Annotated in this window: 182 protein-coding genes, 1 other RNA gene, 4 pseudogenes and 3 riboswitches; of the genes and pseudogenes, 62 read left to right on the top strand and 125 right to left on the bottom strand. The window is 67.0% G+C overall.

Annotated elements, in window-relative coordinates:
* Positions 1-210 precede the first annotated feature (210 nt).
* On the top strand, positions 211-729 hold the full coding sequence (locus C0R07_RS12290; protein WP_070471768.1) for an acyl-CoA thioesterase: 519 nt from the start codon (positions 211-213) through the stop codon (positions 727-729).
* Positions 730-770: 41 nt separating this feature from the next.
* On the opposite strand, the gene ppc is transcribed toward C0R07_RS12290, so the two are convergent.
* Both ppc and C0R07_RS12280 read right to left on the bottom strand, forming a co-directional pair.
* The gene (gene ppc / locus C0R07_RS12285; RefSeq protein ID WP_102789026.1) at positions 771-3,482 is read right to left on the bottom strand and encodes a phosphoenolpyruvate carboxylase; all 2,712 of its coding nucleotides are present in this window, start codon (positions 3,480-3,482) and stop codon (positions 771-773) included.
* 285 nt (positions 3,483-3,767) lie between these two features.
* Positions 3,768-6,302 carry an alpha/beta hydrolase family protein gene (locus tag C0R07_RS12280; RefSeq protein WP_102789025.1) on the bottom strand — a complete coding sequence of 845 codons (2,535 nt, stop codon included), beginning with the start codon at positions 6,300-6,302 and terminating at the stop codon, positions 3,768-3,770.
* A 126-nt stretch (positions 6,303-6,428) separates the two neighbouring features.
* A riboswitch (S-adenosyl-L-homocysteine riboswitch) is annotated at positions 6,429-6,517 on the top strand.
* Between the two features lie 35 nt (positions 6,518-6,552).
* On the opposite strand from C0R07_RS12280, the gene ahcY reads away from it, so the two are divergent.
* A complete protein-coding gene (gene ahcY / locus C0R07_RS12275) occupies positions 6,553-7,998 on the top strand; it encodes an adenosylhomocysteinase (RefSeq protein ID WP_046273657.1) in 1,446 nt (481 codons plus the stop codon).
* Between the two features lie 73 nt (positions 7,999-8,071).
* On the opposite strand, the gene C0R07_RS12270 is transcribed toward ahcY, so the two are convergent.
* A complete protein-coding gene (locus tag C0R07_RS12270; protein ID WP_070471736.1) occupies positions 8,072-8,899 on the bottom strand; it encodes a tetratricopeptide repeat protein in 828 nt (275 codons plus the stop codon).
* A gap of 92 nt (positions 8,900-8,991) precedes the next feature.
* Here C0R07_RS12270 and ybaK point away from each other — a divergent pair, with 92 nt between their 5' ends.
* Together ybaK and C0R07_RS12260 are read left to right on the top strand one after the other, a co-directional pair.
* Complete coding sequence (ybaK, locus tag C0R07_RS12265) at positions 8,992-9,465, top strand: Cys-tRNA(Pro) deacylase (RefSeq protein ID WP_102789024.1); 474 nt, start codon at positions 8,992-8,994, stop codon at positions 9,463-9,465.
* The gene (locus C0R07_RS12260; RefSeq protein ID WP_102789023.1) at positions 9,465-9,980 is read left to right on the top strand and encodes a hypothetical protein; all 516 of its coding nucleotides are present in this window, start codon (positions 9,465-9,467) and stop codon (positions 9,978-9,980) included. Before ybaK ends, C0R07_RS12260 begins: the two co-directional genes overlap by 1 nt.
* A gap of 171 nt (positions 9,981-10,151) precedes the next feature.
* On the opposite strand, the gene C0R07_RS12255 is transcribed toward C0R07_RS12260, so the two are convergent.
* The 5 genes from C0R07_RS12255 to C0R07_RS12235 form a co-directional block, all read right to left on the bottom strand.
* Positions 10,152-10,709, bottom strand: a complete 558-nt coding sequence (locus C0R07_RS12255; protein ID WP_102789022.1) for a DUF3228 family protein — start codon at positions 10,707-10,709, stop codon at positions 10,152-10,154.
* Positions 10,710-10,763: 54 nt separating this feature from the next.
* On the bottom strand, positions 10,764-11,504 hold the full coding sequence (locus C0R07_RS12250; RefSeq protein WP_019182471.1) for a LytR/AlgR family response regulator transcription factor: 741 nt from the start codon (positions 11,502-11,504) through the stop codon (positions 10,764-10,766).
* Positions 11,501-12,574 (bottom strand): sensor histidine kinase, encoded by a 1,074-nt coding sequence (locus tag C0R07_RS12245; protein WP_070471767.1) that lies wholly within the window; start codon positions 12,572-12,574, stop codon positions 11,501-11,503. Before C0R07_RS12245 ends, C0R07_RS12250 begins: the two co-directional genes overlap by 4 nt.
* A gap of 17 nt (positions 12,575-12,591) precedes the next feature.
* The gene (locus C0R07_RS12240) at positions 12,592-13,512 is read right to left on the bottom strand and encodes an alpha/beta fold hydrolase (RefSeq protein ID WP_070471732.1); all 921 of its coding nucleotides are present in this window, start codon (positions 13,510-13,512) and stop codon (positions 12,592-12,594) included.
* 120 nt (positions 13,513-13,632) lie between these two features.
* Positions 13,633-14,523 carry a TIGR01777 family oxidoreductase gene (locus tag C0R07_RS12235; protein ID WP_070471731.1) on the bottom strand — a complete coding sequence of 297 codons (891 nt, stop codon included), beginning with the start codon at positions 14,521-14,523 and terminating at the stop codon, positions 13,633-13,635.
* A gap of 125 nt (positions 14,524-14,648) precedes the next feature.
* Between C0R07_RS12235 and metF the strand changes: the two genes are divergently transcribed.
* Positions 14,649-15,476, top strand: a complete 828-nt coding sequence (gene metF, locus C0R07_RS12230; RefSeq protein ID WP_070471730.1) for a methylenetetrahydrofolate reductase [NAD(P)H] — start codon at positions 14,649-14,651, stop codon at positions 15,474-15,476.
* A gap of 50 nt (positions 15,477-15,526) precedes the next feature.
* The gene (locus tag C0R07_RS12225; protein ID WP_070471729.1) at positions 15,527-16,093 is read left to right on the top strand and encodes a hypothetical protein; all 567 of its coding nucleotides are present in this window, start codon (positions 15,527-15,529) and stop codon (positions 16,091-16,093) included.
* Here the strand turns inward: C0R07_RS12225 and C0R07_RS12220 are convergent.
* The 3 genes from C0R07_RS12220 to C0R07_RS12210 form a co-directional block, all read right to left on the bottom strand.
* Positions 16,083-17,042 carry a Nudix family hydrolase gene (locus C0R07_RS12220; RefSeq protein WP_102789021.1) on the bottom strand — a complete coding sequence of 320 codons (960 nt, stop codon included), beginning with the start codon at positions 17,040-17,042 and terminating at the stop codon, positions 16,083-16,085. The two genes, C0R07_RS12225 and C0R07_RS12220, sit on opposite strands and share 11 nt — an antisense overlap.
* Positions 17,043-17,546: 504 nt before the next feature.
* A complete protein-coding gene (secA, locus tag C0R07_RS12215; protein ID WP_102789020.1) occupies positions 17,547-20,279 on the bottom strand; it encodes a preprotein translocase subunit SecA in 2,733 nt (910 codons plus the stop codon).
* A 168-nt stretch (positions 20,280-20,447) separates the two neighbouring features.
* Positions 20,448-21,398 carry a M23 family metallopeptidase gene (locus tag C0R07_RS12210; RefSeq protein ID WP_019182479.1) on the bottom strand — a complete coding sequence of 317 codons (951 nt, stop codon included), beginning with the start codon at positions 21,396-21,398 and terminating at the stop codon, positions 20,448-20,450.
* 12 nt (positions 21,399-21,410) lie between these two features.
* On the opposite strand from C0R07_RS12210, the gene C0R07_RS12205 reads away from it, so the two are divergent.
* Positions 21,411-21,851: a DUF721 domain-containing protein gene (locus tag C0R07_RS12205; RefSeq protein ID WP_026069663.1), complete on the top strand. Its 441-nt coding sequence runs from the start codon at positions 21,411-21,413 to the stop codon at positions 21,849-21,851.
* Between the two features lie 295 nt (positions 21,852-22,146).
* Here C0R07_RS12205 and lpxC read toward each other — a convergent pair whose 3' ends face one another.
* The 15 genes from lpxC to mraZ all read right to left on the bottom strand — a co-directional run bounded on the left by lpxC (position 22,147) and on the right by mraZ (position 39,146).
* Positions 22,147-23,058, bottom strand: coding sequence for a UDP-3-O-acyl-N-acetylglucosamine deacetylase (gene lpxC, locus C0R07_RS12200; RefSeq protein ID WP_070471727.1), 912 nt, complete (start codon positions 23,056-23,058; stop codon positions 22,147-22,149).
* Between the two features lie 216 nt (positions 23,059-23,274).
* Complete coding sequence (ftsZ, locus tag C0R07_RS12195) at positions 23,275-24,507, bottom strand: cell division protein FtsZ (RefSeq protein ID WP_019182482.1); 1,233 nt, start codon at positions 24,505-24,507, stop codon at positions 23,275-23,277.
* 280 nt (positions 24,508-24,787) lie between these two features.
* Positions 24,788-26,023, bottom strand: coding sequence for a cell division protein FtsA (gene ftsA / locus C0R07_RS12190; RefSeq protein ID WP_017355446.1), 1,236 nt, complete (start codon positions 26,021-26,023; stop codon positions 24,788-24,790).
* Positions 26,020-26,781: a cell division protein FtsQ/DivIB gene (locus C0R07_RS12185; protein ID WP_070471726.1), complete on the bottom strand. Its 762-nt coding sequence runs from the start codon at positions 26,779-26,781 to the stop codon at positions 26,020-26,022. The genes ftsA and C0R07_RS12185 overlap by 4 nt, the downstream gene beginning before the upstream one ends.
* Positions 26,778-27,761 (bottom strand): D-alanine--D-alanine ligase, encoded by a 984-nt coding sequence (locus C0R07_RS12180; RefSeq protein WP_102789019.1) that lies wholly within the window; start codon positions 27,759-27,761, stop codon positions 26,778-26,780. Before C0R07_RS12180 ends, C0R07_RS12185 begins: the two co-directional genes overlap by 4 nt.
* Entirely contained in the window at positions 27,758-29,194 is a 1,437-nt protein-coding gene (gene murC / locus C0R07_RS12175; protein WP_019182485.1) for a UDP-N-acetylmuramate--L-alanine ligase, read from the bottom strand. Before murC ends, C0R07_RS12180 begins: the two co-directional genes overlap by 4 nt.
* A 37-nt stretch (positions 29,195-29,231) precedes the next feature.
* Positions 29,232-30,326: an undecaprenyldiphospho-muramoylpentapeptide beta-N-acetylglucosaminyltransferase gene (gene murG / locus C0R07_RS12170; RefSeq protein ID WP_019182486.1), complete on the bottom strand. Its 1,095-nt coding sequence runs from the start codon at positions 30,324-30,326 to the stop codon at positions 29,232-29,234.
* Positions 30,323-31,651 (bottom strand): putative lipid II flippase FtsW, encoded by a 1,329-nt coding sequence (ftsW, locus tag C0R07_RS12165; protein WP_019182487.1) that lies wholly within the window; start codon positions 31,649-31,651, stop codon positions 30,323-30,325. Before ftsW ends, murG begins: the two co-directional genes overlap by 4 nt.
* The gene (gene mraY, locus C0R07_RS12160) at positions 31,651-32,736 is read right to left on the bottom strand and encodes a phospho-N-acetylmuramoyl-pentapeptide-transferase (RefSeq protein WP_019182488.1); all 1,086 of its coding nucleotides are present in this window, start codon (positions 32,734-32,736) and stop codon (positions 31,651-31,653) included. The genes ftsW and mraY overlap by 1 nt, the downstream gene beginning before the upstream one ends.
* Positions 32,726-34,120: a UDP-N-acetylmuramoyl-tripeptide--D-alanyl-D-alanine ligase gene (locus tag C0R07_RS12155; protein WP_102789018.1), complete on the bottom strand. Its 1,395-nt coding sequence runs from the start codon at positions 34,118-34,120 to the stop codon at positions 32,726-32,728. Before C0R07_RS12155 ends, mraY begins: the two co-directional genes overlap by 11 nt.
* Positions 34,117-35,619 carry a UDP-N-acetylmuramoyl-L-alanyl-D-glutamate--2,6-diaminopimelate ligase gene (locus tag C0R07_RS12150; protein ID WP_102789017.1) on the bottom strand — a complete coding sequence of 501 codons (1,503 nt, stop codon included), beginning with the start codon at positions 35,617-35,619 and terminating at the stop codon, positions 34,117-34,119. The genes C0R07_RS12155 and C0R07_RS12150 overlap by 4 nt, the downstream gene beginning before the upstream one ends.
* Positions 35,616-37,460, bottom strand: coding sequence for a peptidoglycan D,D-transpeptidase FtsI family protein (locus C0R07_RS12145; protein WP_070471720.1), 1,845 nt, complete (start codon positions 37,458-37,460; stop codon positions 35,616-35,618). The genes C0R07_RS12150 and C0R07_RS12145 overlap by 4 nt, the downstream gene beginning before the upstream one ends.
* Positions 37,457-37,720, bottom strand: a complete 264-nt coding sequence (gene ftsL / locus C0R07_RS12140) for a cell division protein FtsL (protein WP_019182492.1) — start codon at positions 37,718-37,720, stop codon at positions 37,457-37,459. The genes C0R07_RS12145 and ftsL overlap by 4 nt, the downstream gene beginning before the upstream one ends.
* The gene (gene rsmH / locus C0R07_RS12135) at positions 37,717-38,685 is read right to left on the bottom strand and encodes a 16S rRNA (cytosine(1402)-N(4))-methyltransferase RsmH (RefSeq protein WP_102789016.1); all 969 of its coding nucleotides are present in this window, start codon (positions 38,683-38,685) and stop codon (positions 37,717-37,719) included. Before rsmH ends, ftsL begins: the two co-directional genes overlap by 4 nt.
* 14 nt (positions 38,686-38,699) lie before the next feature.
* A complete protein-coding gene (gene mraZ, locus C0R07_RS12130) occupies positions 38,700-39,146 on the bottom strand; it encodes a division/cell wall cluster transcriptional repressor MraZ (RefSeq protein WP_019182494.1) in 447 nt (148 codons plus the stop codon).
* Between the two features lie 324 nt (positions 39,147-39,470).
* On the opposite strand from mraZ, the gene C0R07_RS12125 reads away from it, so the two are divergent.
* Entirely contained in the window at positions 39,471-40,247 is a 777-nt protein-coding gene (locus tag C0R07_RS12125; RefSeq protein WP_070471718.1) for an NRDE family protein, read from the top strand.
* Between the two features lie 26 nt (positions 40,248-40,273).
* Positions 40,274-40,624: RNase P RNA component class A (gene rnpB, locus C0R07_RS12120), an RNA gene on the top strand.
* 279 nt (positions 40,625-40,903) lie between these two features.
* Here the strand turns inward: rnpB and rsmI are convergent.
* Entirely contained in the window at positions 40,904-41,725 is an 822-nt protein-coding gene (rsmI, locus tag C0R07_RS12115; RefSeq protein ID WP_070426616.1) for a 16S rRNA (cytidine(1402)-2'-O)-methyltransferase, read from the bottom strand.
* Positions 41,726-41,804: 79 nt separating this feature from the next.
* On the opposite strand from rsmI, the gene C0R07_RS12110 reads away from it, so the two are divergent.
* The 4 genes from C0R07_RS12110 to C0R07_RS12095 are packed head-to-tail and all read left to right on the top strand — an operon-like array spanning position 41,805 to position 45,830.
* Positions 41,805-43,526 (top strand): penicillin-binding protein activator, encoded by a 1,722-nt coding sequence (locus C0R07_RS12110; protein ID WP_102789038.1) that lies wholly within the window; start codon positions 41,805-41,807, stop codon positions 43,524-43,526.
* 5 nt (positions 43,527-43,531) lie between these two features.
* The gene (locus C0R07_RS12105; RefSeq protein WP_070471766.1) at positions 43,532-43,900 is read left to right on the top strand and encodes a YraN family protein; all 369 of its coding nucleotides are present in this window, start codon (positions 43,532-43,534) and stop codon (positions 43,898-43,900) included.
* Positions 43,900-44,439 carry a metal-dependent hydrolase gene (locus C0R07_RS12100; protein WP_070471716.1) on the top strand — a complete coding sequence of 180 codons (540 nt, stop codon included), beginning with the start codon at positions 43,900-43,902 and terminating at the stop codon, positions 44,437-44,439. Before C0R07_RS12105 ends, C0R07_RS12100 begins: the two co-directional genes overlap by 1 nt.
* Entirely contained in the window at positions 44,439-45,830 is a 1,392-nt protein-coding gene (locus C0R07_RS12095) for an FAD-binding oxidoreductase (protein WP_102789015.1), read from the top strand. Before C0R07_RS12100 ends, C0R07_RS12095 begins: the two co-directional genes overlap by 1 nt.
* 86 nt (positions 45,831-45,916) lie before the next feature.
* Here the strand turns inward: C0R07_RS12095 and C0R07_RS12090 are convergent.
* The 4 genes and pseudogenes from C0R07_RS12090 to C0R07_RS12075 form a co-directional block, all read right to left on the bottom strand.
* Positions 45,917-46,534, bottom strand: a pseudogene (locus C0R07_RS12090) (autotransporter outer membrane beta-barrel domain-containing protein); the annotation flags it as partial.
* A 32-nt stretch (positions 46,535-46,566) separates the two neighbouring features.
* Complete coding sequence (locus C0R07_RS20130) at positions 46,567-47,427, bottom strand: fimbrial protein (RefSeq protein WP_254427834.1); 861 nt, start codon at positions 47,425-47,427, stop codon at positions 46,567-46,569.
* 155 nt (positions 47,428-47,582) lie between these two features.
* Positions 47,583-48,092 carry a fimbrial protein gene (locus C0R07_RS12080; protein ID WP_070471713.1) on the bottom strand — a complete coding sequence of 170 codons (510 nt, stop codon included), beginning with the start codon at positions 48,090-48,092 and terminating at the stop codon, positions 47,583-47,585.
* Positions 48,093-48,125: 33 nt separating this feature from the next.
* Positions 48,126-50,570, bottom strand: coding sequence for a fimbria/pilus outer membrane usher protein (locus C0R07_RS12075; RefSeq protein ID WP_254427833.1), 2,445 nt, complete (start codon positions 50,568-50,570; stop codon positions 48,126-48,128).
* A 460-nt stretch (positions 50,571-51,030) separates the two neighbouring features.
* Here C0R07_RS12075 and C0R07_RS12070 point away from each other — a divergent pair, with 460 nt between their 5' ends.
* Together C0R07_RS12070 and C0R07_RS12065 are read left to right on the top strand one after the other, a co-directional pair.
* Positions 51,031-51,543 (top strand): fimbrial protein, encoded by a 513-nt coding sequence (locus tag C0R07_RS12070; protein WP_070471763.1) that lies wholly within the window; start codon positions 51,031-51,033, stop codon positions 51,541-51,543.
* A gap of 70 nt (positions 51,544-51,613) precedes the next feature.
* Complete coding sequence (locus C0R07_RS12065; RefSeq protein ID WP_390329024.1) at positions 51,614-52,342, top strand: fimbrial biogenesis chaperone; 729 nt, start codon at positions 51,614-51,616, stop codon at positions 52,340-52,342.
* A gap of 40 nt (positions 52,343-52,382) precedes the next feature.
* Here the strand turns inward: C0R07_RS12065 and thiL are convergent, their stop codons facing one another.
* From thiL to C0R07_RS12015, 10 genes are all read right to left on the bottom strand, one after another.
* Positions 52,383-53,348, bottom strand: a complete 966-nt coding sequence (thiL, locus tag C0R07_RS12060) for a thiamine-phosphate kinase (RefSeq protein WP_070471710.1) — start codon at positions 53,346-53,348, stop codon at positions 52,383-52,385.
* A gap of 184 nt (positions 53,349-53,532) precedes the next feature.
* Positions 53,533-54,012 (bottom strand): transcription antitermination factor NusB, encoded by a 480-nt coding sequence (nusB, locus tag C0R07_RS12055; protein WP_038690521.1) that lies wholly within the window; start codon positions 54,010-54,012, stop codon positions 53,533-53,535.
* Positions 54,009-54,476: a 6,7-dimethyl-8-ribityllumazine synthase gene (ribH, locus tag C0R07_RS12050; protein WP_038690522.1), complete on the bottom strand. Its 468-nt coding sequence runs from the start codon at positions 54,474-54,476 to the stop codon at positions 54,009-54,011. Before ribH ends, nusB begins: the two co-directional genes overlap by 4 nt.
* Positions 54,477-54,734: 258 nt before the next feature.
* Positions 54,735-55,832 carry a 3,4-dihydroxy-2-butanone-4-phosphate synthase gene (ribB, locus tag C0R07_RS12045; RefSeq protein ID WP_070471709.1) on the bottom strand — a complete coding sequence of 366 codons (1,098 nt, stop codon included), beginning with the start codon at positions 55,830-55,832 and terminating at the stop codon, positions 54,735-54,737.
* Positions 55,829-56,431 (bottom strand): riboflavin synthase, encoded by a 603-nt coding sequence (locus C0R07_RS12040; protein ID WP_070426607.1) that lies wholly within the window; start codon positions 56,429-56,431, stop codon positions 55,829-55,831. Before C0R07_RS12040 ends, ribB begins: the two co-directional genes overlap by 4 nt.
* A gap of 76 nt (positions 56,432-56,507) precedes the next feature.
* Positions 56,508-56,652, bottom strand: a riboswitch (FMN riboswitch).
* 189 nt (positions 56,653-56,841) lie between these two features.
* Positions 56,842-57,924, bottom strand: a complete 1,083-nt coding sequence (gene ribD / locus C0R07_RS12035; RefSeq protein WP_102789014.1) for a bifunctional diaminohydroxyphosphoribosylaminopyrimidine deaminase/5-amino-6-(5-phosphoribosylamino)uracil reductase RibD — start codon at positions 57,922-57,924, stop codon at positions 56,842-56,844.
* Between the two features lie 70 nt (positions 57,925-57,994).
* Positions 57,995-58,516 carry a transcriptional regulator NrdR gene (gene nrdR, locus C0R07_RS12030; RefSeq protein WP_019182518.1) on the bottom strand — a complete coding sequence of 174 codons (522 nt, stop codon included), beginning with the start codon at positions 58,514-58,516 and terminating at the stop codon, positions 57,995-57,997.
* A gap of 108 nt (positions 58,517-58,624) precedes the next feature.
* A complete protein-coding gene (locus C0R07_RS12025) occupies positions 58,625-59,047 on the bottom strand; it encodes a hypothetical protein (RefSeq protein WP_102789013.1) in 423 nt (140 codons plus the stop codon).
* A gap of 1 nt (position 59,048) precedes the next feature.
* Positions 59,049-60,302, bottom strand: a complete 1,254-nt coding sequence (glyA, locus tag C0R07_RS12020) for a serine hydroxymethyltransferase (RefSeq protein WP_102789012.1) — start codon at positions 60,300-60,302, stop codon at positions 59,049-59,051.
* Between the two features lie 202 nt (positions 60,303-60,504).
* Positions 60,505-60,936, bottom strand: a complete 432-nt coding sequence (locus C0R07_RS12015) for an RcnB family protein (protein ID WP_254427832.1) — start codon at positions 60,934-60,936, stop codon at positions 60,505-60,507.
* A gap of 272 nt (positions 60,937-61,208) precedes the next feature.
* Between C0R07_RS12015 and ettA the strand changes: the two genes are divergently transcribed.
* Together ettA and C0R07_RS12005 are read left to right on the top strand one after the other, a co-directional pair.
* Complete coding sequence (gene ettA / locus C0R07_RS12010; protein ID WP_019182522.1) at positions 61,209-62,873, top strand: energy-dependent translational throttle protein EttA; 1,665 nt, start codon at positions 61,209-61,211, stop codon at positions 62,871-62,873.
* 125 nt (positions 62,874-62,998) lie between these two features.
* Positions 62,999-64,315, top strand: coding sequence for an NCS2 family permease (locus C0R07_RS12005; protein WP_102789010.1), 1,317 nt, complete (start codon positions 62,999-63,001; stop codon positions 64,313-64,315).
* 37 nt (positions 64,316-64,352) lie between these two features.
* Here C0R07_RS12005 and bcsZ (C0R07_RS12000) read toward each other — a convergent pair whose 3' ends face one another.
* The 25 genes and pseudogenes from bcsZ (C0R07_RS12000) to purL all read right to left on the bottom strand — a co-directional run bounded on the left by bcsZ (C0R07_RS12000) (position 64,353) and on the right by purL (position 105,846).
* A complete protein-coding gene (gene bcsZ, locus C0R07_RS12000) occupies positions 64,353-65,507 on the bottom strand; it encodes a cellulose synthase complex periplasmic endoglucanase BcsZ (RefSeq protein ID WP_070471703.1) in 1,155 nt (384 codons plus the stop codon).
* Between the two features lie 93 nt (positions 65,508-65,600).
* The gene (locus C0R07_RS11995; protein WP_167390368.1) at positions 65,601-70,082 is read right to left on the bottom strand and encodes a cellulose biosynthesis protein BcsC; all 4,482 of its coding nucleotides are present in this window, start codon (positions 70,080-70,082) and stop codon (positions 65,601-65,603) included.
* Positions 70,064-71,227 (bottom strand): cellulose synthase complex periplasmic endoglucanase BcsZ, encoded by a 1,164-nt coding sequence (bcsZ, locus tag C0R07_RS11990; protein ID WP_070471702.1) that lies wholly within the window; start codon positions 71,225-71,227, stop codon positions 70,064-70,066. The genes C0R07_RS11995 and bcsZ (C0R07_RS11990) overlap by 19 nt, the downstream gene beginning before the upstream one ends.
* 2 nt (positions 71,228-71,229) lie before the next feature.
* Complete coding sequence (gene bcsB / locus C0R07_RS11985; protein ID WP_174704354.1) at positions 71,230-73,575, bottom strand: cellulose biosynthesis cyclic di-GMP-binding regulatory protein BcsB; 2,346 nt, start codon at positions 73,573-73,575, stop codon at positions 71,230-71,232.
* Positions 73,572-75,722, bottom strand: a complete 2,151-nt coding sequence (gene bcsA, locus C0R07_RS11980) for a UDP-forming cellulose synthase catalytic subunit (protein WP_102789008.1) — start codon at positions 75,720-75,722, stop codon at positions 73,572-73,574. Before bcsA ends, bcsB begins: the two co-directional genes overlap by 4 nt.
* 100 nt (positions 75,723-75,822) lie before the next feature.
* A complete protein-coding gene (locus C0R07_RS11975; protein ID WP_102789007.1) occupies positions 75,823-76,185 on the bottom strand; it encodes a hypothetical protein in 363 nt (120 codons plus the stop codon).
* Positions 76,186-76,209: 24 nt separating this feature from the next.
* Positions 76,210-76,668, bottom strand: a complete 459-nt coding sequence (gene bcsD, locus C0R07_RS11970) for a cellulose biosynthesis protein BcsD (RefSeq protein ID WP_026069674.1) — start codon at positions 76,666-76,668, stop codon at positions 76,210-76,212.
* A 247-nt stretch (positions 76,669-76,915) separates the two neighbouring features.
* Positions 76,916-78,094 carry a nicotinate phosphoribosyltransferase gene (gene pncB, locus C0R07_RS11965; protein ID WP_070471700.1) on the bottom strand — a complete coding sequence of 393 codons (1,179 nt, stop codon included), beginning with the start codon at positions 78,092-78,094 and terminating at the stop codon, positions 76,916-76,918.
* A 108-nt stretch (positions 78,095-78,202) separates the two neighbouring features.
* Positions 78,203-79,039 carry a glycosyltransferase family 2 protein gene (locus tag C0R07_RS11960; protein ID WP_102789006.1) on the bottom strand — a complete coding sequence of 279 codons (837 nt, stop codon included), beginning with the start codon at positions 79,037-79,039 and terminating at the stop codon, positions 78,203-78,205.
* Positions 79,036-79,902 (bottom strand): glycosyltransferase family 2 protein, encoded by an 867-nt coding sequence (locus tag C0R07_RS11955; protein ID WP_102789005.1) that lies wholly within the window; start codon positions 79,900-79,902, stop codon positions 79,036-79,038. The genes C0R07_RS11960 and C0R07_RS11955 overlap by 4 nt, the downstream gene beginning before the upstream one ends.
* Before the next feature lie 115 nt (positions 79,903-80,017).
* Positions 80,018-82,219: a type II secretion system secretin GspD gene (gene gspD / locus C0R07_RS11950; RefSeq protein WP_102789004.1), complete on the bottom strand. Its 2,202-nt coding sequence runs from the start codon at positions 82,217-82,219 to the stop codon at positions 80,018-80,020.
* A gap of 9 nt (positions 82,220-82,228) precedes the next feature.
* Positions 82,229-83,011: a general secretion pathway protein GspN gene (locus C0R07_RS11945; protein ID WP_102789003.1), complete on the bottom strand. Its 783-nt coding sequence runs from the start codon at positions 83,009-83,011 to the stop codon at positions 82,229-82,231.
* Positions 83,001-83,744, bottom strand: coding sequence for a type II secretion system protein GspM (gene gspM, locus C0R07_RS11940; protein WP_254427830.1), 744 nt, complete (start codon positions 83,742-83,744; stop codon positions 83,001-83,003). The genes C0R07_RS11945 and gspM overlap by 11 nt, the downstream gene beginning before the upstream one ends.
* Positions 83,719-84,867, bottom strand: a complete 1,149-nt coding sequence (locus tag C0R07_RS11935) for a PilN domain-containing protein (protein WP_102789001.1) — start codon at positions 84,865-84,867, stop codon at positions 83,719-83,721. Before C0R07_RS11935 ends, gspM begins: the two co-directional genes overlap by 26 nt.
* Complete coding sequence (locus C0R07_RS11930; protein ID WP_046272732.1) at positions 84,864-85,727, bottom strand: general secretion pathway protein GspK; 864 nt, start codon at positions 85,725-85,727, stop codon at positions 84,864-84,866. The genes C0R07_RS11935 and C0R07_RS11930 overlap by 4 nt, the downstream gene beginning before the upstream one ends.
* A complete protein-coding gene (locus C0R07_RS11925; RefSeq protein ID WP_026069676.1) occupies positions 85,724-86,362 on the bottom strand; it encodes a type II secretion system protein J in 639 nt (212 codons plus the stop codon). The genes C0R07_RS11930 and C0R07_RS11925 overlap by 4 nt, the downstream gene beginning before the upstream one ends.
* Positions 86,359-86,775, bottom strand: coding sequence for a type II secretion system protein XpsI (gene xpsI, locus C0R07_RS11920; RefSeq protein ID WP_070426591.1), 417 nt, complete (start codon positions 86,773-86,775; stop codon positions 86,359-86,361). Before xpsI ends, C0R07_RS11925 begins: the two co-directional genes overlap by 4 nt.
* Entirely contained in the window at positions 86,772-87,257 is a 486-nt protein-coding gene (xpsH, locus tag C0R07_RS11915) for a type II secretion system protein XpsH (protein ID WP_102789000.1), read from the bottom strand. The genes xpsI and xpsH overlap by 4 nt, the downstream gene beginning before the upstream one ends.
* A 24-nt stretch (positions 87,258-87,281) precedes the next feature.
* On the bottom strand, positions 87,282-87,713 hold the full coding sequence (gene gspG / locus C0R07_RS11910) for a type II secretion system major pseudopilin GspG (RefSeq protein ID WP_019182542.1): 432 nt from the start codon (positions 87,711-87,713) through the stop codon (positions 87,282-87,284).
* Positions 87,714-87,761: 48 nt separating this feature from the next.
* Complete coding sequence (gene xpsF, locus C0R07_RS11905; RefSeq protein ID WP_070471692.1) at positions 87,762-88,982, bottom strand: type II secretion system protein XpsF; 1,221 nt, start codon at positions 88,980-88,982, stop codon at positions 87,762-87,764.
* 37 nt (positions 88,983-89,019) lie between these two features.
* The gene (gene gspE / locus C0R07_RS11900) at positions 89,020-90,747 is read right to left on the bottom strand and encodes a type II secretion system ATPase GspE (RefSeq protein WP_070471691.1); all 1,728 of its coding nucleotides are present in this window, start codon (positions 90,745-90,747) and stop codon (positions 89,020-89,022) included.
* A 125-nt stretch (positions 90,748-90,872) separates the two neighbouring features.
* Positions 90,873-92,726, bottom strand: coding sequence for a S8 family peptidase (locus C0R07_RS11895; protein WP_026069677.1), 1,854 nt, complete (start codon positions 92,724-92,726; stop codon positions 90,873-90,875).
* A gap of 157 nt (positions 92,727-92,883) precedes the next feature.
* Positions 92,884-95,586, bottom strand: a pseudogene (locus tag C0R07_RS20305) (YadA family autotransporter adhesin); the annotation flags it as partial.
* A gap of 27 nt (positions 95,587-95,613) precedes the next feature.
* Positions 95,614-101,511, bottom strand: a pseudogene (locus tag C0R07_RS11890) (ESPR-type extended signal peptide-containing protein); the annotation flags it as partial.
* Positions 101,512-101,961: 450 nt separating this feature from the next.
* Positions 101,962-105,846 (bottom strand): phosphoribosylformylglycinamidine synthase, encoded by a 3,885-nt coding sequence (purL, locus tag C0R07_RS11885; protein WP_102788998.1) that lies wholly within the window; start codon positions 105,844-105,846, stop codon positions 101,962-101,964.
* A 293-nt stretch (positions 105,847-106,139) separates the two neighbouring features.
* Here purL and C0R07_RS11880 point away from each other — a divergent pair, with 293 nt between their 5' ends.
* Positions 106,140-108,248: a glycosyl hydrolase family 18 protein gene (locus C0R07_RS11880; protein ID WP_102788997.1), complete on the top strand. Its 2,109-nt coding sequence runs from the start codon at positions 106,140-106,142 to the stop codon at positions 108,246-108,248.
* 99 nt (positions 108,249-108,347) lie between these two features.
* Here C0R07_RS11880 and C0R07_RS11875 read toward each other — a convergent pair whose 3' ends face one another.
* Positions 108,348-109,127: a thioredoxin fold domain-containing protein gene (locus tag C0R07_RS11875; RefSeq protein ID WP_070471687.1), complete on the bottom strand. Its 780-nt coding sequence runs from the start codon at positions 109,125-109,127 to the stop codon at positions 108,348-108,350.
* A 104-nt stretch (positions 109,128-109,231) separates the two neighbouring features.
* Positions 109,232-110,209, bottom strand: a complete 978-nt coding sequence (xerD, locus tag C0R07_RS11870; RefSeq protein ID WP_102788996.1) for a site-specific tyrosine recombinase XerD — start codon at positions 110,207-110,209, stop codon at positions 109,232-109,234.
* 59 nt (positions 110,210-110,268) lie between these two features.
* On the opposite strand from xerD, the gene C0R07_RS11865 reads away from it, so the two are divergent.
* A complete protein-coding gene (locus C0R07_RS11865; RefSeq protein WP_102788995.1) occupies positions 110,269-110,778 on the top strand; it encodes an RDD family protein in 510 nt (169 codons plus the stop codon).
* 331 nt (positions 110,779-111,109) lie between these two features.
* On the opposite strand, the gene lptG is transcribed toward C0R07_RS11865, so the two are convergent.
* Positions 111,110-112,219 carry an LPS export ABC transporter permease LptG gene (gene lptG, locus C0R07_RS11860; RefSeq protein WP_019182553.1) on the bottom strand — a complete coding sequence of 370 codons (1,110 nt, stop codon included), beginning with the start codon at positions 112,217-112,219 and terminating at the stop codon, positions 111,110-111,112.
* On the bottom strand, positions 112,216-113,295 hold the full coding sequence (gene lptF / locus C0R07_RS11855; RefSeq protein ID WP_102788994.1) for an LPS export ABC transporter permease LptF: 1,080 nt from the start codon (positions 113,293-113,295) through the stop codon (positions 112,216-112,218). Before lptF ends, lptG begins: the two co-directional genes overlap by 4 nt.
* A gap of 104 nt (positions 113,296-113,399) precedes the next feature.
* Here lptF and C0R07_RS11850 point away from each other — a divergent pair, with 104 nt between their 5' ends.
* From C0R07_RS11850 to C0R07_RS11830, 5 genes are all read left to right on the top strand, one after another.
* On the top strand, positions 113,400-114,878 hold the full coding sequence (locus tag C0R07_RS11850) for a leucyl aminopeptidase (RefSeq protein ID WP_102788993.1): 1,479 nt from the start codon (positions 113,400-113,402) through the stop codon (positions 114,876-114,878).
* 85 nt (positions 114,879-114,963) lie between these two features.
* The gene (locus C0R07_RS11845) at positions 114,964-115,389 is read left to right on the top strand and encodes a DNA polymerase III subunit chi (RefSeq protein WP_046273804.1); all 426 of its coding nucleotides are present in this window, start codon (positions 114,964-114,966) and stop codon (positions 115,387-115,389) included.
* Positions 115,390-115,434: 45 nt separating this feature from the next.
* Positions 115,435-115,641, top strand: a complete 207-nt coding sequence (locus C0R07_RS11840; RefSeq protein ID WP_070471683.1) for a proteolipid membrane potential modulator — start codon at positions 115,435-115,437, stop codon at positions 115,639-115,641.
* A gap of 43 nt (positions 115,642-115,684) precedes the next feature.
* Positions 115,685-118,453, top strand: a complete 2,769-nt coding sequence (locus C0R07_RS11835; RefSeq protein WP_102788992.1) for a valine--tRNA ligase — start codon at positions 115,685-115,687, stop codon at positions 118,451-118,453.
* Between the two features lie 94 nt (positions 118,454-118,547).
* Positions 118,548-119,372 carry a DMT family transporter gene (locus C0R07_RS11830; protein ID WP_102789035.1) on the top strand — a complete coding sequence of 275 codons (825 nt, stop codon included), beginning with the start codon at positions 118,548-118,550 and terminating at the stop codon, positions 119,370-119,372.
* Positions 119,373-119,470: 98 nt separating this feature from the next.
* Here the strand turns inward: C0R07_RS11830 and rimI are convergent, their stop codons facing one another.
* From rimI to pssA, 3 genes are read right to left on the bottom strand one after another with little or no spacing between them, the layout of a single operon-like run.
* Complete coding sequence (gene rimI, locus C0R07_RS11825; RefSeq protein WP_019182560.1) at positions 119,471-119,968, bottom strand: ribosomal protein S18-alanine N-acetyltransferase; 498 nt, start codon at positions 119,966-119,968, stop codon at positions 119,471-119,473.
* Positions 119,965-120,447, bottom strand: coding sequence for a hypothetical protein (locus tag C0R07_RS11820; protein WP_102788991.1), 483 nt, complete (start codon positions 120,445-120,447; stop codon positions 119,965-119,967). The genes rimI and C0R07_RS11820 overlap by 4 nt, the downstream gene beginning before the upstream one ends.
* Entirely contained in the window at positions 120,444-121,223 is a 780-nt protein-coding gene (gene pssA, locus C0R07_RS11815) for a CDP-diacylglycerol--serine O-phosphatidyltransferase (protein WP_019182562.1), read from the bottom strand. The genes C0R07_RS11820 and pssA overlap by 4 nt, the downstream gene beginning before the upstream one ends.
* A gap of 135 nt (positions 121,224-121,358) precedes the next feature.
* On the opposite strand from pssA, the gene C0R07_RS11810 reads away from it, so the two are divergent.
* The 3 genes and pseudogenes from C0R07_RS11810 to C0R07_RS11800 all read left to right on the top strand — a co-directional run.
* Positions 121,359-121,733: a DUF4124 domain-containing protein gene (locus tag C0R07_RS11810; protein ID WP_019182563.1), complete on the top strand. Its 375-nt coding sequence runs from the start codon at positions 121,359-121,361 to the stop codon at positions 121,731-121,733.
* A 97-nt stretch (positions 121,734-121,830) separates the two neighbouring features.
* Positions 121,831-123,522: a proline--tRNA ligase gene (locus C0R07_RS11805; protein ID WP_070471681.1), complete on the top strand. Its 1,692-nt coding sequence runs from the start codon at positions 121,831-121,833 to the stop codon at positions 123,520-123,522.
* Positions 123,523-123,674: 152 nt separating this feature from the next.
* Positions 123,675-124,049 (top strand): annotated as a pseudogene (locus tag C0R07_RS11800) (H-NS family nucleoid-associated regulatory protein); the annotation flags it as partial.
* Between the two features lie 90 nt (positions 124,050-124,139).
* Here C0R07_RS11800 and C0R07_RS11795 read toward each other — a convergent pair.
* Positions 124,140-125,399: a threonine/serine ThrE exporter family protein gene (locus tag C0R07_RS11795; RefSeq protein WP_019182566.1), complete on the bottom strand. Its 1,260-nt coding sequence runs from the start codon at positions 125,397-125,399 to the stop codon at positions 124,140-124,142.
* Positions 125,400-125,519: 120 nt separating this feature from the next.
* Here C0R07_RS11795 and C0R07_RS11790 point away from each other — a divergent pair, with 120 nt between their 5' ends.
* Genes C0R07_RS11790 through C0R07_RS11775 form a run of 4 tightly spaced genes read left to right on the top strand, consistent with a single transcriptional unit; the run spans position 125,520 to position 129,091 of the window.
* Complete coding sequence (locus C0R07_RS11790) at positions 125,520-126,671, top strand: ABC transporter permease (protein ID WP_390329074.1); 1,152 nt, start codon at positions 125,520-125,522, stop codon at positions 126,669-126,671.
* Between the two features lie 3 nt (positions 126,672-126,674).
* Positions 126,675-127,505, top strand: coding sequence for an ABC transporter ATP-binding protein (locus C0R07_RS11785; RefSeq protein WP_102788990.1), 831 nt, complete (start codon positions 126,675-126,677; stop codon positions 127,503-127,505).
* A 3-nt stretch (positions 127,506-127,508) separates the two neighbouring features.
* On the top strand, positions 127,509-128,435 hold the full coding sequence (locus C0R07_RS11780; protein ID WP_019182569.1) for an MlaD family protein: 927 nt from the start codon (positions 127,509-127,511) through the stop codon (positions 128,433-128,435).
* Complete coding sequence (locus C0R07_RS11775; protein ID WP_019182570.1) at positions 128,432-129,091, top strand: ABC-type transport auxiliary lipoprotein family protein; 660 nt, start codon at positions 128,432-128,434, stop codon at positions 129,089-129,091. Before C0R07_RS11780 ends, C0R07_RS11775 begins: the two co-directional genes overlap by 4 nt.
* Here the strand turns inward: C0R07_RS11775 and C0R07_RS11770 are convergent.
* Genes C0R07_RS11770 through C0R07_RS11760 form a run of 3 tightly spaced genes read right to left on the bottom strand, consistent with a single transcriptional unit; the run spans position 129,069 to position 131,086 of the window.
* On the bottom strand, positions 129,069-129,659 hold the full coding sequence (locus C0R07_RS11770; RefSeq protein WP_102788989.1) for an alpha-ketoglutarate-dependent dioxygenase AlkB family protein: 591 nt from the start codon (positions 129,657-129,659) through the stop codon (positions 129,069-129,071). The two genes, C0R07_RS11775 and C0R07_RS11770, sit on opposite strands and share 23 nt — an antisense overlap.
* 58 nt (positions 129,660-129,717) lie before the next feature.
* The gene (locus C0R07_RS11765) at positions 129,718-130,350 is read right to left on the bottom strand and encodes a CoA transferase subunit B (RefSeq protein WP_019182572.1); all 633 of its coding nucleotides are present in this window, start codon (positions 130,348-130,350) and stop codon (positions 129,718-129,720) included.
* A gap of 1 nt (position 130,351) precedes the next feature.
* Complete coding sequence (locus C0R07_RS11760) at positions 130,352-131,086, bottom strand: CoA transferase subunit A (protein WP_102788988.1); 735 nt, start codon at positions 131,084-131,086, stop codon at positions 130,352-130,354.
* A 160-nt stretch (positions 131,087-131,246) separates the two neighbouring features.
* On the opposite strand from C0R07_RS11760, the gene C0R07_RS11755 reads away from it, so the two are divergent.
* Complete coding sequence (locus C0R07_RS11755) at positions 131,247-132,596, top strand: phosphomannomutase (RefSeq protein WP_102788987.1); 1,350 nt, start codon at positions 131,247-131,249, stop codon at positions 132,594-132,596.
* A gap of 15 nt (positions 132,597-132,611) precedes the next feature.
* The gene (locus C0R07_RS11750; protein ID WP_102788986.1) at positions 132,612-134,015 is read left to right on the top strand and encodes a mannose-1-phosphate guanylyltransferase/mannose-6-phosphate isomerase; all 1,404 of its coding nucleotides are present in this window, start codon (positions 132,612-132,614) and stop codon (positions 134,013-134,015) included.
* 137 nt (positions 134,016-134,152) lie between these two features.
* Here C0R07_RS11750 and rfbD read toward each other — a convergent pair whose 3' ends face one another.
* From rfbD to rfbB, 4 genes are read right to left on the bottom strand one after another with little or no spacing between them, the layout of a single operon-like run.
* Positions 134,153-135,043: a dTDP-4-dehydrorhamnose reductase gene (rfbD, locus tag C0R07_RS11745; protein WP_102788985.1), complete on the bottom strand. Its 891-nt coding sequence runs from the start codon at positions 135,041-135,043 to the stop codon at positions 134,153-134,155.
* Positions 135,040-135,597 (bottom strand): dTDP-4-dehydrorhamnose 3,5-epimerase, encoded by a 558-nt coding sequence (rfbC, locus tag C0R07_RS11740; protein ID WP_102788984.1) that lies wholly within the window; start codon positions 135,595-135,597, stop codon positions 135,040-135,042. The genes rfbD and rfbC overlap by 4 nt, the downstream gene beginning before the upstream one ends.
* Entirely contained in the window at positions 135,594-136,481 is an 888-nt protein-coding gene (rfbA, locus tag C0R07_RS11735) for a glucose-1-phosphate thymidylyltransferase RfbA (RefSeq protein ID WP_102788983.1), read from the bottom strand. Before rfbA ends, rfbC begins: the two co-directional genes overlap by 4 nt.
* Positions 136,482-136,498: 17 nt before the next feature.
* Complete coding sequence (gene rfbB / locus C0R07_RS11730) at positions 136,499-137,554, bottom strand: dTDP-glucose 4,6-dehydratase (RefSeq protein WP_019182579.1); 1,056 nt, start codon at positions 137,552-137,554, stop codon at positions 136,499-136,501.
* Positions 137,555-137,815: 261 nt separating this feature from the next.
* Here rfbB and C0R07_RS11725 point away from each other — a divergent pair, with 261 nt between their 5' ends.
* The 3 genes from C0R07_RS11725 to C0R07_RS11715 all read left to right on the top strand — a co-directional run bounded on the left by C0R07_RS11725 (position 137,816) and on the right by C0R07_RS11715 (position 140,541).
* Complete coding sequence (locus C0R07_RS11725; RefSeq protein ID WP_102788982.1) at positions 137,816-138,562, top strand: electron transfer flavoprotein subunit beta/FixA family protein; 747 nt, start codon at positions 137,816-137,818, stop codon at positions 138,560-138,562.
* Positions 138,562-139,500: an electron transfer flavoprotein subunit alpha/FixB family protein gene (locus C0R07_RS11720; RefSeq protein WP_019182581.1), complete on the top strand. Its 939-nt coding sequence runs from the start codon at positions 138,562-138,564 to the stop codon at positions 139,498-139,500. The genes C0R07_RS11725 and C0R07_RS11720 overlap by 1 nt, the downstream gene beginning before the upstream one ends.
* Positions 139,501-139,581: 81 nt before the next feature.
* Entirely contained in the window at positions 139,582-140,541 is a 960-nt protein-coding gene (locus C0R07_RS11715) for an acyltransferase family protein (protein WP_254427828.1), read from the top strand.
* 181 nt (positions 140,542-140,722) lie between these two features.
* Here C0R07_RS11715 and C0R07_RS19735 read toward each other — a convergent pair whose 3' ends face one another.
* The 17 genes from C0R07_RS19735 to C0R07_RS11650 all read right to left on the bottom strand — a co-directional run bounded on the left by C0R07_RS19735 (position 140,723) and on the right by C0R07_RS11650 (position 158,622).
* On the bottom strand, positions 140,723-141,244 hold the full coding sequence (locus tag C0R07_RS19735) for a hypothetical protein (RefSeq protein WP_146027607.1): 522 nt from the start codon (positions 141,242-141,244) through the stop codon (positions 140,723-140,725).
* Positions 141,237-142,181, bottom strand: coding sequence for a glycosyltransferase family 2 protein (locus tag C0R07_RS11710; RefSeq protein WP_019182583.1), 945 nt, complete (start codon positions 142,179-142,181; stop codon positions 141,237-141,239). Before C0R07_RS11710 ends, C0R07_RS19735 begins: the two co-directional genes overlap by 8 nt.
* Positions 142,178-142,522, bottom strand: coding sequence for a GtrA family protein (locus tag C0R07_RS11705; protein WP_019182584.1), 345 nt, complete (start codon positions 142,520-142,522; stop codon positions 142,178-142,180). Before C0R07_RS11705 ends, C0R07_RS11710 begins: the two co-directional genes overlap by 4 nt.
* Positions 142,523-142,545: 23 nt before the next feature.
* Complete coding sequence (locus C0R07_RS19730; protein WP_146027606.1) at positions 142,546-143,853, bottom strand: DUF6056 family protein; 1,308 nt, start codon at positions 143,851-143,853, stop codon at positions 142,546-142,548.
* A complete protein-coding gene (locus C0R07_RS19920; RefSeq protein ID WP_157266834.1) occupies positions 143,850-144,017 on the bottom strand; it encodes a hypothetical protein in 168 nt (55 codons plus the stop codon). The genes C0R07_RS19730 and C0R07_RS19920 overlap by 4 nt, the downstream gene beginning before the upstream one ends.
* A 62-nt stretch (positions 144,018-144,079) precedes the next feature.
* Positions 144,080-144,640: a hypothetical protein gene (locus tag C0R07_RS19725; protein WP_146027605.1), complete on the bottom strand. Its 561-nt coding sequence runs from the start codon at positions 144,638-144,640 to the stop codon at positions 144,080-144,082.
* 246 nt (positions 144,641-144,886) lie between these two features.
* Complete coding sequence (locus C0R07_RS11700; protein ID WP_102788981.1) at positions 144,887-145,768, bottom strand: class I SAM-dependent methyltransferase; 882 nt, start codon at positions 145,766-145,768, stop codon at positions 144,887-144,889.
* 21 nt (positions 145,769-145,789) lie between these two features.
* On the bottom strand, positions 145,790-146,728 hold the full coding sequence (locus C0R07_RS11695) for an NAD-dependent epimerase/dehydratase family protein (protein ID WP_102788980.1): 939 nt from the start codon (positions 146,726-146,728) through the stop codon (positions 145,790-145,792).
* A 4-nt stretch (positions 146,729-146,732) separates the two neighbouring features.
* Positions 146,733-150,101, bottom strand: a complete 3,369-nt coding sequence (locus C0R07_RS11690) for a glycoside hydrolase family 99-like domain-containing protein (protein ID WP_254427827.1) — start codon at positions 150,099-150,101, stop codon at positions 146,733-146,735.
* 4 nt (positions 150,102-150,105) lie between these two features.
* Positions 150,106-151,617, bottom strand: coding sequence for a class I SAM-dependent methyltransferase (locus C0R07_RS11685; RefSeq protein ID WP_102788978.1), 1,512 nt, complete (start codon positions 151,615-151,617; stop codon positions 150,106-150,108).
* Between the two features lie 36 nt (positions 151,618-151,653).
* Positions 151,654-153,102, bottom strand: coding sequence for an ABC transporter ATP-binding protein (locus tag C0R07_RS11680; protein WP_237740274.1), 1,449 nt, complete (start codon positions 153,100-153,102; stop codon positions 151,654-151,656).
* Entirely contained in the window at positions 153,080-153,940 is an 861-nt protein-coding gene (locus tag C0R07_RS11675) for an ABC transporter permease (RefSeq protein WP_019182590.1), read from the bottom strand. The genes C0R07_RS11680 and C0R07_RS11675 overlap by 23 nt, the downstream gene beginning before the upstream one ends.
* Positions 153,937-155,118 carry a cystathionine gamma-synthase gene (locus C0R07_RS11670; protein WP_102788977.1) on the bottom strand — a complete coding sequence of 394 codons (1,182 nt, stop codon included), beginning with the start codon at positions 155,116-155,118 and terminating at the stop codon, positions 153,937-153,939. Before C0R07_RS11670 ends, C0R07_RS11675 begins: the two co-directional genes overlap by 4 nt.
* A 119-nt stretch (positions 155,119-155,237) precedes the next feature.
* The gene (locus C0R07_RS11665) at positions 155,238-156,608 is read right to left on the bottom strand and encodes a pyridoxal-phosphate dependent enzyme (RefSeq protein ID WP_102788976.1); all 1,371 of its coding nucleotides are present in this window, start codon (positions 156,606-156,608) and stop codon (positions 155,238-155,240) included.
* Positions 156,609-156,761: 153 nt separating this feature from the next.
* On the bottom strand, positions 156,762-156,980 hold the full coding sequence (locus C0R07_RS11660; RefSeq protein WP_019182593.1) for a YdcH family protein: 219 nt from the start codon (positions 156,978-156,980) through the stop codon (positions 156,762-156,764).
* A gap of 362 nt (positions 156,981-157,342) precedes the next feature.
* Positions 157,343-158,224: a hypothetical protein gene (locus tag C0R07_RS11655; RefSeq protein ID WP_167390370.1), complete on the bottom strand. Its 882-nt coding sequence runs from the start codon at positions 158,222-158,224 to the stop codon at positions 157,343-157,345.
* 14 nt (positions 158,225-158,238) lie between these two features.
* Positions 158,239-158,622: a DUF4398 domain-containing protein gene (locus C0R07_RS11650; RefSeq protein WP_167390367.1), complete on the bottom strand. Its 384-nt coding sequence runs from the start codon at positions 158,620-158,622 to the stop codon at positions 158,239-158,241.
* Positions 158,623-158,719: 97 nt separating this feature from the next.
* Here C0R07_RS11650 and C0R07_RS11645 point away from each other — a divergent pair, with 97 nt between their 5' ends.
* Positions 158,720-159,847 (top strand): PilT/PilU family type 4a pilus ATPase, encoded by a 1,128-nt coding sequence (locus tag C0R07_RS11645; RefSeq protein ID WP_046273783.1) that lies wholly within the window; start codon positions 158,720-158,722, stop codon positions 159,845-159,847.
* A gap of 95 nt (positions 159,848-159,942) precedes the next feature.
* Here the strand turns inward: C0R07_RS11645 and maiA are convergent, their stop codons facing one another.
* Complete coding sequence (gene maiA, locus C0R07_RS11640) at positions 159,943-160,596, bottom strand: maleylacetoacetate isomerase (RefSeq protein ID WP_019182598.1); 654 nt, start codon at positions 160,594-160,596, stop codon at positions 159,943-159,945.
* A gap of 20 nt (positions 160,597-160,616) precedes the next feature.
* Positions 160,617-161,606 carry a fumarylacetoacetate hydrolase family protein gene (locus C0R07_RS11635; protein WP_102788975.1) on the bottom strand — a complete coding sequence of 330 codons (990 nt, stop codon included), beginning with the start codon at positions 161,604-161,606 and terminating at the stop codon, positions 160,617-160,619.
* Between the two features lie 444 nt (positions 161,607-162,050).
* On the opposite strand from C0R07_RS11635, the gene C0R07_RS11630 reads away from it, so the two are divergent.
* Positions 162,051-163,439: a DEAD/DEAH box helicase gene (locus C0R07_RS11630; RefSeq protein ID WP_070426556.1), complete on the top strand. Its 1,389-nt coding sequence runs from the start codon at positions 162,051-162,053 to the stop codon at positions 163,437-163,439.
* 139 nt (positions 163,440-163,578) lie between these two features.
* On the opposite strand, the gene C0R07_RS11625 is transcribed toward C0R07_RS11630, so the two are convergent.
* The 4 genes from C0R07_RS11625 to C0R07_RS11610 form a co-directional block, all read right to left on the bottom strand.
* Positions 163,579-165,882: a TonB-dependent hemoglobin/transferrin/lactoferrin family receptor gene (locus C0R07_RS11625; protein WP_019182601.1), complete on the bottom strand. Its 2,304-nt coding sequence runs from the start codon at positions 165,880-165,882 to the stop codon at positions 163,579-163,581.
* 174 nt (positions 165,883-166,056) lie between these two features.
* Positions 166,057-166,908 carry a hypothetical protein gene (locus C0R07_RS11620; protein ID WP_102788974.1) on the bottom strand — a complete coding sequence of 284 codons (852 nt, stop codon included), beginning with the start codon at positions 166,906-166,908 and terminating at the stop codon, positions 166,057-166,059.
* 287 nt (positions 166,909-167,195) lie between these two features.
* A complete protein-coding gene (locus C0R07_RS11615) occupies positions 167,196-169,778 on the bottom strand; it encodes a M14 family zinc carboxypeptidase (protein ID WP_428991902.1) in 2,583 nt (860 codons plus the stop codon).
* Between the two features lie 106 nt (positions 169,779-169,884).
* Positions 169,885-172,530 (bottom strand): TonB-dependent receptor, encoded by a 2,646-nt coding sequence (locus C0R07_RS11610; protein WP_102789032.1) that lies wholly within the window; start codon positions 172,528-172,530, stop codon positions 169,885-169,887.
* Positions 172,531-172,718: 188 nt separating this feature from the next.
* On the opposite strand from C0R07_RS11610, the gene queD reads away from it, so the two are divergent.
* On the top strand, positions 172,719-173,072 hold the full coding sequence (queD, locus tag C0R07_RS11605) for a 6-carboxytetrahydropterin synthase QueD (protein ID WP_019182605.1): 354 nt from the start codon (positions 172,719-172,721) through the stop codon (positions 173,070-173,072).
* 188 nt (positions 173,073-173,260) lie between these two features.
* Positions 173,261-173,626 (top strand): phasin family protein, encoded by a 366-nt coding sequence (locus C0R07_RS11600; RefSeq protein WP_102788972.1) that lies wholly within the window; start codon positions 173,261-173,263, stop codon positions 173,624-173,626.
* Between the two features lie 94 nt (positions 173,627-173,720).
* On the opposite strand, the gene C0R07_RS11595 is transcribed toward C0R07_RS11600, so the two are convergent.
* Complete coding sequence (locus C0R07_RS11595) at positions 173,721-175,187, bottom strand: sensor histidine kinase (protein ID WP_046273818.1); 1,467 nt, start codon at positions 175,185-175,187, stop codon at positions 173,721-173,723.
* Positions 175,184-175,906 carry a response regulator transcription factor gene (locus C0R07_RS11590; RefSeq protein ID WP_070471652.1) on the bottom strand — a complete coding sequence of 241 codons (723 nt, stop codon included), beginning with the start codon at positions 175,904-175,906 and terminating at the stop codon, positions 175,184-175,186. The genes C0R07_RS11595 and C0R07_RS11590 overlap by 4 nt, the downstream gene beginning before the upstream one ends.
* Before the next feature lie 146 nt (positions 175,907-176,052).
* Between C0R07_RS11590 and msrB (C0R07_RS11585) the strand changes: the two genes are divergently transcribed.
* The 4 genes from msrB (C0R07_RS11585) to C0R07_RS11570 all read left to right on the top strand — a co-directional run bounded on the left by msrB (C0R07_RS11585) (position 176,053) and on the right by C0R07_RS11570 (position 180,700).
* Positions 176,053-176,559: a peptide-methionine (R)-S-oxide reductase MsrB gene (gene msrB, locus C0R07_RS11585; protein ID WP_070471651.1), complete on the top strand. Its 507-nt coding sequence runs from the start codon at positions 176,053-176,055 to the stop codon at positions 176,557-176,559.
* A 35-nt stretch (positions 176,560-176,594) separates the two neighbouring features.
* Positions 176,595-178,355: a cytochrome c biogenesis protein DipZ gene (locus tag C0R07_RS11580; RefSeq protein ID WP_102788971.1), complete on the top strand. Its 1,761-nt coding sequence runs from the start codon at positions 176,595-176,597 to the stop codon at positions 178,353-178,355.
* 11 nt (positions 178,356-178,366) lie between these two features.
* Complete coding sequence (msrA, locus tag C0R07_RS11575; RefSeq protein ID WP_102788970.1) at positions 178,367-179,113, top strand: peptide-methionine (S)-S-oxide reductase MsrA; 747 nt, start codon at positions 178,367-178,369, stop codon at positions 179,111-179,113.
* 156 nt (positions 179,114-179,269) lie between these two features.
* Entirely contained in the window at positions 179,270-180,700 is a 1,431-nt protein-coding gene (locus C0R07_RS11570; RefSeq protein ID WP_254427826.1) for a PLP-dependent aminotransferase family protein, read from the top strand.
* Between the two features lie 3 nt (positions 180,701-180,703).
* On the opposite strand, the gene bioD is transcribed toward C0R07_RS11570, so the two are convergent.
* Positions 180,704-181,387 (bottom strand): dethiobiotin synthase, encoded by a 684-nt coding sequence (gene bioD / locus C0R07_RS11565; RefSeq protein WP_046273813.1) that lies wholly within the window; start codon positions 181,385-181,387, stop codon positions 180,704-180,706.
* Between the two features lie 119 nt (positions 181,388-181,506).
* Here bioD and C0R07_RS11560 point away from each other — a divergent pair, with 119 nt between their 5' ends.
* Together C0R07_RS11560 and C0R07_RS11555 are read left to right on the top strand one after the other, a co-directional pair.
* On the top strand, positions 181,507-181,989 hold the full coding sequence (locus tag C0R07_RS11560; protein WP_102788968.1) for a GAF domain-containing protein: 483 nt from the start codon (positions 181,507-181,509) through the stop codon (positions 181,987-181,989).
* Entirely contained in the window at positions 181,986-182,357 is a 372-nt protein-coding gene (locus tag C0R07_RS11555; protein WP_070471647.1) for a TfoX/Sxy family protein, read from the top strand. The genes C0R07_RS11560 and C0R07_RS11555 overlap by 4 nt, the downstream gene beginning before the upstream one ends.
* Positions 182,358-182,393: 36 nt before the next feature.
* Here the strand turns inward: C0R07_RS11555 and C0R07_RS11550 are convergent, their stop codons facing one another.
* The gene (locus tag C0R07_RS11550; RefSeq protein WP_046273810.1) at positions 182,394-182,972 is read right to left on the bottom strand and encodes a histidine phosphatase family protein; all 579 of its coding nucleotides are present in this window, start codon (positions 182,970-182,972) and stop codon (positions 182,394-182,396) included.
* Between the two features lie 152 nt (positions 182,973-183,124).
* A riboswitch (cobalamin riboswitch) is annotated at positions 183,125-183,356 on the top strand.
* Between the two features lie 123 nt (positions 183,357-183,479).
* Here C0R07_RS11550 and btuB point away from each other — a divergent pair.
* Entirely contained in the window at positions 183,480-185,321 is a 1,842-nt protein-coding gene (btuB, locus tag C0R07_RS11545) for a TonB-dependent vitamin B12 receptor (protein WP_102788967.1), read from the top strand.
* Between the two features lie 109 nt (positions 185,322-185,430).
* Here the strand turns inward: btuB and gph are convergent, their stop codons facing one another.
* Both gph and C0R07_RS11535 read right to left on the bottom strand, forming a co-directional pair.
* Positions 185,431-186,081 (bottom strand): phosphoglycolate phosphatase, encoded by a 651-nt coding sequence (gph, locus tag C0R07_RS11540; RefSeq protein WP_026070183.1) that lies wholly within the window; start codon positions 186,079-186,081, stop codon positions 185,431-185,433.
* A gap of 84 nt (positions 186,082-186,165) precedes the next feature.
* Positions 186,166-187,068, bottom strand: a complete 903-nt coding sequence (locus tag C0R07_RS11535) for a LysR family transcriptional regulator (RefSeq protein ID WP_102788966.1) — start codon at positions 187,066-187,068, stop codon at positions 186,166-186,168.
* A 96-nt stretch (positions 187,069-187,164) separates the two neighbouring features.
* Here C0R07_RS11535 and C0R07_RS11530 point away from each other — a divergent pair, with 96 nt between their 5' ends.
* The gene (locus C0R07_RS11530; RefSeq protein ID WP_019185768.1) at positions 187,165-187,803 is read left to right on the top strand and encodes an NAD(P)-dependent oxidoreductase; all 639 of its coding nucleotides are present in this window, start codon (positions 187,165-187,167) and stop codon (positions 187,801-187,803) included.
* A gap of 198 nt (positions 187,804-188,001) precedes the next feature.
* Complete coding sequence (locus tag C0R07_RS11525; protein WP_102788965.1) at positions 188,002-188,916, top strand: MBL fold metallo-hydrolase; 915 nt, start codon at positions 188,002-188,004, stop codon at positions 188,914-188,916.
* 267 nt (positions 188,917-189,183) lie between these two features.
* Here the strand turns inward: C0R07_RS11525 and dinB are convergent, their stop codons facing one another.
* Positions 189,184-190,266 (bottom strand): DNA polymerase IV, encoded by a 1,083-nt coding sequence (dinB, locus tag C0R07_RS11520; protein ID WP_070471642.1) that lies wholly within the window; start codon positions 190,264-190,266, stop codon positions 189,184-189,186.
* A gap of 231 nt (positions 190,267-190,497) precedes the next feature.
* On the opposite strand from dinB, the gene fabA reads away from it, so the two are divergent.
* Together fabA and fabB are read left to right on the top strand one after the other, a co-directional pair.
* The gene (fabA, locus tag C0R07_RS11515) at positions 190,498-191,013 is read left to right on the top strand and encodes a 3-hydroxyacyl-[acyl-carrier-protein] dehydratase FabA (protein WP_102788964.1); all 516 of its coding nucleotides are present in this window, start codon (positions 190,498-190,500) and stop codon (positions 191,011-191,013) included.
* Complete coding sequence (gene fabB, locus C0R07_RS11510) at positions 191,013-192,221, top strand: beta-ketoacyl-ACP synthase I (protein ID WP_019185764.1); 1,209 nt, start codon at positions 191,013-191,015, stop codon at positions 192,219-192,221. The genes fabA and fabB overlap by 1 nt, the downstream gene beginning before the upstream one ends.
* A 106-nt stretch (positions 192,222-192,327) precedes the next feature.
* On the opposite strand, the gene C0R07_RS11505 is transcribed toward fabB, so the two are convergent.
* Genes C0R07_RS11505 through C0R07_RS11495 form a run of 3 tightly spaced genes read right to left on the bottom strand, consistent with a single transcriptional unit; the run spans position 192,328 to position 194,830 of the window.
* The gene (locus C0R07_RS11505) at positions 192,328-193,011 is read right to left on the bottom strand and encodes an HAD family hydrolase (protein WP_046272916.1); all 684 of its coding nucleotides are present in this window, start codon (positions 193,009-193,011) and stop codon (positions 192,328-192,330) included.
* Positions 193,008-193,712: a pseudouridine synthase gene (locus tag C0R07_RS11500; protein ID WP_102788963.1), complete on the bottom strand. Its 705-nt coding sequence runs from the start codon at positions 193,710-193,712 to the stop codon at positions 193,008-193,010. Before C0R07_RS11500 ends, C0R07_RS11505 begins: the two co-directional genes overlap by 4 nt.
* Positions 193,709-194,830 (bottom strand): class I SAM-dependent methyltransferase, encoded by a 1,122-nt coding sequence (locus C0R07_RS11495; RefSeq protein ID WP_102788962.1) that lies wholly within the window; start codon positions 194,828-194,830, stop codon positions 193,709-193,711. Before C0R07_RS11495 ends, C0R07_RS11500 begins: the two co-directional genes overlap by 4 nt.
* A gap of 142 nt (positions 194,831-194,972) precedes the next feature.
* Between C0R07_RS11495 and C0R07_RS11490 the strand changes: the two genes are divergently transcribed.
* Positions 194,973-195,236, top strand: a complete 264-nt coding sequence (locus C0R07_RS11490) for a hypothetical protein (protein ID WP_019185760.1) — start codon at positions 194,973-194,975, stop codon at positions 195,234-195,236.
* Between the two features lie 28 nt (positions 195,237-195,264).
* Here C0R07_RS11490 and C0R07_RS11485 read toward each other — a convergent pair whose 3' ends face one another.
* Both C0R07_RS11485 and C0R07_RS11480 read right to left on the bottom strand, forming a co-directional pair.
* Entirely contained in the window at positions 195,265-195,555 is a 291-nt protein-coding gene (locus C0R07_RS11485) for a DUF3247 family protein (RefSeq protein WP_046272912.1), read from the bottom strand.
* Between the two features lie 81 nt (positions 195,556-195,636).
* Positions 195,637-197,622 (bottom strand): hybrid sensor histidine kinase/response regulator, encoded by a 1,986-nt coding sequence (locus C0R07_RS11480; protein ID WP_019185758.1) that lies wholly within the window; start codon positions 197,620-197,622, stop codon positions 195,637-195,639.
* Between the two features lie 232 nt (positions 197,623-197,854).
* Between C0R07_RS11480 and C0R07_RS11475 the strand changes: the two genes are divergently transcribed.
* The gene (locus tag C0R07_RS11475; protein WP_070471638.1) at positions 197,855-198,421 is read left to right on the top strand and encodes a DUF3016 domain-containing protein; all 567 of its coding nucleotides are present in this window, start codon (positions 197,855-197,857) and stop codon (positions 198,419-198,421) included.
* 75 nt (positions 198,422-198,496) lie between these two features.
* Here the strand turns inward: C0R07_RS11475 and alr are convergent, their stop codons facing one another.
* Positions 198,497-199,570, bottom strand: coding sequence for an alanine racemase (gene alr / locus C0R07_RS11470; protein WP_102788961.1), 1,074 nt, complete (start codon positions 199,568-199,570; stop codon positions 198,497-198,499).
* A complete protein-coding gene (locus C0R07_RS11465) occupies positions 199,549-200,859 on the bottom strand; it encodes a D-amino acid dehydrogenase (protein WP_102788960.1) in 1,311 nt (436 codons plus the stop codon). Before C0R07_RS11465 ends, alr begins: the two co-directional genes overlap by 22 nt.
* Positions 200,860-201,008: 149 nt before the next feature.
* Between C0R07_RS11465 and C0R07_RS11460 the strand changes: the two genes are divergently transcribed.
* Entirely contained in the window at positions 201,009-201,488 is a 480-nt protein-coding gene (locus C0R07_RS11460; RefSeq protein ID WP_019185754.1) for an Lrp/AsnC ligand binding domain-containing protein, read from the top strand.
* Between the two features lie 68 nt (positions 201,489-201,556).
* Here the strand turns inward: C0R07_RS11460 and C0R07_RS11455 are convergent, their stop codons facing one another.
* Both C0R07_RS11455 and C0R07_RS11450 read right to left on the bottom strand, forming a co-directional pair.
* The gene (locus C0R07_RS11455; protein WP_019185753.1) at positions 201,557-201,727 is read right to left on the bottom strand and encodes a hypothetical protein; all 171 of its coding nucleotides are present in this window, start codon (positions 201,725-201,727) and stop codon (positions 201,557-201,559) included.
* Between the two features lie 174 nt (positions 201,728-201,901).
* Positions 201,902-202,384 (bottom strand): classical arabinogalactan protein 4, encoded by a 483-nt coding sequence (locus C0R07_RS11450; RefSeq protein ID WP_102788959.1) that lies wholly within the window; start codon positions 202,382-202,384, stop codon positions 201,902-201,904.
* Between the two features lie 65 nt (positions 202,385-202,449).
* On the opposite strand from C0R07_RS11450, the gene msrB (C0R07_RS11445) reads away from it, so the two are divergent.
* The 5 genes from msrB (C0R07_RS11445) to C0R07_RS11425 all read left to right on the top strand — a co-directional run bounded on the left by msrB (C0R07_RS11445) (position 202,450) and on the right by C0R07_RS11425 (position 205,735).
* Positions 202,450-202,917 (top strand): peptide-methionine (R)-S-oxide reductase MsrB, encoded by a 468-nt coding sequence (gene msrB / locus C0R07_RS11445; RefSeq protein ID WP_019185751.1) that lies wholly within the window; start codon positions 202,450-202,452, stop codon positions 202,915-202,917.
* A gap of 91 nt (positions 202,918-203,008) precedes the next feature.
* Positions 203,009-203,863, top strand: coding sequence for a flagellar motor stator protein MotA (gene motA, locus C0R07_RS11440; protein WP_019185750.1), 855 nt, complete (start codon positions 203,009-203,011; stop codon positions 203,861-203,863).
* Between the two features lie 9 nt (positions 203,864-203,872).
* On the top strand, positions 203,873-204,820 hold the full coding sequence (motB, locus tag C0R07_RS11435) for a flagellar motor protein MotB (protein ID WP_070471635.1): 948 nt from the start codon (positions 203,873-203,875) through the stop codon (positions 204,818-204,820).
* Positions 204,821-204,923: 103 nt separating this feature from the next.
* Entirely contained in the window at positions 204,924-205,445 is a 522-nt protein-coding gene (locus C0R07_RS11430; protein WP_070471634.1) for a hypothetical protein, read from the top strand.
* A gap of 14 nt (positions 205,446-205,459) precedes the next feature.
* The gene (locus tag C0R07_RS11425) at positions 205,460-205,735 is read left to right on the top strand and encodes a DUF4031 domain-containing protein (RefSeq protein WP_019185747.1); all 276 of its coding nucleotides are present in this window, start codon (positions 205,460-205,462) and stop codon (positions 205,733-205,735) included.
* Between the two features lie 42 nt (positions 205,736-205,777).
* On the opposite strand, the gene C0R07_RS11420 is transcribed toward C0R07_RS11425, so the two are convergent.
* On the bottom strand, positions 205,778-206,320 hold the full coding sequence (locus tag C0R07_RS11420; protein ID WP_102788958.1) for a DUF6630 family protein: 543 nt from the start codon (positions 206,318-206,320) through the stop codon (positions 205,778-205,780).
* A 136-nt stretch (positions 206,321-206,456) separates the two neighbouring features.
* Between C0R07_RS11420 and C0R07_RS11415 the strand changes: the two genes are divergently transcribed.
* Positions 206,457-206,708: a DUF3297 family protein gene (locus C0R07_RS11415; RefSeq protein ID WP_102788957.1), complete on the top strand. Its 252-nt coding sequence runs from the start codon at positions 206,457-206,459 to the stop codon at positions 206,706-206,708.
* A gap of 144 nt (positions 206,709-206,852) precedes the next feature.
* Here C0R07_RS11415 and C0R07_RS11410 read toward each other — a convergent pair whose 3' ends face one another.
* Together C0R07_RS11410 and C0R07_RS11405 are read right to left on the bottom strand one after the other, a co-directional pair.
* Complete coding sequence (locus tag C0R07_RS11410) at positions 206,853-208,496, bottom strand: Na+/H+ antiporter (protein WP_102788956.1); 1,644 nt, start codon at positions 208,494-208,496, stop codon at positions 206,853-206,855.
* A gap of 131 nt (positions 208,497-208,627) precedes the next feature.
* Complete coding sequence (locus C0R07_RS11405) at positions 208,628-209,437, bottom strand: dioxygenase family protein (protein ID WP_046272905.1); 810 nt, start codon at positions 209,435-209,437, stop codon at positions 208,628-208,630.
* A 111-nt stretch (positions 209,438-209,548) separates the two neighbouring features.
* Between C0R07_RS11405 and C0R07_RS11400 the strand changes: the two genes are divergently transcribed.
* Entirely contained in the window at positions 209,549-210,430 is an 882-nt protein-coding gene (locus C0R07_RS11400) for a LysR family transcriptional regulator (protein ID WP_102788955.1), read from the top strand.
* Between the two features lie 12 nt (positions 210,431-210,442).
* Here the strand turns inward: C0R07_RS11400 and C0R07_RS11395 are convergent, their stop codons facing one another.
* Positions 210,443-213,391 (bottom strand): bifunctional diguanylate cyclase/phosphodiesterase, encoded by a 2,949-nt coding sequence (locus tag C0R07_RS11395; RefSeq protein ID WP_102788954.1) that lies wholly within the window; start codon positions 213,389-213,391, stop codon positions 210,443-210,445.
* Between the two features lie 306 nt (positions 213,392-213,697).
* On the opposite strand from C0R07_RS11395, the gene C0R07_RS11390 reads away from it, so the two are divergent.
* Positions 213,698-215,818, top strand: a complete 2,121-nt coding sequence (locus C0R07_RS11390; protein WP_070471630.1) for a M13 family metallopeptidase — start codon at positions 213,698-213,700, stop codon at positions 215,816-215,818.
* Positions 215,819-215,950: 132 nt separating this feature from the next.
* Here the strand turns inward: C0R07_RS11390 and C0R07_RS11385 are convergent, their stop codons facing one another.
* A complete protein-coding gene (locus C0R07_RS11385; protein ID WP_102789031.1) occupies positions 215,951-216,868 on the bottom strand; it encodes an oxygenase MpaB family protein in 918 nt (305 codons plus the stop codon).
* Positions 216,869-217,007: the final 139 nt, after the last annotated feature.

Genomic DNA, 217,007 nt, shown 5'->3' with positions numbered 1-217,007 from the left:
GTAGAGCCGACCGTTGGTCGGCTGGCGGCGGGTAGAGCCGACCGTTGGTCGGCTGGCCGCGCGCAGCGCGGCAATGATCGGCGAAACAAACGGCGGGCCGCGAAAGCGGCCCGTCGTCGTTTTGGCGCCTTGACCCATCGTCGCGCCGCGCGCGACCAGCCGACCAACGGTCAGCTCTACCAATGGGTCAAGCGGCGCTACACTCCAGCCATGCCCGAATTCAAATCCAACCAGCTCTCCATGACGGTGCTGATGTCGCCGGACATGGCCAACTTCTCCGGCAAGGTGCACGGCGGTGCGGTGCTGCGCCTGCTCGACCAGGTCGCCTACGCCTGCGCCAGCCGCTATGCCGGCAGCTACGTGGTCACCCTGTCGGTGGACCAGGTGATGTTCCGCCAGCCGATCGCGGTCGGCGAGCTGGTCACCTTCCTGGCCTCGGTGAACTACACCGGCACCTCCTCGATGGAAATCGGGGTCAAGGTGGTGGCCGAGGACATCCTCAAGCGCAGCGTGCGCCACGCCAACAGCTGCTTCTTCACCATGGTCGCGGTGGATGACGACGGCAAGCCGACCCCGGTGCCGCCGTTGGTGCTGGAAACTGCCGACGAACGCCGCCGGCATGCCGCCGCGTTGATCCGCCGCCAGCTGCGCGAGGAGATGGAGCAGCGCCACCTGGAGCTGCTGGCATCCAATCCGCCTGCACCAGGTGATCTGGTCGAGCGGGTCTGAGAAGCGCTGCCGGCCAGCGGCCGGCACTCCCCCTTCATGGCCTACCCGGTGTTCTGTACGCCCTGCGAAACACCGTTCACGCACGCCACCAGCGCGCGCAGCACGTCATCGTCTTCGCCACCGCTTTCACGCCAGCGGCGCAGCAGGTCCACCTGCAGCACGCTGATCGGATCGATGTAGGGATTGCGCAGGCGGATCGACAGCGCCAGCCGCTGGTCGTGCTGAAGCAGTGCATCCTGCCCGGTCAGCGCCAGGATCCACTGCGCGGTGAGCTCCAGCTCACGCTGGATCTGCGGGAAGAAACGGCCATGCAACGCACCAGACAGCTGCGAGAACTGCTCGGCGATGGTCAGGTCGCCCTTGGACAGCACCATCGCGATGTCATCCAGGAAGGTGCTGAAGAACGGCCAGTCGCGCGCCATTTCTTTCAGGGTGTCCTCGTGGCCGGCATGGATCGCTGCCTGCAGGCCACTGCCGACGCCATACCAGCCCGGAATCACGGCACGTGCTTGGCTCCACGCGAAGACCCACGGAATCGCGCGCAGGTTGCTCAACGCGGCATCCTCACCCAGTCGGCGCGAGGGGCGTGAGCCCAAGGTCATCCGCTCGATCACGTCGATCGGCGTGGCCAGCCGGAAGTACTGCATGAAGTCTTTCTGGCCGACGAAGGCGCGGTAGGCCTCCGCACTCTTCTGCGCGATCAGGTCCATTACCGGGCGCCACTGTTCCTCGCGCGGTTCCGGTGCACGCGGGCGCAGGCTGGAGCGCAGCACCGCACCGGTGGACTGCTCCAGCGAGCGCAGCGCCAGCGCACGGATGCCGTACTTGCGGTGGATCACCTCGCCCTGCTCGGTCACGCGCAGGCGGCCGTCGATGCTGCCGCGCGGCGAGGCATCCACGGCGTGCGTGGTCTTGCCACCCCCGCGGCTGATCGAGCCGCCACGGCCGTGGAAGAAGGTCAGCCGGATGTCGTTCTCGGCGGCGACGTCCAGCAGTTCCACCTGGGCGCGCTGCAGCCCCCAGCGCGAGGCCGCGATACCACCGTCCTTGCCACTGTCCGAATAGCCGAGCATCACCATCTGCACATCACCGCGCGAGGCCAGGTGCGTGCGGTAGACCGGGTCGGCCAGCAGATCGCGCAGGGTGTCGGTACCGCGCTTGAGGTCATCCACGGTTTCGAACAACGGCGCGATGTCCAGCGGCACCGCGCCGGCGTCATCCACCAGGCCGCCGCGGCGCGCCAGCGCGAGTACGGCGAGCACATCGCTGCGGTCGTGCGCCATCGAGATGATGTAGCTGCCCAGCGCATCGGCACCGTGTCGCCGGCGTGCATCGGCCAGTGCCGCGAACACTGCATCCAGCCGCTCACCGCCCTCCTCATCGCTCGCCGGCAGCGCCTGCTCGCCACTGGCGAACGGGGCCAGGCGCGCGGCGCGGGTGACCGCGTCGGCGGCGTCCCAGGCGTCCTGCCCATCCAGCACACTGGCGAGCGCGCGGCCGTGCACGCTGGACTCCTGGCGCACGTCCAACCGTGCCAGATGGAAGCCAAAGGTACGCACCCGCCACAGCAGGCGGCGCACCGCGAAACCGCCCGCGTGGTCGCCCTTGTTGTCGTGCAGGCTGCGCAGGATCAGCTCGATGTCGTCGGTGAGTTCCTGCGGCGACGCGTAGGCGCCTTCCGCATCGTCCATCGTCGCCTGCACGCGTGCGCGCATGCGGTCGTTGAGCAGGCGGTAGGGCATGTCGGCATGTCGCGGCCGCGAGGTGACCTTGGGCAGCAGCACCTTGTACTGCTCCACACGTGCCTGCAGCGCATCGCTGACCGCCACCCGCTCGGTGGACTGGCTGAGCAGGCTGGCCAGCTGCAGCAGGTCTTTCTGGTAGCGGCCGAGTACGGCCTGGCGCTGCGCATCGAGCGTGTTGCGGATGGTGCCGGCGTCCACGTTCGGATTGCCATCCATGTCGCCGCCTACCCACGTGCCGAAACGCAGCAGGCGCGGCAGCGGCAGTTCCTGGCCATAGGTATCCAGCAGTGCCTGCTGCAGCGATTCGTACAGCACCGGAATCACCCGGTACAGCACCTGCACCAGATAGAAGCCGACATGCTCGCGCTCGTCTTCCACGGTCGGGCGCACGGGCGAGGAATCGGTGGTCTGCCACGACGCCGTCAGGGCCATGCGGAAACGTGCCGCGTCGGCGGCGGCTTCACCCGGCGTGCGCTGGCCGTCGAGGTTGTCGACCAGGCTGGCAACCATCAACTGCTCTTTTTCCAGCAGCGCACGGCGGACCGCTTCGGTCGGATGCGCGGTGAACACCGGTTCGATATCGATGCGCGGCAGCCACTCGGCAAGCTCGGCCAGGGTCACGCCCTGCGCTTTGAGATTGACCAGTGCGTCCTGCAGGCCATCCGGCTGCGGTGTGGCCGTACCGGCACGCTGGTAGTCACGGCGACGTCGGATGCGGTGCACGCGCTCGGCGATGTTCACCACCTGGAAGTAGGTGCTGAACGCACGCACCATCGCTTCGGCGCGCTCGGGCGGCAGGCCGGTCAGGGCATCGTTGAGGTCGGACAGCGGGGCGTCGCTTTCGCGGCGGGCGATGGCGCGCGTACGCACCTGTTCCACATCATCGAAAAACTGCGTTGAGACCTGCTCGGCGAGCAGGTCGCCGACCAGTGCGCCGAGTCGGCGTACATCGTCACGCAGGGGAATATCGGGAGTGGCAAAAACGATGCTGCTACGGTACTCGTTCATCTGCGACGCACTGGCCTCGGGAACGGAATCCGCTCAAGCCTAACCCACAATCGCGTCGTTGCTGCGTCGCGCAAATAGTTACATCTGGTAGTGCCGGCCGCTGGCCGGCGCTTGCCGATCATTTTTCGTACCGGCCAACGGCCGGTACCTACCCGTCATTTTTCGTACCGGCAACGGCCGGTACCTACCTGTCATTTTCCGTGCCGGCCAACCGCCGGCATCAACGACCAGGATCCGCATCGGATCGTGGCCGGCCCCATCACGATGGGTGCCGGCCAGGGCCGATCAGCGCTTCTTCTTGACCGGCTTGCCCTCGCCTACGGTCTGCTCCAGCCACCGCTCGCTTTCGGCCAGCATGGTCATGATCGATTCGCGCGCGCGGTACGCATGCGATTCGTTGGGCAGCATCACCAGGCGCGAGGTACCGCCCAGCCCCTTCACCGCGGCGAACATGCGCTCGCTCTGGATCGGGAACGTGCCGGAATTGTTGTCGTCCACGCCGTGGATGAAGAGGATCGGGTCCTTGATCTTGTCGGCATAGTTGAACGGCGACATCTTCTGGTAGACGTCCTGCGCCTGCCAGTAGTTGCGCTCTTCGGCCTGGAAGCCGAACGGGGTCAGCGTGCGGTTGTACGCACCGCTGCGCGCGATGCCGGCCTTGAACAGGCGGGTATGCGCGAGCAGGTTGGCGGTCATGAACGCACCGTAGGAGTGGCCACCGATCGCGATGTGCTCACGGTCGGTCACGCCACGCCGCACCACTTCATTCACGGCCGCCTCGGCATTGGCGATCAGCTGCGGCAGGTAGGTGTCGTTCGGCTCCTTGTCGCCCTCACCGATGATCGGCATCGACGGGCTGACCAGCACCGCGTAGCCCTTGGCCAGGAACGCCTGCGGACCCCAGTAGCTGATCGCGTTGAAGCGGTACGGCGAATCGGTGACCTGGCTGGCGGCTTCGGCGGTCTTGAACTCCCCCGGGTAGGCCCACATCAGCAGCGGCAACGGACCGTCCTTCTTCGCGTTGTAACCCGGCGGCAGCATCAGCGTGGCGGTCAGGTCGACGCCGTCGTTGCGCTTGTAGCGGATCTGCTCCTTGCTCACCCCACGCAGCTGCGGCAGCGGGTGCTGGAAGTGGGTCAGCGCCTTCGGTGCAGCCGTGGCATCACCCAGCGACTGCACGAAGAAGTTGGCCGGCTCATCGGGCGATTCACGGGTCAACAGCAGCGCGGTGCCTTCCTGGTCGAGCAGCGCCACCGGCGCGGCATAGGACGGGGCCTGCGAGTGGAACAGGCGCGTGGTCTGCTTGCTGTCCAGATCGAAGCGGTCCACGAACGGACGATCGCCTTCCGGCGAAGCGCCCAGCCCGTACAGGAAGATGCTGCGGCCATCGGCACTCACCTGCAGGCGCGCGCGCCCGTTGACGTCGCGCACCAGGCCCGGGCGACCGGGATCGTTGTAGCGGTCCTGCGAGGAACGTGCGGACAGCAGTTCCGCTGCCTTCTCCGGCTGGTCGGGCGCGATCCGCCACTGCTTGACCTCGCGGTTCTTCCACCACGATTCGTTGAGCAGCGCCAGATCACCACGGCCCCACTGGATGCCGGCATAGCGGCTGCCCAGCTGCGCCAGGGTCACCGGCGGCTTGTCGAAGGGGGCGGCCTGCATCAGCACCGCATCGCGCACCTTGGCCTCGCGGTTCGGGTCGCCGCCATCCTGCGCCTCCGCCCAGACCAGCGTCGCCGGGGCATCGGCGCGCCAGTCGATCCGGCGCACGCCGGTGGCCACCGCATCGTTGCCGGTCGGCAGGCCTTCCTTCAACGGCAGGTTGGCTACGGTGTGCTCCAGCTTGCCGTCCACGGCGGACAGCACTTCGATGCGACGCGCGAATGCGCTGGCCGGCACCAGATAGGAATACGGACGCACCACCCGTTCGCTGAGCAGGTAACGGCCATCCGGGGAGAGCGTGACGTCCCAGTACACCCCGCCTGTGGAGAGCGGCGTGGTCACGCCATTGAGCGCGACCTTGGCCGGCTGCGCGCTGGCGTAGTAATCAAAGAGGCGGGCATCGGCCTCGTTCTTGAGCATGTCCTGGTAGGTGCGGATGGTGCGGACGCCGGCGTCGGCCTCGGTCTGCTGGATCGCCGGGCCGGTCGGAATGCCGCCGGCAGACGGTGCTGGCCCCTGGCCCTTGAGCTGCTGCATCACCAGCAGGCCCCGGCTGTCGGGCTGCCAGCTGTAGCCATCGCCCATCACCGTGTTCAGATCGCCGACCAGGCGCCGCGCCGAACCGGCCTCCACATCAACGATCCACAGTTCATTGGTGTTGGTGGCCGCATGCACCTGGTTGAAGGCGATGTACTTCTGGTCCGGCGACCACGCAAAGGTGGCGATCGACAACGGCTGCGGCAGCCCGCTGATCTGGCGCTCCTTGCCATCGGCCACGTTCATCAGCCACAGCTTGTCGGCGAAGCTGAAGCGGCTGGCCGAATGCGTGGCCGGGTTGATGCGCAGACCGGCCAGCTTCAGTTCGGGCTGGGCGACGTCGTTGATCGACGGCAGCGGCGGGGTCTGCAGCAGCGCGGCCAGGTCACGGCGCGGGGACAGGCTGAGGGTCGGGGCACGCGGCGCGTCGACCACCGCCTGCAGCGCCGGCGAGGGCAGCTCATAGCCGCTCGGGTCGCCCTTGGCGGCGGCCACGGCCTGCGCAGAGGTCTTCGCGGCCGGCGCGGCGGCCAGCGCCAACGGCGGCACCGCCAGCAGGGCCAGGCCGAGGATCAAGGTATGGCGCCATTGCGGTGCGCGTCGACCATGGTTGCGTGTCATGTTCCGTCCCTATGCTGATACAAACCCCCGACCTTAACAGCCGGGCGCCAATCGCCCCCCTGCCGATGGTTGGGGGCGGAGACCGATTCATGCCAACGCAGCGGGCCGCGATATAATGGGCGACCCTCCACCGAGGGGCGCTGCGACCGTTCCGGACCTTTCCGGGGGCGGCCAGGCTCGGTGGCCAGGATTGGTTCCAACGGCGCCCGGCGAACACGAGTACCGACTCGTCATTACACCGGAGCTTTGAATGAACGCTGTTGCCAAGACCTTCTCCACCGAAGGCGATTACAAGATTGCCGATATCTCCCTGGCCGATTGGGGCCGCAAGGAGCTGGACATCGCCGAGCATGAAATGCCGGGCCTGATGTCGATCCGCCGCAAGCACGCCGCCACCCTGCCGCTGAAGGGCGTGCGCGTGACCGGCTCGCTGCACATGACCATCCAGACCGCGGTGCTGATCGAGACCCTGAAGGACATCGGCGCCGACGTGCGCTGGGCCTCGTGCAACATCTTCTCGACCCAGGACCACGCTGCCGCCGCGATCGCCAAGTCCGGCACCCCGGTGTTCGCCTGGAAGGGTGAGTCGCTGGAGGAATACTGGGACTGCACCCTGGATGCACTTACCTTCACCCTGCCCGACGGCACCCTGACCGGCCCGGAGCTGGTGGTGGACGATGGCGGCGACGTGACCCTGCTGATCCACAAGGGCTACGAGCTCGAGAACGGCAGCAACTGGGTCAATGAAAAAGCCGCCTCGCACGAAGAGCAGGTCATCAAGAACCTGCTCAAGCGCGTGGCCACCGAGCGCCCGGGTTACTGGGGCCGCGTGGTCAAGGACTGGAAGGGCGTCTCCGAAGAGACCACCACCGGCGTGCATCGCCTGTACCAGCTGGCCCAGGCCGGCACCCTGCTGATCCCGGCGATCAACGTCAACGACTCGGTCACCAAGAGCAAGTTCGACAACCTGTACGGCTGCCGCGAGTCGCTGGCCGATGGCCTCAAGCGCGCGATGGACGTGATGCTGGCCGGCAAGGTCGCCGTGGTCTGCGGCTACGGTGACGTGGGCAAGGGCTGCGCCGCTTCGCTGCGTGCCTACGGCGCGCGCGTGGTGGTCACCGAGATCGACCCGATCTGCGCCCTGCAGGCCGCGATGGAAGGCTTCGAGGTCAACACCATCGAATCCACCCTGGGCCGTGCCGACCTGTACGTCACCACCACCGGCAACAAGGACATCATCCGCATCGAGCACCTGAGCGCGATGAAGGACCAGGCCATCGTCTGCAACATCGGCCACTTCGACAACGAGATCCAGGTCGATGCGCTGGTCGGCTTCCCGGGCGTGCAGCACATCAACATCAAGCCGCAGGTGGACAAGTACGTCTTCCCGAACGGCAACGCGATCTTCCTGCTGGCCGAAGGCCGCCTGGTGAACCTGGGCTGCGCCACCGGCCACCCGAGCTTCGTGATGTCCAACTCGTTCGCCAACCAGACGCTCGCACAGATCGACCTGTGGGCGAACAAGGACAGCTACGAGAAGAAGGTGTACCTGCTGCCGAAGAAGCTGGACGAGGAAGTGGCGCGTCTGCACCTGGAAAAGATCGGCGTGAAGCTGACCACCCTGAGCCAGGAACAGGCCGATTACATCGGCGTGCCGGTGGATGGTCCGTTCAAGCCGGAGCATTACCGCTACTGATCGGCCTGCCGGTCCAGTTGCGTTGAAAACAGACGGGCGCCGAAAGGCGCCCGTTTTCGTGGCGGAAAACCCTTCAGTCCTGGCCGAAACACCTGCGGTCGTCGTTCAGGACGGCCTGACACTGCGCGGCGAAGTCCGCTTGCCAGCGCGACAGCGCGAACCCTTCCCGTTCCTGGAACGACACCGTTTCGCCCGCAAGCACGTAGCAGCGGTTCTGCGACAGTCGCAGCGCGGTCAGCGCGTCACCGGCGGCCCAGCAGTCATCGATGCAGGCCTGCATCAGCGCGTAATCCGGATTGGTCTTGGCGCCGCCAAAGGCGAAGCCCATCCGCTGTACCAACGCGATCACCGGGTCAGTGCTGGCCGGGGCAGCGCGCAGAATGCGCAGCACGCCGGCCTCGGGAATGCCAAACGCCCAGTTGGCAATCACGGCCGAACGTGCTGCATCGATCGCCGCATCGCGCTGCCCCTGCCGCATGTACTGGCTTGCCAGCAGCGCCCAGCCCTGCTGAAGCTCCGGGAAGGCGGTGCATGCTGCGCGCAGCAGTTCAATCGCCTGCTCGACCTGCCCCGCCAGCACCTGCGCGCGCGCCTGCTCCAACTGCCCGGTTGGCGAACCGGGATCTTCGACCTCAAGCTCGCCATACTCGCCTTCGTTCAGCTCCAGCCACTGCGAAAACACCTGCACCGAGGAATGGCGCAGTTCCATACGCCATTCGTCATGGAACATCTCGCAGACGAAGGGCGCATCTCCCTCACGCCCCAACGGCCAGTACAGCCCGAAACAATCGCCGTTGCCGAGCGCGCCTTCCGCGATCGATACAAACCCCTGAGGGGGATACGGTCCGCGCGCCACATCACTGTCGAAGGTGAGCGCGTTGAATTGGCCAGAGAGGCGCATGGGATCTTTCCAGACGGGAACGCCGCCATTATCGCAGCGACCGCAGTAGCCTCGGTCAAGTCAGCGGGTACGCACCACGCTACGATGCCGCCATGACGCCCGCCATCAACCTGCTGAAGCAATCAGGCATCGCCCACACCGTGCTGTCCTATCACCATGACGCCGCCGCCGAATCCTACGGTGGCGAGGCCGTGCAGCAGCTCGGACTGGATCCGGCCCAGGTGTTCAAGACCTTGCTGGCAACCACCGAGACACATGAGCTGCTGGTGGCGATCGTGCTGGTGAGCGGCACCCTGGACCTCAAGGCACTCGCCGCCGCGGCCGGCTGCCGGAAGTGCGGGATGGCCAACGCCGAAGCGGCGCAGCGCGCGACCGGTTACCTGGTCGGCGGGATCAGCCCACTGGGGCAGAAGAAAAAGCACCGCACCTTTCTTGATGCCAGCGCGCAGGCCTTGCCGACCGTGCATGTCAGTGCGGGTAGGCGTGGACTGGAGGTGGCGCTGGCACCGGCCGATCTACTGCAGCTAACTGGCGGATGCTATGCCGCCATCGGAAAGGCCCGCTGATGGGCTGGCCTTTCAACCGTGAGCCGGCCGCCCCCACCGAGGGACTTGGCGCGCAGCACCTGCAGGCGCTGCTGTCTTCAGCGCCTGACCGCATCTACAGCGCGGCCTGCACCATCGCCCAGCTCCGTGATCCGGCCGAACTGGATGCGCTTTCGCCGTGGGTCGAACGGATCGAGCGCGCCACCGCGCACATCGCGCTGGGTGGCGCCCTGTTCGCCAATAACCATCACCTGCAGTTCGCCCTGCGCCGGCTGCGCTTCTGGCGGGAGCGGGCCGGCTGCATGTGTGCGCTTTACCCGCACTACCCGTTCTTCGATCCTCGTCGGGAAGCCACGCGCGGGCATGTGGTCATCGATGCCGTGGGGGAGGCCGAGGACGGCTGGGGCGAGGCGCATGCCGTCACCTGCGTGGACTGTGCAACGCACTGGTTGGCCACCGACCGCGAGTATCACTACCCGTGGTGGGAGTGGAAACCAACGCGTCCCACCGTGGAGGGAACCCCAACGCATGCGTGATTGCATCGCCGCTGCACATCGTACTGGCGCGACGCTTCGGCGCATGGGCATCCAGCCGGACGCTTCATGGACCTGTAGAGCCACGCCATGCGTGGCTGCGTTCGCCCCGGTCCGCGTGCAGCCACCCATGGGGTGGCTCTACAGGGGAGGCGTGCAGCGAGTCTGGGCGCCTCAGGGACGCCAGTTGGCGTTGCTCTCCCAGAACGCCACCGCGCGCGCATAAGCGTCGCGATCCAGCGGCACACCCGAGCCGCCTTCTTCCACGCCCAGCGCATTGCGCATCATGGTGATCGGGGCCATCGGCACTTCCTCCGGCTCGGCGGTGTAAATGCAGCCCACGATGCCCCAGTCCGCATCGATGGGGGAGCCCTCTTTGGCCAACTGCTCGGCGCTGTACAGGATCACCACCAGGTAGTGCGCGCGCGGGGATTCCACGCCTTCGAACCAGCGCACCAGCACCGGCAGCTCCTCGCGGTTGCGCGCTTCATAACCACTGCGCAGCTGGTGACGGTTGGCCTCGGTGATCGGCACGGTCAGGCAGCGCGTGGAGGTCCAGTTCTCGTACACATGCAACTTGCAGAACGGCGCGTAGCCATCGAGCACCTTGAACGGCGCATGCGTGTTGAGGTGCTGTTCGAACTGCTCGGCGCTGCAGTCCTGGATGGTGTTGCCGCGCGGCACGCGGGGGAACAGGCGGGGCCGGGCGAACGCGGTGAGGACGATGGACATGGGCGCAATCAGGCGGCGGAGATCACGCACAGGGTAACGTGTGCGACGCGTGCCCTACAGCGCCAACCGCTCACGCAGCTCGCGCGCCTGGCGCCGCGAGACCTCGACCTGGCTGCCGTCGTCGAGGGTCAGGTCGTAGCCATCGCCGAGCGACGGTTCGATCGCCCGCACGCGGCGCAGGTTGACCAGGGTGTTGCGGTTGGCGCGGAAGAACATCGCCGGCGACAGCCGTGCTTCCAGGGTACTGAGGCTGCGTGCCAGCACCGCGTTCTGGTCACGGAACCAGAGCCGGGCATGGTTGCCGTCGACCACGATCTTGCGGATCTCGCCCAGTGCCACGAACCAGCAGCGCTCGCCATCGCGCAGGAACACCTGATCGTCGGCGCCCAGCAGGTCACGCGTGGCGTGCGGCGCTACAGGCGCGGCCGGCACCGGGAGGCGCGCCCGGCCGCGCTCCAGCGCCGCCCGAAGGCGGTCGGCCTCCACCGGCTTGACCAGATAATCGAGCGCATTGGTGTCGAAGGCGCGCACGGCGTACTGGTCGTAGGCGGTCACGAACACCACCATCGGCACGGTCTCCAGTCCATCCAGCACATCGAACCCCTCACCCGAGGGCATCTGTACATCCAGCAGCACCAGGTCGGGCTGCTCACGCAGGATCGCATCGCGCGCGGCGGGTACATCGTCCGCCTCACCGACACAGTCCACCCACGGGATCGCCGCCAGCAGCGTGCGCAGTTCACTGCGCGCCAGCCGCGCATCGTCCACGATCAGCACGCGCAGGGAGGGGCTCATTGCCGCACCTGCAATCGGGCCATCATGTGCTCACCCTGACGCTCCAGCAGGAACGTGCCGCGGCCGGATGCGGAACGCGACTCGTCCAGGCCGAGCTGGGCGCGCAGATACGTCAACCCGATACCGTGGCCTGCGCTGCTGGCGTCGTGCGGGGCGGGATTGTCCACCTCCACCCGCAGCCAGCCGCCATCGAGGTGCACGCGGATCGTCAGCTCGCCACCGCCCGGGTGGACCGCGATGCCGTGTTTGATCGCGTTCTCCACCAGCAGCTGCAGGGCCATCGGCGGCAGCCGTGCGGACAGCGCGGCGGGGTCGATATCGGTGCGCACCCGCAGGCGGTCTTCGTAGTGGATCGCCTCCACCGCGAGGTAGTCCTGCACCACGCGCCACTCCTCGGCCACGGTGACCCAATCGCCATCGGTATGCACCAGGGCGTGGCGCAGCGTGCTGGACAGATGGGTGACCATGTCGCGTGCGCGCGCCGGGTCTTCATTGATCAGTGCACGCAGGTTGTTGAGCGCGTTGAACACGAAGTGGGGATTGAGCCGCGCACGCAGTGCCTGGTGCTCCAGCGTCGCCCGCTGTGCTTCGGCGCGCAGCTGTGCCATTTCACTGTGCCGGGCCCGCTGCAGCGCGCGGCGGCCGGTCCACAGTGCGCACCACACGCTCAGGACGATGGCGGTGCTGAGCCAATAGTTGAACGTGTCGATCGGCCTGTAATAGGCGCGCTGGCCCGGCAGCGCCACCCAATCCCACGCAAGCGCGGGAAGCAGCACTGCGGCGGTGAAGAGCTGGATGGCGGCCGCGACGATCATCACAGCCTGCGCCATCCGCCACGTCAACCCGAGCAGATCACGCTGCAGCCATGCATGACGGAGTGCCCAGCTGCGTATCGATGCACTGCCGACGAACAGGCCTAGCGCGACCGTCACATAGATCAGCGTCCCGCCCGACCAGTTGCCCCGGTAGGCGATGCCCATTCCCAGGCTCAAGCCAAGGTAGCCGGACCATAGCCCCGCGTTGGCCCACCAGAAGCCGGAACTGCGTGCTGCCTGCGTCGTGCTCATCATCTCCATGCCGCTATCGATCAGGGCGCCGCAGGCAGATCGAGGAAGTCCCGAATCTGCGTCTGCAGCCAGCGCGGATCATCCCACATCAGGAAGTGGTAGCCGGCGCGGCTCATCTCGATCCGCACCCCGGGCAGCGCGGCGTACTGCGTCGCGAACACTTGGCGCGTGCTGGCTTCGGTCGCACCGAACGGCTGGTAAGCCGCCCAGGCACCGAGCACCATCACCGGGGCGGTGATGCCGGCGATCGGCTGGCGCAGGTCGGTCATGGTCATCGAATACATCGCGTTGGCGGTAGTGGCGCGGTCACTGTCGCGTCCCCATTGCTTCAACGTTGCAACACGTTCTGGTGCATGCGCCATCCCGGCCACCGCGGCATCGGTCTGCGCCGCGTACCGGGTGGCGTCGGCGGCGAGCATGCCGGCCCGCATCTGCTCGGCCATCGGCTTGAGCGTAGCCGGTGTCGCCGCCGGGTTCTGCACCGCGCCGAAGTAGGGCAAGGCATCGACGATCACCAGTGGGCCGATCTTCTGCGGCGCCGCGATCGCCATCTGCAGGGCCAGGACGCCGCCGAGGCTGTGGCCGATCACCGCCGGATGATCGAGCTTGCGGTCGGCGCTGTAGGCCAGCAGGCGGTCCCGCATGGCGCTGAGGAAATCATCGCTGGCCACGGCGGGCGCACCGGCGAAGCCGGGCAGCTGGATCAGGTGGCATTGCACCTGCGGCTGCAGCGCGGCGCAGGTCTCGCGCCAGACCTGCGCGCCGCTGTTGAGGCCGGGGATCATAAGCACCGGCCGGCCGGTGCCGATCACCTCGACCTGCAGAACCTGGAACGCTTCGGTCGCTGCGTGGGCGGGGCTGACCAAGGTGGCCCAGGCGGTGAGCGCGAGTGCGGCCAATGGCGCAAGGGAGTGGATGCGGCGGTTGCGGCGGGTCGACATGGCAGGCTCCGGCTGGGGTGAGCCTGCAGACTGCCGCATGGAGGCACGGCCGGGGCGATGACATGAGCAGCGGCCGCAGCGGGCCATGAGCGGTCGCCAGGCGGGGATGGAAATGCGACCTCAGTGCTCCGGCGCGCCCACGATGGCCTGCAGGGCGCCCGGCAGCGAGGGGTACTGGAACGTGAAGCCTTCGGCCAGCGCGTGTACCGGCTGCACGTTCTGCCCGGTCAACAGCAGCCCGGCCATCTCGCCGAACGCCACCTTGAGCGCGAAGGCCGGGGTGGTCAGCCGCGCAGGACGATGCAGCGCTTCGCCCAGCGTGGTGGCGAACACGCGGTTGGTGACGGTACCCGGCGCGGTCCCATTGTAGGCACCGCGCGCCTGCCCGTTGCCCAGCAGCCACAGGATCATGCCGACCAGGTCCTCGCGGTGGATCCAGCTCATCCACTGCCGGCCGTCGCCCATCGGGCCGCCCACGCCCATCCGGAACGGGGGCAGCATCTTCAGCAGGGCCCCGCCGTCCCGGTCGAGCACGATACCGGTTCGCAGCACGCAGGTACGCACGCCGAGGTCTTCCGCCTTCAGGGCCTCCGCTTCCCATTGCCGGCACAGCATCGCCGCGAAGTCATGCCCGGGCGAGGCGGTTTCATCCAGGGGTGTGCTGTCACGCGGGCCGTACCAGCCGATCGCCGAACCGGACACCAGCACCCGGGGCCGTTCGGGCAGCGCAGCGATCCAGGCGAGCAGCGCCTGGGTGGTGCCGATCCGGGAGTCGCGCAGCGCCTGCTTGCGCGCATCGCTCCAACGGCCGTCCATCAGCGGCTCGCCGGCCAGGTTGACCACCGCCTGGACCGGGCCGACCTCGTCCAGCGTGGCAACGCTGCGGATCCCCGGCTGCGGGTTCCGGCCGGGCCGGCGGGTCAGGACGATGGGGTCGTGGCCCTCGGCCAGCAGGCGCGTGCACAGGCGACGCCCGATGAAGCCGGTGCCGCCGGTGACGAGAATCTGCATGACGGTTGCTCCGTTGAGGTCTGGGCCACTGTACGCGCCGCGATGTGCACGCGACATACCATGCACTTCACATTCATCGCGATGAAGAGATATGATTGGACCACACCCGCCGACGCATCCCGCCCATGACCGCCATCAGCTTCGAGTTCTACCCGCCCAAGACCGACGAGCAGCGCGCCCAGCTGGACCGGACCGCGGCCAAGCTGAAGGTGTTCGCGCCGGAGTACGTGTCGTGTACGTTCGGTGCCGGCGGTTCCACGCTCAGCTACACCTCCGAGACGGTCCGCCACCTCAAGCAGCACCATGGTTTCGAAGCCGCCCCGCACCTGTCCTGCGTCGGTGGCAGCCGCGAGGAGATCCGCGAGCTGCTCAAGCTGTACCGCGCGATCGGCTGCCGGCGGATCGTCGCCCTGCGCGGTGACCTGCCCTCCGGCATGGGCCATCCCGGCGACCTGCGCTATGCCTCCGAACTGATCAGTTTCATCCGTGCCGAGCATGGCGATGCGTTCCGCATTGAAGTGGGCGCGTATCCGGAGACCCATCCGCAGGCCAGCGACGCCCTGCTCGACCTGAAGCACTTCAAGACCAAGATCGACGCGGGCGCCGATGCGGCGATCACCCAGTACTTCTTCAACGCCGACGCCTACTTCCACTTCGTCGATGCCGTGCGCGCGCTGGGTGTAACCGTGCCGATCGTGCCGGGCATCATGCCGATCTCCAATTTCAGCCAGCTGCGCCGCTTCTCCGAGCAGTGCGGTGCGGAAATCCCGCGCTGGATCGGCAAACGCATGCAGGCCTATGGCGACGATGCCGAATCGGTCCGCGCGTTCGGTGCCGAGGTGGTGGCCAGCCTGTGCGAACGCCTGGTCGCCGGCGGCGCCCCGGGCCTGCACTTCTATACGCTCAACCTGGCCAAGCCGACCACCCAGGTGCTGAAACTGCTGCGCAGCTGAGGCGGTTGCGCATCGCTTGCAGATAACGCCGGCGCCGCTACGCTGCTGCGATGAAACCGCTCGTGTGGCTCCTGCTGTGTGCGCTGTGCCTGCCCTCGCTGCCCGTCCTGGCGCAGGCGCCGCAGCGCGTGAACCGCTGTACCAACGCGCAGGGCGAAACCGTCTTCACCGACCGCCGCTGCGATGCAGTGGGTGCTACGTCGCGCTTGCCCCCGCGCACCGCGAGCGTGGGCAACACCGGCATCTATCGCGCCGGCTGCGCGCGCCGGCTCAGCGAGCTGACCGGCCAGATCCGCGACGCGGTCAGCGCGCAGGACGTGAACCGGTTGTCCTCGATCTACCTGTGGAGCAACGTCTCCAACGCCACCGCGAACCACATCATCGGGCGGCTGGAATCGGTGGTGCAGCGCCCCCTGGTCGACATCGCCCCGGTCTACCCCGAAAGCGCGCCGGTGATGGTGGACCCGGCGCTTGCCGCTGCAGGTCCTGAATCGGCGCCTTCGCGCCCCCGCCCCATCGGACTGCGCATCGAACAGACCCTGGGCAGCACCGCCACCCCGGCCCGGACCGTGTTCGGCCTGCGGCGTCAGTACGGCTGCTTCTGGATCACGCTGTAGCTGGCCACAGCGAGCGGATCGCCGCGATGCCCTGCGCGCCGTGGCGGCGCGCCTGCTCGATATCGCCGGGGGTCATCCCGCCCAGCGCGTACAGCGGCAGCGAGACCTGCTCGCGCAGCGCTTCGAACGCGTCCCAGCCCAGCGGCGCGATGCCGGGATGGCTGTCCGTCGTGTGCACCGGTCCCAGCACCGCAAAATCACAGCCCAGCCGCTGCGCCGCCTGCAGCTGCGCCAGATCGTGGCAGGAGGCCGCCACCAGCTGACCGGCCGGCAGCGGCCGCTCGCCCAGCGCCAGCAGCTGCTCACTGCCCAGATGCACCCCGACGCCCAGCCGCCCGGCCAGGTCGATATCCCGGTTCACCAGCCACTGCGTGCGCGGCCCATGCTGCTGGATCACGCGCTCGGCCAGCGCCACCCGCGCCGGACTGGATGGCGTGCGCAGCTGCACCCGGCGCACGCCACTCTCCAGCGCCTGCGCCAGGCGCCCCAGCCATGCCTGGTGGACACTGTCCTCCTCGCCCTCCAGCTCCGGGGTGATGAGATACCGATCCGGCTGGCGCAACGCCGCCACCACCGGCAGGTCCGCCGGCGGCATCGAGTACCGGTGCAGTTTGTCCGGGGCCACCCAGGTGATCGCCTGCCCTTCCCGCCCACGCGGCGAGCCCTTCCAGCCCTGGATCCGGCGCACCTCCAGGCGGAGCCGCTTGTCCGGGTAGACCTGCGGCACGTCCATGATCCACTCACCGACCTCCGCCTCGATCCCCAGCTCCTCGCGCAGTTCCCGCACCAGGGCCTGCTCGGAGGTCTCGCCGGGCTCCCGCTTGCCGCCCGGGAACTCCCACAGGCCGGCCATATCGCGGTTCTCGGTACGACGGTTGAGCAGGATGCGGCCGCGGGCATCGGTGATGACGCCGGCCACGACATGGATCGAACGAAGGGGAGATGACATACCCCGAGGATGCCCAAACCGGGGCCCGTGACGCAATGCCCCTGCGGGTAGTTGTAGGGGCTCGTTGTGGCTCGTGGTGGCGTCTCCGCTCGGAGCTGCCGCGAGCGTAAGGGCCCCGCAGCGACCGGCAGGCCCCTCGGCAAATGTCCCCCGGCCGCCGCCTGGCGGCGACGGCCTCCTCCTTGATTTTGCCCAGGAGCCTGCCGGCCGCTACGGGGCTCGCGCGCGGTAGGAGTGCGGAAAAGCGGACCTTGCTGTTGGGCGCCAGTAGTCTCGATACGTGGGGCGCGATGCCCTTGTGGGCGAAATCAAGGAGGAGGGGACGGCCGCAGGCCGGCACCGGGGGACATTCGCCGACAAGGGCATCGCGCCCCAGCGCCCGACCCATCGACCGCCGTGCCTGGAAGGGTCAACGCGCACCACATACCTGCCACGCGGATGGAAGAAGAACCAAAAAAAAGCCCCGCACAAGGCAGGGCTTCTTCGGCACGTCCAATCAGCCGATCAACTCAGCTGACCATGGCAGTGCTTGTACTTCTTGCCGCTGCCGCACGGGCACGGATCGTTGCGGCCGACCTTCGGCTCATCACGGGTGACCTGCGGCACGCCGTTCTGGGCGGCCTCCACCTGCGCGGCCTCTTCGTCTGCAACGTAGCCGCCGGCGTCCTGGTGCTGGAACTGCGACTGCAGCAGGCGTGCTTCGGCCTGCTGACGCTCGGCCTGCTCCAGTGCCGCCACTTCCTCTTCGCTGCGGATGCGCACGCGCGCCAGCAACGTCACCACTTCGCGCTTCACGTTCTCCAGCATTTCCGAGAACAGCTCGAAGGCTTCCTTCTTGTACTCCTGCTTCGGCTGCTTCTGCGCATAACCGCGCAGGTAGATGCCCTGGCGCAGGTAATCCATGCGCGCCAGGTGCTCCTTCCAGCTCTGGTCCAGCACGGTCAGCATCACGTGCTTTTCCAGCGCGCGCATGGTCTCGTCGCCCACGCCGGCTTCCTTCGCGGCGAAGTGCTCGTCGACCTTGGCCTGCACCTTCTCGGCGATGCCTTCGGCGTCCAGCTCCTCGTGTGCCTTGACCAGCTCGGTCAGCGACATGTCGATGCCGAAGTCCGAGGCCAGCGTCGCTTCCAGACCCTGCAGGTCCCACTGCTCATCGATCGAGTTCGGCGGCACGAAGCGCGCCACCACATCGAAGATCACGTCGCCGCGGATGCCGTCGACGTTCTCCTTCACCGACTCCGCATCCAGCAGTTCGTCGCGCTGGCTGTAGATCACCTTGCGCTGATCGTTGTTGACGTCGTCGAAGTCCAGCAGGTTCTTGCGGATGTCGAAGTTGTGCGCTTCGACCTTGCGCTGCGCCTTCTCGATCTGGCGGCTGACCAGACGATCCTCGATGACGTCGTCTTCCTTCATGCCCATCATGCGCATCGCCTTCTGGACCCAGTCCGAGGCGAAGATGCGCATCAGGTTGTCTTCCAGCGACAGGTAGAAACGGGACGAACCTGGATCGCCCTGGCGGCCCGAACGGCCACGCAGCTGGTTGTCGATACGGCGCGATTCGTGGCGCTCGGTACCGACGATGTGCAGGCCACCGGCCGCCTTGACCGCGTCGTGGCGCTTCTGCCACTCGGCCTTGACCTGGGCGCGCTGCTCGTCGGTGGCGTCTTCGCCCAGCTCATGCAGCTGCGCTTCCAGCGAACCACCGAGCACGATATCGGTACCACGGCCGGCCATGTTGGTGGCGATGGTCACCGCGCCCGGCATGCCGGCGTTGGCGATGATGGTCGCTTCGCGGTCGTGCTGCTTGGCGTTGAGCACTTCGTGGTGCACACCGGCCTTGGTCAGGTGCTCGGACAGCATCTCCGAGGTTTCGATCGAGGTGGTACCCACCAGCACCGGCTGGCCGCGCTCGTTGCAGGCCTGGATATCGGCCAGCACGGCGTTGAACTTGCCGTTGCGGTTGAGGAACACCTGGTCCGAACCGTCCTTGCGGATGGTCGGCCGGTTGGTCGGGATCACCACCACTTCCAGGTTGTAGATGCTCTGGAATTCGTAGGCTTCCGTATCGGCCGTACCGGTCATGCCGGACAGCTTCTTGTACATGCGGAACAGGTTCTGGAAGGTGATGCTCGCCAGGGTCTGGTTCTCGCGCTGGACCGGCACGCCTTCCTTCGCTTCCACCGCCTGGTGCAGGCCATCGGACCAGCGGCGGCCGGCCAGGGTACGGCCGGTGAATTCATCGACGATCACCACTTCGCCATCGCGCACGATGTAATCCACGTCGCGCTGGTAGATGGCATGCGCGCGCAGGGCGGCATTGAGGTGATGCACCACGGTCAGGTTCTGCGCGGCGTACAGGCCCTCGGTTTCGGCATTGAGGATGCCGGCTTCGACCAGCAGCGCCTCGGCATGCTCCATGCCCGCTTCGGACAGATGGACCTGCTTGCCCTTCTCGTCCACCCAGAAATCGCCCTCGCCTTCCTCGGCATCCTGCTTGATCAGGTGCGGGACGACGCGATTGACGCGGATGTACAGCTCCGGGGAGTCATCGGCCGGGCCGGAGATGATCAGCGGGGTACGGGCTTCGTCGATCAGGATGGAGTCGACTTCGTCGACGATGGCGTAGTGCAGGCCGCGCTGGTAGCGGTCCGCACGGGAAAGCGCCATGTTGTCGCGCAGGTAGTCAAAGCCGAACTCGTTGTTGGTGCCGTAGGTGATGTCGCTGGCGTACGCCTCGCGCTTGTCGCCGTGCGGCATGCCCGGGTAGACCACGCCCACGCTCAGGCCCAACCAGTTGTAGAGCTTGCCCATCTGCGCCGAGTCACGGCGGGCCAGGTAGTCGTTCACGGTGACCACGTGGACGCCCTTGCCTTCCAGCGCGTTGAGGTAGACCGGCAGCGTGGCGACCAGGGTCTTGCCTTCACCGGTGCGCATTTCGGCGATCTTGCCCAGGTGCAGGACCATGCCGCCGATCAGCTGGACGTCGTAATGGCGCATGCCGAGCACGCGGCGGCTGGCTTCACGGCAGACCGCGAACGCTTCGGGCAGCACCTTGTCCAGGGCTTCACCGTCAGCGATGCGCTGCTTGAACTCCGGGGTCTTGGCCTTGAGCTGCTCGTCGGAGAGCTTTTCGATTTCCGGCTCCAACGCATTGACCTTGGCGACGATGCGGTTGAGCTGGCGCAGCTGTCGTTCATTACGACTGCCGAAGACGCGGGTAAGCAGGCTGTTGATCATTGAAGGAACCGGTTGGAATGAGACGCCCCAACGGCGGCGCTCTCCCCGGGGGATGCGCACGCCGCAAACGAAACAGGGCGCACCGCGCCCTGTCTATGGCAACACCCATTGTAGCTTGGGACGGGGGTCCGGCGTTTCAAGCACCCCCGTTCAAGTTCGTTACCGTGATCAGCCCCGCGAAACGCGGCCGACCGGGGTGTTGCCGCCATCACCGAGGAACTTGCGCGGATTGACCACCTGGCCGCGTTCCCAGACCTCGAAGTGCACGTGGGCACCGGTGGAACGGCCCGTGGAACCGGCCTTGGCCACTTCCTGGCCGGCCCGGACCAGATCGCCCGGCTTCACCACCAGGCGCGAATTGTGCGCATAGCGGGTCACATAGCCGTTGCCATGGTCCACATCGACCACGTTGCCGTAACCGCCCTTCACACCGGCGAAGCTGACCACGCCATCGGCCACCGACATCACCGGGTCACCGACCTTGGCGTGGAAATCCATGCCCTTGTGGGTGGCCGCACCGCGACCGAACGGATCGCTGCGGGTGCCGAAGTTGGAGGTGATGTAGGTGTTGCGGATCGGCATGCGCGAGGGCACGGCGTTCTGCTCGAGCTGGTGGTCGAACATCAGCGATTCCATCACCGACAGCTGGCGGCCTGAAGCAGCAAAGCGCTGCTCCAGCACCTGTAAGTCGGCGTTGACCGCGCTGACCGGGATGTCCTGGGTCGGGCCGGGCTCGCCTTCACCGAGGCCGGGGGTCTCGTTGAAGTCGAATTCGCCGTCTTCCAGTTTGCCCATCTGGGTGAGTCGTTCGCCCAGGGCATTGAGACGGGTGGCCTGCGCCTGCAGCTCGCCCATCCGCGCTGCCAGCGCGTTGACCTGGGTCTGAGCGTCCTTCTGGGCCTGCGCCAGTTCGCGTTCCTGCTGTGCGACCTTGGCGTGGAGCCGGGAATCGTTGAACATGCTGCCACCGATACCGGCACCGAAGCCGATCAGGCAGCCCACCCCCAGCACACTGCCCAGCAGGGCACGGGGGGAATCTTCGAAGTAGAAACGCAAACGCGCCAGCGGCGTCTTGGCCTGTCCTTCACGCGTTTTGATTACGATCTTTTTGAATGCCATCAGTGAGTTTTCATGTCTGAGCCGAAATCCAGTGCCCGTTCCCCATCCACGCCGAAGCCGGCGCTGGATGCGGTCATGGCGGACAAAGCCGGTAACCCGCTGCGTCGCGCCTTGTGGCTCGACGCGCTGGACCGTCAGTTGCGCCCCCATTTGCCGCCTGCACTGGCCACCCGTTGCCGGCTGGCGAATGTAAACGGCGAGCACCTCGTTTTTCTCGTCGAATCTCCCGTGTGGCACGCCAAGGTCCGGCTTGCCGAAGCACAGTTGATCGACGCGGCCCGGTCCATCGGGCTGAAGGTCACCAAGGTGACCGTCAAAACAGCGTCCGCCCCTCCCCCACGCTCCCCAGCGATCGACAACAGGAATGGCCCCCACGCTGTTTCAGCCGCCACGCACAAAGGGCTACGCGACGCGTTGGCTTGTCTGCGCGACGTGGATTCCTCCAAGTCGTGAAGCCATCGGGGCATCCCGCCCCTTCCCGGCCGCGTCACGATCACGTGAACTTTGGCTGGGAGCCGGTCTGCACTGTAGCGGCGTCGGTGCCGCCAGTCGTTAGTGTTTTATTAAATTAACGTTAAATTCGGCACAAACCTTGATGAGGTTCACAAATCTGTGCGCTGTGCACCCCTACGGTTCATTGACGTCAAGATCACGCGGCGTTGAGCCCGTCCTGACCCCCTGAAACAGAAACGGCGCCGTGGGCGCCGTTCTATTTTCTTTCAGATCAATGGGTTGGCCAGAACCTGGCTCAGGCGTAGGCCGGCAGACCATAGACGACGGGGGCCTCGACCGTAGGCGACTCGTAGCTGACCCACTCCCACGCGCTGGCATCGGCCAGCAGGGCGCGTACCAGCTTGTTGTTGAGCGCATGGCCGGACTTGAAGCCCTCGTAAGCGCCGAGCACCTGGCCACCGGCCAGGTACAGATCGCCGATCGCGTCGAGGATCTTGTGGCGCACGAACTCGTCGGCGTAGCGCAGGCCGTCGTCGTTGAGCACGCGGAACTCGTCGAGCACGATGGCGTTGTCCATCGAACCGCCCAGGCCCAGGTTGCGCTCGCGCATGTATTCCAGATCCCGCATGAAGCCGAAGGTCCGGGCGCGGGAGATTTCCTTGGTGTAGGCCAGGGTCGAGAACTCGATTTCCGCGCGCGACTGCTTGGCCGGGATCATCGGGTGGTTGAACTGGATGGTGAAGCCGAGCTTGTAGCCTTCGTACGGCTCGAAGCGGGCGACCTTGTCGCCATCGGTGACTTCCACCGTCTTGAGAATGCGGATGAAGCGTTTCGGCGCGTCCTGTTCGGCGATGCCCGCCGACTGCAGCAGGAACACGAACGGGCCGGAGGAACCGTCCATGATCGGCAGCTCGGCCGAGGACAGCTCCACGATGATGTTGTCCACACCCAGGCCGGCCAGGGCCGACATCAGGTGTTCGACGGTCTGGATCTTGGCCTCGTGGTAGGTCAGGCCGGTGCACAGCGTGACTTCGGTGACCAGGTCCGCACGCGCGGGCACTTCCACCACCGGGTCCATATCGACGCGGCGGAACACGATGCCATGGTTGACCGGGGCCGGGCGCAGGGTCATGTAGACCTTGTCACCGCTGTGAAGGCCGACGCCGGTGGCGCGGATCGTGTTCTTGAGGGTGCGTTGCGGGATCATCGGGGGGCAGGACCAGAAAGCGCGCGGTCAGCGCGGCTGTGACAAACAAGAATAACACGCACTACCGCTGTCCCTTCCGTGAACCGTGGTGCGTCGACAGCACTGCCCGGACGTGCGCGATGCACGACGGCGGTCAGACTGCCGGGCCGATCCTGGCCCGGCAGCATGGGACATGGAGGTGCTTACCGGGGAGGACAAGGCCCCGGCCAGCGTTACTCAGTCCGCCTGGCGGCGCAGGAACGCCGGGATGTCCAGGTAATCGTTGGGCAGCTCAGCGGCGGCCGGACCCGAAGCGCTCGGAGCCGACGGTGCCACGGTGTCGGCGCTGGGACGACGCAGGCCCATGCCCATGCCCATCCCGCCGACGGCCTTGGAGACCGCATCGCCGCCGTTGTCGAATTCGCCGAACTCCGGCTGGCCGGTGGTGGCGTTGCGGACCAGCTTGATCGGTGCGCGCTCGCCCGGACGCTGGGTCTTGGCGGTGACGGCACGGTTCAGGCCGGTGGCGACCACGGTCACGCGGACTTCGTCCTGCATGTCCGGGTCCAGCACGGTACCCACGACCACGGTGGCATCTTCGGAGGCGAAGCCATCGATGGTGCGGCCGATCTCGTCGAACTCGGCCATCGTGAAGTCGGCGCCGGCGGTGATGTTGACCAGGATGCCGTTGGCACCGGCCAGGTTCACATCGTCCAGCAGCGGGTTCTGGATGGCGGCTTCGGCCGCGGCCTGGGCGCGGTCATCGCCACGCGCGGTGCCGGTGCCCATCATCGCCAAGCCCATTTCGGACATGACGGTGCGCACGTCGGCGAAGTCGACGTTGATCAGGCCCGGACGCACGATCAGATCGGCGATGCCCTGCACGGCGCCCTGCAGCACGTCGTTGGCGGCACGGAAGGCCTGGATCATGGTGGCGTTGCGGCCCAGCACGGTGATCAGCTTTTCGTTCGGGATCGTGATCAGCGAATCGCAATGCTGGCTCAGCTCTTCGATGCCCTTCAGCGCGACCTGCATGCGGCGACGGCCTTCGAACGGGAACGGCTTGGTGACCACGGCGACGGTCAGGATGCCCATCTCCTTGGCCAGCTGCGCCACGACCGGGGCTGCACCGGTGCCGGTGCCGCCGCCCATGCCGGCGGTGATGAACACCATGTCCGCACCCTGCAGGGCATCCATGATGCGCTCACGGTCTTCCAGCGCGGCCTGGCGGCCGACTTCCGGGTTCGCGCCTGCGCCCAGGCCCTTGGTGACGTTGGTACCCAGCTGCAGCTGCAGCTTGGCACCGCAATTCTTGATGGCCTGCGAATCGGTGTTGGCGGTGATGAATTCCACGCCGTCCACACTGGTGCTGACCATGTGCGCCACTGCGTTACCGCCGCCGCCGCCCACGCCGATCACCTTGATCACCGCATTGGGTGCCATCTTTTCAATCAGTTCGAAATGCGCCATGTCCGTGTCCTCGTGTTGCCGTTTACGCGGGACGGGGGCTTCGGAGAATCCTTCTCCTGTCCTCCCCACCGTCGTGCCGGCGAGTTGTAGTTGGTATGCCGGGCTGGATAGAGCCAACCGCGACGGTGTTGCCTGCTTCAATGGTCGGCCAGGTGGCCGGGTAATGCGCTTGCTGTGTACGTCGTGATGCGGGGTGTTGCGGCGTTGCGTGGACGGTGTGTGGATTTTTCGGGAACTGCTTATCGCTTATTGCATGTGTACTGCGTGTTGCGGGCCGCGATCAGAACTCGCCGCGGAACCAGGTTTTGAGCTTCTTGAACATGCTGCCGGCGCGGCCGGTCGGCAGCGACGGGCGACGCGGGTGTTCGATCTGGCTGCCCATCAGCAGCAGGCCCACGCCGGTGGCATGCACCGGGTTGCCCACCACTTCGCCCAGGCCGGTGACGTGCTGCGGGATGCCCACGCGTACCGGCATCTGCAGCATTTCCTCGGCCAGTTCGACCACGCCTTCCATCTTCGAAGCGCCGCCGGTGAGCACCATGCCGGCGCGCACCAGTTCCTCGAAACCGGAGCGGCGCAGTTCGGCCTGCACCATCTCGAAGATCTCTTCGTAGCGGCCCTGCACCGCCTGGGCGAGTGCATGGCGCGGCATCCGGCGCGGCGGACGATCGCCGACGCTGGGCACCTGGATGCTTTCCTCGGCGGTGGCCAGCTGGGCCAGGGCGCAGGCGTAGCGCACCTTGATCTGCTCGGCTTCCGGGGTCGGCGTGCGCAGCATGTGCGCGATGTCGTTGGTGACGTGGTCGCCGGCGATCGGCAGCGAGGCGGTGTGGCAGATCGCGCCCTGCACGAACACGGCCAGGTCGGTGGTACCCGCGCCCATGTCGACCAGCACCACGCCCAGCTCGCGCTCGTCGGCGGTCAGCACGGCCACGCTGGAGGCCAGCGAGGACAGCACCAGGTCATCGACCTGCAGGCCGCAGCGCTGCACGCACTTGGAGATGTTGGCGGCGGCCGACTGTGCGCACACCACCAGGTGGGCGTGCACTTCCAGGCGCACGCCGGTCATGCCGACCGGATTGCGGATGCCTTCCTGCGAATCGTCCAGCACGTACTCGCGCGGGATCGCATGCAGGATCTTCTGGTCCGCCGGGATCGCCACCGCCTTGGCCGCGTCCAGCACGCGATCCAGGTCGCCCCAGGTCACTTCGCCGTCGCGGATCGGCACGATGCCGGGCGAGTTCTTGCACTGCACGTGGTTGCCGGAGATCGAGGCGTACACCGAGCGGATCTCGCAGCCGGCCATCAGCTCGGCCTCTTCGACCGCACGCTGGATGGACTGCACGGTCGATTCGATATCCACCACCACGCCGCGCTTGAGACCGCGCGATTCGTGCGAGCCGATGCCGATGACCTCGATCGGATTGCCCGGCGAATACTCGCCGACCAGCGCCACCACCTTGGAGGTGCCGATGTCCAGACCGACGATCAGTGATTTGTCACCCTTGCGATTCATGTCCTGTCCTGCGTCGTGTGCGCCACATTGGCCGGCGCGGCCGGTGCGGCCGGCGTCGCCGGAGCCGGGGTACCCCAGCTCAGTGTGAAACCATTGGTATATCGGAGGTCGGCGCGCTCGATCGGCGCCGCCTGGTTGGCCAGCTGCGGCAGCACGCGCACGAAGCGCTGCAGGCGCGAGCGGGCATCGTCGCGGCCCACGACCACTTCGGTGCCGTTGCTCAGCACCAGCGACCAGCTGCCGCGTGCGTCCATGGTGACCCGCTTGACGTCCACCCCGGCCGGCGCGAACAGCGCGCGCGCATCGTTGTAGAGCGCCACCACTTCTTCGGTCTGGCTGTCCGGACCATCCAGGTCGGGCAGCTCCAGGTCCTGCAGTTTCTTGGGCGTGGCGAACAGCTTGCCCTGCTCGGAGAGCAGGCGGTCATGGCCCCAGCGCGCAAACGGCTTGTGCTCGACCAGGGTGATTTCCAGCACGTCGGGCCACTGCTTGCGGACCTGCGCGCTTTCCACCCACGGCAGCGTTTCGATGGCGTCCTGCGCATCCTGCAGCTTGACCGCGAAGAAGCCGGACTTCGCATACGGCAGCACCACCTGCTGCAGCTGCTCGGCCGGCACCCGCTTGAACTCACCGTGCACACGCAGCTTGGCCAACGGCCACCGCTCGGCACCGACCCAGCCGTTGAGCACCGCCACCACGGGCAGTGCCACGACCGACAGGGCCAGCAACCAGACGAAGATGCGCAGCACCGCGTTCATGCGTGGCGGTTCTCCTGCGCTGCGTGACCCGGCAGGGTCTGTTCCAGTACGCGCCAGACCAGCTCTTCAAAGCCGATCCCGGCCTGGCTGGCCGCCTTGGGCACCAGCGAATGGCTGGTCATGCCCGGCGCGGTGTTCACTTCCAGCAGGTAGAAGCGGCCCGTGCTGCGGTCGCGCATCACGTCCACCCGGCCCCAGCCGCGGCAACCGGCAGCGCGGAACGCGGCCAGTGCAAGGCGGCGGATCTCGATCTCGTCCTCGCCTTCCAGGCCCGGGCACAGGTACTGGGTGTCCTCGGCGATGTACTTGGCGTTGTAGTCGTACCACTGGCCCTTGGGCACGATGCGGATCGACGGCAGCGCCTGGTCGCCCAGGATCGCCACGGTCAACTCGTCGCCGACCACCATCTGCTCCATCAGCAGCTGGCCGTCATAGCGCACCGCCAGTGCGACCGCCTCATCCAGGCCGGCCTCTTCCACTACGCGGCTGATGCCGACGCTGGAGCCTTCGTTGGCCGGCTTGACCACCACCGGCAGGCCGAGCTCGGCCGCGGCGGCATGGACATCGGAGGCCTGGTCCAGCGCGATGAAGCGCGGGGTCGGCAGGCCGTGCGAGATCCACACCTGCTTGGTGCGGACCTTGTCCATGCTCAGCGCCGAGCCGAGCACGTCCGAGCCGGTGTACGGCACGCCGAAGGCCTCCATCAGGCCCTGCACGATGCCGTCCTCACCACCGCCGTTGTGGCCGTGGAGGATGTTGAAGACGCGGTCGAAACGCTTCTCGACCAGCGCCAGCGCCAGGGCCGGGATGCCATCGACGGCGATCGCATCGACGCCGCGCGCGCGCAGCGCTTCGATCACGTTGCGGCCCGAATCCAGCGAGACGTTGCGCTCGCTGGAGGTGCCACCGAGCAGCACGGCGACGCGGCCGAACATGGCCGGGTCGGTGAGGCGCAGTGGCGGGAAGGTCAGCGCGTTCATGCCGCCGGGGCCTCCTGGAAGCCTTCGCCGGCGATCTGCTGGGCGATGTAGCCGATGTCGCCTGCGCCCATCATCAGCAGCAGGTCACCGTCCTGCAGGACGTCGGGCAGCACGTGCGCCAGTTCGGCGGCGTTGCCGACCACGACCGGCTCGCTGCGGCCACGCGCGCGGATGGCGCGCGCCAGCGAACGCGAATCGGCCCCCGGGATCGGCGCCTCGCCGGCCGGATAGACCTCGCTCAGCACCAGTGCGTCCACTTCGGAGAGGACCGCCGCGAAGGCGTCGAACTGATCGCGGGTACGGCTGTAACGGTGTGGCTGGAACGCCACGACCAGGCGCTGGCTCGGCCAGCCGCCGCGGGCGGCGGCGAACACGGCGGCCAGTTCGCGCGGGTGGTGGCCGTAATCATCGATCACGCGCACCTTGGCACCGGTGTGCGTGGTGACGATGCCCAGATCGTTGAAGCGGCGGCCGATGCCGGCAAAGCTTTCCAGCGCGCGTGCGATTGCCTCCGGCGCCACGCCCAGCTGCCAGCCCACGGCCGCGGCGGCCAGGGCGTTGAGTACGTTGTGTGCGCCCGGCAGGGCCAGCGTCACCGGGTGGCTGCTGCCTTCGGGCAGGCGCAGGGTGAAGCGCATGCGCGGGCCATCCTGGACCACATCCTCGGCGCGCACGTCGGCGTTGCTGCTCATGCCATAGCTCATGACATGGCGCGGCGTCTGCGCGGCCAGCGCGGCCACTTCCGGATCATCGATGCACAGCACCGCCAGGCCGTAGAACGGCAGGCGCTGCAGGAACTCGGCGAACGCAGCCTGGACCCGGGCGAAATCGTTGCCGTAGTTTTCCAGGTGGTCCGAATCGATGTTGGTGATCACCGAGACCAGCGGGTTCAGGCGCAGGAAGCTGCCATCGCTTTCATCGGCTTCGGCCACCAGCCACTGGCCACTGCCGAGCTTGGCGTTGGCACCGGCAGCGAGCAGCTGGCCGCCGATCACGAAGGTCGGGTCCAGCCCGCCTTCGCTCAGCACCGCGGCCGTCAGGCTGGTGGTGGTGGTCTTGCCGTGCGTGCCGGCCACCGCGATGCCTCGGCGGAAGCGCATCAGTTCGGCCAGCATCGCCGCGCGCGGCATGATCGGAATGCGCTGGCTGCGCGCTTCCATAAGCTCGGGGTTGTCATCGCGGATCGCGCTGGAGACCACCACGCAGTCGGTGCCGAGCACGTTGGCAGCCGAATGGCCACGCATCACGCGCGCACCCAGGCCGGCCAGGCGACGGGTCGCGGCGTTGTCGGCGTTGTCCGAACCGGACACTTCATAGCCCAGCGTCAGCATCACTTCGGCGATGCCGCTCATGCCGGTGCCGCCGATGCCGACGAAGTGCACGCGCGGGAACGCACGTACCAGGTCGTTGGTGTCGTGGAGGCGGCGGATCATGCGCGGCCTCGCGCCAGGCTGGCGCGCGTAGCGGTGTTCATTTGGATTCCTCGAGAATGATGTCGGCGATGCGCTCAGCGGCATCGACCTTGGCCAGGGCACGCGCGGCGTTCGCCATCTGCATGCGTCGGGCGGAATTTTCGGACAGATCGCGCAGCACGCCTTCCAACTGCGTCGCCAGCGTTTCATCCTGCTTCAGCAACACGGCCGCGCCGCGCTCGACCAGATACTCCGCATTGCGGGTCTGGTGATCGTCGACGGCCGCCGCGAACGGCACCAGCACGCTGCCCACACCGACCGCGCAGAGCTCGGCCAGGGTGGAGGCACCGGAGCGGCACACGACCAGATCGGCCCAGGCGAACGCCTCGGCCATATCGGCGATGAAGGGTTCCACGCTTGCCTGCACGCCGGCATCGGCATAGGCCTGCAGGGCTTCGGCATGCAGCTTCTCGCCGCTCTGGTGACGCACCTGCACCGGCATGCCGGCGCCCAGTGCGGCCAGCGCCTTGGGCACCGCGTTGTTGAGCACGCGTGCGCCCTGGCTGCCACCGAGCACCAGCAGGTGCAACGGGCCCTGGCGATTGGCCAGGCGCAGATCCGGCGGCGTGATCGCGGCGATCTCGGCACGCACCGGGTTGCCGACCGCTTCCTCGCGTTTGGCGAAGCTGCCCGGGAAACCGGCCAGCACGCGGCGCGCGACGCGCGACAGCACGCGGTTGGTCATGCCCGGGGCGCGGTTCTGTTCGTGCACCAGCAGCGGCAGGCCATGCAAGCGCGCGGCGATGCCGCCGGGGCCGGAGGCGAAGCCACCGAAGGCGATCACCGCACGCGGCTGGCGATCGCGGATCAGGAAGCCGGCCGCGCGGATCGCACGCAGCAGCCGCAGCGGCGCGCCGAGCAGGGCCAGTTTGCCCTTGCCGCGCAGGCCGCCGATGGCCAGCGTGTCGATGGGGATGTCGTGCTGCGGCACCAGGCGCGTTTCCATCGCGCCATCGGCCCCCAGCCAGGTCACCGGCACGCCGCGCTCGCGCAGCACCTTGGCCACGGCCAGGCCCGGGAAGATGTGCCCCCCGGTACCACCGGCCATGATCATGACCGGGCGACGGGACGGATCGAGACGAGGCGTGCTCATCCCATCCTCCCCAGCGTCGGCTCGATGCGCTGCTGCATGCGGCTGGTGCCACGGGTGGAACTGTCGCGCGGTGCCGCATCGCGGTTGCCGCTGTCCTGCATCGCTGCGGCGACCGCACTGGCGCTCTCGGCCCTGGGCGTATCCCCCGGCAGCGGCCCCTCCTGGTCGGCACCCATGCGCACGGCCTGGCGGCGCTCGGCGCGATCCAGTTCGTAGGAGACGCGCAGCAGCAGGCCCATCGCCACGCAGGTCATCAGCACGCTCGAGCCGCCCGAGGAAATCAGCGGCAGGGTCAGCCCCTTGGTCGGCAGGATGCCGAGGTTGACCCCGATCGAGACGAAGCTCTGCATGCTGATCCACAGGCCGATGCCGAAGGCGATGTAGCCGGAGAAGTGGCGCTTCATTTCCACGCAGCGCATGCCCAGCCAGAAGGTGCGGCCGACCAGCAGTGCGTACAGCGCGATGATCAGGCAGGTGCCGAGGAAGCCCAGCTCTTCGGCGGTGACCGAGAAGATGAAGTCGGTATGCGCTTCGGGCAGGTAATAGAGCTTCTGCACCGAGTTGCCCAGGCCCACGCCGGTCCACTCGCCGCGGCCCACGGCCATCAGCGCGTTGGACAGCTGGTAGCCGTCGCCCTGCTGGTCGGCCCACGGGTCCAGGAAGGAGGTGATGCGGCGCATGCGGTACGGTTCGATGATCGCCAGCGCGCTCATGCCGACCATGCCGATGATCACCGGCATGGACATGCGCGGCATGTTGACCCCGCCCAGCACCAGCATGCCGGCGGTGATCGCCAGCAGCAGCGTGGACGAGCCGAAGTCCGGCTGCAGCAGCAACAGCACCACCAGCGCGCCGGCCACGCCGAGCGGCTTGAGCATCGCCGGCCAGGTGGCATTGACCTCATCGCGGAAGCGGACCAGGTAGCTGGACAGCCACACGATGTAGAGCACCTTCACCGCTTCGACGGTCTGGAACTTGGAGATGCCCAGGTTGATCCAGCGGCGGGCACCGTTGACGCTGCTGCCCAGGCCCGGGATGAACACCACCACCAGCAGCGCGAAGCAGCCCAGCAGCAGGATCTGGTTGTACTGCTCGATGCTCTTGAGCTCGGTGCGCATGGCGATGATCGCCAGGCCGATACCCACCGCCAGGAAGATCAGGTGGCGGTTGAGGTAGTAGAACGGGCTGCTCATCAACGCGATCGAGCTCGACGCGACCATCACCACGCCCAGCCCGGTGAGCGCGATGATCGCGCCCAGCAGCCACTTGTCGAAGTGGCCTCCGATGGCTTCCAGGCGGGTGGCTTGGCGCGAGAGGTCGTTCATCAGCGGACCTTCAACGTGGCCAGGCCGATCAGGACCAGCACGACCGAGATGATCCAGAAGCGCACGATCACGCGCGGCTCCGGCCAGCCCTTCAGTTCGAAGTGGTGGTGGATCGGCGCCATGCGGAACACGCGCTTGCCGGTCAGCTTGAACGAGGCGACCTGGATCATCACCGACAGCGTCTCGATCACGAACACGCCACCCATCACCACCAGCACCAGTTCCTGGCGGGTGATCACCGCGATCGTGCCCAGCACCGCGCCCAGCGCCAGCGCGCCGATGTCGCCCATGAAGACCATGGCCGGATAGGTGTTGAACCAGAGGAAGCCCAGCCCTGCGCCGGCGATCGCCGCGCAGATGATGACCAGCTCACCGGCGCCCGGGATCTGCGGGATCTGCAGGTAGCTGGAGAACACCACGTTGCCCGAGGCGTAGGCGAACACGCCCAGCGCGCAGGCGACCAGCACCGTCGGCATGATCGCCAGCCCGTCCAGGCCGTCGGTCAGGTTGACCGCGTTGGAGAAGCCGACGATCCAGAAGTAGGCGATGGCCACGAAGCTGATGCCGGCCAGCGGCAGCGCGATCGACTTGAACATCGGGATGTAGAACGTCATCGCCGCCGGGACATCGGCGGTGTAGAACAGGAACAGACCGGCCGCGAGGCCGAAGATCGACTGCAGCAGGTACTTCCAGCGCGACTTCAGGCCGTTGGGATCACGACGGACGATCTTGATCCAGTCGTCGTACCAGCCGATCGCACCGAAGCACAGCATCACCGCCAGCACCAGCCAGACGTAGCGATTGCGCAGGTCGGCCCACAGCAGCACCGACAGCGTGATCGTCAGCAGGATCAGCGAACCGCCCATGGTCGGCGTGCCGGCCTTGGAGAAATGGGTCTGCGGCCCGTCCTTGCGGATCGGCTGGCCGCCCTTGAACTGGGCAAGCTTGCGGATCATCGCCGGGCCGAGCCACAGCGACAGGAACAGGGCGGTCAGCGCCGCGAGGATGCCGCGCAGGGTCAGGTAGCCGAACAGCCCGAACAGGCTCTCCAACTGCTGCAGCCATCGGGCCAGTTCAAGCAACATTGGGGGTTTCCTCTCCTTGCGCGAGCAGCGCTTTGACGATCGTGTCCATGGCGCTGCCACGCGAGCCCTTGACCAGGCAGCGCACGCCGGCATGCAGTTCGGTGGCGAGCGCGGCGGCCAGGGCCTGGTGGCTCTGGAAATGCTGGCCGCCTTCACCGAAGGCGGTCGAGGCGGCGGCGCTCAGCGGACCGAGCGTGTACAGCCGCGCCAGGCCAGCCTCGCGCGCACGGCGGCCGGCCTGCGCATGCAGCGCCTCGCCGTCCGGGCCGAGTTCGCGCATGTCGCCAAGCACCAGCCAGCCTTCTTCCTTCGTGCCTGCCAGGGCATCGATGGCCGCGGCCAACGAGCCGGGGTTGGCGTTGTAACTGTCATCGATCAGCACCGCGCCATTGGGCAGCTGGTGCGCGATCTGGCGGCCGGGGACCGGCTCGGCGCGGGCCAGGCCGGCGGCGATCTGCGCCACCGGAAGGCCTGCGGCCAACGCCAGCGAGGCAGCGGCCAGGGCATTGCTGATGTTGTGCCGGCCCGGCAGGCCCAGCGTGATCTCTGCATCGCCCTGCGGCGTGGACAGCACGAACTGGCTGCCCTGCGCGGCCGGACGGATCGCACGTGCGGTGACATCGGCGCTGTGGTCCAGGCCGTAGCGCAGCACGCGGCAGCGCGACGGCTGGCCGACGATGTGCTGTTCGAACCAGATCCCGAAGGCGTCATCGGCATTGATCACAGCCACGCCATCGGAGGGCAGCGCCGCGTAGATCGCACCCTTGGTGGTGGCCACGCCCTGCAGGCTGCCCATGCGCTCCAGATGCGCCGGCGCGATGTTGTTCACCAGCGCGTAGTGCGGGCGCACGATCTCGGTGAGGTAGGCGATATCGCCCGGCTTGCCGGCGCCCATCTCGTAGACGGCGTAGTCGGCATCTTCCGGCGCATCGAGCACCGCCAGCGGCAGGCCGATCTCGTTGTTGCGGTTGCCCGGGTTGGCGTAGACCACCTTGCGGTCGTCCCGTGCCACCTGCTCCAGAATCGCCAGCAGCAGGCTCTTGACGCTGGTCTTGCCGTTGCTACCGGTGATCGCGAACACCTCGGTGCCGCGGTCGCGCTGCATGCCGGCGGCGATGCGGCCCAGGGCGTGCTCACTGTCGGCAACCACGATCTGCGGCAGGGCCACATCCAGCAGGCGCTCGACCAGCATCGCCGAAGCACCGCGCGCCAGGGCGTCGGCTGCGAAATCATGACCATCGAAACGCTCGCCGCGCAGCGCCACGTACAGGCTGCCCGGGGCAAGCGTGCGGGTGTCATTGCTGATCGCATCGATGGCGGTGTCTTCGCCATGGATCTCGCCACCGGCCCAATGGGCGATCAGCGACAGCGGTGTGCGCTTCATGGGGCCTCCCTGCGCAGCGTGCCCACGTTGTCCACACGCGCGGCCAGCACTCGGCCGGCAACCTCGGTGTCGTCGAAGGCGTGCTTGACCCCGTGGATCTCCTGGTAGGGCTCATGTCCCTTGCCGGCGATCAGCACGATGTCGCCCGTGCCGGCCTGGCCGATCGCAGCAGCAATCGCGGCGGCACGGTCGCGCTGCACGGTGACCGCCGCGGGTGCGTCAAATCCCTTGAGGATGTCGGCCACGATCACGTCGCCGTCTTCGCCGCGCGGATTGTCGTCGGTGACGATCACCACGTCGGCATGCTGTTCGGCGATGGCGGCCATCTGCGGGCGCTTGCCGGTATCGCGCTCGCCGCCGCAGCCGAACACGCAGACCAGGCGGCCGGCCAGATGGCCCTGCACGCTGGTCAAGGCCTGTTCCAGTGCATCCGGGGTGTGGGCGTAATCGACCACGACGGTGGGCAGGCCACCCTCGCCGCCCAGGCGGTTCATGCGGCCGGCAATCGGCTGCAGCTGCGAGAGCAGCGCGGCGATCGCGGCCGGGGCATGGTCCAGCGCATACAGCGCACCGGCTACGGCCAGCAGGTTGTCCACGTTGAAACGGCCGAGCAGCGGCGACTGCACCGGATGGCGCTGGCCGTCGACCACCAGGTCGAAGGCGATGCCGCGCCCATCCAGGGTGAGTGAATCGGCACGCAGGGTGGCCTGTGCGGCACCGCGCGAGCTGACGCCGATCGGGCGGACGCTCTCGCCGATGGTGCGCAGCAGCTCGCTGCCAAAGCTGTCATCGAGGTTGACCACGGCAGCCTTCAGGCCGTCGCGGTGGAACAGCCTGGCCTTGGCCGCACCGTACTGCGCCATGTCGCCGTGATAGTCGAGATGGTCGCGGGTGAGATTGGTGAACACCGCCACGTCGTAATGCACGGCGTCCACGCGGCCCTGGTCGAGCGCGTGCGAGCTGACTTCCATCGCCACGGCCTGGGCGCCGGCATCGCGCAGCTGCGCCAGCACCTCATGCATCTGCAGCACCAGTGGCGTGGTGAACCCGGTCGGCACGACGTCGCCGTACAGACCCACGCCTAGCGTGCCGATGCTGCCACTGGCGGTGCCGAGCAGGTGCCAGGCCTGGGCCAGCAGCTGCACGGTGGAGGTCTTGCCGTTGGTGCCGGTCACGCCGACCATCGTCATCGCGCGCGAGGGATGGCCGTGGAACTGGTCGGCCATCGCACCCATGCGGTTGCGCAGGCCCGGCACGGCGATCGCATCGGCCGGGGCCGGCAGTTCGGCCGGGGCCGGCGGGTCGAACAGGATCGCCGCAGCGCCATTGGCGCGCGCCTGGTCGACAAACCCCAGCCCGTGCGCGCCGAAACCGGCGATCGCCACGAAGGCGTTGCCCGGGCGCACCGCGCGGCTGTCCAGCACCAGGCCGGTGAGGGTCGGATCGTGGCTCAGTGCCACATCGGGAAGCAACTGCGAAAGCAACATCGTCTGGCTCATTGGGTGCCTCCCTGCGCGGGCGGCACCGTGGCGTGCGCGCTGGGCAGCGCGGCATCGAATTCTGCGGCGGCGTCGGGTGCGATCACCGTTTCCGGCGGCGGCATCGGCAGCACCGAGGCCGAGTGGCCCATCTTTCCGGACTGCTGGGCGGCCAGCCACGACTCGATGTCATCCGGCGGCACGTCCATCAGGCGCAGTGCGCCTTCCATCACGTTGTGGAACACCGGTGCGGACACCAGGCCGCCGTAGTACTTGCCGGCCTGCGGGTCGTTGATGACGATCACCGTGGCAAAGCGCGGGTTGGTGGCCGGCACCACGCCGGCGAACAGCGCGTTGTAATGCCCGCGCTCGTACCCGCCCGGGCCGGCCTTTCGGGCCGTACCGGTCTTGCCGGCCACGTGGTAGCCCAGCACCGCGGCCTGCTTGGCGCCGCCCTGGGTGACCACGGTTTCCATCATCGCCACCACTTCCTTGGCGATGCTCTCATCGATGATCTGCTTGCCTTCGTTGCGCTGGCCCTTGACGAAGGTCGGCGCGATCAACTTGCCGCCGTTGCCCAGCGCCGAGTACGCCGTGGCGATCTGCAGCGGGGTGACATTCAGGCCGTAGCCGTAGGACATGGTGGTCTTGGACGAGCCGCTCCAGCGCGCCGGGCGCGGCAGCACGCCGGCCGATTCGCCGGGGAAGCCGCTGTGCGGCGACACGCCGTAGCCGAAGCTGTGCACGTGGTCGTAGAAGACCTGGTCCGGCATCTTGGCCGCGATCTTGGCCGCGCCGATGTTCGAGCTGCGGGTGATCACGCCGGTGACGTTGAGCACGCCGTTGTTGCGCGGCACGTCCTTGATGGTGAAACGCCCGACAGCCATGTAACCCGGGTTGGTATCCACCGTGGTGTCCTTGGTGACCACGCCGGACTGCAGCGCCGAGGCGATGGTCAGCGGCTTCATGGTCGAGCCGGGCTCGACCAGATCGGTCACCGCGCGGTTGCGACGGGTGTCCGGCGCAGCGCCACCCACGGCATTGGGGTTGTAGGTCGGCAGGTTGACCATGGCCAGCACTTCACCGGTAGCCACGTCCATGATCACCATCGAGCCGCCGGCCGCCTTGTTGGCGATCAGCGCGTTGCGCAGCTCCTTGAAGGCCAGGAACTGGATGCGGCGGTCGATGCTGAGGGTGAGGTCCTTGCCCGGCTCGGCGGCGCGCAGCAGATCGCTCTCGACGGTGTCGCCCTTGCGGTTGCGGATCACGCGCTTGGCGCCGGCCTTGCCGCGCAGCCATTCGTCGAAGGCCAGCTCCAGTCCTTCCTGGCCGCGGTCGTCGATGTTGGTGAAGCCCAGCACGTGCGCCATCGCCTCACCCTGCGGGTAGAAGCGGCGGAACTCGCGCTGCGAGGCCACGCCCGGGATCTTCAGCGCGACCACCTTTTCCGCGTCGTCCGGATTGATCCGGCGGCGCAGGTACATGAATTCCTTGTCCGCCTTCTGCGACAGCTTGGAGGTCAGCTCGTCCAGCGGCATGCCCAGCGCGGTGGCCAGCTCCGGGATGCGGTCCGGGGCGCGCAGCAGTTCCTGCGGGTTGACCCAGATCGAGGCGACCGGCGTGGAGACCGCCACCGGCTCACCGTTGCGGTCGGTGATCATGCCGCGCGAGGTGTTGATCGGCAGCTCGCGCAGGTAACGGGCTTCGCCCTGGCGCTGGTAGAACTCGCTGTTGATGATCTGCACGTAGGCAGCGCGACCAACCAGCGAGACCGAGCACAAGCCCAGCGCCAGCCCCACCCACTTCAGGCGCTGGCGGAGGTTGAAGCTGTTGCGCGCACGGTTGCGGCCGGACTTGTTCATGGCCGGATCACCACGACATCGGCCGCTTCGGGGAACTTCATGCCCAGGCGCTCGCGGGCGACGCGGTCGACCCGGGTGGCCTCGGCCAGGGTGGCCTGCTCGAGCTGCAGGCGACCGAACTCGATGTTGATCTCATCGCGCGCCCGCTCGACCCGGGACAGCTCCACGAAGGTCTGGCGGTGGCGATGGCGCATGAACACCACGCCGATCGCCGAGGCGACGGTGCAGGCCAGCAGCACGATCAACAGCAGGCGGCTCATCCGGCCACCTCGCACTTCTCGGCGACGCGCAGCACGGCGCTGCGCGAGCGCGGATTGACCGCCAGCTCGTCATCGTCGGCCTTGATGGCGCCGCCGTGCAGCACCAGGGTCGGCACGAACGGCTGCGCCTCGGGCAACCGGCGGTTGCTCGGCGGGGCCTTGGCATGGCGGTTCATGAACTGCTTGACGATGCGGTCTTCCAGCGAATGGAAGCTGATCACGGCCAGGCGGCCACCGGGCTTGAGGCGCGCCAGGGCGGCATCCAGGCCGGCCTCTAGGTCGGCCAGTTCGCGGTTGATGTGGATGCGGATCGCCTGGAAGCTGCGCGTGGCCGGGTTGATCTTGTCCTTGCCACGCGGCATCACCGAGGCGATCACCTCCGCCAGCTCGGCGGTGCGGGTGAAGGGTTGCTTGTCGCGGCGGGCGACGATGGCCTTGGCGATGCGGCGGCTCTGGCGCTCTTCGCCATAGGTCCAAAGGATATCGGCGATCTCGCGCTCTTCGGCACGGTTGAGCCACTGCGCCGCGCTTTCGCCGCTGTCCGGGTCCATGCGCATGTCCAGCGGGCCGTCCTTGCCGAAGCTGAAGCCACGCTCGGCGACATCCAGCTGGGGCGAGGACACGCCCAGGTCGAACAGCACGCCATCCAGGCCCTGCGCCGTGGCCTCCCAGTGCAGCAGATCGGCGAAGCTGCCACGGAAGATCGAGACGCGCGGGTCCGGCGCGAAATCACGCTCGGCTACCGCAATCGCCTCGGGATCCTTATCCATGACCAGCAGCCGGCCTCCGGGACCGAGTTGCTCGAGCACGCCGCGGGCGTGACCGCCACGACCGAACGTGCCATCGAGATACACTCCGTTTTCGATCACCTTCAGGCCATCCAGGACCTGCGTGTACAGGACCGGCAGGTGGCCTGCCGGCGACTGCGACACCGGAAGGTGACCGGTCTGCGCTGCTCCGCGCATCCGGGCACCCCGGCTCACAACTTCAGGTCGAGCAACCCATCGCCGAGATCCTCGTCAGACAACGTCTGCTGGATCAACGCGCGATGAGCCTGCTCGCTCCACAATTCGAATTTGTCGCCCATACCGAGCAGCACCGCCTTCTTTTCAATGCCAACGGCACCACGGTGGCTGGCGGGAATACTGATGCGGCCATTGCCGTCCAGCTCCAGATGCGCGGCCGAACCGACCAGCTTCTGTTGCAGGAGGCGCACGACGCGCTGTGTGTTGGGCTTGGACATGACGTCATCACGGACGCGTTCCCATTCCTGTTCGGCGTACAGCCAGAGGCAGCCGGACTCGAACGGGTTGTAGGTCAGGACCAGACGGTTGTTGCTCACACGCGCGACAAGGTCGCGATGCGCGGTCGGAACCGCCATGCGCCCTTTGTCGTCAACAGTGATGGCCGTCTCGCCTTGAAACACGACGTTTTCACCTTTCCTTCGCCTGGTGAAACATTGAACCACGAAAAACCACAAAAAACCCGGTTTCCCCTCTCATGCCCACCTTAGCAGTGCCGATTGGGTTGTCAACAACTTTGCGAAGGGGAAATCACTTTGAACATCAAGGGCTTGCAGCAATGTTTAGAGACTTGTTCAAGGCTTATCCACAAGTTGCTGTTTCGTCTCATTTTTTGAGATTTCGCCGAAGTTCAGGCCTGTGGAGACCGCGTGAAACATCGCCGCGTATTCAGTCCTGACGCGGTCGGCATCGTCTCGCCGCTGCGCAGAACCGGCACAATGTGAGGCATGTGTCTGCTCGCCCTCGCATGGAAAACACACCCCCTCTGGCAGCTGGTGATGGCCGGCAACCGCGATGAGTTCCACGCGCGGCCCACCGCCGCGCTGGCGCGCTGGTCTCCGCCGGATGAGGCCGTGGCCGCCGGCCGCGACCTGCGCTCGGGCGGGACCTGGGCCGGGATCGGCGCGCAGGGTCGGATGGCGGTGGTGACCAATGTCCGCGACCCGCTGGCCCGGCAGACCGGCCCCTCGCGCGGCGCCCTGGTGGCCGGCTACCTGCGCGACGATGCGCCGGCGGCCGTCTTCGCCGACCAGCTCGCCGCACGCGCGGTCGAGTTCGCCCCCTTCAACCTGGTGCTGGCCGACCGCGGCAGCTGCCAGTTCCTGGGCAACCACCCCCTGCACCGCCAACCGCTGGCCCCGGGCATCCATGGCGTGTCCAACGGGCCGCTGGACGCGCCGTGGCCGAAAACCGTGACATTGAACGCAGCGCTGCGCGCGTGGGTGGACGCCGGCAGCGAGGACCTGACCCCGCTGTGGGACGCCCTGCGCGATGAGACCCGCGCCGACGACCGCGCCCTGCCCGACACCGGCATCGGCCTGGCGCGCGAGCGCTGGCTGTCCTCCGCCTTCATCCGCAGCCCCGAGTACGGCACCCGCGCCAGCACGATCATCGCGCTGGACGCCAATGGCCACGGCTTCATCGCCGAGCGCCGGTTCGATGCGGAGGGTGTCTGCATCGGCGAGACCCGGCTGACGACCACGCAGCTGTCTGCGCCGAGGTGACGTGAATGTGGGACAATGCGCACGGCGGAGTCGGCCAGACAGTCGCGTCATCCCTTGCGGATGCCGAGGAAAGTCCGGGCTCCACAGGGCAAGGTGCCAGGTAACGCCTGGGCGGCGCGAGCCGACGGAAAGTGCAACAGAAAGATACCGCCTACGTTTCCTTCGGGAAGCCGGTAAGGGTGAAATGGTGCGGTAAGAGCGCACCGCGAGTCTGGCAACAGACCGGCACGGCAAACCCCACCTGGAGCAAGACCAAATAGGGACCTAATGGCGTGGCCCGCGTCGGGTCCGGGTAGGTTGCTTGAGCGCTGCGGTGACGCAGCGCCTAGAAGAATGACTGTCCACGACAAAACCCGGCTTATCGGCCGGCTCCGCCGCTTTTTTCGTCATGACGAAAAAGCCCCGAGGTTTGCAGCGCAAACCTGGGGCCCCGGGCCACCAGCGCCCAGTTCCCCGCGGCTGTCGCCGCGCCCCCCTTTACCAAAGGGGGCTGTGCATCCAGACGGTTGGCGTGGGCCGGCATTCAATCTGCACGCGCGGTAGAACCACCCCATGGGTGGCTGCCACACGTTCTGGCACCGCGTGCAGCCACCCATGGGGTGGCTACCTTCTTTGGCACCGCGTGCAGCCACCCGTGGGGTGGCGCGACCGGCCGATCAACCGCCGTACAGGGCTTTTCTGGGGGCACCGGTGAGTTCGGCGGCGAGCTTGGCTGCGGTGGACGGCGGGAGGTGTTCGCTGAGCTTGGCGTACATGCGGCGGCCGGCGGCCAACTGAGCCTCCTCATCGTCGGCCGCGCCCTGCACCATCACCACGAACTCGCCCTTGCGCTGGTTGTCGTCCGCCTCGACCTGCTGCAGCAGCGAGGCCAGGTCGCCGTCCAGCACGGTCTCGAACAGCTTGGTCAGTTCGCGCGCCAGCACCGCCGGCCGCTCGGGCCCGAACGCAGCCATCATGTCCGCCAGCGATTCGGTGATCCGGTGCGAGGATTCGTAGAACACCAGGGTGCGGGTCTCACCGGCCAGCGCGTTGAGGCGCTCGCGGCGGCCGGAGGCCTTGGCCGGCAGGAACCCTTCGAAGGTGAAGCGGTCGCTGGGCAGGCCGGCCACGCTCAGTGCGGCAATCGCGGCGCAGGCGCCGGGCACCGGGCTGACCTTGATCCCGGCTTCGCGCGCGGCGCGGACCAGGCGATAGCCCGGGTCGCTCACCAGCGGGGTGCCGGCGTCGCTGACCAGCGCCAGCGACTCACCGGCCAGCAGGCGCGCCACGATCCGCTGCGACAGCGCTTCCTCATTGTGATCGTGCAGCGCCACCAGTGGCTGCTGGATGCCGAAGTGGGCCAGCAGCTGGCCGCTGCGGCGGGTGTCCTCGGCGCAGATCGCGGCCACCGAACGCAGCACGTCCTGTGCCCGCGGGGTCAGATCGGCGAGGTTGCCGATCGGGGTGGCAACGACATACAGCGTGGGGACAGCACTCATCAGCGGCTCTTCCGTGGTCAAGGGTAGAATCGTACCGTTCCCCGGCCACGGCCGCTGCCCCCATCGAATGGACCTGATCATGAACAAGCCCGTCGTAAGGATCTCCGCCCTTTCGTTGTCGCTGATGCTGCTTGCCGGCTGCGCCACGACCAGCTTCACCAGTGCGCCGGATTCGCCGGCCCAGAGCCAGGCCTTGGCGCTGATCGAGCAGGGCAAGCCGCGCGATGCGGCGGTCCAGCTGGAAGCCCTGGCCAACACCCTGCGCGGCAGTGCCCGCAGCGCCGCGCTGGCCGATGCCGCCTTCGCCTGGCACGAAGCCGGCGATGCCACCCGCGCCCGCACGCTGCTGGCCCAGGTCACTGCGCGCCAGCTCAGCGGCGCCAGCCTGCAGCGGTATCAGCTGACCACCGCCGAGCTGGCCCTGGCCGACAAGCAGCCGGCGCAGGCGCTGGCCGCACTGAAAGAATCGGCCGAGGCGGTCACCCCATCGCTGCGTACCCGCTGGCAGTTGGCGCGCGCCAACGCACTGCAGGCCACCGGCGACAACCTCGGTGCCGCGCTCGAGCGCGCCCGTGCGCACGCCGCGCTGACCGGCAAAGCGCGTACCGACAACCAGCAGGCCATCGCCGGCCTGCTCGGCACGCTGGACGATGCCACCCTGCGCGCCCGCGCGGCGGCACTGCCGGCCAACGAGCCGCTGTACAACTTCGCCGGCCGTGCGCTGATCGCCCGGGGCCTGCCGCTGCCGCGTCCGTTCGATCGCGAAGGCGCCTCGCAGTTCGATACCAGCAAGCGCCCGCCGGCGATGAGCGATGGCTATCGTCCGCCCGTGAAGATGGCCGTGCTGCTGCCGCTCAGTGGCCGCCTGGCCACCGCCGCGCAGCCGGTCCGCGATGGCCTGCTCAGCGGTTACTACGGTGAAACCCGCCGCCGCCCGGACATCCAGTTCATCGATACCGCCGGCACCGCGGCCGGGGCCGTGGCGGCCTACGACAAGGCCGTGACCGCCGGCGCCGATTTCATCGTCGGCCCGCTCGGCCGCGACGAAGTGGATGCCGTGTTCGGCCGCCGCGAGCTTCCGGTGCCGGTGCTGGCGCTGAACCGCGGCAAGGACACCCCGCCGGCCGGTAGCGCCGGTTTCTCGCTGGCCCCGGAAGACGACGGCATCATCGCCGCCGAGTATCTTCGCGGCCGCGAACGCAGCAAGGTGCTGGTGATCCACAGCAACGATGACAACGGCCGCCGTGCCGCTGCCGCCTTCCGCGAGCGCTTCGCGCAGCGTGGTGGCCAGGTGGTGGCGACGATCGGCGTCAGCGACACCGTCGGTGATATCGGCGCGCAGGTGCGTGCCGCCGGTGCCATCGACGGCGTGCTGCTGGCGGTCAAGGCACCACAGGCGCGTGCGCTGACGCCGCAACTCGCACTGGCCGGTGCCGGCGGCGCCACCCGCGTCGGCACCTCCCAGCTCACCGCCGGCGCCGGCAAGCCCGAAGAAGACATGGCGCTGGACGGCATCGTCTACCCGAACGAAGCCTGGAACGTGCGCGGCGTGCCCGGCCTGCCAGCCGCGTCCACCGCCGGGCAGATCCTGCCCTCGGCACGTGGCGCCTCCGGTCGGCTGTTCGCGTTTGGTTTCGACGCCTGGAAGATCAGCGCCTACCTGGACAAGGTCGCCACCGAAGGCGGCCTGGCCGGCGCCACCGGCACCCTGTTCCTGGACAGCAACGGCAACGTGTTGCGGGTACCGGCGTGGTCGACCTTCAGCGGCGGCCGGCCGATGCCGATCGCCAGCAGCAACTGATCGGCGTGCCGACAGGGCGCGCGCTACGTGGCGCGGCGGTGGAAGCCGCCGCGCAGCACCATCTCCGTGAGGCCGGGCTGCGCCCGGTCACCACCAACGCGCGTTATCGCCGCGGTGAGATCGACCTGATCATGCGCGACGGCGATGTCGTCGTGTTCGTGGAAGTGCGCTACCGCGCCAGTGCCCGCTTTGGCGGCGGCGCGGCCTCGGTGGACCTGCGCAAGCGACGCAAGCTGGTGATCGCCGCGCAGTTGTTCCTGCAATCGCATCCCTGGCTGGCCGAGCAGCCCTGCCGCTTCGACGTGGTTGAAGCCAGTGGCGAGCCGCCGCAGCTGAACTGGCTGCGCGACGCGTTCCGGCTGGACGACTGCTGATGCCCTCCATCTTCACCCACGCCGCCATTCCGCTGGCGCTGTGGTGCGCCGCGGATCGCGGTCGCATCGCCGCGCCGTTGCTGGCCGCGGGCGTGGTCGCGGCGATGCTGCCCGACGCCGATGTGCTGGCCTTCGCGCTGCACATTCCCTATGCCGACAGCTTCGGCCACCGTGGGGCCAGTCATTCGATCGTGTTCGCTGCGGTGCTGGCCGTGCTCGCTGCGGTACTGCATACGCGCCTGCGCGCCAGTGCAGTGCAGGCCGCCGCGTTCGTTGGCATCAGTGCGCTGTCGCACCCGCTGCTGGACGCGCTCACCTCCGGCGGGCTGGGTGTTGCCCTGTGGTGGCCATGGAGTGGCGAGCGGTTGTTCGCACCGTGGCGCCCGATCCGTGTGTCGCCGTTCGCCGGGCAGTTCTTCAGCGCGCGCGGGCTGGCCACTGTTGTATCTGAACTGCGTTGGGTGTGGTTGCCGCTGGCCGCCGCCGTGATCGGCTGGAGGCTGATCCAACGCGCCCCTGTGAATTCCCGGAACGCCTGATGTCGACCACCCCCGCCCTGCCCGCCGCCTTCTTGTCCACCGTGCATGCCCTGCTGGGCGACGACGGCTGGCGCACCGATGACGCCGTGCTGGCCGCCCACGCGCAGGACAACTCCTGGCGCAGCCAGTTGCCGCTCGGCGTGGCGTTTCCGCGTGACCGCGAGCAGGTGGTGGCGCTGGTCCGCGCCTGCCGCACGCACCATGTGGCCGTGGTGGCGCGCGGCGCGGGCACCGGCACCACCGGCGCGGCGGTACCGGTCAACGGCAGCATCGTGCTGTCGTTCGCGCGCATGGCGCGCATCCTCGACATCCAGCCCGGCAACCGCTGCGCGGTGGTCGAACCGGGTGTGCTCAACGGCGACCTGCAGCAGGCGCTGATGCCGCACGGCCTGTTCTGGGCACCGGACCCGTCCAGCGCCGACATATGCAGCATCGGCGGCAACCTGGCGTGCAATGCCGGTGGCCCGCGCGCGGTGAAGTACGGCACCAGCCGCGACAACGTGCTCGGGCTGGTGGCGGTGACCGGCGCAGGCGACCTCATCCACTGCGGCGGCGCCTACACCAAGGACGCCACCGGCTACGACCTTACCCACCTGCTGGTGGGCAGCGAAGGCACCCTGGCGCTGATCGTGGAAGCCACGCTGAAGCTCACCCCGCTTCCGGTCGCCCAGGCCGGGCTGCGCGTGTTGTATCGCGATGCCGATGCGGCCGCGGCGGCCGTGTCGCGGCTGATGGCGCAACCGGTGGTGCCCACGCGGCTGGAATTCATGGACGCGCGCAGCCTGGAGCTGCTGCGTCGCAATGGCGCCGACGTGCCCGAGGCCGGCGCGATGTTGCTGGTGGAAGCCGACGGCGACCACGACACCCTGCCCTACCTGCTGCAGGCACTGGCCACCGCCGCCGAGGGCGACGGCATGATCGCGTTGGACGTGGCGATGGAAGGGGCCGCGCGCGAAAAACTGTGGGCCGCGCGCAAGGCGCTGTCGCCCGCGCTGCGCAGCATCGCCCCGGGCAAGATCAACGAAGACGTGGTGGTGCCGGTGTCGCGCATCCCCGACCTGGTGGCCGGCGTGCAGGCGCTGGCGCGCGAATACGCGCTCACCATCGTCACCTTCGGCCATGCCGGCAACGGCAACCTGCACGTCAACATCCTCTACCACCCCGACGACGCCGACGAAAACGCACGCGCGCATGCGGCGCTGCCGAAGATCTTCGAACTGACGCTGGCGTTGGGCGGCACGTTGTCGGGCGAGCATGGCATCGGCCTGGCCAAGCGCGACTTCATGGCCAAGGCGTTCAGCGCGGCCACGCTGGCAACGATGCGCGCGATCAAGGCCGCGCTGGATCCGGATGGCATCCTCAACCCAGGCAAGGTGCTGCCGCCGGGGTGACACCCGCCGGGCATGGCCCGGCGCTACCGGTTACCCGGGGTCGGATCCCATTGCCAAGCAATGGGCTCCGACCCCGGCACTGTCGCTTACCAGGCCATGCGCAGGCCCACCTGGCCACCCACATTGCGGTAACCGTGGTCACCCCGCTGCACGGTCAGGCCACCCCATGCGCCCCAGCGCTGGCCCAGCTTCAACTCGGCACCGGCCTGCATTTCATAGCGGTTGCGCGGCACATCCGCACCCAGCGTGTCACCGTTGAACTGCAAGGCGCTGGTGCCGCTGCCGCGCAGCCAGTTCCCCCCCAGGTACGTGCCAGCTGCAGCGCCATGACCGAACACGCGCACAGCCCGGGCGCCCGTTCAGGCCACCGGCATCGGCACGATCGATCGCCGTGCAGTTGTGTTCCATGGCGATCAGCGTCGAAGTCGACATACGACAGCTGCGGCTGCAGATACAGCTGGCTCGACGCACCCTGCCAGACGTTGAACGTGTAACCGGCCTCCAGCGACGCCCTGGCCATCCGCGAATCGTATTGCTCCGGCTCCAGGCCGATACCCCTCACGCGGTTGTCGAAACCGCCGTACTGCACGTTCGTATCCATATAGGCGCCGTGAGTGCCCTCGCCATCCTGCAACCAGGTGCCATAAACACCCAGCGGCAGTACCACGCACGCGGCCGGTAGCGGTGTAGCCGGTCAGATCCGCCTGCGACGCTGGCGAAACTCCCGACATCGCCGCTACCAGTAATCGACGTTCAACACCGCCTCCCCCTTGATGATGCCGGGCGTGAGTGTCTCCGTGGTGCGGATGTAGCGCGCCGTGAACTCGTGGTTATGCATGCCGCCCACCCCCGGGTCGAAATCCCACTGCTGGCCGAACTGGACCTCGCTGCCTGCACGCATCAGCTGCACACGGACACCGCCGGCATCCGAACCCGCACTGGGTGTCAGCTGGCTTCCGGTATTGCCAGGGTCTGCAGCATCATGCAACGAGATCCTGGCCCGGGGCGTATCCGCGCCGCAATCCATCCGAATGGCCACCACTTTCTCTCCTGCCGTGCTGCCTGGTGCGGACAACTCGGCGAAATCGACATCCCGCAGGTCCTCCGCCGCGTCCAGCAGCGGGCACGTGACGTGTGGGAATTTCAGGTTGATCCTGAGCGGAATCGTGAGTCCCAGCGAAGGAAAATCAGGCGCATCGATCTTGAGGCTGCCTGACATCTCATAGGTGCGCATGGGAGTTCCCCGTGAGAAAGCGTAGGCGCGAAAATTGAAATCGGCTTTGGGGCTCTCCGTTGCCGCTATATCCATGACATACGGTGTGGTACTACCCGGAGTGACGGGTTGAGCAGACCATCCTATGACCTGCATGAACGCAAAGCCGATCAACGGCGAATCATCCGCAAAGTCGTAAACGGGCAGCGTCATTCCGTCATAGCTGATGGTACCTGCCGGCCTGAGTCCAGGCATATCCAGCGTGAGCGCCATATCATAGAGGCCGGGGACACTGCATGCGCTGAAGTTGGCAACGGCACCGCCGTAATCCATGAACCGTCCCTCGGAGGGCGGCGAGGAGCTGTAGGTCTTGTCGAAGTTCATCGGGTAACCCCGGCTTGTCGTACACGCAACTGCAGTCGCGCAGAAGCCAAGTGAACACAGCAAGCCGATCGCCATGCGCAGTCCGGAGTGCCTTGCCCGCCTGATTTGGCGCGCGGCGCTGATCATGCTTCTGGTCGGCGTGGGTACATTCGTTCTCATTCGTAGTCCGCCGTCACCACGATCTCCGTGGAAACCCCACCGGCTTCGGGCACGCCTGCGGGAGGCAGGTAGTACGCCGCTCTCAGGTCGTAACGCGCGCTGGTGCCGGTCACCGGCACATCGATGCCGGTGTCGCCGTCCTTGAGATAGGTGCTGCCGGTGGTACCCGACAGCAGCGAAATCGACACGCCACCGGCCGGGTCGGTAGCTTCGGTGTTCTTCCAGCGCGTCGCATCGCCGTCGGCAGCGGTGCCGGCGAAGGACAGCACCGCCTTGCTCACGCCCACGCAGCCGTTGAACTCCAGCGCGCCGGCCTTGATCTGGCTGTCCGTGCCGGGGGTGAGGTCGCTGGTTTTGACCGGGTCCAGATCGATCCGCGCATCCGTAAGCGTGCAGGTGCCGGGCAGCACCCGGCCGCTGATGGTGAGGGTGGCGCTGTCGGCCATGGCCAGCGGCGCCACGGCCAACAGAGCGGTGCACAGGGTCAAGCGGTTGAACAGATTCATGCAGAACTCCAGATAGGGAAAGGAAAGAAAGACTCAGAACGACGCTGCGCTGGACACATCCAGAGCGGCCTGCAGACCCGGGCTGGGCGCGGGCAGCGGTGTGCAGACCGCCTGGCTCCAGGACAGCCCGTAGGCATCCGGGGCATCGGGCGTGGTGTAGTGCAGGCGACAGCGCTGTGGACCATCGGGATCGACGATCAACTGGCCGTGTTCGGGCGCGCCGCGCAACTGGATCACCCCGCCCTGCCCGACCGCACCGAATGCGCGGCCGGCCTCGTCTTCAACGCGGGCGGCGAACGGCAGGGGCTGGCCCAGCGCGTCGGTGGCATCGATGAACAGCGTGCGCTCGCGCTTGGCGTTGAAGGCCACCCGCACGATGCTGCCGGCGGTGGGGGCGACACGCTGCGAGGTCTGCAGCAGTTCCACATCCAGCGGCAGGCCGGACGGGTCCAGGTCGATCTGGTTCCAGCGGTAGGGGCTGACGTGCGGCAGCAACGCATAGCCATTGCGCGCCACCCGGGTATCGCTTCCGTACCCGACCTTTGCCCCATGCGCACCCTCGGCCTGGATCAACGCAAAGCCGTCGCCCACCGGGGCGCCGAGGTTGACGCCGCCGCCATGCAGCACCACGCTGCCGGCCGCGCTGGCCGACACCGCGCTGTAGTCGCCGGAACGGGTATACCCCGCGCTGAAGGTGCCACGTCCGCCCTGGTAGGTGGTGTAGGCACTGGTACTGCGCTGGCCGTTGCTGGCATCGCTGGCCGACAGGCTGTAACTCAGTGCGCGGTCCTCACCCAGCGTGCCGTTGATGCCCAGCTGCGCCTGGTGACCGGCAGCGGACTGCCCGACCTGGCTGCTCAGGCGCGGCGCACTCGGGCTGCGGCCCAGCGGCACGCTCACGTTGAATGCATAGCGGGTGTCCTGGCGGCCGTTGCCCAACTGGTAGCGCATCGCGGAGATGCCGTAGTTGGCGCGGCCCCAGGTGCTCTGGAAGCGCAGCTGGAAATCGTTCTGGCGGTCGGCGCTGTCCCAGTAGCTCACATGGCCCCCGCTCAGCGACAGCGTGCTGCGCTCGCCCACTCGCTGCGAGAAGTTCACCTGGTAGCGCTGGCGCGCACGGCGGCCATAGCCCCAGTCGTCGCTGCGTGCGTCGGCGAAGTCGGTCAGGGTGAGATAGCCCTGCGTGCTGTAGCGGTGCGCGGCCAGGCCGAAGTTGGTGCCGGTGGCGGCAACATAGCGCTGGAAGTTGAGCCGCACACTGTTGCCGGTCACCTGCTCGCCGTTGCTCAGGCGTGCGCGCGAATGGGTGATGTCGGCACCGAACGCGCCGATCGGCGTGTTCACCGCACCGCCGACCAATGCCGCCTGGAAACCTTCACTGGCCTGTACGCCGCCCAATGCGGTGAAGCGGTTGCTGATGCCGCGTGCGTAGGTGCCTTCGGCAAAGCGCAGGTCTTCACCGCCGCGACGGGAGGCGCGCAGTTCACCAGCGGTGGCGCTGAAGCGGCTGGCGCCGGGGCGCAGCGCCTGCGGCACCGCCGAGAAGCTGACCTTGAAGCGCTGGGTCCGGCCGTCGGCTTCGGTGACAGTCACGTCCAGGTCGCCGCCGAAGTTGGTGGGGTACAGATCCTCGATGGAGAACGGCCCCGGCGCGACGGTCACCTCATGGATGACATGGCTGTTCTGGCGGATGGTGACCACCGCGTTGCCCTCGGCAATGCCCTGCACCACCGGGGCAAAGCCGCGCAGCGAATCGGGCAGCATGCGCTCGTCGGTGGCCACGCGTGCACCGCTGAAGGCCACGCTTTCAAACAACTCGCCGCCGGTGCTGCTCTGGCCGATCAGCAACTGGCTGTTGAGCCACGGCAGGTCGCGCTGCAGGTGGCTGCTGATCACATCGTGTCGCGAACCGTGCGTGCCCTGGCTGAACGACGCGCGATGGCGCAACCGCCAGGCACCCAGATTGATGCCCGCATTGACGCTGGCGTAGGTGTTGTCCTGCCCTTGGCTGCGATTGTGGTTGACGTTGTAGTCGAAGAATCCTGCCGTGACGCCATAGTCGCGCTGCGCCGGTGCCACGTAGCCACGCGCGGTGCTGACCTGTGCGGCCTGCGGAACCGTCACCAGCAGCTGCAACGCGCCGCTGTCGAAGCTGACCGTGGCGCCCGGCACGATGGCCACCAGGTCGACACAGGCCGACGCATCATCACCCAGTGGCGTCAGGTAGGCATCCTTCAGACCCAGTTCGCGCACCAGTGCCACCGGCAGGCACGGCACGGCGCCCTGTTCGCCCGGCACGAAGGTGATGTCGCGGCTTTCGCGGAACGCCCCGTTGACCACCAGGTCCAGCGGGTACACGCCTGGCGCCATCGGATTGCCCTGCGCGTAGCGCTGCAGGTCGATGGCCTCGCCGCCGATCAGGAACCCCTCGCTGAACTGCAGGCCGTCGAGCGGATCGGCCCGGCTTGGCGCGACCATACCCAATGCCAGCGAGACGGCGATAGCCGTTGCCAAGCAGTGGCGCGTGCGACGACGAGGCGGAGCGAAGACTGGCGAGCATGCATTCATGGCGACGATCATTCGACGTCGGCTGAAACCGACATCTCCCTGTGGATGAGGGGTCGCAGCGTAGGGGTCTACCGCGCGTCATCCCATGCAATTAGTTGCAATGCTCAATGCAACCCTTAGAACTAGAGAGATTTTGCCTATCTAAGTTTCAAGCGCATTCATTTTCAGCGTCACCCGATCTGCAGTTTTTGAAATGCGGCGGATTCCCTATAGGTGTCACGCGCGGGCACGGTGCGCCGTGCATTGAACGCCACCTGTACAAACGGCGGCCATTTAAGACACCGCCTATCGTTTGCAACTTATTGCATGGTTCCGAGATATGTCTGGAACGACACTGCGCTCCTCGTATTTTCCAACCCGAGTGCAGATCATGTTGAACAAATTGAATGTAGCGATCATTTCCCTGCTGGCTGCCACGGCCGCACCGTCGGCCATGGCCGAGAAGCTGGAGATCACCGGCGAGCTGATGACCTCCACCTGCGCGGTGGACTCCACCGGCGGCACCATCACCGTGGCCATGGGCCAGGTCGACCTGAAGTCGGTCAACGCCAACACCCGTGCCGGCCAGAAGAACTTCAGCATCGGCCTGGACTGCTCCGGTTCGGGCAGTTCCCAGGAGGTGGGTGTGCGCTTTGGCGGCACGCCGCATGGCAGCACCGGCAACCTGGGTGTCGCTCCGGGCGGCGCGCAGAACGTGGGCGTTGCGCTGTACGACGCCGCCGGTGCGCACCAGAAGATCGGTGAAGATCCCACGCAGTGGGTGGTCATTCCTGCCGACGGCAAAGGCCAGCTGGACTACAGCGCGTGGTACGCCTCGCCGGGCCAGGACGCAACGGCCGGCAAGGCCGATGCCTCCGGTGATTTCGTGGTGCTCTACAAGTAACTCAACGCCCTTTCGCCGTACCTGCCGCACGTGCGGCAGGTACGGCACTTTCTTCTGGAGCAGGTGAGCAATGAACATGCGCATTACATCCCGGGCGTTCGCCCTGGTGACGCTGCTGCTGGCGAGCCATGCCTCGCTGGCCGCGGTTACGCTGCAAGGCACCCGCATCGTGCACGACGCAGGCAAGGGTCGCGACGTCACAGTGAAGGCAAGCAACGGTGGCGACCAGCCGGCCATGGTGCAGGTGTGGGTGGACGCGGGCGATAGTCATGCCCGGCCGGAGAACGTGCGCACGCCGTTCCGGCTTACCCCGGCCGACCCGCGCCTGCTGCAGGCGCATCAGGGCCAGGCCTATCGCATCACCTATGCACCGCGCCCGTCGGAGGCACCGCTGCCAACCGACCGCGAATCGGTGTTCTATTTCAACCTGCTGGACATTCCGCCCAAGCCGACCGATGCCGCAGGCAAGAATCTGCTGCAATTCGCCGTGCGCACGCGTGTGAAGCTGTTTCACCGTCCCGCAGGGTTGCCCGGCAACGCCCGCGATGCCGCGGCTGCGCTGGTATGGACCGGTGCGGGCAATGCCTTGCAGGTCACCAACCCTACCGCCTACCACGTCACCCTGAGCACGCTGACGCTGGCGGACGGCCGCAAGGTGGAGGTGGACATGATCGCCCCGGGCCAGCAGGTGCGCTACGCGCTGCCGGCGGGTGCCCCGATGCCGGCGAAGGTGACGTTCCAGTGGCTGGACGACTACGGCACGCCGCGGGACCAGCAGGCGACCGTGAGCATCCCGTAACACCCGCATCGCGACCGTGGCGCCGGGCTCTGCCGGCTGCTCACTCCGCGAAGTGCTGGTAGCCGCCGGGCCCGGTTTCGCCTTCGCACTGCACGCCCTGCCCTTCCACGATGCGGCCGATGCGGGTGAGCGGCAGGCGCAGCGATTCGGCCACGGCATGCAGCGCCTCGCGCTGGTCGGCGGCGGCGGTGAAGCACAGTTCGTAATCGTCGCCGCCGCGCAGGGCACACGCACGCGCGGCGTCGCGGCCAAGCACCGCACGCAGCGCCGGTGACAGCGGCACGGCGTCGGCATCCACTTCGGCACGCACGCCACTGCGCGTGGTGATGTGGCCCAGGTCGGCCAGCAGGCCGTCAGAGATATCCACGGCAGCATGCGCGAAGGCGCGGAGGCGCAGGCCCAGCGTCACCCGTGGGGTCGGCCGCAGCAAGCGCAGGCGCAATGTTTCGTAGTCACCCAGCACGGTGGCGGTGGCGATGTTCAACTCACCGCGCTGCCACAGCTGCAGGGCACCGGCGGCGTCGCCGAGTGTGCCGCTCACCCAGATGTCATCGCCCACCTGGGCGCGGTCGCGGCGCAGCGCCTGGCCGCGTGCCACCTGCCCCATCGCCGTGACCGACAGCGACAGCGGGCCACGCGTGGTGTCGCCGCCGATCAACGCGATGGCGTGTTCGTCGGCCAGCGCGAAGAAGCCGTCGGCGAAGGATTCGATCCAGTCCGGGTGCGCGTCGGGCAGCGACAACGCCAGCGTGCACCAGGCCGGGCGTGCGCCCATGGCAGCCAGGTCGGACAGGTTGACCGCCAGGGTCTTCCAGCCGATGTCGAAGGGCATGGTCTCGGCCGGGAAATGCACGCCGCTGTTGAGCGTGTCGGCGGTGACCACCAGCTGTTCGTTCGGGCGCGGCTGCAGCAGCGCGGCGTCATCGCCGATGCCGAGCACCACGTCGTCGCGCTCGGCGGTGCGGGCACGGATGCGGTCGATCAGGGCGAATTCGGCAAGGGACATGGGGCGCTCCCGCGGTTGTGCGTGCCGCGCAGTGCGCGGTGGGGCGGTTGTACGTGCCGCGCGGCGTGCGGTTGTCGGTAGTGCCGGCCGCTGGCCGGCAACCTCAGACGCCCGGTGGTTGCCGGCCAGCGGCCGGCACTACCAGACGGGTCATTACCGCCGGCGGCTCATTGCCACCGGCGGGTCAGTGACCCGATTCGACCTTGCGCCATTCCACGGCCGCGCGGTCCAGCACGCCGTTGACGTAGGTGTGACCATGCTCGGAGCCGAAGCGCTTGGCCGATTCGATCGCTTCGTTGATCACCACGCGGTACGGCACGTCCAGGCGGTAGCGCATTTCGAAGGCGGCCACGCGCAGCGCGGCGCGTTCGATGGCGTCCACTTCGTCGATGCTGCGATCCAGGTACGGGGTCAGTGCCTCGTCCAGGTCCTTGCGGTTGTCCAGCACGCCGTGGATCAGCGCTTCAAAATAGGCCAGATCGGCGATTTCACGCGCCTGCTCGTGGGCAAACTGGGCAATCACGGTCTGCGCGTTGCCACCGGAAATCTGCCACGCATAGATCGCCTGCAGGGCACGACGGCGCGCGCGCGAGCGCAGCACGGGGTCGATGCCATCACGGCGGACGGGTTTACCGGAGGGCTTGCCCGGGTTCGACTTGTTCACGGCAACTGCTCCAGAAGATTGACCATTTCCAACGCCGTCAGTGCGGCTTCCTCACCCTTGTTGCCATGGCTGCCACCGGCACGGGCCTCGGCATCCTCGGCGCGTTCCACGGCGAGCACGCCATTGAGCACCGGCACGCCGAAATCCAGCTGCACGCGCATCAGGCCTTCGGCGCAGCCATCGGCCACGTGTTCGTAGTGGCGGGTGTCGCCGCGGATCACACAGCCCAGGGCGATGATCGCGGCATGTTCATGCGCGGCGGCCAGGCGGGCGGCCACCAGCGGCAGTTCCCATGCGCCGGGCACACGGATCACGTCGATGGCGGCTTCGTCGATGCCGTTGCCGGCCAGGCTCTGCCGCGCGCCAGCGACCAGTACGTCGGTGATGCGGGCATTCCAGCGGCTGGCGAGGATGGCGAAACGGGCCTTTTCCGGAGTACGGAGGTCGCCTTCGTAGTGGCTCATGTTCGGCGTGGGGTCCAAAAGGTTGACTAGTTTAACGCGGGCGGGCCGGTTACGCCGGACACGGGCCGGCGGCCATGGCCACGTAGCGCCGGGCTCTGCCCGGCTGGCGTCGCTGGCCGTGCGTAGCGCCGGGCTCTGCCGGCTGGCGTCGCTGGCCGCGCGTAGAGCCGGGCTCTGCCCGGCTGCGTCACAGGCCAGCGCCGAGAGCCAGCCGGGCAGAGCCCGGCTCTACGGGAGGGTGGGCGGTCGGGCGGGCGGTCAGGGGGTGACCGTTTCCACTACTTCCAGGCCGTAGCCGGCCAGGCCGATCTGGCGGCGGGGGGTGCCCAGCACGCGCAGCTTGCCCAGGCCGAGGTCGGACAGGATCTGCGCACCGGCGCCGTTGCGGCGCCACTGGCTCACATCCTTGTCCTTGCCCGGGGTCACCGGGGCCGGCTGCTGGCGCAGGCGGGCCAGCAGGGTGTTGGTGTCGCGTGGCGCCGACAGCACCACCATCACCCCGCGCTCGGCGGCGGCAATGGCGCGCAGGGCGTCGGTGGAGGCCACGCCGAAATCGTCGCGGCGCCAGTGCAGCAGGTCGGCCAGCGGGTTTTCCACCTGCACGCGGACCAGCGTGGGCTCGGCATCCGGGGTGCCGCGGACCAGGGCGAAATGCAGGTCGTGGGCGATGCGGTCGCGGTAGGTGACCAGCTTGAAGGGACCGAACTCGGTGTCGATCTCGCGCTCGTCCACGCGCTCGACCGTCTTCTCGGTGGCCAGGCGGTAGGCGATCAGGTCGGCGATCGAGCCCATCTTCAGGCCGTGCTCGCGGGCGAACACCTCCAGCTCCGGGCGGCGCGCCATGCTGCCGTCGGGGTTGAGGATCTCCACCAGCACGCCAGCCGGCTCCAGGCCTGCCAGCATGGCCAGATCCACGCCCGCTTCGGTATGCCCGGCGCGGGTCAGCACGCCGCCCGGCTGGGCGATCAGCGGGAAGATGTGGCCCGGCTGGTGCAGGTCGGCCGGCTTGGCGTCCGGCTTCACCGCCGTGCGGATGGTGTGGGCGCGGTCATAGGCCGAGATGCCGGTGGTGACACCCTCGGCCGCTTCGATGCTGACGGTGAAGTTGGTCTGGAACTGCGCGGTGTTGGCCTGGACCATCGGCGCCAGGCCGAGATCGGCAGCGCGCTCACGGGTCAGCGGCAGGCACACCAGGCCACGGCCATGGGTGACCATGAAGTTGATGTCCGACGGCTTGACCAGCTCGGCGGCCATGATCAGGTCGCCTTCGTTCTCGCGGTCTTCGTCATCGACGATGACGACCATGCGGCCAAGGCGGATGTCCTCGAGAATCTCGGGAATGGGGGCGAAATTCATGCGCGTGCTCCTGCACCCAACAAACGTTCGACGTAACGGGCGACCAGATCGATTTCAAGATTGACCGCACTGCCCACGGCCGTTGCGGCGAAGGCGGTGTTGGCCACGGTGTGCGGGATGAGGGCGACCTCGAAGCCCTGCTCGTCCACCTCGTTGACGGTCAGGCTGACTCCGTCCACGCAGATCGAGCCTTTCTTGGCGATGTAGCGCAGCAACGCGGCCGGCGCGGCGAAGCGCCAGCGCTGGGCACGCGCATCGTCATGCACCGACAACACCTGGCCCAGGCCATCGACATGGCCGCTGACCAGATGACCCCCCAGGCGATCGGTCGGGCGCATCGCGCGTTCGAGATTGATGACGGCGCCGTCGGCCAGCTGCCCCAGCGTGGTCAGGCCCAACGTCTCGGTCGAGGCGTCGGCCTGGAAGCGGGTGGCGTCATAAGCGATGACAGTGAGGCAGACCCCGTTGATGGCGATGCTCTCGCCCATCTGCACGTTCTCGAACGGCAGGGTGCCCACGTCAAAGGTAAAGCGGACATCGCCGCCAAGGGTGTCGCGTGCGGCCAGACGGCCGACGCCTTCGATGATTCCAGTAAACAAGGAACGTTCTCCGCGGAAAGTGAGCGAAAAACGCCGCAAGGCATATAGGTGCACGCCGAGCACCAAGGCCCGGCCGCACCGTCTTCTTTCATCCGGACTATACCGTCGGCTCCGGCATCGGACCGGATCTGCTGACCTTCCCGAGGACCGGGAAGCGCTCGCGGGCTCGTGCTTGCGCACCTACCGCCGGTGGGGAATCGCACCCCGCCCTGAAGACGTTTGTGTACCGGCGAACCGGCGCGGCTAGTGTAACAGGGCACCCTGACTGGGGGCTTTAAGTTAAATAAGTGTTAAGCTATTCCGCTGAGTGCTGCGCCCCGTGGATAGGAGGGCACACACGTCGGTTACTGATCGGGCTGCGGCGTCCGCGCCGCGCCATGATCGAACGGGTCCCGCAAGGGGCCCGTTTTTTATGGGCGCAGCAACAGGCGGAGGTCCTCACCCACCTGGCGCCTGTCCACCACGCGCAGCCGGCGCTGCTGTTCCATCGCGTGGATACCCAGGCCGGACAGCAGCGGCAGCCCATGCTCACCGAGCAACGTGGGCGCCTGATACAGCAACAGTTCGTCGACCCAGCCGCCGGCCAGCAACGCGCCGGCCAAGGTGGCGCCGGCCTCGGTATGCACGTCATTGATGCCGCGCTCGGCGAGCAGCGCCAACACCGCGCCCAGATCCAGACGACCGTCATGGCTGGGCACGCTGGCGAACTCCGCATCGGCGGCGTCCGGCGGGCTGACCGCGGCGTCATGCACGTACAAGGTCGGCGCCCCGCCCTCGCGCACCCGCGCGCACTCCAGCGAGCGCAGGCGTGCATCGAGTACCACCCGCAAGGGCGGCAATACCTCGGTATCGGCCAGCCGCACGGTCAACACCGGGTCATCGGCCAACACGGTGGCCGCGCCGGTGAGAATCGCACCGGCACGCGCACGCCAGTACTGCACATCGTCGCGGGCGGCCGCACCGGTGATCCATTTGGAGCGGCCATCGGCCATCGCCGTACGCCCGTCCAGACTGGCCGCGAGCTTCACCCGCACCCACGGGCGGCCGCGCTCGATGCGTGACAGGAACCCGTGGTTGAGCTCGCGCGCCTGCGCAGCCATCAACCCTTCGGCGACCTCGATGCCGGCGTCGCGGAGCAGCACGAAGCCCCCCCCATCGACCTTCGGGAAAGGATCGCGCATCGCCGCCACCACGCGTGTCACCCCTGCCTCGATCAAGGCCAGTGCACACGGCGGCGTGCGACCGTGGTGCGCGCATGGCTCCAGGGTCACGTAGGCGGTGGCACCGCGGGCCTGTTCACCGGCCTGGCGCAGTGCGAAGACTTCCGCGTGCGGACCGCCGGTGCGCTGATGCCAGCCCTCGCCGACCACCACCTCATCGCGTGCGATCACGCAGCCGACCATCGGGTTGGGCCGCGCGGTATACGCGGCGCGCTCGGCCAGGCGCAGCGCATGCGCCATGTGCTGGTGGTCGAGAGCGGTAAATTCAGTCATGGCGGTGAGCGTCCGGCGGCAGGCAGCCGCGATGGTAGCTCAGCCGTGGTGGCCGCGATGCGGCGCAGGCTCAGCCTTTCTTTTTCTTGGTCAGCGCGATCACATCGCCGAGCAGCTGCAGCTGTTCGGTGCTGGAGGGCAGCTCGCGTTCGAGCTTCTCGATTTCTTCGCGGAAATCGGCCACGTCTTCGAAGCTGCGGTACACCGAGGCAAAGCGCACGTAACCCACATGGTCCAGCTTGCGCAGTTCGTTCATCACGAACTCGCCGACCTTGATCGAGGGGATTTCGCGTTCGCCACAGATGCGCGCCTGCTGCATCACCGCGCGCACCGCCAGCTCGATCTTGTCTTCAGGCACCGGACGCTTCTGCAGCGCGCGATCAAAGCCGCTGCGGACCTTGCGCGCATCGAAGGCCTCGCGGCTGCCGTCGCTTTTGACGATCGCCGGCAGTTTCAGTTCGATGGTTTCCAGGGTGCTGAAGCGCTCGTTGCAGGCCTCGCACTCGCGGCGACGCCGGATCGTCGCGCCGTCTTCAGAGACGCGCGAATCGATCACACGGGTATCGGCATGCTGGCAGAACGGACAGTACATGGAACGCCTTGCATCGGGAAAACGTCATGCCGCGGTCACGGCAGCGTCGCAACGGTACCTGAGAGAGACAGGCAACAGCAAATGGCAGGGGGCAGAGGCCAGCCCAGCCTAGGCCGGCTGCCAGCGCAGCCACAGCAGGTGCGCCGCGCAGGAGAGCATCGGCGGCCCGGCCAGCAGCAGAACCAGTGCCATCGGACTCGCGGCGGCCTGCCAGAATGCCATGCCGACCACCGCCAGGGCGGCAAGGACGCCAAGGCCCAATGCAGCCCACGGCCAAGGCCCGGCATCGCGCAGGCCGGTGCGTCCCTTTCGGAGATAGCGGCCACTCAACCACAGCCAGCCCACGATCCCGATCAGGCCGGCCACCCCCCAGCCGCCGATCACCAGGCGCGAGGCCCGGTCCAGATAGGCCGGCTCGACGAACGCGACCCAGACCCCAATGGCGGCGAAGGTGCCACCGCCAGCCATCCCCACGATGCCGCAGACCAGGGCCAGCACGGCGTAGATACGCCGTTGCCGGCCCTCGTCCATGTCAACCGTAGACCGGGTACTTGCGGCACTGCGCGCTGACCGCATCGCGCACGCGGGCGATCACGGCCTCGTCAGCCGGGGCATCGAGCACGTCGGCGATCCAGTTGGCCAGGTCCACGCAGTCCTGTTCCACGTAACCGCGCGTGGTGACCGCCGGGGTGCCCAGGCGCAGGCCCGAGGTCACGAACGGCGAACGCGGGTCGTTGGGCACCGAGTTCTTGTTGACGGTGATGTGGGCCAGGCCGAGCGCGGCTTCGGCATCCTTGCCCGAGACATCCTTGCCGATCATGTCGACCAGCATCAGGTGGTTCTGGGTGCCGCCGGACACGATCTTGTAGCCACGCGCGATCAGCGTGTTGGCCATCGCCTGGGCGTTCTTGACCACCTGCTGCTGGTAGGCCTTGAAGCCCGGCTCCAGCGCTTCCTTGAAGGCCACGGCCTTGCCGGCGATGACGTGCATCAGCGGACCGCCCTGGATGCCCGGGAACACGATGGACTGCAGTTTCTTCTGCAGTTCTTCGCTGGCGCCCTTGGCGATGATGATGCCGCCACGCGGGCCGCGCAGGGTCTTGTGGGTGGTCGAGGTGACCACGTGGGCGTGCGGCAGCGGGCTCGGGTAGACGCCGGCGGCGACCAGGCCGGCCACGTGCGCCATGTCCACGAACAGGTAGGCACCGACCTTGTCGGCAATGGCGCGGAAGCGTGCCCAGTCCACCACCTGCGAGTAGGCCGAGAAGCCGGCCACGACCATCTTCGGCTTGTGCTCCAGGGCCAGGCGCTCGACCTCGTCATAGTCGATCAGGCCGGCTTCGTCGACCCCGTACTGGATGGCGTTGAACAGCTTGCCCGAGGCATTGACCTTGGCACCGTGGGTCAGGTGACCGCCGTGGGCCAGGCTCATGCCCAGGATGGTGTCACCCGGCTGCAGCAGCGCGAAGTACACCGCCTGGTTGGCCTGCGAACCGCTGTGCGGCTGCACGTTGGCGTAGTCGGCGTCGAACAGCTGCTTGAGGCGGTCGATCGCCAGCTGTTCGGCGATGTCCACGTATTCGCAGCCACCGTAGTAGCGCTTGCCCGGATAGCCTTCGGCGTACTTGTTGGTCAGCTGGCTGCCCTGGGCCTCCATCACGGCCGGGCTGGTGTAGTTCTCGCTGGCGATCAGCTCGACATGGTCTTCCTGGCGCTGGGTTTCGGCGGCGATGGCCTTGGCCAGTTCGGGATCGTAGGTTTCGATGCGGACGTCACGCGGGAACATCGGTTACTCCAGGCAGGCAGAGGGGGTACAGCGCGAGCCTTGGATTGTAGTCCCCGGGCGCGGGGCTGACCAATTGTGCCGCCGATCGCCGGCACCACCGCATGCTGCCCAGGGCGCCAGCCGCAGCGGCCCGCCGTGGAAACCAGAACGGCGCCCCGAAGGACGCCGTCCGTGTGAGGTACCGCCGCGATTGGACCCGGTCTTACCGGTTGTTGATCACGTAGTCGGCAATGATCCCGGTGGCGATGGCGACCAGCAGCAGGTTGCCGCGGTCGTCCCGGATCCAGTGATGGTCGCGCGGCGGGCGGCGCACCGAGTAGCGGCTGTAATCGTTGACCACATAGACCGGGCCACCGTAGTACTCACGGTAGCGGTGGCCGCGGGCCCAGCCGTAGGAGCCATAGCCCGGCGCCGGGCGATAGACCACCCGCGGCGGCGGCGGGCCCGGGCGGTAGTAGCCGCGGTTGTCATAGCGGCGGTCGTAACGGCGGTCGTGGCGGACTTCGCGACGGTCATGACGATCGTGCCGGTCATGGCGATCGTGGCGGTTGTCACGGCGGTCATCACGCCACTCGCGGCGGTCGTGACCGCGCCCACGGTGGTCATCGGCAAAGGCCGGGGCCACGGTGCCCAAGGCCAGCAGCGAGGCAACGGCCCCGATTCATGCGCATGATTGGCCTCGCTTGTTGGGTTGATGGCTCCATCATGCGCACCCCATCTGAACGGTCTCCGGCTGGAAACGGTTTCCAATTCAAGGGCTTTGACCCCGCATTCAGGCGGCGGCAAGCCCCGGCGCCCTTGGCTCCCGGCGGCATTGATCGCTTCCGGCTATAATCGGGGCATCCTTTTCTTCCTCTGTTCCTGTTCCGTCCGGAACGGGCGCAGGGTTGCGCCTTCGGAGAGCTCATGTCCTCGCAATACATCTACACCATGAACCGCGTCAGCAAGGTGGTCCCGCCCAAGCGGCAGATCATCAAGGACATCTCGCTGTCGTTCTTCCCGGGTGCCAAGATCGGCCTGCTGGGCCTGAACGGTGCCGGCAAGTCCACGGTGCTCAAGATCATGGCCGGCGTGGACACCGATTTCGAGGGCGAAGCCCGCCCGCAGCCCGGCATCAAGGTCGGCTACCTGGCCCAGGAACCGGAGCTGGACCCGACCAAGACCGTGCGTGAAGCGGTCGAGGAAGGCGTCGGCGAAGTGCTGCAGGCCCAGGCCCAGCTGGACGCGGTCTACCTGGCCTATGCCGAGGAAGGCGCCGACTTCGACAAGCTGGCCAAGGAACAGGAGCGCCTGGAGGCGATCCTCGCCGCCGGCGATGCGCACACCCTGGAAAACCAGCTGGACGTGGCCGCCGATGCGCTGCGCCTGCCGCCGTGGGATGCGGTGATCGGCAAGCTCTCCGGTGGTGAAAAGCGCCGCGTGGCACTGTGCCGCCTGCTGCTGCAGAAGCCGGACATGCTGCTGCTCGACGAACCGACCAACCATCTGGACGCCGAGTCCGTCGAGTGGCTGGAACAGTTCCTGGCGCGCTACACCGGCACCGTCGTGGCGGTCACCCATGATCGCTACTTCCTGGACAACGCCGCCGAGTGGATCCTGGAACTGGATCGCGGCCGCGGCATTCCGTGGAAGGGCAACTACACCGATTGGCTGATGCAGAAGGACGAGCGCCTGAAGCAGGAAGACAACCAGGAAAAATCCCGCCAGAAGGCGATCCAGAAGGAACTGGAGTGGTCGCGCCAGAACGCCAAGGGCGGCCGCACCAAGGGCAAGGCCCGTCTGGCCCGCCTGGAAGAACTGCAGTCGGTGGATTACCAGAAGCGCAACGAGACCAATGAAATCTTCATCCCGCCGGGCGAGCGCCTGGGCAACTCGGTGATGGAGTTCAAGAACGTCTCCAAGAAGTTCGGCGACCGCCTGCTGTTCGACGAACTGAGCTTCCTGGTGCCGGCCGGTGCGATCGTGGGCATCATCGGCCCCAACGGTGCCGGTAAGTCGACCCTGTTCAAGATGATCACCGGCCAGGAAAAGCCGGATTCTGGCGAAATCACCGTCGGCCCGACCGTCAAGCTGTCCTACGTGGACCAGAGCCGCGACGCGCTGGAAGGCAACCACAACGTCTTCCAGGAAATCGCCGGCGGCCTGGACATCCTCAACATCAACGGCATCGAGATCCAGTCGCGCGCCTATATCGGCCGCTTCAACTTCAAGGGCCAGGATCAGCAGAAGCTGGTTGGTTCGCTGTCCGGTGGTGAGCGTGGCCGCCTGCACATGGCCAAGACCCTGCTGCAGGGTGGCAACGTGCTGCTGCTCGATGAACCGTCCAACGATCTGGACATCGAAACCCTGCGTGCGCTGGAAGATGCGCTGCTGGAGTTCCCGGGCAACACCTTCGTGATTTCGCATGACCGCTGGTTCCTGGATCGCATCGCGACCCACATCCTGGCGTTCGAAGGCGATTCGCACGTGGAGTTCTTCCAGGGCAACTACCGCGAGTACGAAGAAGACAAGCGCCGCCGCATGGGCGACGACGCTGCGCCGAAGCGCCTGCGCTTCAAGGCGCTGAAATAAGGCAACCGGAAAGGCCGCGCTCGCGCGGCCTTTCTCATTTCGGTAGGTCACCACCGTTGGTGGTGATGCTTTGAAGCGTACCGACCAACGGTCGGTACCCACCACCAACGGTTTGAGATTTCGCGATGTCCCTCCCCGAACGCCTGTTCCAGCTGCAGCAGCACGGCACCTCCGTGCGTACCGAACTGCTGGCCGGCCTGACCACGTTCCTGACGATGTCCTACATCGTCTTCGTCAACCCGGACATCCTGGCCACCACCGGCATGGACCCGGGCGCGGTGTTCGTCGCCACCTGCCTGGCCGCCGCGCTGGGCTCGCTGGTGATGGCGTTCGCGGCCAACTTCCCGGTCGGCATGGCCCCGGGCATGGGCTTGAATGCGTTCTTCGCCTTCACCGTGGTGGGCGCGGCCGGCCTGCCGTGGCAGCAGGCGCTGGCGGCGGTGTTCATCTCCGGCCTGGTCTTTCTGGTGCTGTCACTGACCGGCGTACGCGCCTGGCTGGTGGCGGGTATCCCCGCTTCGCTGCGCGCGGCGATCGTGGCCGGCATCGGCCTGTTCCTGGCGATCATCGCGCTGCAGAAATCCGGCGTGATCATCGCCAACACCGACACCCTGGTCGCACTCGGGCCGCTCAACACCGCCCCGCCGCTGCTGGCCCTGGCCGGCTTCCTGCTGATCGCGATCCTGGAGGCACGCAAGGTGCGCGGCGCGATCCTGATCGGCATCCTGGCGGTGACCGGGGCGGCCTGGCTGCTCGGAGAGGTGCAGTTCCATGGCCTGATCTCGCTGCCGCCGAGCCTGGCGCCGACGTTCCTGCAGCTGGACCTGCCGGGCCTGCTGCACCACGACGGTGGCGCGCCGATCGCGGTGCTGCTGCAGGTGGTGCTGGTGTTCGTGCTGGTGGAAGTGTTCGATGCCACCGGCACGCTGTACGGCGTGGTCGGGCGTGCGGGCCTGTTGAAACTGCCCGGCGCGCAGAAGCGGTTCGGCCGTGCCTTGTTGGCCGACAGCACCGCGATCGTGGCCGGTTCGCTGCTCGGGACCAGCAGCACCACCGCCTTCGCTGAAAGCGCCTCGGGCGTGCAGGCCGGTGGCCGTACTGGTCTGACCGCGCTGGTGGTGGCGGCATTGTTCCTGGCGGCGCTGCTGTTCTCGCCCCTGGCGGCGATGGTGCCCGGCTATGCCACCGCCCCTGCCCTGCTGTTCGTGGCCGGGTTGATGCTGCGCGAGCTGGTCGATGTGGACTGGGGCGACCTGACCGAATCGGTGCCGGCCGCGCTGTGCGCGCTGGCGATGCCGTTCACCTACTCCATTGCCAACGGCCTGGCCTTCGGCTTCATCGCCTATGCGGTGCTCAAGGCCGGCACCGGGCGCTGGCGCGACGTGCATCCGGCGGTGTGGCTGGTGGCCGGGTTGTTCGTGCTGCGCTACGCGCTGGAGTGATCGACGGGCACCGGCCGTGTGCCGGTGCTGGTGCTGGTCAGGCCCAGGCTGGGCGCAGTTGGCCGTCGGCGGCAAAGCGATAGCGGCCTTCGTACCAGCCCAGGGCAAACAGACTGAGCACCTGCTCGTAATAGCGCGGCGGCGCGGCGCGCTGCTGCTCCGGTGTCGGCAGCGCAGCGACCATTGCCTTGGTGCGTTCGGCCTCGCCCTGCGCCTGCAGGTACGGCACCAGGGCCGCCTGGAAACCGTAGTTGCCGGTGCCTTCGCGTATGCCGGTGAGCGTGTTGACCTTCTCCGGCATCGGCTGGCCCTCGCGCAGGGTGCTCAGCGGGCCGTGCAGTGCATCCAGAACCGAGCGGAAACTGGGATCGTTCACGGCGGTCATGCCTGCCCACAGATAACAGCGGATGGCGTCGTAACTGCCGAGCGGACCCTTGTCCGGATCAGCGATGAAGCCGCCGTCGCGCCACGCGGTCCAGTCCGGCGCAAAGCCGTGGGGTGCGGTATCGCGCAGCAGGCGAACGCCGTTGCCGATCACGGTGGTCCACGGCCCGCTCGGATCAAGCGCGGCGAAGCGGCGCAGCAGCGGCAACGGCAGGTAGCTGGGGTTGAACCGCCACGTGTCTTCCGTCGCAAATCCTTTGGGCCCAGGCATCAACATCGTGCCCAGGCCCGGCACATCGACCAGCTCCTGCACCTGGATCGCCGCCAGCATCGCCTCGGCGGTCTGCCGCAGCGCCGGCCGTTTCCACAACCGCGCTGCCTCGTGCAGGGTATAGGCCAGCCAGACATCCGAGTCGCTGGCGGGATTGTCGTCGAGCACCTTCCATGCATTGGCCGTGGTGTCGCGCCCCCATAGCCAGGCCGGCAGGCGCTGGGCCATGCTGCCGCCGGCGAGGTTGTCCTCCGTCCAGCGCAGCAGGCGATCGAACAGCGGCTGGTCGTTGTCCACCAGCGCGAAAAACAGCGCGTAGGACTGGCCTTCGGAGGTCGAACGCTGGTCGGCGTTGTTGTGGTCGACCATGCGCCCGTCCGGGGTCACGCTGGAGGCACGCATCACCTGCCAGGCCGTCCACGGGCCAGGCCCGCGCGCCGGGCCGTTGGCCGAGCAGGCCAGCAGCGGAGTAACGGCCAGCGCCTGCAGCAGACGGCGGCGCATCCGATGGAACGATGGGGACTCAGTCACGGACATCAGCCTCTTCGCAGCAGGAACCTGGCAAGCCTGCGGGACGCCCGCGGCCAGGTAAAGCCTGGCAGCGGGCCGGTCATCAACGCATGACGGTAATCATTCACCCGACGCGTACGGCGAGCGCAGCGGCTGCGGCTGCTTGCCCAGCCCGGCGCCGAGGCGGTCGAGCAGGAAGCGCAGGTACAGGCTGGTGCCGAACTGCCGGTAGTCACGCGCGTTGTTGAACTCCATGCGCCCGCCCAGGAACAGCTGCGAAGACAGCTGCCATTCGGCGGCGGCGCTGAGGTTGTAGGACACGCCGGTCTTGGTCTGGCCGGTATAGACCGGGTCCACGTACTCGGTGGTCAGTCCCAGCAACGCGGCCATCGAGGCGGCCTCGTAGGCAGCCTGCTGCATCGCCGGATCGGTCGGGAAGTACGGCGCGGCGTCTTCCTTGAAGTGCTGTACGCCGACGCTGGTATCCAGCTGCCACGCCACGCGGCCGCTGGAAGTACGCCCGTTCCAGTGCACCGGGAAGCCGACATCCAGATAGCGCTGCGGACTGAAGTAACCGCCATGTCCGTAGGTGAAGCCGCTGAGGTTGCGGTCGTACTGCATCGCGGTCAGGTTGAGGCCGGCGGTCAGCGACTGGTTGTCGGTCTCCAGGGCGTGCACGTAGACGCCCACGCCGACTTCCTGGCGATCGTTGTCGGCCACGTTCTCGCCTTCCAGGCGATGCCAGGACGCGCTGGCGTAGCCGCCCAACTGACCGTTGTCGACGGTCGCGGCGAGCTTGGCGCCGCTCGCGGTCACCCCGCCCCAGCGCAGCCCGTTGCGCCCGTCTTCCACGCCGGCGAAGGACAGCAGGCTGTCGGTCACCGCGCGGCGCGAGGCTTCGCCGGACCAGGTCAGCGCATCGCCGATCTGACCGCGGTAGCCGATGCCGCCGACGATCTGCGTGTCATCGAAGCCGAGCGGCGTGCTGCCGACATCGGCGCGGAAGCCACCCCGCTCATAGCCCACCGAGACACCGGCGCCGCTGGCATCCTGGGAACTCATGCGGCGCGCGCCGGCGGCATTGGCCACCATCGCGTACAAAGTGTCCTGGAACGCCTGCGGTGTCTGTGAGCCACCGCCGCCCTGGGCCAGCGTCTTGAGCTGGGCCTGCTCGGCCGCGCTCAGCCCGCGCACCAGGCCGGCATTGCCCAGCACCTGGGTGGCGATGTCGCTGATCGAGGTATTGGCCAGATCACGGCTGAGGATGTAACTCGGCAGCGGATCGGCGAACAGCAGCGCACGTGCGGCAGCGGCCCGTTCGGCCTGGGTGAGCGAACCGTCGGTCTGGTTGAACAGTTCCTGGTAACGACCGTTGTCCAGCGCGCGGTCGTAGATCAGATTGCGGGTCGCGTTGCTCTCGCCACGGGTCAGCAGCGTCTGGTACAGCGACGAGCCGACCAAGTCATCGACCGGTGTGCGGTCAGCGGCCAGTGCACCGGCCAAAGCGGCCTGCGGGCCACCGCCGAAGCGGCTGGCACTGGTGTATTCCGGATCGGGGCGCCCGGCATCGAGCACGGTCGGGGTGATTGCCACCTTGAGCTTGCCATCGCCGACCGCGAACTGCCCTTCCAGCGGCACCTGCAGGTCATCGAGCTGGCCCATGCCGGCTTCGCCAGCGCGGGTGCGATACGCCGCGCCGACCGCCAGGCTGCTGCTGTTCTCGGCCTTGAGCGCGCGCAGTTCGTCGAGCACGCCGTTGCCGGTGGTGGCTGGCGGCAGCGGACCAAGCGCGGTATTGCGCGAGGCGCGCGGCGCACTCGCCTGGCTGGGCACCTGGCGCGAGCCGGGCACCGGCAACGGCAGGGCGACACCGCCGCTGGCCGCAGCCGTGGCCATGACCGGTTCCGGCAGGCCATCGGCATCGATTACCGGGGTGACGCTTGCCGGGCCCAGGCTCATGCCCATCGCCGGGCCGGCGTCCATCGGCAGGGGTTGGGCAGCCAGGCGGGCAGTCGCGGCCGGCAGTGGCAGACCACCATCGCGCAGCGCTGCGTTACGGGTGCCACCGCCACGGTTGAGACCGGCGAACGGATTGAAGCTGCCACCGCTGGCCAGCATCGCGGTGCTGGCCTGCGGGTAGCCATTGTCGAGTTGGCCGCTGCCCTTCGCGGCGGCGGCCAGCGACGCGCGGAAGTAGCTTTCGGCGCGGCGGTTCTTGCCGGCCGCGCGATACACGCGCCCTGCCGCCGCCAACACATCCGGCGATTCCGGGGCCTGCTTCAGCGCGCGCTCCAGATACTGTTCGGCCAGATCCATGTCACGCATCGCCGCGGCACTGCCCGCGGCGGCAACCATTGCATCCAGATCGCCCGGTGCCAACTGCAGCTGCTGCTGGTACAGCGCCAGGGCCTGGCCGTTGTCGCCCGCGGCGGCATACAGCCGTGCCAGCGCGGCGATGTTGCGCGGGTCCTGCGGGCGCTCGGCCAATGCCGGGGCCAACACCGCGTATGCGCCTTCAAGATTGCCAAGCTCCCGCAGGGCATCGACCTGGCGCAGCACGTAACCGCTGCGCAGATCGTTCAAGCGGGTCTGCTGGCTGGCCGAGAGCGGCACGTCGGCGAGCTGGCGCAGGATCGCGGCGACCTCGCCATCGCGACCGGCGCGCAGCAGCACCGAGGCATATTCCAGGCGGTTGTCGACGCTGGGCGAACCGCCTTCGATCAGGCGCTGCGCGAGCACGAGGGCGCGCTGCTGGCTGCCGATGTCGGCGTAGGCACCGGCCAACGCGGCCACGATGGCCGGGTTCTTGACCCGGTCGCCGAGTGCGGCTTCGGCGCGGGCCAGCAACAGCTGCGCTTCGCCGCTGCGCTGGCGCTGCATGAGCGAGCGCGCCTGGGCGGCCTGCACCTGCACCCACGCGGTGTCGTGCAACGCGGTCATTTCCGAATCACGCGACGCGGTGGGAATGCGTTCCAGCAACGCATACGCGCGCGGCCAGTCGCTGTTCTCCTGAGCGAACAGGGCCTGCGCATACAGCGAGGTCGCCGAGCTGTCGTCCAGCGCGCGCAGCCCTTCGATGACACCGTTGGCCTGGTCCGGACGACCCGCGCGCGTGTACAGGCGCGCCAGTTCCAACCGCAGCCATGGGTCACGCGGCTGCACCAGCAATGCATCTTCCAGCTCGATCTGCGCCATTTCGATGCTGCCCTCGGCCAGCGCCTGCTGCGCGCGGGCACGCGCCAGGTTGGCACGCAGCACCGACTGGCCACCGGCACTTTCCTGCTGGGCCGGGGTCAGCCGGTCGAACAGGGCGGCCGCTTCATCGGCGCGGCCAAGACGACCAAGCAGGCCGACCAGGCCCTGCAGCGCACCGGCATTGCCGGCATCCAGTTCCAGTGCCTTGCGGTAGCTGCGTTCGGCCGCGGCCGGATCGCTCCCGCTCTGCAGGTCGGCCAGCGCGACGTAACCCGCAGGCTCCTTCGGCTGCAGCGCGATGACCTGCTGCACCCGGGCGATGGCATCGCCGCTGGGCTGGCGACGCACCTCCTGCAGGGTCAGCCAGTAGCGCGCGGCATCGGCCGCGCTGCGCCATTTGCCGTTGATCGCAGCCGCCGGGCGCAGCAGTTCATTGGCTTCGCCGAAGCGCTCCTGGCGCAGACGCACAGAGCCCAGGCCACCGAGTGCCTCGGCATCGCGCGGACGCGCGCGCAGCACCTGGGCGAAACGGGCTTCGGCCTGGGCCAGGTTGTTGCTGTCCAGGGCACGGAAGCCCTCGCCCAGCAGCCGCTGGTTCGGGTCCTGCGGCACCGGGCGGTTGGCGATGGCCTGTTCACGCAGCTGCGCCTGCTTGGCCGCCACCTCGCGATCATTCGGCACCACGTCCAGGAAGGCCTGGTACAGCGGTGCATCGGCGGTGGTGGCGTTGAGCCACAGCAGCGCCTGGCGCCAGGCCGCACGCGCGGGGCCGGCGGTATCGGTGGCCTGGCTGAGCGTACGCAGCTGGGCGATGCCCTCGCGGCGGGTGGGCTCGCGGTAGGTCAGCACCTGGGCCAGCGCCAACTTGGCCGGGTTGTTGTTGCCGGTGGCGATGCGGCGCAGGCCATCGCGCGCGCGCGTCCAGCCTTCCGGCGTACCGGCCAGCACCTGGTAGTACTCCAGCGCCAGATCATTGGGCGGACCGCCTGCGCCGAAGGCCTCGTCATAGGCACGTACCGCTTCGACATAGCGACCGGCCGCCGCCGCGCGACGCGCGGTCTGCAGCTGGTTCCCCCCACCGCCACCGCCGAGCGCCATGCGCAGGCGCGTGGTCTGCGCCGAGGACGGATGACGCGCCTGCAGCTGCTGCAGTCGCTTCTGCGCCTCGGCACGGCGGCCCTGGTTGAGGTCGATCAGGCCCAGGCCGAGCAGTGCATCGGCCTGGTTGGGATCGGTGGCCAGCAGCTTGCGCCAGGCATCGGCGGCCAGATCCTCGCGGCCCTGGTCCTGCCAGTAGTTGCCTTGGCTGACCAGTTGCTGCGTCGACGACGCGTTCTGCGCGAAGGCCGGCACGGTCAGCACGCACAGGCCAACCAGGCAAAGAGGTGTCAGGGTCTTGCGGAACATGGCGAACTCCACGCGGGCAGCAGTCGCCCATCGGCAGAAAAACGGTAGCGGCGATCCATCCAGCCCTTGCCGAACAGCACCAGGGCACGATCGTAATAGTTGAGGGTGCCGGCGGCGGGAATCCGCGCCAGCTGCGCTTTGGCCAATGCGGGCTGGCCAAGTGCACTGAGATACGGCAGCAGGGCGGCGGCAAAGCCCGTTGACGGCGTACCGGTGCCCACCCCAAGCCGTGTGTCGATCTTTTCGGCAAAGCCGCTCTGCGCGCGCAACATCGATGCCGGCCCAGACAGGCCATCAAGCAAGGTGCGCCGCAACGGATCGGCCGGATCGGTCATGCCTGCCCACAGATAGCAGCGGATCGCGTCGTAGCTGCCGATCGCGCCCTTGCCCGGGTCGGCTACGAAGGCCTTGCCGTTCCAGGCGATCCAGTCCGGCGCGAATCCGACCGGCGCACTGGCACGCGTCATCGCCACGCTGCGTTCGGCCAGCCGCGCCCACGGGCCACGTGCATCGACGGCGGCAAAACGACGCAGCACGAACAACGGCAGGTAACTCGGGTTGAGCGTCCAGCGGTCGGCCTGCACGAACCCGCGGTTGCCGGGCAGCAGCATCGGGCCGAAGCCGGGCAGCTCGACGACTTCAGCCGTGCGCATCAGCGCCAGCGTCTGCCGGCCGGCTTCGACCAGCCCCGGCCGTTTCCACAAGCGGCCCGCTTCAAGCAGCGCGTAGGCGATCCACAGCTCGCCGTCAGCGGCGGTGTTGGGGTCGAGCACGCGGAACTGGCCATCGGCGGCACGCCCCCACAACCACGCAGGCAGATTGAGGTCGGCACGGCCGCGGCACAGGTGGCGGCGGGTCCAGGCCAGGATACGGTCGAACAGCACTGGATCGTTGTCCACCAGTGCGAAGAACAATCCGTAGGACTGCGATTCGGAGGTGCTGCGCAGGTCGGTATTGAGATGATCGACCACGCGGCCATCCGGCTCGATATGCCGATCGACAAACGCACGCCACTCACGCCACGGCGTACCGCAGGCCTGTGCCAGAACGTCGAGCGGCAGCACGGCGGCAGCACCAGCGGCCGCCATCGCCTGCAGGAAGCGACGGCGCGCAGGCGCCGGCGCGGGGACGGACGGGTCGCGCATGCTCAGCCGGACATCCCGATGCGTGCCCTGGCGTTGCGCTTGAGCAGCCAGCGCGCGATCAGCGCCAACAACAGGCAGGCCAGGCCGACGAGGGCGCCGAGCAGCAGCGGGCTCTGCGAGAAGTACCAGCGCAGCCAGGTCAGCGGCGGCAGGTGGCCGACGTAGTAACTCTGGTTGCCGGCCAGGCTGCGCACCTTGTCCTTCTGCAGCAGCACCACGCTGCCCTGGAAATCGCGCAGGCGGTCCGGATCAAACCATGCTTCGAACAGCCGGTTGACCTGGGCCGGGTCGTCGGCCATCACCGCGATCACACTGCGGCCCTTGCGCAGGGGCGACTCGAAGCCCATCAACACGACGTCGCCGGCATCGGGACGCACGGAGACTTCGGCCGTGGTGGGCAGATCGGTGCGGCGCGCATCCGGCGACAGGAACGAGGGCATGCGTTCAAACACCCAGTCCGAGAGCTGCACGCGGCGCGACTGCCCCGCCTCGCCGATCGGCAGGTGCGCCGCCCATTCGCCGAACAGCGGCTGGCTGCGGCGCGAGCCCAGCACCACCAGGTCCTGGTCGGCGTGCTCGCCGACCTGGCGCGCGGCGATGATGCGGTTGCGCAGCGCCGGGTAGCCGGTCGAGGCACCCATGCGGCCGAGCAGGGTCAGCACATTGCCGACGTCATCGGCGTTGGGGTTGTCCGGCAGTACCAGCACGGTCTCGGACAGATCGGCCAGGCGCGTGAACGGGTAACCGGCGTTGCCAAAGGCGGCCAGGTTGGGCATCGCCATGTAATGGTCGAAACCGCTCAGGTCGATGCTGGTGTCGCCATCGATCGCCGCGGAGACATCCGGGAAGGTGTTCTTGCACTCGGCTGCCTGCGGGCGGTCGAAGAAGAAGTGGAAGCGCAGCTGGCTGTTGGACGAGAACGGGCCGGTCGGCAGCATCACCTTCTGCTGGATCGGCATCGCGCCGGGTGCCTTGAGCTTGTTCCACACCATGTCCGAGACCGAGCGCGGTGCCGGCCGACCGTTCAACGGAAGGGTGGTAACGAAGGCGTCGTTGATGCTGATGTTCAGCGCTGACTTGTCCGCCCCTTCGGGCAGCGTATAGCGGTAACGCAGGTCCAGTGGAATGCCGTCGCGGCGCCACACGAACAGATCCGGCGGCAGCTGCAGGCCGATGCGGATCAGGTCCGGGTGGTAGCCGACGACGTTCAACTCGCTGGTCTGCCGCACCAGTTCGGACACGCGCACGGGCCGGTCGCTGGGAATCCAGTTCGGCGCGTCGTACGGCTTGCGCGGCGCGATCTCCTTGAAGTCCCCGATGCTTGCGGTCGGGCCGGACAGCGGCGCGCCCAAGGTCAACGCGGTGGCGGCGATGCGCAGTTCGGCATCATCGCGACCCAGCACCAGCAGCAGCTTGCCGTTGGCATCGTTGGGGTTGGCGATCACGGCCAGGGTCGGCCCGCTGATGTCGGGCAGCACCAGGCCGGCCGGCGGATTGCGCGGGGTGGCCACGACCACCGCATTGCCTTCCATCGGCACCGTATCGATCGAGGCCGGGAACAGCGCGCCACGGTAACCGGCCAGTGCGCCGAACCACGACGACACGATGCCGGCCGACTGCAGCAGGCCCTGCCCCGGCTGGCCGGTGAACACGAACGGGAGTTCCAGCCGGTTGGTGTCGCGTGCGTCGAAGAACGGCACCGGCAGCAGCGACAGATCATTGGTCAGCTGCAGCGGCGCCCAGCCCAGCTCCAGGTAGCTGGCGCTGTCGATGTTGGCCCACAGGCTGGTGTGATCGGGATCTTCGCACTCGCGTGTGTAGTGGCCGATCAACTGCAGGTTGATGCGGTTGTAGTCGATGATCATGCGCGGGTCGATATCGATATCGCGCTCGATCATCCGGCCGGCCTGGTCCACCGGCGTCGGCAGGGTCGCCACGGTGACGTCATTGACGGTCACCTTCAGGTGCGACAGGTCTGGCAGCAGCGCTGGCGAATAGCTGTATTTCAGATGCAGCGATGCGCGGTCCACCACCTGGTCGTTGCGGATCGAGAACGGCACGCCGGCCGTGCCCTGGATGCCGCGCAGGGTGATCTCATAGTCGATGCCGAGCTGCTTGAGCGTGGAGCGGCTCTGCCGGGTCCCTGCAGCCGGCGTGGCGGGCATCACCGCCGCCGGCGCGGCGTCTGCCGGGGTGGTCGCTGGCAAGGCAGCGGGCGCTGTCGCGGGCACGGGCGGGCTCTGCGCATAGACCGCCCCGCACAGCAGGGTCAGGGTGAACGCCACCGCTGCGGCGGACGGGCGCGGCAGGCGCACCGGGCGGAACAGGGAACGGTGACGACGGGTCATGCGGAATCTCCGGTGCGCGGCGGCGTGGGGGCATCCTTGCGGCCGCCCGCGAAAACGAACTGGCCCAGGCGGTGGAAGCCGCGCATGCTGGCCTTGAGGACGTCAGTGGTGGAACGCAGGAAGGTGTCGCGGTCGTGGCGGCCCCACAGCTTCACCCAGATGTCGGCACGGGCGAAGGTGGACGTGACCAGCCAGCGCTCCTGCTCCAGGCTCAGCTCACCGAACTGGATGCTGATGCCCTGGTCGTCGCGGTCATGCCGCACTTCGGCCGGCAGCCGCTGGCTGCGCTGGCGATGAGCCAGCTCGACCTCCACGCGGGTGCCCGGCTGTACCGGCTGCACCTGGTCCAGGCGGATCGCCATGCCACCGGTGGAGAAGTTCAGCGTGCGGCATGGCAGCGCCTGGCCATCAGGCAGATGCAGCACGGCGCGCATGTTCAGCGGCACGCGGTGCGCGCGGCGGATCTGGCGCTGTTCGCTGGAGGTGGCGATGACCGCGCCAAGCATGATCATGTTGTAGACGGTCCAGCCCAGGTTCAACCAGATCGTATTGACCTCGCCGCTGGTCTCGGCCATCACCATCCGCACGATGCCGGCGATCACGCCGGCCAGGTTCAACAGCAGCAGCAACAGGTACGGGCGGGCGATCTGCGCATCGAAGTAGCTGCGCTGGACCAGGCCGCCCTTGGCGGTGACGTTGAACTTGCCCAGCTTGGGGTTGATCACCGCCATCAGGGTCGGGCGCAGGATGTACCAGGCCAGCGTGGTCTCGTACACCTCGTTCCACAGCAGATGGCGATGCTTGCCCTGCACACGCAGGTTGGTCAGGTTGGCCATCACGATGTGCGGCAGCGCGTAGGCGAGGATCATCAGCGCCGAGGCGTGGATGACATGGGCGCCGAAGAACAGGAAGGCCAGCGGCGCGGTCAGGAAGATGATCCGTGGCAGGCCATAGAAGAAGTGCAGCATCGCGTTGGTGTAGCACAGCCGCTGCACGAAGCTCAGGCCCTTGCCGAACATCGGGTTGTCCACCCGCAGGATCTGCGCCATGCCGCGCGCCCAGCGGATGCGCTGGCCGACGTGCGCCGACAGGCTCTCGGTGGCCAGGCCGGCCGCCTGCGGCACCGGGATGTAGGCGCTGCGGTAGCCGGCACGGTGCAGGCGGATGGCGGTATGCGCATCCTCGGTCACCGTCTCGATCGCCACACCGCCCACTTCCTCCAGCGGAGCACGCTTGATCACGGCGCAGGAGCCGCAGAAGAAGGTCGCATTCCACTGGTCGTTGCCGTCCTGCAGCAGGCCGTAGAACAGCTCGCCTTCGTTGGGCACGCGGCCGAAGTTGCCCAGGTTGCGTTCGAACGGATCGGCCGAGAAGAAGTAGTGCGGGGTCTGCACCACCGCCATCTTCTCGTCGTGCAGGAACCAGCCCATCGACATCTGCAGGAACGAGCGGGTCGGCATGTGGTCGCAGTCGAAGATCGCCACGTACTCGCCACTGGTCTTCTTCAACGCCGCATTGATGTTGCCGGCCTTGGCGTGGTTGTTGTTGGTACGGGTGATGTACTGCACCCCGACTTCTTCGCAGAACGCGCGGAACTCATCGCGGCGGCCGTCATCGAGCAGGTAGATGTTGAGCTTGTCGGCCGGCCAGTCCAGCACGGTCGCGGCGAGCACGGTGGTACGCACCACCGAAAGCGGCTCGTTATAGGTGGGGATCAATACGTCCACGCTCGGCCACAGCGACTGGTCTTCGGGCAGCGGCATCGGCTTGCGGTGCAGTGGCCATGCCACCTGGAAGTAGCCCAGCACCAGCACGATGAAGGAGTACACCTCGGCGGCCACCAGGCCCAGGCCCAGGGTAAGGTCGACGAAGCTGCTCATGCCCATGGTGTCGGTCAGGCGCCAGTACATGTAGCGCGTGGACATCACCAGCGACAGCCCCATCAGCACCAGCGGGATCAACCGGTTCTCGCGGTTGCGCAGGCACAGGGCGATCAGGAACACCACGGCCGAGAACAGGAACTGCTGGCCGATCTCCATCGGGACGGTAACCACAAAGGCCAGCAGCACGGCGCCGCCGACCGCCAGCGCGAGCAGCGCCAGGCGGGCCAGAATGGCATCCCCTCTCGGGGTGGATGACTTGCTCATGATGTTCCCCCAACACGGCCGCAGATCGCGGCATCCCCTTGCATCAGCCGATCCCGTTGCCGCACCCGGCTGGGCGCGACGGACGATCACCGACTACGTTTCAACCCTGGCGCAGACGGCTCAGTGGGCTGTGCCCCGGCGTGGCGCTACGTGCCTCCGCCAGGCGCTGGAACAACTGCTCCAGCGGTGTCTTGCGCCCCGGTGCGGCCGTGGCCGGCGTCTCCACGGTGGTCGCCTGGACCGGCGTGGTCACCGGCGCGAGAGTGACCGCGGGCGGCAGGTTCGTCGCGGCCGGAACCGGCGGCGGCACCTCATCGCGCGGCTTGGCCACCGTGCTCACGCGGGACTGGCTGTGGGAAAAATCCCGGTAAGCACGCGTGTCATCGCGAGCCCCCAGGCGGTTGAAGAGACCAGCCACGTCGTCGTGGCTCTCGGCATCGGCAGGTTGCTGAAACTTGCTCATGGCACCATCGAAAGGGGGAGAGGGTCAGAACACACGCGACAGCGTGTAGGTAGCTACATCGGGATGATCACTCTGCAGATAGCGCACATCCAGCACCGACATCATCCCGGCGGCCCGGAACCACTGGCGGTACACACCTTCCAGAAACCCAGTGTCCCACCCGGCCCGGGCGCCGAGGACGGCTGACAGCGGCGAGGCGGCGTGGTGGATGCGGACCTGTTCGGGGGCTTCCTCGAACACGACCTGCCCCCATTCCGTCGAGGACCACACCGCATTGGCCGCCTGCTGCAGTTCATCCAGTGTGGCGACCGCCGGCAGCGCATGGTCACGGCCGAAGCGCTCACCGATACGCGCCATCAACCGCGACAGTTCGGCATCGGGCAACGCACTGTCGAACTCTTCGCAGAGCGCCAGCAGGAAGCCGCGCCACTGGCGTGAGCACGCGTGGGTCCGGTAGTAATCGAGCAATGCTGATGACTTCATGTGGAAAGCCTAGACGAACCACGATGCAGAGGCGGTATACGGGCAATTACCGGCATCGATGTCGGTCAAAAGTGTGAACTACGCCTCACAATATTGTGGCACATCTGGCTTTCCTGCATAGCGAGCGCCCTGCGTCGCTTCCTGACCCGCCGCGTCACCCGCCACCGCTTCGCTGAACGGATGTGCGTACCGGGCCGCCCCGGCGCCGGAGCCGGACGGCGGCCAAGCGTGCCACCCGTTGCCGGGGTCAGGCCTCGGCCGGCAGCTCGAACACCTGCCGCAGGTAGGCCAGATACCCCGGGTCATCGCACATGCTCTTGCCGGGCGAATCGCTCAGCTTGGCGACCGGCTGGCCGTTGCAGCGGACCATCTTGATCACGATGTTGAGCGGGGTCGGGCCCAGGTCGTTGGTCAGGTGGGTGCCCACCCCGAAGGCCACCTGGCAGCGGCCGCGGAAGTAGTCGAACAGCTGCATGACCTTTTCGATATTCAGCCCGTCGCTGAAGACCAGCACCTTGCTGCGCGGGTCCACGCGGCGGCTGTGGAAGTGCGCCAGCATGCGGTCGCCCCAGGTGAAGGGGTCGCCGGAATCATGCCGGACGCCATCGAACAGCTTGCAGAAATACATGTCGAAGTCGCGCAGGAACGCCTCCAGGCCGACCACATCGGACAGCGCGATGCCCAGGTCACCGCGGTACTCGCGTGCCCACGATTCCAGCGCCGCCACCTGCGAATCGCGCAGCCGCGGGCCAAGCGCCTGGAAGGCCTGCAGGTACTCGTGGGCCATGGTGCCGTGCGGGGTCATGCCGTACAGGCGGGCGAAGTGCACGTTGCTGGTGCCCACGAACTGCGCGCCCAGCGCATCGCGCAGCATCGGCAGCATGCGCCCGTGCCACTCGCGCGAGTAGCGCCGGCGGCTGCCGTAATCGGCGATCCGGCACAGCTCGAAACCGGGCGTATCGCGCAGCAGCGCGGTCTTGGCCTGCAGGCGGCGCTCGCCCTCGCTGAAGTCCGAATCGGTGGTATTGCGGAACCAGACCTCGTTGATGATCGCCAGCAGCGGCACCTCGAACAGGATGGTGTGCAGCCAGGGGCCGGTGATGTCCAGCTCGATCTCACCCGGGACGGTGGCCGAGGGGCGCAGCGCGATGTACTTGCGGTCCAGGTGGAACAGGCCGAGGAAATCGGCGAAGTCCGGTTTGACGAAACGCAGGCCGCGCACGTAGTCCAGCTCTTCGGCACTGAATCGCAGGCTGCACAGGTGGTCGATCTCGGCGTTGATCTGGTCGATGAACTGCGCCAGGTCGATGCCCGGGGTCCGGCACTTGAACCGGTACTGCACCTGCGCGCCGGGGTACTGATGCAGCACCGCCTGCATCATGGTGAATTTGTACAGGTCGGTGTCGAGCAGGGACTGGATGATCATGCTGGGGATTATGCGCCCGCCACCGGGTACGACCAACGGCCGGTGCCCGCAGCGTGGAATGCGTTCACGGCAGGTATCGCCCCGGTGCCGAAGCGAGTGCGCGGGCCTCTACCGGCGGCGGAGCAGACGCGGCACCTGCGCCAGCGCATGCGCCCAGATCGCGCCCCACACGGCACAGCGCACCGGCCAGGCGCGTTGCGGCGCCTCGAATTTCCGGAAGTAGCGCCACAGCCCCCGGTGCTTGTGCCATTCCACGAAGAACGGCCGTGAGCGGCTGGAGACACCGCGTACATGGGTGACCTGCAGGTCGTTGGCGATCGCGATCACCGCGCCGGCCTCGCGTGCGCGCCGGCACAGGTCCAGATCCTCGGCGTGCAGGCGATAGCCCGCATCCCAGCCGCCGATCCGGTCGAACAGCGCGCGCGGCATCAACAGCAGGGCGCCGGACAGGGCCAGCACGACCTGCAGCGGCTGGCTGCGGTCAACCGGGATCGCCAGCTTTCCGCCCTGCCCGGGGTTGCGCAGCATCGCGGCGAAATCCGGGTCACGGCGGCGCACCGCATCGTCGGGGCGGCCGTCTTCGTCGACCTGTTCCACGCCCAGCAGGCAGTCGCCCAGCGGCATCCCGCGTTCGCGCAACAGGGCCAGGGTATCGGGACCGACCATCAGGTCCGGATTGATGAAGGCCAACCACGGTGCCTGGCTGTCGGCCACGCCCTGGTTGTTGGCGGCGGCGAATCCGGGGTTGTCCGGGTTGGCAATGAAGCGCACCCGCGGATCGGCGCTGGCGTGGCGCTGCACGATCTCCAGGGTGCCATCGGTGGAATCGTTGTCGACCACGCGGATCTCGGCGATGTCGCGCGCCTCGCGCAGGCGCAGCAGGCAGGCATCCAGCGTGCTGGCGCTCTGGTAGCTGACGATGATGGCGGCGATGGCAGGACTCAAACGGGCGGCTCCGGGGCGGCAGTGACAGGCGGCGCGAACAGATCGCCCTGCGCCTTGGGCATTATCGCCTGCCGGTGATGCTGCTGCAGATCGTGGCGTGCCTGCTGCAGTGGGTCGGCCATCAGGAAGCCCGCCAACCGCGGCGGCCAACCGGGCCAGCGCGTGGCGAGCGCGTCCATGTCGCCCTCGCCGGTCACGCCTTCGGCCACGCGGGCGACGAAGGCGGTCTCGCACAGCGCGTTGCGCCAGCCAAGCCCGGCCATGCGCAGGCTCAGGTCGATCAGCGCGGCATTCCACGAGGCATAGCTGTGCATGTCCAGCCCGCCGGCCCTGCGCCGCGCATTGCCGCGCAACAGCACTGCATGGGTCACGGCACACGGCAACTCCGGATGCAGCGGCGGCATCGCCGCGCAGGCCTGCGCCAACGGGGCCAGATCCAGGTCACCCGGTAATGGGTTGATTTCCCCCAGGCGCGGCCAGGCCGCCGTCTCGCCGGCGTTGCACCACGGCGTGGCCGAGCCGATCGAGGCATCGCGGGCCAGGCAGGCCTGCAGCTGCTGCAGCCAGCCCGGTGCCGGAATCGCGTCCGGCGCCAGCACCACCACATCGGCCCCGGCGCAGGCAGCCAGCATTTCATCCAGATGGGCCACTTCGCCGATGGCGCGGGCACGGCGGGTGTACTCGGCCTGCAGCGGGGTGTGCGTGAGCCAGTGCTCGATCACGGCCTGGGCCCGCGGCCCGGCCTGGCCATCATCGGCCAGCCAGATGGCGGTCCCCGGCGCGGTACCGGCGTCCAGGGCAGCCAGGCAACGGTCCAGCGCGGCATCGTCGACCCCGATCGGCAGCAGGACGACCGTGCTCATGCGGACCTCTGCGTACTGCCGTCTTCGCCGTGTCGCTGTGTCATCGCGGGCTCCCCTGGGCGGGGCCAGCGTAGCAAGATCGGCCCCTGCGGTGACAGCCGGGGCCGGGCAGCACTCAGCGCTTGCCCTTGTGCTCGGGGAACGGCTCCATCGCGCGGAAGCGGCTGCTGTACTCGTCGGTCAGGTTGCGCGACTCCTGCGCGTTGCGCACGATGGTCGGGGTCAGCAGCACGATCACTTCGGAACGCCCGGACTTCTTCGTCTTGCTGCCGAACAGCGCCCCGATGACCGGGATCCTGCTCAGGCCAGGCACACCATTGGCGCCATCATCGTCGGAGTTGGTGATCAGCCCGGCAAGCATGATGGTGTCGCCACTCTGCACGGCCGCTTCGGTGGAGATCTTGCGGGTATTGATCGGCGGGTTGCAGGTGGTGCGGGTCGGGTCGCAGCCGCTCGGGATCGCGCCGGCCGAACTCACCTCCTGCACGATATCCAGAAACACCACGCCATCGCGGGTGATGCGCGGGCGCACCTTGAGGATCACGCCGGTGTCCAGGTACTGGACCTGGCTGTAGGTGTTGTCGCCGCCGATGCCGGTATTGACCGAGACCGAGTTGATCGGGATCTGGGTGCCGACGTTGAGGGTGGCTTCGGCGTTGTTGCGCACGAACAGCGACGGCGTCTGCAGCAGCCGCAGGTTGCTGACCTTGTCCAGTGCGCTGACCACGGCGGCGGCATTCTTGCCGAGGAAGGTCCAGCCCACCCCGCCATCGCCGACGGTGCCGGAGATGCTGCCCCAGATCGAGCGACCCAGAGCACTGGGCAGGTCGATGCCACTCTCGGTCTTGCCGGTGGTCACGGCCTGTTCGAAGAACCAGTTCACGCCGTAGCTGAGGTCGCCGGTCAGCGCGACCTCGGCAACCTGCGCTTCGATGTGCACCTGCATCGGCATCACGTCGAGCTTCTCGATCACTTCGCGGATCGAACGCCAGGCCTGCGGGGTGGAGCGCACCAGCAGGGTGTTGGTTTCCTCCACGGCCGAGACGCCGACCGTATCGCCCTGCACTTCCAGGCTGAAGCTGGCGTTGCCGGACTGGCGCTGCGGCAGGTTCATCGTGCCATCGCCCAGCCCGCCGCGGCTGCTCCCCGTGCTGCTGCCGGTGTTGGAAAAATTGCCGTTGGTGTTGTTGTTGCCATCGCGGCTGCCGATATCCATCGGCGAGGCGCCCGGCGCCAGCGAACTGCTGCCACGGCCACTGCGGCCATTCTCGTTGGCGAAGGCTTCGGCCAGGCGTTCGGCCAGGTCCTTGGCCTTGACGTAACGCAGTTCATAGGAGAACAGCCGCGCATTGCCGCCGGCGGTATCGATGCGGTCCAGCCACTGCTGGATCTGGTCCAGGTAGCGCGCCTGCGGGGTGATCACCAGCACCGCATTGGCATTCTCCAGCGGCAGGAAGCGGAACATGCCGGCGCTGGGCGTCTTGCTCTCCTCGCCGAACACTTTCTCCAGATCGGCGGCAACCTGTTCGGCCTTGCCGGACTGGATCGGGAACACGCCCACGGACATGCCCGAGAGCCAGTCCACGTCGAAGATCTCCACCGTGCGCAGGTAGTTCTCCAGCTCGCTACGGGTGCCGCCGAGGGTGATCACATTGCGGCCGTTGTCGACGTTGACGATGGCATTCGGGCGCGCGTAGGGCTCCAGCACCTTCTTCATTTCGGTGGCCGAGATGTACTGCAGCGGCACCACGCGCACTTCGAAGCCGCGCGCATTGGCCGGCGACGCCGTGCTCGGCGAGACCGTACCGGCCAGTGCCTGGTCGGCGGGCACGATGTTGTAGCGGCCGGCGCTGTAGACCATGCGCGCGTTGTTCCAGCCCAGCACCATTTCCAGCAGGTTCAATGCCTGCGCCGAGGAGACCGGCTTGGGCGTGGCCAGGGTCACGGTGCCCTGCACGCCCGGCGCGATCACGTAGTTCTGGCCCAGGAAGTCACCGAGGATCGCCTTGACCACCGCGTGCACCGATTCGCCTTCGAAGTTGAAGGTGGCGTTGCCGGTGGAGGCATTGCCCAGCGACGGTTGCGGCGCGGCCGCGGCACTGCGGTTGATCATGGTGCCGGTGCCACGGCGGATCACCGCCTGCGGGGTGCCGGCGCTGCCCAGCGGCTCGGCCTCGACGCCTTCACGGGATCCGTCACCGGCGACCACCTGGTGGATGTCGAGCACCGCATCGCGGCGTACCTCGGGCGCGGGCACGGTGGTGCAGCCCACCAGCAGGGCGACAAGGAAAGACACGGGAAAAAGGCGCAGGGTCATGCTGTCACTCTAAGGGTTGTGGCCGGAGCCGCCCGCGGGCGGTTGCTGCGACTGCTGCTGTTGCTGCTGCAATTGCTGGCGACGCGCCTGGATGCGCTCGCGGATCGCCTTCATGTCGGCTTCGCTGGGACCCTGCGCGTTCTGCGCGGGGGCCCCCGCATTCGATGGCGTCGCTGCCTGCGGCGCAGGTGATGCGCCCGGCGCCGGTGCGGGCATCGCTGCGGCGCCATTGATCGGGCGCGCGCCGGCACCGGCCGGAGGCACCGCGGTGAGCGGCGTAGCGCCCAGCACCGTCGGTGGTTCACCGCCTTGCCCATTGAACACCGGCAATTCCAGGACCTGCGTGCCACCGGGGCCACTGACGGTGGCGCGACGCGGTTCCAGCGCCAGCAGCTGCCAGCCGTTCACCGCTTCACCATTCAGCCGCAGTCGCAGCGACTGGCGCTGGTCGGTGGTCAGGATCGCCATCCCGAAACCCGGTGTAAGCAGCACGCCGGTCAGTGACACGCTGCTGGCGGTGCCCTGTTCGGTGCCACCGAGCAGGTACGGGCGCGGTTGGCGATCTTCGGCGAACAGCGGGCGGGCGCCGATCTGGGCATAGGTGCTGGCCGAGCTCATCCGCTCGGGCGCGGCGGGAGCCAGGTGGGGCAGCGGCGCAGGGCCCATATCGCCGTCCGTGGCCGGCGCGATGCGCTGGCCCAGGCCGAACAGCGTGGCGATCCAGATCGCCAGCGCCCACAGGGCGATGCCGCCCAGCCACCAGGTCCGCAGGCCAGCTGCTTCAAGCTTCATGCTGGGCCTCCCCGGCAGCGTCCGGTGCGGGCGCGGGCTCGGCTGCATCGCTGGGCGGGGCCGCATCCGGGCCGCCGTCCTGCCCGGCATCCTGCCCGGACGGCGGTGGCAGTGGGGCCGGCGCGGGCGCGTCAGGCGCCAGCGCTGCGCCGGGGCGCAGATGACCGACCAGTTCGAAGGACACATCCAGGCCGGTGCCGGTTTCGCTGGGCGACTGCTGGAAGCGCTGCGCGAGCAGGTTGAGGTTCTCCACGAACAGGCGCGGGCTGCCGGTCTCCAGCGTGTGCAGCACGGCCGCCATTTCCGGCACGCCGCAGCGCAGGCGCACCTGCAGGGCCACACGCGGGAAGGCAGCCTCGCGGTTGGCATCGGGCAGCGGGGTGCGATTGCTGATCGTGCAGCTGCGGTTGCCCGGGCTGGCCGACGCCACCGCATCCTGCAGGCGGCTGGAGAGCGCCGCGGCGGCCGATTCGGCAGTGGCCTCGCGCAGGAAGCCAGGGCGGCCCTCGAGGGCGGCCTGCACCTCGCGCAGTTGGGTGGCGATCTGCCCGCGCTGCGCCAGCTGCGCATCCACGCGCTGTTGGCGCTCCTGCACGGCGGCGATGTCGGCATTGATCGCCAGCAGGGGGCGGGTCAACCACGGGTGCACGAGCAGCAGGTACGCCACGGCGATCACCGCCAGCAGCAGGCCAAGCGCGAGCCAGCGATCACGGCGCGTCGGTTGTGCTGCCATCGGCAACCTCCTTCGCGGGCGGGGCCGCACCGGGCAGCGGCTGCAGCTCGGCCGTCAGCGTGAAACGGTCGCGGCCGCTGGTTGCCCCATCGGCCTGCAGCACGCCGGTCAGGTTGACCTTGCGCCACAGCGGCGAGTCCTGCAGCAGCGGCACCAACTGCGAGGCTTCGCGGCTGAGCCCGATCAACTGCAGTGTGTTGCCTTCGATCGAGAGTTTTTCCAGATAGGTGCCATCGGGCAGCAGGCGGGTCAGCTCGTTCCACAGTTCCACGGTACTAGCGTGCTCGCCGCGCCGGCCTTCCAGGAACGCGGCGCCTTCGACCAGGCTCTGCAACTGCTGGCGCTCGGCCGCGACCCGGCGCGCATCACGCGCGGCGTCATCCACCTGTGCGCGCAGCTGGTCCGCCGCGGCCTGGCGGTTGTCCAGCAGCTGGTGGCCGGCCAGCGCGAGCAGCACGATCGTGCTCGCGGCCAGGAGCCAGTTCCAGCGGGCCATCGGGTCGCGACAGGGCTGCCGCTGCGCCAGCGGCAGCAGGTTGACGTCGAGCGGCCGGTCAGCGGCATCCACTGCATCGACGCCGGCCACCGCCTGTGCCCATGGCCCGGCCTGCTGCGCCCACTGGTCCAGCTGCGCGCGCGGGATCACCACCAGCTCGACCTGCAGCTGGCCATCCGGCAAGGCCCCGAGCTCGCGCACGTCATAGCTGACCTGGCTGGCATCGAACGGGGTCTGCCGATCGATTTCGAATCCGACCACATCGCGCAGCCGCTCGGCGGCGGCCGCCGGCAAGCGCAGCGGACGGCGCAGCACGCTCCCGACCGGCAGCAACCAGTGCCGGGGCAGGCTGCGCAGGCGCGCATCGAGCACGCCATCGAGCGCGGCGGGCGGGACGGGCCACGGCAGCTCCGCGATGGCCTCGATCTGCTCGCCGGTCTGTCGCTGCAGGCGCAGTACCTCGCCCTCGCGCAGCAGCAGCAGGCGCGAACGCGACCAGCCCATCGCCCATTGCCACCGAACCGGCAGCCAGGCCAGCAACGACTGCCGCCACCAGCGCAGGCTGCTGCCCACGCCGGGCGACACGCGCCCGCGGGCCCGCACCAGACTGTCACGCCATGCCGTCATCTTGCTGCCATTCCCTGTTCCCAGCGAAGTACTGTGTAAGCCGTTCCCGGCGTGCCTGCCGACCCCATCCGCACCACGGCGCGCAGTACCGATACCCGGCCGCGTTCGTCCGTGGCGCGACTCTCGATACTATAGGTGCCACTGCCACCTGCAAGCGGCGCGACCGGCAATCCAGCTTCATCAGCGGCGGCCGCGCGTTCGCGTTCGGCCAGCAGGCGCTCTGCATCCAGCCCCAGTGCGGTCAGCACCGGGCCCGCGGCAACGCGCGGGTCAGGCCGTGCCTGGCGGCTGTACAGGGTCAGCATCGGCTCGATCCGCGCATACAGGTCCGCCTCCATGCCGAGCACGCGCTGCAGCTCGCCGACCGTCTCATAGCGCGCGTTGCGTGCGCCGTAGGGCAGCCCGGCGGCGAGGTAATCGGGCGTCTCCGCGCCGCCACCGGGCTGTTTGAGGCTGTCCGCGTCACGCCAGTCGACGATGGCGCCGGCCAACTGCTGGGCGCGCCCGGGCTCCTCCCCCATCGCACGCAGGAACGCGTTGAGCAGGCTCACGTCGGCCAGGTTCAGATTGATCTTGCCGTTCTCATCGAGGATCGTCAGATCGATCCGGCGCGTATCGAACGTCCACCGGTAGCGGCGGCCATCGGCAACCCAGGCCGGCTGGGCGGCGCGCGGCTGCAGGCGGTGCAGCGCGTACTCCAGCCCTGCGCGCGCGTACTCCTGCCCGATGGCATCGTCACCGATCACGCGCTGCTGCATGTGCTCCACGCGCGCGCTCAGGGCGAACGCGCCGACCACCGCGGTCAGCAGGGCGATCAGCCACAACACCAGGACGAGCGCGGCGCCACGTACCGGCCTCATGGGCGATCCCCACGTGACGGTGGCAGCGCGGCGATCATCGGCGGCCAGGCCGGCCCCTGCAGCGGCACGATCTCGATCGAGACCAGCAACGGCAGGCGGCGGGTGTCATCCCAGCGGTCCAGCCACGGCGTCAACTGACCAGTGCGCGGGTCGGTGCCGCGATAACGGAAGCGCACCTCGCGCAGCTGATCGGCCAGCATTTCCGGCGGGCGTGGCGGATCTTCCTCGATCGCCTCGCCGTTCTGCAGCAGGGTCAGCGCGACCTCCAGCTGCTCGGCGCCCGCGGCGTGGCGGACCTGCAGCTCGTGTGCATACGGCCCGCCGCGACCCAGATAGCCCGGCAGATCCGAGACGAACAGCATGCGCTGCGGCTCGCCCATGAAATACACCGGATCGCGGGTCGGGTCCGGCGGGGTGGTCGCGATCACCAGTGCGGTGGACAGGCGCCGCCGCAGGAAACCTTCCACCGCGCGCATGCGCTCGTTCTGCGCGGCCATGCGCTCGCCGCGTTGGCTGATCGCCATGGCCGAGCGCACGGTGGCGAAGGCCAACGCCAGGCCGCCGACGAGCAAGGCGGTCGCCAGCAGGATTTCGATCAGGGTGAAGCCGGCGGCCCGGCGTGCGCGTGCTGTCATCGTGGTGCGCCCGGCACCGGCGGCAACAGGCGCAGGCTGCGCCATTGCAGCTGCTCGCCATTGCCCTCGCCCCAGCGTACCTGCAGGGTGATCTGTGCCAGGGTCGGGCCGCCAACGTCCACCGTGACCGGACCGGTAGCGCTGCGGGGCTCCTGGTAGGGCGCCACCTGCAGTTGCCAGCGGTACCTGCCCTGCTCCCACTCTCCCTGCGTGCTGCCTTCCTGCAAGGGGCTTTCCACCCCCGTGCTGGCCAGCAATGATTGCGCATACAGTGTCGCGCGGCTGCGCACGTCGGCCTGCCCGACCTGGCGCGCCGCGCCGGACAGGCTGCCCAGCAGCAGGGTCAGCGCAAGCGCCAGCAGCGCGAAGGCGATGATCACCTCCAGCAGCGAATACCCACGCTGGCGCCTCATCGGCCCTCCCGGCGCGGGCCGGCACGCACTTCGCCGGTGATCCAGCCCACGTGGATGTCCCAGGCTGCGCCCCGCGTGCTCACTTCGATGGTGCCGCCACTGGCGGCGCCGTCGGCGAAGAAGGCGATCGCGCCCTGCCCGGGTGCGGCACCGAGCTGGCCGGCGCCACGGAACCGTACATCCAACGCCGCCGGAATCTGCCCGTGGCGGCCGTTGGCCGCCTGCCACGTCCGCGCACGCGGGTCGATCACGAAGCGCTGGGTCTGCCCGGTAGCGATCGCCTGGGTACGCGTGTAACGCAGCTGGGTGGCGATTTCCTTGCCGGCATTGCGCAGGCGCATGCCGTCGATGCCGCCGTTCATCGCGGTGGCGGTGACCACGCCGATGATGGCGATCAGCGCGACCACCAGCAGCATTTCCAGCAACGACAGGCCACGCGCATGCATGCCCGTGGGCACGCGGCGCGGCGGTCTGCTCGGCATGGACCACAGTGCTCGCAATGCCGATTACTCGTACCGGATGTCCGCGTCGTAACTGCTGCCGCCCACCTTGCCATCCTTGCCCAGGCTGATCAGGTCGTACGGCTGGCCTTCGCCCGGGACGCGGTACTCCAGCGCGTGGCCCCACGGGTCGTTGAGATCGGCCGGCTTGGCGTACGGACCGAGCCAGCCGGCACTGCCGCTGGGCTGGGTGACCAGATCCTCCAGCTTGGCCGGCAGCTTGCCGGTGTCCAGCTGGTAGTTGTCGATCTTGCCGGCCATGGTCTGCACCTGCGCCTTGGCGATGTTGGCCTTGCCGCGGTCGGCGCCGCCGAGCACTCGGCTGCCGACCAGGGTCAGCACCGCGCCGATCAGCACGATGACGATGATGATTTCCAGCAGGCTCATGCCGGACTGGTGGCGCGCGGAAGAGAAGCGGGTCAGGCGGCGGCGTTGCATGTGGCAGGCTCCTTGCATCGAATCGTAGAGGTGTTGACCAGCGGCCGGTCAGCCGATGGCATTGGTCAGGTCGTACAGCGGCACCAGCACGGCCACGATCACCAGGCCGACCACCGAGGCCAGCACCAGGGTGATCACCGGCACCAGTGCCGACAGCAGACGGTCGATCGCGCGCGCGCTTTCCTGCTCGAACGTATCGGCGGTCTTGAGCAGCATCGTATCCAGCGCACCGGATTCCTCGCCGACCTGGATCATCTGCAGTGCCAGCCGCGGAAACCGCTTGCCCCGCGACAGCGAGGCCGACAGCCCGTTGCCATTCTTGACCTCGTCGCTGGCGGCATCCACGTCGGCAGCCAGCGCGCGGTTGCTCAACACATTGCGCGCGATGCCCAGGCCGGACAGCAGTGGCACGCCGTTGCGCAGCAGCGTGCCCAGCGTGCGGGCCAGGCGTGCGGTCTCCAGCTTGCCCAGCAGCGGGCCGATGCCTTTGCGCTGCAGCAGCCAGCCATCCACGGCCAGGCGCGCGGCCGGTTGCCGCAGCCGCCGTTCCACTACCAGCGCGATCACGGCCGGCACCACGATCATGATGACCCAGCCTTCGCGCACCACCAGCCCGGCGGTGAGCACCCACTGGGTGAACCAGGGCAGCGCGACATCCAGGCTCTCGTACATCAGCGCGAACTGCGGCACGACGTAACCCAGCAGGAACAGCAGCGCACCGCCGACCACCACCAACAGGATCGCCGGGTAGATCAGCGCGTTGATCACGCGCCCTTTCAGCTCGGCGCTGCGCTCGAGGTAATCCGAGAGTCGCTGCAGGGTGTCGTGCAGGCTGCCGCCGGCCTCACCGGCGCGCACCATGTTGATGTACAGCCGGGAGAACAATCCGTGCTGGCGTTCCAGCGCGGTCGAGAGTGGTGCGCCACCGCGCACGATGTCGCGGATGTCGGTGATGACGCGGCGGGTACGCTCGTCTTCGGGCAGTTCCAGCAGGATGCTCAGCGCGCGGTCCAGCGGCTGGCCGGCACCGAGCAGCGTGGCCAGCTGCTGGGTGAACTGCACCAGCGCGCCGCCATCGAACGGCTTGCGGCGCAGCAGCGCCAGCCACGACGACGCCCCAGCGACACCCTCGCTGGCCAGACGTGCCTCCATCGGCATGTGGCCCTGGTCCTGCAGCCGCGCGGCGACCTCCGCTTCGCTGGCTGCCTCCATCTGGCCATCGAACAGTTCGCCGTGGGCATTGAGCGCCTTGTAGCGGTACTGGGGCATGCTCAGCCACCCACCCGGTATTGGCCGCAGGCACGCATCAGGCATCCTCCGTCACGCGCAGCACTTCTTCCAGCGTGGTGTGGCCCTGCAGGGCTTTGGACAGCCCGTCTTCGTACATGGTGCGCATGCCCGCGGCACGCGCGATCTGCTCGATCTCGCCCATCCCGGCCCGACGCATCACCGCACTGCGCAGCGCATCGTTCATCACCAGGAATTCCACGATGGTGGTCCGGCCCAGGTACCCGGTCGGTGCGATCGCCGAGGGCTGCGCGCGATACAGGAAAATCTCACCCTCCGGCTGCAGCCGGCGCAGGCCGAATTTATCGATCTCTTCGGGCGATGCGCGATAGCGCTGGGCGTGCTGGGGCTCCAGCCTGCGCACCAGGCGCTGGGCCAGGATGCCATTGATGGTGGAGGTGAGCAGATAATCTTCCACGCCCATGTCGAGCAGGCGGGTGATGCCGCCTGCGGCGTTGTTGGTGTGCAGCGTGGACAGCACCAGGTGGCCGGTGAGCGCGGACTGGATCGCGATGCGCGCGGTTTCCAGGTCGCGCATTTCACCGATCATGATGATGTCCGGGTCCTGGCGCACGATGCTGCGCAGCGCATTGGCGAAATCCAGCCCGATCTGCGGCTTGGCCTGGATCTGGTTGATGCCTTCGATCTGGTACTCCACCGGATCTTCGACGGTGATGATCTTGACGTCGGCGGTATTGAGCTGGCTCAGCGCGGTGTACAGCGTGGTGGTCTTGCCCGAACCGGTCGGGCCGGTGACCAGCAGGATGCCGTGTGGCTGTTCCAGCACCTTGCGGAACTGCGGCAGGAACGCCTCGGTGAACCCCAATCGATGGAAATCGAACACAACGGTGTCGCGGTCGAGCAGACGCATGACCACGCTTTCGCCGTGCGCGGTCGGTACGCTGCTCACGCGCAGGTCCAGTTCCTTGCCCTGCACGCGCAGCATGATGCGGCCGTCCTGCGGCAGGCGACGTTCGGCGATGTTGAGCCGCGCCATGATCTTGATGCGGCTGATCACCGCAGCGGTGAGATTCACCGGCGGGCTTTCCCCTTCGATCAGCACGCCGTCTACGCGGTAGCGCACCTTCAGGCGATTCTCGAACGGTTCGATATGAATATCGGAGGCGCGCAGTTCCACCGCCCGCTGGATCACGAGGTTGACCAGCCGGATCACCGGCGCTTCGGACGCCAGGTCGCGCAGGTGTTCGATGTCGTCGACCGCCGCACCTTCACCGTCCGCGGTTTCGATGATCGCGCCCATCGCGCTGCGGCCCTGGCCGAACCAGCGCTCGATCAGATCATCGATTTCCGAGCGCAGGCCGACATGCAGGCGGACCGGCAGCGCCATCGCCAGCTGCACGGCATCGGCCGCATACGGGTCCTGTGGATCGGACAGCCACAGATCCAGCGCGTCGTCCTGCAATGCGAGGGGGCAGACATGGAACTGCTTGAGGAATCGCACCGTCAGCGGCAGCCCGTCCAGCAGCGCTTCGGGCGGCGATTCCGGCACGGCCTTGGCGTCGAGCAGCGGCAGGCCGAGAACCTCGGCGCAGGTCTGTGCATGGTCGCGCTCTGATACCAGCCCCAGGCGGACCAGCAGGCCGAGCAGGCTGCCACCGGATTCACGGTGCAGCGGACGCGCGCGGGCCAGATCGCTGTCCTTGAGCCGGCCTTTCTCCAGCAATACCCCGACGATGCGGGATTCAGCGGTGGATTCTGCAGTGGGGTCCTGGGCAACCGCGTTCAAGAAGCTTCTCCTGGCAACCGCTGCGACTTTAGCAGTTCACCGCGATCGTACGCGGGATTCCACACCGTCCAGATGTAAAAACGGGAGCCCGTCACATGACGGACTCCCGTGGCGTTTGACCCGTATTACTGGTTGGCGAGAATGCTCACGCCGCTGAACGCGGACTCGCCCACCACCTTGATGTAATACGTTCCGGCCACCGGTGCGGTGAAGCGCACGGTTTCACTGTTGCCCGGCCGCGTGGACTTGGCATCGAACGCGGTCGCGGTCGGCTCCTTGCCCTGGCTCACATACACCGAGACGTTGCCGCTGCCGCCATAGGTGAGCAGGCTCAGTACCTTGCCGGCCTGCGCCTCGAAGCTGTAAAGCACTTCGCTGCCACCGGCGCCGCTCAGGCCACCCACGGCGACCTTGTTGGTCAGCGGGGTCGCCACCGGGCCGCAGTTCTCGGTGCACTCTTCTTCCAGCGCCTTGTCCAGGGCCGCCTTGGCATCGACGATGCCGGTGCCGATCGGGGTGGCGGTCGGGATGGTCACCGGGAACGCCCGCGCGGTCTGCTTGAGCAGTGCTTCCAGCGCGGCCGGGGTGAGCGGATCCTTGCCGGCCGCGGCGACCGCGCCCTGCACCAGCGCCGCCACCGCCGCAACGTGCGGAGAGGCCATCGACGTACCCGCCATGCCCATGTAGCTGTAGGCACCGGAGGTCGGCGTGGTCAGGCCGTTGTAGCCGGACTGCCACACGTAACCGCCCGGGTTGCCGTCTACGCTGCCGCCGCCGCCCGGGCCGGACAGATCCACCACCGGGCCGAAGTTGGAGTAGTAGGCGATGCCGCCGGTGATGCGGGTGGCACCGACCGCCACCACGTTGGCGCAGCTGGCCGGCCGGAAGTTGGCCGCGTTGGAGGCCGAGTTGCCGGCGGCGACCACCACGGTGGTGCCCCGCGATACCGCACCGTTGATGGCGTCCTGGTAGAGCGCATCGCATGCGCCGCCACCGCCCAGGCTCATGTTGATGACCTCGGCCGGGTTGGCATTGGCCGGAACCCCGGCAACGGTGCCGCCGGAGGCCCAGGTGATCGCATCGGCGATGTCGGAGAGGTAGCCGCCGCACTTGCCGAGCACGCGCACCGGCAGCACGCGGGCCTTGTACGCGACGCCTGCCATGCCGACGCCATTGTTGGTGGATTCGGCGATGGTGCCGGCCACGTGGGTGCCGTGCCAGGAACTGTCATCGGCCAGCGAGCCGGCATAGCACTCGTTGTCGTTCTCCACCCAGTCACCGTAATCCAGCGCGCCGGGCACGCGGTCATCGGTGGCGCGGCGGGAGGTCTCCGCGTCGCTGATGAAGTCGTAGCCTTCCAGCAGATTGCCGGAGAAGTCCGGATGCTGCGGCAGGATGCCGGTATCGAGCACCGCCACCACTACGCCTTCGCCCTGGGCGATGTCCCACGCGGCCGGCGCATTGATGCCGCCGGTAGCGCTGTTCAGATGCCACTGGTACTGCGCGTAGTACGGATCGTTCGGCACCAGCTGCGGGGTCGCGTCGCGCGGGCGCACATCGGTGCGCTGCAGCTTCACGTCCACTTCGGCGTACTGCACGGAAGGATCGGCCTTGATCTCGGCCAGCACCTTCTGCAGTTCGGCCGGGCTCAAGCGGCCCTGCAGGCGGATCAGATCGGCACCGACACCGAGCTTGCGCACGATCTGCGGGTTCACCGCGCTGGCACGCCCGGCGGCGGAGCCACCGACACTGGCGCGGGCGACCGCCGACTGCACGGCCGTCAGCTTGGCCGAACGATCCGTGGCCGCGGCACTGCCGGGGCGGTACTTGACGATGATGCGCTCTGCGCCCTGGGCGGCAGCCGGCTGGCGCACCGGCTCCTTGGCCGGCAGGCCCGCGGCATAGGCGCTGGCGCCTGCGGACAACGACAGCACGGCGGCTGCCAGCACATTGATGCGAAGGTTCTGCTTACTGGTCACGTTGACGTCCTCTTCAAGGTCATGGATCAAACGACTGTTCAGGCCAACACTCCATGCGAGCTCCCTGGCCGGCCCTGGCCAGGGTTCCCGTGACCCGCCCCCTCAGGCCTTGCATTGCGTTGCGGCGGGGCCGCGCACGGCCCCGCGTTGAAACGGCTTACCAGCCAAAGCCGGCACCCACGCCGACCGAGCTGTCATCACTGCTGAAGGCACCGCCCAGGGTCACCGTGGCGCGCTCGCTGAGCGCACGCTGGTAGCCCAGCGACAGGGCCGATTCGCCGCCCTGGAAACCGACGCCGACACCGACGCGGTTCTGGGTGCGCACGCCGGCGGCGCTGGTGGCCATGTTGAGCATGGCCGCGCTCATCGCGCCCTGGCGATCGATGCGGCGGTCCTGGTGACGCAGGCGCTGGTCGATCTCGCCCTTGTAGATGTCGAAGCTGTCGGCCATCGAGGTGAAGCGCTGGTCGGTGTAGCTGTTGGCGGTCGCGATGCCGCCATCCAGCTGGCCTTTGTTGACAGCATCAGTGGCCTGCGTACCGGCCGCGACGTTGGCGACCTGTCGCTCGTTGCCGACGCTGCCGACCGAGACGGTGTCGGCACGATCGGCGACCGAGCCCTGGCCCAGCGCCACCGAGTTGGCCGCCGAGGCGGTCGCGCCCTGGCCGATGGCCGTGGCCGAGGCCCCGCTTGCGACGGCACCGTCACCCATCGCCACCGCGTTGACGGCGGCAGGTGCGGCCGCCGGCGCGTTGATTGGCTGACTGCTGCCGACACTTGCAGCGGTCGGCGCGCCTTGCACGTTGGCGACGACGGTTTCGCTGGCAGCGCTGATGACGCTGGCCTCCTGCACAGCGCTGGTGTCCGCTGCGACGCTGGCAGTCGCCAGCGAGGCAGTCCGTGCACGTGCACTGCCACTGCTGCCACCGGCGACACGCTGATCGAGGTCGCTGACCTTGCGGTCCAGCGCACCCAGTGCATCACCTACGTTGCTGTACGTCGCGCCCTGGATCACATAGTTCGGCGCAACGAACACGCCCTGCATGCCGACACTGGCCCCGCCGCCGAGGAAGGTGGCGACATCGGTGAGCGACTGGAACAACTGCCCGCCGTTGATCGCCTGGCGGCTGCCGGATGCGATCGAACCGCTGCCGACGTTGTCCAGCGTGGTGCCCTGCAGACCCGAGAGGGTGAGCGTGTCGCGGCTGCTGTCGTCGTAGGTCAGCGCATTGGCGGTGACGTTCTCGACCGAGCCGATCCGGGTGTCGATATCACCGACCTGGGTTTCCACCGCACCCACGCGCTGGTTGGTGGTGTTGAGCTGGCCGCCGGTCACCGCATCGGTGCTGCCCGCCGCGATGCGACCGGCACCCACATTGACGATGCGGCGTGTCGCCGGGCCATCGGTGCCGTTGCCGCCACCGACCGAGACCACATTGGCTTCGACCGCGCGCGAGCCGGCGCCCAATGCCACCGCGTTGGCACCGGAGACGCCTGCCGCCGACCCGATCGCGATGCTGTTGGCCCCGTTGCTGGCGAACGCACCGTTGCCGATCGCCACGCCGTTGGTCGCATTGGTCGAGGCCTGGCGACCAATCACGGTGCTGTTGGCACCGCGTGCCGAGGCATCGGCACCGACGGCCGTGGCACCGGTGGCCGAGGCGACCGCCGCGGTACCCAGTGCACTGCTGCGGGTTGCGCTGGCGGTGGCGCCGGAACCGGCGGCGAGTGCATCACTGCCGCTGGCCGTGGCCACGCCGCTGCCGCTGGCCTGGAAGTGCTTGCCGACCGCATCGGCCGTGGCAGCGACCGAATCCAGCTGCGACTTGGTCACCGCGTCACTGGCATTGACCGCATCCCCGACATTGGTGATGCGCCGCGTCGCCGGGCCGGTGGTGCCGTTACCGCCACCGACCGAGACCACGTTGGCTTCACTGGTGCGGGCACCGGCGCCGAGCGCGACGCTGCCGGCACCACTGGCCGACGAACTGGTGCCCAGTGCGGTGGCATTGATGCCGCTGTAGGCATAGCTGTCCTGGCCGATGGCGGTGGACCCCTGCGAGGTCGCCCAGGCCAGCTGCCCGACCGCCGTGGTGCGTGCCGCGGTTGCCCAGGCGTTGGAACCGGCAGCCACACTGTTGTCGCCGCTGGCCTGTGATGCGTAGCCGATCGCATTGGCGTAGCTGCCCGAGGCGGCGCTGCCCCAGCCCAGTGCGGAGGCGTAATCGCCACTGGCTTCGGCCCCGTAGCCCAACGCCGTGGTGCGCACGCCGCTGGCCGCGCTGAACGTACCGACGGCGGTGCTGTAGTCGCTGCCGGCTTCGGCGCTGTAGCCGAAAGCAGAGGACTGCAGCCCGGCCGCCGTGGCACCGGCACCGGTCGCGGTGCTGAAGCTTCCGTCGGCCTGCGCCCCCGCACCGAGCGCGGTGGCACCGACGGCGCTGGCGCTGGTGGCCTTGTCGAGCAACACGTTGCCGTTCTCATCTTCGTAATACAACGCACCACCGATGGCGGTCGCCGAGTCGGCCGTGGCCGAGGCGTTGAAGCCCGACGCAGAGGCATTGCGCCCCGACGCCAGCGCGCCGCTGCCGTAGGCCGAGGCCCCGGTACCGAACGCATTGGCCGCCTCACCCGCCGCAGTGGCATACGCCCCGTCGACGAAGCTGCCGACGTCATCGCCGTTGCCGCTGCCCGAGGCCTGGAAGAACCGGCTGGTGGTTTCGGCCACATCGGCGACCGCACTGAGCTGATCGACGTTCACCGCGTCGGTGCCTTCCGTACCAGCGGCGACGTTGGTGATCTGCCGCTGCGCGGTGGCGGTGCCGACCGAGACCGAGTTGTCGCGATCCGCGGTGGAACCGGCGCCGAGCGCAACACTGTTCACGCCTTCCGCGCTGGCACTGGCACCCAGTGCCGTGGCATTGCCCGCATCGGCCCACGAGTTCCAGCCGATCGCCGTGGCGTAATCATCGGTTGCCCACGCGCCCGCACCGAAGGCCGAGGCACCGGTACCCGATGCGCGCGACGGCAGCAGACCGAAGAAGGTCGTGCCACCGATCGCCACGCTCTCATCGCCGGTGGCTTCGGAGTACTCACCCATCGCCACCGCACCAGCGCCGGAGGCCGTCGAGGCCGCACCCACCGCCACGGCGTAGGCGTTGGAGGCGACCGCCCCGTAGCCCAGCGCGGACGAGAGCTGGCCGGTCGCTTCGCTGTAACTGCCGAAGGCCGATGCACCGGCTTCGGAGGCATTGGCGCGGAAGCCATTGGCGGTGGCCTGCTGGCCGGCCGCCGTGGACTGGCTGCCGGTCGCTGTGGCGTATGCACCACCGGCCTGTGCACCGGCGCCGGTGGCGCTCGCACCGATCTCGCTGGCACTGGCGCCGTTGCCGATCGCCACGCTGTCTTCGCCGGTCGCCTGCGCGTCACTGCCCAGGGCCGCGGCGCCGTCAGCGCTGGCCAGGGCATTGAAACCGACGGCCGTGGCGTTGTCCGCGATGGCGGTGGCGCCGCTGCCGAGTGCGCTGGCGCCGTTGCCGATGGCGTTGGCGGCCTCACCGGCAGCCAGCGCATTGTCGCCTTCCACGTAGGCACCGGCGTCGCTGTCGTCGCTGCCGCTGGCCTGGAAGTACTTGCTGGTGGCTTCGGCGGTGGCCGCCACCTCCTTCAACTGCGCAAGGTTGACCGCATCGGTGTCTTCGGTACCGGCACCGACATTGGTGATCTGCCGGTCGATGGCCGCATGCACCACGCCCGCGGCGTCTGTCCAGGCTTCTGCGGCGCCGACCGACACGGCGTTGGCACGGTCGGCCAGCGAACCGGCACCGAGCGCGACGCTGTTGTCGGCGTCCTTGGTGGTCCACGTGTTGCTGCCGACCACGGTGGAGTTCAGCGCCTGCGCGTAGCTGTTGTAGCCCACCACGGTGGCACCGTCTTCGGTTGCCCAGGCTTCGCTGCCGATGGCCGTGGTCTGGATGCCCTGGGTGACGCTGCCCGCATCCGCACCGGCCAACGCGTTGAAGCCTACGGCCACGCCGTCCTCGGCGGTGGCGGCGTTGTTGCCGACCGCCACACCATACTGGCCGGCGTTGGCCTGCACGCCGAAGGCGGCGCCGGCGATGTCCGCACGCGTGCCCTGGCCGACCGCCGTGGCGACCTCGCCCGCCTGCGCATTGCTGCCCAGCGCGGTGCCGAAGAAGGCGGCACTGGCATTGGCGCCGAACGCGCTGGCCTGCCAGCCGTCGGCGGTGGCGAAGTTGCCGATCGCGGTGGACTCGCGGCCCAGCGCCCACGCACCGTACCCGACCGCCGTCGCGGCCAGGCCTGCCGCCTCCGAGCCAGCGCCGATCGCGACCGCACCGAAGCCCTGCGACAGCGAACCACCGCCGATGGCGACGGACGCCGCACCGGACGCCGCGCTCAGATCGCCGATGGCGACTGCCCCGGCAGCACTGCTGCTGGCGTTGCTGCCGATCGCCACGGCGTTGTCCCCGGTGACCGTGGCATTGAAGCCCAGGGCGGTGGATTCATTGGCGATCACGGTGCTGCCACTGCCCAGCGCGGTGGCGCCGTTGCCGATGGCATTGGCGGCCTCACCGGCAGCCAGCGCGTTGTCGCCTTCCACGTAGGCACCGGCATCGCTGTCGGCACTGCCACTGGCCTGGAAGAACTTGCTAGTGGTGGCGGCCGCATCGGCCACCGCATTCAACTGGTTCACGTTCACCGCATCGGTGCCGTCGGTACCGGCGGCGACGTGGGTGATCTGGCGCTGCGCATCGGCGCTGCCGACCGAGACGCTGTCATCGCGGTCGGCGATCGAGTCCGCGCCCAGCGCAACGCTGTTGGCCCCGGTGGAGGTTGCTGCGTTGCCGAGCGCGGTGCTGTTCACGCCGGGCGACCATGCTCCACCACCGACAGCCGTGGAGTAATTGCCCGACGCTTCGGTAGGCAGCAGGCCGAACAGCGCACCACCGACGGCCACGCTGTTGATGCCACTGGCCAGGCTGCCCTGGCCGGTGGCGGTGCTGTAGGCTCCGGAGGCTTCAGCATCACCACCGAGGGCCACGCTGTTGGAGCCGGTCGCCTGCGCGAAGCTGCCCAGCGCGGTGGCGTTGAAAGCCGAGGCCACGGCATACCCGCCGATCGCGGTGGTGTAGTTGGCGGTCGCTTCGGAGGCGAACCCGTAACCCGCCGAGAGGGTGCCGCTGACCACGCTTTCCGCGCCGACGGCCGTCGCACCCTCACCGCTGGCGCTGCTGAAGTAGCCCAGGGCCACCGACTCTTCACCCGCCGCGTCGGACAGCGCGCCACCGGCCAGACTGCCGGCACCAGAGGCGACGCTGGCCGCACCGGTCGCGGTGCTCTGCTCACCCGAGGCCAGGCTTTCGGCGCCGCTGGCCGTTGCGTATTCGGCGCTCGCCTGTGCGTTGGCACCGGTTGCGCTTGCGTTGGCACCGCTGGCAACGGCGTTGAAGCCGAGGGCACTGGCGTTGTCGGCCAAGGCAAAGGCACCACTGCCGACAGCCGATGCGCCGGTACCGGCCGCGAAGCTGCTCGAGCCCACGGCAGTGGCGTAGTTGCCATCAGTCGCCGCGTTCGCGCCGGCGGCCACACTCTCCTCGCCACCGGCGACGGCAACACCATCACCGCTGGCCTGGAACTGATCGGTGGCTGCGCTCAGCTGATCGAGATTGACCGCATCACTGCCTTCGGTACCGGCGGCGACCTGGGTGATCTGGCGCTGCCGGCCATCGTTGCCGACCGAGACGGTGTAGGCACGATCAGCGACCGCACCCGCGCCGAGCGCCACGCTGTTGGACGCACTGGCATTGCTGCCGGCGCCGATACCGATCGCGCTTTCACCGCCGGCCACCACATTGGTGCCGATGGCGATGGTGTTGATGCTGTTGCCCAGGGCCTGGAATCCTACGGCTACGCTGTTGTCGCCGTAGCCGAAGGCACCACGGCCGAGCGCGGTGGAACTGCTGCCGCGCGCCCAGCTGTTGTAGCCGATCGAGGTCGATCCAGTGCCGCTGGCCCAGGCCGACTGGCCGACTGCGGTCGCGTTGGCTTCGGTCGCCCATGCACTGGAACCGAAGGCGGTGGCGCCATCGGCAGTGGCCCATGCATAGGCACCGGTGGCCGTGGTTTCTTCGCCACTGGCGAAGGCATTGTCGCCCTGCGCCACGCTGTAATCGCCGGTCGCGCGGGCCTTGTAGCCGCTGGCCAGGCTGTTGCTGCCGGTGGCCTGCGCGCCGCTGCCGAAGGCGTTGCTGGTGGTGCCGGTAGCTTGAGCACCGGCACCGACCGCCACGCTGTCCGGCGCCGCGGTCGCACCGATCAGGATCGCATTGCCCTGGTCATCGACCAGCGGCTGGTTGTATTCGTCATAGGCCTGGCCCAGCCCACCGATGGCGACACTGCCATTGCCGGTGGCGCTGCTGTTGCGGCCCAGCGCGACAGTGTCATCGCCGACCGCGGTCGCGCCGCCGCCGACCGCCGTGGCACCGGCACCCAGCGCATTGCTGGCCTCACCGGCCGCCAGCGCATCCTCACCCTCGGCGAAGGCACCGACCACACCGCCGGCCGCACCGTTCGCCTTGAACTGCGCCGAGGTCGCCGAGGCCGACGTCGCGACGGCATCAAGCTGTGCCTTGTTGACCGCGTCCGTGGCTTCGGTACCGGCTGCGACGCTGGTGATCTGGCGCTCGTTGCCGACGTCACCGACCGAGACCGTGTTGTCACGGGTGGCGGTGGAGTTGGCGCCGAGGGCAACGCTGTTGGCGCCGCGCGCGGTGCTGTAGAAACCGACCGCCGTGCTCAGTTCCCCGCTGGCCCAGGTCTCCGCGCCGAGTGCAGTGGCGCCCTCACCCGGGGCATAGGCGAAGTAGCCCACGGCGGTGGCTTCAGTGCCCGAGGCTTCGCTCAGGGTGCCGTTGGCCACGGCGTAATCACCGCTGGCGATCGCACCTGCGCCGACGGCCGTGGCGGCTTCGCCGCTGGCCTGGGTCTGCACGAAGAAGCCCAGCCCCGGCAGCAGATCCGCCGGGCCACCGATGGCCGTGCTGCTGTTGCCGGTCGCCACGCTCTGCGTCCCGACCGCAGTGGAATAGTCGCCGGTGGCGTTGGCCACCGCGCCGAAGGCCGACGCCTGTGCACCGGCCGCGTACGCGCCGACGCCGTAGGACGACGCAGCGAACCCGGAGGCTTCCGCACTTGCACCGACCGCCGTGCCGCCCACGCCGGCGCTGGTCGCGCCGGTATCGACCGGTACGCCGCCATTGGTGATCAGCGGATTGCCATCGGCATCCACCGCAGCACCGCCGACCGCCACGCTGCCCGGGCCATTGGCCTGCGCATTGGTGCCGAAGGCCGCGCTGTTCTGGCCGGTGGCGCTGGCGTTGTAACCGACCGCCGTTGCGTTCTGCGCGGTCACCGTGGCGCCGCTGCCGAGCGCGGTCGCACCGTCGGCCAGCGCGTTGGATGCTTCACCGATCGCCGTAGCGTTGTCGCCTGCCGCGAAGGCACCGGCATCGCTGTCGCTGCTGCCGGTGGCCTGGAAGTACTTGTCCGTGTTGGCGGCGACGCCGCCGACGGCATCGAGCTGCGCCTTGTTCACCGCATCGCTGTCATCGGTGCCGTCGGCGAGATTGGTGATCTGGCGGCGCAGGCCGTTCTGCGCATTGCCGACCGACACCGTGTCGACGCGATCGGCGTACGAGCCGGCGCCGAGCGCCACGCTGCCTACCGCAACCGCAGCGGAATTCGCACCGAGCGTCGCACTGAAATCGGCGACCGCGACGCTGAACGCACCGACCGCCACCGACGCTTCGCCGGCACTGGCCGCGCCGCGGCCCAGCGAGGTGCTGCCCGGGCCGATGGCGAGTGCGCCGCCACCAATCGCGGTCGCGCCATCGGCGCTGGCTTCGGCAAGACCGCCAATCGCGGTGGCCGCGCCGTTTTCACTGGCCGCCACTGCCGATGCACCGAGCGCGACATCGCCCAGACCGAACGCCGCAGCGCTCTGGCCGAGCGCGATGCTCGCATCACCGAAGGCCAGGCTGCCCTGGCCGAACGAACTTGCCCCGAGGCCGACCGCGAGTGCTTCGCTGCCCACTGCGGTGGTCGCATTGCCGATGGCCTGGCTGCTGTGGCCCAGCGCCGTTGCGCCGTCACCGTCCGCGTTGGCGCTCGCCCCTGCGGCCAGTGCACCTTCGCCATCGATCTTCGCCGCGTCGGCATCGTTGCCGTCACCGTCGGCCTTGAAATAGCGGGTCGCGCCTTCGGCTGCCACTGCAACCTTGTCCAGCTGTGCCTTGTTCACCGCATCCGTGGCGGCGGTGCCGGCGGCCACGTTGGTAACCTGCCGTTCCTTGCCCGCATCACCCACCGATACCGTGTTGGCGCGGTTGGTCTTCGAGCCGGCGCCCAGCGCCACGCTGTTCGCCCCGGAGGCCGTGCTGTTGCTGCCGATCGCCACCGCATTGGTGCCCGAGGCGGTGGCATTGCCATCAACGACACAGCTGTCGATGACCGTGCTGTTCAGAACCACGCAGTTCGCGTTCCCACCCACCTCCACCGACTGCGCACGCGCTGTCTGCGCGCCGCCTGCCATGCCCACTCCCAGCGTCAACGCGATGGCGGCGCAGAGCAGTGCGGTGTTGCGTCCGCCAGAGGTTCGGCGCTGATCGATGACGACACCCGAGGACTGGCTGCTGGCCAATTCCGAGGCGACGACCATCTGCCCCAGTGCTTTGTTCCAGACCTTGCGATAAATCCGATTCATCGATGCGGCTCCTGATTAGGCTGGTTTTAGGCAAAGCGACGCCAACGCCGGACCGCGTGGTCCAACGTCCCCTGGGGGCGTTTTTTCGCTTGATTTACTGCGTTGTGCGCAATGGCTGGCAGATACCTACAGCGTGCACGCCATCCATGCGGTTACTGTGGAACTGAACGCTGTCGAAATGAGGATGCAGTGTTAACGTACAGTTTGAACAACGTCAAGACTTTGACATTGAAATTCATATGACCGCGAAGTGCGTCACAAAAACCACGCGTTATTGAAGGATTTTGTTAGATACATGTGAGTAACGGCGATAACGTCATTTCACGTTGTAACGCGATGTAACTCATTGCTGCCGATCATGTTGTGGGGCGTACAAAGGAAAACCGCCGGGCAAGCCGGCGGTTTCTTCACGCGGTTTTCACTGCCTCGAATGGGAGGCGATGCGCAGTATCAGCCGCACCATACTCTTGCGTTGCGGAACATCCGCAGCCACGGCGAATCGCCGTTCCAGTCCTGCGGATGCCAGCTGTGGTTGATCGCACGCGGGGTGCGTTCCGGGTGCGGCATCATGATCGTAGTGCGGCCATCGGTGGTGGTCAGGCCGGTGATGCCGTCGGGCGAGCCGTTCGGATTCAGCGGGTACTGGGTGGCTACGTTGCCGTCGCCATCGATGTAACGCAGCGACACGCGCGCCGCCGCCTGATCGACCGCATTGGCGAACACCGCCTGGCCTTCGCCATGTGCCACCGCGACCGGCAGGCGTGAACCGGCCATGCCACGCAGCAGGATCGACGGCGATTCCACCACTTCCAGCAGCGCGGTGCGCGCTTCGAACTGCTCGCTGCGGTTGCGGCGGAACTGCGGCCAGTGCTCGGCACCGGGGATGATGTCCTTGAGCTGGCTCATCATCTGGCAGCCGTTGCACACACCCAGCGCGAAGCTGTCTTCGCGGGCGAAGAACGCCGCGAAGGCATCGCGCAGCGCGCTGCGCTCCAGCACCGAGGTGGCCCAGCCGCGGCCGGCACCGAGCACGTCGCCGTAGCTGAAGCCGCCACAGGCCACCAGGCCGGTGAAATCGGACAGCGCGACACGGCCTTCGATCAGGTCGCTCATATGCACATCGAACGAACTGAAGCCGGCACGTTCGAAGACGTTCGCCATTTCGATCTGGCCGTTGACACCCTGCTCGCGCAGCACCGCCACGCGCGGACGTGCGCCGGTGTTGATGAAAGGCGACGCCACATCTTCGTTGATATCGAAGGTCAGCTTGGGCTTCAGGCCCGGCGCGTTGAAGTTGCGCGCGATCGCACGCTCCTGGTCGGCGTTGTCCGGGTTGTCGCGCAGCTTCTGCATGGCGTGGGTGACCGACCACCAGGCATCGAACAGCGCTTCCCAGCGCCACTCGACCAGGCTTTCGCCCTGCAGCGAGACACGCACCACCGGGGCGGTGGTCGGACGCGCGATGCGCTGCGCGCATTCGGTCAGTGCATGGCGTTCGACCAGATCAGCAAACGCGGCGCGGTCTTCCTTGGCGATCTGCACCACCGCACCCAGCTCTTCATTGAACAGGCTGCGGAACGGATCATCGCCCCAGGCATCCAGGGTGATGTCCAGGCCCAGGCGCGAGGCGAAGGCCATCTCGCACAGCGCGGCAAACGCACCGCCATCGCTGCGGTCGTGGTATGCCAACAGCAGGCCGGCCTGGCGCGCATCGCGGATCAGTTCGAAGAACGCGCGCAGGCGCTGTGCATCGTCCAGATCCGGCACGGCACCGGCGAAGGCCGGCAGCGCGGAATGGTCGGCGTGCACCTGGGCCAGGATCGAGCCGCCCAGACGCTGCTTGCCAGCGCCCAGGCCGATCAGCCACAGCTCGCTGTCGGCGTCACGGTCCAGCAGCGGGGTCAGCTGGCCGGTCGCATCGGCAACCGGCGCGAACGCCGAGATCACCAGCGACACCGGCGACACCGACTTGTGCGCCTGCCCGTTGTCCTGCCACTGCGCCTGCATGGAAAGCGAGTCCTTGCCGACCGGAATGCTCAGGTCCAGCTGCGGGCACAGCTCCATGCCGACCGCACGCACCGCGTCATACAGCAGCGCGTCTTCGCCGTGATGGCCCGCCGCGGCCATCCAGTTGGCCGACAGCTTCACCGTTTCCAGTGCATCCACCGGCGCCGCACACAGGTTGGTGATCGCTTCACCGACCGCCATGCGCGCCGACGCGGCCGCATCCAGCAGCGCCAGCGGGGTGCGCTCGCCGATCGACATCGCTTCGCCGGCCACGGTGTCGAAACCGGCCAAGGTGATGGCGACGTTGGCCAGCGGCAGCTGCCACGGGCCGATCATCTGTTCGCGTGCGGTCAGGCCACCGACGCTGCGGTCACCGATGGTGACCAAGAAGTTCTTCGAGGCCACCGAGGGATGGGCCAGCACGCGCAGACCCGCTTCGTGCAGGTCCAGCCCCGCGGTCTTCAGCGCCGGCCAGCGCGGCGCCGACGGGTGCACGGTGTCGCGGTGCATCTTCGGCGCCTTGCCGAACAGCACGTCCATCGGCAGATCGATCGGGGCATCCACCGGGGTATTGCCCACGGTAGCGCCGTACGCCACGACGAGCCGCTCTTCAGCCGTGGCGACGCCAACGGCGGCGAACGGGCAACGTTCGCGCGCACACAGCGCGGCGAACTCGGCCAGACGCGCCTGCGGCACGCCGAGTACATAACGTTCCTGCGATTCGTTGCACCACAACTGCATCGGCGACAGCGACGGGTCATCGGCGGGCACCTTGCCCAGATCGATCACGCCACCCACGCCGGAGTCGTGCAGCAGTTCGGGAATCGCGTTGGACAGGCCACCGGCGCCGACGTCATGGAACCAGCGGATCGGATTGTCCAGGCCGAGCGCGACGCAGCGGTCGATCACTTCCTGGCAGCGACGTTCCATTTCCGGGTTGTCGCGCTGCACGCTGGCGAAATCGAGGTCTTCGGCGCTCTCACCGGAGGCCACCGAGCTGGCGGCACCACCGCCCAGGCCGATCAGCATCGCCGGGCCGCCGAGCACGATCACCGCGTCGCCGGGCTGCAGGCGCAGCTTCTCGACCTGGTTCTGGTCGATCGCGCCCAGGCCACCAGCCAGCATGATCGGCTTGTCATAAGCGCGGGTCAGGCCCTGCCCTTCGGGCAGTTCGAAGCTGCGGAAGTAACCGAGCAGGTTCGGGCGGCCGAACTCGTTGTTGAAGGCGGCGCCGCCGAGCGGGCCGTCCAGCATGATGTCCAGCGCCGGTGCCATGCGCGGGTTCAGCGCGCGCGGCGCTTCCCACGGCTGCGGCAGGGTCGGGATGCGCAGATGCGAGACCGAGAAGCCGGTCAGGCCGGCCTTGGGCTTGCCGCCGCGGCCGGTCGCACCTTCATCGCGGATTTCGCCGCCCGCACCGGTGGCCGCACCCGGGAACGGGGCGATCGCGGTCGGGTGGTTGTGCGTTTCCACCTTGATGCAGAACGCCGAATCGACCACGGCCTCGCTGCGGTACTGGCCGCTGGCCGGGTCCGGGCGATAGCGCGCGGCCGGGAAACCGGCGACCACCGCGGCGTTGTCGCTGTAGGCGCTCAGCGTGTGCTGCGGGGTCTGCTGGTGGGTGTTCTTGATCATCCGGAACAACGAGTGCGACTGCTCGGCACCGTCGATGGTCCAGCTGGCATTGAAGATCTTGTGGCGGCAGTGCTCGGAGTTGGCCTGCGCGAACATCATCAGTTCCACGTCCGACGGCTTGCGGCCCAGTTCGCCGAAGCGCTGGCGCAGGTAGTCGATCTCGTCCTGGGCCATCGCCAGGCCGAGGCGGGTGTTGGCCGCTTCCAGGTCATCCAGCGCGATCCGTTCCAGCTCACCGCGGGCCGGGGCGCTGAACAGCGCCTGCGCCTGCGCGGTCTCGGCCAGCACGGACTGGGTCATCGGGTCGTGCAGCGCGCGGATCACCGCTTCCTGCGCGGCCGCGTCGGCCGGCCATCCGGCCAGATCGATACGCAGGCCACGTTCGACCCGGCGGATCGGCTGCCCGGCACCGCGGACCAGCTCGGTGGCCTTGCTCGACCACGGCGACAGCGTGCCCAACCGCGGCACCACGAAGCGCGATACCGCCCCGTCCTCACGCCCGGCCAGCGCGGGCTGGGCTTCCAGGATCCGGCTCAGGATCGCCGGGTCCGGGGCCGCATCGCCCTCGGTCTGGATGAAGTAGACATGCCAGGCACCGGTGATGCGCAGATCGGCGGCCAGGGACTGCAGGCGGGATTCAAGGCGTTCGCGGCGGAACGGCGAAAGGGCGGATGCGCCCTCGAGGACCATCATGTCCGGGGAACCGTGGTTGGGAACGGGGCCCACTATTGTACCCAACTCGGCCGCCGCGGCCCGGCCCCGGGGATCGGCAGGCCCAGGCGGTGCCCAGCCCAGTTCACACCCGAACCATGCACTGGTTCACGGATTGGCCGCCGATTACATGACAACGTTATCACCACCTGGCCCACGGCCAGGTGCCGTCCGTCCCCCATGTCGTTGCCGGCCTCTCTCACCGGCGTCCGGAACTGCTGCACGCATGCCGCCATCCCGGCGGCATGCGCACACCACCTGATCGGAGACCGACCATGCCAGACCCGATTGCGCGCCGTGCAGTGACATCGTCTACCTCCCCAGCCCCCACCCTGCGTCCGCGGCGCTGGCTGCTGGCCCTGGCCTTGGCCGCTGCGGCCGGCACGCCCACCCTGGTGCAGGCCGCGAACTGTACCGGGGCGCCCGAATGGAACGGCGCGGCCATTTATCTGGCCGGCCAGACCCTGCAGAAGGGAGGCGTGCTGTACCGCGCCAACCAGGACATCTGGAACGCACCGCCGGACCACCCGGCCGGCGCGCCCTACTACACCAACCTGGGCGCCTGCGATGGCAGCGGCAGCAACCAACCGCCCACCGTCAGCCTGACCTCGCCCACCGCCGGGGCCAGCTTCACCGCCGGCAGCAACATCACCGTGAGCGCCAACGCCAGCGATACCGACGGCAGCGTCAGCAAGGTGGAATTCTTCCGCGGCGGCACCTCGCTGGGCATCGACACCAGCGCGCCGTACAGCGTGGTCTGGAGCAATGCCTCGGCGGGCAGCCACACCTTCAAGGCGGTGGCCACCGACAACAACAATGCGGTGACCTCCTCGGCCACGGTCAGCGTGACCGTCACCGCAGCCAGCAACGACACCACGCCGCCCAGCGTGCCGGGTGGGCTGGCTTCACCTTCCAGGACCGCCACCACGGTGAACCTGGCCTGGAATGCCGCCACCGACAACAGCGGCGGCAGCGGCGTGGCCGGCTACGACGTGTACCGCAACGGCAGCCTGGTCGGCTCGCCGAGTGCCACCCAGTACACCGACGGCGGCCTCACCGCGAGCACGGCCTACACCTACACGGCGCGCGCGCGTGACAACGCCGGGAATGCGTCGGCGCAGAGCAGTTCGATCAGCGTGACCACGGCCGCCGATGGCGGGGGCGGCGGCAACAAGCGGGTGATCGGCTACTTCACCCAATGGGGCATCTACGGCCGCAACTACCAGGTCAAGAACATCGATACCAGCGGCTCGGCAGCGAAGCGGACCCACATCAACTACGCCTTCGGCAACGTGCGCAACAACCGCTGCGAAGTGGGCGTGACCCAGGCCTCCGACCCGAACACCGGCGTGGGCGGCGATGCGTACGCTGATTACGGCAAATCCTTCGCTGCCGGGGCCAGCGTGAGTGGCGTCGGCGATACCTGGGACCAGCCGCTGCGTGGCAACTGGAACCAGCTCAAGCAGCTCAAGGCCAAACACCCGAACATCAAGGTGCTGATCTCGCTCGGCGGCTGGACCTGGTCGCGCGGGTTCTCCAGCGCAGCGCAGCCGGCCAACCGGCAGGCGTTCGTGGCCTCGTGCATCGATGCCTACATCAAGGGCAACCTGCCGGTCGCCGATGGTGCCGGCGGCGCGGGTGCGGCACTCGGCGTGTTCGATGGCATCGACATCGACTGGGAGTACCCGGTGGCCTGCGGGTTGAGCTGCGGCACACCGGCCGACAATGCCAACTTCACCGCCCTGCTGGCCGAATTCCGCCGCCAGCTCGACGCAGTGCGGCCCGGGCTGCTGCTGACGGTGGCCGTGGGCGCAGGCGTGGACAAGATCCGGGTGACCGATCCGGCCAGCTACCACCCGTACCTGGATTTCATCAACGTGATGACCTACGACTTCCACGGCGCATGGGATCCGCAGACCAACCATCACTCGGCCCTGTTCGATTCACCGGCTGATCCCTCCACCGGCGACCAGAAGCTCTACAACAGCAACGATGCGATGGAAGCCTTCCTCAGCCGCGGGGTACCGGCCAGCAAGTTGAACCTGGGCATCGGCTACTACGGGCGTGGCTGGACCGGCGTGGCCAGCGGCAACAATGGGCTCTACAAGAGCGCCAGCGGCGCGGCACCGGGCACGTACGAAGCCGGTATCGAAGATTGGAAGGTGCTGAAGACCCTCAACTGGCCGGTGTACACCGACAACGTCGCCAAGGCCACGTGGATCTCCAACGGCACCACGTTCTGGAGTCTGGATACGCCCGCGATGGTCACCGAGAAGATGGGCTATGTGAAAGCACAGGGCCTGGGCGGTGCATTCTTCTGGGAGTTCAGCGGCGATGATGCGCAGGGCACCCTGACCAAGGCGATCAGTGACGGCTTGAAGTAAGCCCGCCTGACACGGGGCGCTGCCTCGCGGATCCCGCAGGGACGCGCCGCGTTGATCGCAACAACGAAAACGCCCCGGCCTGGCCGGGGCGTTCTGTCTTCAGCGGCTGCCGCCTGCCGAGACACGTTCCAGCGCGGCCTTGAGCTGCGCCGGCGGCAGGTAGCCACCGAGCTGGGTTCCATCGGCGGCGAAGATCGCCGGGGTGCCGTTGACGCCCATCTGCTGGCCGAGCTTGTACTGCATGGCCACCGGATTGGTGCAGTTCTTCGGGGTGACGGCCTTGCCGGTCTTGGCGGCGGTCAGGGCCTGCTTGCGGTCGGCAGCGCACCAGACCGAGATCATGTCGGTGTAGTCCTGGCTGCCCAGGCCCATGCGCGGGAAGGCCAGGTATTCCACGGTGATGCCGTTGCGGTTGAGCTCGGCGATGTCCTGGTGCAGCTTGCGGCAGTAGCCGCACTCGATGTCGGTGAAGACGCTGACGGTGTACTTGGCATTCGGCGCGGCAAACACGATGCGCTCGTTGTGCGGCACGCCATCGAGCAGCTTGCGGCGGTAGCTGAGCAGGCCCTGGCTGCTGACCGGCGCCTTGTTCTGGATGTCGTACGGCTGGGACTGCATCAGGTAGCGGCCGTCATCAGAGACGTACAGCACCTGGCCACCGACCAGCACCTCGCGGAAACCGGCAAACGGCGCGGCCCCGATGAAATCAGGCTGGAAGGTGGGGTCCAGCTGCTGCAGCGCGGTGCGCACGCGCTGGTCGGCATCACCGGCAGTGGCCGGGGTGGCGGCAGTGGTCTTGGCCGCCGGAGCGGACGGTTGCTGCGCGCAGGCAGACAGGCTGAGCGCGCCGAAGAGCGCCGCAATGGCAACACGGAGCATCGAGCATTCCGGTGTAAGAGGTCAGGCTGGATTCTCGCACAGCTGCCTGCTCACGCAGCTGGACCGCAGTGGAACGGTGAGGCGCGGCCGCGTTTGGCCCCGCCTCAGCCGCGCGGGTGGTGCTTGGCGTGCAGCTTCTGCAGGTGCTCGCGGGCCACCAGCGTGTAAATCTGGGTGGTGGACAGCGAACTGTGGCCGAGCAGCATCTGCAGGGCGCGCAGATCGGCGCCCCGGTTGAGCAGGTGGGTGGCGAAGCTGTGGCGCAGGCCATGGGGACTGATCCGGGCGGGGTCGATCCGGGCCAGCACCGCGTACTTCTTCACCAGCCCCCAGAACTGCTGGCGGCTCAAGGGATGCAGGGAGGGCTCCAAAAACATCGGCACAGCGCCGTCCTGTGGCGTCGGCACGTTGCGCTTGCCGGTGAGCTGCGGGCGCGATTCGGCCAGATAACGTTCGAGCCAGTGCTGGGATTCTTCCCCCAGCGGAACCAGCCGTTCCTTGCTGCCCTTGCCGGTCACGCGCAGCACACCTTGGCGCAGATTCACGGCATTGGCCGGCAGGTTGACCAGTTCGCTGACGCGCAGGCCCGCGGCATACATCAACTCCAGCATGGCGCGGTCGCGCAGCCCAAGCGGCGTGTCGATGTCGGGACTGGCCAACAGCGCATCGATCTGGCTTTCGGCCAGCGCCTTGGGCAGCAGCCGCGGCAGCTTCGGCGGATCGAGCAACGCACTGGGGTCATCGCTGCGCTCGCCGCGGCGGACCGCATCGGCGAAGAAGGCCCGCAGCGCGGAAAGCAGGCGGGCATTGCTGCGCGGCGACCAGCCATGGCGGGAGCGCCAGGCCAGGTAGTCGAACAGCCCGGCGCGATCGAGACCGGCCAGCCCCCCGGCCGCGCCATCGCGCCAGCGCGCGAGACCTTCCAGATCGCGCCGGTAGCTGTCCAGACTGGCACGCGCGAGGCCGTGTTCGGCCCAGGCCGTGTCGAGGAAGCGCTGGATGCGGACGTTGTCGTCGTCGCGCAGCTCGGGCAGGTGCTGGATGAGCTGGCGGCGCAGTGCGGGGGTGGTGGCATCGGACATGCGCACAGCATACGGAGCAGGCCGTGCGTGGGCCATCGAACGCGGGCAGCGGGCCGGGTATGCTCCGGGTCATGACCGATACCGCGCTGTCGTCCCCCGCTGCTGATCGCCCTGCATCGTTGCTGCTGTGGCGTCTGTTGTCACTGTTGTACGACTTCTTCCCCGCCCTGGCGCTGTGGATGCTGCTGGGGGCGGTGTTCGTGGCGGTCTACACGATCAGCGGTCACGCAGCGCGGGAGAACATCGCCCCGTTCAGCGCGTGGCAGTGGGCGTTGTGGGCATGCTGCTGGGTCGTGACAGGCCTGTACGCGACGATGAGTTGGCGCCGCGGCGGGCAGACGCTGGGGATGCGGCCGTGGCGGTTGCGGGTGGTGTCGCTGGACGACACAGGGCCGACGCGCAGGCAGTTGTGGCTGCGGTATGCGGTGGGGTCCCTGTCGGTGCTGACGGCCGGCCTGGGGTTCTGGTGGGCGCTGGTGGATCGGCAGCGGTTGACCTGGCATGACCGGGCCAGCGGGACGCGGGTTGTTCGGTTACCGAAGCACTGCGCCAACCCATCAGGACGGTAGAGCCGGGCCATGCCCGGCTGCTCTCCCTCCCCCACCAGCACACTGTCGGAGGCGCGGCGGGATTACCAGGCCGGGACCGTGTGCTGCCATGGATGGCAGCACACGAGCCTACATGGGTGAGAGCGGATGGCTCGCGAGGCACTGCCTCGCATCCGGTCGAACGCACAGCCGCCAGCAGCTGGGCCGGCCGCGGAGCGGGACTTGCGGCGGGTCCCGGAATGGTGAGCCCGTCGCGCCTGCCTGAGAGATCATGGTGGCCGCTTTGGCTTTGGTCTTTGGCTTTGGTCTTTGGCTCTTGCAGCGTTTGACATCTTCCGCTCGAGCAGAAAAATCAGCCCGACTTTCGTCGGAACAACAACCCGGATACCACCATCATCACGATCGGGGGCAGCGCATACGCAATCCGGTAATCGAACTTCAACGCACCTGCCATGCGCCCGAAGAACAACTGCAGCAACCAGAAGCCCAGCGCGAACAGAATGCCCAGGAACAAGCGCTTGCCCATGCCACCGCTGCGCAGCGAACCGAACGCGAACGGCACCGCCGCCAGGCACAGCGCCAGCACATTGATCGGATAGAACCAGCGGCTCCAGTACACATCCTCGTAATCGCGCGCGTCCAGCCCATTGCGCTTGCGGTACTCGATGCTGGTGCGCAGATCCATCGCCGTCAGGTTGCGCGGCTTGGAAATGCCGCTGGCCAGCGCCGCCGCATCCAGGCGTGAATCCCACGGCTCGGACTCGGCCGTCTCGCGGGTGGCCGAACGCTCACCGAACGTGTCGCGGCGGACTTTGTTCAACACCCAGCCGTCGGCGCCGTGCTCGGCGGTAGTCGCATAGGTGAGCGAGGCCAGGCGGCCGTCGTCGGCGATCTTGTACAGGCGCACGTCGTGCAGGATCAGGCGCGTGCCACCGCCGGCCTGCAACTGCTCATCGCCGCTCTGGGCATTGAGGAAGGTGTCGCCTTCGCGCGCCCATACGCCCGAATAGCGGGCTGCGCTGAGGCTGCTGCCCCACTTGGCGCTGATCTTGATGTCGTCGGCCTTGCTCTGGCCCCAAGGGCCCAGCGTTTCGCCGCTGAACACCATCACCGCGGTCATCAGCGACAGCGCGATCGCCACCGAAACGCTCAGCCGCTTGCGCGACAGGCCCAGCGCACGCAGCGCGGTCAGTTCGGAGGTGGCGGCCAGCTGGCCCAGCCCCATCAGCGCGCCGATCACGGCGGCGGTCGGGAAGAAGGTGTAGGCACGGCGGGGCACGGTGTACAGCACCCAGGCGGCGGCGTGGCCAAGGGTATAGCTGCCCTTGCCGACATCCTTGAACTCGCCGGAGAAGGCCATCACCACGTCCAGGCCGACCAGCACCGCCCAGGTCAGCAGGACGGTGCCGAAAACGGCACGGCCCAGGTACAGATCAAACCGCATGGGGCGCAACACGTTCATGCGGTCCTCCGGGGGCGCGACAGTTTGCCGTCGCGGAAATACATCCACAGGGCCAGGAACAGCAGCGGCAGGGTCAGCCACCACAGGCCCGCCACGGCGGGGATCTTGCCATCGGCGATCCAGCGGGTGCCGATGAACATCAGGTTCATGCCGACCATGTAGGCCAGGAAGGCCAGCATCATCCGGCCGTAGCGCTGCTGGCGCGGCGAGCTGCGGGCCAGCGGCAGGGTCATCAGGGCGAAGGCCAGCGCGATCAGCGGCGGGGCGATACGCGAGTGCAGCTGGGCCTGGGCCTCGGGGCGTTCATCGCCGAACAGCTGGGTGGTGCGCAGCAGCTCGGGGTCATCGTCCTTGCGGGTCTCGGCACCGTCGGGCATGGCCACGTCGTTGCGCGCGAAGGTCATCAGCTTGTAGTCCAGCGCACCATTGGCCGGGCCTTCCACCTGGTGGCCATCGTCCAGTTCCAGATAGCGCTGCTTGGCGCCTTCGAAGTACATCCGGCCGTGATCGGCGGAGATCACCTCGAGGCGGTCCTCCTTCTGGCGCTGCAGGAAGACCTTGCCCAGCTGGGTGCCGTCCGGGGAGACCGAGGAGAGGTAGACCACGCCGCCATTGGGCAGCGGGGTGAACTTGCCCGCCTCCAGGCCGGCCATGACCACGCTGCGGTTGGCCTCGTCGATCATCGTCTCGCCGGTGCGGTCGGCCCAGGGGCCCAGCCACAGCGAGCACAGGGCGATCAGCCCGACCACCGGCACCACCAGCATCAGCACCGGGCGCAGCAGGCGCTTGGGGCCGACCCCGATGGCGGTGATGACCGCCATTTCCGAGTCCCGGTACAGCCGGGCCGTGGCCAGCAGCAGGCCCAGCATCAGCGCCAGCGGCAGGATCAGCGGCATATAGACGATGAACTGCAGGCCCAGCTGGGAGAACAGCAGGCGGGCAGGCAGGCGGCCGTCGGCGATGTTGCCGAGGATGTCCACCAGGACACCACCGACGCTCACCACCAGCAACACGATCAGGGTGGCCAGGAAACTCTGGACGAAATCACGCAGGAGATAGCGATCGAGCTTCGACATGGGGCGGTGGTTTAAACTCTCGGATTCGTTCGCGGTGCTGCCCAGTCTACTGACGGGACGTAAACAGCTCGCGATTGTACGGATTTGCCAACGGAATCTGATCAATGGCCCTGGAATTCACCCTGAACCACGCAGCACCGGCCTCGGCCGAGTGCGATTGCGTCATCGTCGGCGCCTATGCCGACCAGACCCTGAGCCCGGCGGCACAGGCCCTGGACACAGCGTCCGGTGGCCGCCTGTCGGCCCTGATCGCCCGCGGCGACGTGGGCGGCAAGACCGGTAACACGACCCTGCTGCACGATCTGCCCGGCGTCACCGCCGCACGCGTGCTGGTGGTCGGGCTCGGTGAGCCGGCCAAGTTCGGCGTGCCGCAGTACCTCAAGGCCGTGGGCGATGCCAGCCGCGCCCTGAAGAGCGGGGTCAACCACCACGCGCTGTTCACCCTGACCGAGATCGAGGTCAAGGGCCGCGATGCCGCCTGGAACATCCGCCAGGCCATCATCACCGCCGACCACGCCGCCTACCGCTACAGCGCCACGCTGGGCAAGAAGAAGGCCGACGAACCCGGCCTGACCACGCTGGCCATCGCCGGCACCGACACCCAGGCGCTGGCCCAGGGCCAGGCGATCGCCGCCGGCGTGCAGTACGCCCGCGAACTGGGCAACCTGCCGCCGAACGTCTGCACCCCGGCCTACCTGGCCGAGTCCTCGGTCGCCTTCGCCCAGGCCCATGACGGCGCCGAAGCGGAGATCCTGGACGAGCAGCAGATGGAAGCGCTGGGCATGGGCTCGCTGCTGGCCGTGGCCCGTGGCTCGGCCAACCGCCCGCGCCTGGTGGTGCTGAAGTGGAGCAACGGCGGCGACGCCAAGCCCTACGTGCTGGTCGGCAAGGGCATCACCTTCGATACCGGTGGCGTCAACCTGAAGACCCAGGGCGGCATCGAAGAGATGAAGTACGACATGTGCGGTGGCGCCAACGTCATCGGCACCTTCGTCGCGGCCGTCACGGCCAAGCTGCCGTTGAACCTGGTGGTGGTGGTGCCGGCGGTGGAAAACGCCATCGACGGCAATGCCTACCGCCCGTCGGACGTGATCACCTCGATGTCGGGCAAGACCATCGAAGTCGGCAACACCGACGCCGAAGGCCGCCTGATCCTGTGCGACGCGCTGACCTACGCGCAGCGCTTCGAGCCGGCCGCGCTGATCGACGTGGCCACCCTGACCGGTGCCTGCCTGGTCGCCCTGGGCCACCAGACCGCCGGCCTGATGAGCAAGCACGACGATCTGGCCAACGAGCTGCTGGCCGCCGGCGAGCACGTGTTCGACCGCGCCTGGCGCCTGCCGCTGTGGGACGAGTACCAGCCGATGCTGGATTCCAGCTTCGCCGACATCTACAACATCGGCGGCCGCTGGGCCGGTGCGATCACCGCCGGCTGCTTCCTGTCGCGCTTCACCGAAGGCCAGCGCTGGGCCCATCTGGACATCGCCGGCGTGGCCAGCGATGAAGGCAAGCGCGGCATGGCCACGGGTCGCCCGGTCGGCCTGCTGAGCCAGTGGCTGCTGGACCAGGTCGCCCGCGCCTGATGCCCTGCCCGATCGCGGCCGCCCATCGGTAGCCGCGATCCCGCCCGGCCTGGCGCCGGGTTCTCCCTTCGCTCCAGGCCCTGCCATGTCCCGTGCTGATTTTTACCTGATCGCCAAGCCCCGCTTCCTGACCGAGCCCTTGCGGCTGGTCTGTGAGCTGGCCCGCAAGGCCAACGACGCCGGGCTGTTCACCCTGGTGCTGGCACGCGACCAGGCCCAGGCCGAAGAACTGGACGAACTGCTGTGGGCGTTCGACAACGATGCCTACATCCCGCACCAGATCGCCGGCGAAGACATGGACGAGGAAGAGGCGCTGGTGCTGATCGCCGTTCCCGGTACCGAGGCCCCGGCCCGGCCGCTGGTCATCAACCTGCGTGACGATCCTTACCTGGCCGCCTGCGACCGCGTGCTGGAGGTGGTCCCGGCCGACCCGGAAGCGCGCGAACCGCTGCGCGAGCGCTGGCGCCAGTACAAGGCGCTGGGCTTTGAGCTGAACAAGTACGACATGTAACCCGCGTGGCGTCCGTCCGGTCGCCGCCGCCCCCGGAGACCCTTGATGCGCCTGTTGATCGCCCTGATCTTTCCCTGGTCCGCCTTCTTCACCATCGGCCGCCCGATCGCAGGCATCCTCAACGTCTCGAAGGTAGCGCCGACTGTCAGTCGGCTGTCCCTGTCTGGCTGGCGGCCCGCCGCGATCTGGGCCGCCTGCGCGGTCTCACCGTTCCATACCGGCCAGAAGATCCGTCGCGCCTTAGGGCGCTGAGCTTCCGGCACCCCCACCTTCCGTATTCGATCCTGGTTCCCGCATGACCCAACTCGCCTCCAGCTACGACCCGAAAACCTTTGAAACCGCGTTGTACGACGCGTGGGAGAAGGCCGGCCATTTCAAGCCGTCCGGCAAGGGCGAGCCGTACACCATCCTGCTGCCGCCGCCGAACGTGACCGGTACGCTGCACATGGGCCATGCCTTCCAGCAGACCCTGATGGATGCGCTGGTGCGCTACCACCGCATGCGCGGCTACGACACCTTGTGGCAGGTGGGTACCGACCACGCCGGCATCGCCACCGAAATGGTGGTGTCGCGCAACCTGGCGCTGGCCGGCCAGGGCGAAACCCGCGATTCGCTGGGCCGCGACGGCTTCATCGAAAAGGTGTGGGAGTGGAAGGCGCAGTCCGGTGACACCATCGAACGCCAGATGCGCCGCCTGGGCACCTCCAGCGACTGGTCGCGCAGCACCTTCACCATGGACCCGCAGCCGTCCGAAGCGGTGATCGAGGCCTTCGTGCGCTGGCACGAGCAGGGCCTGATCTACCGTGGCCAGCGCCTGGTCAACTGGGATCCGGTGCTGAAGACCGCCATTTCCGATCTGGAAGTGGAGAGCGTGGAGGAAGACGGCTTCCTGTGGTCGATCAGCTACCCGCTGGCCGATGGCAGCGGCACCCTGACCGTGGCCACCACCCGCCCGGAAACCATGCTGGGCGACACCGCGGTGATGGTGCACCCGGACGATGAGCGCTACGCGCACCTGATCGGCAAGAAGGTGAAGCTGCCGCTGACCGATCGCGAGATTCCGGTGATCGCCGATGATTACGTCGACCGCGAGTTCGGTACCGGCGTGGTCAAGGTGACCCCCGCCCACGATTTCAACGATTACCAGGTCGGCCTGCGCCACAACCTGCCGATGATCAACCTGTTCACCCCGGACGCGGCGATCAACGACAACGCCCCGGAGAAGTACCGCGGGCTGGACCGTTACGAGGCGCGCAAGGTGATCCTGGCCGAGCTGGAAGACCTGGGCATCCTGGTCGAGACCCGTGCACACAAGCTGCAGGTGCCGCGTGGCGATCGCACCCAGCAGGTGATCGAGCCGTACCTGACCGACCAGTGGTTCGTGAAGATGGACGTGCTGGCCAAGCGCGGCCTGGAGCTGGTCGAGAACGGCGGCATCCAGTTCGTCCCGGCCAACTGGATCAACACCTACCGCCACTGGATGGAGAACATCCAGGATTGGTGCATCAGCCGCCAGCTGTGGTGGGGCCACCGCATTCCGGCGTGGTTCGACGACGCGGGCAACTGCTATGTCGGCCGTGATGAAGCCGAGGCCCGCGCGAAGAACAATCTTGCCGCCGATGTCGCCCTGCACCAGGACAGCGACGTGCTGGAGACCTGGTTCTCCTCGCAGCTGTGGCCGTTCTCCACGCTGGGCTGGCCGAACGAGCAGGCGATGGACGCGCGCGGTTTCGAGCGCTACCTGCCGTCGTCGGTGCTGATCACCGGGTTCGACATCATCTTCTTCTGGGTGGCCCGCATGATCATGGCCACCGACAGCTTCACCGGGAAGATTCCGTTCAAGGACGTCTACATCACCGGCCTGATCCGCGATGCGCAGGGCCAGAAGATGTCCAAGTCCAAGGGCAACGTGCTCGACCCGCTGGACATCATCGATGGCATCTCCATCGAGGACCTGGTCGCCAAGCGCACCACCGGCCTGATGAAGCCCAAGGACGCGCCGAAGATCGAGAAGGCGACCCGCCGCGAATTCCCCGAGGGCATCATCGCCCACGGTGCCGATGCGCTGCGCTTCACCATCGCCGCGCTGGCCACCCACGGCCGCGATATCAAGTTCGACATGAACCGCGCCGAGGGCTACAAGAACTTCTGCAACAAGCTGTGGAACGCCAGCCGCTTCACCCTGATGAACACCGAGGGCAGCAGCTTCACCGGCGTGCCGCAGCCGCGTACCGATGCCGAGCGCTGGATTCTGGCGCGCCTGGCCGCGGTCTCGGCCGAAGCCCAGACGCATTACGCCAACTACCGCTTCGATCTGCTGGCGCAGTGCCTGTACGAATTCGCCTGGAACGAGTTCTGCGATTGGTTCCTGGAACTGACCAAGCCGGCCCTCAACGGTGCCGACGCCGATGACGCCAACAGCACCCGCCACACCCTGCTGTACGTGCTCGAAGCGCTGCTGCGCCTGCTGCACCCGCTGACCCCGTTCGTCACCGAGCAGTTGTGGCGCCAGGTCGCCCCGCGCCTGGGCATCACCGGCGACACCATCTCGCTGCGTCCGTACCCGACCGCCGAGGAGTTCGCGGGTGATTTCGCCCGTGCCGAAGCCGACGTGGAATGGCTGAAGTCGATGGTCAACGCGCTGCGCCGCGTGCGCAGCGAGTTGAACGTGCCGCCGTCCAAGCTGGTGCCGCTGCTGCTGCAGGGTGGCAACGACGACGACCGCGCGCGCATGACCCGTTTCACCTCGTCGCTGTCGTTCCTGCTCAAGCTGGAGCGCATCGAATGGCTGGCCAACGGCAGCGACACGCCGCCGGCCGCCGCTGCGATCGTGGGCGATCTCACCCTGCTGGTGCCGCTGGAGGGCCTGGTCGATCTGGGCGCCGAACGCGCGCGCCTGGACAAGGAAATCGCCCGGGTGGAATCGGAGAAGGAAAAGAGCGAGACCAAGCTGGCCAAGTTCACCGACAAGGTGCCGGCGGCCGTGGTCGAGCAGGAGCGCGTGCGCCTGGTCGAATGGACCGCCCAGCTGGATGGCCTGCGCTCGCAGCGCGCGAAGCTGTAAGCGCTGGGGGGAGGTAGTGCCACGCCATGCGTGGCTGCCTTCCGGGGCGGGATGACGCGCAGCCACCCATGGGTGGCTCCACCTTGGGCCGATGATGTCGCTGTCCATCTTCTGCATCGTGCTGTTCGCCGCCCTGCTGCATGCCAGCTGGAACGCGATCGTCAAACGCGGCACGGACAAGCTGATGACCACGCTGCTGGTCACCGGCTCGGCGGCGGTGATCGCCGCGATCGGCCTGCCGTTCCTGCCCGTACCCGCGCCGCAGAGCTGGCCGTGGCTGGCGACCTCCACACTGCTCCAGGTCGGGTATTACCTGCTGGTCGCCCGCACCTACCAGCTGACCGAGATGAGCGCGTCCTACCCGCTGATGCGGGGCTGCGCGCCCATCCTCGTCGCGCTGGTCAGCACACTGTTCCTCGGTGAGCGCCTTGAGTGGGTCGCCTGGGCCGGCATCGGGCTGATCTGCCTGGGCATCCTGTGCATGACACGCGGCACCTCGCGCCAACATCTGTGGTTGCCGCTGCTCAATGCCGGTGTCATCGCCACCTACACGCTGGTTGACGGCTGGGGTGCACGCCACTCCGGCGCTGCGGTGAGCTACACGCTGTGGCTGTTCCTGCTCTCCGGCCTGCCCTTGCCACTGTGGGCGCTGTGCACCCGGGCCAGCGCGCTGCGCGACTATGCCCGCCGCAACTGGGGCTACGGCATCATCGGTGGCATCGGCACGCTGGTCTCCTACGGACTGGCGCTGTGGGCCATGACGGTCGCGCCGATCGCGATGATCTCCGCGCTGCGCGAAACCTCGATCCTGTTCGGCATCCTGATCTCGGCCTGGATCCTGCACGAACGGGTCACCCGCCAACGCTGGATCGCCGCCGGCCTGATCGTGCTCGGGGCAGTGGTGCTGCGGATCACGTAGAGCCACCCCATGGGTGGCTGCGCCTGTCTCCGACAGCCACACCCCGTACGGGCCGGATCGAACAGCAGCCACCCATGGGGTGGCTCTACATCGGGACGTCAGAGCGGCGGCATCACCTGGATATCGTCGTCGACCAGTTCGATGGCCATCACCAGCGCGTCCTCGCGCCCCTCGCGGGCGGGGTAATAGCGCGGCCGGCGGCCGATCTCGTTGAAGCCCTCGCTGTGGTACAGCGCCACCGCCGGGGCATTGGACGGGCGCACTTCCAGGAACACGCGGTGCGCGCCGTGGTCGCGGGCCAGCTTCACCAGCGCGCGCAGCAGATGCCGGCCGTGGCCGCGCGACTGGCACAGCGGGTCCACGCAGATATTGAGGATATGGGCTTCATCGGCGGCGATGCTGAGCAGGCCGTAGCCCATCAGCAGGCCGTCCTCTTCCATCGCCAGGCCGGGATAACCGGCACGCAGGCAATCCTGGAAGATGCCGCGGGTCCACGGGTACGGATACCCGCGCACCTCGATCGCCATCACCGCATTGAGGTCGCTTTCGCGCAGCGCGCGCAGCGACAACGGCCGTGGCGAGCTCACCGCGCTCACGGGCGGTTCTTCCTGCGCAGGGCACGCAACTGCGGCCACAACGCACGCTTGGCGGCCGCACTGCCGCGCAGTTCATCCAGGTTCCAGCTGGCCATCAAGGCCTGGGTATCCGGTTCGGCAGGGTTGCAGCCGGAGGCACGCAGCAGCGCGATCTGCAGGCGATCAGGCATCCGCACCGCGGCGCGGCGGCCACCGCTCGCGCGCACGGGTGTCGCGGCCGGCGGGCTGCTGGGCGCGCCTGCTTCCACCGTGCGCGGGGCACTGCGCCGTACCGGTGCGGGCGCGTCCGCCGATGGCGCCGGCCGTGCGGGGCGTACGGGCACCGGCGGCTCGGCCACCGGGGCCGCGCGCAGCTCGATCTCCGGCATCACCACCGCCTCGGGCGCGACACTGCCGTCGACGAACACCGTGTAGCCCATGGCCTGCAGCCAGGACTGCTGCGCCGGCGACCACAATGGCGGCAGCGCCTGCCCGCTCACGCGTTCGGCTCGACCGGCCTGCGGGTGCGTTGCCACACCCAGTAGCACGGGCCGGACAGGGCATACACCAGGCCCACCGCGAACAGCACGCGCGGCAGATCGATGACCATGATCGCGATGGCGATCGGCACCAGGGCCAGCGCCAGGAACGGCACGCGGTCCGCGCGCGGCCCTTTCTCGCCACTGCCCTTGAAGCTCCAGAAGCGGATCCGGCTGACCATCAGCAGGGCCGAGACCAGGGTCACGCCGAGGGCGACGTAGCGCAGCTGGTTGCCGTCCCAGCCCAGGTTGCCATCGGCGAAGGCCCAGACGAAGGACATCATCAGGCCGGCGGCAGCCGGGCTGGCCAGCCCGATGAACCAGCGCTTGTCGACCACCGTGACCTGGGTATTGAAGCGGGCCAGGCGCAACGCGGCGCAGGCGGCATACAGGAAGGCGACCGCCCAGCCGACGCGGCCGAGTACCGGGTCGTCGAACTTCAGCCAGGACAGCGACCAGTGGTACATCACCAGGGCCGGGGCCATGCCGAAGCTGACCAGGTCGGCCAGCGAGTCGTACTGCACGCCGAATTCGCTGCTGGTCCCGGTCAGCCGGGCCACGCGGCCGTCCAGGCCGTCCATGACCGCCGCGACGAACACGGCGATGGCGGCATTGACGAAGTCGCCGTTGGCCGCGGCGATGATCGCGTAGAAGCCGGCGAACAGGCCTGCGGTGGTGAACAGGTTGGGCAGCAGGTAGATGCTGCGCGAGCGCGGCGGGGGTTTCAGTTGATCCATGCGGCCAGTTTAGTGGCTGCGGTGCCCTTTGGGGCAGTGCCAGCGCGCCGCGCCCTGCCATTGCTGCCGTGATCGGCTTGCCAGCGCCGGCCCGGGGTGCTGCAATCGCGCTTCTGCCCCGTCTCCGGAGTCGCCATGCGTGCCCTGTCCCGTCTGAGCGCCCTGCTGCTGCTCGCCAGTGCGACGGCCAGTGCCGGCAACGTCTATAAGTGGAAAGACGCCCATGGCGTGACCCAGTATTCGGAGAAGCCGCCCACCGGGCAGAAATACGAGGCCCGCCAGGTCCAACACCGCGACCCGGCCCCGCGCGAGGCGGCGGCCGCCCCGGCCGAGAACAGCGACTGCACCACCGCCCGCGGCAATATCGTCCTGCTCGATGGGCCAGGCAAGGTCATGCAGGACACCGATGGCGACGGCAAGGCCGATACCGCCCTGACCGACGCGCAGCGCAGCGCCCAGAGGACCCTGGCCGAGGCCGCCATCCAGGCGTACTGCACGCCCAAGGCCTGAGCCGCCGGTCCCCGCAAGGGCCAAAAACCACCGCCAGCACCCATCGCGGCGGCCGGACTGGCAGAATATCGGCTTCTGCCGTTCAGCGAAGCCGACGATGCGCCTCTCCCAGTTCCACCTGCACACCACCAAGGAAACCCCCAGCGACGCGGAGCTGACCAGCCACCGCTTGATGCTGCGCGCGGGCATGATCCGCAAGCTGGCCTCGGGGCTGTACACCTGGTCGCCGCTGGGCCTGCGCGTGCTGCGCAAGGTCGAGCGCATCGTGCGTGAGGAAATGGAGCGTGCCGGCGCGGTGGAATTCCAGATTCCGACCCTCCAGCCCAAGGAACTGTGGGAAGCCACCGGCCGCTGGGAAAAGTTCGGCCCGCAGCTGCTGAAGATCAAGGACCGCAAGGAGCAGGTCTTCTGCTACAGCCCGACTGCCGAAGAGGCCGCTGCCGATTTCGCGCGCCAGGAGCTGTCCAGCTACAAGCAGCTGCCGGTCAATTTCTTCCAGATCCAGACCAAGTTCCGCGACGAGATCCGCCCGCGTTTCGGCGTGATGCGCGCGCGCGAGTTCCTGATGAAGGATGCGTACTCCTTCCACCTGCACGATGAGTGCCTGGTGCGCGAGTACGAAAACATGAAGTCGGCCTATGCCCGCATCTTCACCCGCCTCGGCCTGGATTTCCGCATGGTGCAGGCCGACTCCGGCGCGATCGGTGGCGACGCCTCGCAGGAATTCCACGTGATCGCCGAGTCCGGCGAAGACGCGCTGGTGTTTTCCACCGGCTCGGATTACGCCGCGAACATGGAAGCGGCCATCGCCGCGGCCCCGGGCGAGCGCCCGGCCGCCAGCGAAGCACTGCGCAAGGTCGACACGCCCACGCAGAAAACCTGTGAAGCGGTGGCCGCCCTGCTCGGCCTGGGCCTGGAGCGCACGGTCAAGTCGATCGCGATCATGAGCGAGGGCGGCTTCGTGCTGGCGCTGGTGCGTGGCGATCACGACGTCAATGAAATCAAACTCGGTAAAGTCGAGGGCCTGCAGGGCTACCGCATGGCCAGCGAGGCGGAGATCGCCACGCACCTGGGCAGCCAGCCCGGTTTCCTCGGCCCGCTCAATCCGGCCCAGCCGATCCGCATCGTCGCCGACCGCGACGTCGCCGCGCTGGCCGATTTCGTCGTCGGCGCCAACGAAGCCGGTTTCCACATCGCCGGCGTCAACTGGGGCCGTGACCTGCCCGAACCGGAAGTGGCGGACATCCGCAACGCCAAGGCCGGTGATCGCGCCGCCGATGGGGGTGAGCTGAAAATCGCGCGCGGCATCGAGGTCGGCCACGTGTTCCAGCTCGGCCGCCAGTATGCGCAGGCGTTGAATGCGACCGTGCTCGACGAGAACGGCAAGGCTGCGGTATTGGCGATGGGCTGCTACGGCATCGGCATTTCGCGCATCGTGGCTGCGGCGATTGAACAGAATCATGACGACGCCGGCATTATCTGGCCCGACGCGATGGCGCCGTGGCAGGTAGTGGTCTGCATGATCAACCCGAAGCAGGACGAGACCGTGTCGGCCACTGCCGCCGAGCTGCTTGCACAGCTGCAGGCCGCCGGCCTGGACGTGGCCCTGGACGACCGCGGCCTGCGCCCGGGCGCGATGTTTGCCGACATGGAACTGATCGGCGTGCCGCACCGGATCGTGGTGTCCGAACGCGGTGTCGCCGCCGGCACGTTCGAGTACCGCGCGCGCAGCGCGGCCGAAGCGGAAGTCCTGGACAAGGACGCACTGCTGGCGAAGTTGACGCAGTAATGACAAAGGCCGGGTGAATAACCCGGCCTTTTCAATGGCGGACCCGGTTTCAATATCTCCGGTTTGTTTGTGTATTTCGCAAAAGAGAATGTATGCTGTTTCCGATGCCAAGGACCGGCTCACCCTGTCCTTAATATATTGCGGAGTAGTAGATGAGCATTGACCTGAGCGGCCTGTCCGCCAAAGAGCTGGGCGCGCTGATCAAGAACGCCAAGAAGCAGCAGACCATCGTGGCCAAGCGTCCGGCGATCAGCAAGGTCCGCGCGCAGCTGACCAAGCTGGCCAAGGCCCAGGGCTATTCGGTGGAAGAACTGTTCGGCGGCGCCGCCCCGGCCGCACGCGGTCGTGCCGCGGGCAAAGCGACCAAGGCCCCGGCCAAGGCCGTGCGCAAGCTTGGCAAGGTGGCCCCGAAGTACCGCAATCCGGCCAACCCGAAGGAAACCTGGACCGGCCGTGGCAAGCAGCCGCGCTGGCTGGCCGCGCATACCGCCAAGGGCAAGAAGGTCGAAGAGTTCCTGATCAAGAAGTAAGCCGGTCAGTTACTGACGCACATGGACACGCCGGCCTCGCGCCGGCGTTTTCGTTCCTGGTGCACACCTGCGCGATGGCCGCGGCGGTCAAAGATTCTTGCGTGCCGGGATCAGCAGATTGCCGAACAGCAGCCCGGCCACCAGTGCCATCACCACGTTGAGCACGGTCATCAGCACGGTCTGGCCGGCGCTCATGTCCTGCTGCTGGACCAGGGTCAGCACGCCACGCAGGCTGGTACTGCCGGGCACCAGCATGATGATGCCGGGCAAGCGGATGATCGCGCCCGGGCGCTGCGCCAGGCGACCAAACAGGTTGCCTGCGGCCGTGAGCAGCATCGCCGACATGAAAATGCCGGCCGGTATGCCCCACGCCTGGCCCGCGAATTTTGAAATCGCATAGCCGGCCACCGCCGCGGCCATCACCCACGGAAAATCGCGCCGGTTGGCTTTGAACAGCATCGCGAACGCGAAGGCGGCCAGCAGCAACGCACCCCACTCGACCCAATCGGCCTGTGGACGCGACGCGCGCACCAGTGGTTCCAGCCCGACGATGCCGGACAGGGTCACCGCGATCACCGCGCCCACCGTCAGTTTCAGAATCGTGGTCACCGCACCGGCGAAGCGTGCCGTCCCCGAGACCCAGTGCTGGCTGGCCAGTTCGTTGACCGCATTGGTCAGCGACATCCCGGGCAGCAGCACCACCAGCGAGGCGATGATCACCGTATTGAGGTTGAGCGCGCCGATGAACGAGGCCACCAGCGTTGCCACCGAACCGGCAAGCAGCGCCGCCAGGGCTTCGTTGGCCTCGCGCGTGGCCGGGCGGCGGTCGGTGTACATGCCCATGACGCCGATCAGCAGGCCGATCACGCCGGCGGTGGCGATATCCAGCCACGGCAGTTTCCACAGCCCGGCCACGCCGGCCGCGCCGAGGCTGTAGGAGAGAATCGTGCGGACCTTGCCCCAGCGCCCGGGGTCCTTGTCCAGCTGCCGCAGCGCGGTATGCCCCTGCGCGATGCTCATGGTGCCGTTGGCCACCGCATCGGTGATCTGGTCGGCGATGCTGAGTTTATGCAGATCGTTTTCGCCGGGGGCCAGGCGGATCACGCGGGTGATGTCCGACGAACCGATAGCCTTGGTGGGGTCGCTGAAACTCAGGATCAGGCCGGTCGGGTTCGACCACGGCTCGCAATCCAGGTCCAGCCGCTGCGCCAGGGCGACCACCGCCGCCTCCAGCCGCTGCGCGGTGGTGCCATAGCTGTGCAGGCGCCCGGCCATTTCCGAAACGAAGGCCACGCGCTGAGCGTAGGTGGCCGGTGGTGCAACGATGGTGGGGGCGTCGGCAGACATGCGCCGTAGTATTACCCGAACACGCCCCGGCCTGAAGAATCCCGGTGTCATGATGCTGGCGCGCGCATGCCCGGCAGTGCCGAGCGGCGTGTACGGACCGGTCCGGCGCATACGCGAGCCATGCACCCGGACAGGGTATGCTGCGCGCAGGACGCCTACATGACCTCAGACCAAGCCCCCCATCTCGAGCAGGATGCCCAGGACCCCGGCCTGATCCGGTTGTCTGGCCATTGGACATTACGCACCGCGCTGGACGCGGCCGAAGTGCTGCGCGGCCTTCCGGAGAAAGTGACCGGCCTGGACGCCAGCGGCATTACCCTGCTCGATTCAGCCGGTGTGCTGCAGCTGCTGCGTGTCGCGCACCGCGCCGACCTGGGCGAGGACGCGGTGACGTTCCGCGAGGAGCATCGCGCGCTGGTCTCCACCATCGAGGAAGTCGCCGACGACCGGCCCAAGGCCAAACGCGACTTCGGCGTGCTGGCCGCGCTGGAGCGGCTCGGTGTCAGCGTGCACGGCATGGGCCACAACATCGTGGCGCTGGCCAGTTTCCTGGGCGAGAACCTGGTCAAGGGCGCGCGCCTGATCAAGGAACCGCGCCGCTTCCGTCTCACTGCTACCGTCGCGCAGATGGAGCAGGTCGGCCTGGACGCGGTGCCGCTGGTGGCCCTGCTGTCGTATCTGGTCGGCGCGGTGATCGCCTTCCTCGGCTCCACGATCCTGCGCGACTTTGGCGCGGAGATCTATGTAGTCGAACTGGTCAGCATCGCCTTCCTGCGCGAGTTCGCGGTGCTGTTGACCGCCATCGTGCTGGCCGGCCGCACCGCCAGTGCGTTCACCGCGCAGATCGGCGCGATGAAGGCCCGCGAAGAAATCGACGCGATGAAGACGCTCGGCCTGGACCCGGTCGACCTGCTGGTGCTGCCGCGCCTGATCGCCCTGCTGATCACCCTGCCGCTGCTGACCTTCATCGCGATGGTCGCCGGCCTGGCCGGTGGCATCACCGTCGGCGCGTTCGATCTGGACATCCCGCCGCAGATGTACATCGCGCGGATGCACGACACCATGGAAGTGCGCAACATGCTGGTCGGCCTGTCGAAGGCCCCGGTGTTCGCGCTGGTGATCGGCCTGATCGGCTGCCTGGAAGGCCTCAAGGTTGAAGGCACCGCGCAGTCGGTCGGCGAGCGCACCACCTCGAGCGTGGTGCAGGCCATTTCGCTGGTGATCATCCTCGACGCGTTCGCCGCGCTGTGGTTCATGAAGATGGGCTGGTAACCGATGAGCACCGATACCGCTCCGGCCATGGACCGCGACGACGCCGCCACCGGTGATGGTGAACTGCTGATCCGCGTGCGCGGGCTGACCAACCGTTTCGGCGCGCAGGTCGTGCACGACGGGCTGGACCTGGACGTGCGCCGCGGCGAGATTCTCGGCGTGGTCGGCGGCTCGGGTACCGGCAAGTCGGTGTTGATGCGCAGCATCCTCGGCCTGCGCACGCCCGATGACGGCCAGATCGAGGTACTCGGCGTCGACGCCCGTTCCAGCGACCCGGCCAACCGCCTGCATATCGAACGCAATACCGGCGTGCTGTTCCAGGATGGCGCCCTGTTCTCCTCGCTCACCGTGGGCGAGAACGTACAGGTGCCGCTGAAGGAACACCACGGCGAGTTGCCCGAGCGCTGGCATTACGAGCTGGCCCTGCTCAAGGTGAAGCTGGCCGGCCTGCCGGCCGATGCGATCAACAAGCTGCCCTCGCAGCTGTCCGGCGGCATGCGCAAGCGCGCCGGCCTGGCCCGGGCGCTGGCGCTGGACCCGCCGCTGCTGTTCCTGGACGAGCCTACCGCCGGGCTGGATCCGATCGGCGCGGCCGCCTTCGACCGCCTGATCAAGACCCTGCAGGAAGCGCTGGGCCTGACGGTCTTCCTGATCACACATGATCTGGACACGCTGTATGCGATCTGTGACCGGGTGGCGGTGCTGGCCGACAAGAAAGTCATCGCCAATGCCCCGCTCCACGAGATCGAACAACTGGACCACCCGTGGATCCAGGAGTACTTCCACGGACCGCGCGCGCGTGCTGCGCGCGATGCAAAGCACGAGAGCGAGTAAGCCATGGAAACCAAAGCCAATTACGTCCTGATCGGCGCCTTCACCCTGATAGTGGGCCTGGCGCTGCTGGCCTTCGGCCTGTGGGCCGCCAAGTACTCCTCCGACCGCACCTGGACCGAGTACCGCGTGGTGTTCCGCGAGGCCGTCACCGGCCTGTCGGTCGGCAGCCCGGTGCAGTACAACGGCATCGCGGTCGGCTCGATCACCGAACTGAACCTGGTACCGGACGATCCGCGCCAGGTGGTCGCACGGATCCGCCTGAACTCCAATACGCCGGTCAAGACCGACACCCGCGCCAAGCTGGCGATCACCAGCCTGACCGGCCCGTCGATCATCCAGCTCAGTGGCGGCACGCCGCAGTCGCCCGCGCTGACCGCGGTCAACAAGGATCCGGCCCCGATCATCCCGACCACCCCCTCGGCGCTGCAGAACATCACCGACGTGGCCAACCGCATCGTCGAGCGCATGGACCAGGTGCTCAGCGACCGCAACGTGGCCAGCATCAACGCCACCCTGGCCAACCTGGAAACCATCAGCGGCGGCCTGGCCGACCGCGACCAGGGTACCCAGGCGCTGCTGCTGAGCGCGCGTGATGCCGCCCGCAGCCTGGATGTGACCCTCAAGAGCACCAACGGCACCATCCAGCGGCTGGACAAGAATCTGGTGCAGCAGCTGCCGCCGATCCTGGACAAGCTGGAAACCACGCTGAGCAAGCTGGACTCGGCGGCCGGCAATGCCGATTCGATCCTTGGCGAGAACCGTGCCGCGATCAACAGCTTCGCCAATGATGGCCTGGCCCAGCTCGGCCCGACCCTGACCGAGCTGCGCGGCCTGATCCGCGACCTGCGCCGGGTCAGCGACCGCCTGGACAACAACCCGGCACGCTATCTGCTCGGCCGTGACGCACCCAAGGAGTTCGAACCCAAATGAGCCACGCGACCTTCTTCCGGCCCCTGCTGCCGATCGCCCTGATCGCCGCGCTTGGCGGCTGCTCGCTGCTGGGCAGCAACGAACGCAGCGCGGTGACGATCTATTCGCCCGTGGTGCGCATCCAGGCCGACCCGAGCTGGCCGACCGTCGATTGGCAGCTGGTGCTGGTCAAGCCCAGCGCCGCCCGCGTGGTCGACAGCCCGCGCATCAACGTCCGTCCGACCCCCTCCGAGCTGGAGGTCTACAAGGGCGTGAGCTGGGCCCAGCCGGCCACCGACATGCTCGACGACGCGCTGGTGCGCGGCTTCGAGGATTCCGGCCGCATCAACGGCGTGGCCCGGGTCACCACCGGCATCCGCGCCGACTACAAACTGGCCATGGACGTGCGCCGTTTCGAAGCCGATTACCGCGGCCAGGCCACGCCGACCGCGCTGATCGAAGTGAACGCCAAACTGATCCACGTGATCGACCAGCGCGTGGTCGCCGACCGCACCTTCCGCCAGGAAAACCCGGTCGGCAGCACCGACGTCGCCCAGGTCACCGCCGCGCTGGAACAGGGGCTGCAGACACTGACCACGAACGTGGTGGGCTGGACGCTGGTGACCGGCGAGCAGGATCACGCCCGCAGCGCGGTCACCCCTGCCCGGGTGCGTTGATCCAGCGGAACGTGAGATTGAGGCGCTCGGCCAGCGGTCGCGCGCTTTTGGGCAGGGAATGCTGGTAATGGCGCTGGGTCTGCCCCCCCATCACCAGCAGATCGCCATGGTCCAGCAGGACCTCGGCCTTTTTCGCATGGTCGTCCCGGCGCCGCAGCAGGAACCGCCGCCCCGCGCCCAGGCTCAGTGACGCGATCACCGGCGCCGGCCCGAGCTCGGGCTCGTTGTCACTGTGCCAGCCCATCCCGTCATCACCATCGCGGTAACGGTTGAGCAGCACGCTGTTGAACGCGTGGCCACAGAATGCGGCCAGCTGATCCCGAAGCGGCAGCAGCGCCGGATGCCACGGCTGCGGCACGAACTCGGTACCGGAATAGCGGTAGCGGGCGGCCGGGTCGCCCATCCAGCAGCTCAGCCGCGGGGAATCGACCTGGCGGCCGAACATGCGGATCCTGTGCACCTCCCACGGGACATCCTCGCGCAGCGTGCGCTGGAGGGTGTCGGCGGCGTCGCGGGGCAGCCAGTGGCGGTGCCAACTCACCTCGGCCTCGCGCAGATGCAGATCCATGGAATCCTCAACGACTATCGTGGTGCCCGTCGCACGGGCACCACGGCGGCGACAGCGATCAGGCCTGGCCGAAGGCCACGCCGGTCTTTTCCTTCAGCTCATCGATACCCACGCCCGGCGCGGACTCGATCAGCACCAGGCCCTTGTCGGTGACATCGAACACGGCCAGGTCGGTGATGATGCGATCGACCACGCCAACCCCGGTCAGCGGCAGATTGCACTCGGACAGAATCTTGTGCTCGCCGTTCTTGGCGGTGTGCTCCATCAGCACCACCACGCGCTGCACGCCGGCGACCAGATCCATCGCCCCGCCCATGCCCTTGACCATCTTGCCGGGCACCATCCAGTTGGCCAGATCGCCCTTGTCGGTGACCTGCATCGCGCCGAGGATGGCCAGGTTGATATGACCGCCACGGATCATCGCGAAGCTGTCGTGGCTGCCAAAGTAGCTGGCGCCCGCGCGTGCGGTCACCGTCTGCTTGCCGGCGTTGATCAGGTCGGCATCCACTTCGGCTTCGGTCGGGAACGGGCCGATGCCCAGCAGCCCATTCTCGGACTGCAACCACACGTCGACGCCGTCGGGAATATGGTTGGCCACCAGGGTCGGCAGACCGATGCCCAGGTTCACGTACGCACCGTCGGTCAGCTCGCGCGCGGCGCGCTGTGCCATTTCATCACGGGTCCAGGCCATCTCAGTTCGCCTCCTGGCGCACGGTACGCTGTTCGATACGCTTCTCGGGGTGCGGGTTGTGCACGATGCGGTGCACGTAGATGCCCGGCAGATGCACCTGGTCCGGGTCGATGCTGCCCACCGGCACCACCTCTTCCACTTCCACGATGCACAGCTTGCCGGCCATCGCGCAGGCCGGGTTGAAGTTGCGCGCGGTCTTTCGGAACACCAGGTTGCCGGGCTCGTCGGCCTTCCACGCCTTGACCAGCGCGATGTCGGCGCGCAGCGCGGTCTCCATCACGTAGTGCTTGCCGTCGAACTCGCGGGTTTCCTTGCCTTCGGCCACCACCGTGCCGTAGCCGGTCGCGGTGAAGAAGGCCGGAATGCCCGCACCGCCGGCGCGCAGCCGCTCGGCCAGGGTGCCCTGCGGGTTGAACTCCAGCTCCAGCTCGCCGGCCAGGTACTGACGCTCGAACTCCTTGTTCTCGCCCACGTAGGAGGAGATCATCTTGCGGATCTGGCGGGTCGCCAGCAGCTGGCCGAGGCCGAAGCCATCCACACCCGCATTGTTGGAGATCACGGTCAGGTCCTTGGCACCGGTATCGCGCAGCGCGGCGATCAGGGCCTCGGGAATACCGCACAGGCCGAACCCGCCGACCGCCAGGGTCTGGCCATCGGCGATGGCGCCTTGCAGCGCTTCAGCCGCACTGGCGTACTGCTTGCCACGTCGCCCGGCGTTGTCTGGGGACTTGCTCATCTACGCCCTCACCTCGTTGATGTAAGCGGCCATTGTAGCCATTGCCCGGGGCTTTCCCTGCCCCATGGGTCCGGCGTCGACCCGGCCCGCGCCGGTGAAAACGATTCCCATACACGGCAGCGGCTAAACTAGTGCGCTGACTGTCAGAAGGACTGAATAGATGACGCTCCCCGCATTCAAGGCGTACGACATCCGCGGCCGGGTTCCGGATGAACTGAACGAAGATCTGGCCCGCCGCATCGGCGTGGCCCTGGCCGCCCAGCTGTCGCCCGGCACGGTGGTGGTGGGCCACGATGTCCGCCTCACCAGCGGGGCCCTGCAGGATGCCCTGGCAGCCGGCCTGCGCGGCGCCGGCCGCGAGGTGCTCGACATCGGGCTGTGCGGGACCGAAGAAGTCTATTTCCAGGTCGACCACCTGAAGGCGGCCGGCGGGGTGATGGTCACCGCCAGCCATAATCCGATGGATTACAACGGCATGAAGCTGGTCAAGGAGCAGGCCCGTCCGATCAGCTCCGATACCGGCCTGTTCGCGATCTCCGACGCGGTCGAGGCCGACCAGGCCCCCGCAGCCGAGCCGAGCGCCGGCCTGCAGTCGCATCCGGACAAGAGCGCCTACATCGCCCACCTGCTGAGCTACATCGAGCCCAAGGCGCTCAAGCCGCTGAAGCTGGTGGTCAATGCCGGCAACGGCGGCGCCGGCACGATCGTGGATCTGCTCGCCCCGCACCTGCCGCTGGAGTTCATCCGCATCTGCCATGAACCCGACGGCAGCTTCCCCAACGGCATCCCCAACCCGCTGCTGCCGGAGAACCGCGAGCTCACCGCGCAGGCCGTGCGCGAGCATGGCGCGGACTTCGGCATCGCCTGGGATGGCGATTTCGACCGCTGCTTCTTCTTCGACCACAATGGCCGCTTCATCGAAGGCTATTACCTGGTCGGCCTGCTCGCCCAGGCGATCCTGGCGCGCCAGCCCGGCGGCAAGATCGTGCACGACCCGCGCCTGACCTGGAACACGGTGGAAATGGTCGAGGAAGCCGGTGGCCAGCCGGTGCAGTGCAAGAGCGGCCATGCCTTCATCAAGGAGAAGATGCGCTCGGAAAATGCCGTCTATGGCGGCGAGATGAGCGCGCATCACTATTTCCGCGAGTTCGCCTACGCCGATTCCGGGATGATCCCGTGGCTGCTGATCGCCGCGCTGGTCTCCGAGTCCGGCCGCTCGCTGGCCGACCTGGTCGAGGCGCGCATGCAGAAGTTCCCGTGCAGCGGCGAGATCAACTTCAAGGTGGCCGACGCCAAGCGTTCCGTCGCCCGCGTGATGGAGCACTACGCCGCGCAGGCGCCGTCGCTGGACCACACCGATGGCATCAGCGCCGATTTCGGCGACTGGCGCTTCAACCTGCGCAGCTCCAATACCGAGCCGCTGCTGCGCCTGAATGTTGAAACCCGCGGCGACGCAGCGCTGCTGCGCGCACGCACCGACGAAATTTCCCAGTTGCTCAAGGACGCCTGAGGCGAATACCCCACCATGCAGAACCTTCTTCCCGTCATCCTTTCCGGTGGTTCCGGCACCCGCCTGTGGCCGCTGTCGCGCGAGTCCTACCCCAAGCAGTTCCTGGCCCTGGCCGGCGAACAGACCATGCTGCAGGCGACCTGGCAGCGCGTAGCAGCGATCGCTGGGCGCGCGCCGCTGATCGTCGCCAACGAGGAACACCGCTTCGTGGCCGCCGAGCAGTTGCAGCAGCTGGGCGTGCAGCCGCAAGCGATCCTGCTGGAGCCGATCGGCCGCAATACCGCACCTGCCATCGCGGTGGCGGCACTGGAAGCGACCCGTGACGGTGATGATGCGCTGCTGCTGGTGCTTCCTTCAGACCACGTGATTGCCGACGAGAATGCGTTCCGCGCTGCGGTGCTGCGTGCGGTGTCGGCCGCGGAGTCCGGCAAGCTGGTGACCTTCGGCATCGTGCCGACCGGCCCGGAAACCGGCTATGGCTACATCAAGGCGGCCTCCGGCGGCGATGTCCGCGCCGTGGACCGGTTTGTCGAGAAGCCGGATGCACAGACCGCGACCGCTTACGTGCAGTCGGGCGAGTACTTCTGGAACAGCGGCATGTTCCTGTTCAAGGCGTCCCGATTCCTGGCCGAGCTGGAGACGTTCCACCCCGCCATGCTCGCCGGCAGCCGCACCGCCTGGCAGCAGGCACGTCGTGACAGCGATTTCACCCGCCTGGACAAGGACGCCTTCGCCGCCGTGCCCTCGGATTCCATCGACTATGCAGTGATGGAAAAGACCGCTGATGCCGTGGTCGTGCCGCTGGATGCCGGCTGGAACGACGTGGGCTCGTGGACCGCGCTGCGTGATGTATCCGAACAGGATGGGGATGGCAACGCGCACCACGGCGATGTGATCGCGATCGACTGCCGCAACACCTTCGCCTACGGCGAGCGGCTGATCGCCCTGGTCGGCCTGGACGATGTGATCGTGGTGGAAACCGATGATGCGGTGATGGTCGGCAAGAGCGACCGCATGCAGGAGATCAAGCAGGTGGTCGCCCAGATCAAGGCCGATGGGCGCCCCGAAGCAACCTGGCACCGCAAGGTGTACCGCCCCTGGGGCGCGTACGACTCGATCGACAACGGTGCCCGCTTCCAGGTCAAGCGCATCACCGTCAAGCCGGGTGCAACGCTGAGCCTGCAGATGCACCACCACCGTGCCGAGCACTGGATCGTGGTCAGCGGGACGGCCGAAGTGACCCGCGGCGAGGAAGTGCTGCTGCTCACCGAGAACCAGAGCACGTACATTCCGCTGGGCGTGACCCATCGCCTGAAGAACCCGGGCAAGCTGCCGCTGGAACTGATTGAAGTGCAGTCCGGCAGCTATCTGGGCGAGGACGACATCGTGCGGTTTGAAGATACCTACGGCCGTACCTGATCGACGGTAGGCAGATAAACAGAAAACCCGGCCAAGGCCGGGTTTTTTTATTGCGGGCAGAGCCACGCCATGCGTGGCTGCCCTGCCTGGGATCCTGACACCGCGTCAGCCACGCATGGCGTGGCTCTACGCCTGGGTCAACCGTCCGCGATGACCCGCGTCAGGCCGTCCTGCCAGCTCGGCAGCACGACGCCGAAGTCCTGCTCCAGCTTCGCCACATCCAGGTGCGAATAGGCGGGGCGCTTGGCCGGCGTCGGGTACTCGGCCGTAGTGATCGCCTCGACTTTCGGCGCCCGCGGCAGCACGCCTGTTGCCACCGCCTCCGCAAAGATCGCTTCGGCAAAGCCGTGCCAGCTGGTCTCGCCCTTGGCGGTCAGATGCCACGTGCCCGACAGTGCGCCGTCGTGCTGCAGCGCCTGCGCGGTCACATCGGCAATCAACGCTGCCGGCGTCGGCGTACCGACCTGATCAGCCACCACACGCAGGACGTCGCGCTCGGCCCCCACCCGCAGCATCGTGCGCAGGAAGTTGGCGCTGTGCGAGGCGTATACCCAGGCCGTGCGGAAGATCAGGTGGCGTCCACCGGCCGCACGGATGGCCTGCTCACCGGCCAGCTTGCTGGCGCCATACACGCCCAGCGGGGCGGTCGCATCGTCTTCCCGGTACGGGCGCGTGCCCTGCCCGTCGAACACGTAATCGGTGGAGTAATGCACCAATGGGACGCCGGCCCGCGCGCACCACTGCGCCAGCACGCCCGGCGCTTCAGCATTGGCGCGGAACGCGGCATCGCGGTCGCCCTCGGCGCGGTCGACCGCCGTGTAAGCGGCGGCATTGACCACCACCGTCGGCTGGACGCGGTCCAGCAGTGCGGCCAGCGAGGCGGGCTGATCGAAGTCGGCCACTTCGCACGCGCTGCCATCGGGCAGCGCGCCGCTGCGCGTGGTCGCTACGATCGTACCCAGCGGGGCCAGCGCGCGTTGCAGTTCCTGGCCGAGCTGGCCATTGGCCCCCAGCAGCAGGATCGTCACGGCTGGTAGACCGGCAGGCGGTCCTCGGCGATGTCCTTCAGGAACGGCGCGACCTCATCCTTGCCCGAGAGCGTCGGTGCACTGATCGGCCAGTCAACCGCGATGTCGGCGTCGTTCCAGCGCACGCCGGCGTCGAAGTCCTTCAGGTACACCTCGGTGCACAGGTAGCTGAAAATCGCCCGCTCGGAGAGCACGGCAAAACCATGCGCGAAGCCTTCCGGAATCCAGAACTGCTTCTTGTTCTCCGCACTCAGCACCACCGCGGCCCACTGGCCGAAGGTCGGCGAGCCGCGACGGATATCCACCGCAACGTCGTAGACCTCGCCTTCCAGCACGCTGACCAGTTTGCCCTGCGGCCGCGGCCACTGGTAATGCAAGCCGCGCAGCACACCCTTTGCCGAACTTGACACGTTGCTTTGCACGAACTTCGTCGGCAGTCCATGTTCACCGAAGCGGGCCGCGTTCCACGTCTCGAAGAAGAAGCCGCGCTCGTCGCCGAACACCGCCGGCTCGATCACAACACAGCCCGGCAGCTTGGTTTCAATGATCTTCACGGCACGACTCCTCGCACAGCCAGTTTATGAAGATACTGGCCGTACCCATTCTTGATCAGCGGCGCTGCCAGCGCTTCCAGCTGCTCGGCGGTGATCCAGCCCTGACCAAAGGCGATTTCTTCCGGGCAGCAGACCTGCAGGCCCTGACGGGTCTGGATCGTCTCGATGAAGTTGGAGGCCTCCAGCAGCGACTGGTGCGTGCCGGTATCCAGCCAGGCGTAACCACGGCCGAGCGGCTCCAGCTGCAGCGCGCCTTCATCCAGGTAGCGCTGGTTGAGATCCGTGATTTCCAGCTCACCGCGTGGCGACGGCTTGAGTTCAGCCGCGTAGTCGCTGGCCTTGCCATCGTAGAAGTACAGGCCGGTCACCGCGTAGTTGGAACGGGGCTCGGCAGGCTTCTCGACCAGACCGACAACCTTGCCATCCTTGTCGAACTCGGCCACGCCATAGCGCTCGGGGTCGTTGACCCAGTAGCCGAACACCGTGGCGCCGCTCTCGCGGGCATCGGCACGCTTGAGCACGTCGGTCAGGCCATGGCCATAAAACACGTTGTCGCCCAGAACGAGGCAGCTCGGCTTTCCGTCAAGGAACTCGCGGCCAATCAGATAGGCCTGCGCCAGCCCGTCGGGACTCGGCTGGGCGGCGTACTGGATGTCCATGCCCCACTGCGACCCATCGCCCAGCAGCTGCTGGAACAAGGCCTGCTCGTGCGGCGTATTGATGATCAGCACTTCACGGATCCCCGCCAGCATCAGCACGCTGAGCGGGTAATAGATCATCGGCTTGTCGTACACCGGCAACAGCTGCTTGCTGACGCCCTTGGTGATCGGATACAGCCGCGTGCCGGAGCCACCGGCCAGGATGATGCCTTTGCGTTGAGTCATTGGATGTCTTCCTTGATTCAGACTACGGTGCCGATGCGCTGCAAACGGTAACTGCCGTCGAGCACGCCGTTGACCCAGTCCTGATTGTCCAGATACCAGTCCACCGTGAAGCCGATGCCCTGCTCGAAGGTGTACTTCGGCTCCCAGCCCAGTTGGTCCTTCAACTTGGAGGCGTCGATCGCGTAGCGGCGGTCATGCCCCGGACGATCGGCGACGTAGGTGATCTGGCTGCTGCGCGGCTGGCCATCCTCGCGCGGGCGTCGCGCATCGAGCAGCGCGCAGATGGCGTGCACCACTTCGATATTCTCTTTTTCGGAGTTGCCGCCGACGTTGTAGGTCTCGCCCACCTGGCCCTTGGCCAGCACGGTGCGGATTGCTTCGCAGTGGTCGGACACGAACAGCCAGTCGCGCACCTGCTTGCCGTCGCCATACACCGGCAGTGGCTCCCCGGCCAGCGCCTTGGCGATCACCAGCGGGATCAGCTTCTCGGGGAAGTGATACGGGCCGTAGTTGTTGGAGCAGTTGGTGGTCAGCACCGGCAACCCGTAGGTGTGGTGGAACGCGCGCACCAGATGGTCCGAGGCCGCCTTGGACGCCGAGTACGGCGAGTTGGGGGCATACGGGGTGGTTTCGCTGAACTTGCCGGTCTCGCCGAGGGTGCCGTACACCTCATCCGTGGACACGTGCAGGAAGCGGAACGCCTGGCCCTTGTCGGCCGGCAGCGCCTTCCAGTAATCGCGCACGGCTTCAAGCAAGGCCAGGGTGCCGACCACGTTGGTCTGGATGAACGCGCCGGGGCCATCGATGGAGCGGTCCACGTGGCTCTCCGCAGCGAAGTTCAGCACGGCATCCGGCTGATGTTCGGCCAGCAGACGCGAGACCAGTGCACCATCGCCGATATCACCCTCGACGAAGACGTGATCCGGGTTTCCATCAAGCGACGAAAGCGTCTTCAGATTTCCCGCGTAGGTCAGCGCATCAAGGTTGATGACGCGCACCCCTTTAGCGACTGCCTCGAGGACAAAGTTACCGCCAATGAATCCGGCTCCGCCGGTGACAAGCCATGTGGGCACTACCCGTTCTCCTGTTCCGTATCCATGCTGAGGCGCGCATTACGGCCACCTGATTAGCTGCACAGGATACAACGGGACGTCGATTTCGACCCGTTTCGAGTTGAACGGACCCTTGCGGATGCCGCAGCGCAACATGGGCTCGCGCCACCATACGCATTCGCATGGTAGGCCCGGGCCAGTTAGAATCGCGATCCCACCCCCGAACCGGTTGCTGGGACGAAGAACCGGACGTTTCCCCGTTATTGAAGGATCCAGCTCCAGATGAAAATCCTCGTCGCGTACAAGCGCGTGGTGGACTACAACGTCCGCATTCAGGTCAAGCCGGACGGTTCCGGCGTGGTCACCGACGGCGTCAAGCTGTCCCCCAACCCGTTCGATGAAATCGCCCTGGAAGAAGCGCTGCGCCTGCGCGACAAGGGCATCGCCACCGAGGTCGTGGTTGCCACGATCGCACCGGCCGATGCCCAGGCGCACCTGCGCAACGGCCTGGCCATGGGCGCCAACCGCGCCATCCATGTCGTGACCGACCAGGCCATCCAGCCGCTGACCGCTGCGCGCGCCCTGCTCAAGCTGGTCGAGAAGGAACAGCCGGACCTGGTGATCCTGGGCAAGCAGGCCATCGATGACGATGCCAACCAGACCGGCCAGATGCTGGCCACGCTGTGGGGCCGCCCGCAGGCGACCTTCGCCAGCAAGCTGCACATCGCCGACGGCAAGGCCACGGTCACCCGTGAAGTCGATGCCGGCCTGGAAACGCTGGAAGTCGACCTGCCGGCCGTGGTCACCACCGATCTGCGCCTGAACGAGCCGCGCTTCATCAAGCTGCCGGACATCATGAAGGCCAAGGCCAAGCCGCTGGAGACCCTGCAGCTGGCCGACCTCGGCGTGGATGCCGCTGATACCTTCAAGACCACCCAGTACGCCGCGCCGGTCAAGCGCAGCAAGGGCGTGATGGTCAAGGACGCGGCCGAACTGGTCGCCGCACTCAAGCAGAAGGGGTTGCTGTAATGACCAAGATCCTCGTTGTCGCTGAACACCACGATGGCAAGCTCAATGCCGCCACCGCCAAGACCGTCAGTGCGGCCGCCGCGATCAGCGGCGCCAGCATTGATGTGCTGGTGCTGGCCGCCGATCCGGCCGCCGTGGCTGCCGAGGCCGCCCAGCTGGCCGGCGTCGCCAAGGTGCTGACCGTGACCAACGCCGCCAATGCCCAGGCGCTGGCCCAGGTGCTGGCCCCGCAGATCGCGCAGCTGGCCACCGGCTACACCCACGTATTCGGCCCCTCGACCACCTTCGGCAAGGACCTGATGCCGTGCGTGGCCGCCCTGCTGGGCGTCAACCAGGTCTCCGACCTGATGACCGTCGAAGGCAGCCACAGCTTCAAGCGCCCGATCTACGCCGGCAACGCCATCATCACCGTGGAGGTGCCGGCCGACCAGATCGTGGTCGCGACCGTGCGTGCGGCCTCCTGGCCGGAAGCGGCCAAGGGCGGCAGCGCTGCTGTGGAAGCGGTCAGCGTGGATGCGGCCCTGCCGACCCACACCCGCTTCGTCGGCCTGGCCGCTGGCGCGACCGACCGCCCGGATCTGCAGAGCGCCAAGCGCGTGGTCTCCGGCGGCCGTGGCGTCGGCTCGGAAGAGAACTTCAAGATCATCTTCCAGCTGGCCGACAAGCTCGGCGCCGCCGTCGGCGCCTCGCGTGCGGCGGTCGATGCCGGCTACGTGCCCAGCGACCTGCAGGTTGGCCAGACCGGCAAGATCATCTCGCCGGAGCTGTATGTGGCCGTGGGCATCAGCGGCGCGATCCAGCACCTGACCGGGATCAAGGATGCTGGTACGATCGTCGCCATTAATAAGGATCCGGATTCGCCGATCTTTGAGATCGCCGATATTGGTCTGATAGGGGACTTGTTCACACTGCTGCCGGAACTAGAGAAGGCGTTGTAGGCCTTTCAGCACCTGAAGAAGGGAGAGGCGGGCCGTGTATTCGTACCGGCCCGCTCCACATTAGCACTGGTGCTATTTGATATGAGTGATCAAACGCAGGGTCGTATTCACGGTCCGGACGTGGTCCGCGGGCTCGCGGCGCTGGGCGTAGTACTGTTTCACGTTCTCTATCTTTCCGGCATTCCCGTCCACGAGGGCGCCGCAGCGCTGACTGGACGGATGGACTTTTTCGTTCGCGTGTTCTTTGTATTGAGCGCGTTCGCAATTGCAAACGCCTACTACAATCGAATGGGGAATGCCGATTCAGTGCGCGCATTCTACTTGAAGCGTTTCTTCCGAATCGCGCCCCTGTTCTACTTTATGGCGCTGATAGGTGTCATTTTTCGCTTGGCAATGGCGCAACCAATGCCGGCACTATTTGACTTCATGCTTTCCGGAACGTTTCTGTTCACCTTAGTACCGGGGAAACAAAGTGGATTGGTCGGCGGCGGATGGTCAATCGGCATCGAGTGGCTTTTCTACTTTCTGTTCCCGATGATGCTTGCACTTATCCGCAACATCCCAAGTGCCGTTATTGCATGGATCATTCTATGTCCGATCGCCATTCTGGGCAAAACCTACTATCAACAGAGCTTCGATAGCCAGCTTGGTGAGTTCGGCGCACTATACCTTCTTTCGCACGCCCACTACTTCGTGCTCGGCTTCCTTATTCTGCATCTAACCAATGCAGGACTGCCCCTTGCCAAGAGCAATCAGCAACGTCAACTCTGTGGCCTCGCATTTACAGCAACTCTCGCAACAACACTCTACGCACTTCGGCACCCCAACCTGCTTCCCGAAGAGATCCTGCTTTCCATCGCCGCCCCCTTGATGGTGGCGCTCTCGATTGCCGGCTTCCCATCTTGGCTGGACAATCGCTTTACACGATGGCTTGGACTCATAAGCTACAGCACCTGTCTTGTTCAGTTTCCGATCATCGAGTACTGCAAAGATCCGGAATCTACGAAGCCATTTACAGATCAATTGGGCGTAACGACCTAGCGTTCATTGCTGGCGTCTTGCTCACCCTGGCTTGCGTGATACTGGTAGCCGGGCTTACATACCGGTACATAGAAGTGCCAGGACAAAATCTCTATAAACGACTTCGCCGGGAAAAGATTGCACCTGACGCAGTTGCGTGACTATTCAATGCAACCTTTGCAGTTACTTGCGCGTGCGGGCATCAGGATTTTTGCAGCTCGAATACATTGGCGCAGGTGAATGCACCGCGCTTTGGCGCAACAGTGTAACGGCCAGGTGCCAAATTGGAGATATCCGCATTCACTTGAAAGCCGGCCCTTGCTAGACCTGGTTTTCCAAGTGCTTGAGCTACATCATCCCGCCCAGCCACAGCCTGCGCAGGGAACTCGATCTCTTCAACAGGCTCACTGCCTTGAATGCGCACGAGCCTGACTGAAGGCTTCCCTACGAGCTCGCCAGAGACATTTAAGCTGCCCGCAACCCAGCCTTCAATCAGAATTCGACGCGACGAACTTCTTTCACCGACCGACGCTGGACGCCCATCCACCCTCTCTACGTTGCAATCCTCTAACAACGCGGCTGAGGGAGAGGGGTCAGTCATTCCACCGGCCCCCACCAGCGCGGCAGGAACAGTGGCTTCGGGAACGCGCTCGGCGCATGCGGAAACTGCGGCGGCGCAACTCACCACCATTGCCATCAACGAAAATCGCAATCGATTACTCACCTAAGTTCTCCGAGTTGCTCGTGAAGCGACTGCGTACGATGTAGCGCGGACGACGCTTAACCTCTGAGTAGATGCGCCCTATGTACTCTCCTAGCACTCCGATACCTATCAGCTGAACCGCTCCCAGGAAGAGAATAGCGGCGAACAGAGATGAGTAGCCTGGAACGGGGTTTCCGTAGATCACCTTGACCATGACGATCCAAACCGCGTAAATAATGGAAAACGCACCAATGGTGCTGCCAATATAAGTCCAGACGCGTAACGGCGCACTACTGAAAGACGTGATTCCTTCAAGCGCGAAGTTCCAGAGTTTCCAGCCATTGAACTTCGACACGCCAACCGATCTTGCAGGGCGTGAATAGTCCACTATTTCTGTTCGGAAGCCCACCCAACTAAGCAATCCCTTCATGAAAAGCCGGTTCTCGGGGAGGCGCTTGATCGCATCCACAACAGGCCGCGACATAAGACGGAAATCGCCGACATTAGCTTCCACCGGGCTGTCAGAGATTGCGTTAATGATGCGATAGAAGTAACTGGCGCTATTTCGTTTCAAGAACCCGTCATTTCCGCGATCAACCCGGCGCGCCAAAACAACTTGGGCTCCACTCTCATACTTCTCGATCATTGCAGGCAGCAGCTCCAATGGATCTTGCAAATCCACATCCATTGGAATCACAACGTCGCCAGTCGCAGCCTCTATACCAGCAAGGAGTGCAGGCTCCTTTCCAAAGTTTCTTGAGAAGTTTATCAAAATAATCCGCGGGTCACGGATTGCAAGATCAGCGATCACAGCTTCGGTCTGATCTCGACTGCCATCATTGACGAAGATGATCTCTAAACTATGCGCCTCCAAACCCGGAATCGCCTGCAACTCTCTATGAAATATGGGGGCGGCCTCCTCCTCATTGAAGACGGGCACGACAAGGCTAATTTTCAACGGACCTCCCTAAACACCACGAACCTGGCGACCAGAAACCCTGCCGCCAAACTAAATACAGAAAATGAGATCAATGTCAAGACAGGGTGCAAGCCAATATGATCCGCCAGCCTACCCACCACATAACTGAGAGCACCCATGGAAACAACCATCGTTAAGTATCTGCTTAGACTGGGTTTAACGCGGAACGTCCACCTAGCATTGATAAAGAATGAAAACGTGACTGCAACAACGAATGCAACGAGATTCGCCAGCGCCTGAGAGCTTCCGACCAGCAGCATCAACCCGAACACACTCCAATGAATAAGCGTGTTCAATCCGCCGGTCACGGCATACCGCATCAACTCTTTAATCGACCTGCAAGTCATTGCACCGTTACTCTGCAACGATAGTACCCGCTTACGTACGCCGGATTGGCGACATACCATTGCTCTCGATTATTTAGATACTTGTATGGGTACTGACGATCAGTGTGACCAACGACTATTCCACTGTTGCAGCGATCAGTTCGCCCGATAATGCGTATGTATGCATCCCGCTCGTCGAGACTGCGGGCGAAATCCACATACGCCATATGCGCCTGAAACGGAAACCACAGGCTCGAGATAGATAGCAGCGCCAACACTGTGCGCGCTGCAGGACGAATGTCGAGCCTTACAGCGGCAGCGATTACAAACATGAACCACAGTGCCCACGGCACAATGAAAGCACGGGGCTCTGTATATGGCGCGGCCACGACTGTTGCGACGGTCAGAACTGAGACTGACCAGCCCAGCACAACTTGCTGCCTCCACTGATGGACGCGCCACAGATACACACTTGAAGCCAACGCGGCCAATATCAAGTATCCACTTGTCCCAAACAACTGGGCGGCTACATTTTTCGCGCGCATTGCGTAATGCATGACACTGGGATCGCCAGGATACATAAGGGCGTATGCTGCGCGTCGAATTCCAGTAGATGGCGCGAGCATCAGTGAAGCCCAAGTGATGGCGAGCGCTACAATCGGGAGCATCGTCCTGAATGTCCAATATTGACGACCACGCAAGAGCAACACGAGCCCAAGTGAAGCACCGAGGGCAGGCGGTACATTCTCAAATGAAACGCCAACCAGCGCGGCAAGGCACAGCGCCGATACGAATTTAAGTCCTGACTGTTTCAGACCATCTATCGCATTCGGCGTCCTGTACATAAGAAGCAGAATTACCACAAGAATCATCGGCTGGAAGTAGGCGCTCTGCGCTGTTATCCAGAAAAACACCTCATAGCTAGGCCAAAACAACCATATCAGCGCAAGTGCGTAGATCACAGATCGACTGAACGAACTCGACTGTCCTTCATCACGAGACCAAATTCCGACAAGTCCAGCGTAGATTACAAATGACAGGATTGACGCAAATACATAGTAAATCCTTGGAACACTCAGCCAAAAAATCGCAAGCTGCTCACCCAAACGGGCATTCCACTGTGTTATTTGGACAAATGAGCGCTCACCCATCCAGTGCAGCCTATCGTAAGCACTCGCCCCGAGCATCTCTCGGGTCAGCGCAAAGTCCTCACCATTCAGAGGCGCGACCATTGCAGTGGCGATGTATACCACCACACCAACAACGGCGACAAAGAGCGCAACGATCGGCAGGGAAACATCTATGGCTCGAGCGGTCGTGTTCACTGCTCTTCCAAGCCATGAATTGACTGGACCGTCGAAAACGGGTCGCATCCGAATTCATCATGCAACGCAGGTAGTGCCTTCATCCGACAATCCAACGCAATGACTGAAACAGCCGCCTCCAAAGTTCCACCGAATGGCGCGCCGCGGGTGTTTGCAATCTTCATTCAAAGGTCCTGCCTGAAATTACCGCCCATTGCAGCTGCAATGGGTGGCTGAATAGAAAGCGTCAGATTTTGAGACGACGCCCGTTATCGCAGTAAGAATTGGCACCGTCCGCCAGGAGCACGCGATATACGCCGTTCGGCAGCGAAGATACGTCAACGCTAATGCTGAAACCAGAATGCAGCAATTCAGCATCACCAGTGTGCGCGGCGACATCAGGTCGGTCAACGTTGTAGGAAATCGGAAGACTCCATACACGCTCGTTGAGCATCAACAGTAGATTTGGCTCGGCTGGCACACCGGCCCCGCCATTTCTCCCGAGCCACCCACCGAGAACCACGCTGTTCTTATCAGCGGGAGTGTAATCAGGCTCACTTGCAAATGCAGTGCTATCCAGCGCCTCCAAATTACAATTATTGAATGAAGCGCGAGTAACTTGTCGCTGGGCTTCATTGAACTCTACGGGCGCTTGGCCGATGGAAGGCTTCGCTGCGGGCGCAGGCGACGCGTCGGCTACCGATTGTGGTGCGTTCTCGACTTGCGTCTCATTGCTACAGCCGACCAAAGAGAGAGAGAGACACAGCACACTTGTGACGATGCCCGGGTAAGAAATTTTTCTTTTCATCGAATTATTCTCGAGATGTTTGATAAATCAGGGTTCTGGCTTGGACGCACGCTTCGCTGAAGCCGACTTGAGGAACATGGAAAGATCAGCTTCATACAAAACCCGTCCGATACAAATACTTACTCACTGCACCGTGAAGCTCACTCCGGCCACATTGATCCACGGGTGCGACATAAACCTTGCGCTTCAGTTGGGCGTGATATCGCAACCATCAGCTCCCGGCCTGACCGCACCCCCGAAACAGGCTCAGGCAGCCTTTGTTGCGCGGATGACCGTGGGTAGCATAAGGAAGTCGTCCCCATAACGGTAGTTGTTTGTTACGAATCCTGCGAAGGGGTCATAACAACACCCGAACGCGATCTTGGAGAATCCGGCCCGGCCCAGAAGATCGGCGAAATCGGCACCAAAGTTGTAGAACGTGTAGATGCCTTCGGGCCGTAGCCCGTCACCATGGAGTTCCGTGGGGAGCAGTTCCAGCAAGGCGCCCTGCTCATCCAGACGCCCCCTGACAAGCGTCGAAGGGAGCCAAGGGAACCATGGCATGGTGAACAGGGCAGTGCCCCCGTCGACCAGCACCCGATGGCATTCCTGGAGGCCTGCCAGCGCATCGGGCACGTGCTCCAGCACGTCGTTGTGCAGGATGCCATCAAGCGACTGGTCGGCGAAGGACATACGCTGCATGTCCTGATGGAAGGCCCGGCGATGGCCGCCCTCGTTGTCGGGGAATTCGTAAGTCTGTCCACTGCGTGCAGAGGAATCATGGAACTCGGACAGCTGGATTCCCGGCCACGCCGCCTCGGCGTAGCGCGCAAGCGGTGAAAAGGCCTCCAACAGCGCAAGGCGGCTACCGTGCGGGAACGCTCTGCGGGCCGCAAGGTACAGCTGGCGCGACCGGGAGTTCAGCCCGCAGGACTGGCACACCAATCCCTCTCGAAGATTGACATCTTCCCCGAACAACGCGCCGCCGTTCACCTGGAGCAGGCAAACGCGCTCGCAATGCACACAGTAGCCGTCAATGGCAGCGCCTGCGGCGATTCCGGCGTCGATTACCCGCATCGTTCCAAGTGAATCTGCAACGGCATCCGTCAGTGCGTCAACGGTGTCGAACCACGTCGATTGCGGATACATGGCGATCTCCCTGAGAGGGGCTCATCCATCCATTCCGGCTTGGTGAGCCTCATGAGCCTTCATCGCCCGCCAAGTCCGTTGAATGCCGGCATGGATGTCAGTATGAGGTGTCCACCCGAGCTCTCTGCAGGCCAGAGTGACGTCGAGGACAACCTCACGCACGTCGAAGGCGCGTCCATCTTGGTACGCTGCCGGCAGTTCACTACCAGTCACCTGCCGGATACAGGCGCACAGCTCGTTGAGACTGATGCCCTTGCCCGACCCGGCATTGAACACCGCATTGCGTCCTGAATCACACGCGCGCAGCGTGAGGTCGATCAGGTCATCAATGAAGATGTAGTCACGAATGGTCTCCCCACCCCCCCAGATCTGGACCCCTTCGCCGGCGAGTGCCTTTCCCAGGAACACAGCCACTGCCCCCTGGATGCCGCCAGTGGCCTGACCAGGGCCATACGGGTTGGAAGGGCGGATGACCACAGGATCCAGCCAGCCCTGGCGTTCAAACACCGCCAGGTAGTGCTCGATTGCAACCTTGACGATCCCATACGACGAAATGGGACGCAGCGGATGGGTTTCCGGCACCGGCACGACGTCCGGATTCCCATACACCGTGCCCCCCGATGAGAAATAGCAGAACCGACGGATCCCGCGGCTCCGCATCGCGGCAAGCAGATGATGCGTACCGGCCAAGTTGCCCTGGATGTCCGCCAGTGGATCGGCATCGGCCGTACTGGGAACCGTGCAGCTGGCCAGGTGGTAGACGGCGTCGACACCGGACAGCACCTGATCGAGTGCCGCTGCATCATGGAAATTGCCGACGTGATAGGTAACCCCGCTCCAGTCCATGTCGGGCCGCGCCGGATATCGATCCAGCACGACCACCTCATCCCCACGTGAACGCAGCGCGCTCACCAGTCGCGAACCGATGAAACCATTACCGCCGATAACCAGCACGCTCATGGCATTACTCCGCATCCACCGGGGCGTTGCGCAGCCCGAAATGGGTGCGCAGCTTGTCTTCGTAGCTCGCCGCCGCTGCACGGGTGGCGGCACTGAGGGGGAACAAACGCTGTGCGTGGGCATGCAGGCTGCGAATCTCGTCCAGATGCCCTTGCGCCTTGGAGCCCAAGGTCACGCTATTGCCATGCCGGCGGTGCTGGTTGAGCGACTCGGCATTGAAGCTCAGGCCCCCCTCACGCAGCAGCAACAGGTAGACCAGCCAGTCACCGGCAATCCGATACTGGGTGATTTCCTCGATATGCGACTGCATGACCTGCAACAGCGGCTCCCGACGGAACAGAACAGCACTGACGTTGGGCAGCGTGTTCTTCACCGCCAGGCCAGCCTCGACCTCTTCGGCGCCCATCGCGGAGTAGCTGGCCCGCCAGCGGTCCCGGGAAAGATCGTTGGTGTACTCCAGGTAGTCGCCCGCCATGACTTCCGCAAATTCATCGATCTGCTCGGACTGGGAGTAGGCGAGTACCGAGCGCGGATTGGATTCCAGCAGGTCAACCAGCGAACGCAGGAAACCGGGTTTGGAGAGGTCATCGGCCTCTGCGATCCAGACGTACTCGCCCCGGGCCAGGCTCACGCCCTTCATCCACTGCCGGAACACCGAGCCGCTGTTATCAGTCGACGCCTCAAGCCGCGGCTCGGGATCAAGCTGGGGCCACAGACGCTCGAGCTCTTCCATGCTGCCATCGGAGGAAGCATCGTCGAGGATGATCACCTCATACAGCGGGAAGTCCTGCCCATACACCGAGGCCAGACGCTCTTCGAGGTAATGGGCATAGTTGTAGTTGGGGACGATGACCGAAACGCGGGGAATCCGGTGCCCAGCCAGATCGAGCAGGTCGAGCAGGTAACTGCGGAAAGAGAACTCGGCATTGACAAGGCGACGACCGGCCGCGCCTGTGGTGGAGCGCAGGCCCGGATCGTCCATCAGACGCGCGAGCGCGGCACCATAGGCAGTTGCATCCAGGGGAGGCACCACGAGTCCCGCCTGGTGCTGCGCAACGAGGTCGGCGCCACCGCCGGTTCCAGCGAACGCCACCACCGGCAACTCGACAGACAACGCTTCCAGCACGACGGAGGGGAACGGATCTTCCCTTGATGCCAGTGCATAGACATCGGCGCCCGCGTAATAGTCGTCCGTGTCGAAATCCAGGCCCGCGAAGTGGAACCGCTCCAGCATGCCATGACGACGCAGCACCTTCTCGGCTGCCTCGCACGCCGCTTCTTCGCGATGTCCCACCCAGACAACATGAACATCGGGGCGCTGCGAAAATGCGCTGGCAACGGCCTCTGCAAGCAGATCCACACCCTTGCGTGCGTCGGCGTAGCCCACCGAGAGCACCAGACGGTCGGCAGGCTTGAGCCCCAGCCGCTGGCGTATCGCCAACCTGGCCGCGCTCCGATCGCGGCGGCCGCGATGCCGGTTGGCAGCAAACAAGCCCTGCGGCAGTTTGACGACCTTCGAATTGCCCGCTTCGTCAAGGAACGGCTGCAATCCGTCCCTTACCGCGTCGGAGGCCACCACGATGCGGCGGGCCACGCTCGAGATATCGGCCAATGCCGGTTCCAGACCGTAGCTCTTGATGACCCCGGGAAGCTCATGGATCAACGAAACGACTGGAAGACCGGCATCACTGAGCGCCTTGACGACCCGCCCACTGACCGCGGTATTGGCCAGTACCGAGCGCACACCCAACTGGCGCAGTTCCTGGGCCAACATGCGCGGGTCACCGTCACCGAGCAGGTGCACGGTTGCGCATTCGGCGAACTGATCGCGCAGGCGCCCGTCCTCGAGCAGGATGACATGGACATCCAGACCAAGACCGGACGCCAGCTTCCTGGCCATGTTCAGCGCCAGATATTGCGCGCCATGGGGGTGCGCGTCATGCGAGATCAGCGCGATGCGCGGTCGGTCCGTTCCCGCCGTGACGTTGCGTGTTGCCTGGAGGAACGCATAGCCATAATGGCGGTCCGGCTCAAGGTGCGCGCCCTCCGCCCATTCGTTCCAGGCGTTGATGAAGACAACGCTTTCGCCGCGCACAGGCTTGGCCAGCGCGAACTCACCGGCAGACTCCAGCCAGCGCTGGTACTCGCTGGGCGAGGAATGCGCGAACGTGTAGCCACGACCCGGCTTGCGGGCCTCGTTGTCCCATCGAGGAGTGACGCCCTTGAACAGCGGGTAGTCTTCATCAGGCCAGGTCCTGGAGCGCTCGGCCATCTCGCGATAATCGACGACATAACCTTCATATCGCGGATTGGCGATCTCCAACGTATGGTTGATGCTCGACAGACCACGCGCGACTTTATGCGGCGGAAATTCCAGCGCCGCGTCAAAGCCATAGGTGCGCGGATCGTCCACGTCAAACTGGACCATCGCGATGAACAGCTCGCCCAGACCCTGCTCGCGTGCGTACGTCCTCCACACCTCCAGCGACTTGCGCGCATCCGGAAGCAGTGATGGACGGTAGATGATCAGCAATGGCCGGCCGTCAATGCGGATGTAGCGCGCATCGGACAGGTACGGCATCGCGTCCCGGATGAACGCAATATCATTGTCGGCGGTGTAGTTCTGACCGATGAGCACGTCGTTCTCGTGCCCATCCCAGCGGCGGGTCCAGTTCTCATTGGCCCAGCAGATGCAGAACGGCAGGTCGATTTCCGGGTGCGCAAGCAACTGGTCAACCGGACGTTCCATCAGGCGATGGCCGGAGAACCAGTAATGATGGAAACAAAAGCCGTGTACACCGTAGAGCTTGGCCAGCTCAGCCTGACGCTGCATGACATCCATCAGGCGCAGGTCATAGAAGCCCAGCTCTCCAGGCAGGTGCGGCTGGCGATGACCCTGGAATTGGGGTACGGCCTTGCTGACGTTGGTCCACTCCGTAAAACCACGACCCCACCACGCATCGTTCTCATCGAATGGATGGAACTGCGGCAGATAGAAGGCGATCGTTTTGAATCGGAGGCTGGCCGGCGGTTGCAGCGAAGTCGGCAATTCAACGTATTCAGGCCCGCGCACGCCAGAGGCCGTATCAAAACCATCCGCATAGATACGCGAGACGGCGGACACCTTCACCGTTTCGGCGACGATCGCGGCCGTGGCCGCAGGCGGCGACTGCGCGCCACCGGTGGCCACCGCGAACTCCTGCCCGGCGCCGAAGGTCTTCCAACGACGGTATGCGTTGGTACCGGAAAAAACGACACCGAAATTCCGAAACAGGAAATCCTTCAGTGCGAGCCGTGTATTCCAACCCGGCACCGCCATATAAATACGGCGCGCAGCTGCCCCCAGTTTTCCCGCTTTCTGATCCTTTTGCATCGTTTTACAGGTGCCTCCTGGCACTTCCAGACAATTTCCTCAGCCACCCAGTGTAACGCCAACTCCGGGATGCCTTGAGCAGTTCCACGTCCCTTTCGCGATGTTCACTGATGATGCGTTGTTCGGTGACCGCCAACTGCAGCTGCTGAACGTCGCGCTGGGCCAGATCGCGCTGGGCGTTTGCAGCTGCCAGGTCAGAGCGCAGCGATGAAATCTCATTGCGCAGGGTCTCGGATTCACCGCGCAATGCCCCGGCGGCGGTGATGTGGCCCAGAACCATTTCCTGCGACTCGGCCAACATGCGCTCAAGCGAGCGGACGCGCTCCTCGGTGGCGATCGCCTCTGAAAGCTGCTGACGCACCTCGGCCAACTGCGACCGGAACTGCCCGATGTCCGATGATTGGCTGCTGGTGGCTTCGGCAAGCAACGCGCGGTTCTGGTCGAAGGCGCTTTGCAGGCTCTCAAACCGACGTTCCTGGACGAGCCGATCATGGCTACCCTCGCGGCGCACATCATCCACCAGCGAGCCCAGGACGGACAACGACGACAGCACTTCGTTGCGGCTGTCGCGCAGACTCTCGATCTCTGCCATGTGCGCCTCGCGGGTCCGGCGCAGCTCATCCTCGGCCTCCGTCAGAACGGCGGCCTTGTGGTCCTCGTGCTGCTCCAGCTCACCCTTCAGCGCGGTGATCTCCGCACGCAGACGTAGCAGCTCCACGTCGCCCTGCTGCACTCGCTCGGGCAGGTGCACCCCGTAGAAAGTGGCGGCGTCGAGCTCGTGAACCTTCAGCTCGAAAAATGTGGACAGCTGCTGCGGCAGTGCACCGTCACTGGCAATGACCAGGTCATAAAGAGGACGGCTCAGGCCATGAGACCATTCGCTGGTTTCGGGCCCGGTGACTTGGATGGAATCAAACGCAGCGGCGCCATCTGCCACCAACAACGACCCATGGACCACACGCTGCGAATAGACCTCCTGCTGCGGAAAATAGCGCCCGACCAATTCCACCAACTCGTGGCGGAAAAGCTCTTTGACATGGTACGGGTTTGAATAGCCCGTCTCGATTGAGTAATACTGCTTGTTCGGGCTGGACATGATCATCAATCCACCGGGCCGCAGCACCCGCCGGATTTCAGAGAGCATCTCCTCATGCTGATCGTGGTGCTCGATTGTTTCGAAGCTGACCACCACGTCCAACGAGTCGTCGGCGAGCGGCAACAATGCGGCCGATGCCTCGACAAAGCGCAGATGGTCCGAACCGTACCTTAGTGACGCGTGCTCGACGGCTTCGGCAGAAATATCGATGCCGATAACAGATGTCGCCACCGTGGACAGGATCTGACTGCCGTAGCCCTCACCGCAGGCCACGTCCAACACCTGCTTGCCTGCGCAGAACCTGGCAGCAAAGTGATACCGGTGCAGATGCTCAAATGCGATCTGGCCCGCAACCTCGGGCATGAACCGTTCGCCGGTAAATGCCAGATCCTCTGTGTGCTCTTCAACCTGGGTTGCCATGGGACACCTCGATACGTGAATGCGGTTAAGCCCGGATCACCCGGAAACGAAATCTTCCTGCTCGACTACCAAACGAACGCGCTGCATGGGCGCGCCGAACAGGCCCAGGCAGATGCCACGCGCATGAACATGGAAGGCGAGCGCATCATGCAGCCAGTGGTGCTGGACATGGTGCTCCTGATTGCCATCGGCGATGGCCGCACTCATTGTGTAGTCCCCCTCGCGAAGGACCGGCATACGGAAGTCGAATGACGCCGTCAGCAACTGCCCCGCGTCGGCAGCGGGCGGAACGTCCAGTGAGGCGACAAAGGTATTGTCCGCAAATAACGTCTGCCCAAGCCGGTCATAAACTTCGAACCCGATGATCGGCGAAACCAACGGTTGATTGACACGACAACGAATCTGCAGCCGCACCGGCTCACCGCCCACCACCCACGAGAGCGGATTGCCGTCGCTATCCACGAACGCGGCCGACTGGACCTGTGCCCCGCCCTGCCCGAATCCCTTGTCCGAGTTGAACTCGAAAACACGGATCTCGTGGCGATGCTCGCTGGCGTTGATCAGATCCTGGCGGAAATCCCGGGGTGCCATGCCGTCATGGTTCGCATCGACAGCACTGACAACGCTCGCAGCACCCATCGACAGGGGATCGGCCATGACCGACTCAACTGCAGCAACCGACTCCGGTGCAGGACCCGCATTGATCATCTCGACCGCATAGAGATCTTCAAGATACTTGGCAGTGACTTCCTTGGGTGGGCCGTCGGCCACCACCTTTCCATGGGAAAGCCAGACCACGCGGTCGCACAGGTTGATTACTGCGGCAGTGTCATGCGATACAAACACGACAGTGCCGTTCTGCATGAACGTGCGCAGGAAGCGCATGCATTTCTGGACGAAGAAGGCATCGCCGACGCTCAATGCCTCATCAATCACCAGAATGTCCGCGTCGACGTGGGCAATGACCGCAAAAGCGAGGCGGACGAACATGCCGCTGGAGTAGGTCTTGACCGGCTGATCGATGAAATCCCCGATGTCGGCGAATTCCACGATGGAATCGTACTTGCTGCGCAACTGCTCGTCTGACAACCCGAGAAGGGCGCCATTGAAGAAGACATTCTCGCGCCCGGTGAAATCCGGATTGAAACCGGCACCAAGCTCAAGTAGTGGGGCCACCCGGCCATCCACCAGAATCTGTCCTTCCGACGGAGAAAGTGTTCCGCTGAGCAGCTGCAGCAAGGTGGACTTACCCGACCCATTCCGGCCGATGATGCCGACCGTTTCACCCTTGCGGATTTCGAAGGAAACGTCCTGGAGCGCGCTGAAGCGGCGACTGTAGGACCTTCCGTCACGCCCAACGGCACGCGCTGCACGCGAGAACAGCGCCTCCTTCAAGCGATCCTGCGGCGAGCCGTAGACCTGATAGTGCTTGGAGACACCGGCGACCTTGAGTACGACTGGATCAGATGACATCAGCGAATCCATCCCTCGATTTCTGGAAGAAGGCATAGCCGGCTACGGCCATGACCAAGCCGATCAAAATGCCTACACCAAAATAGGCAGGAGACGGAATGTCTCCAAACATCAGCACTTTGCGGGCAGCCTCCAACACCCAGGTCAGTGGATTGGCCTGGATCAGCGGACGATAATGCGCGGGAATCGAATCAAGCGCATAGAAAACCGGCGACAGGAAGAGCAACAGCGTTGCCAGCGTGCCGGTGATCTGCGCGACATCGCGGAAATAGACGCCGATCGCGGCCAGAAACCATGAAATCCCTAAACAGCCCAGCAGCAGCGGAAGCATCACCAGCGGGAACAGGATCGCCGTCCAAGGCAGGGGTACGCCCATGCAAAGCTGCGCGATGGTCAGCACCATCCAGCTGATGAACGCATGGAACACGGCGGAACCGAGGGTCACCCATGCATACACTTCGAGGGGGAACACCACTTTTTTCACATAGTTCGGGTTGCCAGTGATCAGCACCGGCGATCGGTTGATGCATTCAGCGACAACGCCATGCACGATCAGGCCTGAGAACAGAATCAGAGCAAAACCGCCGCTGGTGTCGAAATCCTTCCACTTGGCCTTGAAAACGATTGAGAAAACGAAGGTGTAGAGCACCAGCATGATCAGCGGCGTGATGAACGACCATGCGAGACCGGCGAACGAGCCCCGGTAGCGACCCACAATCTCACGCTGGATGAGGCGAAAGATGAGCTGACGGTGCTCGATCGGCGAGCGCAGGAAACCGGCCAGCGGCCGACGACGCGACGCGGCGTAGGGAACGAGTCCCGGCGCGTTCTTGTCCAGACCACTGCTCACGCCAACGCCCCTTCCAGATCCACCTGGAGATCACCCAGGTCTTCCACGCCCACGCTCAGCCGCACCAGCGCATCACTGATGCCCAGCTTTTCCCGGCGTTCCACCGGAATCGAAGCATGCGTCATCACCGCAGGATGGTTGACCAGGCTTTCCACGCCCCCCAGCGACTCGGCCAGGGTGAACAGTTCGGTCTTCTCGCAGAAACGCTTGGCCGCCTCGAAACCGCCCTTGATCACGATCGAAACAATGCCGCCGTAGCCGTTCATCTGGCGGGTCGCCAGCTCGTGTTGCGGGTGCGAAGTCAGGCCGGGATAGATGACCTTCTCCACGGCCGGGTGCTTTTCCAGCCACTGGGCCAGGGCCAGGGCGTTGGCGCAGTGCGCCTTCATGCGCAGCGGCAGGGTCTTCAGGCCACGCAGGGCCAGGAAGCTGTCGAACGGCCCCTGCACGGCGCCGATGGAGTTCTGCAGGAAGGCCATCTGCTCGGCCAGTTCGGCGTTGTCACCGACCACCACCATGCCGCCGACCATGTCCGAGTGCCCGTTGAGGTACTTGGTGGCCGAGTGCAGGACCAGATCCGCGCCCTGCTCCAGCGGGCGCTGCAGCATCGGCGAGGCGAAGGTGTTGTCGACCACCACCAGCAGGTTGTGGCGCTTGGCGATCGCAGCGACTGCGGCGATGTCCACGATCTTCAGCATCGGGTTGGTCGGGGTCTCGATCCAGACCATCTTCGTCTGCGGGGTGATCGAGGCCTCGAACGCGGCCAGGTCGGTCAGGTCGACGAAGCTGAACTGCAGGCCGGCAGTGCGCTTACGCACGCGCTCGAACAGGCGGAAGGTGCCGCCATAGATATCGTCCATCGCCACCACGTGGCTGCCGGCATCCAGCAGCTCCATCACCGTGGAGCTGGCGGCCATGCCCGAGGCGAACGCGTAACCGCGGCTACCGCCTTCCAGGGAGGCCACGCAACGTTCGTAGGCGAAGCGGGTGGGATTGTGGGTACGCGAGTACTCGAAGCCCTGGTGCTCGCCGGGGCTGGACTGGGCGTAGGTGGAGGTCGCATAGATCGGCGGCATCACCGCGCCGGTGCTCGGATCCGGCGATTGGCCGCCGTGGATGGCCAGGGTAGCCAGGGCGAGCGAGCGGTCGCCGTGCCCGGAAGAAGCGTGATCGGACATGTTGTTTCCCAGCAAGAGGAGCCCCCATGGGGGGCCCCGCAAAAGGAGCGGAAGTCTATCAGCGGTGGCTTAATCGGCCGTTGACGCGGATAAACATGGGTTCATTGCGACACAGACGCTTACTGTACGCGCCGGCGCAGGTAGTTCAGCAGGTCGATGCGGGTGATCAGGCCGAGGAAGTTGGCGCCATCCATGACGATGGCGACCTGGCCACGGTCGAACACCGGCAGCAGGGCCTCGATCGGGGATTTCACGTCCAGGCGGTCCAGCTTGCTGACCATCGCGGTGGCGACCGGGTCGCGGAAGCGGGCTTCGTCGCCGTAGACATGCAGCAGGACGTCGCTTTCATCCACGATGCCGACCAACTGGTCGCCGTCCATCACCGGCAGCTGCGACACGTCGTACAGCTTCATGCGCTGGTAGGCGGTGGTCAGCAGATCGTTCGGGCCGATCACCACGGTATCGCGCTGGCCGTACGGGCGCAGGATCAGGTCGCGCAGGTCGCCGGACTGCGGACGCTCCAGGAAGCCGTTGTCCAGCATCCAGTAGTCGTTGTACATCTTGGACAGGTACTTGTTGCCGGTGTCGCAGACCAGCACCAGCACCTTCTTCGGGGTGGTCTGCTCTTTGCAGTACTTCAGCGCCGCGGCCAGCAGGGTACCGGTGGACGAGCCGCCGAGGATGCCTTCCTTGCCCAGCAGCTCGCGCGCGGTATGGAAGCTCTCGGCATCGCTGATCGCGTAGGCCTTGGTGACGCGGCTGAAATCGGCGATCGAGGGCAGGAAGTCCTCGCCGATGCCTTCCACCAGCCAGCTGCCCGACTTGTCGTTGAGCACGCCGTCATTGATGTACTCGGCGAGGATCGAGCCGACCGGGTCGGCCAGGACCAGTTCGGTCTTCGGCGAGAGGGTGGAGAAGGCGCGCGACAGGCCGGTCATGGTGCCGGAGCTGCCACAGCCGAACACGATCGCGTCCAGGTCGCCGTCCATCTGCGCCAGGATTTCCGGGCCGGTGCCGAACTCATGCGCGGCCGGGTTGTCCGGGTTGCCGAACTGGTTGATGAAGTACGCGCCGGGGGTTTCCTCGGCCACGCGCTTGGCCATGTCCTGGTAGTACTCGGGGTGCCCCTTGGCCACATCCGAACGGGTCAGGCGCACTTCGGCGCCCATCGCCTTGAGGTTGAAGATCTTCTCGCGGCTCATCTTGTCCGGCACGACCAGGATCAGCTTGTAGCCCTTCTGCTGGGCGACCAGCGCCAGGCCCAGGCCGGTGTTGCCGGCGGTGCCCTCGACCAGGGTCGCGCCCGGCTTGAGGTCGCCACGCTGCTCGGCGGCTTCGATCATCGACAGGCCGATGCGGTCCTTGATCGATCCTCCGGGATTGGCACTCTCGAGCTTCAGGTAAAGCTCGCAGACACCGGTATCCAGGCGCTGGGCCTTGACGATCGGGGTCTGGCCAATGAGTTCGAGTACGGAGGAGTGGATTGCCATCGGTTCACATCGATTCGCGCCGCAATGCGGCCGGACCGGTGATTATCCGACGGTTGGCGGCGAAAGTCAGGTTGCCGCGTTCATCAAGCGGCGCGGACGGCACCGGTCGACGAGGAGACCGGAACCGCCCGCGACGTAGGGCAGCAAGGGGGGTCAGTGCACGGGGGAGGCGTACATCCGTTCCAGTTTCTGCTTGGCCAGCAGCTTTTCACGCTTCATCTGTCCCAGGGTGAGGCTGTCTATCGGAAGCACACCCAGCTCGGCATCCATGCACTTCTTGTTCAACTTCTGGTGCCGTTCGTAGAGCGCCTTGAATTCAGGATCCTGCTTGCGCCGTGCGTCGATATCGCTCTGGGGCTGACCTTCAAACATGATGAACCTCCTATCGCTTCTGTAGAAACAAGAACGCCCCGGCCTGACGGCACGGGGCGCTGCTTGGGGCGGAGTGCCGGACAACCCTGACCTGCGAACCCGCAGCGGCGGCCAGTAGAGACTGGACCTCGGACTGCTGTGATTCGTGGCGCTGGTGCATTGCCGGCCCTCCAATCGTCCAGGCCGCGGAAGGCGACCCGGACAACTGACCCTACGCTTGCTTCGGGGCCGGTTCAACCCTTTCAAACGATATCGTCGACCCCGCCTAAGCGGGGTTCAGGCTGAACGCGCAGAACAACGAAAATTAAACAAAAACAACCAGTTGCGTCATGACCCCTGCGCGACGCAGCACCGGTCCGGCATCAGGGCGCGATGATGACCTCGGCCGAGCGGGCCTTGGTCGCGGCGGCCTTCTTGCCGCTGACCTGCAACCGGCTGGCACTGACACCAGCCGCCACGAGCGCATCGCGCAGGGCCTCGGCGCGCTGCTGGCCGACACCGGCCGCGGCGTCGTACGCCTCGATCCGGACCCGGCCCTTCTTGCCGATGTTCAGGTACTCGGCCAAGGCCTTGGCCTGGCCCTTGGCACCGCCGGACAGGCTGCCCTTGCCGGCCGCGAAAGCATCGCCGTTGAAGGTGAACACTTCGCCGCGGCTGTCGAACTTGGAGCCCGGCAGCTTGCTGCCCGCCACCAGCTCGGCTTCCTCACGGGCCAGCTTGGCCGCGTTCTGCTGGGCGGCGCTCAGTCGCGCGGTCTGCTTGCCAGCCACGCTGGTCAGCGCGGTTTCGGCATCCTGGCGGGCCAGCGCTTCCTGCTCGGCCGCCTGGCGCAGGCGCTCGCTTTCCTCGGCCTGGATCTGGGCCTGCACGCGCAGGCGCTCGGCTTCCTGGCGGGCACGCTGGGCATCGCGGCGGCTGGCTTCGATCAGCAGCTCGCTGCGGGTGCGTTCAAGCTGATCCACCTCACGCTGGGCCAGCGCGGCACGGACACTGGTCTCGGCGATCTCGACCCGGCGCTCGGCCAGGTAACGGGCCTGGTCCTGGTCGCGGCGCTTGGCCTTGGCCAGATCGGCCACGGCCTGCTGGGCCTGCAAGCGCTCGAAGGCGGCCAGCTGGGCCGCATCCGGGTTGGACTGGATCGCCATCAGACGCTGGGTCAGCTGGGCCACGGCCGGGTCATCGGCGGCCTGGACCATCAGCGGCAGGCTGAGGCTGGCGGCCAGCAGCAGGCAGGGCATGCGCATCTTGGTGGACATCATCAGCGATCTTCCCCGGTGGCCAACTGGCGCTGCAGCTGGCTGACTTCATTGCGGCGCAGCTGCAGCTGCGCGGTGGCGGTGGCTTCTTCGCTGCGGGCGCGGGCCAGGTCGGCATCGACCGTGGCGCGAACGGCCAGTATCGGCGCGTTCTTGCGCTCGCGGCGGTCGCCAGCGGCACGCTGGGCCTGCTCCAGGCCCTGGCGGGCCACGGCGATCAGGTCCGGGGCGTACTGGTCGGCATCGGCCTGGGTGGCCTTGTCGACCGCCTGCTGGGCCTGCATCAGCTCCAGGGCGCCATCCTGCGCTTGTGCGGCACCAGAGAGCGCGAATGCGCACACCGTCACATACAGGGCCCGTCGTATTTGTGCGAAGCTAGGTTTCATTGGGGGTGCCGTCGCCAGAGTTGTGTGCGCGGCCATTGTCGGAAGCCTGCGGTGCGCTTGCAATGGCAAGCCGCTGATTGTTGGGGAAACATTTCGCATGGATATCGGCTATTTCCTGAAGCTGATGACCGAAAAGAACGCGTCGGACATGTTCTTGACGACCGGAGCACCGGTATACATCAAGATCGAGGGGAAACTCTATCCGCTGGGCAATACCGGGCTGCCGCCCGGGATGGTCAAGAAGATCGCCTACTCGTTGATGGATGAGGGCCAGGCCCCGCAGTTCGAGCGCGAGCTCGAGCTCAACATGGCCATTGCCCTGCCCGACGCCGGGCGCTTCCGCGTCAACGTGTTCAAGCAGCGCGGCGAGGTCGGCATGGTGATCCGCGCGATCCGCAGCAAGATCCCCAGCATCGAAGAACTCAACCTGCCCCAGGTCCTGAAGGACGTCATCATGACCCCGCGCGGGCTGGTGCTGGTGGTCGGCTCGACCGGCTCGGGCAAGTCGACCTCGCTGGCCTCGATGATCGACCACCGCAACAGCACCACGACCGGGCACATCCTCACCATCGAGGACCCGATCGAGTACCTGCACAAACACAAGATGTCGATCGTGAACCAGCGCGAGGTCGGGCTGGACACGCACACCTTCCACGACGCGTTGAAGAACGCGATGCGTGAAGCGCCCGACGTGATCCTGATCGGCGAGATCCTGGATGCGGAAACCATGGAGGCGGCCATCGCGTTCGCTGAAACCGGGCACCTGTGCCTGGCCACCCTGCACTCCAACAACGCCGACCAGACCATCGAGCGCATCCTCAACTTCTTCCCCGAGAGCGCGCACCGCAACGTGCTGATGAACCTCTCGCTGAACCTGCGTGCGGTCGTCTCCCAGCGCCTGGTCAAGGGCAAGGACGGGCGCCGCCTGCCGGCCACCGAAGTGCTGATCAACACGCCGATGATCCGCGACCTGCTGCGCCGCGGCCAGGTGCACGAGATCAAGGCGGCGATGGAGGCCTCGCTGGAAGAAGGCATGGAGAGCTTCGACCAGTGCCTGTTCCGGATGGCCAAGAACGGCATCATCGAGCAGGAGGAGGCGCTGCGCGCGGCCGACTCGCGCGATGGCCTGGCGTTGAAATTCCGGCTGTCCGAAGGCGGCAGCGAACACGATCCGTACGCGGATTACTCGGCTGCCTCCGCACCGGCGATCACGCACGGGTTCTAGCGGTTCCCCACCGTTGGTGGGGGCATCTGACACGGCGCATCGACCAACGGTCGATGCCTACCCGTCTCCCCGCGTCGATCTGTCGATGCCCACCGTCATCCTGCGTCGATCTGATGCTCCGGCCTGGCTGCATCGAATGCCGGCAGGGCCAGGCACGCGGCTTCGATCCGCTGCAGCGTCGGGTACGGCGCCAGATCCAGCCCGAACCGGTGCGCGTTGTACAGCTGCGGCACCAGGCAGGCATCGGCCAGGCCGGGCTGGTCGCCCTGGCAGAACGTGCCCGTCCTGGCATCGCCGGCCAACAGCGTTTCCATCGCCGCGAACCCCTCCGCCATCCAGTGCAGCGTCCACTGGGTGCGCGCCTCGGCGCTGGCCTGCAGCGTGCGCTCCAGATACTGCATCACCCGCAGGTTGTTGAGCGGGTGGATGTCGCAGGCCACCAGCTGCGCCAGCGCACGCACCCGTGCCCTGCCCTCCGCATCGGCGGGCAGCAACGGCGGGGCCGGAAACACCTCGTCCAGATACTCCAGGATCGCCATCGACTGCTGCAGCACGCGCTCGCCATGGCGCAGGGTCGGCACCAGCTCCTGCGGGTTGAGCGCGGCATAGGCCGCGCCGTGCTGCTCGCCCCCCTCGCGGACCAGGTGCACCGGGGTGATCCGGTGCGGCAGGCCCTTGAGATTCAGCCCGATGCGCACGCGGTAGGCTGCGCTGGAGCGCCAGTAACTGAACAGCTCGATCGGTTCCATGGCGGTCTCCCGGCCGTTGCTCAGGGCTTGGCCGCCTGCTCGATGCGCTGTTCGATCGCACCGAAGATGCTCTCGCCGGCCGCGTCGAACATCTCGATCCGCACCACATCGCCGAAGGACATGAACGGCGTGCTCGGCTTGCCGTCGCGCAGGGTTTCCACCGTGCGCTGCTCGGCGAAGCAGGAGGCGCCCTTGCTGGTGTCTTCGTTGGCGATGGTGCCCGAACCGACGATCGCACCGGCGCCCAGCGGGCGGGTCTTGGCGGCGTGCGCGACCAGCTGGGCGAAGTTGAACTGCATGTCCACGCCGGCTTCCGGCGCGCCGAACCATTCCCCATTGATATGGGTGAGCAGCGGCAGGTGGACCTTGCTGTCCTGCCAGGCGTCACCCAGCTCATCGGGGGTGACGAACACCGGTGACAGCGCCGAGCGCGGCTTGGACTGCAGGAAACCGAAGCCCTTGGCCAGCTCGCCCGGGATCAGGTTGCGCAGCGAGACATCGTTGACCAGGCCGATCAGCTGGATATGGCCGGCAGCCTGCTCCGGCGTCACCGCCATCGGCACGTCGTCGGTGATCACCACCAGCTCGGCTTCCAGATCGATGCCGTACACCTCGCTGATCACCTTGACCGCGTCGCGCGGGCCGTAAAAACCGGCACTGGTGGCCTGGTACATCAGCGGGTCGGTATAGAAGCTCTCCGGCACTTCGGCGCCACGGGCGCGGCGCACGCGGGCCACGTGCGGCAGGTAGGCGCTGCCATCGACGAATTCATAGGCACGCGGCAGCGGCGCAGCCAGCGCCTGCAGGTCGATATCGAACACGCCGTCGGCGTCACCGTCGTTCAGCGATTCGTACAGGGCATTCAGGCGCGGGGCCAGGTGGCTCCAGTCTTCCAGGGCCTGCTGCAGGGTCGCGGCGATGCCGGTGGCGCGCACGCCCTGGCGCAGATCGCGCGAGACCACGATCAGGGTGCCGTCGCGGCCGCCTTCCTTCAAAGAACCAAGCTTCATGGGTGGATATCCGGGATCGCGAAAATAGGTTTCAAGTGTAATCAAATGCTTGGCGGACCGACCAGCTGCACCGCCGCATCGCCTTACCGTAATGCATTGCCTACGCGCAGGAGCAGCCCCGCATGGCGTGGCTCTACCGTTCCGCCCTCCTCCTCCCAAACTGAACAGGGGGGTTTGGTATGGGTCTCAAACATCCGTTAGACTATCCGGGTCTGCAGCGGCCGTCCGTTTCCCTTCGGGATCGCCGGCGATATGGATCAACGATCCGTCGCCCGCCCCCACTCCGACGCCATTCGTCATGCATTCCAGTCTTCGCACCGCGTCGACTGCACCCAATTCTCGCAGCGCGGTTCACGGGAACGCTCCGAGTCAGCCGATCACATTGATCTGCCTCGCGTCCGGCCATTCGGCCTGGCGTTACTTTGTCTTTGGAGCTTCCACCCGATGTCTTTTGAATCCTTGGGCCTTGCCCCGTTCCTGCTGCGCGCGTTGACCGAGCAGGGCTACGATACCCCCACGCCGATCCAGGAGCAGGCCATCCCGCTCGCCCTGGAAGGTCGCGACCTGCTGGCCGGCGCACAGACCGGTACCGGCAAGACCGCCGCCTTCGGCCTGCCGCTGCTGCAGCACCTGGGTACCAACCCGCAGGCCGTCAATGGCCCGCGCAAGCCGCGTGCACTGGTGCTCGCCCCCACCCGCGAACTGGCCACCCAGGTACATGACAGCCTGCGGGGCTACAGCAAGTACCTGCGCATCCCGAGCGCCTGCATCTACGGCGGCGTCGGCATGGGCAACCAGTTCGACGTGCTGCGCCGTGGCGTGGACCTGCTGGTCGCCTGCCCGGGCCGCCTGATCGATCACATCGAGCGTCGCAGCGTCGACCTGTCCGGCATCGAGATCCTGGTCCTGGACGAAGCCGACCGCATGCTCGACATGGGCTTCCTGCCGTCGATCAAGAAGATCCTCGCCAAGCTGCCGCGCCAGAACCGCCAGACCCTGCTGTTCTCGGCCACCTTCGAAGAGAGCATCAAGCAGCTGGCCCTGGAATTCATGCGCGATCCGGCGCAGATCCAGGTGACCCCGAAGAACACCGTCGCCGAGACCATCACCCACCGCGTGCATCCGGTCGATGGCGCGCGCAAGCGCGAACTGCTGCTGCACCTGCTGGCGCAGGACAGCCGTGAGCAGACCCTGGTGTTCGGCCGTACCAAGCATGGCTGCGACAAGCTGGCGATGTTCCTGGACAAGTCCGGCATCAAGACCGCGGCGATCCACGGCAACAAGAGCCAGGGCCAGCGCCTGCGTGCCCTGGGTGACTTCAAGGCCGGCCGCGTGACCGTGCTGGTGGCCACCGACATCGCCGCACGCGGTATCGACATCAACGAACTGCCGAAGGTCATCAACTACGACCTGCCGATGGTGGCCGAGGATTACGTGCACCGCATCGGCCGTACCGGCCGTAACGGTTCGACCGGCCAGGCGATTTCGCTGGTGGCCCAGGACGAAGCCAAGCTGCTGCGCCAGATCGTGCGCCTGCTCGACAAGGACATGGACATCCGCGACGTGCCGGGCTTCGAGCCGCAGACCCCGATCCGCTGGGGCAACAGTGCGCCGGGCAAGGCCGAAGTGCCGGGTGGCGATCGTTCGCCGCGCAAGCATGCGCGTCGTCCGCACAGCGAGGCCCCGCGCCACGCCCATGCCGGCCCGAAGAAGGCCGGTGGCGGCCAGCGTGATGGCGCCGGTCGCGGTGCACCGCGCGGTGGCCAGCCGCAGGGCCAGCGCCGTGGCGGTGCCGGTCGCAGCCAGGGTGGCGGCGGCGGTCGCGCCAGCTGATTCCTACGGGCATCGCTGAAACGCAAAAAGGGCGACGCATCTGCGTCGCCCTTTTTTTGTGTGTCTCGGGAGCCGGCCAGCGGCCGGCACTACCGGCCCGGTCGTTGGCGCCTGTCCGGCAGTGGCTCGGCGCCCCGACTCAGAAGCTGTAGGCCACCGTGATCCGCGCATTGCGGCCGGGCTCGCTGTAGCGGCCGATGCCCTCATCGTTGACGTAGCCGTACAGCGTGTTGGTGCCCTTGTTGATGTTGCGCACGCGCTGCCAGAGGTAGTACTCCTCATTGGTCAGGTTGTAGATACCGGCGCTGAGCTTCCACTGCGGGGTGACGTTCCAGGTGCCGTACAGATCCAGCACGGTGTAGCCATCGGCCTTGTCGACGAAGGCGGGCGTGATGACCTTGCCGGTGGCGTCGGTGGTGTAGGCGTCCTTCGCTTTCTTGGCCACGGCGTGGGTCACGCTGGCGGTGAGGTTCCACACCGGCGACGGCGCGTAGCGCACGCCCAGTACCGCACTGGCCGGCACGATGCTCTCCAGCGGGTCGCCGTTGCGCTTCTCGCCTTCGCTGTAGGAGGCCGCCAGGCGCGAGGACCAGGCGTCGCTGATCTGCCAGCGCCCTTCCAGCTCTACGCCCTTCACCGTCACTTCGCCCGCGTTGGTCGGCATCGTGTAGTTGCGCGAATACAGCACCGGGCCGGTGGCGGTGGTGCGGAAGCCGCCGGGTACCGACTGGACCAGGTTGGTGTACTCGATGAAGTTCTCGTAGCGGTCGCGGAACACCGACAGGCCCAGCTGCGCGTGATCGGTGCTCCAGCGGTAACCGAACTCCAGATTCAGGCTCTTCTCCGCCTCCAGGTCCGGGTTGGACACGGTGTCGTTGAGCAGCAGCGGCTGGCCGTTCTGCGCGTTGATGACCTGGGTGGCGCTGGTCGGCGAATACATGTCCGCCACGGTCGGTGCGCGGAAGCCACGACCCACCTGGGCCCACAGCGCGTGATCGGGCAGGAAGCGGTACTCGGCGCCCAGCTGCCAGCTCGGCGAAGCGAAGCTCACATCGCGCACGGTGCCGGTGCGGTCCACGAAAGTGGCATCCACCTGCGGTGAGTAATCGTAACGGTCGTAGCGCGCACCGGCGCTGAGCGTCAGCCGTTCGTCCAGCAGCTGCACGCTGTCGCGCAGGTACAGGTTCCAGGCAGTCACGTCGGTCTTGGGCACCTGCCGCGGGTCGATCTCCACCGAGGCGACCGCGCCGGCCGCATTCCAGCGCGTATCAACCGCAGTGAAATCGATGTCGCGCTGCTGCCAGGCCAGGCCGTAGACCACGTCATGGCGCGCGCCGGCAGTGGCGAAGACCTTGCTGAAGTCGGCCGCGGCGCGGTCCAGGGTCTGCTTGGTCGAGCGGTTCTCGCTGCGCAGGCATGGCGTCGTGCCGCCGGGGCAACCGCTGCCGGCCACGATGGTGGTGATGCCACGGCTGTCGGTGACCTGGCGGTCCAGCTGTGCATCCAGCGTATCGAACAGCGCGTTGTCAGCGCGCCACTGGTAGTTCACCCCGTAGCGGTCACGGTCGTTGGTGTCATGGCCTTTGCGCGACAGGTAACCCGGCGCGTAGACGCGCGAGAGGTTGTCCACGTCGTTGGTGGCGCGGCCACGCTCGTAGAGGAAGCCCAGCGTGTTGGCCTCGTCAAGCTGCAGGTCGAGCTTGCCCAGCAGGTTGTCGCGGGTGCTGTCCACCGGATCCGGTGTGCGGCGACCGACCCCGATGCGGTCGTTGGTGGTGTCATACCACGACTCGGATTCATGGCCTTCGCGGCGGGTGTAGACCAGCATCGATTCGACGATGCCGGTACGGTTGGCAAAGGTCAGCGTGCCCATGGTTTCGTCATTGGCACCCGAGTAACCCGCCTTGAAGCCCAGGTGGGTGTCGTTGCCGGTGCGCGTGAGGTAGTCGGCCGGGTCCTTGGTGGTGAACACCACCGCACCCCCCAGCGCACCGCTGCCGGCGCTGATCGAGTCGGCGCCCTTGATCACGGCCAGGCTTTTGAGGGTATCGATGTCCACATCGCCGCGGCCACCGCGGAAGAACTCGTAGGAACGCGCGGTTTCCACCGATTCGCCCAGGCTCAGACCATCGACGGTGATCGCGACGCGGTCGCTTTCCAGGCCGCGGATATTGAAGCCGTTGTCGCCGAAGCGGCCCATGTCCACGATGCTGACACCGGGGATGTAGCGGATCGCTTCTTCCATCGTGTTGGCCATCTCGTTGTCGAGATCGGCCGCGGTAAGGACGGTGACGTTCTGGTTGGTCGAACGGGTTTTCTTGGCGCGCTCGGCCTGCACGCGCACGGTATCGAGCGTGCTGGCATCGGCAGCGGTTTCAGCATGCACGGTGACGGAAAGGCTGGCGCCAACCGCCAGCGCCAGCAGGGTGAGGGACGACTTCATGATCAAGCTCCGCAGGAGGGGAAGGAAATGGCGTGAGGCCGCGGTGGCGGCGGGCCGTTCCTGGCTGCGGCGATCGGTGGATCGAGCGGGGCTGGGGGGCAAGGGCGCGCAGGGGGCGCGCGCCGGGTTCATCCGTGGGTGCAGGCGTGCGACGTGCAGGGCACGTCCCGGCCGCTAGCGGTTGCCGTTGGCCGAATGCGCGCCGGCGACCGGCTCGGGATCGCGTGCATCGACGACGCCGTCGCCATTGCTGTCGGCGCGGTCGAACATGCGCTTGCCCGAGAGCTGGTACTCGGCAAAGGTCATGCGGCCATCGGTGTCGTTGTCCAGCGAGGCGAAGCGCACGCGGGCCTGGCGCGCGGCATCGGCACGGACACGCTGGCGCTGCTGCTCCAGGCGGCCGCTGAACTCGGCGGTGTATTCGGCCAGCGACAGCGTACCGTTGCCGTCGGCATCGGTGGCGGCGAAGCCCGCGGCACGCACTGCGTCGAACTCTTCGCGACCCACCGCGCCATCCTGGTTGCGGTCGTACAGCTCCAGCATGCCGTTGGCGGTGTGCGAGGTCGGCATCTTCAGCGGATCGCGCGAAGACGCTCCGGCGGTCTCCTGCGAGGCGTTCTGCGACGTCTCGTAGCCGGCCCAGGTGCGTTCGCCGGCGGCATCGTACTCGGCGCGGCTGATCGCCCCGTTTCCGTCGCGATCCAGTGCCTTGAAACGGGTGTCGGTCTGGCGCAGGTGGCCAGCGCGCGCGTCGGCCAGGCGCACATCGAAGCGCTGCAGGTACTCATCGACGTATTCCTGTTCGTCAACGTGGCCGTCCTGGTTGCGGTCGGTGTCGGTGTAACGCTGCTTGCGGAAGGCCTCGAACTGGGCCCAGCTGACGCTGTCGGTCCCTTCGGTGGCGAACTGCGCCAGGAAGGCGGCCGCGGTCGGGGACACAGGGGGGGCCTTGGTGGCCGGTTGTGCATGGGCGGCCGGCGCCAGCACCAGTGCCAGCAGGGCCGCGGTGAGCGGGACGATCTTCATGGTGGTTCCCCTGGAGAAAGGACGGTTACGGTTCGACAACGTGGACGCGCAGCGATCAGGTGGGCGGCTTCTCGCGGAAACAGCCGGGCGATCCCGGCGGGCGCCATCCTATTCTTATTGCGAATGATTCGCAATACGGAATTTTCACATGGGGTGTGATGGTGTCCAGCAACCGAAAACAGCCGACGTTGGTCGGCTGTGTCGGACACATAGGGGGGGAGGCCGGCGTGTCACCCCGGGTGTGGTCGGGAGCCGGCCAGCGGCCGGCACTACCGCTGCCGAAGGCGTCAGCCGCGCGGCTTGGTCGGGTTGAGCTGGTTGCCGAAGAAGATCGCGTTCAACAGCAGGCGCTCGGTGCCGTGCCAGTACTTGCGATGCGCCGGGTCATCGGCGAACAGCACCACGTTGCCCTGCCCCTGCGGCGAGACCAGCAGCCAGGCCGCACCAGCGACGCGGCTGCGGTTGCGCTCGGACAGATACCCGTTGACCTTGGGCGCTTCGTCGATGCGTACCACCGTGGAGAACGGGTTGCGGCTGGGCTGGAAGCTCAGGCCGTTTTCCTTGTTCACCGCCAGCTGCCGGCGCGGCACGCCGAAGCCCAGCGGATGCGTGGTGTCAACGTCGGCGCTGAGGATGTTGCCGCTCACGCGTTCGATCGCGGCGATGTCGCGCTGATCGCCAAAGGCGCGTCGTGCCGCCTCCGGTTCCTTCTCCTCCGGCCCCAGCACTTCGTCGCTGAGCTTCTGCTCGATCGCCCAGCGCGCGGCGGTGCCATAGGTGATCAACGTGCCGCCAGCATTGATCCAGCGCTTGAGCGCGGCCACGGCGGTGGCATCGACGCCACCGTAGGTGCCCCCGGCCAGGACAATCGTGGTGTAGCGATCCAGAGCGACCTTGCCGAGCTGGGCCGGATCGATCTTGCTGGCCGGCAGTTGCAGGTGCTGATCAAGCAGGAACCAGGCCGAGCCGATCTCGGTGGCACTCACGCCCTCGCCCATCACCAGCGCGACCGCCGGCTTGCGCAGTGCCTTGAGACTGTCGCTGCCCAGATCGATACCCCCACGGCTCTGCCCACTGGACAGCGCCTGGATATGCACGCCACTGCTGCGTGCGGCCGTGTCGACCGCCGCAAGCAGTTCGGCACCGGCCAGCGGCTGGCCCGCCACCGGCACCACCACGCTGCCGTAGCCGAACGACGGCTCGCCCTGCGCGGTGGCTGCCGTGAACGGCTGGAAGGCCGCGCGGGTCAGCAGGCCCTTGGCCTGCAGCGCGTACAGCGCGCGGCTGGCGTTGTAATCGCGCCAGTCAAACACGTAGGCATAGCCCGCCTGGCCACCGACCACGCCGCCGTTCGCGTCCGGCACGCTGGCCACGCGCTCGCCACCGGCAATCCGACTGCGGCTGGCGGCGAATGCGACGCCGTAGGCTGGTGCGATCGCATAGGAGGTGCTGCCGTAGAACACATCGCCCTTGATCGGCGGGGTGTCGGCGAAGATCGAATGGACGAGGCGGAACTGCGGCTGCGCGGCCTGGACCACGTAGGCGCTGCCCGGCTCGAAGCGTTGGCCGTCCACCGTCACCGGGGCGCTCAATGCCTGCACGGCGATCTGGTGCTGCAGCAGCAGATCCAGCAGGCGCCGGGTCAGGCCCGGATCGGCCGCGTCGCCGAACACGAACGACTTCACCGGCTGCTGGTTGGCCTGCTTCAGGGCCGACTGGAAGAAATCCTTCTGCAGCTTCAGCAGCCCGTCGCGCTCGGTGACCGCGCCGCGCACGGTGCCCAGGCCGGTGGCCACCTGGTTGCGGATGGTGAAGCCGAAGGTCAGCAGGCCGTTGACCGATTCCTGCACGCGGCCGCGCGAGCTGGCCTGCTCCACGGTCACCCCCACCGCACCGTGGAAGTCCGGGTAGGTCGAGCCATAGACCGGCGAGAAATTATCGAAGTTCTCCCCGGTGTAGTACAGCGAGCCCAGTGCATCCAGCGACTGTGCGTGGTACTTGGCCAGGGTCTTGTTGAACGCATACGACGAGGCCGGGATGAGCGGGCTGTGCATGCTGGCCGGCGACGGTTCGAAGTAGTAGGTGCTGTCCTTGCCCATCTCGTGGAAATCGATCTGGACGTTGGGATACCACTGGTGGAAGTAGGCGATCTTCGGCCGCGTGTCCTGCTGGGTCAGCGCCAGCCAGTCGCGGTTGAGGTCGGTGAAGTAGTGATTGGTGCGGCCCTGCGGGAACGGTTCGACATGTTCCTTGTCGGCCGGATCGGCCGAGGCCGGCGAGGACGCATACGCGTTGTGCCAGCTCGCCGCGCGGTCGCGCCCGTCCGGGTTCTGCGCCGGATCGAACAGCACCACCGCCTGCTGCAGCCACTGCGCGGTTTCCGCACTGCGGTTGGCGACCAGGTAGTAGGCGGTCAGCATCGCGGCTTCACCGCTGGAGGTTTCATTGCCGTGCACGCTGTAGCCCAGCCACACCACCACCGGGCTGCTGCCGGCGGCCGAGAGCGGCTGCGCCGGATCGGCCAGGGTGACGTGCTGGCGCCGCAGCGCCTCCAGGTTCTGCAGGTTCTGTGCCGAGGTCACCGTGGCGATCAGCAGCGGGCGGCCCTCGTAACTGCGGCCGATCTCTTCGACCTTGATCTCGTCCGAGTGTTTGGCCAGTTCGTTGAAGTAGGCCACCAGCTGGTCGTGCCGCGTGTAGCGGCTGCCGATCTCATAGCCGAGGAACTGCTGCGGGGTGGGAATGGACGGATCGAACTCGCCGCCCTGCGGGAAGAAGTACGCGCTCTGCGCGAACGCTGGCGCGGCCAGCAACCACAACGCGCCCATCAGCCAGGTGATGGGACGTGACACGACACGATGCAAAGACACAGCAGTTCCCCATGAAGCGGGCCGGCATCTCCGCCGGCCCCGTTGGATGCGCACGCTCCGGTGCAGCCAGGTGCCGGGCCGGCGCAAAGGCAACCGGCCCGCAGGTTCAGAAGCGGTAGTCGAAGCCGACCGTGAAGTAGCGGCCGCGCAGATCGTACTGACTGAAGTCGTACGGCGCGCGGATACCCGGGAACGAGGCGTCGTACGGCGGTTCCTCATCGGCCAGGTTCTGGATCTTCGCGTACAGGGTCAGCTTGTCGATGCCGGTGTAGCCCAGGTACAGGTCGAACTGGTTGTAGGCATCCACGCGGTCCTGCACGGCGGTGGCCGCGGCGCTGGCCTTCTGGTCGTAGCCGCTGGTGTAGTACCAGGTCAGCGCGGTGCGGAAATCGCCATAGCTCCAATCGAAGGTGGTGGTCGCCTTGTTCTTGGGCAGGGTGGCGCCGAGGTTGCTGCCGGCGTAATCCACCAGCGGACCACCGACCACGGTGGGGCGGCTGTAGTCGCGCACGTGGGTGAAGGCGGTGCTCAGGCCGAAGTCGCCGGCACGCTCGGTGGGGAAGCGCTGGCGCAGTTCGACATCGAAGCCGGAGGTCTTCAGCTCGCTCAGGTTCTGATAGCGGTTGTAGACCGCCAGCAGCTTGCCACGCTCATCGCGCAGCACCGCGCCGGGCACGTCATCGGTGACCAGAGTCTGGGTGTTGTTGGTGCCTACCAGGTTTTCCAGCTCGATGCGGTAGTAGTCCACGCTCAGGCTGGTGTTGGACCACGGCGAAAGCACGATGCCGGCATTGAAGCTCTTGGTACGCTCCGGCTTGAGGTCGTTGTTGCCCACGGTGAAGAAGGTCGGGTTCTGCCGCGAGCCCGGCACATCCGGATCGCGCGGATCGATCACGCTGCCGTAGGCGATGCTGGTGCTGTTGGAATTCTCCGACAGCGACGGCGCACGGAAGCCCTTGGAGGCGGCCGCGCGCACCAGCAGGATGTCCCACGGCTGCCAGCGCAGGCTCAGCTTGGGCGAGAAGGCATCGCCAAAATCGCTGTAATGATCGGCGCGCGCAGCGGCCTGCAGCTCCAGGCGCTCGGCCAGCGGCACGTTCACTTCGGCATAGGCCGCGGTCACCTTGCGCTCACCGTGCACCTCGGCGATCGCCGGGCGGATCTGCAGGCCCGCATCGATCTGCCAGGGATTGTTGGAATCGAGTTTCTCGCGGCGCCACTCGGCACCGGCGGCAAAGCCGATCTCGCCGGCCCAGGTGTGGCCCAGCGCACCGGAGATCTTGGCATCCACGCCCTGCAGCACCGACTCGGCCGGGCGCAGCGTGCTGATGTTGATCGCGTTGAGCACGTCCTGCGGGGTGGCCGCGGGATTGAGCAGGTTGTAGCTGCCGGTGGCCAGCGCATCGGCCAGCGCATAGCGGTTGGCAAAGCCGCCGGAGACGGTCTCGCTCTCACTGCTGCGCGCACCGAATGCACCCACTTCCCAGTCCCAGTTCTGCAGGCTGCCGCGCAGCCCGACCAGGCCGCGGTAGGCCTGCGAGCGGTTGGTCTTGATGGTCGCACCGAGGTTGAAGAAGGTGTACTCGATCGGCACGGCGCGGCCGTAGGGGTTGTACGGGCTGCTCGCCGGCAGATTGGAGGAGACCGGCTCGGCCAGCCCGGTATCGGCGTTGAGCGCGAAGCGGCCGCTTTCCAGGGTGAAGAACGGGCTGCTGCCGAACCAGGAGACGCCCTTGATGTCGCTGTAGAGCACTTCACCGAAGGCTTCGACGTTGTCATTCACCCGGAAGGTGCCGTTGACGTAGGCCTGGTAACGCTTGGTCGAGGGGATCAGCGTGGTGTACGGCGCCTGGTTGAAGCCGCAGGTGTTGCCGGCCAGGCCATCGATCGGCGCGCTGGCGACCAGGGTGGTGCCCTCCGGGCAGTTGCCGTTGGCATCGAGCATCGGCACCGAGGTGCCGTTGACCAGATACCGCGCGCCCTTGGCCGACCAGCCGTTCCAGCGGCCGCCGGGCTTGTCGGTGTAGATGCCCGACTTGGTCAGGTCGCGCTGGTCCTGGTCCAGGCGCTCACGGTTGTAGCCTTCCAGGCTGACCAGGATGTTGTAGCCATCCGTGTCCAGATCACCGATGCCGCCGATGAACTTCAGGTTCTGCTCGTCCAACCCGCCCTGGTCGGCGGTGCCGAGGCTGCCACCGAGTTCGGCGCCCTGGAAATTCTGCCGGGTGATGATGTTGACCACGCCGGCCACCGCGTCCGAGCCGTACACCGCCGAGGCGCCGTCCTTGAGCACTTCGATGCGTTCCACGGCCACCAGCGGCAGCGCGTTGAGGTTGACGAAGGTGTCCGACAGGCCGCCGGCCGGGAAGCCGTAGTTGGCCAGGCGACGGCCGTTGAGCAGCACCAGCGTGTTCTTCTGCGACAGGCCGCGCAGGCCGATGCCGGCCGAACCGGAGGCCCAGCCGTTGTTGGTGGTCTCGTTGTTGGCGTTGCCGGTGTTGGCCGAGATCGAGCGCAGCAGGTCGGCGACGGTGGCCTTGCCGGTCTCCTCCAGCTGCTGGCGCTCGATCACCTGCACCGGGTTGGCCGACTCGGTATCGGTGCGCTTGATGTTGGACCCGGTGACCCGCACGGCGGCAAGGGTCTTGCTGTCGCCGGCGGCGGCGGCATCGGGGGCGGCGTCGGCAAACGCGGTCAAAGGCGTTGCCAGAGCGACGGACAGCGCCGCTACAAGAAGAGTGTGCTTGGGCATGAACTTCAGTGGGGTGGTGGACGACAAGTTCCGCAGTAGTCCATGCCTGGCTGAACCGCGGCCAATAACATCTCTTCATACGGATATAAGAGAAACTAACATCTCTTCATCCGGATGGAAATGTTTTCGTTAGCAACAATTAACGCCCGACCCCTGCTGGAGCCCCAGCCCACCGCTACAATGCGGCCATGGAAATCTTCAAAGTCTTTACCCTCGAGGCCGCTCACCACCTCCCCAACGTGCCGCCGGGCCACAAGTGCGCGCGCCTGCACGGCCACTCCTTCCGGGTGGAACTCAAAGTGGAAGGCGAGCCCGGCGAGCAGACCGGCTGGATCATGGATTTCGGCGACGTCAAAGCCGCTTTCCAGCCGATCTACGACCGTCTGGACCACCACTACCTCAACGACATCCCCGGCTTGGAGAACCCGACCAGCGAGCGCCTGGCGATGTGGATCTGGGACGAACTCAAGCCGGCCCTGCCCGAGCTGAGCGAAGTCACCGTGCACGAAACCTGCACCTCCGGCTGCCGCTACCGCGGCTGACCCGGCAGCGCGCGGTAGAGCCGACCGTTGGTCGGCTCCCACCCCATCATCATCGCACGCAAGCCTTCGCAACCCATTGATTGGAAACCGGTTCAACTAAAACCGGGCCACCACTGGCGATGGAATGTTGCAATGCAATATTTTCGGCGTATGCTGCATTGCATCAACGTTCTCGAGCCGTCCTGACCATGGCGTCCGCGTTCACCGATTCCTTCAGCGACTACACCCGCCAGCTGGCCGCCACGGCCACGCGTGCCAACCGGCTCGCGCTGGAAAATGCCGAAAGCATGTTCGGGGTGCAGTTGAAGACGCTGGAGAAGAACATCACCGCCACCAGCGGGTTCTTCGGTGAAATCGTGCAGTCACAGGATGCTGGCACGCTGCAGTTGCTGCTGCCCAAAGGCGCGCAACTGGCGCGTGACAACCTCGCCCGTTGGTCCAGCGCCAGCCAGGAAGTGGCCGGCATGGGGTTGAAGGCCTCCGAAGCCTTCAGCGAACTCGCCCGGCAGCCGTTCGCGGCCGCCACGCCCAGCGCAGGCAAGACCCGCGGCTGAGCCGGACAACATCGAATTTGCGTGGGTCCCTCCCCCCACGCAATCCCAGACCCGACAGAACCCTCCCTCTGTCGGGTCTTTTTTTTGGGCGCTGTTACCGCGCTGCCGGCAACGAGAACACGAACAACGCCCCTTCCCGGCTCTCCAGCAGGCGGATCTCACGCCCGTGCAGCTGCACGATGCGATGCACGATCAGCAGGCCCAGCCCACCGCTGTCCGGCCGCTGGCTGCTCAACGCCGGCATCGCGGTAAACAGGGTGGCGCGGCGTTCGGCGGCAATGCCCGGGCCGGTATCGGCCACGCTGACCTGCACCTGGCCATCGGCCGCGCGCAGGGTGACCGTGATGCGCCCGCCTTCCGGCGTATGGCGGATCGCGTTGTCGAGCAGGTTGGTTAGCACCCGCTCGATCAATGCCAGGTCCGCGATCACCGGCGGGATACCCGGCGGAATGTCGGCGCTGAGTGTCTGCCGGCGGGACTCGGCCGCCAGCTCGAATTTCTGGAACACATCCTGGATCAGATCCGGCAGCGAGAACGCCTGGCGGTCCAGTACGACACCGCCGTGTTCGAGCCGGGCCAGCTCGAACAACGCCTGGGCCAGGCGCCCGACCTTGTGGCTCTGCGACAGCGCGATCGAGAGATAGCGCTGGCGCTCGTCGGCGCCCAGCGTGGCGTCTTTGAGGGCCAGCGTTTCCAGATACCCGTGCAGCGAGGACAGCGGCGTGCGCAGGTCGTGGGAGATATTGGCCACCAGCTCGCGCCGCTGCAGGTCCTGTTGGCGCAACTGTTGCCATTGCTCGCCCAGGCGCTGGGCCATGTGACCAAAGCTGTGCTGCAGGATGGCCAGTTCATCGCGCTCGCCGCTGCGCAGCGGCGCCGGCGGCGGGGCGGCATCGGGAGTGGCGGCATCGACATCGAAGGACTGGATGCGCCGGGTCAGCTGGCGCAGCGGGCGGGTGACCCAACGGAACGCGACCAGGCCGGCCAGCAGGCCCACCACCGCGACGATCGCCAACGACCACAGCGTGGTGCGCAGCGTACTGTTTGCGGCGATGTTGGCCGCCAGTGCTTCTCGCTGTTCACCGACCAGCACCACGTAGATGTAGCCGGCCTGATGCCCCTGCACCCACAGCGGCGCCGCGTTGAACACCTTGCGGCCGGTGGCGCTGCGCGGGTCATCGCCGAGGATCGGCAGCGGCTCGTCGCGCAGCAGCGCCTTTACCGGTGCCAGATCGACCCGGCTGCGCTTGAGATGACCGTCCGGAGCATCGTGGCCGAGGATGCGGCCCTGGTCGTCGAGCAGGTATACCTCCACGCTCGGGTTGACCGCCATCAGCTTGCCGAACAGCGCGCGCACTTCGCCGTTGCGCATGCCGCGGCCATCCATCAACTCGCCACTGCGCGCGATGTGTTCGGCCAGCCCGCGCGAGAGGCGCTGTACGGTTTCCTGCTCATGCACCGTGGTGCTGCGCATCTGGATCCACACCAGCGCGCCACAGCACAACAGCAGCAGCGCGAAGAACACCGCGGACAGGCGCTGCGACAACGTGAGCCGGATCATGCGCCGCCCCCTTCGTTGCCATCGACCAGTTTGTAGCCCCGTCCCCAGACCGTCTGGATGCGCTGCGGATTGGCCGCATCGCGCTCGATCTTGTTGCGCAGCCGGTTGATGTGGGTGTTGACGGTGTGCTCGTAGCCGTCGTGCTGGTAGCCCCACACCTGGTTGAGCAGGTCCATGCGCGAATACACCTGGCCGGGATGACGGGCGAAGAAGTACAGCAGGTCGAACTCGCGCGGAGTCAACTCCAGCGGTCGTCCCTCCACCAGCGCCGTGCGGGCGACCGGGTCGATGCGCAGCCCGGCCACCTCGATCTCACCGGCATCGATGCGTGCGTTCTGGGCCATCGCTTCCACCCGGCGCAGCAGCGCTTTCACGCGTGCCACCAGTTCCAGCATCGAGAAGGGCTTGGCCAGGTAATCGTCTGCGCCCAGCTCCAGGCCGAGAATGCGGTGCACTTCACTGGCGCGCGCACTGGTGATGATGATCGGCGTGTAGCGCGTCATCGCACGGGCGCGCTTGCAGATCTCCAGGCCGTCCACACCGGGCAGCATCAGGTCCAGCACCAGCGCGCTCCACGGCTGCGCCTCCAGCAGGGCCAGGCCCTCGTCGCCGGTGGCGGCATGGGTGACCTCATAACCTTCATCGCGCAGGTGCATGCGCAGCAGGTTGGCGATGTGGACATCGTCTTCGACGATCAGGACGCGCTTGGCACTGCTCATCGGCTCAGGGGGCGGCAGGAGGGCATGGCGGCATTGTCGACGGATCGCGACCTGAATGTGTCACGGAAAATTTAACCCTGCGTGAGGATTCGTTGACCGGGCCGGGCGCAGCATGGCCGCATCGTCCCCGTGCCCGGAGATCGGCCATGCGTTACACACGTCGCAATGTGCTTGGAATGGGTGGCATGGCTGCCGCGGCCGGCCTGTTCGGACTGACCGCCTGCAGCGGGCCCGCCCCGGCAGCTCCCGCCGCGCCTGCGCGCCAGTTCGAGGTCATGCGCAGCGATGCGCAGTGGCGCGAGCAGCTCACCCCGGCCCAGTACAGCGTGCTGCGCCGGCAGGGCACCGAGCGGCCGTTCAGCAGCCCGCTCAACAAGGAACACCGGCGCGGCACCTTCACCTGTGCGGGGTGCGCGCTGCCGCTGTTCTCCTCCTCCACCAAGTTCGACAGCGGTACCGGCTGGCCCAGCTTCTGGGCGCCGCTGCACGATGCCGTCGGCGAAGACCGCGACACCACGCTGGGCATGGTCCGGGTCGAGGCGCACTGCCGGCGTTGCGGTGGCCACCTCGGCCACGTGTTCGACGATGGCCCGCGCCCGACCGGACTGCGCTATTGCATGAACGGCGTGGCCATGAATTTCGTCGCGGCCTGAGCGCCGCACTCCCTGCGTCATAGAAGGACCTCTCCATGCTTCTGCTCGTGCTGGCCTACCTCGGTGGCGTGCTCACCATCCTCAGCCCCTGCATCCTGCCGGTGCTGCCGTTCGTGTTCGCACGGTCCGACCGCCCTTTCCTGCGCAGTGGGCTGCCGCTGCTGATCGGCATGACGTTGATGTTCGCCGTGGTCGCCAGCCTGGCGGCGGTGAGCAGCCAATGGGTGGCGCAGGCCAACCAGATCGGGCGCTGGATCGCACTGGTGGTGATGGCGGTGTTCGCGCTGGCGCTGCTGTGGCCGGCGCTGGCCGACCGCCTGCTGTCGCCGTTCCAGCGGCTGGGGGCGCGGCTGAGCGCCTCGGCCGATGCGGCCAGTGACGCGGGCCGGGGGGGCGTGGGTACCTCGCTGCTGATCGGCATCGCCACCGGCCTGCTGTGGGCACCGTGCGCGGGACCGATCCTCGGCCTGATCCTCACCGGCGCGGCGTTGCAGGGCGCCAGTGTCGGCACCAGCGGGCTGTTGCTCGCCTATGCACTGGGCGCGGCGACCTCGCTGGCGCTGGCGATCTGGATCGGCGGGCGCGTGTTCGCCGCGCTCAAGCGTCGCCTCGGCGTGGGCGAGTGGGTGCGCCGTGGGCTGGGCATCGCCGCATTGTTGGCGGTGGTCGCCATCGCGATGGGCTGGGATACCGGCGTACTGACCCGGCTCTCCACGGTCAGCACCGCCAAGCTGGAACAGGGCCTGCTCGACGTGCTGCCAGCACAGGAACCGGCCGCCGGCGCGGCGATGATGCGCGCCGCTGCGAGCACGCCCGGGCAGCCACTGCCGGTGGAAGGCACCCTGCCCTCGCTGGCCGGTGCCACCGGGTGGCTCAACAGCCCGCCCTTGGATGCACCGCCGCTGCGCGGCAAGGTGGTGCTGGTCGATTTCTGGACCTACTCCTGCATCAACTGCCTGCGCGCGATGCCGTACGTGCGCGAGTGGGCCGAGCGCTATCGCGACCACGGGCTGGTGGTGATCGGCGTGCACGCACCGGAGTTCGCCTTCGAGCGCAACCTGGCCAACGTGCAGCGCGCGGTGAAGGACCTGAAGGTGACCTACCCGGTGGCGATCGACAACGACTTCGCCATCTGGCGCGGCTTCAACAACAAGTACTGGCCGGCGCACTACTTCATCGATGCGCAGGGCCAGATCCGTGCGCATCACTTCGGTGAAGGCAACTATGCGCAGTCCGAGCAGATCATCCGCCAGCTGCTGCGCGAGGCCGGCAACACCCTCCCCGGTGATGACGCACCGGTGGCGATGGCGCTGGATGGCGTGGCGCGCCAGGCCGACATGGACAACCTCAAATCGCCGGAGACCTACCTGGGTCACGCTCGCGCCGAGAACTTCGCCTCGCCCGGTGGCCAGCGCCAGGACCAGCCTGCCGACTACACCGTCCCTGCCACCCTTCAACACAACCAGTGGGCATTGGCAGGACGCTGGACGGTGGGCAACGAAGACGCCCGGCTGGAGACGGATGGCGGCCGTATCGCCTTCCGCTTCCATGCGCGCGACCTGCACCTGGTGCTGGCCCCGGGCGAGGACGGCAAGCCGGTCCGCTTCCGCGTGCGCATCGACGGGCAGGCGCCGGGCGCAGCGGCCGGCGGTGACATCACCGCCGATGGCGACGGCCGCGTGGATGAAAACCGTCTGTATCAGCTGATCCGCCAGTCCGGCACCGTGCAGGAGCGCACCTTCGAGATCGAGTTCCTCGATCCGGGCGTGCACGCCTACGCCTTTACGTTTGGTTGAGGAGCCATCGCATGAAGATCGCGTTCGACAAACTCGTTGCAGGCGGCATCGCTGTCGCCATCGCGGCACTCACCGCCAGCGTGGTGGTGGTCGGTCTTGATCGGCCGGCACACGCTGCCGCGGCCGCCACGACCGTGGCCTTGCCTCCCCCTGCCGGCAAGGCGGACCTGCGCCAACCCGGCGTGAAGCGCGCGCAGGTGGTGTTCGCCGGTGGCTGCTTCTGGGGCGTGCAGGGCGTGTTCCAGCACATCAAGGGCGTGGACAATGCGCTCTCCGGCTACATCGGCGGCAGTGCGGCGAACGCCACCTACCCGCGCGTCGGCGGCGGTGGTACCGGCCATGCCGAGGCGGTACAGGTCACCTACGATCCGGCCCAGGTCAGCTATGGCCAGCTGATGCAGGTGTTCTTCTCGGTGGCGCATGATCCGACCCAGCTCAACCGGCAGGGCCCGGACCGCGGCACCCAGTACCGCTCGGCGGTCTATGCCGACGACGCCGCGCAGCGCGATGCCACCCGCGCCTACATCGCCCAGCTGCAGCAGGCCAGGACCTACGCCGCGCCGGTGGTGACCCAGGTCGAGGGTGGCAAGCCGTTCTTCGCCGCCGAGGGCTATCACCAGAACTACCTCACGCTGCATCCGGAATCGCTGTATATCCGGATCAACGACCTGCCCAAGGTGGCCGCGCTGAAGCAGCAGTATCCGGCGCTGTACCGCGAGCAGCCGCGCCTGGTGAGTACCTCCATTTCGGCGCGCTGATCACGCGGCGAACCAGAAGAAAAGACGCACGGCACACACCGCTCTGCCGTGCGCGAGAGAAGTCGTCACGCCCATGGTAGGCTGCGTCCCAACGCGGATACAGATGCAGATGACTGGCATCCGCACGGTTACAGATACCCGTGGATGCAGATGCCGATGGCGACCAACCTCTACCAGTCCCTGGCCGATGAAATGGCCGACGCGATCCGCAGTGGGCGCTTGCCGGTCGGCACCCGGCTGCCGTCGCTGCGCGGCCTGGCGACACAGCGCAGCCTCAGCCTCAACACGGTGATCGCCGCGTATCGGCAGCTGGAGGATGCCGGGCTGGTGCTGCCGCGGCCCAAGGCCGGCTTCGTGGTCAGCCCGCGTCTGCCCGAACCGACGCAGTCGCTGCGGCAGGCGCCGTCTCCGCCCACCGCACCGGCACAGCAGGCGATGATGGCGCGCGTGCTGGCCGCACAGCAGCAACCGGGCATCGTCGACCTGGCCTTCGCCGGGCCGCGCGGCAAGCGCTTCTATCCCGGTGCGCAGCTGGCCCGCATCACCGCGCAGGTACTGCGCCGGGCTGCCACCACGGTGGAGACCTACGCACGTCCCAACGGTGCGGCACGGCTGTTGACGCAGATCGTGCAGCGAGGGCCACGGCTGGGGCTGCACACCACCACCGACCGGCTGGTGCTCACCCATGGCGCGATGGAAGCCCTGCAGCTGGCGCTGCGCGTGGTGACCCAACCCGGCGATGCGGTCGCGATCGAAGCGCCCTCGTATTTCAACATCTACCCGCTGCTGCGCAGCCTGGGCCTGCGCGCGATCGAGCTGCCCACCCATCCGAGGGACGGCCTCGATCTGGAAGCACTGGAAGCGCTGCTCGCCGCCGGCGGCATCGCCGCGATCATGGTCATGCCGACCGTGCACAATCCACTCGGCGGCAGCATGCCCGTGCCGAACAAGCAGCGCCTGGCCGAGCTGGTGAACCATTACCAGGTGCCGTTGATCGAAGATGCGGTCTACGCCGAGCTGCAGTTCAAGGAGCCGCTGGAACCGCTGGCCAAGAGCTTCGATCGCGATGGCTGGATCATGGTCTGCAGTGGTTTCTCCAAGACGCTGGCGCCGGATTACCGGATCGGCTGGCTCGATGGGGGTCGCTTCGCTGCCGATATCCAGCTGCTGAAATTCCATTCCTCCGGCGCCGAATCACGCCTGCTCGGCGATGCGGTGGCGGCATTCCTGGAGGCCGGAAACTACGAACACCACCTGCGTGGGCTGCGCCGGCTCTACAGCGACCAGGTGAGCCACGTGCGTGGGCTGATCGCCCAGCATTTTCCGCCCGGCACCTCGGCCACCCAGCCGACCGGTGGGTTCCTTCTGTGGGTGGAGCTGCCCCCGGCGATCGATGCCGGGGAGCTGTTCGAGCAGGCCTTGGCCGAGGGCGTGGTGTTCATGCCCGGCCAGGTGTACTCGCGCGGTGCCCGCTACCGGCATTGCCTGCGCCTGTCGTGCTGCCAGGAACTGGACGAGCGCTTCGCCAGCGCGATTGCCACGGTCGGCCGGCTCGCCAGCGCGCTGCAGGTGCGCGCAGGCGGCTGACGCTCAGAACACCAGGCGGTCTGCCAGGCTCGCCGGATCCGCACCCGGCGCATACGGCAGGCGACCCCAGCACGGCATCGGCAACCGCGCCTTGAGCAACGCGACATTCTCATCGCGGCGCGCCATCGCCGGGTCCACCTCGTTGGCGATCCAACCGATGCAGTGCGCGCCGCGGGCCGCGATCGCCTCGGCGGTCAGCCGTGCGTGGTTGAGGCAACCCAGCCGCAGCCCGACCACCATCACCACCGGCAGCTTCAGCGCCTGCACCAGATCACTCTGGTCCAGCGTGGCCGACAGCGGCGCCAGCCAGCCGCCGACGCCCTCCACCACCACCGTGTCCGCGCTGGCACGCAGGCGCGCGAAGGCAGCTTCGATCGGCGCCAGCGACAGTTGCACGCCCGCTTCTGCCGCCGCGATCTCCGGCGCGAGCGGCTGCTCCAGCGCGAAGGGGTTCAGGTCGTCGTACCCGGGCGTCGGCACGCTGGCAGCCAGCAGGGCGGTGGCGTCCTCGTTGCGCAGGCCCTGCGGGGTGCGCTCACAGCCGCTGGCGACCGGCTTCATGCCCACGGCCGTGCCGCCATGCCGGCGCAGGGCATGCAGCAGCACGCAGCTGCTGAAGGTCTTGCCGATGCCGGTATCGGTACCGGTGACGAACAAAGCGGCGGGCAACGGCGCAGGCAGGGACATGAAAGACGACCAGGGCTGGAAACGCGTCATTATCCGCCGTCCCGGCAACGCCGCGCTGCGGTCTGCTGCGTTCCGCCGGCCCCGGCGCAGGCGGGCGTGCGGCTTGGTAGACTGCGGCCATGTTCGATACCTCCACGCTTACCGGCAGCAAGCCGGAACAGTACGGCCAGCTGCTGGCCCAGGCCCGTGCCCTGGTGCATGGCGAGCGCGACCGCATCGCCAATGCGGCCAACCTGTCGGCGCTCGTCTACCACGCCCTGCCGCACCTGAACTGGGTCGGCTTCTACTTCTTCGACGGCAACGAGCTGGTCGTCGGCCCGTTCCAGGGCCTGCCCGCCTGCGTGCGCATTCCGCTCGACAAGGGCGTGTGTGGCGCCGCCGCCTCGCAGCGGGTTACCCAGCGCATCGAAGACGTGGACGCCTTCCCGGGCCACATCGCCTGCGACTCGGCCTCGCGCTCGGAGCTGGTGGTGCCGCTGGTCCACAACGGCAACCTGGTCGGTGTATTCGATCTGGACAGCCCGTCGCTGGCGCGCTTCGACGCCGAGGACCAGGCCGGCCTTGAAGCGATCGCCGCGGTGTTCGTCGAGGCCCTGGGATGAGTGGCGCCAAGCTGCGCAACATCGGCCCGAAGAGCGCAGCATGGCTGCGCCAGGTCGGTCTGCGTACGCCGGAAGACCTGGTGGCGGTCGGCGCCGTGGGTGCCTTCGTCAAGGTGCGCCGTGCCGGCTTCAAACCGAGCCTGAACCTGCTCTATTCGCTGGAAGGCGCGCTGCAGGACTGCCACTGGCAGGAACTGCCGGAAGCACGCCGTACCGTGCTGGTGGCCGAGTACGAGGCCATCATCGCCGAGCAGCCGCTGAAGAAGGCGCCGCCCGCGTCCGGCCCGGTCTACGACCGCACGGTCGAGCATCGCGATGATGAGGGCGATGAGGCATCGCCGTTCGAGAGCGACGACGAGCCTCGCTGATCCGCACGGACCGACGCATCGTCGGTCCTGCGCGCTTCATACCTGCTGCAGTTCCAGCAGCTCGCCCCAGAGTTGATCGTCTTCGCGCTCCACGCGCAGCCGCAGCCGCGTGCCGTGGTCGATGCGCAGCGCCCAGCACATCGCCATCGGCAACCCGCAGACCTGCGACAGCACCATGCGCAGCGGCCCGCCATGACTGACGATCAGGGTCGGCACCGGGTCCGGATCATCCAGCAGCCGGTGCAGCCCACGCGCGATGCGGCGCTCGAAGTGGCCCCAGCTTTCGCCGTGCGGCGGCGGGTTGGCGTGCGGGTCCAGATGGAACGCCGACAGCGCGTCCATCGGCAGCGCCTCCAGCGCGGCACCATCCCAGTCGCCGAAATCCAGCTCTTCCCATTCCTCGTCAGTGTCCACCCCCCGCCCGAGCGGGGCCGCCAGCGCTTCGGCGGTGCGCACGGCGCGCTGCCGCGGCGAGCACAGCACGCGCTCCCAGGACAGCGCCGCGTAGCGCGCGCACAGCGCGTCGGTGGCGCCCTCATGCAGCGGTGGATCGGTACGGCCATCGAGATGGTCGTCGCGGCCGGTGCTGGCGTGGCGGATCAGGTCGAGGATCATGCCGGGCCCCCTCTGCTGCCCGCTGCGGCCGGCCGGTGAGGGTCACGGGCGTCGGTACCGGGGTGCTGCAACCACGTCGGGGTCATGGAGATCACATCGAAAAAGCGAGGCGCATTCTAACCGGTGCGCTCCACCGGCCCGGCCGATGGCTTAGACTGCGCCCACTTTCAGGTGACCCGGGGCTGCAATGCCGCCAGGTTGAAACGGGAAGCCGGTGACGCGTCAGGCCTCGTGCCCCGCCGCCACTCCGGCGCTGCCCCCGCAACGGTAAGCGAGGAAACACCAGGCAACACGCCACTGTGCTCCGGCATGGGAAGGCGCCTGGCACGATGGCACCGCCATCGACCCGCAAGCCCGGAGACCGGCCTGGAAGACGACTGGTTGCGATGCGGCGGGCATGGCGGCGGCAAGCGGCGCCGTGCGCGTCCGCCAACCGTCGATCCATCCCTGCAGCGCGATCATCCCCACCCCTTGCCGCGCGGGCGTGCGCGGTGCATGGAGTCATCGATGAAGCTGCAGATCCAAGTCCTTTCCCTGGCCGTGTTGTCGGCCCTGCCCCTGCTGGCGTCGGCCCAGGACGAGGCGACCGCGCTGGACCAGGTACTGGTCACCGCCACCCGCACCCCGATCGCCCTGCAGGACAGCATCTCGCCAGCGCAGGTGATCGACCGCGCCGAGATCGAGCGCAGCCAGGCACCGTCGCTGCAGGAGCTGCTGCGCGGCCGGGCCGGCATCAACCTCAACAACAGCGGTGGCCTGGGCAAGCAGAGCTCGCTGTTCCTGCGCGGCACCAACTCGGCCCACACCCTGGTGCTGATCGACGGCGTGCGCATCAACACCGGTGACCTCGGCCTGGCCATGATCCAGGACCTGCCGCTGGCGCAGATCGAGCGCATCGAGATCGTGCGTGGCCCGCAGTCCAGCCTGTACGGCGCCGACGCGATCGGTGGCGTGATCCAGATCTTCACCCGCCGCAATGCCGGCCAGTTCGCGCCACACCTGCAGCTCGGCGGCGGCAGCAACGGCCTGCGCGAGGCCAGCGGTGGCTTCGGTGGCAGTGGCGAGCGTGGCTGGTTCGGCACCGACATCGCCTACCAGCACACCGACGGCATCAACGCCTGCCGCGGCTCCGTCTCGCCGTTCGCCGGCTGTGGCGCCAATGAGCCCGACCGCGATGGCTACCGCAACCTGTCGATGAGCCTGCGCGGCGGCTATGCGCTGACCGATACGCTGAGCCTGGAAGGCACCGCGCTGCGCGCCGAAGGCGAGAACCACTACGACGGCTACTACAACTACTCCGAGACCCTGCAGCAGGTGCTCGGTGGCAAGCTGCGCTACACGCCCAGCGCGCGCTTCAACCTGACCGTCAATGTCGGCCGGGCCGACAACGAATCGGACAACTACAACGGTGATGCCTGGCTGGGCAACGCGCAGACCCACCGTGACAGCGCCTCGGTGCAGGCCGATATCGGCATCGCCGATGGCCAGCTGCTGAGCGCCGGCGTGGACTGGAGCCAGGACAACCTGGACGGCAGCAGCGCCGGCTATCTGGTCGACAGCCGCGACAACACCGGCGTGTTCGTGCAGTACCAGGGCCGCTTCGGCGCGCACCACCTGCAGGCCAGCGTGCGCAACGACGACAACGAGCAGTTCGGCAACCACACCACCGGCAGCCTCGGCTGGGGGCTGGAGCTGGGCAGCGGCTTCCGCCTCAACGCCAGCTACGGCACCGCGTTCAAGGCCCCGACCTTCAGCGATCTGTACGACCCGTGGAGCGGCGTGCCGACCCTGGACCCGGAAAAATCCAAGAGCGCGAACGTCGGCATTGCCCAGCAGGGTGAGGGCTGGCGCTGGGGTCTGGATGTGTACGAAACGCGCATCGATGACCTGATCACCTACGACGCGACGACCTTCATGATGTCGCAGGTCGAGAAGGCCCGCATCCGCGGCGCCGAACTGACCGGTGCGATCACCGTGGCCGGGTTCGACCTCAATGCACAGCTCAGCCACACCGACCCGCGCAACCGCACCGACGGCAGCGCGCAGTTCGACAACTGGCTGGCCCGCCGCGCCCAGAACACCGCGCGCCTGGACGTCGATCGCCGCTTCGGTGACTTCCGCACCGGCCTCACCGCCAACGGCGCCGGCAAGCGTTACGACGATGCGGCCAACACCGTGCGCCTGGGTGGCTATGGCACCGTGGACCTGCGCCTGGAATACGCACTGAGCCGCGACTGGTCGGTGCTGGGCCGCGTCAGCAATGTCTTCGACCGCGATTACGAAACCGTTGCCTGGTACAACCAGCCGGGCCGCGAGTACCGCCTGAGCGTGCGTTACCAGCCGAAATAAGCGTGCGGGACGGCGGCACCGCTGCCGTCCCACCCTCGGCAGCTGCCGACCATTGGTCGGCACAATCGTTGACCCTGGTAGGTGCCGACCGTTGGTCGGCACACGCGCATTAGAGCGCCAGCAGTTCCCGCAGATCGTCCATCACCGCCACCGCCGCGACGTTGTTTAGATCGAGCCCGCGCGGATACCCATAGCGCACCAGCGCCACCGGCATGCCCGCATCCACCGCGGCGCGGTAATCGGTGATCGAATCACCCACCATCAGGGCCGCCTCGACGGCCACCTCGAAGTGCGCCGCGATATGCCGCAACGGCGCACCACTGGGCTTGCGTTCCGGCAGCGAATCTCCGCCCAGCACCAGCGCGAACTGATCCTGCAACCCGAAATGCTGCAGCAACGGCGCCACCAGCGCCGACGGCTTGTTGGTGCAGATCGCCAGCGTCACCGCGCGTTCGCGCAATGCGGCCAACGTGTCGGTCACACCATCAAACAGACGTGGGCTGCGCAACAGGCACGCCTCGTAGTGCCGCATGAAACCGGGCATCACCTTGTCCAGTTCGACGGCGCTGCCAGCCGCATCGAATGCCTGCTCCACCAATCGGCGCACACCATCGCCGATCCAGGTCAGCACGGTGGCCTCGGGCACGCGCGGCAACTGCCAGTCCTCCAGCGTGCGGTTCAACGCCTCGGCGATATCGGCGGCGCTGTCCACCAGCGTGCCATCCAGATCGAACACCACCAACGGATACGGGTACGACAAGGCAATGCTCACTTCCACAGCAGGGAAGGGCCATTGTACGGAGGTGCGTGTGTGATGCCGATGCACGCCCGGGTAGCGCCGCGTTTACAGCTGCGCCAGGAATGCCGGGCTGGCAAAACGTTCCACCAGGAAATCCAGGAAGCTGCGCATGATTGTCGGCAGCTGCCGGCGTGACGCATATACCGCGTGGATACCCAAGCCTTCCACTTCGTAATCAGGCAGCACCTCGATCAGCTCGCCACTGCGGAGCAACGGGGCGATCTGGTACGTCGGCAACATCGCGATGCCGGCGCCGGCACGCACCGCTTCGAGCAGCAGCGACGCTTCATTGGCACTGATGTTGCCGCCTACCGCCACCGCGATCTTCCGTCCGTCGCGTTGCAGGTGCCACACGCTCTTGCCGACATAGTGGTGCGTCAGGCAGTTGTGCGCGGCCAGTGCATCGGCGGTGGTCGGCGTGCCGTGCTCGGTCAGGTACGACGGCGACGCGCACAGCACCGAACGGCACGGCGCCAACGGCCGCGCGATCAGACTCGGATCGATCGCGCGCGAAATGCGCACCGCGATGTCCACGCGCTCTTCGACCAGATTCACCACCCGATCCACCAGCAGCAGTTCCACGCGCGTGAGCGGATGCCGTTTGACGAACGCCGCCACCGCCGCCGCCAGGTGGATCTGCCCGAAGGAGACACTCGCGGTGACCCGCAGCAGCCCGTGCGGCTCGGGGTTGTCCGTGGCCAGCTCACCACGCAGCTCATCACCGATCGCCAGCATCTGCCGGAACCGCAGCAGCGCGGCTTCGCCCGGCCCGGTCAGGCTGATCCGGCGCGTGGTCCGGTGCAGCAGCCGCGCGCCCAGCCAGCGCTCCACCTCGGCCAGATAACGGGTCACCATCGCCCGCGACATTTCCAGTGCCTCGGCCGCTGCGGTCAGGCTGCCGCGCTCGGCGACCTCGACGAACACGTTCATGGCGGTCATCCGGTCCATTTGATCGATCCGTGCAACAAATTAGGCCGTTATACGCGGTTTTTCGTTCGATTCCAGAGGCATACGCTGGCCTTCCTTCCTCAACGGACCTGCCCCATGAAAATCGCGCTTGTTGGTGCCACCGGCAATATCGGCCGTGAAATCACCCGCCAGGCCCTCGCCCGCGGCCATCAGGTCACCGCCATCGTGCGCCGCGAGACCGACCTGCCGGCCGAACTGGAGGGCGCCCAGCTGGCCGTCGCCGCGCTGGACGATACCGATGCCCTGGCCGCCGTGATCGCCGGCCACGACGTGCTGGCCAGCGCCTTCGGCCCGCGCCCGGGTGATGCGCCGAGCACCGTGACCACCACCAGCGCCGCGCTGGTCAAGGCAGCCCGCCAGGCCGGCGTACCGCGCTTCATCATGGTCGGCGGTGCGGGCAGCCTGGAAGTCGCCCCGGGCGTGCAACTGGTGGACACCGAGGGCTTCCCGGATGCCTACAAGCCGGTCGCCCTGGCCGCGCGCGAGACGCTGAAGCAGCTGCAGGCCGTCGATGACCTGGACTGGACCTTCTACTCGCCCGCCGCCGAGATCGGCCCCGGCCCGCAGCGCGGCGGCTTCCGCAGCCAGGCGAAGAATTTCCTGGTCGGTGCCGACGGACACAGCCGGATCAGCTACGCCGACTACGCCGACGCCTTCGTCAGCGAGATCGAAACCCCGCAGTACGTGCGGCAGATCGCCACGGTTGCGTACTGACCAGGCCGCCGATGTGAAGCAGCCGACCAACGGTCGGCTCTACCGGCCCCGGTGTCATGTCGGGGCCGTTCCCCCCGGTGTCATGTCGGGGCCGTCCCCCCCCCCGGTGTCATGTCGGGGGCCGTTCCCCCCGGTGCCATGTCGGGGCCGTCCCGCCCCGGTGTGATGCCGGGGCCGCGCTGCACAGGACTTCTTGAAATGCAGAACGTTTCCCGCACGACCCTGGCCTTGGCGTTGGCGCTCGGTACCGCGCTCGCCGTCAGCCCACCGGCCATCAGCCACGCCGCTGCGGCCACCGCCGAAGCCCACGTGCTGCAGGTGCAGCCCTACCACCCCGGCGACGAGGCGCTGTTTTCGGTCGCGTCCACCCTGATCACCGGCCGCCACGACGCCATCCTGGTCGACGCCCAGTTCGCCGCATCCGACGCCGCCCAGCTGGTGCAGCGCATCCGCGCCTCGGGCAAACGGCTGACCACGATCTACATCAGCCACGGCGACCCCGACTACTACTTCGGCCTGGCCACCCTGCAGGACGCCTTCCCCGACGCCCAAGTCCTCGCCACCCCCGCAACCGTTGCCCACATCAACGCCACCCAGGCCGCCAAACTCGCGTACTGGGGCCCGCAGATGGGCGCAGCCAAGCCCAGCCGCATCGTCATCCCGCCCCCCCTGGACGGCGACACCCTCACCCTTGAAGGCCAACCGATCAAGATCATCGGCCTCACCGGCCCCACCCCGGACCGCACCGTCCTGTGGATCCCCGCCCTGCGCACCGTCCTCGGCGGCATCCCCATCGTCGCCGGCGAACACGTCTGGATGGCCGACACCCAAAGCGCCCAATCGCACGCGCACTGGCTGCAGACCCTGGCCACCATCAAGGCCCTGAAGCCGACGCGCGTCATACCGGGCCACTACGCAACGGGTGCCGCCCTGGACATCAGCGCCGTGGATTTCACCGCCGACTACATCCGCGCCTTCGACGAAGAAACGGCACGGAGCAACGACGCCAACGCACTGATTGCCGCGATGAAAAAACGCTATCCGACCCTGGCGGGCGAGAGCTCGCTGGAACTGAGCGCAAAAGTAGCCAAGGGTGAAATGCAGTGGCCGTAATGACGCATCCGTAGAAACCAGACGTCATTCGCGAATCTCGAAACGCGCGACGCGTTTCCTCTCTGCGCACCGACCCAGTGTCGGAGGGACGGCGCGGGTGGGGTATCGGGACCGTGTGTTGCCATGGATGGCAACACACGAGCTTACAGGGACGTACTTGCAGCGGGTCCCGCTACCCCACCCGCGTCGTCCCAAACCCTCATCACCCGGACCCCAGCGCCTCAGCCGTTGCCGTTGCCGTTGCCGTCACCGCAAACAGAAAAACCGTCAGCCATCACCCAGGTGATCAAACAACCCCGGCTGGCGCACCACCTCCCGCTCCCGGAATCCCCCCAACCCCACCCCCACCAACCGATACCGCGTCTCCAGCGGCAGCTCCACCCGCGCCCGCAACCCCAGCGCAATATCCCGCAGTTCCTCCATCGAATCCGGCGGCGACTCCGGCGTGAAACTGCGCGTAATGATCCGGAACTGCGAGGTCTTCAACTTCAACACCACCGTATGCCCCACCCGATCGGTCTTGCGCGTCGCCTGCCACGTCTTCTCCGCCAACTGCACGATCGCCGGCGCCAGATCCTCCAGCAGCAGATCCTCCGCGAACGTGTCTTCCGACGAAATCGACTGCACCGGCTGATCCGGCTCCACCGGTCGCTCATCGATGCCGCGCGCACGATTGAACAAGCGCCCGCCGAACGTTCCGAAGCGCGCCTCCAGTTCCTCCAGCGGCAGCGAACGCAGATCGCCCACCGTCGCGATGCCCAGCTCGGCCAGCTTGGCCGCCATCACCTTGCCCACGCCTGGCACGCGGTTCACCGGCAACGGCGTCAGGAACTGCTCGATGCGATGCGGCGGCACCACGAACTGCCCATCCGGCTTGCGCCAATCCGAGGCGATCTTGGCCAGGAACTTGTTCGGCGCGATCCCCGCCGACGCCGTCAGCTGCGTCTCCTCGCGGATCTGCGCGCGGATGATCTGTGCAATCTCCGTCGCCACCGTCATGCCGCCCTTGTGCTCGGTCACATCGAGATACGCCTCATCCAGCGACAACGGCTCCACCAGCTCCGTATGCCGCAGGAAAATCTCGCGCACCTGGCGGGACACCGCCTTGTAACGGACGAAATCCGGGGGCACGAACACCGCATCCGGACACAGCCGCTCCGCGCGTACCGCGGGCATCGCCGAGCGCACGCCGAACACGCGCGCTTCGTAGGAGGCCGCGCACACCACCGAGCGCATGCCGCGCCACGCCACCACCACCGGTTTGCCCCGCAACGAGGGATCGTCGCGCTGCTCCACGGACGCGTAAAACGCATCCATGTCGACGTGAATGATCTTGCGGGGGCGGGACACGGGCGTGGGCACTCGGATTCAGATGAACAAGATTACAGCCACACGCCGCAGTATGGTTGTTGGATAACAACAACATGCGTTTTTGAACCTGAAAACACTACGGCGGCGTACGGTTAAAACGTTTGATTGAATCACTTTTTCTCATGCACTCTTGAGCACTTGCTTCATGCAAGAGCAGTCGACCTGTGGTCGGCTCACCCCGACGACAACTTCTTCAGGATTGCGTTTTCCATGACTCGTCTCAACGCGTTCTCGCGCGACCAGCTGCTGGCCAGCGCCCGCGGTGAACTGTTCGGCCCGGGCAGCGGTCGCCTGCCCAATGATCCGATGCTGATGTTCGATCGCATCACCGATATCCGCGAGGACGGCGGCCCGCACGGCAAAGGCATGGTACGCGCCGAACTGGATATCCGCCCTGACCTGTGGTTCTTCGACTGCCATTTCCTCGGCGACCCGGTCATGCCCGGCTGCCTCGGCCTGGATGCCATGTGGCAGCTGACCGGCTTCTTCCTGACCTGGATCGGTGCGCCCGGCCGTGGCCGCGCCCTGGGTTGCGGTGAAGTGAAGTTCACCGGGCAGGTGCTGCCGAACGCCAAGCGGGTCACTTACGAAATCGATATCTCGCGCGTCATCAACCGCAAGCTGGTGATGGCCCAGTCCGACGCCCGCATGCTCGTCGATGGCCGCGAAATCTACGCTGCCAAAGACCTGCGTGTAGGTCTGTTCACTTCCACTGAGAACTTCTGATGCGTCGCGTCGTCATTACCGGAATGGGCATCACCTCGTGCCTGGGCAACGATCTGGACACCGTGTCCTCGGCACTGCGTGAAGGCCGCGCCGGCATCCGCCACCTGCCTGATCACGCCGAAGCCGGCCTGCGCAGCCACGTTGGCGGCAACATCGAGCTGGACCTGGACGCGCAGATCGACCGCAAGGTGAAGCGCTTCATGAGCGACGCCTCGGCCTACGCCTACATCGCCATGCGCGACGCCATCGCCGATGCCGGTCTGGACGAGGCGCAGGTCGCCAACCCGCGTACCGGCCTGATCGCCGGCTCCGGCGGCGGCTCCAGCCAGTGGCAGGTGGAATCTGCCGACATCCTGCGCGCCCGTGGCGTGCGCAAGGTCGGCCCGTACATGGTGCCGCGCACGATGTGCTCCACTGTGTCGGCCTGCCTGGCCACCGCGTTCCAGATCAAGGGCCTGAGCTACTCGCTGTCGGCCGCTTGCGCCACCTCCGCCCACTGCATCGGCGCCGCCGCGGACCTGATCCGTCATGGCGCGCAGGATGTGATGTTCGCCGGTGGCGGTGAAGACCTGCACTGGTCGATGAGCGTGATGTTCGATGCGATGGGCGCGCTGTCGACCCGTTTCAACGAGACCCCGGCCTCGGCGTCGCGCCCGTACGACAAGGACCGCGATGGCTTCGTCATCGCCGGTGGCGGCGGCATGCTGGTGCTGGAGGATTACGACCACGCCGTGGCCCGTGGTGCGCGCATCTACGCCGAGCTGGTCGGCTACGGCGTCACCTCCGACGGTGCCGACATGGTCGCCCCCTCCGGTGAAGGGGCGGTGCGCTGCATGAACATGGCGATGGAGCACCTCACCGGCCCGATCGACTACCTCAACACGCACGGCACCTCGACCCCGCTGGGCGATGTCACCGAGCTGAAGGCGGTCCGTGAAGTGTTCGGCGAGACCATCCCGCCGCTGTCCTCGACCAAGGCGCTGTCCGGCCACTCGCTGGGCGCGGCAAGCGTGCACGAAGCGATCTACTGCCTGCTGATGATGCGTGACGGCTTCATCGCCGGCTCGGCCAACATCGGCGAGCTGGACCCGCTGGTGGAAGGCTTCCCGATCGTGCGCGAGACGCAGCCGGCACAGCTGAACACCGTGATGTCCAACAGCTTCGGCTTTGGTGGCACGAACGCAGCGCTGGTGTTCAGCCGCATCTGATTGCAGCGGCGACGTACACGAAAAAGCCCGGCCATGTGCCGGGCTTTTTTATGCCGGTATATCGGCGAGCCGAGCCCCGCTGCCGCTGGCAGGCCGTTGGGCAAACTCAAGGAGGAGGCAGCAACGGCATCAACAACGCCCGCGCATCCAGCAGCGAACCCACGATGCGATGCCCCAGCGCACGCAGTTCCTCATCCGGGTGCACCAGGTCCGGCACCTGGATCGCGGTCATGCCCGCACCCACCGCCGCGCGGATGCCGGCCGGGGAATCTTCCAGCGCCAGGCAGCGCGCCGGGTCCTTGCCCAGCTTCTGCGCCGCGAGCAGGTAGATGTCCGGCGCCGGCTTGGGACGCGACACGTCACTGCTGGTCACCACCACCTCGAAGAACGGCAGCAGGCCGGCGGCGGCCAACTTGCGCGAGGCGCGCGGCTGGCGCGTGGAGGTTGCGACCGCGCGCGGCACACCGTGATCGTGCAGCAGCTGCAGGATCTCCAGGATGCCCGGGCGCAGCGGCAGGCCCTGCTGCGTGCGCGCTTCATACAGGTCATGGCAGCGCGCGAACAGCGCAGCGACCTGCTCGGCATTCACCGTCTGCAGCAGCAGGCGCTCGCAGTCGCGGTCACCCAGGCCCACCATGCGCAGCCAGAACCCCTCAGGGAACGGCAGCGCCAGTTCCTGCGCCGCCTGCGACCAGCACGCGATCGAGACCCGCTCGCTGTCGATCATCAGGCCGTCCATGTCGAAGATGACGGCGTCGGGCAGGAACGGCAGCGCGGCGAAAGCACTCATGGGACGTTGAACAGTGTCTCGAGATCGGCCGCGTCCAGCGTGCGCCACTCGCCTTCCGGCAGATCGCCCAGCGAGAGCCCGCCGATGCGGCTGCGGTGCAGCGCCTCGACGTGGTTGCCGACCGCCGCGAACATCCGGCGCGCCTGGTGGTAGCGGCCCTCGTGCAGGACCAGCTGCGCCTGGCGCGGGCCGTTCACGTGCAGCTCGGCCGGCAGCAACGGCTTGTCGTCCGATTCCAGCATCAGCCCGCCGCTGGCGAAACGCGCGGTTTCATCGCCGCGCAGGTCCTCGGCCAGGGTGACCTCGTAGGCCTTGTCCAGGCGCGACTTCGGCGACACGATCCGGTGCAGCAGCGCGCCGTCATCGGTCATCAGCAGCAGGCCGCTGGTGTCGCGGTCCAGGCGGCCCACCGAGGACAGCACCGGCGCACGCTCGCGGTAACGCGGCGGCAGCAGGTCGTAGATCAGCCGGCCTTTGTCCTTGGTCGAACAGGTATAACCGCGCGGCTTGTGCAGCATCAGGGTCAGCCCCTGCGGCGGGTCCAGCGGCTCGCCCTCGACCCGGATCGCCTCATGTGCGACCGCGTCGTCGGCGTACAGCACCTCGCCGTCGGCATCGGTGATCAGGCCAGCGCGGAACATCCCCTGCACCTGCTTGCGGCTGCCATAGCCCAGGTTGGCCAACAGCTTGACCAGCTTCATGCGCGGCCTCCGCGGCCCCACTTCGGCTCGGTGCTGCGCGGGGCACGGGCCGGGGTGGCGCTCTTGCTCGCCTTGGTCGCTTCGATCAGCTTGAAGCCATCGCGCTCGGCGGCCACGCGGACCTGGCCGAAGCTTTCGTTGAGGATCTGCTCGTACGGCAGATGGCGGTTGGCCACCAGCCACATCCGCCCGCCCGGGCGCAGCGCCTGCGCGGCCACGGCGATGAAGCGCTGGCCGATGTCGGGACGGTCGGCGCGCGAGGGCGTGTGGAACGGCGGGTTGGTCACGATGAAGTCGTACTCGCCCTCGATCCCGGCGGTGACGTCCTGCCAGTGGAAGCCCAGCGCCGCCGGCTTGCCCAGCGCGGCAAGGTTCTCGCGGGCCAGGGCCAGGGCGCGGCCTTCGGCCTCGTACAGGTCCAGCGCGCTCACGTTCGGGCAGCGGGCCAGCACTTCAGCGGACAGGTAGCCGAAGCCGGCCCCCAGGTCAGCGCCACGGCCGGCCAGGTCGGCCGGCAGCTGCTCCACCAGCAGCGCCGAGGCCGGGTCGATGCGGTCCCAGGCGAAGATGCCGGGGCGGCTCTGGAAGCGGCCGCCCAGGATCCCGCGCGGCGCGTCCAGCGACGCCCAGCGCTGCGCCAGCGCGGCGTCGTGCTGGCCATTGAGCGGCGCGGTCCAGTAGGCGCGGCAGTGGTTCTTGGTCAGCTTGCCGCCCAGGCCGGCCAACTGCTGCAGGTCGCCTTCGCCGGAGCGGGCACCTTCGTTGTTGTGCTGGCAGGCCACCACGATGCCGCCGGGCGCGGCCAGCGCCAGCGCACGGGCGAACAGGGCCTTGGCCTCCTCGCGCTGGCGCGGCGGCAGGACCAGCACCACGGCGTAGCGGGTGGCGTCGCTGGCCAGCTGCTGCTCGTCGCGTACGGTCCAGCCACTGGCTTCCAGCGCATCGGCGAACGGGCGGAAGCTCTGCTCGCAGACCAGCTGGGCCGGCTGGGCGTGCTCGCGCAGCGGCGCGCCGTCGCGGGCGCGCAGGAACAGCACGGGGCCGGCCGGCCAGGACAGTGCGCCACTGGCGAAGGGCAGGAACAGGGTTTCCAGGGGAGCGTCGTGCTGGGCAGCCATGCGGGGGCACATCTTGAAAAGAGGCCGCCATTCTACCGGTTCGCCCCGCCGGACCCGGATTTGCGTTTATTCAACGTCCTGTTGATGCCCTGACAACATCCAAACCGGCAGGGTGGAGCCTCACTTCCCGTGGAGATGGCTCATGCGTGCATTGTTCGTCGGTGGCGTAGTCGACAACAGCGAAATGGACATGGAGGGCAGCCAACCACCGGTGCACTACCCCGAAGACACCGGCGGCGGCCATTCGCGCTACCGCCTGCACCAGATCGGCAAGACCTCCGATGGCAACGTGGCCTATGCGGTCTATGGGGCGCCGGACATGGCCGATGAAGAGGTGGCGCGGATCGCCGATGAGCGAGCCTACGCGCGTCGCTTCGAAGCCGAGCCCAGCGAATTCACCCACTGAGCCGACGCCGAGGCGCTGCCCGCCGCGATCACTCGCGGTAGGGCAGCTGCCGGATGGCCCTGATCTGATCGAGCCAGATGAGGTGCTGCTGGACCGGCGTATCCAGATCGTCCAATCGCAGCTGGCCGTTGCTGCCTTCATGTTCGTCGGCATCGCGGTACTGCTGCAGCGTCGGCTGCACTGCCACGGTGCCCAGCAGGCGGCTGCCGTCATCAAGCGTGAGCTCGACCTGGGTCTGGCCGTGCAGCTGCGGCAGCAGCGCTTCCAGGGCCGCGATGGCGGCCGGATCGGTGTGGATGCGGGGGGCGTAACGTGACATGGCAACTCCTGTGGCGTACGCCCTCAGTGTGCCCGCCGCGGCGTCAACACATTGCCAACGGCTGCCGGCAGCGGCGCCGGCTCAGCGGCTGGCGAGTACGCCCCGCACCGCGGCCACCAGCTGGGCGACCGAATACGGCTTGGCCACGTGCTCCTGGAAGCCTGACGCCAATGCGCGCTTGCGGTCGTCCGCACGCGCCAGCGCCGTCACCGCCACCGCCGGCAGCGCCTCTGGCTCGACGCCCATGTTGTCGCGCAATGTGCGTACCAGGCCGTACCCATCCATGCCGGGCATGCCGATGTCGGTCAGCAGGGCATCGATACCGCTGTGGCCGTTTTCGTTGAGCAGTGCCAGCGCTTCGCCGGCGGAGGACGCCGTGGTGACCGAAGCGCCCTGCTCTTCCAACAGCCGCCGCAGGTACTCCAGCACCTCGGGCTGGTCTTCCACGGCCAGCAGGTGCAGGCCCTTGAGCGGATACGGCTCGATGATCTGTTCGGTGATCGGCCCACTGAACACTTCGCGCAGCGGGCGGCCATCGGCCTGCGGCTGATAGCGCGGCAGGCGCACGTTGAAGCTGGCACCCTGGCCGTGGCCTTCGCTGCTGGCCGCAACCACGCCACCATGCAGTTCCACCAGCTGCTGGACGATCGCCAGCCCCAGCCCCAGGCCGCCATGGCGACGCGTGGTGGTGCCGTCGGCCTGGCGGAAGCGGCTGAACAGATGGCGCAGGAACTCCGGCGCGATGCCGTCGCCGGAGTCGGTCACGGTGATCGACCAGTGCCCGCCATCGGCGGCCAGGGTGAGCACCACGCGCCCTTCGGCCGGGGTGAATTTGATGGCGTTGGACAGCAGGTTCCACAGCACCTGCTGCAGGCGCGTGGCATCGCCGAGCACCAGGCACGGCTCGTCGGGCATCACCAGTTCCATCGAGAGCGCTTTGCCTTCGGCGACCAGCTCCTGTGCACGCATGGCCTCTTCCAGCTGCGCACGCAGATCCAGCATTTCCACTTCCAGCTGGACCTTGCCCAGCAGCATGCTGCTCAGGTCCAGCATGTCCGAGATCAGCCGCTTCTGCGCCATCGCACTGTTGGCGATCACGCCCAGCCCCTTGTACATCGGGCTGGTGTTGTCGATACGCTGCAGCAGCAGTTCGCTCCAGCCCAGGATGGTGGTGAGCGGGGTGCGCAGCTCGTGCGAAAGCGTGGCCAGGAACTCATCCTTCAGCCGCGCCATGTTCTCGGCGGCGCTGCGCGCGGCACGCTCGGACTGCAGCAGTTCTTCGCGCGCCATTTCGATTTCGCGACGCTCGGTCACATCCGGGCTGCTGCCGGCCAGGCCGATGAAACGGCCCATCCTGGAAAAGCGGGGCCGCGCGTTCATTTCCAGCCAGCGCCATTGCCCGTCGGCGCGACGGCCGCGCACCAGTGCATGCATGGAGCGCTGCGACTTCAGTGCCTCCTGCAGTTCGTAATCGAACACCGAAGCATCGTCGGGATGCACCAGGCCACGCCACACATCGTCCGGTACGCGCTGCTCGTCGCCGCCGAAGAACTCGCTGAAGGCACTGTTGACGAAGCGCGAATGCCCGCGCTCATCCAGGACCCACACCGGCATCGGCAGGCCATCGGCCAGCGCACTGAAGCGCGCCTCGCTTTCGGCCAGCTCCACCTCGATGTGCTTGCGGTTGGTGATGTCGAAGAACACTACGGCCACCAGATGCTCGTCCGGTTCGCCAACGCTGACCGCCTCGACCGAATACCACCGGTTCAGCGCGCGTGCTTCCATCTCGAACTGCCGGGCCTGGCCGCTCAGTGCCACCTCGCCATAGGTGCGGTACCAGTCCGTCTCATGGCCGGGCTGCAGGCTGGTCATCCGCTGCCCGCAGACATTGCTCAAGCCGGTATTGCGCGAAAACGCCTCGTTGACCTCCACGAACCGGTAATCCACGCCCACCCCGGCATCGTCGAAGATCACCTCGATGATGCAGAACCCCGCATTCAGGCGCTCAAGGACCGTGCGATACAGGGCCGGATCCGGCGATGAAGCCAGGAAAGAGGCGCGTTCCAACGTCGAAGTGGGCAGGCTGGGCAAGGGCGTCAATGAGGCAACTGGCGAAACAGAGGAGGACAGGATCGGCCAACGCGCGTATTCGCAGCGTCAAGCGCCGGGGGTCTGGGGCGGGCCTGGGTGAATTGGCGCCAACCGCAGACGCGGAGCATACACGCGTGGATTGTCCGCCACCCGGATCGGGATCACACTGGTACCTGATCCCACTTGTGATCGCGACCCAGGCATTGTCATGAACCGCACCTCCCTGATCGCCGGGGCCCTGGCCGGGCTGCTGCTCATCGGCAGCGCCGCGGCCGCCCCGCGTACCGTGACCGACCCGCAGGCCCCGCGCGCGCTCAAGACCGAAGGCCCTGTCCAGGTGACCTGGACCGACCCGGCACAGTTCACCGAGATCCGGCTGAGCAACAACCGCTTCGAGGCCGAACGCGGCGACTGGGTGCAGCAACTGGCCAAGTATGTGCAGACCACGGCCAGCAAGGCGCTGCAGCCCGGCCAGACGCTGCAGGTCACCTTTACCGATATCAAGCGCGCCGGCGATTACGAGCCTTGGCATGGCCCTCGCGCCAACGACATCCGGGTGATGCGCGATATCTACCCCCCGCGCGTGACCCTGACCTACACCCTGAAGGATGCGCAGGGCCAGGTGATCAGCGAAGGGGAACGCAAGCTGCAGGACACCGGCTACCTGCACAACATCGGGCGACAGAGCGACACCGACCCGCTGCGCTATGAGAAGCGCCTGCTGGATGACTGGATCCGGCGCGACCTGCGCAACGAGGCCACGGCCAGCACCTGAGCCCTTGGGCCCACATGAGAAAGGCGGCGCATCAGCGCCGCCTTTTTTCATGCACGCGGTATCGCCGGTGGCGGTTCAGCCGTCGACGTACTCGCGCACGACCCGCTTCACCCCACACGGCAGCTGGTAAGCACTGACCCCGCACAGCGGTGCCAGCGCCTCGATGCGGGGGGCATCGCCCCACAGCGTCACCGTGCTGCCGATGCCGGCCTGCGGCAGGTGGGTCAGGTCCACGGTGAGCATGTCCATCGAGACCCGGCCGATCACGATGCCCGGCTGATCGTCGATCCGCACCGGGGTGCCGTTCGGCGCGAACTGCGGGTAACCGTCGGCGTAACCGAGCGCGACCACGCCAACCCGGGTCGGGCGCTGCGCGACGAAGCGCGCGCCGTAACCGACCGGCTCGCCCACCGCGATGTCACGGACGGCGAAGATCTTCGAACGCATGCTCATCACCGGCCGCAGGCGCCCGGTCAGCGCGGTATGCGCCGGCATCGGGTTGATCCCGTACAGCATCAGGCCCGGGCGCACCCAGTCGCTGCGTACGTCCGGCCACCCCAGCAGCGCTGGCGAGTTGCACAGGCTGGTCTGCCCGGCCAAGCCGCCGATGGTGGCCGCGAAGACGTCGGCCTGTTCGCGGGTGCGCGGGCTGTCCAGTTCGTCGGCCCGCGCCATGTGGGTCATCAGCACCATCGGCCCGACATGCGCCAACGCGCTCAACGTGGCGTGCGCGGCACGGAACTCGTCCGGCCACAGGCCCAGGCGATGCATGCCGCTGTCCAGCTTCAACCACACGGTGAGCGTGGCGGTGGTCTGGAACGCGGCCACCGCCTCGACCTGCCACGGCGCGCCGACCGCGAACCACAGGTCGTGCTGCACGATCAGCGGCAGCTCACTGGCGTCGAAAAAGCCTTCCAGCAGCAGGATCGGGCCGGTGATGCCGGCCGCGCGCAGCTCCAGCGCTTCCTCGATGCAGGCCACGCCAAAGGCATCGGCCTCGGCCTGCAGCGCGCGGGCGCAGCGCACCGCGCCGTGCCCGTAGGCATCGGCCTTGATCACCGCAACGGCCTTGCCGCCCCCCAGTTCGCGCGCCAGCCGGTAATTGCTGCGCAGCGCGTCCAGATCAATCAACGCACGGGCTGGGCGCATGAACTCGGCTCACGGTAACGGACAGAGGCGGCATGGTGGGTGTAACGGAAGATATCCAGGCCTTCGGTGCTGATCTGCGGCTGGCGGGCATCCATCAGGTCGGCCAGGTAGCGGCCGGAGCCGCAGGCCATGGTCCAGCCCAGGGTGCCGTGGCCGGTATTGAGGAACAGGTTGCGGTACGGCGTAGCGCCGACCACCGGGGTGCCATCCGGCGTGGCCGGGCGCAGGCCGGTCCAGAACTCGGCGCGCGACAGGTCGCCGCCCTCCGGGTACAGATCGCGCACCACCTTCTCCAGCGTGGCGCGGCGGCGCGGCGAGAGCGACAGGTCGAACCCGCCCACTTCGGCCATGCCACCCACGCGGATGCGGTCGTCAAAGCGGGTCACGGCCACCTTGTAGCTTTCATCCAGGATGGTCGAGGTCGGCGCCATTGCCGGATCGGTGATGGGCAGCGTCAGCGAGTAGCCCTTGAGCGGGTACACCGGCAGCTGCATGCCCAGCGGTGCGACCAGCGACGGCGAGTAACTGCCCAGCGCGACCACGTAGTGATCGGCGGTTTCCAGCTTGCCATCGATGCGTACACCGGTGATGCGGTCGCCCTCGCTCTGCAGGCCGGCGATGTCCTGGTCGAAGCGGAACTCCACCCCGGCATCGACGCACATCTGCGCCAGGCGACGGGTGAACAGCTGGCAATCACCGGTCTGGTCGCGCGGCAGGCGCAACGCGCCGACCAGCTTGTCGGCCACGCCGGCCAGCGCCGGCTCATGGGCGATGATGCCCGCGCGGTCGAGCACCTGGTACGGCACGCCGTACTGGGCCAGCACTTCGATGTCCTGCGCGGAGGCATCCAGCTGCTGCTGGGTGCGGAACAACTGGGTGGTGCCCAGGTCGCGGCCCTCGAACTCGATGCCGGTCTCGCGGCGCAGCTCGTTGAGGCAGTCGCGGCTGTACTCGGACATGCGCACCATGCGCGCCTTGTTGATCGCGTAGCGCTCGTGCGTGCAGTTGCGCAGCATCTGCGCCAGCCAGCGGTACTGGTGCCAGTCCAGGCCCGGGCGGATCGCCAGCGGCGCATGCTCGGAGAACAGCCATTTGACCGCTTTGAGCGGCACGCCGGGGGCGGCCCACGGCGAGGTATAGCCGAACGACAGCTGCCCTGCGTTGGCAAAACTGGTTTCCAGCGCCGGACCAGGCTGGCGGTCGACGACCGTGACTTCAAACCCGGCCTGCCGCAGGTACCAGGCACTGGTCGTGCCGATCACACCGCTGCCAAGGACTAGAACGCGCATGACACCTCTCCAACCCGATCATTCCCTGCGCAGGAGCACGCTGGGACCATAATTGAGGAAGTATAGTCAGCCGCAACCAAGCAATTCGCCTGTTTTTAGAGTCACAGGCAGGGTATTGTCCTGCCAACACCCTTGAGAGGCTGACGCCGATGGCCGCGCGTGCCCGCGAACTGGACAAGATCGACCGCAAGATCCTGCGCATCCTGCAGGACGAGGGTCGCATTTCCTTCACCGAACTGGGCGAGCGGGTCGGGCTGTCGACGACGCCCTGCACCGAGCGCGTGCGGCGGCTGGAGCGCGACGGCGCGATCACCGGCTATTACGCCAAGCTGGATCCGCATTACCTCAAGGCCAGCCTGCTGGTATTCGTAGAGATCAGCCTGGCCTACAAATCCGGCGATATCTTCGAGGAGTTCAGGCGCGCGGCGCTGAAGCTGCCCAACGTGCTGGAGTGCCACCTGGTGTCGGGCGATTTCGACTATCTGCTCAAGGCACGCATCAGTGAGATGGCCTCTTACCGCAAGCTGCTCGGCAGCACGTTGCTGACCTTGCCGCACGTGCGTGAATCCAAGAGCTACATCGTGATGGAAGAGGTCAAGGAAACCCTGACCCTGCCGATCCCGGATTGATGTCGGCCCGATAACGCAGAAAGGCGGCGCGCGTGTGCGCACCGCCTTCGTTCATTGCGTCAAGCGCATCAGCGCTGCTGCTTCTGGTCCTGGTGCTTCTGGTCCTGCTGCTTGCCGCCCTTCTGATTCTGCTGGTCCCACTGCTGCTGGTTCTGCTGGCCGGGCTTCTGGTTCTGCTGCTGACTGCCCTGCTGCTCCTGCGGCGATTTGCCGGGACTGCGGTTCTGCTGGTTAGCCATGATTGCACTCTTCTCGAAAAACCTCGGGGGATGCGCTGGGTTGCGGCGCGGGTACAGGGTCCCGCCGATCCGGTTAATCACAGGCGAAAAAACAGTGAGGTGGTGCGTTGACGGCGATGACTGCGGGCAGCCCGATGTAAACCATTCATGCTCCGCGTCCCAGCGCCGCAGCCCTCACGGTTTTATCTGCTGGCCATCGCCACTGGGCACCGCGTCGTAGTAACGCCCCGTGCGGGTATCGAGCACGCGGTTGGGGCCCACCTGCTTGACCCCCGGAATGATCCGGCCGTTTCGGTCGTAGACCTTGCTCTGCACGGCCGGCCCCCGCATCGGCGCCGGCTGCGACGGGCCTTTGCTCTGGATCGGGTGCGTGCGCAGCTGCTGTTGGGTCTGCGAGGACGATTTCACCGGCGCCATCTGCCCGGACAGGCTGTCGGCCGGGGCCGGCTGCGCGGGGATCGGCAGGGGCGCGGGGGTCGGCGGCGGGGCCACGACCGGGCGGGTCGCGGTGGGGGTGGGTGGCGGCCCGATCTGCGCGGCCGCGCCCAATGGGAGCAACGCCAGCAGGGCAGCGGCAAGGCGGCGTGGGCGGTACATGGTGATCTCCCGGCGGCGGTTCAGGTCTTCACCATGCACCTGCACGGGTATCAGCACCATGAACGCCGGCTTGTACCTTGAGAGGCAAAAGCCCAATCTAACTGCCATACCAATAGGGAACCTTTATGACGGCTTTTGACCTGTCCCCACCTACCGACGCCCAGCGCCAAGCCCTGGTGGCCGGCCTCAGCGCCGATGAGCAGCGTGTCCTCCTGCACCACGGCACCGAGGCGCCGTTCTGCGGGGTGTTCCTGGACAACAAGCAGGACGGGGTCTACGGCTGCCGGTTGTGCGGCCTTCCGCTGTTCCGCTCCAGCACCAAATTCGACTCCGGCACCGGCTGGCCGAGCTTCTTTGCCCCCTTCGATCCGGCCCATGTCCGCGAGATCCGCGATGCCAGCCATGGCATGGTCCGCACCGAAATCGTCTGTGCGCGGTGTGACAGCCATCTCGGCCATGTCTTCCCCGATGGCCCGCCGCCGACCCATGAACGCCACTGCCTGAACTCGGTCTCGTTGTCGTTCACCCCCAATGGGCAGGCCTATCCGGACCCGCTGCAACGCGGTGGTGCCGAGGCTGGCCCGGCAGGCTGAATCCGGGAAAGTGTGACGTCGAGCGAACGCCCCCCTTCAGAAAGGGTGTGAAGGGGCCGACATGGAGGTATCCCCTTCCCGCGTCGGCCCCATGCTCATCATCGTTGGACTTCTCGTCGTCATCCTCAGCGTGCTCGGCGGTTACGTTGGGGCGCACGGCAAACTCGGCGCGCTGTGGCAGCCCTACGAACTGGTGATCATCGGCGGTGCGGCGCTGGGTGCGTTCCTGGTCGGCACGCCGGTCAAAACCGTGAAGCAGACCCTGGCGGCCACCGTGGGCGTGTTCAAGGGGCCACGCTACAAGCAGCAGGACTACATCGACGTCCTCAGCCTGCTCTATGAGCTGCTCAACAAGGCCCGCCGCGAAGGATTCATGGCGCTGGAAGACCACGTCGAGCGCCCGGCCGAAAGCAGCATCTTCGCCAACTACCCCAAGGTGCAGGCCGACCACCACCTGGTCGACTTCATCACCGACTGCCTGCGCCTGATGATCGGCAGCAACATCGAGCCGCACGAGCTGGAGCCGCTGCTGGAGCTGGAACTGGAGAAGCACCATGGCGAGGCGATGCAGCCGGCCGCGGTGCTCAACAAGGTCGCCGACGGCCTGCCCGGCTTCGGCATCGTCGCCGCGGTGCTGGGCATCGTGATCACCATGGGCTCGATCGGCGGGGAAATCACGGAAGTCGGCGCGCACGTCGCCGGCGCGCTGGTCGGCACCTTCCTGGGCATCCTGCTGGCCTATGGCTTCGTCGGCCCGCTGGCCTCGGCCGTGGAAGCGCGCGCCGAACAGGACGCACGCATCTACGAATCGGTCAAGACCGCCCTGCTGGCCTGCCTGCGCGGCTACAACCCGAAGATCGCCCTGGAATTCGCCCGCAAGACCCTGCCGTCCAACGTGCGCCCGGGCTTCAGCGAGTTCGAACAGCACCTCAAGACGGTCAAGTAAGGCAGCGCCATGGCCGAGACCAAACCCACCGTCATCGTCCGCCGGGTCAAGAAAGCCGGTCATGCCGCGCACCATGGCGGTGCCTGGAAAGTGGCCTACGCCGACTTCGTGACCGCGATGATGGCCTTCTTCCTGGTGCTGTGGCTGATGGCCGCCACCAGCAAGCCCGAGCGCGCGGCGATCTCCGAATACTTCCGCAACCCCAGCCCGCTGGCCGGCAGCAGCTCCACCCCGGCCCCGGGCATGGCCGGACCGGGCGGCGCCAGCACCTCGATGATCAAGCTGGGCGGCGCCACCGACATCTCGCGCGGCAACAGCAACGATCCCTTCCAGAACCAGCAGGCCTCCCGGCCCGTGCCGCAGCAGGACGAGCGCGAGCGCGAAAAACGCCAGCTTGAAGCGCTCAAGCAGGAGCTGGAAGAAGCGATCAGCAAGAGCCAGGCGCTGGAACCGTTCAAGGATCAGCTGCTGCTCGACCTCACTCCGGAAGGGCTGCGCATCCAGATCGTGGACAAGCAGAACCGGCCGATGTTCGACATGGGCAGCGCCTCGCTCAAGCCCTACACGCGCGCGATCCTTCGCGAGCTGTCGCAGTTCATCAACCACGTGCCGAACCGGATCAGCATCACCGGCCATACCGATATCACCGCCTACAACGCGGCCCACGGCTACAGCAACTGGGAGCTCAGCGCCGATCGCGCCAATGCCGCCCGGCGGGCGCTGCTTGATGGCGGCATGACCGAGGACAAGGTAACCCGGGTGGTCGGGCTGTCCTCCTCGGTGCTGTTCGACCGCACGCAGCCGGACAACCCCATCAACCGCCGGATCAGCATCGTGGTGATGACCAAGGCAGCCGAAGCGGCGGCCTTGGCCGGCGCCGGGCAGGAAGTGGCGCTGTCGCCCACCGCTGCCGACGCCGATATCCAGGCGACGCTCGCGCCGGCTGTCGCGCCTTAAGGGGCGCGACGAAGGCAGCAGCAGAGGGAGTTCAGGGAATCCGTGGAGCCGGCCAGCGGCCGGCACTACAATGGGTCTTTCCTTTTGTAGATAGACCGCACCCATGTCCAAGCAGTCCAAGGCCAAGCGCGACAAGCGCAAGAAGCAGCAGCCCAAGCGCCCGATCAACCGCCTCAACGCCCAGCAGCCGGTGCAGAACCATGCCGTGCTGACCAACGAAGAAGGCCAGGTCGTCGCCGCGATCGGCCTGCAGGGCACCGAGTGGCTGCTGGCCATCGGCGGCCAGACCATGGGCAACGCCGACAACCCGGTGCCGATGCTGGCCATGCTCAAGCACCTGTCCAACGTCCAGGAAAAGGAAGGTCGCAAGGTCAACCTGGAGTACTCGACCCAGCTGCAGCAGCTGATCGACGACCTGGCCGCCGACGAAGGCAAGACCGCCGACGAGTACCTGGCCCAGCTGGTCTCCGAGTTTGAAGGTGTGGAAGGCGAGGAAGGCGAGGAAGGCGAAGACGCCGAAACCGCTGCCGACGCCGGCGACGACGCCAAGGTGGCAGACGAGGCCGGCACCGATGCCGCCGCCGACGCCGCCCCGGCCGCCAGCGACGACAAGCCGCAGGCCTGAGCCACGGCGATCCGGTGACGGTCTATATCGACGATGCGGTACATCCCTGGCGCGGCGAGCGCTGGGCGCATCTGATGGCCGACACCCTGCCCGAGCTGCACGCCATGGCGGCGCAGCTCGGGATTCCACGGCGGGCGTTCCAGAACCGCCGCAGCGGCGCGCACTACGACGTGCCCGCCCCGCTGCGCCTGCAGGCGATCGCCCTGGGCGCACAGGCCATCTCACGACATACGGACCGCGAACGGGTCAAAGCCGTGATCGCCAACGCAAGAAGCCAGTATCAGGCGTAGCTGCCGACCGTGGGTCAGCATACGCAGCCCGCAATCGCGCCCTCAGAACGGATCGCTGCCCGGCCGTACTTCCACGCCCAGCAGCGAGCACAGCGCCAGCATCGCATCGTCATCGCGGTTGAGCGCCATCCAGCCGGCCAGCGTGTCATTGCCGGTATCCACGCTCCACAGCGCGTAGTTGTGCTCGCGCAGGCGGTCGTGGGCGGTGGTCATCAACATCGGCGCATCCACCTCCGCCGCGAAGTCCTCATCGTCCAGGTCGCCGCCCCAGTCGATCTGCAGGTTCCAGCGCGCGGACAGCTCGTTCACCGCCGACATCAGCGCATCGGCATCGCCCCGCTCCACCTCGAACCCGGACTGCCAGGCAATCGCGGCCATCATGGGCGGCAGCCAGTCGGCGTCCCCATCGATGCCCTCGCCGCTTTCCAGCAGCGCCTCGCGCCAGCGGTTGAACTGCTGCAGCGCCAGTTCTTCATCGCCCGGGTTGATCAGCACGAACAGATTCCAGATCCGCGCCTCGAAATCGTCCTCGTCGAAATCGCGCTCTTCTTCTTCGAAGTCGAAATAATCGCTGTTGTCGGGCATGGCCGGTAATCCTGGAGACAGGGGCGCATTCTGCCGTGCAAGGGCGTTGGCAGGAAGCGAAATTCGGCGCGGGGCCCGCCGCGGTTTATCCTGTGCGGCAGAAGACGGCCTTGGTGGTCGTCAGCATCCTGTGACCATGAGCGATACCCCTCCCGATCACCTGGCGATCAACCCGGCCAGCCCCTTCCACGATGCCGCTGCGCTGGAGCGCGGCGTGGGCATCCGCTTCAACGACGTCGAGCGCGACAACGTTGAAGAATATTCGGTCAGCGAAGGCTGGATCCGCGTGCAGGCCGGCAAGGCCCGCGACCGCCGCGGCCACCCGATGACGATCAAGGTCAAGGGCACCGTGGTGGCCTACTTCCTGGATCAGAAGCCGGACGCCTGATCCGACGTCTGCCGGAGACGTCTGATCCACGTGTGGCGGGGTAGAGCCACCCCACGGGTGGCTGCGCGGACCCATTGGAACCCTCGCGTCAGGGACGAAGCGCAGCCACCCATGGGGTGGCTCTACCCGTGGCACGGTGCGGCCTCAATCGCGTTGCCGCGTCTCCAGCAGATCCAGATTGCGGATCAGCCTGCGCGAGATCTCATCGGAGATCTTGCCCCGCCGGGTCAGGCGGAACAGCTCTTCACGCTCGGCGGTCAGCCCCGCGGTGCGCAGCTGGCGATAGCCCTGCTCCATGCGCTTGACCTTCTCCGGATCCGCATCCGGCCCGGCTTCCTTCTCCAGGTTGCGCTGGTACAGCAGGCTGACCCGCGAGGCGGCGTCGTTGTAGAGCTGCACGTTCTCGGTGGTCTGGTTCTGCACCAGCTGCTGGCGCGTGCGCTCCACGCCGGCCAGCGCCGCCTTGGCGGCCAGCTTGCGGGCCAGGTCCTCTTCCTTGCGCTCGCCCGAATCGGCCGGCAGTTCCAGGCCTTTGAGCAGGCGCGGCAGCGCGATGCTGGCACCGACCAGCGAGATCAGGATCACCGCCGCGGCCAGGAAGATCACCAGGTCGCGTGCCGGGAAGGCACTGCCGTCGGGCAGGAACAACGGCAGGGTCAGCACGCCGGCCAGGGTGATCGCACCGCGCACGCCCGCCACCGAGGTCGCCACCACGATCCGCCAGGAGGTGCCCTGCCGGGCCTCGCCCCGATGGCGCGCACGCAGCAGGCTCCAGCGCAGCGACAGCCACACCCAGGCCAGGCGCAGCAGCACCAGCGCCAGGTTGATCACCACCACATAGACCAGCAGCCACCACGCACTGTGGTGCCCGCTCTCGCTGACGGTCTTGATCGCGCGTTCCACGATGCCCGGCAACTGCTCGCCCAGCAGCACGAACATGATCCCGTTGAAGCTGAACTGCAGCATGTTCCAGACCGCCGTGCGCTGCACGCGCATGCTGCCCGAGACGCGGCCGGTAAGCTCCACGTAGCTCATCGTGACCCCCGCGGCGACCGCCGAGAGGATGCCCGACGCATTGAGTTCTTCAGCCAGCAGGTAGGCCGCGAACGGGATCAGCAGGTTGACCAGCAGCGCCGCACCCGGCTCCTCGCCGAAGCGCCGCCACAGCCAGCGCTGGAAGGTGGACACGCCCAGCGTCACCGCCACGCCGATCGCCAGTCCGGCCACCGCCACCCACAGGAAGGTCAGCGAGGCATTCGCCAGCGAGAAGGTCCCGGTCATCACCGCCGCCACTGCGAAGCGGAAACAGACCAGGCCGGACGCATCGTTGAGCAGCGACTCGCCTTCCAGGATGTGCATCAGCCGCTTGGGAATCGGCGCGCGCGAGGCGATCGAGCTGACCGCCACCGGGTCGGTCGGGGAGATGATCGCCGCCAGCGCGAAGGCCACCGCCAGTGGCATCACCGGGATCATCCAGTGGATCAGGAAGCCGGCGCCGATCACGGTGAACACGACCAGCCCGAAGGCCAGTTCCAGGATTACGCCCTTGTCGCGGAACAGGCCCTGCTTGGGGATGCGCCAGCCATCCAGGAACAGCAGCGGCGGCAGGAGCAGCAGGAAGAACATCTCCGGCTCGAGCGCGTGGCCGCGGTTGAATACTCCGGCAATGACCGCGCCCAGCCCGATCTGCACCAGCGGCAACGGCAGCGACAACGGCAATACGCGGACCAGGTAGCCGCTGGCGACCACCGCCACCAGCATCGCCAGAACGACTTCAATGGTATGCATGCATTTTCCAGTAAGCAGCGCGGGGGAGGCTGCGGACAGCCGGCGCCGGAAACAGGAAAAAACGTACCACACGTGCGCCGCCACGCGAATGCGCGGGGCGTGGCAGGCTCAGTCGGCGGACAGCCGGCCCCTCATGCGGCGCGCTGCTGCGCGTCGGCGCCATCGAAGCGATAGATGTCCATCGCCAGGAAGCCGGCATCGATCCCGGCATCGATGCGCTGCGCACCGAGCGCTTCGCCACCGGCGGCGCCCATCGCAAAGTGCAGCGGCTGCAGGTGCTCGTCGCTGGGGTGCGCCTGCACCGCGTGCGGGGCCTGGCGGCGGTAATCGATCAACGCGGCGCTGTCATCGGCGGCCAGGCGCTGCTCGACCCATTCGATGAAGGGCCGCACATAAGGGGCCTCCTTGCCGTCCGCGTAGCTGCGCCAATCGTGCAGGTTGTGGGTGATGCTGCCCGAGCCGATCAACAGCACGCCCTGCTCACGCAGCGGCGCCAGCGCGCGCCCCAGCGCGAACTGGTGGGCCGGCCCGAGCAGTGGCTGGATCGCCAGCGGCACGACCGGGATGTCCGCCTGCGGATACAGGAACCGCAGCGGCACCCATGCACCGTGATCGAGACCGCGCTGTGGATCGATCGCGGTCGGCAGACCGGCAGCGCCCAGCCGCTGCGCGACCTCCTGCGCCAGCGCGGGCTCGCCCGGGGCCGGATACTGCAGGTCGAACAGTGCCTGCGGGAAACCGCCGAAATCGTGAAGGGTGGGCGGCTGGGCGTGGCCGCCGACCGCCGGCTGGTGCGTCAGCCAGTGCGCCGAGGCCATCACGATCGCGCGCGGGCGCGGCAGGCGCGCCGCCAGCGCGGCCAGGCGCTCGCCCACCAGACCGGGATGGAGTGCGGTCATCGGCGAGCCATGGGAGATATAAAGGGACGGCAAGCGGGACATCACGGACTCCAATGGCAGGACCCAACGGGTCGATCTGCAGATCAGCGTATTGCGGACAGATCGGCCAATAAATACGATGCATCGACGCTGTTTATTTCGGAAAAAGAAACAATGGACACTCTGGACGCCATGCGTGTGTTTGTCGCCGTGGTCGAGCGCAATGGCTTCAGTGCCGCCGCGCAGGCCCTGGACCTGTCCACCGCCGGGGTGACCCGGCAGATCGCGGCGCTGGAAAAGCGCCTCTCGACCCGGCTGCTCAACCGTACGACCCGCCGCGTGAGCCCCACGAGCACGGGCGCGGCCTATTACGCCGAGTGCGTGCGGCTGCTGGCCGAGTTCGACGCGCTGGAAGCCGGCATCAGCGCGCAGGCGCTGGAGCCGTCTGGGCGGCTGCGGATCAACGCGCCGGTCAGCTATGGCATTGCCCGCCTGGGCCCGCTGCTGGCTGGTTACCGCGCGCGCTACCCGCAGGTGGAACTGGACCTGTCGCTGTCCGACCGTCTGGTGGACATGGTCGAAGAAGGCTATGACGTGGCCATCCGCATCACCCGCCAGCCCAGCCCGGCCCTGATCGCGCGCAAGCTGGGCGACGCGCAGATCAGCCTGTGCGCAGCGCCGTCGTACCTGGACGCGCACGGGCGCCCGCAGCAGCCGGAAGACCTGTCCGCGCACGAGTGCCTGCACTACAGCTACTGGGCCGGCGGCGATGCATGGCAGTTGCACGGTCCGCGCGGGGAGGTCTCGGTGCCCGTGCACGGCGGTGTGCGTGCCAACAACGGCGATGTGCTGCGCGAGGCCGCGATCGCCGGCATGGGCATCATCGTGCAGCCGGATTTCCTGGTCGCCGAGGCGCTGGCCGATGGGCGGCTGGAGCGCGTGCTGCCCGAGTGGCAGGTGCCGGGCGTGGGCATCCATGCGGTGTACACCAGCCGCAGCCACCTGGCCCCGAAGGTGCGCAGTTTCATCGACTACCTGGTGGACGCCCTGGCGTGATGGCGCGCGCCGCTATGCCTCCACCGATTCCAGCTGCCCGATGAGCCGTGCCAGCGGCATCGGCCGGCCGAGCAGATAGCCCTGCACCTGGTCGCAGCCATGCGCGGCCAGCCACTGCAGCTGGCCCGGGGTTTCCACGCCCTCGGCGATGATGGTCAGCCCCATGCTGTGGCCCAGCGACAGCAGCGCGCGGCAGATCGAGGCATTGCGCGGGTTGGTTTCCACGTCGGCCACGAAGCTGCGGTCGATCTTGAGGATGTCCAGTGGCAGGTGCTGCAGGTAGGACATGTTGGAATAGCCGGTGCCGAAATCATCCAGCGAAATGCAGATGCCCTGCTCGTGCAGGCGCTGCATGGTCTGTTTGGCCTGGCCCGGCTTGCGCATCAGGCTGCTTTCGGTCAGCTCGACCTGCAGCGCACCGCGGGCCAGCCCGAATTCGTGGCTGGCGCGGGTGAACTCGGCCACCAGGTCGCTGTTGAAGAACTGCACCGCCGAGACATTCACCGCGATCGGCAGGTCCCAGCCCGCGTCGACCAGCTGCCGCTGCGCCTGCGCCGCGGCGCGGATCACCCAGCGGCCAAGCGCGAGGATCAGCCCGGTGTCTTCGCACAGCTGGATGAACTCGCCCGGGGGAATGAAGCTGCCATCCGCCTGCGGCCAGCGCAGCAGGGCTTCCAGCGCGGCCGGGCTGCTGTCGCCGGCGTGGCAGATCGGCTGGTAATACAGCTCGAACTCGGTGTCGATCGCACTGTGGATGCGGCCGGCCAGGCGCAGCCGCTCGGCCAGGCGCGAACTGACGGTCGCGTCGTACCAGGCGATGACATTGCCTTCGTCGCGCGCCGCGTGGGCGGCCTGCGCGGCCATGCCGATCACCTGTTCGGCGGTGCTGGCATCGTCGCCGGCCTTCACGGCGACACCGATGCGCGGCTCGAACTGGTGGAGCCAGTCCTGCCCACGCACCGGTTCGGACACGGTCTGCACCAGGGTGTCCAGCGCGGTCTGGCGCTGATGGTCGTCGCGGATCGCGAAGATGAAATCCTCGGCGGGCTGGAACGCCAGCAGCCCGTAGCGCACGCCGAGCCCGCCCAGGCGCTTGGCCATCGCCTGCAGCACCACGTCGCCGACTTCGCGGCCCAGCGTGTCCGACACCAGCTGCAGGCCGCGGAACTGCACGTACGCGATCGTGTACGCCCCGCCCTCCTCGTCCAGCTGCGCGGCGAGTGCGCGCGTATTGAGCAGACCGGTCGCCGGGTTGTGGGTGGCGTGGTACGCCAGATCGCGCTCGTAAGCCAAACGCTCGCTGACGTCCTCGGCCAGTACCAGGCAGGCCTGGCGGCCGTCGAAATCCAGCCGCGCCAGATGCGCACGCACCTCGAAGACGCTGCCGTCCTTGCGCTGGTGCAGGCGGACCTGCGCATCCTGCACGTCGCCGATGCGCGCCTGCGCGATCGCCCCGCGGATCTCCTCCCAACCCTCGCGCGGGCGGATGTCCAGGATGCTCATCGCCAGGAACTCATCGCGGCTGTAGCCGTACTGGCGCACCGCCGCTTCGTTGACCTCCAGAAAGCGCAGCGTGTCCGGATCGAACACCCAGAACGGGGCCGGATTGCGGTCGAACAGCAGCCGGAACTGGCGCTCGGCCTGCTGCACCCGGGCCAGCGCATCGACCCGCTCGCTGACATCGGTCAACGCACCGATCATGCGGCGCTGGCGGTCCACCACCGCCACGCGCTGGCCGCGCGCGGCGACCCAGCGGGTCGCGCCACCCGGCAGCACCAGGCGGAACATCTCATCGAGCACGCCGCTGCCGGCAAAGGCGGCATCGAAGGCCTGCTGCATGCGCGCGGTATCGTCGTGGTGCACGCGCGCGAAGAAATCCGCGACGGGCAGGCTTTCGATGTCGATGCCGAAAATCTCTCGGGCCAGCGGCGACCAGCGCAGCAGGCAAGCATCCTCGTCCACGTACCAGGTACACACCTTGCCGACCTGGTGGGCCATGCGCAGTTCGGCGTGGCCGGTACGCAGCTCCTCGCTCAGGCTGTCCTGGTCGCGGGTGGCGCGGCGCAGGCTGACATAGACCGCGGCAAACAGCGCCCAGTACAGCAGGTAGACCCCGACCGAGGCCTGCACATACGGCCACCAGGCCGCCAGCACGTCGCGCCGGCCCAACCCGGCGTACACCGCCAGCGGGTACTGGGCCAGCGTGCTGAGGCTGGAGATGCGCTCGACGCCATCGACTGCACTGGTCTCGGTCCCCAATGGGGTCAGGGCATCGCGGCGCAGCAGCTCGCGCCTGGCCAGGCCGAAGCGGCGCCCCACCACGCCGACCGGATCGGGGCTGCGCGCCAGCACGTAGCCCCGCGGGTCGGTGATCGAGATCACCCCGGCATCGCCGGTATCCATGCCGCCGATGATGGCCTGCAGTTCCGCCGTGCGCAGCCGTGCCAACAGCCAGCGGTCACCGCCCATCGGCAGCGCCAGCGGCAGGATCCAGTGCGCGGCATCCAGCGCCTGCGGCGGCCCGAGGAAAACCTGGCTGCCCAGGCCGCGGTTGTCATCCACCGCCCAGAGCGGCAACTGCAGGTCGCCACTGCCACTGGTCAGGGCCCGCCCGTACTGGTCGACCACCACGATGCTGTGCAGTTCGGCATGCCGCTGCAGCGCCCCGGCGATGCTGGCATCGAGCAGGTCCGGTGCCTGCGCCGGCACCCGCTGGAAGAGCAGCGCGCCATCGCGGGAGATGCCCTGCATCACCCGCTCCAGGTTGCGCAGTTCCAGCCGCAGCAGGCGCTGGGCGCCGGTGGCCAGCGCCGAGCTCTGGCGCTGCGCGGCTTCCTGTCGGCGCTGGCAGTCATTGAGCAGCGTCGCCACCAGCCCGGCGCCCAGCAGCACGCCCAGGGATACCCCGAGCCACACGAACGTCCGCAGTGGCCGTGCCAGGGCACGGTTCAACGCGGGCATCGCAACCCTTTTCCCGAACGACAGGCTGACTTCATCTGTAAACGCTTCCTGGTTTCCCCAAACCTGAGCGGCCGCTGCCCGGGATTCTTGACGCCTTGCTCGTCACACCGGCGCCAGCCGGCGCCCGCAGAATCCGTGCAGGCCCCAGCATGCACCAGCGCGTACGGCACGGGAAGCACCGCGGCCAGGGTTCACATCGGTGAACCCGGAAGACCGGCACACCCGGTACCCGATGCCGCCGAAGCCGGCATAACCGCGCGCCCGGTACGGGATTAGACTTGGGTGTTTCCGTTGCTGAGAAGCTCAATGTCCAAGCTGCGCCGCCCCACCCTGATGCTCGCCATTGCCGCCAGCCTGTCGCTGAGCCTGGCCGCCTGCGACCGCGAGGCCACTGCACCGGCCGCGTCCGCCCCCGAGACCACCCCGGCCGAACCGGCCGCGCCCAAGCCGCAGCTGGGCAGCTTCGGCTTCGACGCCGCCGGCATGGACCGCAGCGTCGCCGCCGGCGATGACTTCTTCGGCTTCGCCAACGGTACCTGGGTCAAGAACACCGAGATCCCGGCCGACCGCTCCAGCTACGGCAGCTTCAACGTCATCTCCGAAAAAACCCTGGCCGACACCCGCGCGATCCTCGAAGGCGCTGCGGCCGACACAAAGGCCGAGGGCGAGGCCAAGCTGATCGGCGATTACTACGCCGCCTTCATGGACGAGAGCGGCATCGAGTCGCGTGGCGTCGCCCCGGTCAAACCGGAACTGGACGCCATCGCCGGCATCAACGACAAGGCCGCGCTGGCCACCGCGCTCGGCGGCACGCTGCGCGCCGACGTGGACCTGCTCAACGCCACCAACTTCTACACCGACCGCCTGTTCGGCGTGTGGGTCTCGGTGGATCTGCTGCAGCCGGACCGCACCGCGCCGTACCTGGTGCAGGGCGGTCTGGGCCTGCCGGACCGTGATTTCTACCTGCAGGGTGGCCGCATGGCCGAGATCCGCAAGCAGTACCAGGCCTACATCGCCCAGGTCCTGCAGCTGGCCGGCGTCGCCGATCCGGCCGCCAAGGCGCAGCGCATCCTCGCGCTGGAGACCAGGATCGCCCAGGTCCACGCCACCCAGGAAGACACCAACGACGTCGCCAAGGGCGCCAACGCCTGGAAGCAGACCGACCTGAGCGCCAAGGCACCGGGCATGGACTGGAACGCGTTCCTGGCCTCGGCCGGGCTGGACGCCCAGCAGGACTTCATCGTGTGGCAGCCCAAGGCCGTCGCGGGCATCTCGCGCCTGGTCGCCACCGAGCCGCTGGAGGTCTGGAAGGACTACTTGGCCTTCCATGCGCTGGACCGCGCCGCGCCGTACCTGCCCAAGTCGTTTGCCGATGCGCGCTTCGCCTTCCACGGCACCACGCTCAACGGCACCCCGCAGCAGAGCGAGCGCTGGAAGCGTGCGGTGGATGACAGCAACCATGCCGTCGGCGAAGCGATCGGCAAGCTGTACGTCGAACGTCATTTCGATCCGGCCACCAAGGCGCGCGCGGACGCGATGGCCAAGAACATCATCGCCGCGTTCGCCAAGCGCATCGATGCGCTGGAGTGGATGTCGCCGCAGACCAAGGCGCGTGCCAAGGCCAAGGTGGATGGCCTGACCGTGGGCATGGGCTACCCGGACAAGTGGCGCGACTACGCCGGTCTTGAGATCAAGCGCGATGACGCGTTGGGCAATGCCGAGCGTGCGGAGCTGTTCGAGTACCGCCGCAACATCGCCAAGCTGGGCAAGCCGGTGGATCACAGCGAGTGGGCGATGCTGCCGCAGACCATCAATGCGATGAACGTGCCACTGGAAAACCGCCTGGTGTTCCCGGCCGCGATCCTGCAGCCGCCGTTCTTCGACGGCGCGGCCGATGATGCGGTGAACTACGGCGCGATCGGTGCGGTGATCGGCCATGAGATCAGCCACGGTTTCGACAATGCCGGTGCGCTGTTCGATGAGACGGGCAAGCTGCAGAACTGGTGGACGCCCGAAGATCTGAAGAAGTTCAACGCGGCCGGCGATGCACTGGCGGCGCAGTTCAGCAGCTACACACCGTTCCCGGGGGTATCGGTGAATGGTCGTCTGACGCTGGGCGAGAACATTGCGGACGTGGCAGGTCTTTCGACGGCCTACGATGCGTATCAGTTGTCGCTGCAGGGCAAGCCGGGCCAGACGCTGGAAGGCTTCACGCCGGATCAGCGGTTCTTCCTGGGGTTTGCGCAGGCATGGCGGAGCAAGGCGCGTGAGCAGGCGCTGCGCAATTCGCTGTTGACCAATGTGCATGCGCCGGGCCAGTTCCGTGCGTTGACGGTGCGCAATCTGGATGCGTGGTATCCGGCCTTCGAGGTGAAGGAAGGCCAGAAGCTGTACCTGGCGCCGGAGAAGCGGGTCAAGGTGTGGTGAGGTGCGTCATCGCACGTTGCTGAGATGAGAGAACGGGCGCTTCGGCGCCCGTTTTTTTTTCGCTGTAGAGCAGCGGGTCCCGGAAGCCTGTGCGTGCCCGACCCAACCAGCGGACACAGGGCACTTGCCGCTTCAAGGCCAATCAGCAAGCACCCCAGCCGACACACCCATCCGCGTGCACGCCCGCGTCGCCAGCCCGTCCTGCAGCGCGCGCCGGAACAACGGCGCCATGCCTTTGAGCATCACCGCCGACGCCCGCGACTGCGCACGCTGCATCGGCGTGCGCTGGATCATCGCGGTCGCCCAGTCCGGCAGCAGCGCTGCACCTGCACCGAGGAACAGCTCACGCGAGAGACCCGCCATCGGCACCGGCAGGCGGATGCCTGACAGGACCGCCAGCACCTCGCGCGAGCGCGCATCGAACACCAGCTGCGATTGCTGGCGCGCGAAGTACGCGTCCACCTCCGCTTCCGACGCGGGAACGTCTACAGCGCCAAGCGCTTCGGCCACGCGCTTGTACTCACGGTAGTACCGGTCGGCGACCGCCGTAGGCACGTCGCGGCAATAGCGTCGGCAGCCCTGCAGGAAGCCGTACGCTTCAGTGACGTGCACCCAGGTGAGCAGCGCGGGATCGTCGGCGGAATACGCGCGGCCATCGGCGGTGTGACCGCGCACCTGGGCATGGATGCGGGTCACCTTGGCGATCAACGCCTCGACTTCCGCGGTGGATGCGTAGGTCGTTCCCGCGACGAACGCGGTGGTGCGGCGCAGGCGGCCGACCAGGTCATCGCGGAAGTTGGAGTGGTCGTACACACCGGCCAGGGCCAGCGGATGCAGGGTCTGCAGCATCAGGGCGCACAGGCCGCCGGCGAGCATGCCGGGAAACTCGGCATGCACCCGCCAGGTGATGCTGTCGGGGCCGAACCAGCCGGGGTCGCCCAGCGGGTGGTCGTAGTCGATCCCGCTTTGGCCGCGGGGGAAGGCGCCCAGCACCCAGCGGCGTATGGGGGCGGTGGCAGGGCGGGCAAGCGAACGCAGCAGGGAGGACATCAGCAGTACCGAGGGCGAGCGGACCGGCATTTCGCGCGGATGCGTCAATTCTGCGTGATACCGGTGGGGCTGGCGAGGCGGGTGCCCGACAGGGCCTGCGCATTGTGCAGATGCAGCATGGGAGCCGCCGTCCAAGCCG

Origin of the sequence: Stenotrophomonas bentonitica (assembly GCF_002887735.1) — a bacterium.
GTDB classification, from domain to species: Bacteria; Pseudomonadota; Gammaproteobacteria; order Xanthomonadales; family Xanthomonadaceae; genus Stenotrophomonas; species Stenotrophomonas bentonitica_A.
This window is presented reverse-complemented; position numbering and strand designations above follow the sequence as displayed.

Coding starts and splice junctions, on each gene's coding strand:
- C0R07_RS12290 (WP_070471768.1), top strand. CDS start 211: ATGCCCGAATTCAAATCCAACCAGCTCTCCATGACGGTGCTGATGTCG.
- ppc (WP_102789026.1), bottom strand. CDS start 3,482: ATGAACGAGTACCGTAGCAGCATCGTTTTTGCCACTCCCGATATTCCC.
- C0R07_RS12280 (WP_102789025.1), bottom strand. CDS start 6,302: ATGACACGCAACCATGGTCGACGCGCACCGCAATGGCGCCATACCTTG.
- ahcY (WP_046273657.1), top strand. CDS start 6,553: ATGAACGCTGTTGCCAAGACCTTCTCCACCGAAGGCGATTACAAGATT.
- C0R07_RS12270 (WP_070471736.1), bottom strand. CDS start 8,899: ATGCGCCTCTCTGGCCAATTCAACGCGCTCACCTTCGACAGTGATGTG.
- ybaK (WP_102789024.1), top strand. CDS start 8,992: ATGACGCCCGCCATCAACCTGCTGAAGCAATCAGGCATCGCCCACACC.
- C0R07_RS12260 (WP_102789023.1), top strand. CDS start 9,465: ATGGGCTGGCCTTTCAACCGTGAGCCGGCCGCCCCCACCGAGGGACTT.
- C0R07_RS12255 (WP_102789022.1), bottom strand. CDS start 10,709: ATGTCCATCGTCCTCACCGCGTTCGCCCGGCCCCGCCTGTTCCCCCGC.
- C0R07_RS12250 (WP_019182471.1), bottom strand. CDS start 11,504: ATGAGCCCCTCCCTGCGCGTGCTGATCGTGGACGATGCGCGGCTGGCG.
- C0R07_RS12245 (WP_070471767.1), bottom strand. CDS start 12,574: ATGATGAGCACGACGCAGGCAGCACGCAGTTCCGGCTTCTGGTGGGCC.
- C0R07_RS12240 (WP_070471732.1), bottom strand. CDS start 13,512: ATGTCGACCCGCCGCAACCGCCGCATCCACTCCCTTGCGCCATTGGCC.
- C0R07_RS12235 (WP_070471731.1), bottom strand. CDS start 14,523: ATGCAGATTCTCGTCACCGGCGGCACCGGCTTCATCGGGCGTCGCCTG.
- metF (WP_070471730.1), top strand. CDS start 14,649: ATGACCGCCATCAGCTTCGAGTTCTACCCGCCCAAGACCGACGAGCAG.
- C0R07_RS12225 (WP_070471729.1), top strand. CDS start 15,527: ATGAAACCGCTCGTGTGGCTCCTGCTGTGTGCGCTGTGCCTGCCCTCG.
- C0R07_RS12220 (WP_102789021.1), bottom strand. CDS start 17,042: ATGTCATCTCCCCTTCGTTCGATCCATGTCGTGGCCGGCGTCATCACC.
- secA (WP_102789020.1), bottom strand. CDS start 20,279: ATGATCAACAGCCTGCTTACCCGCGTCTTCGGCAGTCGTAATGAACGA.
- C0R07_RS12210 (WP_019182479.1), bottom strand. CDS start 21,398: ATGGCATTCAAAAAGATCGTAATCAAAACGCGTGAAGGACAGGCCAAG.
- C0R07_RS12205 (WP_026069663.1), top strand. CDS start 21,411: ATGTCTGAGCCGAAATCCAGTGCCCGTTCCCCATCCACGCCGAAGCCG.
- lpxC (WP_070471727.1), bottom strand. CDS start 23,058: ATGATCCCGCAACGCACCCTCAAGAACACGATCCGCGCCACCGGCGTC.
- ftsZ (WP_019182482.1), bottom strand. CDS start 24,507: ATGGCGCATTTCGAACTGATTGAAAAGATGGCACCCAATGCGGTGATC.
- ftsA (WP_017355446.1), bottom strand. CDS start 26,023: ATGAATCGCAAGGGTGACAAATCACTGATCGTCGGTCTGGACATCGGC.
- C0R07_RS12185 (WP_070471726.1), bottom strand. CDS start 26,781: ATGAACGCGGTGCTGCGCATCTTCGTCTGGTTGCTGGCCCTGTCGGTC.
- C0R07_RS12180 (WP_102789019.1), bottom strand. CDS start 27,761: ATGAACGCGCTGACCTTCCCGCCACTGCGCCTCACCGACCCGGCCATG.
- murC (WP_019182485.1), bottom strand. CDS start 29,194: ATGATCCGCCGCCTCCACGACACCAACGACCTGGTACGTGCGTTCCCG.
- murG (WP_019182486.1), bottom strand. CDS start 30,326: ATGAGCACGCCTCGTCTCGATCCGTCCCGTCGCCCGGTCATGATCATG.
- ftsW (WP_019182487.1), bottom strand. CDS start 31,651: ATGAACGACCTCTCGCGCCAAGCCACCCGCCTGGAAGCCATCGGAGGC.
- mraY (WP_019182488.1), bottom strand. CDS start 32,736: ATGTTGCTTGAACTGGCCCGATGGCTGCAGCAGTTGGAGAGCCTGTTC.
- C0R07_RS12155 (WP_102789018.1), bottom strand. CDS start 34,120: ATGAAGCGCACACCGCTGTCGCTGATCGCCCATTGGGCCGGTGGCGAG.
- C0R07_RS12150 (WP_102789017.1), bottom strand. CDS start 35,619: ATGAGCCAGACGATGTTGCTTTCGCAGTTGCTTCCCGATGTGGCACTG.
- C0R07_RS12145 (WP_070471720.1), bottom strand. CDS start 37,460: ATGAACAAGTCCGGCCGCAACCGTGCGCGCAACAGCTTCAACCTCCGC.
- ftsL (WP_019182492.1), bottom strand. CDS start 37,720: ATGAGCCGCCTGCTGTTGATCGTGCTGCTGGCCTGCACCGTCGCCTCG.
- rsmH (WP_102789016.1), bottom strand. CDS start 38,685: ATGCGCGGAGCAGCGCAGACCGGTCACCTTCCGGTGTCGCAGTCGCCG.
- C0R07_RS12125 (WP_070471718.1), top strand. CDS start 39,471: ATGTGTCTGCTCGCCCTCGCATGGAAAACACACCCCCTCTGGCAGCTG.
- rsmI (WP_070426616.1), bottom strand. CDS start 41,725: ATGAGTGCTGTCCCCACGCTGTATGTCGTTGCCACCCCGATCGGCAAC.
- C0R07_RS12110 (WP_102789038.1), top strand. CDS start 41,805: ATGAACAAGCCCGTCGTAAGGATCTCCGCCCTTTCGTTGTCGCTGATG.
- C0R07_RS12100 (WP_070471716.1), top strand. CDS start 43,900: ATGCCCTCCATCTTCACCCACGCCGCCATTCCGCTGGCGCTGTGGTGC.
- C0R07_RS12095 (WP_102789015.1), top strand. CDS start 44,439: ATGTCGACCACCCCCGCCCTGCCCGCCGCCTTCTTGTCCACCGTGCAT.
- C0R07_RS20130 (WP_254427834.1), bottom strand. CDS start 47,427: ATGAACTTCGACAAGACCTACAGCTCCTCGCCGCCCTCCGAGGGACGG.
- C0R07_RS12080 (WP_070471713.1), bottom strand. CDS start 48,092: ATGAATCTGTTCAACCGCTTGACCCTGTGCACCGCTCTGTTGGCCGTG.
- C0R07_RS12075 (WP_254427833.1), bottom strand. CDS start 50,570: ATGGTCGCGCCAAGCCGGGCCGATCCGCTCGACGGCCTGCAGTTCAGC.
- C0R07_RS12070 (WP_070471763.1), top strand. CDS start 51,031: ATGTTGAACAAATTGAATGTAGCGATCATTTCCCTGCTGGCTGCCACG.
- C0R07_RS12065 (WP_390329024.1), top strand. CDS start 51,614: ATGAACATGCGCATTACATCCCGGGCGTTCGCCCTGGTGACGCTGCTG.
- thiL (WP_070471710.1), bottom strand. CDS start 53,348: ATGTCCCTTGCCGAATTCGCCCTGATCGACCGCATCCGTGCCCGCACC.
- ribH (WP_038690522.1), bottom strand. CDS start 54,476: ATGAGCCACTACGAAGGCGACCTCCGTACTCCGGAAAAGGCCCGTTTC.
- ribB (WP_070471709.1), bottom strand. CDS start 55,832: ATGAATTTCGCCCCCATTCCCGAGATTCTCGAGGACATCCGCCTTGGC.
- ribD (WP_102789014.1), bottom strand. CDS start 57,924: ATGACTGAATTTACCGCTCTCGACCACCAGCACATGGCGCATGCGCTG.
- nrdR (WP_019182518.1), bottom strand. CDS start 58,516: ATGTACTGTCCGTTCTGCCAGCATGCCGATACCCGTGTGATCGATTCG.
- C0R07_RS12025 (WP_102789013.1), bottom strand. CDS start 59,047: ATGGACGAGGGCCGGCAACGGCGTATCTACGCCGTGCTGGCCCTGGTC.
- glyA (WP_102789012.1), bottom strand. CDS start 60,302: ATGTTCCCGCGTGACGTCCGCATCGAAACCTACGATCCCGAACTGGCC.
- ettA (WP_019182522.1), top strand. CDS start 61,209: ATGTCCTCGCAATACATCTACACCATGAACCGCGTCAGCAAGGTGGTC.
- C0R07_RS12005 (WP_102789010.1), top strand. CDS start 62,999: ATGTCCCTCCCCGAACGCCTGTTCCAGCTGCAGCAGCACGGCACCTCC.
- bcsZ (WP_070471703.1), bottom strand. CDS start 65,507: ATGTCCGTGACTGAGTCCCCATCGTTCCATCGGATGCGCCGCCGTCTG.
- C0R07_RS11995 (WP_167390368.1), bottom strand. CDS start 70,082: ATGTTCCGCAAGACCCTGACACCTCTTTGCCTGGTTGGCCTGTGCGTG.
- bcsZ (WP_070471702.1), bottom strand. CDS start 71,227: ATGCGCGACCCGTCCGTCCCCGCGCCGGCGCCTGCGCGCCGTCGCTTC.
- bcsB (WP_174704354.1), bottom strand. CDS start 73,575: ATGACCCGTCGTCACCGTTCCCTGTTCCGCCCGGTGCGCCTGCCGCGC.
- bcsA (WP_102789008.1), bottom strand. CDS start 75,722: ATGAGCAAGTCATCCACCCCGAGAGGGGATGCCATTCTGGCCCGCCTG.
- C0R07_RS11975 (WP_102789007.1), bottom strand. CDS start 76,185: ATGAGCAAGTTTCAGCAACCTGCCGATGCCGAGAGCCACGACGACGTG.
- bcsD (WP_026069674.1), bottom strand. CDS start 76,668: ATGAAGTCATCAGCATTGCTCGATTACTACCGGACCCACGCGTGCTCA.
- pncB (WP_070471700.1), bottom strand. CDS start 78,094: ATGATCATCCAGTCCCTGCTCGACACCGACCTGTACAAATTCACCATG.
- C0R07_RS11955 (WP_102789005.1), bottom strand. CDS start 79,902: ATGAGCACGGTCGTCCTGCTGCCGATCGGGGTCGACGATGCCGCGCTG.
- gspD (WP_102789004.1), bottom strand. CDS start 82,219: ATGACCCTGCGCCTTTTTCCCGTGTCTTTCCTTGTCGCCCTGCTGGTG.
- C0R07_RS11945 (WP_102789003.1), bottom strand. CDS start 83,011: ATGAAGCTTGAAGCAGCTGGCCTGCGGACCTGGTGGCTGGGCGGCATC.
- gspM (WP_254427830.1), bottom strand. CDS start 83,744: ATGGCAGCACAACCGACGCGCCGTGATCGCTGGCTCGCGCTTGGCCTG.
- C0R07_RS11935 (WP_102789001.1), bottom strand. CDS start 84,867: ATGACGGCATGGCGTGACAGTCTGGTGCGGGCCCGCGGGCGCGTGTCG.
- C0R07_RS11930 (WP_046272732.1), bottom strand. CDS start 85,727: ATGAGGCCGGTACGTGGCGCCGCGCTCGTCCTGGTGTTGTGGCTGATC.
- C0R07_RS11925 (WP_026069676.1), bottom strand. CDS start 86,362: ATGACAGCACGCGCACGCCGGGCCGCCGGCTTCACCCTGATCGAAATC.
- xpsI (WP_070426591.1), bottom strand. CDS start 86,775: ATGAGGCGCCAGCGTGGGTATTCGCTGCTGGAGGTGATCATCGCCTTC.
- xpsH (WP_102789000.1), bottom strand. CDS start 87,257: ATGCCGAGCAGACCGCCGCGCCGCGTGCCCACGGGCATGCATGCGCGT.
- gspG (WP_019182542.1), bottom strand. CDS start 87,713: ATGCAACGCCGCCGCCTGACCCGCTTCTCTTCCGCGCGCCACCAGTCC.
- xpsF (WP_070471692.1), bottom strand. CDS start 88,982: ATGCCCCAGTACCGCTACAAGGCGCTCAATGCCCACGGCGAACTGTTC.
- purL (WP_102788998.1), bottom strand. CDS start 105,846: ATGATGGTCCTCGAGGGCGCATCCGCCCTTTCGCCGTTCCGCCGCGAA.
- C0R07_RS11880 (WP_102788997.1), top strand. CDS start 106,140: ATGCCAGACCCGATTGCGCGCCGTGCAGTGACATCGTCTACCTCCCCA.
- C0R07_RS11875 (WP_070471687.1), bottom strand. CDS start 109,127: ATGCTCCGTGTTGCCATTGCGGCGCTCTTCGGCGCGCTCAGCCTGTCT.
- xerD (WP_102788996.1), bottom strand. CDS start 110,209: ATGTCCGATGCCACCACCCCCGCACTGCGCCGCCAGCTCATCCAGCAC.
- C0R07_RS11865 (WP_102788995.1), top strand. CDS start 110,269: ATGCTCCGGGTCATGACCGATACCGCGCTGTCGTCCCCCGCTGCTGAT.
- lptG (WP_019182553.1), bottom strand. CDS start 112,219: ATGAACGTGTTGCGCCCCATGCGGTTTGATCTGTACCTGGGCCGTGCC.
- lptF (WP_102788994.1), bottom strand. CDS start 113,295: ATGTCGAAGCTCGATCGCTATCTCCTGCGTGATTTCGTCCAGAGTTTC.
- C0R07_RS11850 (WP_102788993.1), top strand. CDS start 113,400: ATGGCCCTGGAATTCACCCTGAACCACGCAGCACCGGCCTCGGCCGAG.
- C0R07_RS11845 (WP_046273804.1), top strand. CDS start 114,964: ATGTCCCGTGCTGATTTTTACCTGATCGCCAAGCCCCGCTTCCTGACC.
- C0R07_RS11840 (WP_070471683.1), top strand. CDS start 115,435: ATGCGCCTGTTGATCGCCCTGATCTTTCCCTGGTCCGCCTTCTTCACC.
- C0R07_RS11835 (WP_102788992.1), top strand. CDS start 115,685: ATGACCCAACTCGCCTCCAGCTACGACCCGAAAACCTTTGAAACCGCG.
- C0R07_RS11830 (WP_102789035.1), top strand. CDS start 118,548: ATGTCGCTGTCCATCTTCTGCATCGTGCTGTTCGCCGCCCTGCTGCAT.
- pssA (WP_019182562.1), bottom strand. CDS start 121,223: ATGGATCAACTGAAACCCCCGCCGCGCTCGCGCAGCATCTACCTGCTG.
- C0R07_RS11810 (WP_019182563.1), top strand. CDS start 121,359: ATGCGTGCCCTGTCCCGTCTGAGCGCCCTGCTGCTGCTCGCCAGTGCG.
- C0R07_RS11805 (WP_070471681.1), top strand. CDS start 121,831: ATGCGCCTCTCCCAGTTCCACCTGCACACCACCAAGGAAACCCCCAGC.
- C0R07_RS11795 (WP_019182566.1), bottom strand. CDS start 125,399: ATGTCTGCCGACGCCCCCACCATCGTTGCACCACCGGCCACCTACGCT.
- C0R07_RS11790 (WP_390329074.1), top strand. CDS start 125,520: ATGCACCCGGACAGGGTATGCTGCGCGCAGGACGCCTACATGACCTCA.
- C0R07_RS11785 (WP_102788990.1), top strand. CDS start 126,675: ATGAGCACCGATACCGCTCCGGCCATGGACCGCGACGACGCCGCCACC.
- C0R07_RS11780 (WP_019182569.1), top strand. CDS start 127,509: ATGGAAACCAAAGCCAATTACGTCCTGATCGGCGCCTTCACCCTGATA.
- C0R07_RS11775 (WP_019182570.1), top strand. CDS start 128,432: ATGAGCCACGCGACCTTCTTCCGGCCCCTGCTGCCGATCGCCCTGATC.
- C0R07_RS11770 (WP_102788989.1), bottom strand. CDS start 129,659: ATGGATCTGCATCTGCGCGAGGCCGAGGTGAGTTGGCACCGCCACTGG.
- C0R07_RS11765 (WP_019182572.1), bottom strand. CDS start 130,350: ATGGCCTGGACCCGTGATGAAATGGCACAGCGCGCCGCGCGCGAGCTG.
- C0R07_RS11760 (WP_102788988.1), bottom strand. CDS start 131,086: ATGAGCAAGTCCCCAGACAACGCCGGGCGACGTGGCAAGCAGTACGCC.
- C0R07_RS11755 (WP_102788987.1), top strand. CDS start 131,247: ATGACGCTCCCCGCATTCAAGGCGTACGACATCCGCGGCCGGGTTCCG.
- C0R07_RS11750 (WP_102788986.1), top strand. CDS start 132,612: ATGCAGAACCTTCTTCCCGTCATCCTTTCCGGTGGTTCCGGCACCCGC.
- rfbA (WP_102788983.1), bottom strand. CDS start 136,481: ATGACTCAACGCAAAGGCATCATCCTGGCCGGTGGCTCCGGCACGCGG.
- C0R07_RS11725 (WP_102788982.1), top strand. CDS start 137,816: ATGAAAATCCTCGTCGCGTACAAGCGCGTGGTGGACTACAACGTCCGC.
- C0R07_RS11720 (WP_019182581.1), top strand. CDS start 138,562: ATGACCAAGATCCTCGTTGTCGCTGAACACCACGATGGCAAGCTCAAT.
- C0R07_RS11715 (WP_254427828.1), top strand. CDS start 139,582: ATGAGTGATCAAACGCAGGGTCGTATTCACGGTCCGGACGTGGTCCGC.
- C0R07_RS11705 (WP_019182584.1), bottom strand. CDS start 142,522: ATGCGGTATGCCGTGACCGGCGGATTGAACACGCTTATTCATTGGAGT.
- C0R07_RS19920 (WP_157266834.1), bottom strand. CDS start 144,017: ATGAAGATTGCAAACACCCGCGGCGCGCCATTCGGTGGAACTTTGGAG.
- C0R07_RS19725 (WP_146027605.1), bottom strand. CDS start 144,640: ATGAAAAGAAAAATTTCTTACCCGGGCATCGTCACAAGTGTGCTGTGT.
- C0R07_RS11700 (WP_102788981.1), bottom strand. CDS start 145,768: ATGTATCCGCAATCGACGTGGTTCGACACCGTTGACGCACTGACGGAT.
- C0R07_RS11695 (WP_102788980.1), bottom strand. CDS start 146,728: ATGAGCGTGCTGGTTATCGGCGGTAATGGTTTCATCGGTTCGCGACTG.
- C0R07_RS11690 (WP_254427827.1), bottom strand. CDS start 150,101: ATGCAAAAGGATCAGAAAGCGGGAAAACTGGGGGCAGCTGCGCGCCGT.
- C0R07_RS11685 (WP_102788978.1), bottom strand. CDS start 151,617: ATGGCAACCCAGGTTGAAGAGCACACAGAGGATCTGGCATTTACCGGC.
- C0R07_RS11680 (WP_237740274.1), bottom strand. CDS start 153,102: ATGGATTCGCTGATGTCATCTGATCCAGTCGTACTCAAGGTCGCCGGT.
- C0R07_RS11670 (WP_102788977.1), bottom strand. CDS start 155,118: ATGTCCGATCACGCTTCTTCCGGGCACGGCGACCGCTCGCTCGCCCTG.
- C0R07_RS11665 (WP_102788976.1), bottom strand. CDS start 156,608: ATGGCAATCCACTCCTCCGTACTCGAACTCATTGGCCAGACCCCGATC.
- C0R07_RS11660 (WP_019182593.1), bottom strand. CDS start 156,980: ATGTTTGAAGGTCAGCCCCAGAGCGATATCGACGCACGGCGCAAGCAG.
- C0R07_RS11655 (WP_167390370.1), bottom strand. CDS start 158,224: ATGCGCATGCCCTGCCTGCTGCTGGCCGCCAGCCTCAGCCTGCCGCTG.
- C0R07_RS11650 (WP_167390367.1), bottom strand. CDS start 158,622: ATGAAACCTAGCTTCGCACAAATACGACGGGCCCTGTATGTGACGGTG.
- C0R07_RS11645 (WP_046273783.1), top strand. CDS start 158,720: ATGGATATCGGCTATTTCCTGAAGCTGATGACCGAAAAGAACGCGTCG.
- maiA (WP_019182598.1), bottom strand. CDS start 160,596: ATGGAACCGATCGAGCTGTTCAGTTACTGGCGCTCCAGCGCAGCCTAC.
- C0R07_RS11635 (WP_102788975.1), bottom strand. CDS start 161,606: ATGAAGCTTGGTTCTTTGAAGGAAGGCGGCCGCGACGGCACCCTGATC.
- C0R07_RS11630 (WP_070426556.1), top strand. CDS start 162,051: ATGTCTTTTGAATCCTTGGGCCTTGCCCCGTTCCTGCTGCGCGCGTTG.
- C0R07_RS11625 (WP_019182601.1), bottom strand. CDS start 165,882: ATGAAGTCGTCCCTCACCCTGCTGGCGCTGGCGGTTGGCGCCAGCCTT.
- C0R07_RS11620 (WP_102788974.1), bottom strand. CDS start 166,908: ATGAAGATCGTCCCGCTCACCGCGGCCCTGCTGGCACTGGTGCTGGCG.
- C0R07_RS11610 (WP_102789032.1), bottom strand. CDS start 172,530: ATGCCCAAGCACACTCTTCTTGTAGCGGCGCTGTCCGTCGCTCTGGCA.
- queD (WP_019182605.1), top strand. CDS start 172,719: ATGGAAATCTTCAAAGTCTTTACCCTCGAGGCCGCTCACCACCTCCCC.
- C0R07_RS11600 (WP_102788972.1), top strand. CDS start 173,261: ATGGCGTCCGCGTTCACCGATTCCTTCAGCGACTACACCCGCCAGCTG.
- C0R07_RS11595 (WP_046273818.1), bottom strand. CDS start 175,187: ATGATCCGGCTCACGTTGTCGCAGCGCCTGTCCGCGGTGTTCTTCGCG.
- C0R07_RS11590 (WP_070471652.1), bottom strand. CDS start 175,906: ATGAGCAGTGCCAAGCGCGTCCTGATCGTCGAAGACGATGTCCACATC.
- msrB (WP_070471651.1), top strand. CDS start 176,053: ATGCGTTACACACGTCGCAATGTGCTTGGAATGGGTGGCATGGCTGCC.
- C0R07_RS11580 (WP_102788971.1), top strand. CDS start 176,595: ATGCTTCTGCTCGTGCTGGCCTACCTCGGTGGCGTGCTCACCATCCTC.
- msrA (WP_102788970.1), top strand. CDS start 178,367: ATGAAGATCGCGTTCGACAAACTCGTTGCAGGCGGCATCGCTGTCGCC.
- C0R07_RS11570 (WP_254427826.1), top strand. CDS start 179,270: ATGGCGACCAACCTCTACCAGTCCCTGGCCGATGAAATGGCCGACGCG.
- bioD (WP_046273813.1), bottom strand. CDS start 181,387: ATGTCCCTGCCTGCGCCGTTGCCCGCCGCTTTGTTCGTCACCGGTACC.
- C0R07_RS11560 (WP_102788968.1), top strand. CDS start 181,507: ATGTTCGATACCTCCACGCTTACCGGCAGCAAGCCGGAACAGTACGGC.
- C0R07_RS11555 (WP_070471647.1), top strand. CDS start 181,986: ATGAGTGGCGCCAAGCTGCGCAACATCGGCCCGAAGAGCGCAGCATGG.
- C0R07_RS11550 (WP_046273810.1), bottom strand. CDS start 182,972: ATGATCCTCGACCTGATCCGCCACGCCAGCACCGGCCGCGACGACCAT.
- btuB (WP_102788967.1), top strand. CDS start 183,480: ATGAAGCTGCAGATCCAAGTCCTTTCCCTGGCCGTGTTGTCGGCCCTG.
- C0R07_RS11535 (WP_102788966.1), bottom strand. CDS start 187,068: ATGGACCGGATGACCGCCATGAACGTGTTCGTCGAGGTCGCCGAGCGC.
- C0R07_RS11530 (WP_019185768.1), top strand. CDS start 187,165: ATGAAAATCGCGCTTGTTGGTGCCACCGGCAATATCGGCCGTGAAATC.
- C0R07_RS11525 (WP_102788965.1), top strand. CDS start 188,002: ATGCAGAACGTTTCCCGCACGACCCTGGCCTTGGCGTTGGCGCTCGGT.
- fabA (WP_102788964.1), top strand. CDS start 190,498: ATGACTCGTCTCAACGCGTTCTCGCGCGACCAGCTGCTGGCCAGCGCC.
- fabB (WP_019185764.1), top strand. CDS start 191,013: ATGCGTCGCGTCGTCATTACCGGAATGGGCATCACCTCGTGCCTGGGC.
- C0R07_RS11505 (WP_046272916.1), bottom strand. CDS start 193,011: ATGAGTGCTTTCGCCGCGCTGCCGTTCCTGCCCGACGCCGTCATCTTC.
- C0R07_RS11500 (WP_102788963.1), bottom strand. CDS start 193,712: ATGAAGCTGGTCAAGCTGTTGGCCAACCTGGGCTATGGCAGCCGCAAG.
- C0R07_RS11495 (WP_102788962.1), bottom strand. CDS start 194,830: ATGGCTGCCCAGCACGACGCTCCCCTGGAAACCCTGTTCCTGCCCTTC.
- C0R07_RS11490 (WP_019185760.1), top strand. CDS start 194,973: ATGCGTGCATTGTTCGTCGGTGGCGTAGTCGACAACAGCGAAATGGAC.
- C0R07_RS11485 (WP_046272912.1), bottom strand. CDS start 195,555: ATGTCACGTTACGCCCCCCGCATCCACACCGATCCGGCCGCCATCGCG.
- C0R07_RS11475 (WP_070471638.1), top strand. CDS start 197,855: ATGAACCGCACCTCCCTGATCGCCGGGGCCCTGGCCGGGCTGCTGCTC.
- alr (WP_102788961.1), bottom strand. CDS start 199,570: ATGCGCCCAGCCCGTGCGTTGATTGATCTGGACGCGCTGCGCAGCAAT.
- C0R07_RS11465 (WP_102788960.1), bottom strand. CDS start 200,859: ATGCGCGTTCTAGTCCTTGGCAGCGGTGTGATCGGCACGACCAGTGCC.
- C0R07_RS11460 (WP_019185754.1), top strand. CDS start 201,009: ATGGCCGCGCGTGCCCGCGAACTGGACAAGATCGACCGCAAGATCCTG.
- C0R07_RS11455 (WP_019185753.1), bottom strand. CDS start 201,727: ATGGCTAACCAGCAGAACCGCAGTCCCGGCAAATCGCCGCAGGAGCAG.
- C0R07_RS11450 (WP_102788959.1), bottom strand. CDS start 202,384: ATGGTGCTGATACCCGTGCAGGTGCATGGTGAAGACCTGAACCGCCGC.
- msrB (WP_019185751.1), top strand. CDS start 202,450: ATGACGGCTTTTGACCTGTCCCCACCTACCGACGCCCAGCGCCAAGCC.
- motA (WP_019185750.1), top strand. CDS start 203,009: ATGCTCATCATCGTTGGACTTCTCGTCGTCATCCTCAGCGTGCTCGGC.
- motB (WP_070471635.1), top strand. CDS start 203,873: ATGGCCGAGACCAAACCCACCGTCATCGTCCGCCGGGTCAAGAAAGCC.
- C0R07_RS11430 (WP_070471634.1), top strand. CDS start 204,924: ATGTCCAAGCAGTCCAAGGCCAAGCGCGACAAGCGCAAGAAGCAGCAG.
- C0R07_RS11420 (WP_102788958.1), bottom strand. CDS start 206,320: ATGCCCGACAACAGCGATTATTTCGACTTCGAAGAAGAAGAGCGCGAT.
- C0R07_RS11415 (WP_102788957.1), top strand. CDS start 206,457: ATGAGCGATACCCCTCCCGATCACCTGGCGATCAACCCGGCCAGCCCC.
- C0R07_RS11410 (WP_102788956.1), bottom strand. CDS start 208,496: ATGCATACCATTGAAGTCGTTCTGGCGATGCTGGTGGCGGTGGTCGCC.
- C0R07_RS11405 (WP_046272905.1), bottom strand. CDS start 209,437: ATGTCCCGCTTGCCGTCCCTTTATATCTCCCATGGCTCGCCGATGACC.
- C0R07_RS11400 (WP_102788955.1), top strand. CDS start 209,549: ATGGACACTCTGGACGCCATGCGTGTGTTTGTCGCCGTGGTCGAGCGC.
- C0R07_RS11395 (WP_102788954.1), bottom strand. CDS start 213,391: ATGCCCGCGTTGAACCGTGCCCTGGCACGGCCACTGCGGACGTTCGTG.
- C0R07_RS11390 (WP_070471630.1), top strand. CDS start 213,698: ATGTCCAAGCTGCGCCGCCCCACCCTGATGCTCGCCATTGCCGCCAGC.
- C0R07_RS11385 (WP_102789031.1), bottom strand. CDS start 216,868: ATGTCCTCCCTGCTGCGTTCGCTTGCCCGCCCTGCCACCGCCCCCATA.